Origin of the sequence: Leclercia sp. UBA2479 (assembly GCF_002341985.1) — a bacterium.
Lineage (GTDB): Bacteria > Pseudomonadota > Gammaproteobacteria > Enterobacterales > Enterobacteriaceae > Enterobacter > Enterobacter pneumoniae.
Map to the genome: position 1 here is coordinate 283,000 of NZ_DDPB01000009.1, position 230,686 is coordinate 513,685.

General features: G+C 54.8%; 212 protein-coding genes and 6 pseudogenes (2 of these 218 running past the window's edge). 86 read left to right on the top strand and 132 right to left on the bottom strand.

The features are described 5' to 3' along the window. On the top strand, positions 1-567 hold the 3' portion of the coding sequence (locus B3B59_RS11045; RefSeq protein ID WP_212475969.1) for a LysR family transcriptional regulator. The gene continues 324 nt to the left of window position 1, outside the view; 567 of the gene's 891 nt are visible here — the last part of the coding sequence; its start codon lies off the left edge, out of view; the stop codon is at positions 565-567. Between the two features lies 1 nt (position 568). On the opposite strand, the gene B3B59_RS11050 is transcribed toward B3B59_RS11045, so the two are convergent. Then, positions 569-1,552 carry an aldo/keto reductase gene (locus B3B59_RS11050; RefSeq protein WP_286808988.1) on the bottom strand — a complete coding sequence of 328 codons (984 nt, stop codon included), beginning with the start codon at positions 1,550-1,552 and terminating at the stop codon, positions 569-571. A 425-nt stretch (positions 1,553-1,977) separates the two neighbouring features. Here B3B59_RS11050 and ansP point away from each other — a divergent pair, with 425 nt between their 5' ends. Beyond that, positions 1,978-3,474 carry an L-asparagine permease gene (gene ansP, locus B3B59_RS11055; protein WP_046885388.1) on the top strand — a complete coding sequence of 499 codons (1,497 nt, stop codon included), beginning with the start codon at positions 1,978-1,980 and terminating at the stop codon, positions 3,472-3,474. Between the two features lie 74 nt (positions 3,475-3,548). Here ansP and B3B59_RS11060 read toward each other — a convergent pair whose 3' ends face one another. Further along, complete coding sequence (locus B3B59_RS11060; RefSeq protein ID WP_207293740.1) at positions 3,549-4,610, bottom strand: YncE family protein; 1,062 nt, start codon at positions 4,608-4,610, stop codon at positions 3,549-3,551. 264 nt (positions 4,611-4,874) lie between these two features. On the opposite strand from B3B59_RS11060, the gene pqqU reads away from it, so the two are divergent. Further along, complete coding sequence (gene pqqU / locus B3B59_RS11065; RefSeq protein ID WP_286808989.1) at positions 4,875-6,989, top strand: TonB-dependent receptor PqqU; 2,115 nt, start codon at positions 4,875-4,877, stop codon at positions 6,987-6,989. Between the two features lie 36 nt (positions 6,990-7,025). On the opposite strand, the gene B3B59_RS11070 is transcribed toward pqqU, so the two are convergent. From B3B59_RS11070 to B3B59_RS11085, 4 genes are all read right to left on the bottom strand, one after another. Then, entirely contained in the window at positions 7,026-8,564 is a 1,539-nt protein-coding gene (locus B3B59_RS11070; RefSeq protein ID WP_286808990.1) for a methyl-accepting chemotaxis protein, read from the bottom strand. Between the two features lie 186 nt (positions 8,565-8,750). Next, positions 8,751-9,419, bottom strand: coding sequence for a GntR family transcriptional regulator (locus B3B59_RS11075; RefSeq protein ID WP_046885384.1), 669 nt, complete (start codon positions 9,417-9,419; stop codon positions 8,751-8,753). Between the two features lie 257 nt (positions 9,420-9,676). Further along, entirely contained in the window at positions 9,677-10,714 is a 1,038-nt protein-coding gene (locus B3B59_RS11080; RefSeq protein ID WP_233802312.1) for an NADP-dependent oxidoreductase, read from the bottom strand. A 65-nt stretch (positions 10,715-10,779) separates the two neighbouring features. Further along, positions 10,780-11,355 carry a helix-turn-helix domain-containing protein gene (locus B3B59_RS11085; RefSeq protein WP_233802310.1) on the bottom strand — a complete coding sequence of 192 codons (576 nt, stop codon included), beginning with the start codon at positions 11,353-11,355 and terminating at the stop codon, positions 10,780-10,782. Between the two features lie 150 nt (positions 11,356-11,505). On the opposite strand from B3B59_RS11085, the gene B3B59_RS11090 reads away from it, so the two are divergent. Beyond that, positions 11,506-12,024 (top strand): GNAT family N-acetyltransferase, encoded by a 519-nt coding sequence (locus B3B59_RS11090; protein WP_233802308.1) that lies wholly within the window; start codon positions 11,506-11,508, stop codon positions 12,022-12,024. Continuing rightward, positions 12,021-12,470, top strand: coding sequence for a DMT family transporter (locus B3B59_RS11095; RefSeq protein ID WP_286808991.1), 450 nt, complete (start codon positions 12,021-12,023; stop codon positions 12,468-12,470). Before B3B59_RS11090 ends, B3B59_RS11095 begins: the two co-directional genes overlap by 4 nt. A 1-nt stretch (position 12,471) precedes the next feature. On the opposite strand, the gene B3B59_RS11100 is transcribed toward B3B59_RS11095, so the two are convergent. Next, a complete protein-coding gene (locus tag B3B59_RS11100; RefSeq protein ID WP_040075575.1) occupies positions 12,472-12,705 on the bottom strand; it encodes a YdcY family protein in 234 nt (77 codons plus the stop codon). Positions 12,706-12,755: 50 nt separating this feature from the next. Next, positions 12,756-14,354, bottom strand: coding sequence for an ABC transporter substrate-binding protein (locus B3B59_RS11105; protein ID WP_233802306.1), 1,599 nt, complete (start codon positions 14,352-14,354; stop codon positions 12,756-12,758). A 281-nt stretch (positions 14,355-14,635) separates the two neighbouring features. On the opposite strand from B3B59_RS11105, the gene B3B59_RS11110 reads away from it, so the two are divergent. The 3 genes from B3B59_RS11110 to B3B59_RS11120 are packed head-to-tail and all read left to right on the top strand — an operon-like array spanning position 14,636 to position 21,139. Then, positions 14,636-16,000 (top strand): SrfA family protein, encoded by a 1,365-nt coding sequence (locus B3B59_RS11110; RefSeq protein ID WP_233802304.1) that lies wholly within the window; start codon positions 14,636-14,638, stop codon positions 15,998-16,000. Positions 16,001-16,004: 4 nt separating this feature from the next. After that, on the top strand, positions 16,005-18,986 hold the full coding sequence (locus B3B59_RS11115; protein WP_046885379.1) for a virulence factor SrfB: 2,982 nt from the start codon (positions 16,005-16,007) through the stop codon (positions 18,984-18,986). Further along, a complete protein-coding gene (locus tag B3B59_RS11120; protein WP_286808992.1) occupies positions 18,983-21,139 on the top strand; it encodes a virulence factor SrfC family protein in 2,157 nt (718 codons plus the stop codon). The genes B3B59_RS11115 and B3B59_RS11120 overlap by 4 nt, the downstream gene beginning before the upstream one ends. A gap of 162 nt (positions 21,140-21,301) precedes the next feature. Here B3B59_RS11120 and B3B59_RS11125 read toward each other — a convergent pair whose 3' ends face one another. Both B3B59_RS11125 and B3B59_RS20485 read right to left on the bottom strand, forming a co-directional pair. Next, positions 21,302-21,475, bottom strand: coding sequence for a GhoT/OrtT family toxin (locus tag B3B59_RS11125; protein WP_046885377.1), 174 nt, complete (start codon positions 21,473-21,475; stop codon positions 21,302-21,304). 163 nt (positions 21,476-21,638) lie between these two features. After that, on the bottom strand, positions 21,639-21,731 hold the full coding sequence (locus tag B3B59_RS20485) for a hypothetical protein (protein ID WP_411815355.1): 93 nt from the start codon (positions 21,729-21,731) through the stop codon (positions 21,639-21,641). A gap of 131 nt (positions 21,732-21,862) precedes the next feature. Between B3B59_RS20485 and B3B59_RS11130 the strand changes: the two genes are divergently transcribed. The 3 genes from B3B59_RS11130 to B3B59_RS11140 are packed head-to-tail and all read left to right on the top strand — an operon-like array spanning position 21,863 to position 22,757. Continuing rightward, positions 21,863-22,189 (top strand): DUF1971 domain-containing protein, encoded by a 327-nt coding sequence (locus B3B59_RS11130; RefSeq protein ID WP_286808993.1) that lies wholly within the window; start codon positions 21,863-21,865, stop codon positions 22,187-22,189. Between the two features lie 28 nt (positions 22,190-22,217). Continuing rightward, positions 22,218-22,571, top strand: coding sequence for a DUF1971 domain-containing protein (locus B3B59_RS11135; RefSeq protein WP_040075566.1), 354 nt, complete (start codon positions 22,218-22,220; stop codon positions 22,569-22,571). A 3-nt stretch (positions 22,572-22,574) separates the two neighbouring features. Beyond that, entirely contained in the window at positions 22,575-22,757 is a 183-nt protein-coding gene (locus tag B3B59_RS11140) for a DUF1869 domain-containing protein (RefSeq protein WP_040075565.1), read from the top strand. 37 nt (positions 22,758-22,794) lie between these two features. On the opposite strand, the gene B3B59_RS11145 is transcribed toward B3B59_RS11140, so the two are convergent. From B3B59_RS11145 to B3B59_RS11180, 8 genes and pseudogenes are all read right to left on the bottom strand, one after another. Beyond that, entirely contained in the window at positions 22,795-24,240 is a 1,446-nt protein-coding gene (locus tag B3B59_RS11145) for a flagellin (protein ID WP_286808994.1), read from the bottom strand. A gap of 165 nt (positions 24,241-24,405) precedes the next feature. Next, positions 24,406-25,823, bottom strand: a pseudogene (gene patD, locus B3B59_RS11150) (aminobutyraldehyde dehydrogenase). A 23-nt stretch (positions 25,824-25,846) separates the two neighbouring features. Next, a complete protein-coding gene (locus B3B59_RS11155; protein WP_046885373.1) occupies positions 25,847-26,653 on the bottom strand; it encodes an ABC transporter permease in 807 nt (268 codons plus the stop codon). Next, complete coding sequence (locus B3B59_RS11160) at positions 26,643-27,581, bottom strand: ABC transporter permease (RefSeq protein WP_212476247.1); 939 nt, start codon at positions 27,579-27,581, stop codon at positions 26,643-26,645. The genes B3B59_RS11155 and B3B59_RS11160 overlap by 11 nt, the downstream gene beginning before the upstream one ends. 7 nt (positions 27,582-27,588) lie before the next feature. Then, positions 27,589-28,602 carry an ABC transporter ATP-binding protein gene (locus B3B59_RS11165; RefSeq protein ID WP_212475946.1) on the bottom strand — a complete coding sequence of 338 codons (1,014 nt, stop codon included), beginning with the start codon at positions 28,600-28,602 and terminating at the stop codon, positions 27,589-27,591. Between the two features lie 17 nt (positions 28,603-28,619). Then, entirely contained in the window at positions 28,620-29,765 is a 1,146-nt protein-coding gene (ydcS, locus tag B3B59_RS11170; protein WP_040075558.1) for a putative ABC transporter substrate-binding protein YdcS, read from the bottom strand. A gap of 280 nt (positions 29,766-30,045) precedes the next feature. Further along, on the bottom strand, positions 30,046-31,461 hold the full coding sequence (locus tag B3B59_RS11175) for a PLP-dependent aminotransferase family protein (protein WP_286808995.1): 1,416 nt from the start codon (positions 31,459-31,461) through the stop codon (positions 30,046-30,048). Between the two features lie 113 nt (positions 31,462-31,574). Continuing rightward, positions 31,575-31,760, bottom strand: a complete 186-nt coding sequence (locus tag B3B59_RS11180) for a hypothetical protein (protein ID WP_046885369.1) — start codon at positions 31,758-31,760, stop codon at positions 31,575-31,577. A 412-nt stretch (positions 31,761-32,172) separates the two neighbouring features. Here B3B59_RS11180 and B3B59_RS11185 point away from each other — a divergent pair, with 412 nt between their 5' ends. The 6 genes and pseudogenes from B3B59_RS11185 (at position 32,173) to B3B59_RS11210 (ending at position 36,992) form a co-directional block, all read left to right on the top strand. Continuing rightward, positions 32,173-33,198 (top strand): LLM class flavin-dependent oxidoreductase, encoded by a 1,026-nt coding sequence (locus B3B59_RS11185; RefSeq protein ID WP_040075554.1) that lies wholly within the window; start codon positions 32,173-32,175, stop codon positions 33,196-33,198. 167 nt (positions 33,199-33,365) lie between these two features. Further along, positions 33,366-33,686: pseudogene (locus B3B59_RS11190) on the top strand (tlde1 domain-containing protein); the annotation flags it as partial. 404 nt (positions 33,687-34,090) lie between these two features. After that, positions 34,091-35,497: a cytochrome ubiquinol oxidase subunit I gene (locus B3B59_RS11195; protein ID WP_286808996.1), complete on the top strand. Its 1,407-nt coding sequence runs from the start codon at positions 34,091-34,093 to the stop codon at positions 35,495-35,497. After that, positions 35,497-36,507, top strand: coding sequence for a cytochrome d ubiquinol oxidase subunit II (gene cydB, locus B3B59_RS11200; RefSeq protein WP_286808997.1), 1,011 nt, complete (start codon positions 35,497-35,499; stop codon positions 36,505-36,507). The genes B3B59_RS11195 and cydB overlap by 1 nt, the downstream gene beginning before the upstream one ends. After that, positions 36,507-36,635 carry a DUF2474 domain-containing protein gene (locus tag B3B59_RS11205; protein WP_046885363.1) on the top strand — a complete coding sequence of 43 codons (129 nt, stop codon included), beginning with the start codon at positions 36,507-36,509 and terminating at the stop codon, positions 36,633-36,635. Before cydB ends, B3B59_RS11205 begins: the two co-directional genes overlap by 1 nt. 126 nt (positions 36,636-36,761) lie before the next feature. Beyond that, positions 36,762-36,992 carry a DUF2554 family protein gene (locus B3B59_RS11210; RefSeq protein ID WP_046885362.1) on the top strand — a complete coding sequence of 77 codons (231 nt, stop codon included), beginning with the start codon at positions 36,762-36,764 and terminating at the stop codon, positions 36,990-36,992. Here B3B59_RS11210 and B3B59_RS11215 read toward each other — a convergent pair whose 3' ends face one another. Both B3B59_RS11215 and B3B59_RS11220 read right to left on the bottom strand, forming a co-directional pair. Beyond that, positions 36,993-38,957: a peptidase U32 family protein gene (locus B3B59_RS11215; RefSeq protein ID WP_286808998.1), complete on the bottom strand. Its 1,965-nt coding sequence runs from the start codon at positions 38,955-38,957 to the stop codon at positions 36,993-36,995. It lies immediately after the preceding gene. A gap of 80 nt (positions 38,958-39,037) precedes the next feature. Beyond that, the gene (locus B3B59_RS11220; protein WP_212475930.1) at positions 39,038-39,565 is read right to left on the bottom strand and encodes a helix-turn-helix domain-containing protein; all 528 of its coding nucleotides are present in this window, start codon (positions 39,563-39,565) and stop codon (positions 39,038-39,040) included. Between the two features lie 89 nt (positions 39,566-39,654). Here B3B59_RS11220 and B3B59_RS11225 point away from each other — a divergent pair, with 89 nt between their 5' ends. Beyond that, on the top strand, positions 39,655-40,821 hold the full coding sequence (locus B3B59_RS11225) for a benzoate/H(+) symporter BenE family transporter (protein WP_286808999.1): 1,167 nt from the start codon (positions 39,655-39,657) through the stop codon (positions 40,819-40,821). On the opposite strand, the gene B3B59_RS11230 is transcribed toward B3B59_RS11225, so the two are convergent. Next, entirely contained in the window at positions 40,801-41,673 is an 873-nt protein-coding gene (locus B3B59_RS11230; protein WP_286809000.1) for a helix-turn-helix transcriptional regulator, read from the bottom strand. The two genes, B3B59_RS11225 and B3B59_RS11230, sit on opposite strands and share 21 nt — an antisense overlap. A 208-nt stretch (positions 41,674-41,881) precedes the next feature. On the opposite strand from B3B59_RS11230, the gene B3B59_RS11235 reads away from it, so the two are divergent. After that, complete coding sequence (locus B3B59_RS11235; protein ID WP_233802284.1) at positions 41,882-42,778, top strand: DMT family transporter; 897 nt, start codon at positions 41,882-41,884, stop codon at positions 42,776-42,778. Between the two features lie 39 nt (positions 42,779-42,817). On the opposite strand, the gene B3B59_RS11240 is transcribed toward B3B59_RS11235, so the two are convergent. Both B3B59_RS11240 and B3B59_RS11245 read right to left on the bottom strand, forming a co-directional pair. Continuing rightward, entirely contained in the window at positions 42,818-43,492 is a 675-nt protein-coding gene (locus B3B59_RS11240) for a DUF3313 domain-containing protein (RefSeq protein ID WP_286809001.1), read from the bottom strand. A 139-nt stretch (positions 43,493-43,631) separates the two neighbouring features. Further along, entirely contained in the window at positions 43,632-45,224 is a 1,593-nt protein-coding gene (locus B3B59_RS11245) for an ABC transporter substrate-binding protein (protein ID WP_286809002.1), read from the bottom strand. Positions 45,225-45,334: 110 nt separating this feature from the next. Between B3B59_RS11245 and pepT the strand changes: the two genes are divergently transcribed. Further along, positions 45,335-46,564, top strand: a complete 1,230-nt coding sequence (pepT, locus tag B3B59_RS11250; protein WP_286809003.1) for a peptidase T — start codon at positions 45,335-45,337, stop codon at positions 46,562-46,564. Here the strand turns inward: pepT and tehB are convergent. Together tehB and tehA are read right to left on the bottom strand one after the other, a co-directional pair. Beyond that, positions 46,561-47,157 (bottom strand): tellurite resistance methyltransferase TehB, encoded by a 597-nt coding sequence (tehB, locus tag B3B59_RS11255; RefSeq protein ID WP_286809004.1) that lies wholly within the window; start codon positions 47,155-47,157, stop codon positions 46,561-46,563. The genes pepT and tehB overlap by 4 nt on opposite strands. Further along, the gene (gene tehA / locus B3B59_RS11260) at positions 47,154-48,158 is read right to left on the bottom strand and encodes a dicarboxylate transporter/tellurite-resistance protein TehA (RefSeq protein ID WP_286809005.1); all 1,005 of its coding nucleotides are present in this window, start codon (positions 48,156-48,158) and stop codon (positions 47,154-47,156) included. Before tehA ends, tehB begins: the two co-directional genes overlap by 4 nt. Positions 48,159-48,280: 122 nt before the next feature. Between tehA and ydcK the strand changes: the two genes are divergently transcribed. Beyond that, on the top strand, positions 48,281-49,261 hold the full coding sequence (ydcK, locus tag B3B59_RS11265; protein ID WP_286809006.1) for a YdcK family protein: 981 nt from the start codon (positions 48,281-48,283) through the stop codon (positions 49,259-49,261). Here ydcK and rimL read toward each other — a convergent pair. The 4 genes from rimL to B3B59_RS11285 form a co-directional block, all read right to left on the bottom strand. Next, positions 49,256-49,795 carry a 50S ribosomal protein L7/L12-serine acetyltransferase gene (rimL, locus tag B3B59_RS11270; protein WP_212476245.1) on the bottom strand — a complete coding sequence of 180 codons (540 nt, stop codon included), beginning with the start codon at positions 49,793-49,795 and terminating at the stop codon, positions 49,256-49,258. The two genes, ydcK and rimL, sit on opposite strands and share 6 nt — an antisense overlap. A 123-nt stretch (positions 49,796-49,918) precedes the next feature. Beyond that, positions 49,919-51,574 (bottom strand): glucan biosynthesis protein D, encoded by a 1,656-nt coding sequence (locus B3B59_RS11275; protein ID WP_286809007.1) that lies wholly within the window; start codon positions 51,572-51,574, stop codon positions 49,919-49,921. A gap of 247 nt (positions 51,575-51,821) precedes the next feature. Continuing rightward, a complete protein-coding gene (locus B3B59_RS11280; RefSeq protein WP_046885350.1) occupies positions 51,822-52,595 on the bottom strand; it encodes an ABC transporter substrate-binding protein in 774 nt (257 codons plus the stop codon). An 11-nt stretch (positions 52,596-52,606) separates the two neighbouring features. Continuing rightward, positions 52,607-53,776 (bottom strand): pyridoxal phosphate-dependent aminotransferase, encoded by a 1,170-nt coding sequence (locus B3B59_RS11285; protein WP_286809008.1) that lies wholly within the window; start codon positions 53,774-53,776, stop codon positions 52,607-52,609. Positions 53,777-53,887: 111 nt separating this feature from the next. Here B3B59_RS11285 and B3B59_RS11290 point away from each other — a divergent pair, with 111 nt between their 5' ends. Then, positions 53,888-54,730, top strand: a complete 843-nt coding sequence (locus tag B3B59_RS11290) for a LysR family transcriptional regulator (RefSeq protein ID WP_286809009.1) — start codon at positions 53,888-53,890, stop codon at positions 54,728-54,730. Here the strand turns inward: B3B59_RS11290 and B3B59_RS11295 are convergent. After that, positions 54,717-56,225, bottom strand: coding sequence for a carboxylesterase/lipase family protein (locus B3B59_RS11295; protein ID WP_286809010.1), 1,509 nt, complete (start codon positions 56,223-56,225; stop codon positions 54,717-54,719). The two genes, B3B59_RS11290 and B3B59_RS11295, sit on opposite strands and share 14 nt — an antisense overlap. 42 nt (positions 56,226-56,267) lie before the next feature. After that, complete coding sequence (hglS, locus tag B3B59_RS11300; protein WP_286809011.1) at positions 56,268-57,611, bottom strand: 2-oxoadipate dioxygenase/decarboxylase HglS; 1,344 nt, start codon at positions 57,609-57,611, stop codon at positions 56,268-56,270. 383 nt (positions 57,612-57,994) lie between these two features. Between hglS and B3B59_RS11305 the strand changes: the two genes are divergently transcribed. The 6 genes from B3B59_RS11305 (at position 57,995) to B3B59_RS11330 (ending at position 66,519) form a co-directional block, all read left to right on the top strand. Then, complete coding sequence (locus B3B59_RS11305) at positions 57,995-60,394, top strand: DMSO/selenate family reductase complex A subunit (protein WP_286809012.1); 2,400 nt, start codon at positions 57,995-57,997, stop codon at positions 60,392-60,394. Further along, entirely contained in the window at positions 60,378-61,010 is a 633-nt protein-coding gene (locus B3B59_RS11310; RefSeq protein WP_286809013.1) for a DMSO/selenate family reductase complex B subunit, read from the top strand. Before B3B59_RS11305 ends, B3B59_RS11310 begins: the two co-directional genes overlap by 17 nt. Beyond that, on the top strand, positions 61,003-61,836 hold the full coding sequence (locus B3B59_RS11315) for a dimethyl sulfoxide reductase anchor subunit family protein (protein WP_286809014.1): 834 nt from the start codon (positions 61,003-61,005) through the stop codon (positions 61,834-61,836). Before B3B59_RS11310 ends, B3B59_RS11315 begins: the two co-directional genes overlap by 8 nt. A 5-nt stretch (positions 61,837-61,841) precedes the next feature. Then, positions 61,842-62,711 carry a 4Fe-4S binding protein gene (locus B3B59_RS11320; RefSeq protein ID WP_286809015.1) on the top strand — a complete coding sequence of 290 codons (870 nt, stop codon included), beginning with the start codon at positions 61,842-61,844 and terminating at the stop codon, positions 62,709-62,711. Positions 62,712-62,952: 241 nt separating this feature from the next. Then, positions 62,953-63,876 carry a LysR substrate-binding domain-containing protein gene (locus tag B3B59_RS11325; protein WP_040075523.1) on the top strand — a complete coding sequence of 308 codons (924 nt, stop codon included), beginning with the start codon at positions 62,953-62,955 and terminating at the stop codon, positions 63,874-63,876. Positions 63,877-64,152: 276 nt separating this feature from the next. Further along, positions 64,153-66,519: a glucose/quinate/shikimate family membrane-bound PQQ-dependent dehydrogenase gene (locus tag B3B59_RS11330; RefSeq protein WP_286809016.1), complete on the top strand. Its 2,367-nt coding sequence runs from the start codon at positions 64,153-64,155 to the stop codon at positions 66,517-66,519. A gap of 42 nt (positions 66,520-66,561) precedes the next feature. Here the strand turns inward: B3B59_RS11330 and B3B59_RS11335 are convergent, their stop codons facing one another. The 5 genes from B3B59_RS11335 to B3B59_RS11355 form a co-directional block, all read right to left on the bottom strand. Next, on the bottom strand, positions 66,562-66,987 hold the full coding sequence (locus tag B3B59_RS11335; RefSeq protein ID WP_286809017.1) for an energy transducer TonB: 426 nt from the start codon (positions 66,985-66,987) through the stop codon (positions 66,562-66,564). 110 nt (positions 66,988-67,097) lie between these two features. Continuing rightward, on the bottom strand, positions 67,098-68,798 hold the full coding sequence (locus B3B59_RS11340) for a methyl-accepting chemotaxis protein (RefSeq protein WP_286809018.1): 1,701 nt from the start codon (positions 68,796-68,798) through the stop codon (positions 67,098-67,100). Between the two features lie 160 nt (positions 68,799-68,958). Beyond that, a complete protein-coding gene (locus B3B59_RS11345; protein ID WP_286809019.1) occupies positions 68,959-70,077 on the bottom strand; it encodes an S-(hydroxymethyl)glutathione dehydrogenase/class III alcohol dehydrogenase in 1,119 nt (372 codons plus the stop codon). A gap of 29 nt (positions 70,078-70,106) precedes the next feature. Then, entirely contained in the window at positions 70,107-70,382 is a 276-nt protein-coding gene (locus B3B59_RS11350; RefSeq protein WP_040075518.1) for a metal/formaldehyde-sensitive transcriptional repressor, read from the bottom strand. 465 nt (positions 70,383-70,847) lie between these two features. Continuing rightward, complete coding sequence (locus B3B59_RS11355; protein WP_286809020.1) at positions 70,848-71,399, bottom strand: GNAT family N-acetyltransferase; 552 nt, start codon at positions 71,397-71,399, stop codon at positions 70,848-70,850. A gap of 235 nt (positions 71,400-71,634) precedes the next feature. On the opposite strand from B3B59_RS11355, the gene B3B59_RS11360 reads away from it, so the two are divergent. From B3B59_RS11360 to B3B59_RS11375, 4 genes are all read left to right on the top strand, one after another. Next, positions 71,635-72,612, top strand: coding sequence for a DUF1852 domain-containing protein (locus B3B59_RS11360; protein WP_212475898.1), 978 nt, complete (start codon positions 71,635-71,637; stop codon positions 72,610-72,612). 27 nt (positions 72,613-72,639) lie between these two features. After that, positions 72,640-73,671, top strand: coding sequence for a methionine synthase (locus tag B3B59_RS11365; protein WP_286809021.1), 1,032 nt, complete (start codon positions 72,640-72,642; stop codon positions 73,669-73,671). 121 nt (positions 73,672-73,792) lie between these two features. Further along, complete coding sequence (gene yajD / locus B3B59_RS11370; protein ID WP_040075514.1) at positions 73,793-74,140, top strand: HNH nuclease YajD; 348 nt, start codon at positions 73,793-73,795, stop codon at positions 74,138-74,140. A gap of 17 nt (positions 74,141-74,157) precedes the next feature. Then, complete coding sequence (locus B3B59_RS11375) at positions 74,158-74,781, top strand: glutathione S-transferase family protein (RefSeq protein ID WP_286809022.1); 624 nt, start codon at positions 74,158-74,160, stop codon at positions 74,779-74,781. A gap of 209 nt (positions 74,782-74,990) precedes the next feature. Here the strand turns inward: B3B59_RS11375 and B3B59_RS11380 are convergent, their stop codons facing one another. Next, complete coding sequence (locus tag B3B59_RS11380) at positions 74,991-75,428, bottom strand: hypothetical protein (protein ID WP_286809023.1); 438 nt, start codon at positions 75,426-75,428, stop codon at positions 74,991-74,993. A 393-nt stretch (positions 75,429-75,821) separates the two neighbouring features. Between B3B59_RS11380 and B3B59_RS11385 the strand changes: the two genes are divergently transcribed. Continuing rightward, positions 75,822-76,067 carry a hypothetical protein gene (locus B3B59_RS11385; protein WP_286809024.1) on the top strand — a complete coding sequence of 82 codons (246 nt, stop codon included), beginning with the start codon at positions 75,822-75,824 and terminating at the stop codon, positions 76,065-76,067. A gap of 183 nt (positions 76,068-76,250) precedes the next feature. Here B3B59_RS11385 and B3B59_RS11390 read toward each other — a convergent pair. Further along, positions 76,251-76,825 (bottom strand): annotated as a pseudogene (locus B3B59_RS11390) (histidine phosphatase family protein); the annotation flags it as partial. A gap of 419 nt (positions 76,826-77,244) precedes the next feature. Here B3B59_RS11390 and B3B59_RS11395 point away from each other — a divergent pair. Beyond that, a complete protein-coding gene (locus B3B59_RS11395; RefSeq protein WP_286809025.1) occupies positions 77,245-77,751 on the top strand; it encodes an AAA family ATPase in 507 nt (168 codons plus the stop codon). Positions 77,752-77,996: 245 nt separating this feature from the next. After that, positions 77,997-78,434 (top strand): glyoxalase, encoded by a 438-nt coding sequence (locus B3B59_RS11400; RefSeq protein ID WP_233803414.1) that lies wholly within the window; start codon positions 77,997-77,999, stop codon positions 78,432-78,434. Positions 78,435-78,509: 75 nt separating this feature from the next. On the opposite strand, the gene B3B59_RS11405 is transcribed toward B3B59_RS11400, so the two are convergent. Both B3B59_RS11405 and B3B59_RS11410 read right to left on the bottom strand, forming a co-directional pair. After that, positions 78,510-78,719, bottom strand: coding sequence for a DUF6434 domain-containing protein (locus B3B59_RS11405; RefSeq protein ID WP_286809026.1), 210 nt, complete (start codon positions 78,717-78,719; stop codon positions 78,510-78,512). 146 nt (positions 78,720-78,865) lie between these two features. After that, positions 78,866-79,258, bottom strand: coding sequence for a hypothetical protein (locus tag B3B59_RS11410; RefSeq protein ID WP_046885328.1), 393 nt, complete (start codon positions 79,256-79,258; stop codon positions 78,866-78,868). 439 nt (positions 79,259-79,697) lie between these two features. Between B3B59_RS11410 and B3B59_RS11415 the strand changes: the two genes are divergently transcribed. Next, positions 79,698-80,123 (top strand): helix-turn-helix domain-containing protein, encoded by a 426-nt coding sequence (locus tag B3B59_RS11415; RefSeq protein WP_040075497.1) that lies wholly within the window; start codon positions 79,698-79,700, stop codon positions 80,121-80,123. A 62-nt stretch (positions 80,124-80,185) separates the two neighbouring features. Beyond that, positions 80,186-80,728, top strand: coding sequence for a DUF3916 domain-containing protein (locus tag B3B59_RS11420; RefSeq protein ID WP_286809027.1), 543 nt, complete (start codon positions 80,186-80,188; stop codon positions 80,726-80,728). Positions 80,729-80,830: 102 nt separating this feature from the next. Here B3B59_RS11420 and B3B59_RS11425 read toward each other — a convergent pair whose 3' ends face one another. Then, on the bottom strand, positions 80,831-81,016 hold the full coding sequence (locus tag B3B59_RS11425; protein ID WP_046885327.1) for a general stress protein: 186 nt from the start codon (positions 81,014-81,016) through the stop codon (positions 80,831-80,833). A 502-nt stretch (positions 81,017-81,518) separates the two neighbouring features. Between B3B59_RS11425 and B3B59_RS11430 the strand changes: the two genes are divergently transcribed. Further along, complete coding sequence (locus tag B3B59_RS11430) at positions 81,519-82,712, top strand: zinc-dependent alcohol dehydrogenase (protein ID WP_040075495.1); 1,194 nt, start codon at positions 81,519-81,521, stop codon at positions 82,710-82,712. 110 nt (positions 82,713-82,822) lie between these two features. On the opposite strand, the gene B3B59_RS11435 is transcribed toward B3B59_RS11430, so the two are convergent. Together B3B59_RS11435 and B3B59_RS11440 are read right to left on the bottom strand one after the other, a co-directional pair. Next, complete coding sequence (locus B3B59_RS11435; RefSeq protein ID WP_286809028.1) at positions 82,823-84,085, bottom strand: Y-family DNA polymerase; 1,263 nt, start codon at positions 84,083-84,085, stop codon at positions 82,823-82,825. A gap of 1 nt (position 84,086) precedes the next feature. Continuing rightward, positions 84,087-84,506 carry a translesion error-prone DNA polymerase V autoproteolytic subunit gene (locus B3B59_RS11440; RefSeq protein ID WP_040075493.1) on the bottom strand — a complete coding sequence of 140 codons (420 nt, stop codon included), beginning with the start codon at positions 84,504-84,506 and terminating at the stop codon, positions 84,087-84,089. A 635-nt stretch (positions 84,507-85,141) separates the two neighbouring features. Between B3B59_RS11440 and B3B59_RS11445 the strand changes: the two genes are divergently transcribed. Together B3B59_RS11445 and B3B59_RS11450 are read left to right on the top strand one after the other, a co-directional pair. After that, positions 85,142-85,324, top strand: a complete 183-nt coding sequence (locus B3B59_RS11445; protein ID WP_040075491.1) for a general stress protein — start codon at positions 85,142-85,144, stop codon at positions 85,322-85,324. A 146-nt stretch (positions 85,325-85,470) separates the two neighbouring features. Continuing rightward, positions 85,471-85,668: a hypothetical protein gene (locus tag B3B59_RS11450; RefSeq protein WP_207291795.1), complete on the top strand. Its 198-nt coding sequence runs from the start codon at positions 85,471-85,473 to the stop codon at positions 85,666-85,668. A gap of 76 nt (positions 85,669-85,744) precedes the next feature. Here B3B59_RS11450 and B3B59_RS11455 read toward each other — a convergent pair whose 3' ends face one another. Together B3B59_RS11455 and cybB are read right to left on the bottom strand one after the other, a co-directional pair. After that, positions 85,745-87,070, bottom strand: a complete 1,326-nt coding sequence (locus B3B59_RS11455) for an MFS transporter (RefSeq protein ID WP_052452747.1) — start codon at positions 87,068-87,070, stop codon at positions 85,745-85,747. A gap of 222 nt (positions 87,071-87,292) precedes the next feature. Continuing rightward, positions 87,293-87,823, bottom strand: coding sequence for a cytochrome b561 (cybB, locus tag B3B59_RS11460; RefSeq protein ID WP_040075490.1), 531 nt, complete (start codon positions 87,821-87,823; stop codon positions 87,293-87,295). Positions 87,824-88,008: 185 nt separating this feature from the next. Between cybB and gap the strand changes: the two genes are divergently transcribed. Together gap and B3B59_RS11470 are read left to right on the top strand one after the other, a co-directional pair. After that, positions 88,009-89,010, top strand: a complete 1,002-nt coding sequence (gene gap, locus B3B59_RS11465) for a type I glyceraldehyde-3-phosphate dehydrogenase (RefSeq protein ID WP_046885324.1) — start codon at positions 88,009-88,011, stop codon at positions 89,008-89,010. A gap of 103 nt (positions 89,011-89,113) precedes the next feature. Continuing rightward, positions 89,114-90,040 carry an alpha/beta hydrolase gene (locus B3B59_RS11470; RefSeq protein WP_286809029.1) on the top strand — a complete coding sequence of 309 codons (927 nt, stop codon included), beginning with the start codon at positions 89,114-89,116 and terminating at the stop codon, positions 90,038-90,040. Between the two features lie 168 nt (positions 90,041-90,208). Here B3B59_RS11470 and aldA read toward each other — a convergent pair whose 3' ends face one another. Continuing rightward, positions 90,209-91,648 (bottom strand): aldehyde dehydrogenase, encoded by a 1,440-nt coding sequence (gene aldA, locus B3B59_RS11475; protein ID WP_040075488.1) that lies wholly within the window; start codon positions 91,646-91,648, stop codon positions 90,209-90,211. 198 nt (positions 91,649-91,846) lie between these two features. Beyond that, the gene (locus B3B59_RS11480) at positions 91,847-92,650 is read right to left on the bottom strand and encodes a YdcF family protein (protein WP_040075487.1); all 804 of its coding nucleotides are present in this window, start codon (positions 92,648-92,650) and stop codon (positions 91,847-91,849) included. Positions 92,651-92,867: 217 nt separating this feature from the next. Between B3B59_RS11480 and B3B59_RS11485 the strand changes: the two genes are divergently transcribed. Beyond that, a complete protein-coding gene (locus B3B59_RS11485; RefSeq protein ID WP_040075486.1) occupies positions 92,868-93,140 on the top strand; it encodes a CsbD family protein in 273 nt (90 codons plus the stop codon). A gap of 39 nt (positions 93,141-93,179) precedes the next feature. Here B3B59_RS11485 and B3B59_RS11490 read toward each other — a convergent pair whose 3' ends face one another. Together B3B59_RS11490 and B3B59_RS11495 are read right to left on the bottom strand one after the other, a co-directional pair. Then, positions 93,180-94,001 (bottom strand): hypothetical protein, encoded by an 822-nt coding sequence (locus B3B59_RS11490; protein ID WP_046885322.1) that lies wholly within the window; start codon positions 93,999-94,001, stop codon positions 93,180-93,182. 1 nt (position 94,002) lies between these two features. After that, positions 94,003-94,200 carry a hypothetical protein gene (locus B3B59_RS11495; protein ID WP_046885321.1) on the bottom strand — a complete coding sequence of 66 codons (198 nt, stop codon included), beginning with the start codon at positions 94,198-94,200 and terminating at the stop codon, positions 94,003-94,005. Positions 94,201-94,450: 250 nt separating this feature from the next. On the opposite strand from B3B59_RS11495, the gene B3B59_RS11500 reads away from it, so the two are divergent. From B3B59_RS11500 to B3B59_RS11525, 6 genes are all read left to right on the top strand, one after another. Beyond that, positions 94,451-96,103: an MFS transporter gene (locus tag B3B59_RS11500; protein WP_040075483.1), complete on the top strand. Its 1,653-nt coding sequence runs from the start codon at positions 94,451-94,453 to the stop codon at positions 96,101-96,103. 43 nt (positions 96,104-96,146) lie between these two features. Next, positions 96,147-97,226 carry an HlyD family secretion protein gene (locus B3B59_RS11505; protein WP_040075482.1) on the top strand — a complete coding sequence of 360 codons (1,080 nt, stop codon included), beginning with the start codon at positions 96,147-96,149 and terminating at the stop codon, positions 97,224-97,226. Beyond that, a complete protein-coding gene (locus tag B3B59_RS11510) occupies positions 97,223-98,605 on the top strand; it encodes an efflux transporter outer membrane subunit (protein WP_286809030.1) in 1,383 nt (460 codons plus the stop codon). Before B3B59_RS11505 ends, B3B59_RS11510 begins: the two co-directional genes overlap by 4 nt. Positions 98,606-98,616: 11 nt before the next feature. Beyond that, complete coding sequence (locus tag B3B59_RS11515) at positions 98,617-99,276, top strand: O-methyltransferase (RefSeq protein ID WP_286809031.1); 660 nt, start codon at positions 98,617-98,619, stop codon at positions 99,274-99,276. A 15-nt stretch (positions 99,277-99,291) separates the two neighbouring features. Next, positions 99,292-99,888 (top strand): DUF1349 domain-containing protein, encoded by a 597-nt coding sequence (locus tag B3B59_RS11520; RefSeq protein WP_286809032.1) that lies wholly within the window; start codon positions 99,292-99,294, stop codon positions 99,886-99,888. A 277-nt stretch (positions 99,889-100,165) separates the two neighbouring features. Then, positions 100,166-100,876 carry a DMT family transporter gene (locus tag B3B59_RS11525; protein WP_286809033.1) on the top strand — a complete coding sequence of 237 codons (711 nt, stop codon included), beginning with the start codon at positions 100,166-100,168 and terminating at the stop codon, positions 100,874-100,876. Positions 100,877-101,045: 169 nt separating this feature from the next. Here B3B59_RS11525 and hrpA read toward each other — a convergent pair whose 3' ends face one another. After that, entirely contained in the window at positions 101,046-104,948 is a 3,903-nt protein-coding gene (gene hrpA, locus B3B59_RS11530) for an ATP-dependent RNA helicase HrpA (protein WP_263617066.1), read from the bottom strand. Positions 104,949-105,152: 204 nt separating this feature from the next. Here hrpA and azoR point away from each other — a divergent pair, with 204 nt between their 5' ends. Next, positions 105,153-105,758, top strand: a complete 606-nt coding sequence (gene azoR, locus B3B59_RS11535; RefSeq protein ID WP_040075472.1) for an FMN-dependent NADH-azoreductase — start codon at positions 105,153-105,155, stop codon at positions 105,756-105,758. Between the two features lie 48 nt (positions 105,759-105,806). Here azoR and B3B59_RS11540 read toward each other — a convergent pair whose 3' ends face one another. Then, complete coding sequence (locus B3B59_RS11540; RefSeq protein ID WP_040075470.1) at positions 105,807-106,079, bottom strand: hypothetical protein; 273 nt, start codon at positions 106,077-106,079, stop codon at positions 105,807-105,809. A gap of 90 nt (positions 106,080-106,169) precedes the next feature. Further along, a pseudogene (locus B3B59_RS11545) lies at positions 106,170-106,283 on the bottom strand (DUF523 domain-containing protein); the annotation flags it as partial. Between the two features lie 286 nt (positions 106,284-106,569). On the opposite strand from B3B59_RS11545, the gene B3B59_RS11550 reads away from it, so the two are divergent. After that, a complete protein-coding gene (locus tag B3B59_RS11550; RefSeq protein ID WP_286809034.1) occupies positions 106,570-107,076 on the top strand; it encodes an AAA family ATPase in 507 nt (168 codons plus the stop codon). Between the two features lie 83 nt (positions 107,077-107,159). Here the strand turns inward: B3B59_RS11550 and B3B59_RS11555 are convergent, their stop codons facing one another. From B3B59_RS11555 to B3B59_RS11565, 3 genes are all read right to left on the bottom strand, one after another. Beyond that, positions 107,160-108,167, bottom strand: coding sequence for an alpha/beta fold hydrolase (locus B3B59_RS11555; protein ID WP_286809035.1), 1,008 nt, complete (start codon positions 108,165-108,167; stop codon positions 107,160-107,162). Between the two features lie 716 nt (positions 108,168-108,883). Continuing rightward, positions 108,884-109,285, bottom strand: coding sequence for a hypothetical protein (locus B3B59_RS11560; protein WP_286809036.1), 402 nt, complete (start codon positions 109,283-109,285; stop codon positions 108,884-108,886). Positions 109,286-109,432: 147 nt separating this feature from the next. After that, positions 109,433-110,326, bottom strand: coding sequence for a VirK/YbjX family protein (locus B3B59_RS11565; protein WP_286809037.1), 894 nt, complete (start codon positions 110,324-110,326; stop codon positions 109,433-109,435). A gap of 267 nt (positions 110,327-110,593) precedes the next feature. On the opposite strand from B3B59_RS11565, the gene B3B59_RS11570 reads away from it, so the two are divergent. Beyond that, complete coding sequence (locus B3B59_RS11570) at positions 110,594-111,481, top strand: hypothetical protein (protein WP_286809038.1); 888 nt, start codon at positions 110,594-110,596, stop codon at positions 111,479-111,481. Positions 111,482-111,586: 105 nt separating this feature from the next. Here the strand turns inward: B3B59_RS11570 and B3B59_RS11575 are convergent, their stop codons facing one another. Then, positions 111,587-112,780, bottom strand: a complete 1,194-nt coding sequence (locus B3B59_RS11575) for a sensor histidine kinase (protein ID WP_046885310.1) — start codon at positions 112,778-112,780, stop codon at positions 111,587-111,589. Beyond that, the gene (locus tag B3B59_RS11580) at positions 112,777-113,463 is read right to left on the bottom strand and encodes a response regulator (RefSeq protein WP_046885309.1); all 687 of its coding nucleotides are present in this window, start codon (positions 113,461-113,463) and stop codon (positions 112,777-112,779) included. The genes B3B59_RS11575 and B3B59_RS11580 overlap by 4 nt, the downstream gene beginning before the upstream one ends. Positions 113,464-113,564: 101 nt before the next feature. Here B3B59_RS11580 and B3B59_RS11585 point away from each other — a divergent pair, with 101 nt between their 5' ends. Then, the gene (locus B3B59_RS11585; RefSeq protein WP_286809039.1) at positions 113,565-114,341 is read left to right on the top strand and encodes a MipA/OmpV family protein; all 777 of its coding nucleotides are present in this window, start codon (positions 113,565-113,567) and stop codon (positions 114,339-114,341) included. 86 nt (positions 114,342-114,427) lie between these two features. On the opposite strand, the gene B3B59_RS11590 is transcribed toward B3B59_RS11585, so the two are convergent. Next, positions 114,428-115,012, bottom strand: coding sequence for a TetR/AcrR family transcriptional regulator (locus tag B3B59_RS11590; protein WP_286809040.1), 585 nt, complete (start codon positions 115,010-115,012; stop codon positions 114,428-114,430). A gap of 89 nt (positions 115,013-115,101) precedes the next feature. Between B3B59_RS11590 and B3B59_RS11595 the strand changes: the two genes are divergently transcribed. From B3B59_RS11595 to B3B59_RS11605, 3 genes are all read left to right on the top strand, one after another. Continuing rightward, positions 115,102-115,989, top strand: coding sequence for an ABC transporter six-transmembrane domain-containing protein (locus B3B59_RS11595; RefSeq protein ID WP_286809041.1), 888 nt, complete (start codon positions 115,102-115,104; stop codon positions 115,987-115,989). A gap of 78 nt (positions 115,990-116,067) precedes the next feature. After that, positions 116,068-119,166, top strand: coding sequence for an efflux RND transporter permease subunit (locus tag B3B59_RS11600; protein ID WP_286809042.1), 3,099 nt, complete (start codon positions 116,068-116,070; stop codon positions 119,164-119,166). 114 nt (positions 119,167-119,280) lie between these two features. Beyond that, on the top strand, positions 119,281-119,721 hold the full coding sequence (locus tag B3B59_RS11605) for a GNAT family N-acetyltransferase (RefSeq protein ID WP_046885304.1): 441 nt from the start codon (positions 119,281-119,283) through the stop codon (positions 119,719-119,721). 146 nt (positions 119,722-119,867) lie between these two features. Here the strand turns inward: B3B59_RS11605 and B3B59_RS11610 are convergent, their stop codons facing one another. Both B3B59_RS11610 and B3B59_RS11615 read right to left on the bottom strand, forming a co-directional pair. Next, positions 119,868-120,440 (bottom strand): TetR/AcrR family transcriptional regulator, encoded by a 573-nt coding sequence (locus tag B3B59_RS11610; RefSeq protein WP_046885303.1) that lies wholly within the window; start codon positions 120,438-120,440, stop codon positions 119,868-119,870. 88 nt (positions 120,441-120,528) lie between these two features. Next, the gene (locus B3B59_RS11615) at positions 120,529-121,392 is read right to left on the bottom strand and encodes an arginase family protein (protein ID WP_286809043.1); all 864 of its coding nucleotides are present in this window, start codon (positions 121,390-121,392) and stop codon (positions 120,529-120,531) included. Positions 121,393-121,831: 439 nt separating this feature from the next. On the opposite strand from B3B59_RS11615, the gene B3B59_RS11620 reads away from it, so the two are divergent. Next, positions 121,832-122,305 (top strand): hypothetical protein, encoded by a 474-nt coding sequence (locus B3B59_RS11620; RefSeq protein ID WP_286809044.1) that lies wholly within the window; start codon positions 121,832-121,834, stop codon positions 122,303-122,305. A gap of 187 nt (positions 122,306-122,492) precedes the next feature. Here the strand turns inward: B3B59_RS11620 and asd are convergent, their stop codons facing one another. The 4 genes from asd to B3B59_RS11640 form a co-directional block, all read right to left on the bottom strand. After that, complete coding sequence (gene asd / locus B3B59_RS11625) at positions 122,493-123,611, bottom strand: aspartate-semialdehyde dehydrogenase (RefSeq protein ID WP_286809045.1); 1,119 nt, start codon at positions 123,609-123,611, stop codon at positions 122,493-122,495. A 517-nt stretch (positions 123,612-124,128) separates the two neighbouring features. Further along, on the bottom strand, positions 124,129-125,469 hold the full coding sequence (gene gudD, locus B3B59_RS11630) for a glucarate dehydratase (RefSeq protein WP_286809046.1): 1,341 nt from the start codon (positions 125,467-125,469) through the stop codon (positions 124,129-124,131). Positions 125,470-125,574: 105 nt separating this feature from the next. Further along, a complete protein-coding gene (locus tag B3B59_RS11635) occupies positions 125,575-126,924 on the bottom strand; it encodes an MFS transporter (RefSeq protein WP_046885298.1) in 1,350 nt (449 codons plus the stop codon). Positions 126,925-126,970: 46 nt separating this feature from the next. Next, positions 126,971-127,918: a 2-hydroxyacid dehydrogenase gene (locus tag B3B59_RS11640; protein ID WP_046885297.1), complete on the bottom strand. Its 948-nt coding sequence runs from the start codon at positions 127,916-127,918 to the stop codon at positions 126,971-126,973. 98 nt (positions 127,919-128,016) lie between these two features. Between B3B59_RS11640 and B3B59_RS11645 the strand changes: the two genes are divergently transcribed. Continuing rightward, a complete protein-coding gene (locus B3B59_RS11645; RefSeq protein WP_212475850.1) occupies positions 128,017-128,913 on the top strand; it encodes a LysR family transcriptional regulator in 897 nt (298 codons plus the stop codon). A gap of 22 nt (positions 128,914-128,935) precedes the next feature. Here the strand turns inward: B3B59_RS11645 and ccmI are convergent, their stop codons facing one another. The 19 genes from ccmI to B3B59_RS11740 form a co-directional block, all read right to left on the bottom strand. Further along, positions 128,936-129,790, bottom strand: a complete 855-nt coding sequence (gene ccmI / locus B3B59_RS11650; RefSeq protein WP_286809047.1) for a c-type cytochrome biogenesis protein CcmI — start codon at positions 129,788-129,790, stop codon at positions 128,936-128,938. Further along, on the bottom strand, positions 129,787-130,245 hold the full coding sequence (locus B3B59_RS11655) for a cytochrome c-type biogenesis protein (RefSeq protein ID WP_286809048.1): 459 nt from the start codon (positions 130,243-130,245) through the stop codon (positions 129,787-129,789). The genes ccmI and B3B59_RS11655 overlap by 4 nt, the downstream gene beginning before the upstream one ends. Next, the gene (locus B3B59_RS11660; protein WP_263617076.1) at positions 130,242-130,799 is read right to left on the bottom strand and encodes a DsbE family thiol:disulfide interchange protein; all 558 of its coding nucleotides are present in this window, start codon (positions 130,797-130,799) and stop codon (positions 130,242-130,244) included. The genes B3B59_RS11655 and B3B59_RS11660 overlap by 4 nt, the downstream gene beginning before the upstream one ends. After that, positions 130,796-132,748: a heme lyase CcmF/NrfE family subunit gene (locus B3B59_RS11665; RefSeq protein ID WP_286809049.1), complete on the bottom strand. Its 1,953-nt coding sequence runs from the start codon at positions 132,746-132,748 to the stop codon at positions 130,796-130,798. Before B3B59_RS11665 ends, B3B59_RS11660 begins: the two co-directional genes overlap by 4 nt. Further along, positions 132,745-133,203, bottom strand: coding sequence for a cytochrome c maturation protein CcmE (gene ccmE, locus B3B59_RS11670; RefSeq protein WP_212475841.1), 459 nt, complete (start codon positions 133,201-133,203; stop codon positions 132,745-132,747). Before ccmE ends, B3B59_RS11665 begins: the two co-directional genes overlap by 4 nt. Beyond that, positions 133,187-133,414 carry a heme exporter protein CcmD gene (gene ccmD, locus B3B59_RS11675; protein WP_046885290.1) on the bottom strand — a complete coding sequence of 76 codons (228 nt, stop codon included), beginning with the start codon at positions 133,412-133,414 and terminating at the stop codon, positions 133,187-133,189. Before ccmD ends, ccmE begins: the two co-directional genes overlap by 17 nt. Beyond that, positions 133,411-134,145 carry a heme ABC transporter permease gene (locus B3B59_RS11680; protein ID WP_286809517.1) on the bottom strand — a complete coding sequence of 245 codons (735 nt, stop codon included), beginning with the start codon at positions 134,143-134,145 and terminating at the stop codon, positions 133,411-133,413. Before B3B59_RS11680 ends, ccmD begins: the two co-directional genes overlap by 4 nt. 46 nt (positions 134,146-134,191) lie before the next feature. Beyond that, a complete protein-coding gene (ccmB, locus tag B3B59_RS11685; RefSeq protein ID WP_286809050.1) occupies positions 134,192-134,845 on the bottom strand; it encodes a heme exporter protein CcmB in 654 nt (217 codons plus the stop codon). Further along, complete coding sequence (ccmA, locus tag B3B59_RS11690; RefSeq protein ID WP_046885287.1) at positions 134,845-135,468, bottom strand: cytochrome c biogenesis heme-transporting ATPase CcmA; 624 nt, start codon at positions 135,466-135,468, stop codon at positions 134,845-134,847. Before ccmA ends, ccmB begins: the two co-directional genes overlap by 1 nt. 131 nt (positions 135,469-135,599) lie before the next feature. Continuing rightward, positions 135,600-136,862, bottom strand: a complete 1,263-nt coding sequence (locus tag B3B59_RS11695; protein WP_286809518.1) for a c-type cytochrome — start codon at positions 136,860-136,862, stop codon at positions 135,600-135,602. A 12-nt stretch (positions 136,863-136,874) separates the two neighbouring features. After that, on the bottom strand, positions 136,875-138,644 hold the full coding sequence (locus B3B59_RS11700; RefSeq protein ID WP_212475837.1) for a GMC family oxidoreductase: 1,770 nt from the start codon (positions 138,642-138,644) through the stop codon (positions 136,875-136,877). A 36-nt stretch (positions 138,645-138,680) separates the two neighbouring features. Then, the gene (locus tag B3B59_RS11705; protein WP_046885285.1) at positions 138,681-139,406 is read right to left on the bottom strand and encodes a gluconate 2-dehydrogenase subunit 3 family protein; all 726 of its coding nucleotides are present in this window, start codon (positions 139,404-139,406) and stop codon (positions 138,681-138,683) included. Between the two features lie 393 nt (positions 139,407-139,799). After that, positions 139,800-140,627 (bottom strand): universal stress protein, encoded by an 828-nt coding sequence (locus tag B3B59_RS11710; RefSeq protein ID WP_212475835.1) that lies wholly within the window; start codon positions 140,625-140,627, stop codon positions 139,800-139,802. 18 nt (positions 140,628-140,645) lie between these two features. Next, positions 140,646-142,124 carry a SulP family inorganic anion transporter gene (locus B3B59_RS11715; protein ID WP_286809051.1) on the bottom strand — a complete coding sequence of 493 codons (1,479 nt, stop codon included), beginning with the start codon at positions 142,122-142,124 and terminating at the stop codon, positions 140,646-140,648. A 930-nt stretch (positions 142,125-143,054) separates the two neighbouring features. After that, positions 143,055-144,041, bottom strand: a complete 987-nt coding sequence (locus B3B59_RS11720; RefSeq protein ID WP_212475831.1) for an aldo/keto reductase — start codon at positions 144,039-144,041, stop codon at positions 143,055-143,057. Between the two features lie 25 nt (positions 144,042-144,066). After that, on the bottom strand, positions 144,067-145,095 hold the full coding sequence (locus B3B59_RS11725) for an alpha/beta hydrolase (protein WP_286809052.1): 1,029 nt from the start codon (positions 145,093-145,095) through the stop codon (positions 144,067-144,069). Positions 145,096-145,111: 16 nt separating this feature from the next. Continuing rightward, positions 145,112-146,158 (bottom strand): NAD(P)-dependent alcohol dehydrogenase, encoded by a 1,047-nt coding sequence (locus B3B59_RS11730; protein WP_212475829.1) that lies wholly within the window; start codon positions 146,156-146,158, stop codon positions 145,112-145,114. Between the two features lie 16 nt (positions 146,159-146,174). Further along, positions 146,175-147,392 (bottom strand): MFS transporter, encoded by a 1,218-nt coding sequence (locus B3B59_RS11735; RefSeq protein WP_286809053.1) that lies wholly within the window; start codon positions 147,390-147,392, stop codon positions 146,175-146,177. A 133-nt stretch (positions 147,393-147,525) separates the two neighbouring features. Beyond that, a complete protein-coding gene (locus B3B59_RS11740; protein ID WP_286809054.1) occupies positions 147,526-147,876 on the bottom strand; it encodes a cyclophilin-like fold protein in 351 nt (116 codons plus the stop codon). A gap of 230 nt (positions 147,877-148,106) precedes the next feature. Here B3B59_RS11740 and B3B59_RS11745 point away from each other — a divergent pair, with 230 nt between their 5' ends. After that, complete coding sequence (locus B3B59_RS11745; protein WP_233803473.1) at positions 148,107-149,006, top strand: LysR family transcriptional regulator; 900 nt, start codon at positions 148,107-148,109, stop codon at positions 149,004-149,006. A 460-nt stretch (positions 149,007-149,466) separates the two neighbouring features. Here B3B59_RS11745 and B3B59_RS11750 read toward each other — a convergent pair whose 3' ends face one another. The 4 genes from B3B59_RS11750 to B3B59_RS11765 form a co-directional block, all read right to left on the bottom strand. Further along, complete coding sequence (locus B3B59_RS11750; RefSeq protein ID WP_286809057.1) at positions 149,467-150,246, bottom strand: NAD(P)-binding domain-containing protein; 780 nt, start codon at positions 150,244-150,246, stop codon at positions 149,467-149,469. A 73-nt stretch (positions 150,247-150,319) separates the two neighbouring features. Then, on the bottom strand, positions 150,320-150,628 hold the full coding sequence (locus tag B3B59_RS11755) for a hypothetical protein (protein WP_286809058.1): 309 nt from the start codon (positions 150,626-150,628) through the stop codon (positions 150,320-150,322). Beyond that, the gene (gene brnQ, locus B3B59_RS11760) at positions 150,628-151,941 is read right to left on the bottom strand and encodes a branched-chain amino acid transport system II carrier protein (RefSeq protein ID WP_286809059.1); all 1,314 of its coding nucleotides are present in this window, start codon (positions 151,939-151,941) and stop codon (positions 150,628-150,630) included. Before brnQ ends, B3B59_RS11755 begins: the two co-directional genes overlap by 1 nt. Positions 151,942-152,061: 120 nt before the next feature. Then, complete coding sequence (locus B3B59_RS11765) at positions 152,062-152,688, bottom strand: LysE family translocator (RefSeq protein WP_286809060.1); 627 nt, start codon at positions 152,686-152,688, stop codon at positions 152,062-152,064. Between the two features lie 182 nt (positions 152,689-152,870). On the opposite strand from B3B59_RS11765, the gene B3B59_RS11770 reads away from it, so the two are divergent. Next, positions 152,871-153,323, top strand: a complete 453-nt coding sequence (locus tag B3B59_RS11770; protein ID WP_286809061.1) for an Lrp/AsnC family transcriptional regulator — start codon at positions 152,871-152,873, stop codon at positions 153,321-153,323. Positions 153,324-153,474: 151 nt separating this feature from the next. Here the strand turns inward: B3B59_RS11770 and B3B59_RS11775 are convergent, their stop codons facing one another. Beyond that, complete coding sequence (locus B3B59_RS11775; protein ID WP_286809062.1) at positions 153,475-154,386, bottom strand: LysR family transcriptional regulator; 912 nt, start codon at positions 154,384-154,386, stop codon at positions 153,475-153,477. Between the two features lie 122 nt (positions 154,387-154,508). Between B3B59_RS11775 and B3B59_RS11780 the strand changes: the two genes are divergently transcribed. Further along, positions 154,509-155,819 carry a serine hydrolase domain-containing protein gene (locus tag B3B59_RS11780; protein ID WP_286809063.1) on the top strand — a complete coding sequence of 437 codons (1,311 nt, stop codon included), beginning with the start codon at positions 154,509-154,511 and terminating at the stop codon, positions 155,817-155,819. Here B3B59_RS11780 and B3B59_RS11785 read toward each other — a convergent pair. The 4 genes and pseudogenes from B3B59_RS11785 to B3B59_RS11800 form a co-directional block, all read right to left on the bottom strand. Further along, positions 155,816-156,009 (bottom strand): annotated as a pseudogene (locus tag B3B59_RS11785) (CDP-diacylglycerol diphosphatase); the annotation flags it as partial. The gene B3B59_RS11780 and the pseudogene B3B59_RS11785 overlap by 4 nt on opposite strands. Before the next feature lie 309 nt (positions 156,010-156,318). Next, positions 156,319-156,993, bottom strand: a complete 675-nt coding sequence (locus B3B59_RS11790) for a DUF2625 domain-containing protein (RefSeq protein WP_286809065.1) — start codon at positions 156,991-156,993, stop codon at positions 156,319-156,321. A gap of 168 nt (positions 156,994-157,161) precedes the next feature. After that, positions 157,162-158,085 (bottom strand): hypothetical protein, encoded by a 924-nt coding sequence (locus B3B59_RS11795; protein WP_286809066.1) that lies wholly within the window; start codon positions 158,083-158,085, stop codon positions 157,162-157,164. A gap of 209 nt (positions 158,086-158,294) precedes the next feature. Then, entirely contained in the window at positions 158,295-158,687 is a 393-nt protein-coding gene (locus B3B59_RS11800) for a cell envelope integrity TolA C-terminal domain-containing protein (protein ID WP_286809519.1), read from the bottom strand. Positions 158,688-158,917: 230 nt separating this feature from the next. Between B3B59_RS11800 and B3B59_RS11805 the strand changes: the two genes are divergently transcribed. Then, entirely contained in the window at positions 158,918-159,109 is a 192-nt protein-coding gene (locus B3B59_RS11805) for a hypothetical protein (protein ID WP_046885276.1), read from the top strand. On the opposite strand, the gene B3B59_RS11810 is transcribed toward B3B59_RS11805, so the two are convergent. Next, complete coding sequence (locus B3B59_RS11810; RefSeq protein WP_046885275.1) at positions 159,106-159,558, bottom strand: acyltransferase; 453 nt, start codon at positions 159,556-159,558, stop codon at positions 159,106-159,108. The genes B3B59_RS11805 and B3B59_RS11810 overlap by 4 nt on opposite strands. A gap of 237 nt (positions 159,559-159,795) precedes the next feature. Between B3B59_RS11810 and B3B59_RS11815 the strand changes: the two genes are divergently transcribed. After that, complete coding sequence (locus tag B3B59_RS11815) at positions 159,796-160,752, top strand: sensor domain-containing diguanylate cyclase (RefSeq protein WP_046885274.1); 957 nt, start codon at positions 159,796-159,798, stop codon at positions 160,750-160,752. 77 nt (positions 160,753-160,829) lie between these two features. Here B3B59_RS11815 and B3B59_RS11820 read toward each other — a convergent pair whose 3' ends face one another. The 7 genes from B3B59_RS11820 to opgC all read right to left on the bottom strand — a co-directional run bounded on the left by B3B59_RS11820 (position 160,830) and on the right by opgC (position 167,709). Beyond that, the gene (locus tag B3B59_RS11820; protein WP_046885273.1) at positions 160,830-162,785 is read right to left on the bottom strand and encodes a putative bifunctional diguanylate cyclase/phosphodiesterase; all 1,956 of its coding nucleotides are present in this window, start codon (positions 162,783-162,785) and stop codon (positions 160,830-160,832) included. Between the two features lie 16 nt (positions 162,786-162,801). After that, complete coding sequence (locus B3B59_RS11825; protein ID WP_046885272.1) at positions 162,802-163,296, bottom strand: molybdopterin-dependent oxidoreductase; 495 nt, start codon at positions 163,294-163,296, stop codon at positions 162,802-162,804. Positions 163,297-163,583: 287 nt separating this feature from the next. Continuing rightward, on the bottom strand, positions 163,584-164,021 hold the full coding sequence (locus B3B59_RS11830; protein ID WP_286809069.1) for an ATP-binding protein: 438 nt from the start codon (positions 164,019-164,021) through the stop codon (positions 163,584-163,586). A 7-nt stretch (positions 164,022-164,028) separates the two neighbouring features. Then, positions 164,029-164,367 (bottom strand): STAS domain-containing protein, encoded by a 339-nt coding sequence (locus tag B3B59_RS11835; protein ID WP_046885271.1) that lies wholly within the window; start codon positions 164,365-164,367, stop codon positions 164,029-164,031. Continuing rightward, positions 164,364-165,572 carry a PP2C family protein-serine/threonine phosphatase gene (locus tag B3B59_RS11840; RefSeq protein ID WP_046885270.1) on the bottom strand — a complete coding sequence of 403 codons (1,209 nt, stop codon included), beginning with the start codon at positions 165,570-165,572 and terminating at the stop codon, positions 164,364-164,366. Before B3B59_RS11840 ends, B3B59_RS11835 begins: the two co-directional genes overlap by 4 nt. Positions 165,573-165,581: 9 nt before the next feature. Further along, the gene (locus B3B59_RS11845; RefSeq protein WP_040075444.1) at positions 165,582-166,481 is read right to left on the bottom strand and encodes a hypothetical protein; all 900 of its coding nucleotides are present in this window, start codon (positions 166,479-166,481) and stop codon (positions 165,582-165,584) included. A gap of 10 nt (positions 166,482-166,491) precedes the next feature. Next, positions 166,492-167,709: an OpgC domain-containing protein gene (gene opgC / locus B3B59_RS11850; protein ID WP_286809070.1), complete on the bottom strand. Its 1,218-nt coding sequence runs from the start codon at positions 167,707-167,709 to the stop codon at positions 166,492-166,494. A 284-nt stretch (positions 167,710-167,993) separates the two neighbouring features. On the opposite strand from opgC, the gene B3B59_RS11855 reads away from it, so the two are divergent. The 7 genes from B3B59_RS11855 to B3B59_RS11885 are packed head-to-tail and all read left to right on the top strand — an operon-like array spanning position 167,994 to position 179,356. Further along, positions 167,994-169,808 (top strand): glycosyltransferase family 2 protein, encoded by a 1,815-nt coding sequence (locus B3B59_RS11855; RefSeq protein ID WP_286809071.1) that lies wholly within the window; start codon positions 167,994-167,996, stop codon positions 169,806-169,808. Continuing rightward, complete coding sequence (locus B3B59_RS11860) at positions 169,805-171,136, top strand: DUF3131 domain-containing protein (protein ID WP_286809073.1); 1,332 nt, start codon at positions 169,805-169,807, stop codon at positions 171,134-171,136. The genes B3B59_RS11855 and B3B59_RS11860 overlap by 4 nt, the downstream gene beginning before the upstream one ends. Further along, positions 171,133-172,680 (top strand): DUF3131 domain-containing protein, encoded by a 1,548-nt coding sequence (locus tag B3B59_RS11865; protein ID WP_046885265.1) that lies wholly within the window; start codon positions 171,133-171,135, stop codon positions 172,678-172,680. The genes B3B59_RS11860 and B3B59_RS11865 overlap by 4 nt, the downstream gene beginning before the upstream one ends. Beyond that, positions 172,665-174,059: a DUF3131 domain-containing protein gene (locus B3B59_RS11870; protein ID WP_286809074.1), complete on the top strand. Its 1,395-nt coding sequence runs from the start codon at positions 172,665-172,667 to the stop codon at positions 174,057-174,059. The genes B3B59_RS11865 and B3B59_RS11870 overlap by 16 nt, the downstream gene beginning before the upstream one ends. Next, positions 174,056-174,490, top strand: coding sequence for a hypothetical protein (locus B3B59_RS11875; RefSeq protein ID WP_040075438.1), 435 nt, complete (start codon positions 174,056-174,058; stop codon positions 174,488-174,490). The genes B3B59_RS11870 and B3B59_RS11875 overlap by 4 nt, the downstream gene beginning before the upstream one ends. A gap of 2 nt (positions 174,491-174,492) precedes the next feature. Then, positions 174,493-177,165, top strand: coding sequence for a hybrid sensor histidine kinase/response regulator (locus B3B59_RS11880; protein ID WP_286809076.1), 2,673 nt, complete (start codon positions 174,493-174,495; stop codon positions 177,163-177,165). After that, positions 177,155-179,356 (top strand): glycoside hydrolase family 2 protein, encoded by a 2,202-nt coding sequence (locus B3B59_RS11885; RefSeq protein WP_286809077.1) that lies wholly within the window; start codon positions 177,155-177,157, stop codon positions 179,354-179,356. Before B3B59_RS11880 ends, B3B59_RS11885 begins: the two co-directional genes overlap by 11 nt. Before the next feature lie 83 nt (positions 179,357-179,439). Here B3B59_RS11885 and paaY read toward each other — a convergent pair whose 3' ends face one another. The 13 genes from paaY to paaA all read right to left on the bottom strand — a co-directional run bounded on the left by paaY (position 179,440) and on the right by paaA (position 190,585). Further along, complete coding sequence (paaY, locus tag B3B59_RS11890) at positions 179,440-180,036, bottom strand: phenylacetic acid degradation protein PaaY (protein WP_212475802.1); 597 nt, start codon at positions 180,034-180,036, stop codon at positions 179,440-179,442. A gap of 10 nt (positions 180,037-180,046) precedes the next feature. Next, positions 180,047-180,982 (bottom strand): phenylacetic acid degradation operon negative regulatory protein PaaX, encoded by a 936-nt coding sequence (gene paaX / locus B3B59_RS11895; protein ID WP_046885260.1) that lies wholly within the window; start codon positions 180,980-180,982, stop codon positions 180,047-180,049. An 87-nt stretch (positions 180,983-181,069) separates the two neighbouring features. Beyond that, positions 181,070-182,386: a phenylacetate--CoA ligase PaaK gene (gene paaK, locus B3B59_RS11900; RefSeq protein WP_212475800.1), complete on the bottom strand. Its 1,317-nt coding sequence runs from the start codon at positions 182,384-182,386 to the stop codon at positions 181,070-181,072. A gap of 26 nt (positions 182,387-182,412) precedes the next feature. Then, positions 182,413-183,618 carry a 3-oxoadipyl-CoA thiolase gene (pcaF, locus tag B3B59_RS11905; protein ID WP_286809520.1) on the bottom strand — a complete coding sequence of 402 codons (1,206 nt, stop codon included), beginning with the start codon at positions 183,616-183,618 and terminating at the stop codon, positions 182,413-182,415. After that, a complete protein-coding gene (gene paaI, locus B3B59_RS11910; RefSeq protein WP_207291814.1) occupies positions 183,618-184,040 on the bottom strand; it encodes a hydroxyphenylacetyl-CoA thioesterase PaaI in 423 nt (140 codons plus the stop codon). The genes pcaF and paaI overlap by 1 nt, the downstream gene beginning before the upstream one ends. Beyond that, positions 184,030-185,457, bottom strand: coding sequence for a 3-hydroxyacyl-CoA dehydrogenase PaaH (gene paaH, locus B3B59_RS11915; protein WP_286809079.1), 1,428 nt, complete (start codon positions 185,455-185,457; stop codon positions 184,030-184,032). Before paaH ends, paaI begins: the two co-directional genes overlap by 11 nt. 2 nt (positions 185,458-185,459) lie before the next feature. Continuing rightward, the gene (gene paaG / locus B3B59_RS11920; RefSeq protein WP_286809081.1) at positions 185,460-186,245 is read right to left on the bottom strand and encodes a 2-(1,2-epoxy-1,2-dihydrophenyl)acetyl-CoA isomerase PaaG; all 786 of its coding nucleotides are present in this window, start codon (positions 186,243-186,245) and stop codon (positions 185,460-185,462) included. Positions 186,246-186,247: 2 nt separating this feature from the next. Next, positions 186,248-187,015: a 2,3-dehydroadipyl-CoA hydratase PaaF gene (gene paaF, locus B3B59_RS11925; RefSeq protein ID WP_286809083.1), complete on the bottom strand. Its 768-nt coding sequence runs from the start codon at positions 187,013-187,015 to the stop codon at positions 186,248-186,250. After that, on the bottom strand, positions 187,012-188,082 hold the full coding sequence (paaE, locus tag B3B59_RS11930; RefSeq protein ID WP_046885253.1) for a 1,2-phenylacetyl-CoA epoxidase subunit PaaE: 1,071 nt from the start codon (positions 188,080-188,082) through the stop codon (positions 187,012-187,014). The genes paaF and paaE overlap by 4 nt, the downstream gene beginning before the upstream one ends. A 7-nt stretch (positions 188,083-188,089) precedes the next feature. Next, positions 188,090-188,587 (bottom strand): 1,2-phenylacetyl-CoA epoxidase subunit PaaD, encoded by a 498-nt coding sequence (gene paaD, locus B3B59_RS11935; RefSeq protein ID WP_286809085.1) that lies wholly within the window; start codon positions 188,585-188,587, stop codon positions 188,090-188,092. Positions 188,588-188,601: 14 nt separating this feature from the next. Continuing rightward, positions 188,602-189,348, bottom strand: a complete 747-nt coding sequence (gene paaC, locus B3B59_RS11940; RefSeq protein WP_286809086.1) for a 1,2-phenylacetyl-CoA epoxidase subunit PaaC — start codon at positions 189,346-189,348, stop codon at positions 188,602-188,604. A gap of 8 nt (positions 189,349-189,356) precedes the next feature. Next, positions 189,357-189,644 carry a 1,2-phenylacetyl-CoA epoxidase subunit PaaB gene (paaB, locus tag B3B59_RS11945; protein WP_040075422.1) on the bottom strand — a complete coding sequence of 96 codons (288 nt, stop codon included), beginning with the start codon at positions 189,642-189,644 and terminating at the stop codon, positions 189,357-189,359. A gap of 11 nt (positions 189,645-189,655) precedes the next feature. Beyond that, the gene (gene paaA / locus B3B59_RS11950; RefSeq protein ID WP_286809088.1) at positions 189,656-190,585 is read right to left on the bottom strand and encodes a 1,2-phenylacetyl-CoA epoxidase subunit PaaA; all 930 of its coding nucleotides are present in this window, start codon (positions 190,583-190,585) and stop codon (positions 189,656-189,658) included. 284 nt (positions 190,586-190,869) lie between these two features. Between paaA and paaZ the strand changes: the two genes are divergently transcribed. The 3 genes from paaZ (at position 190,870) to B3B59_RS11965 (ending at position 196,233) form a co-directional block, all read left to right on the top strand. Continuing rightward, entirely contained in the window at positions 190,870-192,915 is a 2,046-nt protein-coding gene (gene paaZ, locus B3B59_RS11955) for a phenylacetic acid degradation bifunctional protein PaaZ (protein WP_207291820.1), read from the top strand. A gap of 175 nt (positions 192,916-193,090) precedes the next feature. Beyond that, the gene (gene tynA / locus B3B59_RS11960) at positions 193,091-195,367 is read left to right on the top strand and encodes a primary-amine oxidase (RefSeq protein ID WP_286809090.1); all 2,277 of its coding nucleotides are present in this window, start codon (positions 193,091-193,093) and stop codon (positions 195,365-195,367) included. Between the two features lie 143 nt (positions 195,368-195,510). Then, positions 195,511-196,233 (top strand): DUF6216 family protein, encoded by a 723-nt coding sequence (locus B3B59_RS11965; protein ID WP_286809091.1) that lies wholly within the window; start codon positions 195,511-195,513, stop codon positions 196,231-196,233. 31 nt (positions 196,234-196,264) lie between these two features. On the opposite strand, the gene B3B59_RS11970 is transcribed toward B3B59_RS11965, so the two are convergent. Further along, complete coding sequence (locus B3B59_RS11970) at positions 196,265-197,764, bottom strand: aldehyde dehydrogenase family protein (RefSeq protein WP_263617542.1); 1,500 nt, start codon at positions 197,762-197,764, stop codon at positions 196,265-196,267. Positions 197,765-198,000: 236 nt separating this feature from the next. Here B3B59_RS11970 and feaR point away from each other — a divergent pair, with 236 nt between their 5' ends. Beyond that, entirely contained in the window at positions 198,001-198,909 is a 909-nt protein-coding gene (gene feaR, locus B3B59_RS11975; protein ID WP_046885471.1) for a transcriptional regulator FeaR, read from the top strand. Here feaR and B3B59_RS11980 read toward each other — a convergent pair whose 3' ends face one another. From B3B59_RS11980 to B3B59_RS11990, 3 genes are read right to left on the bottom strand one after another with little or no spacing between them, the layout of a single operon-like run. Beyond that, positions 198,910-199,230: a YdbL family protein gene (locus B3B59_RS11980; protein ID WP_046885247.1), complete on the bottom strand. Its 321-nt coding sequence runs from the start codon at positions 199,228-199,230 to the stop codon at positions 198,910-198,912. It abuts the gene before it with no gap. A gap of 7 nt (positions 199,231-199,237) precedes the next feature. Then, entirely contained in the window at positions 199,238-199,429 is a 192-nt protein-coding gene (locus B3B59_RS11985; protein WP_046885246.1) for a YnbE family lipoprotein, read from the bottom strand. Then, on the bottom strand, positions 199,426-202,065 hold the full coding sequence (locus B3B59_RS11990) for a YdbH family protein (protein WP_046885245.1): 2,640 nt from the start codon (positions 202,063-202,065) through the stop codon (positions 199,426-199,428). Before B3B59_RS11990 ends, B3B59_RS11985 begins: the two co-directional genes overlap by 4 nt. A gap of 313 nt (positions 202,066-202,378) precedes the next feature. Here B3B59_RS11990 and B3B59_RS11995 point away from each other — a divergent pair, with 313 nt between their 5' ends. Both B3B59_RS11995 and hslJ read left to right on the top strand, forming a co-directional pair. Then, positions 202,379-203,368: a 2-hydroxyacid dehydrogenase gene (locus B3B59_RS11995; RefSeq protein ID WP_046885244.1), complete on the top strand. Its 990-nt coding sequence runs from the start codon at positions 202,379-202,381 to the stop codon at positions 203,366-203,368. A 133-nt stretch (positions 203,369-203,501) separates the two neighbouring features. Then, entirely contained in the window at positions 203,502-203,915 is a 414-nt protein-coding gene (hslJ, locus tag B3B59_RS12000; protein WP_207291825.1) for a heat shock protein HslJ, read from the top strand. Here hslJ and B3B59_RS12005 read toward each other — a convergent pair whose 3' ends face one another. Next, positions 203,916-204,182 carry a DUF333 domain-containing protein gene (locus B3B59_RS12005; protein WP_040078481.1) on the bottom strand — a complete coding sequence of 89 codons (267 nt, stop codon included), beginning with the start codon at positions 204,180-204,182 and terminating at the stop codon, positions 203,916-203,918. 268 nt (positions 204,183-204,450) lie between these two features. On the opposite strand from B3B59_RS12005, the gene nifJ reads away from it, so the two are divergent. The 3 genes from nifJ to B3B59_RS12020 all read left to right on the top strand — a co-directional run bounded on the left by nifJ (position 204,451) and on the right by B3B59_RS12020 (position 209,849). Continuing rightward, on the top strand, positions 204,451-207,975 hold the full coding sequence (gene nifJ, locus B3B59_RS12010) for a pyruvate:ferredoxin (flavodoxin) oxidoreductase (RefSeq protein ID WP_286809097.1): 3,525 nt from the start codon (positions 204,451-204,453) through the stop codon (positions 207,973-207,975). Between the two features lie 363 nt (positions 207,976-208,338). Then, positions 208,339-209,448, top strand: coding sequence for a porin OmpC (gene ompC / locus B3B59_RS12015; protein WP_286809099.1), 1,110 nt, complete (start codon positions 208,339-208,341; stop codon positions 209,446-209,448). Between the two features lie 188 nt (positions 209,449-209,636). Further along, a complete protein-coding gene (locus tag B3B59_RS12020; protein ID WP_207291828.1) occupies positions 209,637-209,849 on the top strand; it encodes a KTSC domain-containing protein in 213 nt (70 codons plus the stop codon). 37 nt (positions 209,850-209,886) lie between these two features. Here the strand turns inward: B3B59_RS12020 and B3B59_RS12025 are convergent, their stop codons facing one another. Next, entirely contained in the window at positions 209,887-210,309 is a 423-nt protein-coding gene (locus tag B3B59_RS12025) for a GFA family protein (protein WP_046885239.1), read from the bottom strand. Positions 210,310-210,840: 531 nt separating this feature from the next. Here B3B59_RS12025 and B3B59_RS20490 point away from each other — a divergent pair. Both B3B59_RS20490 and ttcA read left to right on the top strand, forming a co-directional pair. Next, positions 210,841-211,082, top strand: a pseudogene (locus B3B59_RS20490) (site-specific integrase); the annotation flags it as partial. Positions 211,083-211,093: 11 nt separating this feature from the next. Beyond that, entirely contained in the window at positions 211,094-212,029 is a 936-nt protein-coding gene (gene ttcA / locus B3B59_RS12030; protein ID WP_286809100.1) for a tRNA 2-thiocytidine(32) synthetase TtcA, read from the top strand. 43 nt (positions 212,030-212,072) lie between these two features. Here ttcA and dbpA read toward each other — a convergent pair whose 3' ends face one another. The 4 genes from dbpA to B3B59_RS12050 form a co-directional block, all read right to left on the bottom strand. After that, complete coding sequence (dbpA, locus tag B3B59_RS12035) at positions 212,073-213,446, bottom strand: ATP-dependent RNA helicase DbpA (protein WP_286809101.1); 1,374 nt, start codon at positions 213,444-213,446, stop codon at positions 212,073-212,075. A 28-nt stretch (positions 213,447-213,474) separates the two neighbouring features. After that, positions 213,475-213,657, bottom strand: a complete 183-nt coding sequence (locus B3B59_RS12040; RefSeq protein ID WP_072039506.1) for a hypothetical protein — start codon at positions 213,655-213,657, stop codon at positions 213,475-213,477. A gap of 274 nt (positions 213,658-213,931) precedes the next feature. Next, the gene (gene zntB, locus B3B59_RS12045; protein WP_040078480.1) at positions 213,932-214,915 is read right to left on the bottom strand and encodes a zinc transporter ZntB; all 984 of its coding nucleotides are present in this window, start codon (positions 214,913-214,915) and stop codon (positions 213,932-213,934) included. 122 nt (positions 214,916-215,037) lie between these two features. Beyond that, on the bottom strand, positions 215,038-216,180 hold the full coding sequence (locus tag B3B59_RS12050) for a methyl-accepting chemotaxis protein (RefSeq protein ID WP_286809103.1): 1,143 nt from the start codon (positions 216,178-216,180) through the stop codon (positions 215,038-215,040). Between the two features lie 776 nt (positions 216,181-216,956). On the opposite strand from B3B59_RS12050, the gene B3B59_RS12055 reads away from it, so the two are divergent. Beyond that, positions 216,957-218,189 carry a GGDEF domain-containing protein gene (locus tag B3B59_RS12055; RefSeq protein ID WP_286809105.1) on the top strand — a complete coding sequence of 411 codons (1,233 nt, stop codon included), beginning with the start codon at positions 216,957-216,959 and terminating at the stop codon, positions 218,187-218,189. Between the two features lie 74 nt (positions 218,190-218,263). Here the strand turns inward: B3B59_RS12055 and B3B59_RS12060 are convergent, their stop codons facing one another. After that, entirely contained in the window at positions 218,264-219,880 is a 1,617-nt protein-coding gene (locus tag B3B59_RS12060) for a peptide ABC transporter substrate-binding protein (RefSeq protein ID WP_212475774.1), read from the bottom strand. A 185-nt stretch (positions 219,881-220,065) separates the two neighbouring features. Here B3B59_RS12060 and mpaA point away from each other — a divergent pair, with 185 nt between their 5' ends. Further along, positions 220,066-220,779 carry a murein tripeptide amidase MpaA gene (gene mpaA / locus B3B59_RS12065; RefSeq protein WP_286809107.1) on the top strand — a complete coding sequence of 238 codons (714 nt, stop codon included), beginning with the start codon at positions 220,066-220,068 and terminating at the stop codon, positions 220,777-220,779. Here the strand turns inward: mpaA and ycjG are convergent. After that, positions 220,770-221,735, bottom strand: coding sequence for an L-Ala-D/L-Glu epimerase (ycjG, locus tag B3B59_RS12070; RefSeq protein ID WP_233804551.1), 966 nt, complete (start codon positions 221,733-221,735; stop codon positions 220,770-220,772). The genes mpaA and ycjG overlap by 10 nt on opposite strands. A 105-nt stretch (positions 221,736-221,840) precedes the next feature. Between ycjG and tpx the strand changes: the two genes are divergently transcribed. Continuing rightward, positions 221,841-222,347 carry a thiol peroxidase gene (gene tpx, locus B3B59_RS12075; RefSeq protein ID WP_040075395.1) on the top strand — a complete coding sequence of 169 codons (507 nt, stop codon included), beginning with the start codon at positions 221,841-221,843 and terminating at the stop codon, positions 222,345-222,347. 44 nt (positions 222,348-222,391) lie between these two features. Here the strand turns inward: tpx and tyrR are convergent, their stop codons facing one another. The 7 genes from tyrR to pspA all read right to left on the bottom strand — a co-directional run bounded on the left by tyrR (position 222,392) and on the right by pspA (position 228,146). Continuing rightward, a complete protein-coding gene (tyrR, locus tag B3B59_RS12080) occupies positions 222,392-223,933 on the bottom strand; it encodes a transcriptional regulator TyrR (RefSeq protein WP_212475773.1) in 1,542 nt (513 codons plus the stop codon). Between the two features lie 112 nt (positions 223,934-224,045). Continuing rightward, positions 224,046-225,101, bottom strand: a complete 1,056-nt coding sequence (locus B3B59_RS12085) for a YcjF family protein (protein ID WP_286809108.1) — start codon at positions 225,099-225,101, stop codon at positions 224,046-224,048. Next, the gene (locus B3B59_RS12090) at positions 225,098-226,495 is read right to left on the bottom strand and encodes a YcjX family protein (protein ID WP_286809109.1); all 1,398 of its coding nucleotides are present in this window, start codon (positions 226,493-226,495) and stop codon (positions 225,098-225,100) included. The genes B3B59_RS12085 and B3B59_RS12090 overlap by 4 nt, the downstream gene beginning before the upstream one ends. Before the next feature lie 108 nt (positions 226,496-226,603). After that, positions 226,604-226,822 (bottom strand): phage shock protein PspD, encoded by a 219-nt coding sequence (gene pspD, locus B3B59_RS12095; RefSeq protein ID WP_040075390.1) that lies wholly within the window; start codon positions 226,820-226,822, stop codon positions 226,604-226,606. Positions 226,823-226,836: 14 nt separating this feature from the next. Then, positions 226,837-227,196: an envelope stress response membrane protein PspC gene (pspC, locus tag B3B59_RS12100; RefSeq protein WP_040075388.1), complete on the bottom strand. Its 360-nt coding sequence runs from the start codon at positions 227,194-227,196 to the stop codon at positions 226,837-226,839. After that, the gene (gene pspB / locus B3B59_RS12105; protein ID WP_040075387.1) at positions 227,196-227,420 is read right to left on the bottom strand and encodes an envelope stress response membrane protein PspB; all 225 of its coding nucleotides are present in this window, start codon (positions 227,418-227,420) and stop codon (positions 227,196-227,198) included. Before pspB ends, pspC begins: the two co-directional genes overlap by 1 nt. 57 nt (positions 227,421-227,477) lie before the next feature. Next, on the bottom strand, positions 227,478-228,146 hold the full coding sequence (gene pspA, locus B3B59_RS12110; RefSeq protein ID WP_040075386.1) for a phage shock protein PspA: 669 nt from the start codon (positions 228,144-228,146) through the stop codon (positions 227,478-227,480). 151 nt (positions 228,147-228,297) lie between these two features. Between pspA and pspF the strand changes: the two genes are divergently transcribed. Both pspF and sapA read left to right on the top strand, forming a co-directional pair. Continuing rightward, complete coding sequence (pspF, locus tag B3B59_RS12115) at positions 228,298-229,287, top strand: phage shock protein operon transcriptional activator (protein ID WP_172657812.1); 990 nt, start codon at positions 228,298-228,300, stop codon at positions 229,285-229,287. Positions 229,288-229,375: 88 nt separating this feature from the next. Then, positions 229,376-230,686, top strand: partial view of an ABC transporter substrate-binding protein SapA gene (gene sapA / locus B3B59_RS12120; RefSeq protein ID WP_046885229.1) — the 5' portion only. It continues 330 nt past the right edge of the window; only the first 1,311 of its 1,641 coding nucleotides appear in the window; it begins with the start codon at positions 229,376-229,378; its stop codon lies off the right edge, out of view.

A 230,686-nucleotide genomic window follows, 5' to 3' on the forward strand; every position in this document is an offset into this window, starting at 1 on the left:
CTGTGGCCGGTACTGAAGCCGTTTATGGCACAGTATCCCGATATCCATATTGAGGTGACGGTCGACAACGGGTTGACGGACATTGTTGATGGCCGCTTTGACGCGGGGATACGGCTTGGTGAGCAGGTGGCGAAAGATATGATAGCGGTACGGATCGCCCCGGATATGCGCATGGCAGTCGTCGGCTCGCCCGCCTATTTTGCCCGTTACGGCGTGCCAGAAACGCCAGAACAGCTGGAAAACCACCGCTGCATCAATATGCGTTTACCGACGCGCGGTGGATTATATGCCTGGGAGTTTGAAAAAGAGGGCCGGGAGCTGCGGGTGCGGGTTGACGGGCAGCTTACGCTCAATAACCTGCCTCAGCGACTGGATGCCGCCGAGGCCGGGTTAGGTCTGGCCTACGTGCCGGATGATACTGTCCAGCAGGCACTCGCCGAAGGTCGGTTGATTCGGGTACTGGAGGAGTGGTGCACGCCTTTCGATGGCTATCACCTCTACTACCCCAGCCGCCGTCAGCACACCACGGCCTTTGCCCTGTTTCTGGAGGCGTTACGTCAGCAATAGTTTATTTGCCGACGCGCGCCTGAAGATGTTTCGGATAGCGATCTCCTACTACATCAATGCCTTCCAGCGCCTGGTTGATTCGTGCCAGCGCGTCAGGTGACAACGTCACCTCTGCGGCACCGAGGTTCTCCAGCAGACGGTGCTGTTTGGTGGTACCGGGGATAGGCACTATCCATGGCGCTTTCGCCAACAGCCACGCCAGGGCAATCTGCGCCGGGGTCACCCCCTGCTCTCTGGCGAGGCGTTGCACCACATCGATGAGCTGCTGATTCGCCAGCCGCGAGGCTTCGCTAAAACGCGGCACCTGATTACGGAAGTCCTGCGCATCAAACGTGGTTTGTGCATTAATCGCGCCGGTCAGAAAACCTTTCCCGAGCGGGCTGAAGGGGACAAAGCCGATATTCAGCTCAGCCAGAAGCGGTAAAATGGCTTTCTCCGGCTCCCTCCACCAGAGGGAATATTCGCTCTGCAAAGCAGAAACCGGGCACACAGCATGGGCGCGGCGGATAGTCTCTACCCCCGCCTCAGAAAGGCCAAAATACTTAACCTTCCCCTCTGCAATCAGATCCCTGAGGGTACCGGCCACCTCCTCGATGCCCACATCCGGATCGACGCGGTGCTGATAATAGAGATCGATAACCTCGGTTTTCAGCCGTTTCAGCGATCCCTCCACGGCGGCGCGAATGTGCGCCGGTCGGCTGTTCAATACCTGACCCGGCTGCGTACAGTCGAAGCCGAACTTGGTAGCAATCACCACTTGATCACGTACCGGCGCCAGCGCCTCACCGACCACCTCTTCATTGATGAACGGGCCGTAAATTTCTGCCGTATCAAACAAGGTCACCCCGTTTTCTACGGCGTTACGAATCAGAGAGATGGCATGCGCTTTATCGGTTGCCGGGCCGTAGCCATAGCTTAGCCCCATGCAGCCCAGCCCGAGGGCGGATACCTGTAAACCGTTTGAACCTAACTGTCGCTGCTGCATTGTTTGCCTCATGAGGTTGTTAAATGACCTCAACAAGTGTGAACGGAAAATTTAATGAATACCACGCCAGCAATATACTTAACGTTATGAATTCAATTCATCAATTTCACTGTCCAATAATTAAGCAAACCTGATGAGTTGTACGCCATTTAAGCGAAATACAGTTTCAAAATTTTAACCGATTCAGCCCTCTGTAACCCGCGCCTGCTCTGACCAGACGAATTTTTTCGAGCTCCATCACTTTCGACCCGTTATATTTTGCGTCACTTATTAATTGCGGGTAGGATGCTTCGCCATGTTTCGCCTATTCCACACGAAGAATAACTGGAAAGGGAGCATGTTTCCGGCCAAAGGCAATCGTTTGTGTCGCCGGGGCCGGAGAGAGGACATCCGAGGATGATTCAGACAGGTAAACAGGTAACTCAATGAAAACAAGCAATAAAAGCGCAGCCGACCATCAGGCGGCAAAACGTCGCTGGCTGGATGCCCACGAAGAGGGGTATCACAAGGCGATGGGCAACCGTCAGGTGCAGATGATCGCAATTGGCGGCGCAATCGGTACGGGGTTGTTTTTAGGTGCAGGCGCGCGCCTGCAGATGGCGGGTCCGGCACTGGCGCTGGTCTATCTGGTATGCGGCATCTTCTCTTTCTTCATCTTACGCGCATTGGGCGAACTGGTTTTACACCGCCCCTCCAGCGGCAGTTTTGTTTCCTATGCCCGTGAATTCCTGGGTGAAAAAGCCGCCTATGTTGCCGGCTGGATGTACTTCGTCAACTGGGCGATGACCGGTATTGTCGATATCACCGCCGTGGCGCTCTATATGCACTACTGGGGCGCGTTTGGCGATGTTCCACAGTGGGTCTTCGCGCTGGGCGCGCTGGCGATTGTGGGCACCATGAACATGATTGGCGTGAAGTGGTTCGCCGAGATGGAGTTCTGGTTTGCGCTGGTAAAAGTTCTTGCGATTGTGATCTTCCTGGTAGTGGGTACCGTGTTTCTCGGCACCGGCAAGCCGCTGGATGGCAACGCCACCGGCTTCCATTTAATCACGGATAACGGCGGCCTCTTCCCGCACGGCCTGCTGCCTGCACTGGTACTGGTTCAGGGCGTGGTCTTCGCCTTTGCCTCCATTGAGCTGGTCGGTACCGCGGCAGGCGAATGTAAAGATCCGCAGACGATGGTACCGAAAGCGATCAATAGCGTGATCTGGCGTATCGGCCTGTTCTATGTCGGCTCCGTGGTGCTGCTGGTACTGCTGCTGCCGTGGAATGCGTACCAGGCAGGTCAGAGCCCGTTCGTCACCTTCTTCTCGAAGCTGGGCGTGCCGTATGTGGGCAGCATCATGAACATCGTGGTGCTTACCGCCGCGCTCTCCAGCCTGAACTCAGGCCTCTACTCCACCGGCCGTATTCTGCGCTCTATGTCGATGGGTGGCTCTGCACCGAAGTTCATGTCAAAGATGAGCAAGCAGCAGGTCCCTTATGCCGGGATCCTCGCCACGCTGGTAGTCTATGTGTTTGGCGTGTTCCTGAACTATCTGGTGCCTTCTCAGGTATTTGAGATTGTGCTGAACGTTGCCGCGCTGGGCATTATCGCCTCCTGGGCCTTTATCGTGGTGTGCCAGATGCGTCTGCGCAAGGCCATCAAAGAGGGTAAAGCCGCCGAGGTGAAATTCAAGCTGCCGGGCGCACCGGTGACCTCCTGGCTCACCCTGCTGTTCCTGTTTAGCGTGCTGGTGCTGATGGCCTTTGACTACCCGAACGGGACCTACACCATCGCGACCATTCCGCTGCTGGCTATTCTGCTGGTTGCCGGCTGGTTCGGGGTGCGTAAGCGCGTGCATGAAATCCACAGCACTGCCCCGGTTCATGCTGAAGAGGGAAATCAGGATGGTCCGCTGGTTGAAGAGACCTCGCGTTAATCAAACTTAGCCACTAAAAAAAGGGAAGGCATAGCGCCTTCCCTTTTTATTTGCCTGCGTAAGGTCAACTACCCTTACAGCGCAATACGAATCACATCGTCAGGCTGGGTCGCTTCCTGCTGACGGGTAGACTTCTGCTTCACCGTCACGTACAGGGTTTTGCCATCGGCAGAGAGTGCCAGGCTATTCGGGAAGGTCGGGGTCTCGAAGGTTTTCGTCACTTTATAGGTTTTGGTGTCGATCACGCTCACTTTACCCGCTTCGCGATGCGTCACGTAGGCTTCATTACGCGTCGGGTTGAAGAGCACGGCCAGCGACTCTGGCGCCGCCACTTTCTTGATCACGCTGCCATCTTTCAGCGAGACAACCAGCACTTCCGGCTGTTTGGAGTCGGTAAGGAAAGCGCGCTGGCCCGCCACGTCCAGGCTCAGGTTCAGGTAGAAGTGCTCTTTCCCGTCATCCTGCAGTTTTTTACGGCTGAGAATTTTGTGGGTAGCGGTATCAATGGTCAGCAGTTCACCGTCGGCATTGGTGGTGTAAAGGCGTTTCGCCTGTGCATCCAGCGCCAGACCGGTGCTGAACTTACCGGTATTGGCGATAGTCTCTTTCAGCTTCAGCGTGGCGCCGTCCACAACCCAGATCACGCTCTCTTTGCCGATACCGGTGATATAGACGGTGTTGGTGGTGTCATCGGCCACCAGCTCGCGCGGCTGCAGCGGTTTAACCGTTTCGCTGCGCTGACGATCGTCCAGCACCAGGCGCCCTTTTACTTCACCCGTTTTCGCATCGATCGCGGTGACGGCGCTGTTGGTGGTATTGCCAAACCACAGGGTTTGCGTGGCGTTGTTGATGGTCGCGCCAAAAGGTTTCAAATCGTTATGAATGGCCTGGGTCACTTCGAGGGTGACGGGATCAAGACGATAGACCACCCCGCCTTTATCTGTTTTGCGGCTCTGGGTGGTGGCAACCCACAGCGCGTTCTCCTGCTGGCTGACGGCCATCTCGTAAGCGCCTTTTCCCACCGCTTTACGCAGCATCTCTTCGGCGGCATGGACATTGAACGTACCCGCTACCAGCAGAGAACCCAGCAGCAAAGAACCACGCAGACGCGGTGAGCACAGATGACGTAAATTCATAACAACTCCCTTTTAAACATAGGTGGAATGGCTGACATCGCTTCCGACTGCAAAGTCATGGCTTTGCATTTATTGAATGCGAATACTAATCATTATTTATATGAATGTGGAGTAAATCTTGCCGCTTCCGTCGCGATCCGTCTTTTTTATCTACACTTCGATTAACGCAATGTGCGTTTATGGTTTTCAATACATTTACAAAACATTTAACATACACGCACATGTTCCATTTGGTACGTTTAATTCCACTATCGGCAACTATTCATGAAAATCATTTCTGCCAGTAAGGCAACGTTTCCCCTGCTGTTGGTTCCTGTCGTCTTTACCCCCGTTAACGCCATGGCTGCCGACGAACAGACCATGATCGTCAGCGCAACGCCGCAAACCGTTTCAGAACTGGACACCCCCGCCGCCGTCAGCGTGGTGAACGGCGAAGATATGCGTCAGGCTACGCCGCGTATTAACCTGTCGGAGTCGCTGGGCAGCGTGCCGGGCTTGCAGATTCAGAATCGCCAGAACTATGCCCAGGATCTGCAGTTGTCGATGCGTGGCTTTGGCGCCCGCTCTACCTTCGGCGTGCGCGGCATCCGTATGTATGTCGACGGCATCCCCGCGACGATGCCGGATGGCCAGGGACAGACCTCCAATATCGATCTCAGCAGCGTCGAGAGCGTGGAAGTCTTGCGCGGCCCCTTCTCTGCCCTGTATGGCAATGCCTCCGGCGGGGTGATCAACGTCGCCACCGAGACCGGCAAACAGCCCAATACCATTGAAGCCAGCAGCTACTATGGCAGCTTCGGCAGCTGGCGTTATGGCATGAAGGCCACCGGAGCGATGGGCGACGGCACCCAGCCGGGCGACGTGGATTACACCGTTTCAACCACCCGTTTCACCACCAAAGGCTATCGCGACCACAGCGGCGCGCGTAAAAATCTCGCCAACGCCAAACTGGGCGTGCGCATTGACGATGTCAGTAAGCTGACCCTGCTGTTCAACAGCGTGGATATCAAAGCCGACGACCCGGGCGGGCTGAGCGAACAGGAGTGGCGTGCTAATCCGACCCAGTCGCCGCGTGCCGAACAGTACAATACCCGCAAAAACATCAAACAGACGCAGGCCGGCTTGCGCTATGAGCGTCAACTGAGCCAGCAGGACGACCTGAGCGTGATGATGTACGCGGGTGAGCGTGAAATGACCCAGTATCAGTCGATCCCCATTGGTCCGCAGCAGAATCCAACGCACTCCGGCGGCGTGATTGATATGCAGCGTCATTATCAGGGTATCGACACCCGCTGGACCCACCGGGGCGAGCTGCTGGTGCCAATGACTTTCACTACCGGTCTTAATTACGAGAACATGAGTGAAAATCGCCGCGGCTATGAAAACTACGTGCGCAATAACGGTGTGCCTACTTTCGGCGAAAAAGGTAACCTGCGTCGCAAAGAACGCAACCTGATGTGGAACGTCGACCCCTATCTGCAGACTAGCTGGCAGCTAACCCAGAAGCTGACCCTGGACGCGGGCGTGCGTTACAGTTCGGTCTACTTTGACTCCAACGACCACTATATTCAGGGCAAAAATGGCGATGACAGCGGCGACGCCAGCTACCACAAATGGCTGCCGGCCAGCTCCCTTAAATATGTGGTGACCGACGGCTGGAATCTGTATGCCGCGGCCGGACGCGGGTTCGAAACCCCGACCATCAACGAACTCTCCTACCGCTCAGACGGCCAGGGCGGGCTTAACTTCGGCCTGAAGCCATCGACCAACAATACCTGGGAAGTGGGGAGCAAAACGCGAATTGGCAATGGTCTGCTGACCGCCGCGCTGTTCCGTACCGATACCGATGATGAGATTGTGGTCGATGCCAGCGGCGGCGGCCGTACCAGCTATAAAAACGCCGGGAAAACCCGCCGTCAGGGGGTCGAAGTGGCCCTGGATCAGCAGTTCGCCGAGAACTGGAAGCTGAAAATGGCGTGGACCTATCTGGATGCCACCTACCGCACGAACGTCTGTTCTGACAGCGACTGCAACGGTAACCGTATGCCGGGTATCGCCCGTAATATGGGCTTTGCCTCCTTTGGCTGGCAGCCTGTTGAGGGCTGGTACGCCGGCACCGATGTGCGCTATATGAGTGACATTATGGCGGACGATGAAAACACGGCGAAAGCCCCCTCCTATACCGTTGTCGGCCTGAACACCGGCTACAAGTTTAACTACGGTAACTGGGGAATGGACCTCTTTGGTCGCGTGGATAACCTATTCGACAAAGAGTATGCCGGTTCGGTTATTGTCAATGAATCGAATGGGCGTTACTACGAACCCGCGCCGGGACGTAACTACGGCGTCGGCTTGTCGGTGTCGTACCGTTTCGAGTAATAAAAAACCGGCAGCCTTGCGCTGCCGGTGCTCTTTTTAAGCCAGCTGCGCCTTCTGATCCAGGCGGAACGCGGCGACCAGCGTCTCCAGCAGACGCGCCTGATCTTCCAGCGCCTCTGCCGCTGTTGACGAGGCGCCCACCAGCGAGGCGTTTTGCTGGGTTGTGGTATCCAGCTCCATCACCGCACGCGAAATCTGCTCAATGCCGCGGCTCTGCTCTTCCGATGCCGAGGAGATCTCTCCCATAATGTCATTCACACGGGTTACCGAGTTCACCACCTGCTCCATGGTCTGCCCGGCTTTCGCCACCAGGTCGCTACCGGTGGTAATGCGCGAGACCGATTCGCTAATCAACAGTTCAATATCCTTCGCCGCCTGCGAGCTACGCTGCGAAAGGCTGCGCACTTCGCTCGCCACAACGGCAAAGCCGCGCCCTTGCTCACCCGCGCGGGCGGCCTCGACGGCGGCGTTCAGCGCCAGGATATTAGTCTGGAAGGCGATACTGTTAATCACCGCGGTGATATCGGCAATTTTCTGCGAACTGGTATTGATGTCGCTCATGGTACTGACCACATCCTGCATCACGCGTCCGCCCTGGGTAGCGGTTTGCGAGGCTTCTGCCGCCAGCTGACTGGCGTGACGGGCGTTGTCGGCGTTGTTTTTTACCGTGGCGGTGAGCTCTTCCATACTGGCGGCGGTCTCGACGACGGCAGCTGCCTGCTGCTCGGTACGGGAAGAGAGATCGGTGTTGCCCTCGGCGATTTCGGAAGCCGCCAGCGACACCTGCGCCACGCTGCTGCGTACTTCGCCAATCATGGCGCGCAGTTTCTCGTTCATCCGGCCCATCGCCCCGGTCAGTTTACCCAGCTCATCTTCACCCTGCGGATGGATTTCGGAGCTGAGGTCGCCGCTGGCAATCCGTTCCGCCAGCTGCAGGTTGTGTTTCACCGGATGGGTGATCTGGCGGGTGACCCACCAGGAGACGATGATCCCGAACAGAATCGCCACCACGCCAACAATGGCAGTGATGGTACTGGAGCTGTAAGCCAACGCATCGTTATGCTTTTTCACGAGGGCGATAATGGCGCGCAGAGAGGCGCTACTGTCATCCCCTGCGGATTTGACGTTATCTTCTGCCGCTTTCAGCGCGGCAACGGCTGCCGGGTCGTTCTTGTTAGCGGTATACGCCGTCATGGCGGTCTGCATTTCGCTTACGCTACGGCCAAAACGGGCCAGGTGCCCCGCCACATCATCGACAATCGCCTTCTCTTGCGTGGTCCACTCCAGCTGCTGCGCTTCGGTGGTTAATTCAGCGGCGTGTTTGACATAATTTGCCATCAGCTGACCCGACTTCTCGTCAGCGGTATAGAGGAATTTGAGACGGTTAATCTTGGCCTGGAAAACCTCGATGTTGATGTTGTAGATCAGATTGGTTTGCTGGTAGACATCGCGGATCTCTTTAAAGCGCAATACGCTCATCAGTGTTGATACCGCCACTAACAGCAGCACCAGACCAAAACCTGCGGCGAGCTTTTTGCTCATTTTTATATTACGTAATCGTTGACTGACACTCATTCCTGGCTCCTTAAAAGGCAACTGTGCCTTTTAAGGTTATCGGCAGGACAATTGGTTATTTCAGCGTCAGTCTGGTCTTATCAGTCGAGAAATGAAATAACGTTTCCGGCAGCACAAAGTCTGCCGGAAATTATTGACAGCGCAATATCGAGCGATATTACCGCCGAGCCCGGTTTAAAAAATGACTTAGCTTAAATATTGCAGAATCAATATGTCGTTCGCTTCATCTATTACTTTATCGATGGCGGTCCGACAGCCCTCGACATCGCCTTTTTCTAGCGCACGGAGCAGTGCATCATAGCGATACGTAGACGACGGGAGATCGATATTCTCGTCATAGAGGCAATTAAAACAGGGGCCAATGCGTACCCATAGCTGCTCAATAAGCGACATCAGCGTGGGCATACCGGCATAGTGATACAGCGTAAAGCGAAAAGCCCGGTTGGCATGCAGCGCTCGCTCAACTTCACCGTTGTGCATCGCTTCATGGAATTTCTCTGACAGGTTTCGCAACGTCGTCAGTTTCTCGGCGGACATTTGCAAACAGGCCTCTTCAGCGGCCATGCCCTCCAGCGTCTTACGAATGGCGTTAACTTCTCTATAACGCTCAAGTGACACTTCCGGCACCAGAAACGCTTGCGCCGGGGTCGCGTGCAGTGCACCTGCGGAGACCAACCGCAGCAACGCTTCACGCACAGGAGTAATACTGGTACCTAATTTATCCGCAATCTCTTTGGTGACGAGCCGGGCGCCTGGTTTCAGCGCGCCTGCAATCAGGGCGCTTTTAAGACTCATTTCAACCTGCATCGTCAGGCTCATTCGTTGAGCTTTTTCTAAGTTGTCCAAATCCAGCATGTTCTATTCCTGTAACTAACACTTACCTTTGTTAGCCGCAGCGGCGGGAAATTCGCCACTGCGGGTATGATATGTCCTGTATCTGCATGCCTGGTTCGTGCTAAGAGAAACAATAAATAACAGCAAACCTGCCTAAGTGATTGAATTAACTCAATCCACAGGGACGACTGGAGTAATCTTTGCTTGTATAATTAAAGACGTTATTTGGAAATTTGCACAACTTAATATGGCGGAATAATCCGCCATATCTGCAAAAGTTAGTTATCTTTCGCCACGCGTATAACCACTTTGCCGAAGTTCTTCCCTTCCAGCAAACCGATGAACGCCTGCGGGGCATTTTCCAGGTCGTCCGTTACCTGTTCGCGGTAGTGTATTTTACCTTCGTTCACCCAGCTCCCCATCTCCTGCTGAAACTCGTCGATGCGATCGCCATAGTCCTGAGCGATGATAAAACCCTGCATGCGAATGCGTTTTTTCAGGATGGTGCCCATCAGCAGTCCCAGACGATCGGGTCCGGGCGGCAAATCGGTGGCGTTATACCCGCTAACCAGACCACAGACCGGAACGCGGGCCGAGGTATTCAGCAGCGGCAGTACCGCATCAAACACCTTGCCACCCACATTCTCATAATAGATATCGATACCCTCTGGACAGGCTTGTTTCAGCTGCTGGGCAAAGTCGTCTGCGTGGTGATCGATACAGCGGTCAAAGCCCAGAACCTCGACGGCATGGCGACATTTTTCCGCTCCACCGGCAATCCCGACCACATGACAGCCTTTGATTTTACCAATCTGCCCGACGGTGGCACCCACCGGCCCGGTAGCCGCAGCCACCACCAGGGTTTCGCCTGATTTTGGCTGGCCAATATCCAGCAGACCCATGTAGGCGGTAAAGCCCGGCATTCCCAGGATACCCAGCGCCCAGGAAGGGTGCTGCGGGTTGCTGCCCAGTTTCACCAGGCCTGTACCGTCCGACAACGCATAATCTTGCCAGCCGCTGTAGCTCAGCACCCACTCGCCGACGGGATAGTCAGGGTGTTGGGATTGTTCAACGCGGCTGACCGTGCCACCCACCATGACCGCCCCGATCTCAACCGGTGGTGAATAGGAGGGGGCATCGCTCATACGCCCGCGCATATAGGGATCTAACGAGAGATAAACGGTGCGCAGTAAGAGCTGGCCCTCTTCAGGCTGAGGGACCGAGGTTTTTTCCAGACGAAAGTTCTCTACGGTGGGTGCGCCATGGGGACGGGAGGCCAGAACCCATTGACGATTCTGTGTTGAAGACAGACTCATACATCACTCCTGTTTATGCAAATGTCTTTAAAGACTAGCGTTAACCTCCCAGGTTCGCCTGGCCATTATGCGCCGGATTGATTAAGCCGAACGATCAGGTAAACGCAGGGAGCGTCGCTTTCGTTGATGAACCGGCAGTCATTTGGCGGCCCCAGTTCGAGGCAGTCGCCGGCGTGCATCTCGTGGCGGGTATCCCCTTCCTGAAAAATGAGTTCCCCCGATTGTAACCAGATCAGCTGGCGTGCCAGCGCATACGACGACGCAGGCATCGGCACGTCACTCCCGGCAGGCAGTTCTACCTGCACCAGATCGATAGGCAGGTCGGTGCGCGGCGAAACATGTCGTCGTAGATAATGCGTTTGCGGGTCACGCCAGACGGGTTGATTTTCCAGGCGCAGCAGCTTGCCTTCCTGCATCTCGGCGCGGGCAATCAGGGTGGACATGCTAATGCCAAACGCACCGGACAGACGCGCCAGCAATGTCGCCGTTGGGCTGCTTTCGGCGCGTTCGATTTTGTGGATCATCGCCCGCGATACGCCCGCACGCTCGGCAAGCTCGCTTAACGACCATCCCCGGGACTCTCGCTCAAGGCGAATACGCGCGCTGATGCGATGATTGATGTTGTCTGACATAGTATTCATGGCGTAATACTATAGTTTAGAAAATCTATTTCAACGCCGTTTTTGATAACAAAAAGATATGGTTTATACCGTAGCGAGAGCGGCGCCCGCTTGTGTAATATGGTGACGCACCGTACTACTATAGTGAACAACACACGCCGAGGTTTCTCCATGCTTATCCGTCACGCCTGTAAAGAAGATTGCGCCGCCATTGGCGAGATTTATAACCACGCGGTGCTGCATACCGCCGCGATCTGGAATGATACAACCGTTGATACCGACAACCGTATCGCCTGGTTTGAAGCGCGAACCTTGATGGGTTACCCGGTGCTGGTCTGCGAGCAGGAGGGTCAGGTTGTGGGTTATGCCTCCTTTGGCGACTGGCGCGCTTTCGATGGCTTCCGCCACACCGTGGAGCACTCTGTCTATATTCATCCTGAGCATCAGGGCAAAGGCATCGGTCGGGCGTTAATGAAACAGCTGATTATCGAAGCGCGGAACATTGGCAAGCATGTGATGGTCGCCGGCATCGAAGCTCAGAACCGCGGCTCTATTCATCTGCACGAAACCTTAGGCTTTATCACCACGGGCCAGATGCCGCAGGTGGGCACCAAGTTTGGCCGCTGGCTGGACCTCACATTTATGCAGCTACAGCTTGATGAGCGCACCGACCCGGACGCCATCGGATGAATCAGTCATTAACGCTGGTATTTCTGGTGGCGGCAGGCATTGGCCTGGTCGTGCAAAACACCCTGATGGTGCGGATCACCCAGTCCTCCAGCACCATCCTGATCGCCATGCTGCTTAATTCGCTGGTGGGCATTGTGCTGTTCGTCTCGATCTTGCTGATTAAAAATGGCGTGGCGGGGTTTAGCGAGCTGGTGCACACCCTGAAGTGGTGGACCTTAATTCCGGGACTGCTGGGGTCGTTCTTTGTCTTCGCCAGCATCAGCGGTTATCAGTATGTGGGTGCCGCCGCCACCATTGCGGTGCTGGTTGCCAGTCAGTTGATCGGGGGGCTGGTGATGGATGTGGTACGTAGCCAGGGGATCCCCCTGCGGGCGCTGATTGGGCCGGTATCGGGTGCGATCATGCTGGTGATTGGCGCCTGGCTGGTGGCAAGGCGCCAGTTCTGACTCAGAGAATGGTGCCGCCTTTCGTCAGCTGCTGGTGGCGGGCCTCCATCTCTTCTTTATGCTGTTTACCATGATGGGCAATGGCAGTGCGCAGACGTTGCTGTTGGGTATAGCGATCTTCGCGGCTCAGGGCGGCGTCATCGCTGAGCGCAATCAGCAACTCATTCATATGCGTAATCACGCTCTCTTCAAGGGTGGCATCTACTCGGGCGATCACTTCCTCTAAATGTGACATTGTCACTCCTTATCGGTTCACCGGGTGGCACCCTGCCACCCGGCACAGGCTTAGTTGAGCTTCGCTTTCGAGAAATCGCTCCCCATCAGACTGACGCTATAACCGCTCACGTTGCTGCGGGTGGCAAAGAAAGTCTTGCCATTCGCCAGCGCGATCCACGGCGCCTGCTGGTAGAAGATCTCCTGAGCCTGGCTGTAAAGCTTAGCGCGTGCAGCCGGGTCGCTGGTCAGCTTCGCTTTGTTGACCAGCTCATCATACCCCTTGTCACACCAGCGTGCAGCGTTGGAACCGGTTTTAATGCTGTCGCAGCCCAGCAGCACGTCGGCAAAGTTATCCGGGTCGCCGTTATCCGACATCCAGCCAAACAGGGCGCTGTCGTGTTCCCCTTTGCGCATGCCGGACAGGTATTCGCCCCACTCATACGAGACGATTTTTGCTTTCACGCCCACTTTCGCCCAGTCGCTCTGGATCATCTCAGCGATACGGCGAGAGTTGGGGTTATAAGGGCGTTGCACCGGCATAGACCAGAGGGTGACTTCTGCCCCCTGCTCCAGCCCGGCCTGCTTCAGCAGAGCTTTCGCTTTTTCCGGATCGTAAGGGTAATCTTTCAGATCTTTGTTAAAGCCCATCATATTCGGCGGAATCGGGGATTTTGCCACCGTACCCGAGCCCATAAAGACGGCATTGATAATCGCTTTTTTATCGGTAGCGTAGTTCAGCGCCTGTCGCACAAGCACGTTATCAAACGGCTTTTTCTCGGTATTAAATGCCAAATAACCGACATTCAGCGCATCGACCGTATGCAGGGTCAGATCTTTATTCTTTTTAATGACGTCGAACTGCACCGGCGACGGCGCAGGAATGATCTGGCATTCGTTCGTCTGCAGCTTCGCCAGACGGGTCTCCACGTTGGGGGTGATGGAGAAGATCAGGTGCTTAGTCGGAACCGACCCGTCCCAGTAGTTCGGGTTGGCAATATAGCGAATCAGGGAGTCAACTTTATACTGCTGCAGGACGTATGGCCCGGTGCCAATTGGCCAGTTGTCTACGTTTTCCGGCGTCCCTTTTTTCAGCATTGCGTCGCCATACTCAGCCGAGAGAATAGAGGCGAAATCCATCCCCCAGTCGGCCAGGAAGGCGGCATTCGGCTCACTCAGTACAAACTGCACGTGATAATCATCAATCTTCTTCACGTCCTGAATCAGCTTATCCAGCCCGACATCATTAAAGTATTCGTAGTTGCCCTGGGAGACGTTGTGATACGGGTGCTTAGGGTCTTTCTGACGCAGAACCGAGAAAATAACGTCATCGGCATTAAAGTCGCGGGTAGGTTTAAAGAACTTATTACTGTTGAACTTCACCCCTTTACGCAGCGTAAAGGTATAGGTTTTACCATCCGGCGAAATAGTCCAGGACTCCGCCAGCGACGGAACCGGGGTGTTTTTCACCGGATCGAAGTTGATAAGGCGGTTATAGAGCACCTGCGAACTGGCCACAAAAGTGGGGCCTGAGCTGGCGATTTGCGGGTTGAAAGACTCCGGGGAGGCTTCTGAACAGTAAATAATCGTATCGTTATTCGCGGCCCATGCCGCGCTTGCCGGTAACAGCGCGCTGAATGCCAGCGCGAGGAGCGTTTTCCCTGTAGACATCGTTATTACCCTTTGCGGATTTATTATGAAGAACCGTAATAACAGCACAGCACATTCGTACTGGCAAATAACGAAACACTATCAAGATATTCTAAAGGCGCTATTTTCGCTGGTTTTCTCACCGCTGCTCCAGGGTGATTTGCCTTAAGTTCCATTCATCGTCAAGCACTTTTCGTCCGCGCAATGCGGTAAGAAATCGCCCCTTTTGTTGTCTCTTCTGCCGTTTAGTTGCCAACGGATTCCGTAAAGTACAAGGGTGAAGAAGTCTATGGGATCAAATCGTGGCAAAAACACTTTTACGTAGCGGTAATCTGGATGATTTTCAGGCCGTTGGCGGCGGCGGTCAGGCCGTTTTCGAATCTGCATTACAAATCCGCGAGGCGCTGCGCCTGCGCAAACAGCAGTCCATCGTCGACTGCCTGGCGATTCCGCAAGTCAACGACGAGGGTGACAGGGTTGACTGGTATGCCCCTGTTGAGGGTAGCGTCAGTAGCTGGAAGGCCGCCGATGAAGATGCCCGTTATCGCGCCCTGCGCCTGCTGGAAAGCACCCTCTCCAGCGTCGAGTACCTGAGCAAAAAATCGCTGCAGTCCCCCAAAACCGCTCAACAGCTGTTTGGCTCCCTGCTGTCCAAAGCCTTCCAGTTCCCCGGCGAAAACTTTTTATTCCTGGTGGATGGCAAACCGGTCATCACTTTCTGGGGTTTTGTTAATCTTAACGAAAACGCCAGGGACGATGTGCTCGAGTGCCTGCGCGCATCCCTGTGCCCGGTGGAGATCCCCGCCCCGGTAGAAGAGCCCGAGCCGGAACCGGTGCAGGAGATCATCTTCGAAAAAGCCGATGAACCGCTGATTTCAGCCCCGGCCACGATTCAGATCACCGCAGACGATCTCTACACCGCCCAACCCGCCCCGCAGGTGTTAGTTAAAGAACCTGAACCCGAGCCCGAAGCGCCGCTTGCCACGCCTGTAGTGATGAAAAAACGCCGCTTCCCGCTGTGGCCATTGCCGGTGGCCGCGCTGGTTGTCGTAGCCGTGGCTGCGCCACTCTTGTGGTCTACCCATAGCGCCCCGGTAGAGACCGCTGAGGCCCAGCCTGCCCCTGCCCCTGTCGCGGCCGTAGAGATTGCACCTAAACCCGTCGCGACGGTGAAGCCCCTGCCCTTAACGCTGCCTCTGCACCAGGCGGAAGTGGTGGCCGCGCAGGTGAAAGCGCCAGAGCCTGCCGCCCCAACCGAGCCGGTAGTGATTGCCGCCATTCCGAAAGAGGCGCTGGTGATGGAGGCCGGTCAGGTGAAAGCCGGCTCAACCCGCTTCCTTAACGGTAGCTGGCGCGTCATGCTGGATGTGAAAGATCCTATCACCGGTAAACCGCCCTCACTGCGCTACCAAATCCAGAACAATAAAGGCACCGCGCGCGTGGTGCATGGCGATAATATCGTTTGCCGTACGGAGGTCTTCTCCGGGCTGCACAGCAACGGTGAGCTGATGATTAAAACGCGCGGCAATGCCCGCTGCACCGACGGCTCTCGCTATCCGATGCCGGAGATCGCCTGCAAAGCCGGGGTGAACGATGTGGCGGAATGTACCGCCCGTTACGACGCCAAGACCGTGGTTCCGTTGACATTCAGAAAAGCAGGTGCGTGATCCCATGCTGGTAACTCTTTGCGACTATAAACAGAGCGTCACGCTGATCGCCAACAGTGGCGTACAGTTTCTTGATTTTGGCCTGACGCCGCAGGACAGTGCCCAGAGCGGACGTTTTGTGCGTAAAACCGCCAACGGCCCCTTGCTGCGTCTCAATTTTGACGTGATTAACAACCGCTACACACTGCCCGCCAGCGGTGGTGGCCAGCCGGAAGTGGTTAAACCCGAAAGCACCCTTTCGCTGCAGCACTCCCTGACGGTGCTGGATGGCGTCTGGCTGCCGGTGCCCTTCCTGCGCTTCAACCCGCCGCGTACCTTCGTAGAAGGCCCGGATAACTGGGCGCGAGTGCAGGTGCGTAAGCTGGAAGCGCCGGATAGCGCTGGCCATACCCACCGGGTGACGCTTGCTCTGGATAGCCAGATAGCGCCGCATGCTACCTCCCGACTCTCACCGGTGGAAAACGATATCCTGAACGGGACCCGTTTCTCCCTCGCCTGGCGTGATGACGAAGTGGCGGATTTCCTCGACCAGACCTGGATTGATGGCTGGCTGCGAGAAGCTTTTACCCAGTATGCTTCCGGCGTGGAGAACCGTGCCGACCGCGATCTGCAGTTGGCGATGCGTAATTTTGAGTACCAGGCTCACTGGCTCAACGTGCTGGCCATGCTCGGTGAACAGCTCACCATACCGGAAGTGAAATTTGTCACTCATACCCTCAGCACCCCGGCTATCCCGGTGGATCTGATTCTGGATGTGGGGAATACCCATACCTGTGGCGTGATCATTGAAGATCATGGCGACGCCAACGATGGACTGCGCCAGACGGCAGAGCTCCAGGTGCGTTCCCTGAGCGAACCCCAGTTCCTGAATGAGCCGCTGTTTACCAGCCGTCTCGAGTTTTCTGAAGCCCGCTTCGGCAAGCAGCACTTCTCGGTAGAGAGTGGACGCGAAGACGCGTTCGTCTGGCCGTCGATTGTGCGCGTGGGCGATGAAGCCCGTAAACTGGCGACCCAGCGTCTGGGAACCGAAGGCAACAGCGGGATTTCAAGCCCGCGCCGCTATCTGTGGGACGAGACTCCGGTGGTGCAGGACTGGCGTTTTAGTCAGATGAATGCCAAAACCCAGCGCGAACCGCTGGCGACCGCTTTCCCGCTGATGAACCTGATGAATGACGACGGAGAGCCGCTGTTTACCCTGCCGCAGGACGAGCGCTTGCCGGTCTTCTCGCCGCAGTACAGCCGCAGCACCCTGATGACCCACATGCTGTGCGAACTGCTGGCACAGGCGCTGGGGCAGATCAATAGCGTCGCCACCCGTCTGCGTCTGGGCTTCCCGGCCTCCCCGCGTCAGCTGCGCACCCTGATCCTTACTCTGCCGTCGGCAATGCCCAAACAGGAGCGTGAGATCTTCCGTCGCCGCATGTTTGAAGCTATCGCCATTGTCTGGAAGGCGATGGGCTGGCATCCGCAGGATGAAGATTTCGCCAGCCGCAAGCAGCAGGAAAAGAGCGTGGTACCGGTGCCGGAAATCCAGATGGAGTGGGACGAGGCAAGCTGCGGTCAACTGGTATGGCTCTATAACGAAGCCATCTCGCATTACGCTGGCCAGACCGAAACCTTCTTTGCCTCCGTTGCACGTCCTGACCGCGAGCCGGAGCCTGGCTGTGCGCCAGGGCGAGCGCTGCGGGTAGCCTCTATCGATATTGGCGGTGGCACTACCGACATGGCCATCACCCATTATCAGCTGGATGACGGTTCTGGTAGCAATGTCAAAATCACCCCGCAACTGCTGTTCCGCGAAGGCTTTAAGGTGGCCGGTGATGACACCCTGCTGGATGTGATCCAGCGCTATGTACTGCCGGCCCTACAGACAGAGCTGCAAAAAGCAGGCATTGCTGACGCTTCGCTGCTGATGGCCTCGCTGTTTGGCGACTCCGGGCGTATTGATACCCAGGCAGTGCTGCGCCAGCAGACGGCCCTGCAGCTCTTTATGCCGATCGGTCACGCCATTCTGGGCGCCTGGGAAGCCAGTGATATCGACGACCCGCTGGACGGACTGCATGCCACCTTTGGCGATCTGCTGAGCCGCAAACCGACGCGCAACGTCATGAACTACCTTCAGCAGGCTATCGATCATGCGCTGCCGGCTGGCTCAGCGCCGTTTGACCTCTTCGCGGTGCCGCTGCATGTTAACTTCCGCGAAATGCAGGAGGCGATGCTGGCGGGCCATTTCACCCTCGCCGCCCCGCTGCATGCGGTATCCGAGGCGATCTCCCATTACGCCTGCGATATTTTGCTGATTACCGGCCGTCCGGGTTGCCTGCCTGGCGTCCAGGCGCTGATCCGCCATCTGCAGCCCGTTCCCGTTAGCCGTATGGTGTGGCTTGATAAGTACCGCGTCCACGAATGGTATCCCTTCAGTCAGCAAGGGCGCATCGGCAATCCGAAATCCACCGCCGCCGTCGGCGCCATGCTCTGTAGCCTGGCGCTGGATCTGCGTCTGCCGCGCTTCAACTTCAAAGCGGCAGATATCGGCGCTTACTCGACCGTGCGCTATCTCGGCGTGCTGGATAACACCGTGAATACCCTGCGTGACGAGAACGTCTGGTATCAGGATATCGACCTCGATAAGCCCGGTGCGAAACTGGACACCCGGCTGCACTTCCCGCTGCGCGGCAACGTCACGCTCGGCTTCCGCCAATTGGCAAACGCCCGCTGGCCTGCGACGCCGCTCTATACCCTGAGCATCAACTCCGCCGACCTGGCGAAGTCCATCGCGGGTGACGGGGTGCTGAACGTGCGCCTGCAACTGCGCGGCGGCAGCCGACATGAAGGGCCGGAGGCCTTTGAGCTTAGCGATGCCTGGCTTCAGGACGGTACGCCGGTACCGCCCGACGCCCTCACCTTTAAACTGAACACCCTGGCCGATCGCCGTCATAGCGGTAGCCACTACTGGATCGACAGCGGGAGCGTATACCTGAAATGAGTGCATCCATTACTAAGGCAGTCATCGACTGGATTAATCAGACCCGCCAGCACGCTCCAATACTGGATAACGACGCCGACGCTCTGCTGGCGCGGCTGGCCGCAGCAGAAGCCCAGGAGAGCGCCATCGAACGTGCGCTGCATGCAGGCAGCACCATCGGGCTGTATGGCCACGCTCAGGCTGCGAAAGCGCATCTGCTGGCCTCCCTGTGCGGCAGCGGCAACGGACGTATGAACGTGACCGTGGGCGCACGGACTTTCGACTATTTCACCCATATCAACCCCGGTCATGCCCTGACCAATATGGCGATCCGTTTTACGCCGACCGCCGAAGCGCCTGCCGACGATGCCTTCCCGCTGCGTCTGAGCCTGATTACCGAGGCCGAACTGGTGCAGCTCTTTATCACCCGTGCAACCGTGCCGGCGGTGGATAAAGCGGTGATTGAGGCGCGTCTGGAAAAATGGCGCGCCCTGCGACAACCTCAGGCGGTGCCGGGGATCTCCGCCGCCGATGTGGGATCCATTGCCCGCTACTGGCGTGACACCGTGCCTGCCGCAGTACAGCAAATGGACGACGCCCTCTGGCATCAGTTCGCGCTGCTACTGCCTTCGCTGGATCTCAGTACCCGCGCCAGCGTCTGGTCGCTGCTGTGGGGTGAACAGCAGGAGCTAACCCAGGCCTGGCTGGCGCTGGCGCATATTCTGCATCAGACCAGCCATGCTCCGGAGCTGGCAGCACCGGTCAGCCTGCTGGTCGATAATTTTGGTCTTCCGACCGAAGGTTTTCTCACTCAGGGCGATCTTGCCCAGCCGGATGTTCAACAGGCGGTACTGCACCCCGTGCAGAACGGCGAACTGATGAACGCCATCAGTATCCCTCTGGACGTGCTGGCCCTGCTCACCCGCGAAGTGGTGCTCCCGGTGGAGAGCAGCGCGCTGGATGGCGTGGCGATGATTGATATTCCCGCCCCCGCGGCGCAGAGCGAAGCCCCGCTGGCGCAGGCGAAGCGTCAGTGGCTGCTGGAGCACTACCGCCAGCAGTTGCAACCGGATGTGCTGGTGATCTGTAACGCTACTCTCCAGCATAGCCAGACCGCCAGCACCGCCCGCGCGCTGCTGAACTGGGTTCAGGATACCCAACCCGGCGAAGAGGCCGCGCTGCCAGGGCTGGTATGGGCGATTACGCCGCAGGATGCCCGTTTTACCACCCGCTCGAATCTCGACGAGTCGGTTCAGCAGCTGCTGGGCAAACCGGGTCAGCATTGGGGCACGCTGCAGGCACTGGACAGCAGTAGCATGCAGCGCGTCATTGAATGGCTGTCGCAAGCGACGCTTGCCGGTCAGCGTCAGGCGCGCTTACAGGCGCTGCGCGCGCGCTTGCACCGCGAACTGCGGACGATGATGCAGGGTTATCTGGCTCCGCTGACTCAGGAGCCCGCGGCACAGCGTAGCGCCGCAGAAGGGGTCGTTCGCGCCCTGCAGGGGATGGCTGGCCGTCATGGTGAGTTACTGGAGGGGCTGTTGCCGCCGCTGAAGGCCTTTGAAACCCTGATGGCCGTGCAACAACCGCGTGAAGAGCAAGTCAATGGTCTCTTCACCGATGCCATTGATCTGTTTGCCGATAGCGCCCAGCAGAGCGATGAGCGCTGGGAGCCGCAAGACAAAGCCCGGCTGGCACACAAATTATGGGTTAACCATGTTCGCCAGTGGAGCCGCGACGACGGGGCCGCCCATCGTCTGGGACTGGAAGCCAGGGTGTTGCAACAGATTGCTGATGTGCTGGTCACCAGCAGCTACCGACTGAATCTGACGGGGCATCTGAAGCAGATCGTTGATGCTGATAAAGGCAGCGCCGCCCAGCTGTATGCCGCGCTGGGTAACTTCGTAAGCTGGGTGGGTTATGCGCAGACCCCTGCCGAAGCACGCCCGGCCAGCCGTATTCGCAAAGGGCAGCCGATTTTCGTCACGCCGACGGTGGACAGCACCGCGCCGCGCCTGAGCCGTCTTGGCGAACAACCGGTTCATGCGGCCACGGCGTATGTTTACGACTGGCTGGTCGCGCTTTATACCCAGGCGTGCGAGAACATCGGCTACCAGCATCCACAGGATGTGACGCCAGCGGCACGCCAGCAGTTAAAAGCGATTTTGTCGTAACGCTCACGGCGGCCCGCTCACCAGCGGGTCGTCTCTTCACCCCTGCCGTCAGCCAGTGCCTTCGCCAGGACGGAGGAGATCGCTTATGACACTGCGCGTCCAGCGTGTGGATCATTCACCGTCCCGAGAGCAGAACGGCTTTTGTCGGCGCGAAACAGGGCTTTAGAAAAGCGAGATCAGTAGCGCCACCGGGAAGCTCATCGGCCAGGTTGAACCGACAAGAAAGGCGCTCAGGAAGCGGATACGCTTACGATCTTTGGAGAGGAACCAGGTGATCAGCGCGCAGATGGAGGCCATGATTGCGTAAAACACTAACATTTTTTGATACAACGTCATCGCATTCACCCGATCTGTTTAAAATAACCGCGCGCAATATGCGGTATACGTTGATACAGATCAAGTTTTTTTGTTACAAGTTATCCATGAAATTTGTGTGGTAATAACAAATGAGTATAACCCGCTACATAAAAAAGGTCGCCGAAGCGACCTTTACACGGTGTTATTTTTTCACCGGCTGTGGCTGTTTATCACCCGACTCGGGCGCATTCTGAGGATCGTCTTTTTCAACATACTGCATAAGCATCTCCTGCATTGCCATCGGAATGGGTAAGTATAGACCACCTGAGAGGTACCACTTTAAAGTTGCATATTAAATGCACATTATGCAAAATAACCCTTACTAAAGCGTGGTGTAATGGTCTCAGGCTTTAGAGGGAAAAAACGATGCTACCTATTCCGCAAAGTTGTATTCATACCCGTTCCACGCCGTTCTGGAACAAAGAGACCGCTCCCGCTGGCATCTTCCAGCGCCATCTTGACCAGGGCACCCGTCCCGGCGTCTATCCTCGCCTGAGCGTGATGCGGGGCACTGTACGCTATCGCGGCTATGCTGATGCAACCACCCCCGAGCCCGACAGCATCCTGATCATTGAAGCCGGTCATTTCGGCGTCTTTCCGCCGGAGCGCTGGCATCACATTGAGGTGATGAGCGATGACACGCTGTTCAATATCGATTTCTTCGTCGAGCCCGATGTTTTGAAATCACTTTAAGCGCCCTGCCGCTGATAAGGAACTGACTATGTTACGTATTCCTGAAAACTATGTTCACACCCGTGCGACCCCGTTCTGGAACCAGACAACCGCCCCTAAAGCGCTCTTTACCCATCACAACACCAAAGCCGGCGTGTATGGTCGACTCTCCGTGATGCAGGGTGCAGTGCGTTACTTTGGTTTTGCCGATGCCGATGCCACCGAGCCGGATCTGGAGCTGGTGATTGAAGCGGGCAGTTTCGGTATCTCCCCGCCGCAGAAGTGGCATCGCATTGAATTACTGACGGACGACACCTACTTTAATATCGACTTTTTCGCTGACCCGGCAGCGACTCTCGAAGGCGCAGGACTGGGTAAAGTGGTCAATACACATAAGGAGTAAGCCATGGGCAAGGCAACGTATACCGTCACCGTGACCAACAACAGCAACGGTGTGTCGGTGGACTACGAGACAGAAGCCCCAATGGAGCTATTGATTCCGGACGTCGCCGCCGACGTGGTGAAGGATCTGGTTAACACCGTTCGCGCCTACGACAGTGAGAATGAGCATAACGTCTGCGGATGGTAATTGTTGCGCAGCGGCGCCCTCGCCGCTGCGTGAGCCTTTATTTAAGCAGGTCGAGCACGGTTTGTGGGCTCTGATTTGCGATTTTTAGCGCCGCGTTCTGCCCCTGAGAGATGATCTGCGCCCGGGCTAAACGGCTGGCTTCGACAGCGTAGTCCGCATCCTGAATACGGCTCCGGCTGGCCTGCAACGCAATACCCTGCTGTGATAATACCGACTTGTGCGATTCAAAGCTGTTGATCAGCCCGCCGTACTGGCTGCGGTAACCGCTGACTTTTTCCAGCGCCGCATCCAGGGTCGCCATACAGCTCCTGGCCCCTGCCTGGGTCGTCATTTCGCTGTTTTCCAGCTTCAGCGTTTTGAGGTCGGTCGGCGTGGGTTCGATCGTCATCTGCTGGACCTCCTCGCCAAAATTGGCGCTGGTCACCACTTCGATCGCGCGACTCTGCTTTGGCGGCACCGTCGGGGGCATGGTCGGTGTCGGCAGATTCCCCCAGGTAATGGCGCTGGTGAAAGAGCCATTACCTACCACCACAACCAGCAGATCTTCCGTGACGTTATCAAGCGTGATGCGCTCGACCATATTGCTGCCATTGGTACCGTCGTTGAACCCGCCGTTGGTGCTGTCTTCATAGCGGTCACCGTCGCCGCTATAGGTGATATTCATGCCGTTATAGTTGAGCGTTGCACCGGTAGGATCCCAGCTTGCCCCCCCTTCGACTAACTGGGAGCCGTCGTAGGTGGCCCCAGCGGTAAAACCGTTTTCAGGCGTCATAAAGGCGTGGGTCGCCGTGGCGGCATCGCTAATGCCACGGCTGACCCAGGTGTAATCGGCATCGCCCCCTTCAAGAGGCGTCCCGACCAGATGTTTACCGTCGCGAGTAAAGAGCTGGAGATCGTCATCCTGTCCTAACGAGTTAATATTTATCGCAATCGTAGTCGAGCCCGCCGGAATATAGGCCAAGGGAATAATGCCTGAGGAAAAAGCATAACTGTTACCCTGAATCGGGAATTTTGTATTTAACGGGCTGACATCGCCGATTAATTGCGGCGGAAAAGTGGGGTTATCCGTTGCCAGTGGATATTGACCAAATATTTCTGTCGTTTCAGCAATATGCGTAATACCGGCAAGAATATGTTGGTATTCATTATTTATACTGATGCGATCGGTTTCGGAAAGCGTATCGGTTGCTGCCTGAACCGCCAGCGTTTTGGCCCGAATCAGCATATTGCTCACTTCGCTCAATGCCCCCTCAGCGGTCTGCGCCAGGCTTATCGCATCATCCATGCCCCGCGAGATCGCGCTGTCTGCGTTGATGGAGGAGAGCATACGGTTAGTAATGGACAGACCGGCCGCATCATCTTTAGCACCGTTAATACGTAACCCTGATGAGAGTCGCTCTACCGTCTGCGCGAGTAATGATTCGTTATTTTTCCGGGATTTAAGCAAGAGCCCGGTCATTTCATTATGATTAATAGCCAGCATGATGTTGGATCGCAGAAAAGGTAATTAATGACATTATCGGCGAGGACGCAGTTTAATTTAGGGCGCGGATTGTAAAGGCGTAACGATATATTCTTCAAAGAATATATAAAATATTCGTAATAAAAAATCGACCGCCAGAAGGATCACTCCTGGCGGCAAGGCAAATTAATGTTTAAACATGACGTGGCGCACCACGGTATAATCCTCCAGCCCGTAGACCGACATATCCTTGCCGTAGCCCGACATTTTCATTCCGCCGTGCGGCATCTCGCTCACCAGCATAAAGTGGGTATTGACCCAGGTGCAGCCGTATTGCAAACGTGCGCTGACGCGATGCGCCCGTCCTGCGTCCAGACGGACGAGGCCAGCCCGTACTGCGAGTCGTTGGCCCAGGCCAGGACCTGCGCTTCGTCCTCAAATGCCGTGACGCTGACCACCGGGCCAAAGACTTCGCGCTGGACGATAGCGTCCTCCTGTTTTGCTCCCGCCAACAGCGTGGGCTGGAAATAGTAACCCTTGCCATCATGCTTGCTGCCGCCGGTGATCACCTGCACATGGGCCAGCGCTTTCGCCTCCTCCACCGCGTGGCTTACGCGGTCAAGATGCGACTGTGAACTGAGCGGCCCCAGCTCGGTTGCCTCCTCGTCCGGTGCGCCCATTTTCAGGCTGGAGACAGCGGCGCCCAGCTTTTCGACCAGCGCGGCGTAGATCCCCTGCTGAGCATAGATACGGCAGGCGGCGGTACAGTCCTGCCCGGCGTTGTAGAAGCCGAAAGTACGTACCCCTTCAACGACGGCGTCGAGATCGGCATCGTCAAACACAATGACGGGCGCTTTGCCGCCCAGTTCCATATGGGTGCGTTTTATCGACGATGCGGTGTGACCAATAATATGCTCCCCGGTCGCAATGGAGCCCGTGAGTGACACCATACGTACTTTTTCGTGCCCGGTCAGGGGATCACCCACCGTTTTTCCGCGCCCGAACAGTACGTTAAGGACGCCTGCCGGGAAGATGGTTTTAGCCAGTTCGCCGAGCTTCAGAGCCGTGAGCGGCGTGATTTCAGAGGGTTTGAGTACCACACAGTTGCCCGCCGCCAGCGCCGGTGCCAGCTTCCAGGCCGCCATCATCAGTGGATAGTTCCAGGGGGCGATAGACGCCACAACCCCAACCGGATCGCGGCGAATCATTGAGGTATGCCCCTCAAGATATTCGCCTGCGGCCTGCCCGTTCAGACAGCGGGCGGCACCGGCAAAGAAGCGAAACACATCGGCCACCGCCGGGATCTCATCGCTCTTGACGCAGTGCAGCGGTTTGCCGCAGTTGAGAGACTCCAGTTCGGCGAACGTTCCGGCATTCTGCTCAATGACCTCCGCCAGTTTCAGTAACGCGTCGGCGCGCGTTTTCGGCGTGGCTTGCCCCCAGAGGGCAAAGGCGGCATCGGCGGCCTGCACGGCGGCATCGACCTGCGCCGGGCTGGCTTCGGCAATTTCTACCAGCACCTCGCCGGTGGCAGGATTGTAGACCGGCTGTTTTTCCCCAGCGCCATTTACCAGTTCACCCTTGATCAACAATTGAGTTTGCATAGCATTGTCCCGTTGAATAAACGTTATTTTCCGCTACCGGCCACGCTATCGCCGTCGCGGGTGAGCCACCAGGCTCCCAGAATGGGGATGGTTGTTACCAGCATGACCAGCAGTGCCACCACGTTAGTCACCGGCACGTCGCGCGGGCGACCCAGCTGATTCAACAACCACAGCGGTAATGTCCGTTCGTGTCCTGCGGTAAAGGTGGTGACGATGATCTCATCGAATGAGAGAGCAAAGGCGAGCATTCCGCCGGCCAGCAGCGCCGTGCCGAGGTTGGGCAACACGACATAACGGAAGGTTTGCCAGCCGTTGGCCCCTAAATCCATCGAGGCCTCGACCAGGCTCCATGAAGTCCGCCTGAAGCGGGCAATTACATTATTGAACACCACCACCACGCAGAAGGTGGCGTGGCCAACCACAATGGTGAAGAAACCCGGTTCAAGATTGACGGTTTTAAAGGCGGTGAGCAGTGCCAGGCCGGTGATGATTCCCGGCAGTGCGATGGGAAGGAGCAGCAACAGTGAGATCGCATTTTTGCCAAAGAAGTCACTGCGCCATAGCGCCGCGGCCGCCAGCGTACCCAGCACCAGCGCAATCACGGTGGAGAGCGCGGCAATTTTAAGTGACAACGTCACGGAGTCAATGATATCGCCACGCGCTGCCGCGACGCTAAACCACTTCAACGTTAGCCCCTGCGGTGGAAAACTGAACGCGGCATCCTCGGTATTAAACGCATAGATAGCAATGATTAATAGCGGGAAGTGAAGGAAGATCACCCCGCCCCAGGTGGCAATTTTGAGAAACAGCGGTGCGCGTTCAGAGTGCATCAAAGGCTCCCAGGCGTTTCACGAACGCCAGGTAGACCGCGATAAGAATGATGGGCACCAGCGTAAACGCGGCTGCCATCGGCATGTTGCCAATCGCCCCCTGCTGGGAGTAGACCATCTGACCAATAAAATAGCCCGGCGGCCCCACTAGCTGCGGCACGATAAAGTCGCCCAGCGTCAATGAAAAGGTGAAGATAGACCCGGCAGCAATACCCGGGATCGCCAGCGGCAACACGATATAACGGAAGGTCTGACGCGGGCGGGCCCCGAGATCGCCGGAGGCCTGTAGCAGCGAGGCTGGCAGACGCTCCAGCGCGGCCTGCACCGGCAGGATCATAAAGGGCAACCAGATGTATACGAAGACCAGGAAACGCCCCAGCCCGGAGGTGGACAGCGTATTGCCGCCAATGGCGGGTAACGTCAGCAGTGAGGTGAGCAGCGGCTCAAGCCCCATATGGCCCAGAAACCATTGCGCCACGCCATCTTTGGCCAGCAATAGCGTCCAGGCGTAGGCTTTAACAATGTAGCTGGCCCACATCGGCAGCATTACCGCAATATAGAAAAACGCTTTCCATTTGCCGCGGGTATAGCGTGCCATATACCACGCCATTGGAAACGCCAGCACCGCGCTGGCGAGCGTTACCGCCATCGCCATCACCAGCGTGCGAATGATGATGTCGTAGTTCGCCGGGTTAAAGAGCGCGTAAAGATTCGCCAGGGTCAAATCCGGCGTTACCGACATGGTGAAATCGTCGAAGGTATAGAACCCCTGCCACAACAGGGTGAGCAGCGACCCTAAATAGACAATGCCAAACCACATCAGCGGCCCTAACAACAGCAGGAAAAGTCCCAGCGATGGCCTGCGCCAGAACAGGCCGGAGAGCCGATTGACCATCCCCTGCGATGCGATTCCCGGTGAGGTACTCATCGCCATCTCATCCCTCCCCATGGAGCGGCACCATCGCCGACCGCGCCCATGAGGCGGTGACCGGCTGGCCAATCTCCAGCCCGGCGGGTAAGTACGCATCGCTGAGATTGGCCTGGCTCACCAGCAATTTTGCGCCATCGGCCAGCCGCAGCTCAAAGCGGGTCGCGGCCCCCTGATACTGTACCGCCTGCACCACCCCCTGCACCTGGACTTCACCGCCCACGTTCAGGCGGATATGCTCCGGGCGCAGAGCGAAGAGGCCCGGCATGCCACAGACCCGCTGGGCTTGCTCGTCATTAAACAGGTTCGAGGTGCCAACAAATCCGGCGACAAAAGGCGTGCGTGGGCGCATATAGAGCGCCTGGGGTGTGTCAATTTGCTCGATGCGGCCGTTATTAAATACCGCGACCCGGTCCGACATCGAGAGCGCTTCGCCCTGATCGTGGGTCACGAAGATAAAGGTTATCCCTAGTTCTTGCTGGAGCTTTTTAAGTTCGAACTGCATCTGCTCGCGCAGTTTTAGATCCAGCGCTCCCAACGGCTCGTCCAGCAGCAATACCCGGGGCTGATTGACCAGCGCGCGGGCAATCGCCACTCGCTGACGCTGGCCGCCCGAAAGCTGAGAAGGTTTCCGGGCCACAGCGAAGCCCAGACTGACCTTTTCCAGCGCCTCATGCGCCCGGGCATGACGCGTTTTTTTGTCGATGCCCTTTACCATCAGCCCGTAGGCGACGTTATCGAGAATCGACATATGGGGGAAGAGCGCATAGTCCTGAAAGACGGTATTCACATCCCGCTCCCAGGGAGGGAGTTCGCTAGCCTCTTTACCGAACAGGGTAATGGCCCCACCGCTCAGCTGTTCAAACCCGGCAATCAGGCGCAGACAGGTGGTTTTGCCGGAGCCCGAAGGCCCCAGCATGGAGAAGAACTCCCCGTCACGGATCCCCATGGTGACGCGATCCACCGCGCGCACTTCACCATAGCGTCGGGAGACGTCGTTAAACTCTACCGCGTACGTCATCTTCTGCTCCCGGGCGATTAACGGCCGCCCATAATGGCGATGTAATCCTGCGTCCAGCGGCTGTAAGGGACGAACTTGCCGCCCTGGGCTATCGGGGTTTTCCAGAACATGATTTTGTCGAAGTAGGTGTAGCCGTTGGTCTCACACCCTTTTTCACCCAGCAGGGTGCTGGCTTTGCATCCCTCCGCCACCACCGGCAGCGAGCCGAACCACGCGGCCAGATCGCCCTGCACTTTTGGCGTGAGCGACCAGTTCATCCACTTATAGGCGCACACTGGATGTTTGGCATCGCTGTGCAGCATGGTGGTATCCGCCCAGCCGGTCACCCCCTCCTTTGGAAAGACGGTAGCGACGGGCTGGTTGTCGGCTTTCAGGGCGTTAGCCTGATACGGCCAGGCGCTGGAAGCCACCACCCCTTCGTTTTTGAAATCACTCATCTGCACGGTGGTATCGTGCCAGTAACGGTGGATCAGGGCATGCTGGTCGCGAAGCACTTTCAGCACGGCGGCATACTGTGCTTCGGTGAGTTGATACGGGTCGGTAATACCGAGATCGGGCTGAGTGGCTTTGACGAACAGTGCCGCATCGGCGATGTAAATCGGGCCGTCATAGGCCTGCACGCGACCCTGATTGGTTTTGCCGTCGGGTAGATTTTGCTTAACGAAGATCACGCTCCAGCTATCGGGCGGCGTCGGGAAGGTTTTGGTGTTATACATCAGCAGGTTTGGTCCCCACTGATACGGGGTGCCGTAGACTTTACCGCCGACGTTAAACCACTCCCCCTTCACCATACGCGGATCGACGGTTTTCCAGTTGGGGATTAAATCAGGGTTTATTGGCTGCACGCGCTTACCCATGATTAAGCGCAGGGAGGCGTCGCCGGAGGCGGTGACCAGGTCATAGCCGCCCTTCGCCATCAGGCTGACCATCTCATCCGAGGTGGCGGCAGTCTTCACGTTGACTTTACAGCCCGTCTCCTGTTCAAACGGAGTAACCCAGTCGTAGGCTTTATCGGTCTGGCCGCGCTCGATATAGCCAGGCCAGGCAATAATATCCAGCCGCCCTTCGCCTTTTCCGATCTCTTTGGGTGGCTCGGCCGCTTGTGCAGTCAGAATCGTCATGCCGAGCGCACACAGGCTGCTACGGGCAAATTTTTTGCTCATACACGTTACTCCTGTCGCAATGCAATCTGGCGGCGGCCGTGCCGTTTAAAATATCTCCTGTATTAAACGTAGACCGCGCGAATGCGGCGCACCCGGCACGCTGTAGATATTTCATCAGGTTGTGACCGAGGGCGCATTCCCCGTTAACTGGATTATAGACAAGGAGTTAGCGCTGACGGGCGGTATGCAAATTTCCTATGACAGCGAAAAGAAAAACGCCGCGAATTTATCGCGGCGAGGAGAGATGAAGATGAATAAACCCGGCAGTGCAGAGAGAGAATTAATTCGGGGACAGCATGGAGCGGATTAATTTCGCCAGTTGAATAACTGCCTGCTCTTCGCGCTCCCCCCATGCCCACGAGGTGTTAAACCGGAAAAACGGGGTCCAGGCATCGGAGGTCGAAAACATTTTGCCCGGCGCAATGCTGATGTGGTGGTGCAGGGCCTGCTCACTGAGTTTACCGGCATCCAGCGTCGGGGGCAGTTCCAGCCATAAAAAGTAACCGCTGTCGCTGTGGTGAATAACCACCTCGGCAGGCAGATGACGTAATAGCGATTGCCAGGCCTGCTGTTTGCGTTCTGCCAGGGTGCGGCGAAGCCGGCGCAGATGGGCGTCGTAACGCCGGGTCGCCAGGTAATCTACCAGCGCCAGCTGCATGGGCGAGCTGGTCGACAAGGTGCTCATTAACTGCAGTTGCTGAATGCGGCGGGCATGTTTGCCTGCCGCCACCCAGCCAAGACGAAACCCGGCCACCAGACATTTCGAAAATGACGAACAGTGCAGCGTCATGTCGTTGCTGTCCCACGCCTTCGCCGGCAGCGGTTTTTCCCGACCGTAGTACAGCTCGCTATAGACGTCGTCTTCAATCAGGGTGACGTTATGCTGGGTTAATAGCGCCACCAGCCGCGCTTTTTTTTCTGCGCTGAGCGTAAATCCCAGCGGATTCTGGCTATTGGTCATTAACCAGCAAGCTTTCACCGGATAGTCGTTCAGCGCCTGTTCCAGCGCCTGAAGGTCTATCCCATCGCGCACATCCGTCGCCACCGACAGTGCTTTAAGTTTTAACCGCTCCAGTGCCTGGAGAGCGCCGTAAAAACAGGGATTTTCAACAATGACCCAGTCGCCCGGCTCGGTCACGGCCTGCAAACTGAGGTTGAGCGCCTCCAGCGCCCCGGCGGTGATCACTATCTCCTCCGGGGAGATGTTCATCCCCTGCTGGGCATAGCGGCGGGCAATGGCATGGCGCAGATCGCTGTTTCCGGGGGGAAGGTTTTCGATCACGCTCATGGCGGTGGCCGTTTTGCTGACGTTCGCCAGCGAGCGGTTGAGTTGTTGCAGTGGAAAGAGTCGCGGATCGGGAAAGGCAGAGGCGAAGGGAACGACGGACGGGTCGCGGCTGGCCTGCAACACATCGAAAATATAGGTATTAATGTCCACGGCTTCGTCGCGCATCACTTGCGCAGGGGGCGCAGGCTGCTGGCCCATCGGCCGTGCGGCGACGTAATAACCTGATTGCGGACGGGCAACGATGCGGCCCTGACTTTCCAGCATCTGGTAGGCATGGCCAACGGTCATAAAGCTCATGCCGCTGCTGACCACTTGCTCTCGCAGCGAGGGCAATTTATCGCCGGGTTGCCAGACACCCAACTCGATCTGCGAAATGATTTGCTGCGCCAGGCGCTGATATTTTTTCATCGTTCTCTCCTTGCTGCGAAACACTCTATATCAGCAGGAGAAAAAAGGAAGAATTAATGAACTGTTATGGTTACGAGAGGGGGAAAAGCCGGGCGTGACGGCGCCGCGGGCAATTACTTACGCAGTTCAAAAGGGACGCGCTGCGCGTGCTGTGATACGGCAATATGGTCAAACGTCATCATGGCCGACTTGCAGAAGATGCACTTGGCACCCATCGGGTTTTTTGATGAGACGTCGAAAACCGACGTGCGGTATTGCGAACCATGGCAGCATGGGCAACGAAAATGAATGTTAGTCATGAAAATCTCCAGAACGTTAAACGTTATAAACTAATGGGCCTTTAAGGCAATAAGGGTCTGAGACAAAACTAATCAGAGCGTAAAGAAAAAACCCAGGAGAGGCTGTGGAGAGGCACAACGTGATGAGAGATGCTTTAAGAAACTGCTACGATATCTTTTGGATTTCAAACCGAAGAGCCATTAACGCATGGTTGCAGTAATGTTGCAAGCTATTTTTTTAACTAAAGAAATTCCCTCCAGCAGCGCAGCCACGCTCGTCATGATAATCGTCTCCCACCTGGCCTTATTCAAATTATTTGAAAAGTTATGTTAAACAAATGGCATTTATTCTCATCGACTTAGGGGTAAAGTAAAGATCAATTCCGGCGGGTAGTCGCCTGTCGATGACACCTTTAACCAGGATACCCCTGTCATGAAAAAGATTGGATTTTTGTCTTTTGGTCACTGGACTCCCTCTCCGCAGTCCGGTACCCGCTCTGCCGCCGACGCGCTGTTGCAGTCCATCGATCTGGCTGTCGCAGCGGAGGAGCTTGGAGCCGATGGCGCCTATTTCCGGGTGCATCATTTTGCCCGTCAGCTCGCCTCCCCCTTCCCGCTGCTGGCTGCAATTGGCGCAAAGACCCAGCGAATCGAGATAGGTACCGGCGTTATCGACATGCGCTATGAAAATCCCCTCTATATGGCGGAGGATGCGGGTGCGGCCGATCTCATTTCGGGTGGGCGGCTTCAGTTGGGTATTAGTCGTGGATCACCGGAACAGGTCATAGATGGCTGGCGCTACTTTGGCTATGTCCCTGCCGAAGGCGAAAACGAGTCAGACATGGCGCGTCGTCATACCGAGGTGCTGCTGGATGTCCTGCGTGGAGAGGGCTTTGCGAAGCCAAATCCGCAGCCGATGTTCCCTAACCCACCTGGCCTGCTGCGCCTGGAACCCCATTCCGAAGGGTTGCGCGAGCGAATCTGGTGGGGCGCAGGATCGAATGCGACGGCGGAGTGGGCAGCGAAGCTGGGAATGAATCTGCAAAGTTCGACGTTAAAAGACGACGAGACCGGCGAGCCATTCCATATTCAACAGGCAAAACAGATTCGTGCCTACCGCGAGGCCTGGGCTGCGGCCGGCCATACTCGCACGCCGCGCGTCTCGGTTAGCCGCAGTATATTTGCCCTGATGAATCAGCAGGATCGCGCCTATTTCGGTGCCAGCCGCAACGAAAGCGACAGCGTGGGCTATCTGGATGAGAAAACCCGCGCTATTTTCGGACGCAGCTACGCCGCTGAGCCGGATAAGCTGATCGAACAGCTTAAACAGGACGAAGCCATCGCTGAAGCGGATACGTTATTACTGACCGTACCGAATCAGCTGGGCGTGGAGTATAACGTGCATGTTATTGAGTCCATACTGAAGCATGTTGCGCCGGGGATGGGCTGGCGGGATTAATATTTTAATTTTAGAGCCCCTGAAGGATACATCAGTTCAGGGGCTCTAATAATATGGTTTGATATAAACCAACTGACATATCTCAAATATTTATAGCACACACTGCCTGGACATTAGCCAAAAAACGGTATTAAGTAACGTCCGATTTAACTGGCCCAGGGAGAGGATATTATATTGTCGCCCGGCCACGTGGAGGTTTACTTACTCGCTGGCATGATATGATAAAAGAACTTGAGAGTAGTTCTAATCGCGATCACTGGTTGGCGCTTTATAGGGATGATAATGACGTTAACGACTCAACTTTTATAGAAAACGTTGAGCGAGGCGCCTTTCGCCTGGATCCGGCGGGAAGTTCGGGAATAAGTGAAGGATGTATTACATCACCCAGCCATGCTCATTATCGAATTCTCCACCATGCTCTATTAAGTTCGATGCCTGGATTAATAACGGCAGAACTTAGCGCTTTCGGTACGATACAGGTGTATTAATGAAGCCTATAGATAGCGTTTTGACAGGGGTAGGATCATTATTCCTTCTTAGCATTTTATTCTCGCTACTCTGCGCATTCATGCCAGATATTTACTTATATGATCTCTACACCAGTAAATTTGGTTTTCTGACGGAAACCGAATGGTATGACCGCTATATCACCGCTCTGATGATATTGTCATTACTCTTCACATTATTGCTTGTCTGGTTACTCTCCCATTTCTGGAAAAGAATAAAAACTGGCTAACTGGCGGGGCACACGCCCCGCCGCAATACCATAACAGACTTTCCCATTCCCCCACTTTACTTCAACTGTTATAGGTAAATTTCCCTTTTCTGCGTCTGATACTTCTCATCATCCCGCTATACCCTGTCTGCACAACGATTGACTTTGAGGTTGTGCATGTTTGGTTTAGATGCGTTTCACCTGGCAAGGATCCAGTTTGCTTTTACGGTCTCCTTCCACATTATTTTCCCGGCGATCACCATCGGGCTCGCCAGCTATCTGGCGGTTCTGGAGGGATTATGGCTAAAAACCAAAAATCCGGTCTGGCGCTCGCTTTATCATTTCTGGTCGAAGATCTTTGCCGTTAATTTTGGCATGGGCGTGGTCTCCGGCCTGGTCATGGCTTATCAGTTTGGCACTAACTGGAGCGGCTTTTCGCAGTTCGCTGGCAGTATTACCGGCCCCCTCCTCACTTATGAAGTGCTGACCGCCTTCTTCCTCGAAGCCGGTTTCCTCGGGGTGATGCTCTTTGGCTGGAAGAAAGTCGGGCCTGGACTGCACTTTTTCTCAACCTGTATGGTGGCGCTGGGCACGCTGATCTCCACCTTCTGGATCCTCGCCTCCAACAGCTGGATGCAGACGCCGCAAGGCCATGAAATCATCAACGGCGTGGTCGTTCCGGTAGACTGGTTCGCCGTCGTATTTAACCCCTCTTTCCCCTATCGCCTGCTACACATGTCGACTGCCGCCTTCCTGAGCAGCGCGCTATTCGTGGGTGCTTCGGCGGCCTGGCATCTGCTACGCGGCAATAACACGCCGGCGATCCGCAAAATGTTCTCCATGGCACTGTGGATGACGCTCATTGTCGCTCCGCTGCAGGCCATGATTGGCGATATGCACGGCCTCAACACCCTGAAATATCAACCTGCGAAAATAGCCGCTATCGAAGGACACTGGGAAAACCTGCCTGGCGAGCCGACGCCGCTGCTGCTGTTTGGTCTGCCCGATATGGAGCAGGAACGCACCCGCTATGGTCTGGCGATCCCAGCCATGGGCAGCCTGATCCTGACCCACAGTCTGGATAAGCAAGTTCCGGCTCTGAAAGAGTTCCCGAAAGCGGATCGTCCTAATTCCACCCTGGTATTCTGGTCATTTCGCATTATGGCCGGGCTGGGCATGTTAATGCTCACCCTCGGTGCCATCGCCCTGTGGCTGCGCTACCGAAAACGGCTATATCAATCCCGGCCATTCCTGTGGTTTGCCTTGCTGATGGGGCCGTCAGGCCTGATCGCCATCCTGGCCGGTTGGGTGACGACTGAGGTTGGCCGTCAACCCTGGGTGGTGTATGGCCTGCAGCGCACCGAAGATGCGGTCTCTGCACATGGCGACCTGCATATGAGCGTCAGCCTGCTGGCCTTTATCCTCGTCTACACCTCGGTGTTTGGCGTGGGTTACAGCTACATGGTACGCCTGATCAAAAAAGGGCCGCAGGATGACGAAACCTTCCCGAGCGAAACCGATGGCCGCCCCGCGCGTCCGCTTTCAGCCGCCAGTACAGCATTTGATACAAAGGAGACACCATAATGGGTATCGATCTCTCCCTGATCTGGTTTGTCATTATCGTCTTTGCCACCCTGATGTATATCGTGATGGATGGCTTTGACCTAGGGATTGGCATTCTTTTTCCCGCTGTACGCGATCCGGACGATCGCGACGTGATGGTCAACACCGTCGCCCCGGTCTGGGATGGCAATGAAACCTGGCTGGTCCTCGGCGGTGCTGCGCTGTTTGGCGCTTTCCCGCTGGCCTACGCGGTCATCATCGATGCGCTCACCATTCCTTTGACGCTGATGCTGATCGGGCTGATTTTTCGCGGTGTGGCCTTTGAGTTTCGGTTTAAAGCGACCCCTGCCCACCGGCCATTCTGGGATAAAGCCTTTATCGGCGGTTCGCTGCTTGCCACTTTCACCCAGGGGATTGTGGTCGGCGCGGTAATCAATGGCTTTCCGGTTACCCATCGCGCCTACAGCGGCGGCCCCTTTGACTGGTTCACCCCTTTTAATCTTTTCTGCGGTCTGGGGCTAATAGTGGCGTATGCGTTGTTAGGTGCCAGCTGGCTGGTGATGAAAAGTGAAAACCCGCTGCAGCAACGAATGCGGCAGCTCTCCAGACGCCTGCTGGTGGCGCTGCTGGGGGTGATCGCTATCATCAGTCTCTGGACCCCGCTGGCACACGCGGCCATTGCTGACCGCTGGTTTACGCTACCCAATCTTTTCTTCCTGCTGCCCGTGCCGGTGTTGGTGGCGGCGCTGAGTCTCTGGCAATGGCGCTGCCTGCATAATCCGCGCAGCCATACGCTGCCGTTCGTCCTGACCTTAGGGCTGGTCTTTCTCGGCTTCAGTGGGCTTGGGATCAGCATCTGGCCACATCTCATTCCGCCTTCTATCACCCTCTGGCAGGCCGCCGCGCCGGCGCAAAGCCAGGGCTTTATGCTGGTGGGGGCGCTCCTCATTATCCCGATAATCCTTGTCTACACTTTCTGGAGCTACTACGTATTTCGTGGGAAGGTACAACCCGGGGAGGGATATCACTGATGCAGCAATCTGTCTGGAAACGCCTGTTCTGGCTGGCCGTGATCTGGGGTGGCAGCGTACTTGCACTGGCGCTGGTGGGCATGTTTTTCCGCCTGCTGATGACTGCCGCCGGATTCAAATCGCACTGAAAAAAGCCCTCTGCGGAGGGCTTTGCACGAATCCTGACAAATCCTTGCCTGTATTTGAAGAGTTGAATAATAACCTGAAGGAACTATCGGCATCATAGCCTGGAAACGTAAACCGATGGTGGCCTGATGTATACAAAAACGTTATCGATTGTGATGCTGACCTGCGCCCTCTTCTCCGGCCAGTTAATGGCAGGCCATAAAGGGCATGAGTATTATTGGGTAAAGAGTGTCGAACATCAGCTGCGTCATGAAGCCGACAGCGATGAGCTACGGGCCGTGGCACAAGAGTCTGCCGAGGGGCTGCGCGAACATCAACACTGGCAGAAGTCACGCAAACCCGACACCCATTTTCGCTAATTACACGCCCTTACGTTTCGGCAGGGTTTTCATTAACTCGTCCGGGCTGACTGAGGCCACAATGCTGCCCGGCTGCGGCATTTTGAAGATGTGATTCTTCATTTTGCCAATCACGTGCATCTCGCAGGGGCGGCAGTCGAACTTCAGGGTCAGAACCTCGTCACCATTCACCAGCTGCATCGGGGTCGCTTTCCAGCTCTTGATATTGCCCTTCGCCTGTTTCGGGCAGAGGTTAAAGGCAAAACGCAGGCAGTGCTTGGTGATCATCACCGGCACGTCGCCCTTCTCTTCATGCGCCTCATAGGCGGCGTCAATTAGCTCAACGCCATAGCGTTGATAAAATGCCCGCGCCTTGTGGTTATAGACGTTAGCCAGGAAGCTGAGATGGGTATCCGGATAGACCGGCGGCGGCACCGAGACGGGCTTACGGCTGCCGCGGGGGTAGTTTGCCAGACGCGCCGCGTCGAGCTTATCTGCCGTCTCACGGCGGAACTGGTTCAGCAAGCTGTTAGGCACAAAAAGGGCATCCGCCAGGTTAATCTCGATATTGCGCGCGTAGTAGATAGTCTGGCCCAGTTTCGCCACGCCATCCTTAAGGTTGCTCAGCGCCTTCTCGCGATGGGTTGCCACATCGAACTGCCCGTCCAGCGTATGGGTAACAGTCACCCCCTCTTCGCTGGTCATAGTCAGAATCAGCTGTTCTTCCCAGCCGCCCAGTTCAATATCCACCGCCACGCGGCGCTCGCTGGAGGCTTTCAGCAGCGCCTGCTGCCAGTTATGGTCCAGGTTACGGTTTAACGGGGTATTCGGACGGATTTTGTGCAGATCGGCGGGCATCTCATTCGGCCAGACGCGATAGCGGTTTTCTCCCGTTTTTTCCACCGTATTGGCGCGAAAGCCCACGACTTCACGTTTGATCATCACATTCAGGCCATCGCCGTTCGCCAGCGGCTCGGTCACTTCCACATCCAGGTGTTGTTTCGATACCTTCAGCACTTCACCCACCGGCAGGCCGATAAATTTCGGCGAGTCAAACGCGCCGATATCACCTTTGCGCGCATTCACGAAGTAGTCTGTGCTACCGCGGTGGAAAGTTTTATCGGTAGAGGGAATAAAGAAGTGCTCGGTACGACCGGACGAGGCGCGCGCCAGATCGCCGCGATCCTCAATAATGGCGTCGAGCATCTGACGATAGTGCGCGGTGATATTCTTTACGTAGCTCATGTCCTTGTAGCGCCCTTCAATTTTGAAGGAGCGCACCCCCGCGTCGATCAGCGCCGCCAGGTTTGCCGTCTGGTCGTTGTCTTTCATCGACAGCAGATGCTTTTCAAAGGCAACGACGCGCCCCTGATCATCTTTCAGGGTATACGGCAGGCGGCAGGCTTGCGAGCAGTCACCCCGGTTGGCGCTGCGCCCGGTCTGCGCGTGGGAGATGTTGCACTGACCCGAATAGGCCACGCACAGGGCGCCGTGAATAAAGAATTCAATGGTGGCGTCGGTGGCCTGGTGGATCTCACGGATCTGATTCAGGTTCAGTTCGCGCGCCAGAACAATCTGGCTAAAGCCGGCATCAGAGAGAAATTTCGCTTTTTCGACGCTACGGATGTCGCACTGGGTACTGGCATGCAGTTCAATCGGCGGGATATCCAGTTCCATTACGCCCATATCCTGCACAATCAGCGCATCCACGCCGGTCTGGTACAGGTCGGCGATCATGCGTTGCGCCAGCTCCAGCTCATCATCATGAAGTATGGTGTTCAGGGTCACAAACACCTTCGCCCCGTAGCGATGGGCGAATGGTACCAGCTCAGCGATATCGCGCAGGCTGTTGCTGGCATTATGGCGAGCGCCAAAACCCGGGCCGCCGATATAGACCGCATCGGCACCGTGAAGAATCGCTTCACGGGCAATGGCGGCGTCACGAGCCGGGCTCAAAAGTTCAAGATGATGGGATTGCAGGCGCATACTTCGTCGTTATCCGTTATGGTCAAAATGGCGGCTATTGTAGTCAGAAGTCTGCGGCAACGGAATCGTTTTGCGTAGGTTTAGCGGGGATAATGGATAAGCGAGTGAAAGTGCACCTGCTGCTCGCTGCTGTTGCGGTAGGCGTGCGGTTTATCGCCCGCAAAACGGACGCCGGTATCCGGGAGAATACGCCGCCATTCGCCGTCGATTTTCATCTCCAGTTCGCCGCTGATCACCACAACATGCTCCACTACGCCCGCCTCATGCGGCGTGGATTCACTGCAGGCACCCGGGGCCAGGGTGATGGAAAAGTGGTCATATTTCAGTTCATCATCCCAGGGAAACAACGGTTTAATCACCATCGCCTGCTGCTGTGGGTCGAATACCGGCTGCGCTTCGGCCTCCGGGCTAATAAAAGTCGAAAACGGGACATTCAGGCCGGTGGCGATTTTCCACAGGGTCGAGACCGTCGGACTGGATTCGTTGCGCTCCACCTGACCGAGCATCGCCTTCGATACGCCGGTCTCTTCCGCCAGTCTGGAGAGACTCCAGCCTCGCGCCTGGCGTAATGTTTTCAGTGTTGTAGCAAGATGTTGCGTGATGTCCATAACCCCTCCCGTTGGCCCGAGTGTACCACTTGTATGCTATAGCGCACAGTGATACATTCCCCGTATGTTATAACGCACAAGGAGCCGCCATGCGGGCCATTTCTCTCACTTTTCCCACGGTGTTATCCGGCTTCGTTGCCGTGCTGGTCGGCTATGCCAGCTCTGCCGCCATCATCTGGCAGGCTGCTGCTGCTGCGGGGGCGACGCCAACGCAAATCGCAGGCTGGATGACCGCACTGGGAATGGGGATGGGGATCAGCACCCTGCTCCTCTCGTGGCGGTATAAAGCCCCGGTGCTCACCGCCTGGTCGACCCCGGGCGCCGCGCTGCTGGCGACCAGCCTGCAGGGGGTGACCTTAGCGGAAACCATCGGCATTTTTATCTTTGCCAATGCGCTCATCTTACTCTGCGGGGTCACCGGATTATTTGCCCGTCTGATGAAAATCATCCCCCACTCGCTGGCCGCCGCCATGCTGGCCGGGGTCCTGCTGCGCTTTGGCCTGCAGGCCTTCAGCAATATGGACGGGCATCTGGTGCTCTGTGGCAGCATGTTGCTGGCGTGGTTGGCGGCAAAGGCGGTGGCTCCACGCTATGCCATTGTCGCTACGCTGCTGGTGGGCGCAGCGGTAGCAGGACTTAATGGTGACGTTGTCACAGAAAAGTTAACCCTGACGCTGGTGATGCCCCAGTTCATTGCCCCCTCTTTCACGCTGACAACCTTGATCAGCATCGGAATTCCTTTTTTCCTTGTGACCATGGCCTCGCAGAACGCGCCGGGGTTCGCCACCCTGAAAGCATCTGGATACCCGGTTGCCGTCTCGCCGCTCATCATCGCCACCGGCGGCCTGGCGTTGCTGCTCGCACCCTTGGGCGTCTACTCGATTTGCATTGCCGCGATCACCGCCGCGATCTGTCAAAGTCCGGATGCCCATCCCGATCCTGACAAACGCTGGCTGGCCGCCGCTGCCGCAGGCGTTTTTTATCTGCTGGCGGGGGTGTTCGGCGGGTCGATCACCGGCGTCATGGCGGCACTGCCGCTAAGCTGGATCCAGACGCTGGCCGGGCTGGCGCTGCTGGGCACCATTAGCGGGAGCCTCTATCAGGCGCTGCACAACGAGCGGGAACGTGATGCGGCTATCGTAACCTTTCTGCTAACGGCAAGCGGCGTCACGCTGGGCGGTATTGGTTCGGCATTCTGGGGGCTGGTGGCAGGCGGGGTCTGTTATCTGGTGCTGTTACGCCCTCGCCGCGCGTAGCTGCGAGGGCGTCATTCCCATTACGCTGCGAAAGCGATTACTGAAGTGGCTGGCAGAGCTAAAACCGCAGGCCAGCGCAATCTCCGTCAGGGGAAGCTGGGTAGAAGTGACCAGCCTTCTGGCCTTATCCATCCGGCGCTGCATCACGTACTGATGCGGTGCCATCTGCATCGACTGGCGGAACATGCGCGCGAAGTGGTACTCACTCAGGCTCGCCTGGGTAGCCAGATCCGCCAGGGTTAATGCGGCAGCCAGGTTCTCTTCAATATAACTGAGTACATTGCGCAGCGTAAAAGGTGATAACCCCCCGGTGACGGTGGGGAGCCGCCACTGCACATTGCTGTAATGCTGTACCAGATGGGTGAGCAACAGCGTGGAGGCGCTGCTCAGGGTAAGCTGATTCGCCTTTTGCCCCCAGTCGCAGCCCAGAATGAAGTGGCGATAGAGCGCGGTAATTTTTTCGTCGTCACCAAACAGGTTTTCATCCAGGGTAAAGCCATACGGACTTTTGTCCCAGATCTTCTCACCCACCTCGCGCAGATGGGCATCGGTGCAATACAGATGCACAAAAGATAAGTCATCGCGAATATCCCAGCTCGACTCACTCTCTTTTGGCATCAGGCAAAAGCGGTCCGGCCCGCCGCCGTTTTTCCACCCGGCCGAGGTTTTGTGGTAACTCTCGTAGCCGTCGGCCACGTACAGACTCAGAGTGTGGTGATCGCAATACTGGGTGATGGTATCGCGTTTGTTGGACCAGGCCGCAAGTTGGATCCCCGAATTGAGCGCAACAGCGTTATGCAGCACCGCTTTATGTCTGCGCAGATTTTCAAAGGCACCGTACATCTCAGCCATATCGCCCAACACTCCCGTTAACCAGAGCTCATCAGTTTAAAAAGAACGTAGTACCAGTGCCACCCCTCACTTCGCTATGGCGATAAAAAAGCGCAAGAATTTGCAAGTCTTGCGCAAGGCGGTGCAAGCCGCCCAGGACCGCAAGCCGCATACTCAGGCCATTACAGACAACGAAGAGAGCCGTTGATGTCAGGCTCGGAGAGAGAATATGAACGCACTATTATACGGTCTGGTGGTCATCATTTGGGGAACAACCTGGATTGCGATCTATTTACAGCAAGGGCCCGTTGCGGCGCCCGTCTCTATTTTTTGGCGCTTTGCCGTCGCGACCGCCACCATCATGCTCGTTTTGCTGGCGCTGCGACGCCTGCGTAAAATTCACCTGCGCGACCACCTGTTCTGTCTATTACAGGGCTGCTGCGTCTTTTGTTTTAATTTCTGGTGTTTCTATACCGCCGCCTCCTATATCAATACCGGCCTGGAGTCGGTCATTTTCTCAATGGCGGTACTCTATAACGCGCTGAATAGTTATCTGTTTTTTGGTCAGCGCCCGCCTGCACGCTTTTACCTGGCGGCGGCGATGGGCCTGCTCGGTATTATCACCCTCTTCTGGAGCGATCTCATCGCCAGCGGCTGGAATGCAGGTCTCCTCTTCGGTATCGCCCTGTCGGCGCTGGGTACCTACGGTTTCTCGCTGGGGAATATGATCAGTTTACGTCATCAGCGTAACGGGCTCGAGACCATGACCACCAACGCCTGGGCGATGCTGTATGGCACACTGGTTATGGGCGCGATTGCACTCATTCGCGGGGATAGCTTCGCACCCGAGTGGACGCTGAGCTATATGGGCGCGCTGCTTTATCTGGCGCTGTTTGGCTCGGTGATTGCTTTTGGTGCCTATTTCACTCTGGTTGGGCGTATTGGCGCGGGCAAAGCGGCTTACAGCACCTTGCTGTTCCCGCTGGTGGCGTTGTCATTTTCAACGGTCTATGAGGGATATATCTGGCATGCGAATGCGATTGCGGGCTTACTGTTGATCTTAACCGGAAACCTGGTGATGTTTGCGAAACCAGAAACCTGGTTCAGACGCCCACGGCTGGCGTAAAAATTCCGGCCTGCTAACTGGCAGGCCGGATTTAAACCTTTACTTCGCGGTCTTATGTACATCAAACATGGTGGCGTCTGTCGCCATGTCGTCCACCACCTGTTTCAACGTCGCCAGCGTCATTGGCGACTTCTCATTATTGAGCTCTTTACCCTCGCCCATACGCACCACTTTAATGACCGGTTTATTGGTCTGCGCGTCAATCAGCTCGCCTTCAAAGAAGAGATGCGTATCCATGGTGCGGTGGCCGCTGGCCATTTGCGTACCGGCAATCACCAGCGCCACAGGGACCACTTCATAGAATTGCAGCCCCTCTTTCTGCGAGCTAACACCGGTAATGGCGCCGCGGAAGATCAGACTATGCGGCCCGGGGGTGGTCACAATGGGTTTCCGCTGACCAATCGCCGTTTTCATTTTGGTATTGGTATACGCCAGAATATCATCCAGCGTGCGTTGACCTACCTGTGTGGTAGGTTTTGGCGTTGGATAATAGGTGATTGGTGTCCAGATAATGCTGTCATATTTAGATTCGTCGTAAGCAGGATCGACCCAGCGCAGGGTGGGTTTACCCGATGCGGAGGTGGTTTGCTGAAGGCCGGAGTAGTCTTTTAAAAAGCCTGAATATTGATTAGGTTCTGCCACTTTTGATGCACAACCCGTCAACATGAGCAGGCCAGAGAGCGCTGCAACTTTGAATAAAGTTTTGGTACGCATAATGGGTATGTCCCTGTGGATTGTAGATATGCAATTCAAGTTATAGCAAAACTATTAATCACGCGTTGTGACAAAAAAAGGGGACGGAATGTATTTCGGAAAAAAACTGCCCGCCAGGGCAACAGGCAGTTTGTTTGGGTTACTTAATATCTACTTGCCAGAATAAATGTTTGCCGAAAGGATCAATTTCGTAACCTGTAACCTCTTTACGTACGGGTTCGAATATTGTTGAGTGGGCAATCATGACCGCAGGCATCTGGTCGTGCATCATCTGTTGCGCCTCTTTATACAGCGCCGCGCGTTTACCCTGATCGGTGATCGATTTTGCTTCAGCAATGATTTTATCAAAGGGCTGATAACACCATTTCGCCGAGTTCGATCCCCCGTTTGCAGAGGTACAGGTAAAGAGTGGCCCGAAGAAGTTATCCGGATCGCCGGTCGCAGTGGTCCAGCCCATCAGCGCCGCCTGATGTTCTCCGCTCTTCACCCGCTTCAGGTATTCGCCCCATTCGTAAGTGACGATTTTGGTCTGCACGCCAATTTTCGCCCAGTCGGCCTGAATCATTTCGGCCATCCGTTTCGCATTCGGGTTATAGGGGCGCTGTACCGGCATGGCCCACAAATCGATAGTCACACCGTTAGCAAAGCCAGCCTCTTTCAGAAGCGCCTTCGCTTTTTCAGGGTCATAGTCGTAATCTTTCAGTTCACTATCTGCGCTCCAGACGCCCGGCGGCAGCAGATTTTTCGCGGCGGTGCCGGTACCGTGGAAGACCGCGTCGATAATCGCCGGTTTGTTGATCGCCATGGCCAGCGCCTGACGCACCTTCAGATTATCCAGCGGCGCTTTTTGCGTATTGAAGGCCAGGAAGCCGGTATTCAGCCCCGCCTTACTCATCAGGTTAAGATCTTTGTTGGCTTTCATTCGCGGCAGGTCGGCGGGGTTCGGGAAAGGCATCACCTGACACTCGCCCTTTTCCAGTTTTGCGAACCGCACCGAGGCATCCGGAGTGATGCTAAAGATCAATCGATCGAGCTTCGCTTTACCCTGCCAGTATTCCGGGAAGGCAGTGAACAGAATGCGGGAGTCTTTCTGGTACTGCGCCAGTTTAAACGGCCCGGTACCGATTGGATTCATATCGACCTTCTCAGGGGTACCGGCTTTTAACATCGCATCGGCATACTCTGCCGACAAGATTGAGGCGAAATACCAGGCCAGATCGGCTACAAACGGCGCTTCCGGGTGCGCCAGGGTAAAGCGTACCGTGTTATCGTCAACGCGATCGATGGCGGTAATCAGCGTGCCAAATTCCAGACTTTCAAAGTTGGAATAGCTGCCGTTAGAGACGTTGTGATAGGGATGTTTCGCATCTTTTTGCCGCATGAATGAAAAAATCACGTCATCCGCATTAAAGTCGCGCGTTGGGGTAAAGAATTTGTTGCTCTGGAATTTCACCCCTTTGCGTAAATGGAAGGTGTAGACCTTGCCATCATCGCTCACGTCCCAGCTTTCAGCGAGGCTCGGCACCAGCTCGGTGGTACCGGGTTTGAAATCGACCAGACGGTTATAGACCGGCACCGCGCTGGCGTCCACGCTGGTACCCGAGGTATAGAGTTGCGGATTAAAGTTCTCAGGAGAGCCTTCAGAACAGTAAACCAGCGTTTTGGCGGTAACGGTGGAACTGACCGTCAGCGCGGCCAGGGCCAGAGCTAAAGTTGTGAGCTTGCTTTTCATCACGTTTTCCTGTCTTTTAATTCGACGGCTAATCATTCTTTTGCCATTTCATAAATAACATTAAAGTGACCATGCAAACACCTGATAATACGAATAAAGAAGGATTCACTATGGCTTCGACGCTATCCAGACAATTAACCCATCGCTTTTTTCGCTATCTCGCCATCACCAGTCAGAGCGATGCCCAAATAAAAACCCTCCCCTCTACGCCAGGCCAACATGACATGGCGCGCGAACTGGCGAAGGAGTTGGAATCACTGGGTCTGGATGAGATTGTGATCGATGAATTTGCTACCGTTACCGCGGTAAAAAAAGGGAATGTGCCAGGCGCTCCGCGCATTGGTTTTATTACCCATATTGATACTGTAGACGTCGGATTATCACCGGATATTCATCCACAAATATTAACCTTTAAAGGTGAAGATCTCTGTCTGAATAAAGAGAAAGATATTTGGCTGCGGGTCGATGAGCATCCTGAAATAGGGGCTTACCCGAATGAAGAGATTATTTTTAGCGACGGCACCAGCGTGCTGGGGGCAGATAATAAAGCCGCCGTCACCGTGGTGATGACCCTGCTGGAGAACCTTACCGCTGAACATGCGCATGGCGATATCGTGGTCGCCTTCGTGCCGGATGAAGAGATTGGACTATTAGGGGCCAAAGCCCTGGATTTGAAACGCTTCGACGTGGATTTCGCCTGGACCATTGACTGCTGCGAGATCGGCGAGATCGTCTACGAGAACTTTAACGCCGCCACGGCGGAAATCCGCTTTACCGGCGTAACCGCGCATCCGATGTCGGCGAAGGGGGTGCTGGTGAACCCGCTGCTGATGGCCATGGATTACATCAACCATTTCGATCGCCAGCAAACGCCAGAGTGCACCGAAGGACGGGAAGGTTACATCTGGTTCCAGGGGATGCAGGCCGGACAGAACGAAGCCATTCTGAAGGCGAATATCCGCGACTTCGACCAGCAGAGCTTTGCTGCCCGTAAGGCGCAAATTGCCGACGTAGCCGAGAAAATTGCGGCTCAACACCCCACCGCACAGGTGAGCTGGCATATCGAAGAGACCTACAGCAATATCAGCAATGCGTTGGGTGACGACCGTCGCGCCATTGACCTGATGTTTGCGGCGATGGAGAGCCTGGGCATTACGCCGAAACCGACGCCAATGCGCGGCGGTACCGACGGCGCTGCGCTCTCCGCCAAAGGGCTGCTGACCCCGAACTTCTTCACCGGTGCGCATAACTTCCACTCGAAGTTCGAGTTCTTGCCGCTGTCGTCGTTCGAGGCCTCTTACAACACGGCGCTGCAAATCTGCCTGATGGCGGCCCGTTAAGCCGGTTTGCGCGCCAGCATAGTAGCAAAACGCAATTTAATGCGATTCCCCTCGGCGTCGGTGCGGTGTAGCTCACCGACGTCTTCGTTATATTTCAGCAGATCCCAGCCCGCATAATACGCACTCAGCTCCCCGCTTTTAAAGGCAAACGGGAAACCCACCGTGCAGGGGAAATCGTCGGTGTCCATCGCGGCCACGATCAGGTTGTACCCACCCGGTTTGGTGCACTCCTGCATGTTGGCAATCAGACCCGGAATGGTCTTCGCTTCCAGGAACATCATTACCACGGTTGAGAGGATAAAATCGTATTCGCCGTCAAAGCGCAGGGTGTTGAGATCCTTGATGGCCGTCTGCAGCGTTGTGATGCCCTCTTTGGCTTTAATGCTTTCGATGTTGCTAATGCCGGCCGGATTTTTGTCCCAGGCGGTGACATCGAAACCGTTCGCAGCCAGGTAAAGGCTATTGCGTCCGTTACCACAGCCGAGGTCGAGTGTTTTACCCGGTTTGACAATCCCGGCGCTGTACAGCACCTCGGAATGGGTGCGGGTCAGGCCATATTTTTCGGTGAAGTAGTTCTCATCAATCACAGTCATTTTTTTTCCTCAGTCTGCATCAGTAAGGCTTTGTCTGTACGAATTAACAGCTTGCCCTGCATCAGCAAAATAAATGTGCGAACCAGTAACAGCGCGATTATCGCGTTGGTGAAAATAAATAGCGGAATAGCAATAACGTGGAATAGTCCGGTACTACTGCTCTGCCCCAGATGCAGGCCGGTAGTAGCGAGCGCCGAGACGCCGAACGAGAAGCTCCAGAACGAGGCATTAAAGGGTTGCGACAAATACCAGGGCATCAGGCGCAGCATAAACAGCAGTTGCAGCAGGCCGTAGCCGAACAACATTTTGGCAAAGGTATCCGCTTCGCCGCCGTTCACGCTAAACCAGGCGCTACAGGCTACCAGCGCGGGGGCAAGCTGGATGCCAAGCGAAGTGCGTAGCGCCTGGGGCAGCTCTCCGGCGCTGCGCAGGCGTTGCAAAATGACCGGCTCAAGACTCAGCCACGAGAAGACGCCCGCCCCCAAAAACAGCAGCCCGGCATCGTGAAAACCCAGGGCTCCGCAGCCCATCGCGCTGATGAAGTTGTTGGCCACCGTGGGCAGATACAGCCCCGGTGTGGTGGCCTCCTCCGGATGGCGCCCCCGCCACAACCCGGCGCTCTGCCAGGCGGCGTAGCTGAGTTGCACCACTACACCGACGCTAAACAGCACCAGCGCCAACGGGCGATACCAGGGCACCACACCAATTGATACCAGTAGCGTAGTGGCGGGAAAGAGGCTGACGAAACTGCTCATCACCGGATGGCGCATCTCCGTCAGTACGCTTTGCGGGAAGCGCACCGCACGGGTCATAAACGCCACCGTCAGCAGCAGCCAGAGGGTTATCGCCAGCCCCACGAGGATCTCCCCCGGCCAGGGCGTTACAGGCCAGATTGTTCCGGCATAACGCCAGGCGAAACCCATGCCGATGATCCCCAGCACCATGCCGTAATAGCCGGAGGGTAAGTTAAAAACTTGTTCAGATTTGTTAGTTTTATACATTTATTTTAAATTATAAAGTATATTTGAAATGCTATTTTAAGGGGTTTCATTTGTGGATGCCACTCTTTCGATCAACGTAAAGTTTGCTACGTTTAGTAAAGAGAACAACTGCGGAAACCCTGATGAATAAATACCGCCTTAGCGATGAAACGCGCCTGCACCATTGGCATGACGGCGACCACAAGTATTCCGTGGCGCTCCGCCAGCTGATCGCCACCCGGGATTTTGCCGACGTCCCCTGCGGCAGCCGTGGCGGCTGGGTTGAGGACGAGGCAGCCTTATCGCAAGAGGGAGATTGCTGGCTCTACGACCAGAACAGCGTGGTATTTGCCGGGGCACAAGTCACCGGCAACGCGCGGATCACCCAGCCTTGTGTGATCAGCCATCACGCCCGCATTGGGGACAACGTCTGGGTTGATGGCGCAGAGGTCAGCCACGGCGCCCGCCTGTGTGACAACGTCACGGTACAGGCATCCGTAGTGCACGGCGAATGTCATCTCTACGGTAATGCGCGCATTCTGCATAACAGCGTCGTCATAGCCGCCAAAGGGTTAACTCCGGAGCGGGATCTGATTCTGCAAATCTACGGCAACGCCACGGTCAGTGAGTCGCGCGTGGTACATCAGGCGCAGATCTACGGCAATGCTATTGTGAACTGGGCGTTTATTGAGCATCGCGCTGAGGTCTTCGACAATGCGCTGCTGGAAGGCAATGAGCTGAATAACGTCTGGGTATGTGACTGCGCCAAAGTCTACGGCAATGCGCGCCTGCGCGCCGGGCGCGAGGACGATGCCATCCCCACCCTGCGTTACAGCTCCCAGGTGGCGGAAAATGCGCTCGTGGAAGGCAACTGCGTCATCAAACATCATGTGCTGATTGGCGGCGAGGCGTGGCTAAGCGGCGGGCCAATTCTTATTGATGATAAGGTGGTGATTCAGGGACGCGCGCGCATCCGTGGCGAAGTGCTGATCGAGCATCATATTGATATTACCGACGATGCGGTGATCGAGGCCCTGGATGGCGAGGCCATTCATCTACGCGGCGCTAAGGTGATTAACGGCGCGCAGCGTATTATCCGCACACCGCTGCTGGGGGCCTTATAGTTCGACAATCCGGGCGTAGATATTCTGGTCGTCGTAGTGCCCGTTGAGAAACTCAGCCTGTTTCAGGCACCCTTCCAGCTCAAAGCCATTGGCCAGCGCCACGCGATTGCTGGCCGCGTTCGCCACGCGACATTTGATGACGAAACGGCGAATCTCTTTACGTTCAGCGTAATAGCGTATAAAGCCCTGCAACGCCTGCGAGAGGATCCCCTGCCCCTGATGCGCCTCATCCAGCCAGTAGCCGATATACCCGGTTTTGTTCAGCGGCTCGATGGCGTTAAACGACAGCACCCCCACCAGCACGTTATCGAGAAAGATCAGGAACATTTTGGCGTAACCGCGCTGATGCAGCATCTGGTTACTCTGGATATTTTTTAGCGAATCTTCTGCACTCCCCACATATTGCGGCCACTCCAGAAACTGCTGCAGCCAGTCGCGATTTTTAATCACCAGGTTGTACAGCTCAGCGGCGTGACTTTCCTCTACCGCGCGCAGTTCAAGCGAGGAAGAAATGGGGATAATTTCTGAGGGGATAGCGGTCATAGGGCCTACGTTTTGTGGATTTACGTGGCGTCAGTCTACTGAACCATGACCACGGCGGCTACGCCCAGGATTGAGGGTTTCTGGCCCCTCCCGGTCAGAGAGGGGCTTCATCCTTTAGCGCATTACGCGGTCATCCACGTAGTTACGCTTGTCCGGCGCCGGTGGGAAGTATTGATACAGCCAGGTTTCGCTGATTGCATCCCCCTGGCAGCGCAGGAACATGCGCATTTCAACCGGATCGGTCGAGTCGTCGGTGGGATACCAGTCGAACAGAATGCGGTAGCCATCGAAGGGCTCGACGTAGAGGATCTCAACCTGCTTCGCTTCGCCGTTAGAGAGGGTAATGATCGGCTCGATCCCCTTTGGCGCGGCCGCTTTCAGGTCGCTGCCGATAAAGTCGATGGCGAAACGGCGGGCCCAGACTTTCGGGTAGTGCTCACCGGGTGCCCAGCCTTCCGGGAAGCCCCCCATGCCGGTACGGGTGGCAAACACGTTGGCCAGCGGTGAACGCACCGGAGGTTTGGCGCTCCAGTGCAGACGATACTGGAACTCCAGTTCATCCCCCGCCTTCACCGGTTTTTCAGGCTGCCAGAAGCAGACCACGTTATCCAGGGTCTCACCGGTGGTGGGGATCTCCATCAGGCCTACGGCCCCTTTGCCCCACTTGTTCAGCGGCTCCACCCACAGACTTGGACGCTTGTTATACCAGCCCATAATGTCCTGATAATGCGAGAAGTCGCGATCCAGCTGCAGCAGACCAAAACCTTTTGGGTTCTTATCCTGGAAGGCATTGAACTGCAGCTTTTGCGGGTTATTCAGCGGACGGCATACCCACTCACCGTTGCCGCGCCACATGGCCAGACGGTCAGAGTCGTGGATCTGCGGATGGATGGTGTCGCACATGCGGCGCTCATTGTTACCGCAGGCAAACATACTGGTCATCGGCGAAATACCGAGCTGTTTAATGTCTTTACGGGCGAAGAGATGGTTATCCACCTCCATAACCACCCGATCGTTCTCGCAGTGGATCACGAACTTATAAGCGCCGGTTACACTCGGGCTGTCGAGCAGCGTATAGACCGTAAAGGTGGTATCGCCCGGTTTGACCGTTTCAAACCAGAACGAGGTAAAGTCCGGGAACTCTTCCGGCGAATCGGTGAAGGTATCGATGGCGAGGCCACGGGCGGACAAACCGTACTGATAGGTGTCATCCACCGCGCGGAAGTAGCTCGCCCCCAGGAAGGAGACGATATCCCGACGTGCCAGCTCAGGCGCTTTAAAGGCACGGAAGCCCGCAAAGCCTAAATCGCTCTGCCCTTCCAGTTGCCGGGTGTCCACGCCTGCGTCGTGATAGTTAAACAGCTCCGGACGGAAGTGGATTTCGCGCGCCTGGGAGGTGGCGGAGTCCAGAGAGAACATCCGCACGCGACGGCGGAAACCCATCCCGACGTGGAAAAACTGTACATCCAGTTCACGATTATCGATGTTATTCCACAGGGAGTGTTTTGCATCATACTGAATGCTGTTGTAGGCCTGCGGCGTGAGGGTCGCCAGGGTTTCAGGCAGCGCACGCGGTGCGCCTCCCCAGGGTTTTTGCGCCAGGTCGTGGGCCATAGACTGCAACACTGAGAAGTCGAAGCGACGGCTCAGACCGTCGGCAATATCCGATTCAGCTGCGTTAGCTGCGCGGGAGAACAGCGCCGCAAAACCCGATGTGCCGCTAAGCGCGGCGACCGCCAGTGAGCCTTGTAAAAAACGTCTGCGATTCATGCCTGGAAAAACGTCCTTATGGTCGTGGATGTGAGTTTCGCGTTGATCGAAACGACGGCAAAAAAGAGCACCCTTAGAGGGGCACAGCCTAAACAAAAACGGTTAATAATCCAATTGTTGGTCGGTGTTTATCTGAACAAAGCGAGAAATATTTTCTGTCGAGGGGAAAAGGCTGAATCGGAGGTAAAGTTACGTATAAAAAGGACCCCTGCCTGACATCATCAGCAGGGGCCAGTATGGCGCACTATTATTTTACGCTGACATCGATACCCGGGAAGTACTTCTGGGCCAGTTTATCGATCGTTCCATCAGCGCGGACTTTATCGATAGCGGCATCGAGCTGCTTTCTGGAAGCTTCATCCCCTTTTCGCAACCCAAAGCCGATACCACTGCCGAGGATCGTGTCGTCAGACACGGGTTTGCCAATAAAACCAAACCCTTTACCCTGCGGCTTGCTAAGGAAACCTGCCTGCCCGGCCGCCGACATCACCAGCGAAGCGTCAATGCGGCCATTCAGCAGGTCACCCCATGCCATATTCTGATCTTTATAAGACACCACGGTGACACCGTGCTTCTCCCAGTGCTCTTTCGCGTAGGTTTCCTGAATAGAACCCTGCAGTACGCCAATGGTTTTTCCTTTCAGCCCGGCCGGGGTGGCATCCACCGCCATCCCCGATTTGCCCACCAACTGGGAGGGAATACGGTAGATGGGCTGCGTGAAGTCGATGCTTTCACGACGCTTTTCAGTAATGTTCATTGCCGAGTTAATGGCATCAAACTTTTTCGCCACCAGCCCAGGGATGAGCGCGTCAAACGACGTCTCCACCCAGCTGCACTTCAGCGCAGCGGCGGCACAGATGGCGTTACCCAGATCGATATCAAACCCTTCCAGTTCGCCTGAGGCATTGCGGCTTTCAAACGGCGGATATTCCGCTTCGACCCCGTATCGTAACTCGGTGGCGGCAAAGGTGGAGAAAGAACAGAGCAATCCCAGGCCGACGACGAACGCATTTACTTTCATACCCGTACTCCTTAGCGTGGTTTAACCTGGCATAGCGCCTGCGCACCTGCCCGTAATGTGGCCTCATCTTTCGCGAAAGAGAGACGAATCAGTTTGTTATCTGTGCCATCCGTGTAAAACGCCGACAGGGGAATGGTCGCGACGCCACAATCGACAATCAGCCGTTTCACCATCTCGCTGTCGCGTTCATCGCTAAAGTGGCTGTAATCCGCCAGCAGGAAGAACGAACCGGCGCTCGGCAGCAGACGGAAAGGCGAGTCCGCCAGCAGGCTCACCAGCAGGTCGCGCTTACGCTGATAGAAGGCCGCCAGCGAGAGCCATGTCTGCGGATCGGCCATGTGCTCGGCAAACGCGTACTGCATAGGAGTATCGGCAGAAAACATTAAAAATTGATGGACCTTGCAGATCTCATCCATCAATTCTGCCGGGGCCACACAGTAGCCTACGCGCCAGCCGGTGACGTGATAGGTCTTGCCAAATGACGAAATAATGATGCTCCGCTCCGCCAGCTGCGGATGCGTCGCCATGCCATGATGTGGCACGCCGTCGAAGACAACATGCTCGTACACCTCGTCGGAAAGAATGATGATATCGGTATTGCGCGTCAGCGTTGCCAGCTGCGTCAGGTCATCCGCCGAAAAGACCTGCCCGCTCGGGTTGTGGGGTGTATTGATGATGATCATTCGGGTGCGGGACGTAATGGCGGCCCGCACTTCATCCCAGTTGACGGCAAAATCTGGCACCGTCAGCTTGATGGCGACCGGTGTCGCCCCCTGCAAACGGACAATCGGCGCGTAACTGTCAAACGAGGGCTCGAAATAGATCACCTCGTCCCCGGGATGCACCAGACCGCTGATGGCAGAGTAAAGCCCTTCGCTGGCGCTGGCGGTGACCAGCACTTCCCTTTCGGCATCGTAGCGGGTGCCATACAGACCTTCGATTTTATCGGCGATGCGGGTTTTCAGCGCCGCCAGGCCGGTCATCGCCGCATACTGATTGCGATCGGCCTCCATCGCGCGGGTTACGCCGGCGATCAGTTTAGGATCGCAGGAGAAGTTCGGGGCGCCCTGAGAGAGGTTAATGGCGTTATGCTGCGCCGAAAGCTGACCGATAACGGTAAAAATGGTGGTGCCCACATCCGGCAGTTTGGAACGGGTCTGGATTGGCGTGCGTAAAGTCATCGGTAGTCCTTTCTCGTGGAGAGTGCATAACTATTCAATCTGAAGCGGATTGCGGCGACAATCGAATTGTTGTCATAATAGCCATGAGAAAAAAACATACCTGGAGGCGCTATGGCGCGTCGTACTTTTCCGCTTAACGCCGTTGAGACCTTCCTGGTCACCGCCCGGCATCTCAATTTGACCCATGCGGCGAAAGAGTTATGTCTGACCCAGGGGGCGGTGAGTCGAAAGATTGCCGCCCTGGAAAACTGGTTTGGCTTTCCCCTCTTTGAGCGCCACGCCCGCGGCCTGCGGCTCTCTTCCCAGGGCAGCGCTCTGCTGCCGGATCTGCGCAGCGCCTTCGAGCACTTCCTGACGGTGGCCGACCAGGCGCGCGCCCAACAGACGGTGGTGCGTCTGAAGGCGCCGACCTGTGCCATGCGCTGGCTCATACCCCGCCTGATTGAAGTGGAGCACCAGCAGCCTGAGCTGCAAATCGCCCTGACCACGACCATCGATCACAGCGTGAACTTCAAAACAGAATCCTATGACGCAGCGATTGTCTTTGGTGCCCAGCTGAGCGCGGGCGATCTGCTGTTCGAAGAGGCGCTAACGCCGGTGGTCAGCCCGTTGCGAGGGGGTATAGACGTCGAAAACCTGACCTTTTTACACCCGACCCGGGATAACACCGACTGGTCATTGTGGCTGGAAAAACAGGGTATGCCGCCCCCTGCCATGCACAAAAATCAACACTTCGACACCATGGACCTGGCGATCACCGCCGCGATTCAGGGGCTGGGAGTGGCGATTGCCGATGAGACGCTGGTGGCAGAAGATCTCCGCACCGGGCGGCTACTGCGGCCCTACCCCAGCAGCGTCAAAACCGGTGCGAGTTATCGTCTGGTATTGCGAGAATCACCTGACAAAGCGACGGCGCTGACGGCGTTTCGCGCCTGCCTGCTTAATCGAGGCTGACATGGTGTTTCATCACCCGTTTAAATAGGGCCAGTCGGGCGCGCATAAAGCGGGTCTCAAGCTTAAATCCTGCATTTTTATTCAAACCAATGCGTAACAAGACGTCCCGCCCTTTAATGCAGGCAGGCCAGCGGATGGCCCCATTCAGCGTCGCACAGTCCCGGCCGGCGTGGCGGGCGAAATTGACCCAGTAATCCGCGACCCTGGCCGAAAAGGCGAGATCGCGTTCATTAACATACTCCCGCGCCGGCTCGGCCAGCGTTAGGGTATCAAACACGTAAGGCACCTCATTACCGTGCCAGGCGCCGTTGGCGTAGGCGTCATGCTCTGCTTCCGCCACGTAATCAAACCAGTAGCGCCAGCAGGGCTCGCCGACCCGCTGCTGCGCCTGCATCACCACATAGCCCAGCGTAGTAAAGGCCATATCACGACAGACCTCGCGCCCCAGGGCTTCATCCCCCTTCACGCCCGGATAGAGCAGTTTAATCAGGCCCAGCCCCAGCCGCCGCTCTTGCCGCAGCTTCTGGATCTGCCCGGCGAGATCGACGCCAAAGACCGCCATCACGCTGGCCTCATCGCTGTTGGAACCAATCATCACCGGCATCGGGTGCTGGCGGGCAGCATAGAAGCACTCCAGCATCGGCTCCGGCAGAACGCAATCGCCCACGATAGGCGCAGGCGCGACATTCAAGGGTGCCGTGAGCGGCCAGAAGGCTTCGGCCGGGAGGGCCCTCAGCTGCTCTGCCGTTGCGTTTTCCAGACCAAAGTGGCGCGCCAGCGCGACGCCTTTTTCCAGCGCCTGCGTGCGAGGCGTATCGGGCAAGGTATAACCGCTCTGGATAATGGCTTTATGGAACAGCCCTTTCGCCAGCGGCGAGGCCATTAATGACAACACGCTGCGCGCCCCTGCGGATTCGCCAAACAACGTTACGTTTTGCGCATCGCCGCCAAATGCGGCGATGTTGTCACGCACCCATTCCAGCGCCGCTATTTGATCTAACAGCGCGAAATTGTGCACCACCTGCCCCTCTTCCCCCTCCAGCGCCGGATGGGCAAAAAACCCGAGATGGCCGAGGCGGTAGTTGAGCGTCACCAGAATCACATCCCGCCGGGCCAGAGCCTTACCGTTATAGGGCGGTAAGCCACCAGCACCAATGGTAAAGCCCCCGCCGTGCAACCAGACCATGACGGGGAGCGGTGTAGGACGTTTTACCGGTGCCCAGACGTTCAGATAGAGGCAATCTTCCGCGAAACGCCCCGGATCGCCGCCCCCCAGTTCCTGGCAATATTCACTGTTTTGCCAGCTGGACGGGGCCATTTCCTGCGCCGGACGTACGCCCTGCCAGCTCTCAACAGGCTGCGGTGACCGCCAGCGTAGCGCACCAACGGGCGGCGCGGCATAAGGAATGCCGAGCCAGACCTGAACATTATCGTCCGTCGCGCCAAGCAGCGCGCCATGACGGGTCGTCACTATTGGGGTGGAGAGGTTTTCCATTCACGCCTTCTCTTAACAAAACACCCCAGCAGAGTAACGGTTTCAGAGCAAACCGCAACGCCGTTTACTGCGTGATTCCGCCTCTTCATAGAGGGCAAACTCATCCAGTACCGGGCAGCCCAGCGCGGTTTCAAACGCCTCACGGCTGGCATTGCCATGGCTGCGCGCCTGGGTTTCATTGCCCAGATTTGACTGGAAAATCCCGGCGGCGCTCACCGGCAGAAAATCCTCGTAGGTAATAGGTTGTGCCACCACCCAACCGCGCTCAATCAGCGGCTGCGGATCGTCACCGGGACCAAAAGCGTGGCGATGTGCTTCACCGCTCGGCGTCAGACGATAGCGGAACCATGCCAGACCCTGACGGCGCAACATCATTTCACTGTCTGGGAAGGCGCGGAACACTTCCTGCAGATGCAGCTGGTGTGTGAGGTTATCTTTACCGGTACCCGCTTCAGCCAGCAGGCGATCGTAGAGTTCACGCCCTTTCGGCGTTAACGCCACGCCCCGCTGTTCAATTTCGCCAAAACGGGCAGTATGCGTGCCCAAATGTTCCCCGGCAAAATGGACGGGCTCCTCCAGCGCTTTAAAGCTGGTCTGACGCAGCAACAGCGGGATCTCGCGGCGTGGCGGCCCTTCGATCAGGATCTTCGGCTCAATACCGTATTCCGGCATGAGCGCCTGTGCCCTATCGATATCCAGGGTTCGCGGAGTCAGATGGTTGATATGACAGCCGGGGAAGCAGACCACATCGGCTATCAGACGGTGTTCGTTGTGCAGCGCCATATAAGTCTCTTGATCCACGGTGGCATGGCGGTGCCAGCGGAAGGTTTCCAGTGCCTCTTGCACAAACTCCTGCGCCTGGGCTTCGGTAAATCCCCCAGCCGTCTCGTACAGATCGATCAATGCCAGGCAGCGCGGGGTGAAGATGTTGCGCTGGGCCAGAATTGCCGCCGCCTTCTCGCGCAGAGCCACATTTTCAATCAGCTCCAGGCGTAACAATGAGGTAAAGACCCGAAACGGGTTGCGGCATAATGCGGCGTCATCCACCGGGCGGAACGCGGTTGAGTGTACCGGCACCCCGGCCTGCGAAAGATCGTAATAGCTGACCGGAAACATCCCCATGATGGCAAACATCCGGCGCAGGGTCGCCAGTTCCTGGGCCGTGCCCACGCGGATGGCCCCGTGGCGCTCCACGTTCAGTCGCGCCAGTTCGTCGGCATTCGCCAGTTGTTCATGTAAAAGTGGGTTATTTTCCAGAACGGCCAGATTCACATCCGCCACCAGCTCTAGCAAGGTGCCGTACTGCGGAACTTCCTGCTGGTACATCCCCGACATAGCTTGCGAAAAGTGTTCCCGAATATCATCTGCCGTGATGGTGTTCGCCATGATGTCATGCCTCCAGTGAATATTACCTGGAGTGTAGAGAAGGCTGCTGCGGACGTTTGAGAGAATTTCTGAAGTGTGATCCCGATTGCTGGATGGAGAATTTATAATCGACTCCCCTTTAATATTTCCAGGAGAAATGAAATATGACATAACAATATAAAATGTAATATTTTTTATTTCGACATGGCACCCATGAAAAACGGTTTACGCTATTACTCACCTGAATAATACAAGACTTTTTCAGCCGTTTTTTACGCCGTTTTAATTGCTAACAATTATCATTTAAATGAGGATGTTATATTCCCTTCCCGCCCCTTGATTAATATCAATTACCCCCTTCGGGCTATAAGACAAAATACGCGCTCTTTAAAAGAGGAACAATTATGTCTGCACCTGAAAACAATGACGACAGCCTCCCGCTCGGCGTCTCCCGACGGGGATTCCTGAAAGCGAGTTCGGCCGCTGTAGCCCTCCCTTTTTTGTTCAACCAACGAGCAAATGCCACGGGGAGTGATGCCGGTACGGTCATCAACGAGGTTCACGCAGCGGAACGCGTAGTGCAAACCTGCAGTACCTTCGATTGCGGCGGTAAATGTGACATTCGGGCCCACATTGCCGACGGCGTGGTGACCCAAATTACCACGCGTCCGGACAGCGCACTTGATACGCAAATGCCGGTAATGCGCGCCTGCGTTCGCGGCCGCAGCTACCGTAAATTCGTTTATCATCCCGACCGTCTTAAATATCCGATGAAGCGGGTAGGAAAACGCGGCGAAGGTAAATTCGAACGTATCTCCTGGGACGAAGCCACTACCCTTATTGCGGATAACATCAAACGTATTACCGCCAAATATGGTCCAGAGTCGCGTTTTGTTCATAATAATACCGCCGTCAGCGGAGGGACTTTTTCCGGCGATAAAATGATGCGCCGTTTATTTAATCTCACCGGCGGCTATCTGCAATATTATCACTCCGTCAGCATGGGCAATACGGCCGCCGCCACCCCTTATACCTACGGCACCGCTGCCAGCGGCAGTTCACTGGATACGCTGGCCGATACCCCGCTGGTCATTCTCTGGGGACATAACCCGACTGAGACCATCTTTGGCCACAGCAACCACTATTTCCAGCAAATGAAGCAAAAAGGTACGCGCTTTATTGTGGTTGACCCGCGCTATTCCGATACGGTGTCATCGCTGGCCGACGAGTGGGTGCCGCTTCTGCCCTCAACGGATAATGCGCTGATGGATGCGATGATGTATGTCATCGTCAGCGAAAACCTTCATGACAAGGCCTTTATTGACCGTTACACCCTCGGCTTTGATGAAGCGTCCATGCCAGAGGGGGTACCGGCCAACGAATCGCTGGTCGCTTACCTGACGGGTAAAAAAGACGGCATCGTAAAAACGCCGGAATGGGCCGAGAAAATTACCCACGTCCCGGCGCAAACCATTCGCCAGCTCGCACGTGACTATGCCACCACCAAACCGGCGGCGCTGATTCAGGGCTGGGGTCCTCAACGCCATATCTGCGGCGAGCGTACCGCCCGCGGCTCTACCCTGCTGGCTACCCTGACCGGTAACGTCGGCGTGAAAGGCGGCTGGGCGGCAGGCTACGGCGGCTGTGGAAACCGTAAGTTTACGACCGGTCCCGAGATGCCCGACAACCCGGTAAAAGAGAAAATCTCAATCATGAACTGGGTGCAGGCCGCCGACGATGCCAGCAAGGTTACGCCGAAGGACGGCCTCACCGGTGCCACACAGCTGAAAAGCAACATCCGCATGCTGGTGTCGCTGGCGGGTAACTATCTGGCAAACCAGAACCCCGACCTGCTCCAGGCGGTAAAGGTGCTGGAGGATGAATCCAAAATAGAGTTTATCTTAGTCAGCGATCTCTATATGACCCCCAGCGCCCGTTACGCCGACCTGCTGCTCCCCGAAACCAGCTTTATGGAGCGCTGGAACATCGGCGAAACCTGGGGGACCGGCAGCTATCTGATCCTCTCTGAAAAGCTGATTGAGCCAGAATTTGAACGCCGTTCGGATTACGACTGGCAGCGCGAAGTGGCCGCCAAGCTCGGCGTTGAGCCGCAATTCAGTGAAGGGCGCAGTGACAAAGAGTGGATCGAACACATCTGGGAGCAGACCCGCCTGGCGATGCCGGAGGAGCATTTGCCCACCTTTACTGAGCTGCAGCAAACGCGCCAGCATCTGTTTAAAAGCGAACCTTACGTGGCGTTTGAAGCCAACATTCGCGATCCCGAGGCGAACCCGTTCCCCACGCCGTCGGGCAAAATCGAGATTTTCTCCAAACGGCTGTACGACATGAAGCATCCCGACATTCCTGCCCTGTCGCACTACGTCCCGGCGGCGGAAGGCCCGGAAGATCCGCTAGTCAAACAGTATCCGCTGCAGCTGATCACCTGGAAAGGAAAGAACCGCGCGAACTCCACGCAATATGCCAACCCCTGGCTGCAGGAGGTGCAGATCCAAAAACTGTGGATCAACCCGCTGGATGCGCAAAAACGGGGTATCCGCCAGGGCGACCTCGTGCGCATTCACAATGCGCGCGGCGTCTGTCAGGTGCCGGCTGAAGTGACGCCGCGCATCATTCCCGGCGTCGTGGCCATGCAGGCGGGTGCCTGGTGGCAGCCGGATGCCGACGGGGTCGATCTCGGCGGTTGTCCAAACGTACTAAGCTCGGCGCGAATTACTCCGCTTGCTAAAGGTAACGCGCATCAAACCCTGCTTGTGGAGGTCGTCAAGTATGAGTCAGCAGTATAAAGAGTTCCCCGCGGTCAGCGATAAACAGCTGGGATTTTTCATCGATTCTTCGCGCTGCTCGGGCTGTAAAGCCTGTCAGGTGGCCTGCAAAGACAAACATAATCTTGAGGTGGGTCGACGCTTTCGTCGGGTATACGAGGTGAATGGCGGCGGGTTTATCCCGACCGGTCAGGGGGGCGTGAGCAACTCGGTATTCGCTTATACCCTCTCTATCTCCTGTAACCATTGTGCCGATCCTATCTGCACTAAAAACTGCCCCACCACCGCGATGCACAAACGGCCCGGCGACGGCATCGTGCGCGTCGATACCCACAAATGCGTGGGCTGCGGCTATTGCGCCTGGTCCTGCCCGTACGGCGCACCGCAGATGAATGAGGAGACGGGGCAGATGTCGAAATGCGACCTGTGCGTAGATTTACTGGCGCAAGGCGAACAACCCATCTGCGTAGCAACCTGTCCGCTGGGGGCCATTAAGTTTGGCCCCATCGATGAGCTCCGCGCCCTGTACGGTACGGTTTGTGATGTTCAGGGGCTGCCGGATTCGTCCATTACGCAGCCGAACCTGGTGATAAAACCCCACGCTGGGGCAGAAAAAGAGGAGCCGCCGCATGCATGAGTTGCCATTACTGATTTTCACCCTGCTGGTGCAAGGCTCGGTCGGTATCACGCTGTTTTTAACCCTCGCCGTCAGAAAGGCGAAAACGCTGCCTGCGGCCCAGCGTCAGCTGCTGCCGGCCATGCTGCTGGCCTGCATTGCCGGCGGGCTGGGTCTGGTGGCCTCGACGCTGCACCTGGGTTATCCGCTGCATGCGTTTAACGCGCTGCGCCATGTAGCCAGCTCGTGGTTAAGCCGTGAAATCGTCTTCGCCAGTCTCTATCTCGCGGTGCTTGGTCTTTGCACGCTCAGCATGCTGGTAAGAAAATCACCGCTGGCGCTGTTGTTGCCGGTTGCCACGCTGCTAGGGTTGATCGACGTCTGGTGCATGAGCGCGATCTACGCCAGCAGCACGGTGGTGACCTGGATGCATTTCAACACCTGGCTGATGTTTTATGGCGCGGTGGGCATTCTCGGCGCGGTGGCGATGGCCTGGCTGCCCCTACTGAATACCCCTGGCGTGATGCAGGCTCGCACGCGACTTCTGCGTCTGGCGGCGATGCTGGTTATCGCGATTGTGGCGGTGCGTCTGCTGGCTCAGCCAGCCTACGTGCACTATCTGGCCAGCGCGCCGCTGAATGGCGTCGTCACCCTGCCGCATCAGCCGGTTGAGGCTTTCAATCAGCATGGCGGGCTGCGACTGTTTAGCTGGGTTGCCAGCGTCCTGGGCGCCATTCTGTTTGCGTTCAGCGCCTGGCGTCACCGTAGAAACGGCGTGCTGTTCGGAGGGCTGCTGCTGATCCTGGCAGAGATCCTCTTCCGCTTTGTTTTCTTTAGCATCGGCTGATTGTGATGCGTCCTTTCTCCATAAAGCCCTCACCGCCCCCCGGCGTGGGGGCTTCTTGCCTGCGTAAAACGTTCTCGCGCCACCGCTGCCAGGCCTGTGCAGATGCCTGTCCGGTGGCGGCAATCAACATCGGTTCTGACGGGCCGCACCTCGACGCTGACGCTTGCCTGCGCTGCGGTAATTGTCTCTTCGTCTGTCCGACCGATGCGCTGACTCATCTTCAGCCCCCCAGACGCAACCTGCGCAACAACCGACTGGTCGGCCCCTTTTCGACCACTATTACCCCAGAAGAGCTGCTGCTATGGCATCGCCAGTACGCAATAGTGGGCGTGGAATTGGATTACGCGGCCCACCCCGCCTGGTTGCGTGCGGTGGCTGCGCTTAATGTGATCCTGAGGGAATTGAACGAAGCGGAGTGGCAGATTTTTCCACCGCCGTCGCGCCCTGTGGATGGCTTTCGTCGGCACTGGCTTCGCGTACCCGATGATGCGCACCAGACCGCCAGCATCACGGCAGATCAGCCGACACGCCTGCAGGCTTACCACCCTTTTACCCCTTACGAACTGGACTTTTCGCTATCACGCTGTGTGGCCTGTGGGGCCTGCGCCCGGGCATGCGCGGAAAAAGCGCTGCGCTTCACCCAGACCGCACTGGAGTGGGATTCTTCTGCCTGCTCCGGATGCCATGCCTGCACGGTGGTCTGTTTTACCGGGGCAATCACTCTCCGGCGAGAGATCGCCACAGCGCATGCGCAGCGGTTTCCGCTGATGCAGAAGGTCTGTTCCGTCTGTCGCCACCCCTTTTCTACCTTTTCGCCTCAGGCTGAGCGCTGTCATATTTGTCAGCAACATCGCCACGCCATGCGCGAAGCATAACCTCTCTTTATGTTCTCGCCCCGTCTCCCGGCTGTGCCGGTTCGGGGTAAGGATCCTCTTTTCGTTTACTGCCGCAGATTTAATCCTGTCGAAACAACAGCCTGGTGGCACACGCTTTTTACAAGGCGGCAAACTGGCACTTTGCATAAAATGAGTAAATGTTAATGATATTTTGCTAGCAGGTTATCAAAATTAAACAACTTTTCTTGTCTCTCTCATCGCTCTGCTTTAAACATCGCCTATGGAAAAAAATGGTCTGTTTAGTCAGCGCATTCGCTTGCGCCATCTGCATACATTCGTGGCCGTCGCTCAACAGGGAACGCTGGGGCGAGCGGCTGAAACGCTTAATTTAAGCCAGCCAGCGTTATCAAAAACGCTCAATGAGCTGGAGCAACTTACCGGTACCCGCCTGTTTGAGCGCGGGCGGCTGGGGGCGCAGCTTACGTTGATGGGCGAACAATTTCTGACCCATGCCGTTAAGGTGCTGGACGCCCTGAACACCGCCGGGCAGTCGTTGACGCGCAAAGATGAACACACCCCGGATGTGGTGCGTATTGGCGCCCTGCCCACCGCCGCGCTGGGCATTTTACCTGCGGTCATAGGCCAGTTTCATAAGCAGCAGCGCAACATTACGCTGCAGGTCGCGACCATGAATAACCCCATGCTGCTGGCGGGGCTCAAATCTGGCGAGCTGGATCTGGGCATTGGCCGCATGTCAGATCCTGAATTGATGAGCGGTCTGAATTATGAGTTGCTGTTCCTCGAATCCCTGAAGCTGGTGGTTCGCCCCAATCACCCCTTGCTTAACGATACCGTGACCCTGAGCCGGGTAATGGAGTGGCCGGTGGTGGTGTCGCCGAAAGGCACGGTGCCGCGTCAGACCGCCGAAACCCTACTTCAGGCACAGGGCTGCAAACTTCCGCCGGGCTGTATCGAGACGCTATCGGCCTCGCTCTCTCGTCAGCTTACGGTTGATTTCGACTACGTCTGGTTTGTGCCCTCTGGCGCCGTTAAAGAAGATTTACGCCAGGGCACCCTGGTCTCCCTCCCTGTCCCCTCCACCGGCGCGGGTGAACCTATTGGTGTACTGACGCGGGTGGATAGCCCTCTCTCTTCCGCCGCACAAACGCTACTAAGCTCGATACGAAAATCCATGCCGGTCTAATCACCCCACCTCAGGCCCGTCTTGTCGACGGGCTTTTTCTCGCCTTAATCAAATAATGCGAAATCATTCATTAACAATTGCGTAAAACAATTTAACAGATTTATCATAGCCGCCAATTCACCAAATGGTTCGTTAACACTGTAAAACGGTGAATTACACGGCCCGCTAGCTGGCTAATAGTGCATTATTTATGATAACCCTCCACCTCTGTTATCCATTTGGTACGCAAACCACTGGCAATGGTTTAAAGACGTTGAGGTTGTTCAGGAGATAGAAATGGCTTTAGGTAACACGCCACGCGGGATCCCCCGATTCCTGCTGTGGTTACTGGTCGGACTGATGGCAATTATCGGTCTGGCCGTAGGGGGGCTGGGCTTAAAGCTCGCCACCGTGGGGGGAACGTTTTACTTCCTGATTATGGGCGTGGTGATGCTTATCGCCGCGTTCTTAATTGCACGCCATCGCGTCAGCGGCATCGTCCTGTACGCTGTGGCATTCATCGCCTCGCTGTTCTGGGCGGTAAGCGATGCGGGCTGGGACTTCTGGCCGCTCTTCTCACGCCTGTTCACCTTCACGGTGCTGGCGTTCCTCGCGGCGATTGTCTGGCCGTTCCTGCGTGGTAGCCGTAAAGGCCCGGCTTTTGCGATTGCAGCCGTGCTGGCAGTGGCGATGCTGATCAGTTTCGGCTGGATGTTTAAACCACAAACGCTGGTCGCGGCCAACGAGCCGGTACCGGTGAAACCGGTCGCCGAAGGGCAACAACAGAAAAACTGGGCGCACTGGGGCAATACCACTCACGGCGATCGCTTTGCGGCGCTCGACCAGATTAACAAGCAAAACATCAGTGAGCTGAAAGTCGCCTGGGTCGCCCATACCGGGGATATCCCGCAGAGCAACGGCTCTGGTGCCGAGGACCAGAACACCCCGCTACAGATTGGCGATACGCTTTACGTGTGTACCCCATACAGCAAGGTACTGGCGCTGGATGTGGATTCCGGTAAAGAGAAATGGCGTTACGATGCCAAAGCGACCGCGCCAAACTGGCAACGTTGCCGTGGTTTGGGTTACTTTGAAGATAACTCTTCCGTGACAACGTCACAGAACGAGCCGCAGCCGGCCGCCTGTTTACGCCGTCTGTTCCTGCCCACGACCGATGCGCGCCTGATTGCCCTTAATGCCGATAACGGCAAGGTGTGTGAGGAGTTTGGCGAGCACGGTGTGGTTGACCTGAGCGTGGGCATGGGTGAGATCAAACCGGGCTACTATCAGCAAACCTCGACGCCGCTGGTTGCGGGTAATGTCGTGGTGGTAGGCGGCCGCGTGGCGGATAACTTCTCTACTGGTGAGCCGCCGGGTGTTGTGCGGGCCTATGACGTGCATACGGGTCAACTGGCGTGGGCCTGGGATCCGGGTAATCCGGAGATCACCGGCCTGCCGCCGAAAGGCCAGACCTATACGCGCGGTACGCCGAACGTCTGGTCGGCGATGTCTTACGATGCGAAGCTGAACCTGATCTACCTGCCGACCGGTAATGCCACTCCCGATTTCTATGCAGGTAACCGCACCGCGCTGGACGATAAATACAGCTCCTCCGTGGTGGCGGTAGATGCCACCACCGGTAAAGTACGCTGGCATTTCCAGACCACGCACCATGATTTGTGGGACTTTGACCTGCCTGCTCAGCCGCTGTTGTACGATCTGCCTGACGGCAAGGGCGGGACCACGCCGGTACTGGTCCAGACCAGCAAGCAGGGCATGATCTTTATGCTCAACCGCGAAACCGGCGAACCGGTGGCGAAAGTGGAAGAGCGTCCGGTTCCGGCGGGCAACGTCGAAGGCGAGCGTTACTCACCTACCCAGCCGTACTCCGTGGGTATGCCGATGATTGGCAACCAGACCCTGACCGAGTCCGACATGTGGGGCGCAACGCCGGTTGACTTGCTGCTGTGCCGTATCCAGTTCAAAGAGATGCGCCATCAGGGGGTCTACACCCCGCCTGGCCTCGATCGCTCCCTGCAGTTCCCGGGGTCGCTCGGCGGCATGAACTGGGGCAGCGTGTCGGTTGACCCGAACAACGGCCTGATGTTTGTGAATGATATGCGTCTGGGGCTGGCCAACTACATGGTGCCGCGCGCAAACGTTGCGAAGGACGCCAGCGGTATTGAGATGGGCATTGTGCCGATGGATGGCACCCCGTTCGGTGCGATGCGGGAACGCTTCCTCTCGCCGCTGGGGATCCCATGTCAAAAACCGCCCTTCGGGACCATGTCGGCGGTGGATCTGAAGTCCGGCAAGCTGGTGTGGCAGGTTCCGGTCGGCACGGTGCAGGATACCGGTCCGCTGGGTATCCGAATGCATATGCCCATCCCTATCGGGATGCCGACCCTGGGCGCATCGCTCTCAACCCAGTCTGGCCTGCTGTTCTTTGCCGGCACTCAGGACTTCTACCTGCGCGCGTTTGATACCGCCACCGGTAAGGAGATTTGGAAAGATCGTCTGCCGGTGGGCAGCCAGTCCGGCCCGATGACCTACGTTTCGCCGAAGACCGGCAAACAGTACATCATTATCAATGCAGGCGGCGCGCGTCAGTCTCCGGATCGCGGCGATTACATTATCGCCTACGCCCTGCCAGATAAATCGTAACCCGTTTCAACCCGCAACCGGCCACCTTTGTGGCCGGTTTTTTTACAGCGAGTTCTCCTGCCAGATAACCTCTTTGCCATTGCTGTAGCTCACCACCAGATTCTGTCTTACCCCCTCTGGCCAGCAGCTGCGAAGCACGGCGCGTTTCGTCTCCTCGAAGAAGGCCTTATCTCCTGCCGCGTTGTAGTCTGCTGCTCGCCCGTTCAGCTTGACGTTGAATGACACCGTGACCCGGCCCGAAAACTGCTGCGCCGCGGCCTGCTGCGGATAGCGTGGGGTGATCCGGTAAACGTCTCCCTCGCAATCTGCCAGGGCATCGTTATCCGCCGTACTGCCGCCCACCGGAAACGAGAGCCCGACGCCCACCCCGCTACTGCCGCCGCCAATGCCGACGCTGCCTCCTGACGAACAGCCCCCCACCAGCAGTGCCATACTGGCAACCTGCATAATTTGTGTTGATAGCTGCATCTTTGCGCTCCTCATCATCTCTTACACAGAGCATAGCTGTTGCTGACCACAGTCGAAAAAAAAGGGCTCATGCTGACGCATGAACCCTCTGGCGACTTACCGCGATGGGATTAGAACGTTTCCCAGTTATCGCTGGAAGTGGCGTTCACCGCCGCCGGGCGTAACGGCGTCGATGGCGCGCTGGGGGTGAAGGCGGTGCTGCTGCGCGTTTGCGCCGCGCCGTTAAGACGGAATGCGCCTACGGCTTCGGTCAGACGCGCGCCCTGCTCTTCCAGCGAGGCGGCGGCGGCAGAAGCCTCTTCCACCAGCGAGGCATTCTGCTGGGTGACTTTATCCATCTCGGAAATGGCCTGGCTTACCTGCACAATCCCGCGGCTCTGTTCATCGGATGCGGCGGCAATCTCCAGCATGATGTCGGTGACGCGTTTCACCGCCTCAACGATCTCATTCATGGTGTTGCCTGCAGCAACGACTTCACCCGAGCCCTGATCGATCAGGGTAACGGACTCGTTAATCAGCCCTTCAATCTCTTTGGCCGCATTCGCGCTGCGGCTGGCCAGGGTACGGACTTCGCTTGCTACTACGGCAAAGCCGCGACCCTGTTCACCGGCACGCGCCGCCTCTACCGCCGCGTTCAGCGCCAGGATGTTGGTCTGGAAGGCAATGCTGTTAATCACCGCGGTGATCTCAGAGATTTTCTTCGAGCTGGTGGAGATGTTACCCATGGTTTTCACCACCCCGGAGACCATCTGGCCGCCACGGCTGGCTTTACCTGAAGCATCTTCCGCCAGCTTGCTGGCGTGGTGGGCGTTGTCCGCGTTCTGTTTCACGGTGGCGGTCAGTTGCTCCATGCTGGCGGCGGTCTCTTCGATTGCCGCAGCCTGCTGTTCAGTACGGGAGGAGAGATCGGTATTGCCGGCGGAAATTTCGCTGGTACCGCGATAAATCTCTTCTGCCCCCTGACGCACGGTGCCGACGGTTTTCACCAGGGAGTGCTGCATGGTTTGCAGATCCTGCGTCAGACGACCAATCTCGCTGCGCCCGGTCAGGTCGTCGGCCAGCGTCAGATCGCCTTTGGCGATATGCGCAATACGATTAGCGGCGCGCTGCAGCGGATTGATTACCGTGCGGCGCAGCACCAGGAAGGTGATGGCAGTTAAGATCAACGCCAGCGCGAAGGCACCCACCATAAACATCAGCCCGAGCTGCGTACGGGAATGCGCCTGTTCGGCAAGCTGATTCGCGCGATCGGTACGGATTTTAATCGCTTTCAGCAAGATTTCGTTGTACCCGTCATCCAGCGGGCGGGCGCTTTCATTTTCATGATTGATGATAGCTTCAAACATGCCATTTTTGGCAAATTTCAGCATCGGCTGCAGCCCATTAATATAGGCCTCGTAACGTGCTTTGAGGTCGTTATCCAGCGCCTGGTCGGCAGGAGTACGCACCGCACGGTTCATATAGATTTTAAAGCTATCTTGCGACTGCTTAATACGGCGCTCTGCTTCCGCGATGTTTTGCTTCATTGCGTCCATTTCAGCGATACGGCTGGCAGCACCCGCGTGGATCATATTAATACGCGCGGTGCGCAGATGGTTCGAGCTGTTCGACAACCCGGTGCGCACTTCGATTTCTGATGTCACGTCCTGCTGGTCGGTATCAGCCTGTAACAGGAAATAACCAGCCAGACCTGAGCTCAGGGCAAACAGCAAAATAATGCCGCCGAGAATGGAGGAAAACAGCGGAAGCAACCTGATGTGATGCAGGAAGCTCAACTTGTGTTGCGCCCGCATCGTTGATGAAGTATCCATGACCGTCGACTCTCTTATAAGTAAGATGCGCAAAAAACACGCCCGTAATAGAGTCATCGGCACGGCAGAGAATTAGCTTATGGCTAAAATCGCCAGCCACGTCACACTTTAGAAAAGATTATTAAAGAAATGCCAGCGGCAGAAACCGCTGGCAGAATAATCAGTTATCGCCGAAATGGATAACCGTACGGATGGATTTACCTTCGTGCATCAGATCAAAGGCCTCGTTGATCTGTTCCAGCGGCAGACGGTGAGTGATGAACGGGTCGAGATTGATTTTCCCCACCATCGCATCTTCAACCATGCCAGGCAGTTGCGTACGGCCTTTTACCCCACCGAAAGCGGAACCGCGCCAGACGCGACCGGTCACCAGCTGGAATGGACGGGTTTTGATCTCCTGACCTGCGCCCGCCACGCCAATGATGATGCTCTCACCCCAGCCTTTGTGGCAGCACTCCAGCGCCGAACGCATCACGTTGACGTTACCGATACATTCGAAGCTAAACTCCACGCCGCCGTCGGTCAGTTCTACGATCACATCCTGCACCGGCTTGTCGTAGTCTTTCGGGTTGATGAAATCGGTCGCGCCCATTTCACCCGCCAGCTTGAACTTCTCTGGGTTGGTGTCCACGGCAATAATGCGCCCCGCTTTCGCCTGGACTGCACCCTGAATCACCGCCAGACCGATACCGCCCAGGCCAAAGACCGCGACGTTATCACCCTCTTTCACTTTTGCGGTGTTGTGAACCGCACCGATACCGGTGGTCACGCCGCAGCCCAGCAGACAAACTTTATCCAGCGGTGCTTGTGGGTTCACTTTTGCCAGCGAGATTTCAGCCACCACGGTGTATTCGCTGAAGGTACTGGTGCCCATGTAGTGGTAAATCGGCTCACCATTATAAGAGAAACGAGTAGTACCGTCCGGCATCAGCCCTTTACCCTGGGTAGCGCGAACCGCCTGGCAGAGGTTGGTTTTACCGGATTTACAGAACTTACACTCACCACACTCCGCGGTGTATAACGGAATAACATGGTCGCCCCGCTTCAGGCTGGTTACCCCTTCACCCACTTCCACCACTACGCCGCCGCCTTCATGCCCCAGCACCGCCGGGAAGACCCCTTCCGGATCTTCGCCCGAGAGCGTGAACGCATCGGTGTGGCAAACGCCGGTATGGGTTATTTTGATCAGCACTTCGCCTTTTTTCGGCGGTGCGACATCAATCTCAACGATTTTCAGCGGCTGACCAGGGCCAAATGCAACAGCAGCACGTGATTTCATAACGCTTTCCTTTTAGTGATGTCTGATTTTTATTTTAGATAAGAGCGCAGCAAATGGCCGACTTCTGCCATCCGTACTGCCCGCTGGTCCGGAGTGGTTTCACCCGTGACCAGCTCATCTTTGAGGTGAATTTCGACCATTTCGCCCATCAGCCCGTTCGCAGCACCGCGCACCGCGGCAATCTGTTGCAGGATGGACAGGCAGGGCTCCCCGGATTCCAGCGCGCGCTCAAGGGCATCAACCTGCCCACGAATGCGGCGAACGCGGGTAAGGACACGTTTTTTATCTTCGGGTGAATGTGGCATACGCCCTCCATATACTGTAGGGGGGTATACTATATAGGTTATGAACGGCTGTAAACCGTAACTTTTTACCGGTTTTAATGTGGGAGAGATGATTTATGAGGGAGGAGCTGGCGTTCCAGAGAGGCCTCTCGTGAGGCCTCCATTTACGGCACTTGTTTTGGCCACCGCCGGCGGCGGAGTTTCGGCACACATGAATGCGTGGTGAGTCGGGTTCCACAGATGGAGCACACTGCACCATGAGGTTGGTTATGTAACGAGCCGCCAAAAGAGGTGAAATAGAATCTCTTGCTCGTGCAAACCGGACATTCAAACTTGATGTTGGGGATAGGCCCCTCCAGTCAGGCGTATTGAACCTCTACCTTAACGTAAATTTCAGGCCTTGAGGGATATATCGTCTGATTGCGCGGCCATAATTATAAATATTATGAATATTTAGCGAAGTTGTGGGACTTTCTTATTACCGCTTTATCCATATAGACGCCTGGCATTCCACTCATCGCGGGTAATCTCCCATATTTCAGAGTCCAGTAGTCCGCTGACATACTGTTTCTTTTCGGTTTTAATCAGCCGCATACCGCTTCGAATTGATATTTGCCTTGAGCGGCTATTAACTACGGCTTTTGGTGCACGTAATACCGGCTTATTCAAGATATTAAACCAGTAATCCGTTGCGGCCTCGCTGGCTTCACGCATATATCCCTGCCCTTGCCATTCCGGGACCAGCCAAAAGCCCCGGTTATTATCCTCCACATCATATAAACAGATCAGACCGATAAGCGTATCGGGATCTTCACGGCGGCGGATTGACCAGAACCAGGCAATACTCTTTGCCACGTCAGGGAGGGCAACCTGATTCACATAATACTCCGCGCCATTATCGGGGTAAGGCCATGGCACCGTTGAGACCAGATACTGCACAATTTCCCAACGGGGAAAAGCGTGCTGAATTTGCCGGGCATCATCCTCGACCAGCGGTTTTAATAGCAAACGCTCTGTGGTTAACGCGGGTATCTGCATGCGTGTTCTCCTTGATGCTAAACATTGTCCGGATGAGACCACCCTACACCTCTCCCGAACATGAAGAGAACTCATGTTGTCGTGAAATTTAGTCGCTTTCACTCCTCCCGAGGCTCTGGCATAAAATATCCCTATTAACCAATTAATAACAAGAAGATCGCATTGAGCTAACTTGCGCACAGTCAAGGCTCTTCTCAATGTCCTTTTCTTATGACGTCCAGGATACCGAATTGCGATGAATACTGATTTCACCTTTACGATTAAAAGCAGCCGTTTCGATGAGAACTATAACCCCTCTGAGAATACGCGTATTACCACTAACTTTGCCAATCTCGCCAGAGGGGATAATCGTCAGGAGAATCTGCGCAATACGCTGGTGATGATGAATAATCGTTTTAATACCCTGGCGCACTGGGATAATCCAAAAGGCGATCGCTATTCCATCGAACTGGATATTATTTCCGTTGAGATGAATCTGGGGCCAAACGGCGAAAGCTTCCCGGCAATCGAAGTTTTGAGAACCTGGATCCTCGACCATAAAACGCATGAACGCACAGAGGGGATTGTGGGGAATAACTTCTCCTCGTATGTCCGCGATTATGACTTCAGCGTCGTGCTGCTGGATCACAACAAAGACAAGCCCGGCTTCAGCATTCCGGACAATTTTGGCGATCTGCATGGCAATATCTTTAAGCACTTTATCCATTCAGACGCGTATAAAGCGCACTTCAAAAAGGCGCCGGTAATCTGCCTGAGTGTATCGAGTAAAGATATTTATCACCGTACGGGCAATGAACATCCGGTTCTGGGTCATGAATATGCGCAGAATGGCGTGTCACTCACTGAACAATACTTCAATAAAATGGGGCTGCAGGTTCGCTATTTCATGCCCAAAAATAGCGTCGCGCCGTTAGCCTTCTATTTTACCGGTGATTTACTGCGTGATTACACCAATCCGGAATTGATCGGCACCATCAGTACGATGGAGACTTTTCAGAAAATCTACCGCCCCGAAATTTACAATGCTAACTCCGCGGCAGGCCAGCTCTATCAACCCAGCCTGACTCACCAGGATCACTCATTAACGAAAATTGTTTATGACCGGGAAGAGCGGAGCCAGCTGGCTATTGAGCAAGGCAAATTTACTGAAGAGCACTTTATCAAACCCTATAAGCATGTTCTTGAGCAGTGGTCTGCGCATTACGCTCTTTAATTAACCGAAAGTACAAGGCGATTTATTATGACAATCTTGCTACCCACTTCAACGGCTGGCAGCTTACCGAAACCTTCCTGGCTGGCGGAGCCCGAGAAACTGTGGTCCCCCTGGAAATTGCAAAATGAAGAGTTAATCGAGGGGAAAAAAGATGCGCTGAGCCTGGCCCTGTTTGATCAACTCCGTGCCGGGATTGATATCGTCAGCGATGGTGAGCAGACGCGTCAGCACTTTGTCACGACCTTTATTGAACACCTGAGCGGCGTAGATTTTGAAAAACGTGAAGTCGTGAAAATTCGTAACCGCTATGACGCAAGCGTTCCTACCGTGGTAGGGGCTGTTGCGCGCCAAAAACCGGTTTTCGTGGAAGATGCCCGTTTTTTACGTCAGTTAACCCATAAGCCCATTAAGTGGGCCCTGCCCGGCCCGATGACCATGATCGATACGCTTTACGATGCCCATTATAAAAGCCGCGAAAAGCTGGCCTGGGAATTTGCGAAGATCCTGAATCAGGAAGCGAAAGAGTTAGAAGCGGCTGGCGTCGATATTATCCAGTTCGATGAACCTGCTTTTAATGTTTTCTTTGATGAAGTGAATGACTGGGGTATCGCGGCATTAGAAAGGGCCGTTGAAGGGCTGAAATGCGAAACTGCAGTGCATATTTGCTACGGCTATGGCATTAAAGCCAACACCGACTGGAAACAGACGCTGGGTTCTGAGTGGAGACAATACGAAGAGGCCTTCCCTAAACTGCAAACCTCCAGCATCGATATTATCTCCCTGGAATGCCATAACTCGCGCGTACCAATGGATCTGCTCGAACTGATCCGCGGTAAAAAAGTGATGGTCGGGGCAATCGACGTCGCAACCCATACGGTCGAAACGCCGGAAGAGGTGGCGGATACGTTGCGAAAAGCGCTGCAGTTTGTTGATGCCGATAAACTTTATCCTTCGACCAACTGCGGGATGACGCCTCTCTCCCGCCGGGTTGCCAACGGCAAACTCAATGCCCTAAGCGCAGGTGCCGACATCGTGCGCGCTGAGCTCGCCGGAAGATAATTAGCCACCATCGTGGGCAAAGGTGAATTAAAAGCGGTTTTCTCTGCCGCACAGCATTCTCCTTCTGCCCCCTTTTCGGTTATCGTGGTCAGCAAATTTATTACCACAGGTAACATCTGCCATGGCGCTGATCCCAAAAAACTACACGCAGCTGGAAAGCGGCTACCGCGAAAAAGCCTTAAAAATTTATCCCTGGGTATGTGGACGCTGCTCGCGCGAGTTTGTCTACTCCAACCTGCGCGAATTAACCGTCCACCATATCGACCACGACCATACCAATAACCCGCCCGATGGCAGCAACTGGGAGTTGCTGTGCCTGTTTTGCCATGATCATGAACACTCGAAATACACCGAGGCGGACCAGTATGGCTCCACGGTAGTGGCGGGCGAAGATGCGCAAAAAGATATCGGGGCGGCAACATACAATCCCTTTGCCGATTTAAAAGCGATGATTGGCAAGAAAAAATAGTCGAGGAGGCTCGCAGCATGCTCAGAATTTTGGGAAAAAAATCATCCATCAACGTGCGTAAGGTGCTCTGGACTTGTGAAGAGGCGGGCATCGATTATCTTCAGGAAGATTACGGCAGTGGTTTTGCCTCAACCCAAACGCCTGAGTTCAAAGCCCTTAACCCCAATGCCATGGTGCCGGTCATTGTTGATGAGGGGTTCGTGCTGTGGGAGTCCAATTCGATTTGCCGCTATCTGGCGCGCAAAGCCAGCCGTGATGACCTGCTCCCCCTCGAAGCGCAGGCGGCAGCGAATGTTGAGCACTGGATGGACTGGCAGGCGTCGGAGTTTAACAACGCCTGGCGCTATGCCTTTCCGGCGCTTGCCCGCAAAAACCCCGCCTTTAACGATCAAAACGCGATTGCCAACGGCATTACCGAATGGAATCACTGTATTGATATCGTCGAACAACAACTTCAGCGTACCGGCGCCTGGGTCACGGGTGACACCTTTACCCTCGCGGATATTGTGCTCGGGTTATCGGTGAATCGCTGGAAAATGACGCCCTTCCCCCATCCTGATGTTCCCGCTATCGACGTATGGTTTGAAAAACTGAATCAACGTCCGGCCTTTTTACGGCATGGTAACAATGGCATGGTGTAAATACGACCGCTATGGCGATGAGGTCGTGGTTTAGCTGTGTAGTAGATCGGTGTTGAGCGGGGAATGGGTGTTTCTCATAAGATAAGCTGAATCCCTTTTGAGAAAGCCCCGCCCCCTCGACAGTCACCAAACTCCCTTGCTCGCGCTATCCCGTATTAACCATTTTGCCCGGGGCACATGACGACGAATACGGTACCGTGGTTTGTAACTCAGAGAGTATTTCTTCCAGAATTGTTAATTTTCAAAGGATAATAACTCACTGCGTTGTCCCTCATGAGTCCAAATGGGCAATGTTTAAACTGGCACGGCAATTCACGATCGCATATCTGACCCACTTCCCGGCGGTTACCCGGACATTCATTCTTCATCCGAAAACCCAGCCAACGTATTGATGAATAAGGCATTGCATGTGCAATCCATACGCGTTTCCATCGATTATCAATCAGGATCCCTTTCTCAGTCATCGTGACGACTTCCCCGGTACTTACGTAATAATCCCCTTTGAACCACAGGATATAATTGAGGCCATAGGGTGTCTCTACCTTTCCAAAAATCGTACCCGTATCCGGGCTAGCAACAATCTCAACTATCTTCCACTCCATAAAACCCCTTTCATTGCTGTTCTGATACTCTTTTGTGCCTGTCATAAGGCTTCTATGAGCCCTGCGTAATTTCGCGATGAAAAATAAGAGTAGATTTAAAAGCCGTGAACTTCAAATAACCTTACAAAGAAATATGAATATTTACAATTGCGATTTGCGTTATGTAAACATCCCTCGCGGGAAGGGGGTTCTGTGGAGAGGCGTTCGGTAAGGGGGTTGCAGTACGTTATGGGGCTACGCGTAGAAAAGGTATTAACATAAAAGAATATAACGTCAGGTAATGGTACCAGTGGGACAACTGCCTGAAGCTGAAGGTCTATAATGAGTGAGAAGCAGAAATTTAAGTTTCTACTATTTCCTTAACTCCCTGATTCAGGAAAAATAGCATCTGGCATAACTTTTTATTATCCCAACCAGTGCTTTGGGTATATCGATCATATGCGTAAATTACAAAAATTAATTGCGGCCGAGCGCACCACTTTTTCACCATACTCTCGCCTCCCTTCGAGTGCGATATCTCGTATTGCATCGAAATGTAGAAAGGATGAAATTGCCGATGCGCATATCTTGCTAAAGGAGCTCAAAGCTGAATTGGCGACAGTTCCTGAATGGGATGGGGATACACATGATGACATCTGGAGAACCATCGAACTGTTCAGAGCCATCCTTGAGAAGTTAAAATAATATATGTGTTTGTTGTCCATTTCAGGTACAAGGCAAGCATGCACTGGCATTGAAGATCCTTTATGAGCGAGAAATGGATAAGGATCTTATTCACGATGTCTGCACCAACGCCACTATGGAATATCGAAGCCCAAAGCATTATCGTTCGAGATGAAGTAAATGTGTGGCAATCCCCCATCTTACAGCAATACATCGTCCATTTATCAACTCGAAAACGGAGTAGCTCGCGTTGGGTTGAGCGTACCAGGAGAAATTATCGACAGCACCTTCTTTGAAGGTGGCAATAACGCCCTGACTGACGTGCCCGTGAGACACAATACATATTGTTTGATGATGTGAGCTTGCCTCCAGACTGTGTAAAAAACTTATGACTCGCTGAGAAGCATGCGCAAGAGACTCTCCACCAGGTGGGCAGTACGCGGCATCAAACCTGAATAACGCCTCTGCGTCGTCAGGATGATTTTGTAGGAGATGATTTGCTGACATCCCCTCAAACTGCCCGAATGCCTGTTCTTTAAGGGCTGCTTCTGCCAGCAACGAGCAGTGAAAGCACTCAGCCAGGCGCTGCCCCATTGCCAGGCACGCCCAAGCGGAGACGCGTAAATGCATTCTATCTGGTAATCACTTGCTGCAAGCGCTGCCAGTAAGGCAGATGTTTCGCGCGCACCCCGATGGGTCAGTGCGCTATCACTGTGTCCCTGAATAATTCCTCTCGAATTCCACTCTGTTTCCGCGTGTCGAACAAAAATCACTTTCATCGTTAAAGGACCATGCAACTTGTTGGTTTAAATGCTCCAGACTTCGCGATATCAAATACAACTGGCTGATGCAGTGGAATGCTTTTCTGCTAAGGACGAATCAATAAGTGTAGTTGAATGCCGTTACGCTGTGTTCCCGCAGAAATGCCTGAGGCCACTGTGGATGACGCCTGTGCCCGGCACAAAGCGGACAAACTCACTGCGTTGCAGGTCCGCTATGAGCGAGAAGCGGACGTTATATGTATAAGTAAAAAAGTGCTGATTTGTCATTCAAGCCCTGATAACTTGAATGACAATGAAAACACAATCATTTCTATTCCATTCAATTATTATCACCTGTCTGACTCAGGTGGGATAACGTTCGCCATTTTCCCGCCGGTAAGGCGGGCCTTACCGGAAATTAACCAGTGAGGTAAACAATGGACACCGCTACAGTAACCCCATCAGAACAACCTACTTTGCACCTGTTATGTGGAAAAATTGCATCAGGTAAATCCACACTGTCAGCAAAGCTGGGAGCATCACCCGGCACCGTCGTTGTCAGTGAGGATCATTGGCTGGCTGCTCTCTTTGCTAAAGAAATGCACTCCATATCTGATTATGTCCAGTATTCCTCAAGGCTCAAAAATGCTGTGAAGCCTCATCTGGTATCACTTCTCAAAGCAGGGTTATCGGTTGTTCTGGATTTTCCGGCAAACACACAAGCTAATCGTGAATGGATGATGCACATCATTAAGGAGTCAGGTGCCAGGCATAAGCTGCACTATCTGAACGTATCAGATGAGGTATGTAAATCCCGCCTACGCGTGCGTAATACGGAAGGTGGGCATGAATTTTCGGCTACAGATCAACAATTCGAAATTATAACGCGTTACTTCTCAGAGCCGATGGCAGATGAAGGTTTTGATATTGTTGAATACAGCTGAATTTTCCTTTCAACAGATAAGCCGCCAACTGGCGGCTTTAACAACGCTCGATCTTTTAAGGCCATACAGGATACTAAAATGAACTCAACGTCCGGTTAGAGGGAAAACCCTTACAGGATGGTTCCTGCTTTGAAGCAGAAAGGAAATCATGCATGGTGAACGTATGATTTTGACTTAAATATTAATTAGTTCAGCAGAACTAGTATATAATTTTAAATCAGTTTTCTGACAACAAAGGAAGAGTTATGGCGCTGAATTCATCAGGAATCGAAGTGTTATTTATTGCTGGATTTGGTCCCGTCTCGGTAACAGCAGAATCGGGCACCGCGTTTTATATCGATACGCTGGGCCTGCCGCTTAAAGCAATGGATGGCAACAGTGAATATCTTTTATCTGAAGAAGGGAAGCTTGAGGGCGTTAAACATTTTGCGGTATGGCCACTTTCACAGGCTGCTACCTCGTGTTTTGGTATCCCGCAGTGGCCGTCTCATCTGAGTAAGCCGCAGGGCTGGATTGAATACGAGGTTCAGGATCTTGATTTGGCCACCCATATCTTGAGTGATAAAGGTTATCACTTATTGGTAGCTAAACGCACAGAACCCTGGGGGCAAACAGTTACGCGCTTACTCAGCCCGGAAGGATTACTCACCGGACTTACGGTAACACCCTGGCTCCGTAGCTAAGTAAAATCCGCTTCCGGCGCGGAGCGGATATGTACGCTGGTCTATAGCATCTGTGAACAACCTACAGGATTAATCTTATAGTGTATTTCTGCGCTTCCACTCATCTACCACATCACCTAAATTTTTGGGAATATCATTTCTTATCCAGCCCATAAATGCACGATCAAATTTAAAATTTGGACCACATTCATCAATCATGAAACGACGAACATTTTGTGTATTTTTGTAGTTGTCATCGACGACAGTTGTGCGATCTAAAGAAGAACCATGCCAGTCTGTTTTCATTTATTTATTCCCGGAAACAAGGGTAATTGCTTAAAAGCTACCACACTAACTTTAATATGTCCGCTTCTGGCACAATGCGCACAGACTCAATGAGCTGCAGGTCCGCTATGTGCGAAAAATCTACCTCATTGCTGTTTTGAAGGCTCTTATTTAGCACTCCCTAAATCGTGATCGCTTTCTGTACCTTTAAGCATAAGCGTGGTTTCTTCAATCCGCAGGAAGCGACCGGACTCGTCTGTCTCTGCGAACATATAGACTTCCATGACAACTTCTGAACCGTCGCGCTTAGTGCACAGTACGCGGTGCCTGGTGGCGTAAAGATTTCTTTCACGAAGCTCGTCAAGTACATCGATCCGTGCAAAAGCGCAGATTTCCCGAAGCTTACGTGCATGTTGAGCAAACCCTTCACGATCTTCCCAGCAGCCATTTGTACGCTGCCGATAGCTGGGGCTAAAGTACCGATCGATGACCTTTTCAAGGGGCAGCTTCTGCTGGTTAATTAGTTCATCCAGAACCTTATCAATAGTAATGGTTTCCATGTGTGCTCCTCACTAAATGTTGCGAGCATTTTACAGTCGAATTACTGGCCTTGATGCGTTATAAAAGACATTCAATACCCTTAAAGCGCCAAATATGACTGTTCCCATGATTCCATTATCTCTGGCTTCCTCTCATGAAGGACCGGATCTCTTCGCCGTGATAAGCCAGTCAGGTGTGGTAAGGGAAACACCCCGTCATCACCATGCTCGTGGACAGTTACTGGGAGCCGAACATGGACTGCTAACAGTTGATGCCGGTAATTGTCTCTGGGTAGTGCCAGCAACGCATGCAGTCTGGATACCTCCAGCTTTACCGCACGGTTTATATTCGCATGGCCCCTACTCAGGCTGGAGTGTCTATGTCGCCGCTTCTGCCTGCAAAGAGTTACCTGAGAAACCCTGTATTTTCTCTTTTACAGGCCTGCTGCGCGAAGCCGTAATGCGGGCGGCGAGCTGGAAAGGAAATGCTTTTACTGCATCGCAGGCACGGTTGGCCGGTGTCATTCTTGACGAGATCCAATCGCTTCCGCTGACTCATCTCGGTCTGCCAATGCCCAAGGATGTCCGACTCCGCAAGATTGCACGCGCTCTTTCAGAACGGCCAGACGATAACCGCAGTCTTGAAGAGTGGGCAGCCTGGGCCGGGACATCGCCACGGACGATCACGCGGCGATTCAGCGCTGAAACTGGCTTTAATTTCACTGAATGGCGACAACGCGTGCGCTTGCTCAGGGCTCTCGAGCTTTTGGCTGCGGGCCAGCCTGTAACGGCAATCGCGCTGGATCTGGGCTATGACAATGTGAGCGCTTTTATTGCCCTATTTCGCCGTGTATTTGGCGTGACGCCTGGACGGTATAAATGTTAAGGCAATATCTTGTATAGAAGGCAGAACGTGAATCGTTGAGGTAGATAATAGGTACATTACTCATGAGTAGACGACTTAATAGAGATTATAGAACCAAAGTCAGAAATATACCTCGACGCATAAAAGCGCTTAATCGTTGGGCTGGTACTTTTCATAACCTTGAACGTAGCGTCTTTCCAGAAGAGCAGCATTACTGGAATTTCAAAATCCCAGTGGATATCAATCTCATTGAGGGGAAATACAGCACGTTTAAAACTAAAGCAGCTTGTGCACAAGCTTTAATTAATGCTTGTTCAAACCTTATAACTGCTACTGCCAGCATAAATTATAGTCCTCGAATTACCGCTGTAGTATGTCTGCCGGATATGTTTACAAGCGAGGTCTGTCTTTATCGCTCCGAAGAATATTATCAAGGCTTTATAACTGAAGATCGTTCTGAGAATGGTGCTTCCGCTTTGATCAAAGATCGTAGCCTTGCAGCCGAATGGGGACTCGTTTTGCCAGATAACGTACAGGAAATAGGCATCTCACTCGCTTATTATGGAAGTGAAGATTGGGATGAGTGGTTCACGGGAGAACGCTGGTACTATGGTCAAGTGACTTAAAGAGTTTCATTCATTTGATTAAAAGTTTCTGCCTGCACAAATTAAAACTGCGAGCCAAAAGACTCGCAGTTTTTTATCTGATATCACTATCAGTTCAGGGAATTATGACTTACCAGAGCTACGGCCACCGCTGTGGCTGTTCTGCCCCCCTTTTTTCCCTGCTTCCGACGCACGTTGCGGATCGTCCTTGAAACTCCCTCCGCTGTGCTGACCGCCTTTACGTCCGGCCTCAGATGCCTTTTCACGGTCTTCAGCGAAATTACCGGAACCACCACGATGTTCTGCCATATCTTAAACCTCTTTCGTTTCGTTTATGTCAGTAGATACAAATAAACCTGCTTATTTGTATCGCTCGTCGTTTGATAGTTAAATTTAGCCCCTATCTATAAACAGTCAACTCTATATTTCGCTAAGGCGCACCAGACTTTTCTTATTATATCTCGCATTACCGCATCGCTTTAATAAAATGCCGCTAGCAAGGTTCGCTCGTTGCCAGAATATTAGGATTACTCTCATGGCTGGAATGCTTAAATTAAAAGGGAGGCGGAAATATCTCCAAACTCAATCTGCGCTTCGCTTAATACTTCCATATTACCGCTGCGTTAATAACCGATTATTTACGCTGCAAAAAGTCATTGAATACAAAGAGATTAATCTCTCCCGTCAGGTTTTTTAGGTGAAGGCGTCATTTTTGCTCTAGGCTTTATAGTTAATAAGATTCATTCTGCCAGCATCCCTGAATGAATATTCCTCCTGAACTCGCTATCGAATATTCACTGGAGAATCATTAATGAAAGCACTTACCTACCATGGTCCTCATCATGTCAGCGTCGACAATCAGCCCGATCCTGGGCTGCAGGCAGCTGATGACATTATCCTTCGCGTGACGGCGACGGCCATCTGCGGTTCAGACCTTCACTTGTATCGCGGAAAAATTCCCGGCACCCACCATGGCGATATCTTTGGCCATGAATTTATGGGTGAAGTCGTTGAAACCGGGTCACAGGTCACTGCGGTGCGAAAGGGCGATCGGGTGGTGGTGCCGTTTGTTATCGCCTGCGGCGATTGCTTCTTCTGCCATCTGCATCAATACGCGGCATGTGAAAGTACCAACAGCGGCAGGGGCGCAATACTAAACCGTAAGGGCATTACCCCGCCCGCCGCGCTGTTTGGTTATAGCGATATGTATGGTGGCATCCCCGGCGGTCAGGCGGAATATGTCCGGGTGCCGAAGGCTAATACCGGGCCATTTAAAGTCCCTGACACCCTGTCCGATGAAAAAGTGCTTTTCCTTTCAGATATTCTGCCTACCGCCTGGCAAGCGGTTAAGAATGCCGAAGTCACGCAGGGTTCAAGCGTGGCGATCTATGGTGCCGGGCCTGTCGGGCTCTTAAGTGCAGCCTGTGCTCGTCTCAGTGGCGCAGAGCAGATTTTCATCATCGATCATAACGACTACCGGCTCGAATTTGCAAAACAGCGTTATGGTGCCATTCCTGTCAATTTCGATAAAAACGACGATCCGGCCCAGTGGATTATTGAGAACACCGCGGGCCATCGTGGCGTCGATGCCGTAATTGACGCCGTTGGTTTTGAAGCGAAAGGCAGCCTCACCGAGACGGTGCTCAGTAACCTGAAAATTGAAGGCAGCAGCGGGAAAGCGATAAGACAGTGTATCGCCGCGGTTCGCCGGGGCGGGATCGTCAGCGTGCCGGGCGTATACGCCGGTTTCATTCATGCGTTTATGTTTGGCGATGCGTTCGATAAAGGGCTGACCTTCAAAATGGGGCAGACGCATGTGCATGCCTATTTACCGGACTTATTGAATCTGATTGAGCAAGGCTTGCTGACGCCAGAAGAGATTGTTACCCATCATCTTCCTCTGGAAGAGGCAGCACGCGGGTATGAGATCTTTGAAAAGAAAGAGGAGATGTGTCGCAAAATCATTCTGGTGCCGGGCATGGCAACCGGAAAGGCGACAGTCTGAGGCCTGTCGGCCCTGTCATGGATAAGCCCTACGCCAGTACCGGGCGTAGGGCTTTGAGTATCGTCTTCTTACGTCCGCCTTTACGGCGAACCTGGATGGCCCTCATCGATTTAACGACAGCGCAGCAAATCCCCTATTCGGGTCGTATACCGCGGTGAGAGCATCTCCCGCTTCATCTGCCACTGCTGCTGAATCCCCTGCCCGGCAAAATAGAGCGTGCCGCGCCCTTTCTCATTCATCTTATCCATTATCGTCATTAGCGCTTCGCTGTTATGCCGGGGCGGCGCTTCATCAAAGAGATTCAGTTGCGCCACACCAACGCTGAAAAAATCGCCCAGCATCACCCCCGCTTTTTGATAGCGATGCCCTTCTCGCCAGATTTTATCCAGACAGCGGGTCGCCGCGTTGATGAGGTCACGGCTGTCCTGGGTGGGCGTCAGCAATTTTACCGAGGCGCTGTTCCCGTAATAGGGCTCGTTCAGGGCAAAGGGCGAAGTTTTCACAAAGGCGGAGACAAACCGGCAGTACTGATGCTCTTTACGCAGCTTTTCCGCCGCGCGAAAGGCATAGCTGCATATCGCCTGGCGCATTGACTCATAGTCGCTCACCCACTCACCAAAGGAGCGCGAGCAGACGATCTCCTGCTTGTCGGGAACAAATTCTTCAAACCCCAGACACGATTCCCCGCGCAGTTCCCGCACGGTACGCTCCAGCACCACGCTGAAATGTTTGCGGATCACCCCGATGTGGGTATCGGCCAGATCCAGCGCCGTGCGGATCCCCATCGCCTCCAGCCGTTTGCCGATGCGTCGCCCCACGCCCCAGACCTCCTCGACTGGCAGCGCGGCCATCAGCCTGCGCTGACGATCAATATTCGACAGGTCCAGCACGCCGCCCGTCTGGGTCTGCCATTTTTTTGCCGCATGATTCGCCAGCTTGGCGAGCGTTTTCGTGGGTGCAATTCCGACCCCGACGGTCAGGTGAGTATGCTGCTTCACGGTGGCGCGGATCTCCTTGCCAAATTCCGTGAGGTCACGGCAGTTACGTACCCCCGTCAGGTCGCAAAAGGCTTCGTCGATGGAGTAGATCTCTACGCGCGGCGTCAGCAGCTCCAGGGTATCCATCACCCTGGCGCTCATATCGGCATACAGCTCGTAGTTGCTGCTGAAGGCCACAATGTTATGCCGGCGAAAAATCTCTTTCTGCTTAAAGTACGGCGCTCCCATTGTTACCAGCCCCTTTGCTTCGGCGCTGCGGGCAATCACACAGCCGTCATTATTCGACAGCACCACCACCGGCCGTCCCTGAAGATCCGGGCGGAAGACGGTTTCACATGACGCGTAAAATGAATTCACATCACAGAGGGCAAACATGCTAGTGGGTCGCTTTGATGATATAGGTGACCACGCCGAAGATATCGAGCGACGCTTCGCTGCCGATCACAATCGGTGAGTAGGCACTGTTCATGGGGTTGAGCTGGATCCGGGGGCGCAGCTGCAGGCGCTTCACCGTAAATTCGCCTTCAATGGCGGCAATCACGATATCTCCGTGGTCCGCCTTTCTGGCGCTATCAACCACCAGCAAATCGCCGTCGCCAATCCCGGCGTCAATCATCGAATCCCCCGCTGCTTTCACAAAATAGGTCGCGCTGGGGTGCTGGATTAAAAGTGCATTCAGATCGATACGCTGCTCGACATAATCTTGCGCCGGGCTGGGGAAGCCACACTGAACTAAATCACTAAATAGGGGGAGCGCTATTACTTCGCGCAACTCTGCGGGTCTGTACAACATCATTATACACGCCTCTTATACTGTTTTTATATACAGTAGTTTCAATGACGAAGACGATCAAGCGGCATTTTTGCCGCGGCTGGTTATGCTTTCGCCAGGCCGCAGCTAACTGTTTCTCTTTGCAGAAAATTAAAATTTGTAAATCCGGGGCAGAATAAAAAAACAGCAGGCTAATCATGACCACTGAAATGAATAAGAAAACGGCTATAAGGGGTAGCAAAGAGAAATTGCCTCCTACGCATTTATCAATCCGTTCAGATTTTCGACAGATTTATCCATGCGTCGTACACCGCGGCCTGGCGCGTAATTGACAGTTCAGCCTAAGAAAATGTCACCCTGCGTGCCTCCGGAATCTGCGTTAGCGCATCCAGGACAAATCTTAATTTTCCACAAAACCTTCACTTTTGTCAGGTTTTCCACTCCTCCCCTACGGCGGTAAACCAGGCGAAACTTATATTTCCCGCGCTAACTCCTTTATCTACCGCGATATATTATTAGCATATTTAATGCACGCTAAAATAATGCCCTGGCTGGCTTACTTGATCATTTCACCGTTCGGTCTACATTTATTTCTGCAACCTTGCGGAGTGTTTCATTCCCTACACTGGAATATCTATATTGAAATCAGGAGAACGTTTATGACAACACATCGAGGCGGTTCCGGTAATTTTGCAGCAGACCGTGAGCGTGCGTCCGCGGCCGGGCGCAAAGGTGGACAGCGCAGTGGTGGAAACTTTAAAAACGATCCACAGCGCGCATCTGAAGCGGGCAAAAAAGGCGGACAAAATAGCCGCGGCGGTGGTCGTAAAGCTGCAGAATAAAAGTTCCAATATATTCTTTGGCCGCTCTTAATGGTAGCCAGAAATAAATTTAGCACCGTGCGTAAATATGCGTAAATAAATGCCCTGAGACCTGATTGAATTTGCGGAGGTTGATTATGCTGCATTTAAGACGACGAGTTCGTAATGTGCGTAACAGTCATCGTTGCGGTGACGATGTTGGCTGGATGATGGCGGGTGATAGCGAGTTGCTCCGTTCGCCGGAAAGTGGCCCCGGGATGCAGGTCGCCAGAAAGCTGGACGACCCTACCCACGAATCTACGCTGGAGCTCGACCCGCTCCAGAACTGGCTGGTAGACACCATGGCCAGACGTGAAATCAAGTAATCAGCTGTTGAGTAGTGAAATGCGTTTTGTGTTTTTTGCTTAGCCCGGAGCGTCACTCCGGGCTTTTTTTATGGCCTTAGCGGCGCAGCGGCAGCCCTGCCGTCTCTCTGGCGCGCAGTACCGTCAGGAAGGTGATAAGCGCCGCGCCCATCACATACAGCGCTGGCGAGAATGGATTGCCGGTCGCGGTCATCAGGTAGGCAGAGAACCACGGCGTGATGCCACCAAAGAAGGCCACCGCCAGGTTGTAAGCAATCGCCATCCCACCGTAACGAATACGGGTAGGAAACAGTTCGGCCATTGCCGCGCTGCAGGCGCCATCGAAGGCGGCGATAAAGGCACCCAGCAGCAGCATGGCCAGCACCGCAGAGAGCATATCGCCATTGGCCATTACCATCATTGCCGGGTAAGTAAAGAGGATAAAACCGGCGCACCCGGCCAGCATTAGCGGCTTACGGCCAAATTTATCCGAGAGATACCCCATAAAAGGCACCATGACCGCAATGCCAAACAGCCCGAGGGTGGTGATGGCATAAGAATCCAGCTTCGAATAGTGCATCTCGGTAGAGAGATAGCTGGGCATAAAGGTTTGCAGCGTCCAGTGCCCTACCGCTTTGATCACCACAAAACCGACGCAGAAGAAGAGCGCGCCCCAGGCTTTGGTTACGGCAGCATGCAGCGGCGCGGCTTCGGTTTTACCGCTCTTGAGCGTTTCGAGAAATTCGGGGGAGTCTTCAAGCTGGTTTCGCAGGTACAGCCCCACCCAACCCAGCGGCCCGGCGATCAAAAACGGAATGCGCCAGCCCCAGTCGTTCATTGCCGCCTCACCCAACCCTGCGGTAAGCAAGAACACCAGCCCGGAACCGGCAACAAAGGCCATGAATCCAAAGTTGTCTATCCAGCAGGTAAAGTAACCGCGGCGCGCGTCAGGCGCATATTCCGCAAGGAACGTGGTCGCACCGGCGCTTTCGCCCCCGGCGGCAAATCCCTGAATCAGGCGGGTGATCACCAGCAGCACCGTGGCGGTGATGCCAATCTGCGAAAAGGTGGGCAGCAGCCCCATCACAAAGGTCGCGCCAGAGGTCAGCAGGATCACCGTCGCCAGTACCTTGCGTCGGCCTATGCGATCTCCAAGCGAGCCGAAATAGAGTCCCCCAAGCGGGCGCATGACAAACCCGGCACCAAATACCGCAAACGACGACAGCAGCGCTACCGCGGGGCTCTCCGCATGAAAGAACTGCAGGCCAATAATCGCGGCCAGCGTACCGTAAAGCCCAAAATCGAACCATTCGACAAAATGGCCAACGCCGGTGGCGAGCAGCACCTTACGGAGTTTGCGGGCCACGGGGATCTCCTTTTCGGATACCGCGCGATCTAATGAGGGCTGAGCTGAGGGGTTCATACTCTCTCCTTTGCAGGGTGCCGACTGGCGGGCGGTGGAACGCGAAGCGGCCTGACGATCATACCAGCAAATGCCGGACAGGATGAACGCGCGACAGTGTTTCTATTATAGATATACCCTTTAGGCGTAAAATACCCAGCGCGAAAGATGAAAATGTGAACTGACGCGAGAAAAACAAAAACCCGCTACGGGTAGCGGGTTTGAACGGCGCCTGGCGTGCGGTCAGGAACGCTTTTTCGGCATCATACGCAGCAGGGTGTTGTCTTTCCAGTAATAGTGGTGCAGTAGCGCGGCAAAGGCGTGAATGCCAATAATAAAGTAACCCGCCTTCGCGAGGGTGACATGCCAGCTCTTCAGCAGATCCACCACCTCAAAATTGGACTCTGCCGCGTGCGGCATACCCAGCCCAAAAGCAAACCAGGTATTGCCACGGTTATACATCATCACCAGCCCAATCAGCGGCAGCGCAATAAAAAGCAGATAAATGAGGAGATGCCCCAGATGCGACAGCCCGATATACATCGATTTCGGCTTCGGCACGATAGGCGGCGCCGGGTATTTCAGGCGCACCAGCAGGCGCGTCACCATCAGCACCAGAATAGAGATGCCGCAAGAGACGTGAACCATGTTAATGACCGGGCGGGCCGAGCGCGGAAACAGGCCGCGGAACTCCATGGCGCAGTAGGCCACGATCACCAGCAGAAAGACCAGCCAGTGAATGCTGATTTGCAGGCCGGTATATTTATTGCGCATACATTTTCCTGAACGAAACGTCGAAAGCGTCAACATAACCACCTTTACTTAAAAATTCATTAAGTTTTCTCTATGGATTTTCAAAAACTTCCCGTCACATGAAGCATATTCAGTTGCCCTGGCAAGATTCATAGTCTAATCCTGGAGAGGTTCAACGTATCGTTACGTTCATTCAGGAGCACACCATGAGTAAAATTGGTATTAACGGATTTGGACGCATTGGACGCCTGGTACTTCGCCGCCTGCTGGAGACGAAAGACAGCAACACCGTAGTCGCAATTAACGATTTAACCTCCCCCAAAGTTCTGGCCTACCTGTTAAAGCACGATTCAAACTATGGCCCCTTCCCCTGGAGTGTGGATTTCACCGAAGATTCGCTGATTGTCGATGGAAAATCGATCTCGGTGTATGCCGAAAAAGAGGCGAGCCATATTCCGTGGAAAGCGGCCGGGGTCGATCTGGTGGTAGAGTGCACCGGTTTTTACACCTCTCAGGAAAAATCACAGGCACATATTGAGGCGGGCGCGAAAAAAGTGCTGATCTCTGCGCCGGCCGGGGAGATGAAAACCATCGTCTTTAACGTTAATGACGACACCATCGACGCCAGCGACACCATTATCTCCGTCGCCTCCTGCACCACCAACTGCCTGGCGCCGCTGGCCAAAGTGCTGCATGACGCATTCGGCATAAAGGTGGGCACCATGACCACCATCCACGCGTATACCGGCACCCAGGCGCTGGTGGATGGCCCGCGCGGTAAGGATCTGCGCGCTTCCCGGGCGGCGGCAGAGAATATTATTCCCCATACCACCGGCGCGGCGAAGGCCATTGGGCTGGTGATCCCGGCGCTAAGCGGCAAACTGAAGGGGCACGCCCAGCGCGTACCGGTGAAGACCGGCTCCGTGACTGAACTGGTCTCGATTCTGGAGAAAAAAGTGACCGTGGAGGAGATCCACCAGGCGCTGAAAAAAGCCACCGAGGGCAATGAGTCCTTCGGCTATACCGACGAAGAGATTGTCTCTTCCGACGTGATCGGCTCGCATTTTGGTTCGGTATTTGATGCCACCCAGACCGAAGTGACCGACGCCGGTGATGTGCAACTGGTAAAAACCGTCGCCTGGTATGACAACGAATATGGCTTTGTCACCCAACTGGTGCGCACGCTGGATAAATTTGCCGCACTGTAATCGCATCGCGGGCAGCCCTGCTGTCCGCGCCTTGTGAATAGGTGCAAGTTTTCCCTTTCGTGACTCTGTTATAACAACCACTTACTTCAGAAGGAGCGTTGTTATGGAATCACTCAGCCGCGAAACACTCGAACGCCAGATGGCGCAGGCCGTCAGCCAGGCCACGACCTTCCACATCTGGCCCGAAGGCGAAGCGCCGGGTGCCGCCGCCAGCGATGCGGTCTTTACCCCCGAACCGAAACATACTGGCACCTCTGACTACGATCGTTCCGTGACCGGGGTGCGCGCTCCGCAGATCACCGTCTATGCCCCTGCCCGGCCGAACGGCGTGGGGATCTTGGTTGCACCGGGTGGCTCTTATCGCCGCGTGGTGCTCGATAAAGAGGGCAGCGCCCTCGCCTCGTTCTTTAATCAGCGCGGTTATACCCTGTTTGTGATGACCTACCGGATGCCCGGCGACGGCCACGAGGAGGGTGCCAATGCGCCGCTGGCCGACGTGCAACGCGCCATGCGCACCCTTCGCGCCAGAGCGGCCGAGTGGAAGCTCGACGCAAGCCGCATCGGCGTACTCGGCTTCTCGGCGGGGGGGCACGTCGCCGCGAGCCTCGGTACGCGGCATGATGAACCGGTCTACACACCGCGGGATGCCATCGACGAGCATGACGCCCGCCCGGCCTTTATGGCGCTGGTCTACCCGGTGATCACGATGCACGCAGATATCGACCATCCCGGTTCGCGCCATGAGCTGATTGGTGATACGCCAACCGCGGAACAGATTCGCCATTACTCGCTGGAAGATCGCGCCAGTGCCGACGCCCCGCCCACGTTTTTGCTGCATGCCGTGGACGACCCGGCGGTAAAAGTGGAGAACAGCCTGGTGATGTTTAACGCCCTGCGTCGGCTGGGCGTACCGGTGGAGATGCATCTGTTTGAGCGCGGCAAGCATGGATTCGGCATACGCGATGCGCAGGGATTGCCGGCGGCCATCTGGCCGGAGTTGATGATGAACTGGATTGCGACAAAGGTATAAGTAAAACGGCCACCTGGCGGTTGTCATGCCCGTCAGTTAAGCAATCCGGTATTTCTACGTCACTCAAGTGGAAAGATTCCGTTCACTCAGGCATCTCTTCTGGGGTGAACGGAACCCTTCCACCGTGCTTAACTATCAGGCATAACTAACTTCGGGTTGCCGTTGCTATCAGGACTGCAAATAGACCACCTGCGTCTGCAGATACTCATGCAGACCATGTTTGCCATCCGCCCCGCCGATCCCCGATTTCCGCCAGCCAGCGTGGAAGCCCTGCATCGCCTCGAAGTTTTCGCGGTTGATGTAGGTTTCGCCGAACTTCAGCCCTTTGATGGCTTTCATCGCCACGTTGAGATCCTGGGTGTAGATAGACGAGGTCAGACCGTAGTCGCTGTCGTTCGCCATGGCCAGCGCATCGTCCAGGGTGTCGAACACCACCACCGGCAGCACCGGACCGAAGGTCTCTTCGTGCATGATGGTCATCTCCTGGCGCACATCCAGCAGCAGCGTCGGCGGGTAGTAATAGCCCTTGCCCTCTACCGCTTTACCGCCGAGCACCACTTTCGCCCCCTCCTGCACCGCGCGCGCCACTTTCTGCTCGACGCGCTCCAGCGCCGCGGCATTGATCAGCGGCCCCATAGCAATATCGTTGCGCTCGGCCGGATTGCCGAACTGCACGGCTTTCATCGCCTCGCCCAGGCGATTGACAAAGCGGTCGTAAATCCCTTTCTGGACATACACGCGCTCGGCGCAGTTACAGACCTGCCCGGTGTTGATCACCCGTGAATCGACGATAGCCTTCACCGCCAGCTCCAGGTCAGCATCATCCATCACGATGGCCGGGGCTTTACCGCCCAGCTCCAGGCAAACTTTGGTGATGTTTTTCGCCGCTGCGGTCATGATCTTCTCGCCCGCCCCTACGCTGCCGGTCATGCTGACCATCGCCACTTTCGGGTTGCCCGCCAGCTCCTGACCCACGGTTTCACCGCGACCCAGCACCAGGTTAAAGACCCCTTTCGGCAGGCCGATCTCATCCACAATTTTAGCGAAGGCGATGGCGTTATTCGGCGTGAACTCGCTCGGCTTGATGACAATGGTATTACCGGTCAGCAGCGCCGGCGCCAGTTTGCGGGCAATCAGGAAGAACGGGAAGTTCCACGGCAGAATGCCGGTGGTGACACCGAGAGCACGTTTGAACAGCAAAATGTTCTCACCCGGGCGATCGCTTTGCAGGATCTCTCCTTCGTAGCGACGCGCCCACTCGGCCATATAGTCGATATAGTCAGCGGTGAAGTTCACTTCAACGTCGGCCAGCTGCTGGATCTTGCCGCCCTCAGCGACAATCAGGGCGCTAATTTCGCTGGCGCGCTCACGAATGCCCGCTGAAATTTTACGTAACCAGCCAGCGCGTTCGATAGCAGGCAGCGCTTCCCAGCCAGCCTGAGCGCGTTCAGCCGCGTCGATCGCCTTGCGGGCATCTTCAGCGCTACCATCGGGAATACGGGAAATGACCTCTTCGGTAGCCGGGTTGATCACATCAATCCAGGCATCACCCTGCCAGGCTACAAACTGTCCATCGATATACATAGGATGTTGTACGGGTACTGTCATGACCTGCTCCTGTAATTACACTGTTTTTAACAAGTAAAATTATTGTTAAAAACTACAGATACAGACCCGCATTCCTACTGTATCGCGCTGTTTTTGTGAGACATCTCAAAAAAGAATCGCGTCAGCAACCTATTGTCATTACATCTCGGTAACAAAGAATGCCCGTTTGCGAAAAAGCCATCGCAAACGGGCAGAAAATTACAACAGTGAGCGACTGGTCAGGGCGTCGGTGAGAACGGCGTCGTTACGCAGGATCTGCCAGGCCGCCTCCACATCCCGGGGAATATCAACGTGCGCGATAAAGTCGTGTCCTGCCGGGCCATAGCCATTGATATCGTCGCGCAGGCGCGGCAGCTCGCCCAGTACCAGCGATAAATAGCGCTCTACCGGCCACAGCCCTTCGCCACCGCCGCTGAATACCAGGCCATCTTCACTGTTCTGCAACTGCGGTACGAGGCCCGGATGGCTGATCCACTGCGGCGCAGCCGGTTCATCCCGACAGACGCGAGCGAAGGTCGCCATGGTGCGGCGCTGCATGGTGGGGTCCTGCACCACAATCACCCGGCTCGCCGGCAGCGGATGATGCTGCATCAGCGCCCAGCTAAAGCGCGCATTCTCACCGCAGTTGGTGGACTGATCTTCTATCACCACCCGTTCAGCCGGAATATGCCAGAACTGCTGAGCGATCTCCGCCAGGATGGCGGCCTCGGCCTTACCGGTGGTCCGCACCCTGTTATAAAGCGGGTGCTGCGCAATGGCGGCGTATAAAAAGGTAGTGGAGTGGCCAATACCGCCGCTTATCAACAGCGGAACGTTGAGATCGGCTGCCAGACGGCAGGCCGCATCGATTGACGGGATCACCGCATTCCCTGCCAGCACCACCAGATCGGCCTGTGGAGGCGCCGCCGAGTGCGTTAAGTGCTCTTCCGCAAGCCACACGCCAAGGGTATTTACCGCTGCCAGCGTTTTATCCGGCAAACACGGGAAGATTGTTAGCGTCATCGTTACCTCCTTCCATCTCTTTAGCTCAGGGTAACGTGCAGGTCGGCCATGAATAGAGGATCTCTCTGAAAGCCGAAACGAGGGTTACCTTATAAGGATAGTGGAACGGGCATAGCCTCGGCTTATTTACCTGAGTTGCTCCAGGTATGATTCTCATTCTTCGATGCTGATCTAAATTCGGGTCTATGCTTAATCCTGAACATCAAAGGAGAATGCTATGTCAGACCAAAATATCGATAATGACGCAAAGTATGCGGGCGAAAAAGCCAAAAACAAACTGGATGAAGCAGCCGGCGCTGCGCAGCAGCAATTTGGTAAAGTTTTCGACTCCCCTGAGCATGAGTTCAAAGGCGCGGGTCGTAAATACGCTGCGAAAGCCAGCGATGTCCTGACTGACGTGACGGATACCGTGAAAAATAATCCACTGAGTGGCTTAATTGCCGCGGGTGCAGTGGGTGTCGTGCTGGGCCTGCTGTTGGGCCGTAAGTAAGACTAAGGGCCTTCGGGCCCTTTTTTATTTATTCGTTAGTCATCTCTCCGCCATATCAGGCTTCTCTTCCTCCGCTGGATATTCTGACTCTTCATTATTGACGTCGGCACGCTGCGCCAGCTCCAGCGAACTCGCGCTGGCTGGGTCAAAAAGCGCCAGACTCTCAACCTGATCGAGCATAATCACCCTTCTGAAGGCCATCGCGCTTTCGGGTTCTGAATCCAGGGTAATGTCATGATCGGCATACCAGCGACTGTAGTTATGCTCAATACACAGACTCATCGTCTTGCCATCGCGGTAGCCGCTTAACATCGGGATCAGAACGATATTGGCCGTTTTTTCATATTCCAGACTCGCGGTATGCACCATCCCGACATAAATCCGGCGCGACTTGAGGGTCACCAGTGCCAGCTCCCCCGCCTCCATACATTGATAAAGCAGCTGCTCAATCCCGCTGGATTGCGCCAGCCGTTTATAGAGCATTTTCCTGCCTTCACCATCGAGCCGGGCGCTACCGGCCCAGTTTGAGCGGTAGAGACAAAAGAGGATGGCAAAAGCCAGCATCACCACCACCGGCGCCTGGATACCGAGAAAACTCCAGTTCATAAAGTCCACTTGCCAGTCGGCATAGCGTTCAGGTGCGAAGTGGAATTTGTTGGCGAGGAAGGAGAGCATCAGCAGCAGTAACCAGAGCAGCCCTGTCGCCAGAACCCCTTGCAACACGAAAATACAGCCGTAAAGGGCGACAAGGAAATAGACATCCCAACCGAAAGAGCGCTTAATTTTGAATCGGGTGGAGAGGTCGCGGCTGGTGTACCAGTATCCACAGACCATCAATACCATAAATATCGCCGTTCCCACGTTACGCCCTCTTCAGCGCGGTCACATGGCGCAGAAAATCCTCGCGCACCGCTTTGCTTTTGAAGTTAACCGATGCGTTACCATCTTGATCGATAATAATACGATCGCCGTCTTCGACGGCTTCGATGATCTCTTGTTGGCTCATGACCTGCAGTAAAGATTCCGGACTGGAAAAGAGGGAGCTGAATATGCGTCTCATATTATGGCTATCCTTATAGTGAAAAAGATAAGCGTGGTAGAGGCTTGCCCCCGCTGCATTAAGGATATGCTGAAAATGAGGGTAAAAGCGTGCCTGGAAGGGAAATAGCGGCAGACCGGCCCGCTAATCATGTAAATTGCAGCACATTTGATTAACTGACTCGTATCATCTTCACTTGAATTTGTAATTGCGTCAGACATAGAATCATTAGCCCTCTAACTATTCAACAAAACTATAGGTAACAACCCTTATGCGCCTGCCTCAACGCGACCCCTATGCTCCTCGCGAGTGGCAGCCCCATGAAAAACCGATGCTGCTGGGATCGCCGTCAACCCCCGTGCACAGCACCCCCAAACGCGTGGCTTACGGCATTGTCGGGCTGCTGGTCTGCCTAACCGGGGCGTTGGGCAATGCGATGGTTTCGGCGAACCTGCAAAACCTGCAGGGCACCTTTGCCGCCTGGTCAACGGAGATCGCCTGGCTACCTGCGGTTTACGTCATGACGAACGTCTCGATTAACTTGCTGCTGGTGAAGTTTCGCCAGCAGTTTGGCTTGCGCGCATTCACCGAAGGTTTTTTGGTGCTCTATGTGCTGGTGACGTTCTTTCACCTGTTTGTGAACGATCTTAGCTCTGCGCTGATGGTGCGCGCCGCCCACGGCATGGTAGCGGCGGCGCTGAGTTCGCTTGGGATCTATTATCAGATTCAGGCCTGGCCCGCCAAACACCGCTTAAAAGCCCTGACCATCGGCATCACCGGTTCGTCACTGGCCATTCCTATCGCCCGCCTCTTCTCTACCGAGCTGTTGCAGCTAGAAGAGTGGCGCGGCCTGTATCTGTTTGAACTGGGGCTGGCGCTGATTTCGCTGGGCTGCGTTATCGCCCTGAAGCTGCCCCCCGGCGATCGGCGAAAAGTGTTTGAGAAGAAAGATTTCATCACCTTTATTTTGCTGGCGCCGGGTATGGCGCTGCTGTGTGCGGTGCTGTCGCTGGGCAGGCTTGAGTGGTGGTTTGAAACCCCCTGGATCGGCTGGTCTCTGGCGCTGTCCCTGGTGCTGATCGTGACGGCGATTGTCTTTGAGCACAACCGCAGCAATCCGCTGCTGAACACGCGCTGGCTCTCCAGCGGCAGCATTGTGCGTCTGGGGCTGATTATGCTGCTGATCCGCATTGTGCTGGCGGAACAGAACACCGGTGTGATCGGCTGGCTGCAATATGTGGGACTGCAAAACGAGCAGATGACCCACCTGGCCTGGTCGATCTTCGCCGGTATCGCCTGCGGCATCACCGTCAGTTGCCTGACCATCAAACCCACAAAGCTCGCCTGGCCGATTGTTACCTCGCTGGTGTTGATGATTGTGGCCTCGCTGCTCGATAGCCAGTCCACCAGCCTGACCCGCCCGGATCAGCTCATGCTGAGCCAGTTCCTGCTCGGCTTCGGTAGCGCCTTCTTCCTTGCCCCTGCGATGCTGGCCGGCATTGGCGGCGTCATTGCCGATCCACGTAACCTGGTGAGCTTTTCGGTGCTGTTTGGGATGAGCCAGAACATTGGCGGCTTGCTGGGCTCGGCGATCCTCGGGACCTTCCAGACCTGGCGCGAGAAGTACCACTCCAGCATGCTGGCGGATCAGCTCACGACCCTGAATCCGCTGGTGAATGAACGGTTGCAGCTCTACAGCCAGATGTATCGCAGCCTGATTGGCGACAGCGCATTGCTGAGCACCCAGGCCGCCACCCAGCTACAAACTGTCAGCACGCTGCAGGCAAATATTCTGGCTTATAACGATACTTATCTTCTGACGGCGGGAATTGCGACCGTCACCCTGCTCTGGATTTTATGGCGATTGCTGCGGCTGCGTATCACGGCCAGGCTGGCGTTGAAAAGGGCAACAGGCAGTAAATAATGGATGTTAAAACAATGATCAATGCGTTATTTCAGGAGTGGTTATGAGTCAGCAGGATGCCGCCAAAGAGCAGGCCAATACCCGTAACAATTTGCGCGTGGTATCCGTGTTCGCCGCCGCCGCCATCGTCATCGTTGGCGTGCTGGTGATTCTCTACGCGTGGCAATTACCCCCTTTCACTCGCCATACGCAGTTTACTGATAACGCCTACGTGCGCGGGCAGACCACCTTTATCAGCCCGCAGGTCAACGGCTATATCACCGAGGTGCATGTACAAGATTTTGACCGGGTGAAAAAAGGTCAGCTCTTGCTGCAGATTGATGACCGCATCTATCGCCAGCGCGTACATCAGGCCGAGGCGCAGCTGGCGATGAAAATCGCGGCGCTGAAAAATAACCAGCAACAGCGTAAAAGTGCCGAAGCGGTGATCCTACGTAACGACGCGGCGCTGAAAAACGCCCGGGCGCAGAGTCTGAAAACTCAGGCCGACCTGAAGCGGGTGAAGGATCTTACTGCCGACGGCTCGCTCTCGATTCGTGAGCGCGATGCTGCCCTGGCGAGCGCGGCACAGGGCAGCGCCGATATCGACCAGGCCAAAGCGACGCTGGAGATGTCACGTCAGGATTTGCAGACGGTCATTGTGAATCGCGGCTCGCTGGAGGCCGATGTCGAAAACGCTAAAGCGGCGCTGGAACTGGCGCAAATCGATTTGCAAAACACCCGTATCGTCGCCCCGCGCGATGGTCAACTCGGGCAGATTGCGGTGCGGCTGGGCGCCTACGCGACGGCCGGCACCCACCTCACTACCCTTGTCCCACCGCAACACTGGGTCATTGCCAATATTAAAGAGACGCAGCTGGCCAACCTGCGGGTGGGTCAGTCGGTGAAGTTCACGGTGGATGCCCTGAATGGCAAGGCCTATGAGGGCCGCGTCGAGAGCATCTCCCCGGCGACAGGGGTCGAGTTCAGCGCCATCACGCCGGATAACGCTACCGGCAACTTTGTGAAGATTGCACAGCGGATCCCGGTGCGCATCCAGGTGCTGGGTAAACCGGAGGCGTCTGCCCTGCTGCGCCCGGGAATGTCGGTTCAGGTGACGATCAATACGGAGGAGGAGAAATGACTCTTCGTCCGATGGCGGCGCTGACGATCGCCGCGGCCCTTGTTGCCTGCCAGTCGGTGGACGTCACGCCGGCCAAACCCTCGCTGCAGATCCCGGCCCAGTGGCGCGCCACGACTGGCCCCGCCAGCCCGGCAGAACAGCTCTGGTGGCGCAATTTTCATGATAATCATCTCAACCAGTATGTGGATCAGGCGCTGCGCAATAATAGCGATGTGCTGATCGCCAGAGAGCGGATCAATGAGTATCAGGCGCAGGTGTACGCCGCCGAAGGAAGCCTGTTCCCGTCGCTGGATGCTGGCGTCAGCGGCACGAGGGCGCGGTCGCAATCTGTCGCGACCGGCCAGCCTGTTTACGGCGCGCTCTATAAAGGCAGCCTGACGGCCAGCTATGACGTGGATATCTGGGGCGTGAACCGTAACAACGCCCGGGCTGCCGAAGCGTCGCTGGCGGCGCAGAAAGCAGCGGCTGCGGCCGCCGATTTGACGGTCGCCTCGTCGGTCGCGTCGGGGTATGTCACCCTGCTGGCGCTGGATGAACAGCTGCGGGTGACGCAATCTACCCTGAAATCCCGCGAAGAGGCGTACAACCTGGCGAAGCGGCAGTTTGAGACGGGCTACAGCTCGCGGCTGGAGTTGATGCAGTCGGACTCCGAGTTGCGCTCAACGCGGGCGCAGATCCCGCAGTTGCAACATCAGATAGTGCAGCAGGAGAACGCGCTGAGTTTGCTGCTGGGGGGAAATCCGGGAGAGGTGGCCCGCAGCGCAGAGTTCGACACGTTGACGCCCCTGCGCCTGCCGTCGCAGCTTCCTTCAACCCTGTTAAATCGCCGCCCGGACATTGTGCAGGCCGAGCGTCAGCTTATTGCGTCTGACGCAACGCTGGCCGCATCGCGCGCCAGCCTGTTGCCATCCATCAACCTGACCGCCACCGGATCAGTACAGGATCGTACCCTGCCGGGCCTGCTGGATAATCCCCTGCAGCTGTGGAGCATCGGCGGCAGCATTCTGGCGCCGCTGTTGAACCGCCAGGCGTTGAATGCACAGGTGGACATCTCCCAGTCTCAGCGTAACCAGGCGCTCTATCGCTATGAGAAAGTGGTCCGTAACGCCTTTGCCGAGGTGAATGACAGCCTGGACGCCATTACCCGCTATCGCGAGCAGCTGCAAGAGCTGCTGGCACAGCAAGAGGTGGCGCAGGAGACGCTGCGCATTGCCCGGAACCGCTATCGCAATGGGTATTCCTCCTATCTCGACGAGCTGGATGCCCAGCGCACGCTGTTCTCGGTGCAGACCAGCGTGGTACAAGCCAAAAATAACCTGCTGCTGGCGCAGATCGATTTGTATAAAGCGTTGGGCGGCGGATGGTCTGATAAAAACTAAGGGGTCAGTCTATGCAGCAGCAGTGGTCGGCAGTAGATAATTATATGATTTCTGAGCTTATCCCTCAGGATGAGGTGCTGGAGAAAGTGCTTGAAAACAACCAGCGCGCGGGCTTGCCCGAACACGATGTGGCCGCCAACCAGGGGCAACTGCTGGCCCTGTTTGTGCGCATGACGCAGGCCCGGCGCATACTGGAAATTGGCACGCTGGGGGCGTACAGCAGCATCTGGATGGCGCGCGCCCTGCCCGCTGACGGCAAGCTGACAACGCTGGAGGCCGACCCGACCCATGCCCGGATTGCCCGGCAAAACATCCACCTGGCCGGTCTGGACGACCGCATTGAGCTCATTGAAGGCCCGGCGTTACGGTCCCTGGAAAATTTCGGCGACGTTGCGCCCTTCGACATGATCTTTATCGATGCCGATAAACCTAACAACCCCGGCTATCTGGAGTGGGCGTTGCACTACTCGCGCCCTGGCACGTTAATCGTCGGAGATAACGTGGTGCGCGACGGCGAAGTGATTAACCGCCAAAGCGACGACGCGCGCGTACAAGGGGTGAGGCGCTTTATTGAGATGATGGGCGATAACCCCCGCCTGAGTGCCACCGCGCTGCAAACCGTAGGGGTTAAAGGCTGGGATGGGTTTACGCTGGCGCTCGTGAACGGTTAATGAGGAGAGCCCCTTATGCAGAGCATTGATTCCCTGAGCGCGCCGGGCGGAGTCTGGATTAACCCGCCAGCTGATCACCGCCTCGACGGTGAGACATTACGCCTGACCAGCGACGCCAATACCGACTTCTGGCAAGGTACCTGGTATGGCTTTCACCGACACAGCGGGCATGCGTTCGGCTTTTATCTGTCGGAAGATTTCACGGTTCAGGTCAAGATCGAGGGTGAATTTTCCCGGCTGTACGATCAGGCTGGGCTGTTCATCGGTGAAAGTGAAACCTGTTGGGTGAAAGCGGGCATTGAGTTTAATGACGCGCAACCGGCCATCGGCAGCGTCGTAACCCGCGGCACCTCTGACTGGTCGACGGGCCTCTTTCCCGGCGATCCAACGACATTCTGGATGCGCGCCACCGTACAGAATGAGGCCCTGCGCATTCAGTACTCTACCGATGGTCAAACCTGGCCGCTGCTGAGACTCTGCCCCTGGCCACGCGGTAGAAAACAGTTCGTCGGGGTAATGGTCTGCACCCCGGAAAGAGCGGGTCTGGAGGTGATGTTCAGCGATTTCAGGCTGGGCCCCCCTAACGGGAAAGCGCTTCACGATTTGACGTAGCAGCCCGCGAAGCGGATCGCGTTCAGGCAATGAGCCTGGGCACCTGTCTGGACGAGGTGACGAAGTCCGGCGCGGAACGGTATCGACTCGCCGGCTGAGCATTTTTGCGCAGACCAAAAACCTGTCCCGAGCGAAGAATAATGAAAAAGATTGTGCTGGTTCTCTTTGTATTGGCCGCCTTTGCGGCCAACTCTGTGCTCTGTCGTATCGCCTTAAAACAGGGCTACGCCGACCCCGAAACCTTTAGCCTGCTGAGATTAATCGGGGGGCAGCCGCGTTGTCTCTCTGGCATGGTGTTCTGGGAAGAGTCAAAGAGATCCGCTGGAACATCACCGACGCACTACTGCTGTGCGCCTATGTACTATTTTTCTCCATCGCCTATGTCCGGCTCAATACGGCCACCGGCGCATTGCTGCTATTTGGCGCGGTGCAGGTCTGCATGATCGGCTGGAGCCTGTTAAAAGGGGAAAAACTTAGCCGTTTCAAATCTGTCGGGATCGTGACTGCCATCGGCGGGCTTATTATGTTGCTGCTTCCTGGCGCCACCGCCCCTCCCCTTATTCCCGCCTTAACGATGGTCGTTTCAGGCATGGCTTGGGGGGCATACTCTGTGCGCGGGAAAAATATCACCTCTGCGGCCGGGAGTACGGCGGGCAATTTTATCCTCAGCGTGCCCATCGTTTTGATTCTTAGCCTGTTTCGACAGCAACCCGCTCATATCGAGAGCCACGGTGTTTTCCTTGCGCTGCTCTCAGGGGCCCTGGCGTCGGGTATCGCCTATGTACTCTGGTATCAGCTGGTGGCCCGCCTCTCTTCTGTCACCGCCAGCACCCTGCAGTTAAGCGTCCCATGCCTTGCGGCACTCGGCGGCGTGCTGTTTCTGGGGGAAGTGCCGGACGGGCGCCTCTTACTCTGCACCCTGATCGTGCTGGCAGGCATCGCCATGGTGATCGCGTCCGATCAAAAAACGCGTAGCAGCGTCGATTAACAAAAAAGGAGCCGCTATGTCAGCCGGGGATTTATCAAGGATGGGCAGCGCTGTATAACGACCAAAAACCCCTCTTCCTGACTGGCTGGATAGCGTCGTTAAGATGCTCTGATAATGCAGCGCACAAGAAAGCGAAAAAGGGCGAAATGCCCTTTTTCGCTTCGCATGCTTAAGGTGTGATTTGCTCCATCGCCTGTAGGATACGCTTATCGGATATGGGATAAGGCGTTCCTAACTGCTGGGCGAAGAAGCTGACGCGTAGCTCTTCAATCATCCAGCGGATCGCCTGCACGTCTTCATCATCGCGGCGCGCTGGCGGCAGCTTGTTCAGCCACTGTTGCCACGCCTGCTGCACGCTCTCCACTTTCAGCATCTGGGCGCGATCCCGGTGCGGATCGACGGCCAGCTTCTCCAGGCGCTTTTCAATCGCATTGAGGTACCGCAGCGTGTCGCCCAGGCGCTTAAAGCCGTTGCCGGTAACGAAGCCACGATACACCAGCCCTGCCATTTGCGCTTTCACGTCAGACAAGCCCAGCGCCATGGTCATATCCACGCGGCCCTTCAGCCGCTTGTTGATATTAAAGACCGCGGTGAGGATCTGCTCGACCTGTTTCGCGATCTCTACCACGGTGTCGTTCAGCTCTGCGCGTACTTTTTCGTGCAATTTCGCAAAGCCCTCTTCGCTCCAGACCGGGCCGCCCGCTTCGTCGATAAGTTTATCCACACCACAGGCGATACAGTCATCGATCAGGTCCAGCACTTTGCCGTAGGGGTTGAAGTAGAGCCCCAGCTTGGCCTTGTTAGGCAATTTCTCGTGCAGGTACTTGATAGGCGACGGAATGTTCAGCAACAGCAAGCGACGCAGCCCGCGCCACATCTGCTGTTGCTGTTCCTGCGGATTATCAAACAGCTTGATGGCCACGCTGTCACGCTCATCCACCAGCGCCGGCCAGGCTTTTACCTTGTAGTTACCGCGTTTCTGCTCGTAGCTTTCCGGAAGCTGACCAAAGCTCCAGATATGCAGCCCGCTCTGCTCGATACCGTCGTCGGCCACCGCAGAGAGCGTCTCCTGGACCTTGCCTTTCAGCGCCTCTTTCAGCGCCGTCAGGGAGCGACCTTCCTGCAGCTTTTTGTTTTTGTCGTCGACCACGCGGAAGCTGATTTTCAGGTGATCGGGCACCTGATCCCAGTTCCAGTCTTCCCGGTCGATAGTGGTACCGGTCATGCGGCGGAATTCACGCTCCATGGCATCCAGCAGCGGCAGCTCCAGCGGCGTGACGCGGCCTAAAAACGCCTCGGCGTAGTTTGGCGCAGGCACAAAATTACGCCGTACCGGTTTTGGCAGCGATTTGATCAAGGCAATCACCAGCTCGCGGCGCAGGCCAGGGATTTGCCACTCAAACCCGCTCTCTTCCACCTGGTTTAACAGCGGCAGCGGAATGTGGACGGTGACGCCATCCGCATCCGTGCCCGGTTCGAACTGGTAGGTGAGACGCAGTTTGAGATTGCCCTGATGCCAGAAGTTCGGGTAATCGAGCTTGCTGACCGACTCCGCCCCCTCTTTGATCAACATGCTCTTCTCAAAGTTGAGCAGGTCCGGCGTCTCTTTACTCGCCTTCTTCCACCAGCTGTCGAAGTGGCGGGCAGAGATCACGTCGTGGCTGATGCGCTGGTCGTAAAACTCAAACAGCGCCTCGTCGTCTACCAGAATGTCGCGGCGACGCGATTTATGCTCCAGCTCTTCCACTTCGGCGCGCAGCTTCAGGTTCTCGCGGAAGAACGCATGGCGCGTCTGCCAGTCGCCTTCTACCAGCGCATGACGGATGAACAGCTCGCGACTGAGGGCCGGGTCAATCTGGCTGTAGTTCACCTTACGTGCAGCGACAATCGGCAGGCCGTAGACGGTGACCTTTTCGGTTGCCATCACCGCCCCCTGCGCCCGCTCCCAGTGCGGCTCGCTGTAGGAGCGTTTCAGCAGGTGCTGAGCGACTGGCTCAACCCATTCCGGGTCGATGCGCGCCGCGATGCGCCCCCACAGGCGGCTGGTTTCGACCAGTTCTGCCACCATGGTCCATTTCGGCGGTTTCTTGAATAAACCAGAACCCGGGAAGATGGAGAAACGCGCATTGCGTGCACCAGTAAATTCTTGCTTATCCGCATCCTTCATCCCGATGTGGGACAGTAGTCCGGTCAGCAGCGCAATGTGAATTTCACGGTACTCCGCCGGCTCGCTGTTCACCGGAATGCCCAGCTCTTTCACCACCTGACGCAGCTGGGTATAGATATCCTGCCACTCGCGCACGCGCAGATAGTTGAGGAAATCCACCCGGCACTGGCGACGGAACTGGTTCGAGGAGAGCGCTTTTTGCTGCTCACCCAGGTAGTTCCACAGGTTCACGAAGGCGAGGAAATCGGACTCTTTATCGTGGAAGCGGCGATGTTTTTCGTCGGACGCCTGCTGCTTATCCATTGGACGTTCGCGCGGATCCTGAATCGACAGCGCCGAGGTAATAATCATCGCCTCACGCACGCAGCCATGTTTTTGCGCTTCCAGCACCATACGCGCCAGACGCGGGTCGACCGGCAGTTGGCTGAGCTGGCGGCCCAGCGGCGTCAGTTTATAAGCGGTTGCCTGCTCATCGGTGGTAATGGCGCCGAGCTCTTCCAGCAGGCGCACGCCATCCTGGATGTTGCGTTTATCCGGCGCTTCAACGAACGGAAACGCGGCGATATCGCCCAGCCCCAGCGCGGTCATCTGCAGAATAACGGACGCCAGGTTGGTGCGCAGAATTTCCGGGTCGGTAAACTCCGGGCGCGAGAGGAAATCGTCTTCCGAATAGAGACGAATACAGATCCCTTCCGACACACGGCCGCAGCGGCCCTTACGCTGGTTGGCCGACGCCTGGGAGACCGGCTCAATCGGCAGACGCTGCACTTTGGTGCGGTAGCTGTAGCGGCTGATGCGCGCCGTACCCGGATCGATAACGTATTTAATGCCCGGCACGGTGAGCGAGGTTTCCGCCACGTTGGTAGCCAGCACGATGCGGCGCCCACTGTGCGACTGAAACACGCGGTTTTGCTCGCTGTTCGACAGGCGGGCATACAGGGGCAGAATCTCGGTATGGCGCAGGTCGCGCTTGCTCAGCGCATCGGCGGTGTCGCGGATTTCGCGCTCGCCGCTCATAAAGATCAGGATATCGCCCGCGCTTTCGTTACCCAGTTCGTCAACGGCGTCGAAAATCGCCTGCAGCTGGTCGCGTTCGGTATCGTCTGCCTCTTCTACAATGGGGCGATAGCGTACTTCGACCGGATAAGTGCGGCCCGACACTTCGATGATGGGCGCGTTGTTAAAATGCTTAGAGAAGCGCTCCGGGTCGATGGTCGCGGAGGTAATAATGATTTTGAGATCCGGACGACGCGGCAGCAACTCTTTCAGGTAGCCGAGCAGGAAGTCAATGTTCAGGCTACGCTCGTGGGCTTCATCGATAATGATGGTGTCGTACTGCATCAGCAGGCGGTCCTGCTGGATCTCCGCCAGCAGGATACCGTCGGTCATCAGCTTGACCATGGTGTTATCGCTGACGTGATCGCTAAAGCGCACCTTATATCCGATGCAGCCGCCGGGCTCCGTTTGCAGCTCTTCGGCAATACGGTTCGCCACGGTACGCGCCGCCAGACGGCGCGGCTGGGTGTGGCCTATCAGCCCTTTTACCCCGCGCCCCAGCTCCATGCAGATTTTCGGCAACTGGGTAGTTTTACCGGAGCCCGTCTCCCCCGCCACGATCACCACCTGGTGGTCGCGTACGGCCTCGAGAATGTCCTGTTTCTTCTGGCTGACAGGCAGATTTTCCGGGTAGGTGATGGCCGGACGCGCGGCTTCGCGCAGCACGACCTTCCCGGCCGCCTGTTCAATCTCTTTCGCCATCTCCTGATAGATGGCCTGTTGTGCATCAGGATTTTTAACCTTTTTTACACCGTGCAGGCGTCGCGCAAAGCGCTGCTTGTCGCGCAGCGTTAAAGCGTCGAGCTGCTGCTGGAGCATCGGGAAGGTCAATTTCTGTTGTTCTGTCATAGCGTTAAGGGGCAGTGCACTGCCGGATAAAATCTCATTTTAATGATTGTTATAGAGTACCACACCGAGGCATTACGCGCCTTATTCAAAAAATTCGAACATAGGCTTCGATATATTGCGCTATCCCTATGGCAGGATTGTGAATAGAGTGTCATCAAGCAACGGGGTTACCCCCCTTCAATCAAACAAAAACAGGAATCACCCATGAGTAAAGTATTAGTTTTGAAATCCAGTATTCTGGCAGGGTACTCTCAGTCTGGTCAGCTTTCTGATTACTTCGTTGAACAGTGGCGTGAACAGCACACCGCTGACGAAATCACCGTGCGTGACCTGGCTGCAAACCCGATTCCTGTGCTGGATGGCGAACTGGTGGGCGCACTGCGTCCGAGCGATGCCCCTCTGACGCCACGTCAGCAGGAAGCGCTGGCGCTGTCTGATGAACTGATTGCTGAACTGCAGGCCCACGATGTTATCGTGATTAACGCCCCGATGTATAACTTCAACATCCCAACCCAGCTGAAGAACTACTTCGATCTGGTGGCGCGTGCTGGCGTAACCTTCCGTTATACCGAGAGCGGCCCGGAAGGTCTGGTGAAAGGTAAACGTGCGATCGTGCTGACCAGCCGCGGCGGTATTCACAAAGATACCCCAACCGACCTGGTTGCTCCGTACCTGACCGTGTTCCTGGGCTTTATCGGTATCACCGACGTGAACTTCGTGTTCGCTGAAGGTATCGCTTACGGTCCGGAAGTGGCGACCAAAGCGCAGAATGACGCAAAAGCGGCAATCGACGGCTTTGTCGCAGCCTAAGTTTCTCCCCTCTCACCGCCCGGTGGGGGGGGTTCTTTTCTGCCTGATTTACTTCAGACCCTCTGATAACCACGCGATAACAAAGCACACGAGCGCCACAAGCGAGACGACGACGGGCCATGTCATAAAAGCATGCACTGTCATCTCTTCTTCTTTTTTAATATCCGCCAGACGGGCAAGCGCCCTCTTCTCATCCCGCGCATTGACCTCTTCAAACAGTTTTTGATATCCCTGCTGCTTTAATTGCGTCGCGCCCTGAAGATCGCTTTTTGGCAATGCTTTAACGGTATTCCCTTTTCTGAAAAAGAAAAACTCAGGCATCTCTCTTCCTTTATTGCAAAGCTGCGTGACCTTCAACATTACGGGGGGCGGCGTACTATTTCCATCATTTTCAGGCGAGCAACAGCTACCGCTGCCCTGGTAGGTTTCAGCACACGATTTGAACTGAGGGCTTCCGTCAGTTAACAACGCAGCATGATAGCCCGATTCCTGAGTCGCTTGTAGAGCTAACCAGGCGGCAAGTTGAGTGACAATTTTGCTTTAGCCGTTCCTTTATAACGAACCTGAAATCTTATCAGGGTCCGCAGAATGTAATTGAATAATGTCGGCTTAGAGTGAACCACCCACGTTATGTGATAAATGAAAAAAATCTGTTTTCCCCTTCAAGCTCTGTTAACTTGAAGGAATATGAAAACACACTCCGTTCTATTCCATTCAATTATTATCACCTGTCTGACTCAGGTGGGATAACGTTCGCCATTTTCCCGCCGGTAAGGCGGGCCTTACCGGAAATTAACCAGTGAGGTAAACAATGGACACCGCTACAGTAACCCCATCAGAACAACCTACTTTGCACCTGTTATGTGGAAAAATTGCATCAGGTAAATCCACACTGTCAGCAAAGCTGGGAGCATCACCCGGCACCGTTGTTGTCAGTGAGGATCATTGGCTGGCTGCCCTCTTTGCTAAAGAAATGCACTCCATATCTGATTATGTCCAGTATTCCTCAAGGCTCAAAAATGCTATGAGGCCTCATCTGGTATCACTTCTCAAAGCAGGGTTATCGGTTGTTCTGGATTTTCCGGCAAACACACAAGCAAATCGTGAATGGATGATGCACATCATTAAGGAGTCAGGTGCCAGGCATAAGCTGCACTATCTGAACGTATCAGATGAGGTATGTAAATCCCGCTTACGCGTGCGTAATACGGAAGGCGGGCATGAATTTTCGGCTACAGATCAACAATTTGAAACTATAACGCGTTATTTTTCAGAGCCAACGGCAGATGAAGGTTTTGATATTGTTGAATATAACTAAATTTACCTTTCAACTAATAAGCCGCCCACTGGCGGCTTATTAGTTTTCCCTCTGTTTAGATCACATACGGTATTAAAGCGAACTTAACTTCCGGTCTGTGATACTGCATCCTCGGGATCGCCCAATGTGGAGACAAAAGCAAGGATAAGCTCATTCACCTTTTCAGGCCGTTCTTGCTGTATCCAGTGCCCCGCACCTTCAATGATGACCGAATCACGCAGGCGCGGAACGAGCCCTGGCATATCGGCGATGATTTGATCCATACCGGGCATCGCAAGCCCGACATCGCGAGACCCAACGGCAAACAGCGCTGGTATTTCGATTCGCATACCTTGCAGACTGGCCTGAAGTTGCCAGTTGCGATCCAAATTTCGGTAATAATTCAGGCCGCCACGAAAACCACTGCGTGTAAATGAGGTGACGTACGACTGAAAATCACTTGTCGAGAGCCATTCGGGCAGACTGCCTGGCTCGGGAAGGTCTTCCAGCATTCCACGCGCAGGCGTGATCATGCCAAAAGGATTTGGAGTGCCGTCTCCCGGCAGGCGTTCACCTGCCTCCCCTGACGCAGCATGGTATATCTTGCGCAACGACGTAGTCACATCCTGTTCTAACTCCTTCTCAGCGACCCCTGGCTCCTGAAAATACAGCGTATAGAACAGCGCGTCGGCCGTGCGTGGAAAAATCTGCGTTGGGGGCATGGGCGGGCGCGCCATCATCGGCACCCCAAATGCGACAACGCCACTGACGCGATCCGGCCGCATGAGTGCTATCTGCCATGCGATGGTAGCGCCCCAATCGTTACCGACAATAACGGCACGTTTAATCGAGAGCGCATCCATTAAGCCAATCAGGTCACCCACAATATGAAACAATGTGTACTCGTCCGTCGCGAGATGCGTGGATGAATCACCGTAACCACGCATGTCAGGCGCAATGGCGCGGTAGCCTGCCGCTGCCATTGCTGGGATCTGGTTATGCCATGAATGCGACGTCTCTGGAAAACCATGACAAAACAGTACAACCGGCCCTTCACCTGCTTCGAGATACGAAAGTGTTATTCCGTTCACATTGACTGATTTGCGCTGCATGGCATTCTCCCGAGTTAATAACGTGTTCAGGGGCATTGTAGGCGTACAAGTAGCATACACGTGGTATTACGGATTCCGCCAATGCACGAAGCAGACCGTTTGAAGAGACGGGGGGACTGCTAAAAGCGAAACGCGGACATTCAGGTTTTTATCTGCCCACGTTCAGCCACCCTGGCCATCGTATCCATGGTCAGGTAGCCGTTTGTCAGTCCCTGCGAAAACGCGGCCGTCGCCGACGAACAAAACAAAACTCATGAAACGCAGGATAACAATATCTCTGATACGAAATGTATTCATTTATATGACAATGATATATTTGAGGGATCCGGTTCCCTATTGCGGTCAGCCCAATTTCATAAGCCCAGGTCTGACCAAAAACTCGTCTTAAGGCACTCCAACCATTCAGCTCAATAATATCAACTGTAGCAAACCACCCAGCGGTAAGTAAAAGAAGAATGAGAATCCATTGTTTCTGTCAAGTATCTAATCCACACCATAAAGATAACAAAGCGGTTAAAAGTGATGATAATCCCTTAAACCCAGCTGCTGCCACAACAAGAAACAGGACAACCCAAATCATATATCATACCCAAAAGAAGTGTCATTCCGAGACAAAGATACGCATCGGTTAAGATGCTTAAGCCAGAAGTTGAGTTGTAAACAAAGCATAATGAAATAATATCTTTTACTGGAACTTCAAAAACATCATCTTAGCATTACTCAATGTCTGTTTTATATTCATTTAGCATGGTTTGTATCTTTTGCAAGCCTGGTAAGTTACCCTCCTGATAATATTGTTCATTAACCAGTTGAGCTTGCTCAATGTTCGTTAATGCCCTGTAAACCTGATGCGCCACACTGTGGGTGTCGAAAATATCCCTGGAACGTGTATCGTTTAAGAAATCGTGTTTTAGCTGCGTAGTCAATTTTTTCATCCTGGAAAAATTAGATGTGTAAATAGCGTGTACTCTGACTTTGTCGAAGGACGCACCACTATCAGGCTGAACCACAGGGATTTGCATTTGATTAAGGCTTGAGACAATACCAGGTGTCGCATTCCCACACCCGGATAATACAAATGATATAATTAGATAAGAAAAGATATTTTTTTGTTTCATGGAAAAATACTTAATGATTATTAGACTGGTCGTGTTCACCACGCGGATATAAACCATGACGAACAGTAAATTAACTCACGGAATCATTGATCTCTTTCCCAGAGAGGCAGCTATCTCATAACCGATGGCATCGAGAAGCTCAAAACGCTAAGGATATTCCGACCTCTTTTTACTGGGAACATCTTCTATCCTTTTTCTCTTAATGACTGGAGGAAGCTGATAATAGTTATCAGGCGTACGTAGTCCTCCTGATGCTTCCCACAGTTCATCGTAATTGGAGAAAATTTGTTTTTTTCTGTTTGTATAACGCAGCGACTGATAAACATGGTTTTTATTAGCCACAGCATATACACGTCTTACGTTCATCAAATGCCCCAGAAAAAGTACCGCATCGGTGAGGATTCGCTTTGGGAACAAACCATGCAGCTGTTTTGTCGCATACTGAATAGATTCAAGCGCATCATCAGTATTAGGACCCTGGAACCCACCGATGATAAAGCAGTCTTCCTCGAAGCGCTGGCAAACCGTAAATGTCATTTCGGATAACATATTGCCCAGTGAATCAGTAAGGATCACACTCATCTCTCCTTCTCGATCCAGTTTGTGCGTCGATTTAAGACTTAACCGATAAAGACTTCCATCCTTACCAGTAAGATAAGCGAGCTTCAGGCCGGATGGACTCAGGTGAGTAAGAAAATCTTCTTTACTCAGGAATGCGGTGATCTTGTTATAATGCACAATAAGGGCATCAACGTTCTCACGCCTGCTCAACCTGATACTAAGATAGGGTCGGTGTATACGACAGGGAATTCTTGGCTGGCAATACAGAAGAGCTTCATAATACGGATGTGCAGTCAGCATTTTTAATAAGCGATATGTCAATACTGGCATTACCAGCGCCCTGAGACAGAACTTTTTACGGAAATTTGCGCGATTCCATAGCTCATGAGGAACATAATTACCCAGAGAAAGCGCGAAATAAAGCCCCAATGGTGAGGGCGGTATTTTACTCAGTACCCTTTCGTTACTTATCTGAGCCATTTAAACTCCCTACGTATTACATCATTTAATGTCGATAATATCGCCCTCAGTCATTACCCCGAAAAAAATTTGGGTGCATGAGGTTTGTCCATCATGCTCTCCTGGTATCAATAATGAATCAATATCATGTCAATTTACTGTCAAGACAGGTAAGAAATGATTTTAACCTCATATTTCTCGAAAACTTATAGGTATATGAACAATTTTTTGACAAAAACTTGATTTCTCCAGGCTATTTAAACCTCAGTTTAATAGAGGGTAAGGGTTATGCGGAATCTAAAGCGTAGATTGTTTGGTTGGTCTGTTAGTAATAGCGAAACCTATAGGGAATGCTATCAATTACATGGTGGTAGTATTAACACACATCCTGATGTTATTAACTTTATTTCGACTCAAACAGGTGCCGATGTAAAATATTATGAGAACTCTCGAAATGGGGTTTTATACGGTGCGTACCCATTGATAAACGGTGCGCTTGGTTTGAAGATAAACAAAAAATATCCCCTTTCATATGATGAAGTGCTATTGCCAATACGTGATGATAAAAGGCTCTTTATCCCAGAGAGGACAAACAGACTTTCCCCACTGCACAGGACCAACACATTCAATAGTAATTTCATTATCGCCAGAAAAAATGAGATATGTATTGTGAAAGATACTTTCTCCGTCAAAACAGAGAAAAACAGGAGGCATGAATTTAACCGATTCATTAAAGCCGGAGGAAGTTATGTGGATCAAGTGAACTTGAGTACTGAAGAATTAAGTAATATCTACATTACTCTCTTTAAAGCCAGATTCGGTGAGAGCGTACCATGCTATAGCTTTGACCGTATTTTTAGCTTTATCAATCATCTACGTAAGATGATTTTTGGCTACGTTCTCTATATAAACAACACTCCATGCGCCATCGATCTAATCCTGTTCAATGAGTGCAATAATTTCATCTATTTTGACGTCCCCAATGGTGGAGTTGACCCTCATCACTCAGTATTAAGTCCGGGCAGTGTTCTTATGTGGCTCAATATAAAAAAAGCACGTGAATTATGTGAAGAAAAAGAGAAGATTATGCGTTTTTCAATCGGAGCATTACGTCCGCGATGGAAGTATAAGCTCAGATGGGCAGATCCATTTAAAACCGGAAAACCTTTCATCTAAGGTCATCAGTTCACAGCCAATTTTAAGAGATTTGATTAAGCACTGTGAGCCGCACACAGTGCTTAACCAGTCCGAAAAAATGCGGCTTTTAATCGCAACGATTTTTCAAACCAGTAAACGGGGAAGAATTACCGTAAAACTCAGCCCAGTGTCGAAATTTTTGTTAACTTCAATCGTTCCGTCATGCGCGTGACATATAGCCCGCGCGATTGATAACCCAAGGCCAGAGCCGCCCGAATGCCTCGACCTGGACTGTTCTTCCCGAATGAAGGGTGAAAAAATGTCCTTTAGAAACTCGTCTCGTACGCCGGGTCCTTTATCTATAAAGCTGATGCAAATATTCTGCCGACTGAGATTAAAAGATATTTCAAGAACACCTCCTTCTGCAGCATAACGTATAGCATTATCAATAAGAATAAGAAAAACCTGGCCTATACGATAAGGGTCTACCAGGGCGGTCACTGATTCAGATGAAGTCTGAACAATATTAATTCCGGCCTTTTTCGCGTTAAGGTATGTCCAGGCAATTTTCTCCTTAATAATTACCCCAAGATCAGTTGGCACCTTCATCAGATTTAATTGGCCGGCCTCGGCAAGTTTAAGCATATGCAGATCGTTAATAAGCCGATTTAGATCTTCCATTTGTCGCATTATCATGCTGAGCTGGTTCTGATTCGGTTCAAAGACACCGTCTAAAATCCCCTGTAATCTGCCAATTGCTGCGGTCAGCGGCGACCTGAGTTCGTGGGCGAGTATGACATGTGATTTTCGCATCTCACTTTCATATTTCGACAACTGTTGGGACATTACATTAAAATTTTTGCTTAAACTCTTCAGTTCAGACGGAAAATTTTGCGGTACTGGTACTTGTGTGCCGAACCCACCTTCGGAAACGGAGCGAGCCGCCCTGGTAATAAAACTTATATGCTGCGAAATGGGCCTCACCGTTCTCAGGGTAAGAAAAAGTATAATAGGTATAAATATTAGAACAAGGACCGCAACGATAAACCAGTCAGCTAAACCCATAGTCGGATCTGAATATGACAGTCCATACCACGTATCTATAATTTCATGATATCGCATCAGGTTTTTTTCAGGATTTTCAATTAACACTGATAACTCATTGCGAACAGATTCTGGCATTTTATATTCATGCCATAAATTTTCAGCGTAAAATCTTAGCCACATAAAAAAACAGATTAAGATAATACTGCCAACTGCAAGTGAAATGAGCCTGATGCAAATCCACCGCCAAAGAGATTCGGAAGCCGGAAGACTGGCGTTTTTATTTGAATTCATACGTTGGCGAACCTGTAACCGATGCCTCTGACATTTATTAATATACCGTCCTGCCCAAGCGACTCGAGTTTCTTTCTCAGGTTATAGATATGCGTATCCACAACACGTTCCAGGGCGTCGCTTTCAGGCAGACATGCTTCCAGCAGGGCCTGTCGAGAGAAAGCTTTTGTCGGTGATTTTAGGAACGTTATCAGTAAGGTTAATTCAGTAGGCGTAAGATCAAGTGTTTCACGGCTACCCGCTGGCGTTTTAACCGTGACCTGCATCGACTCGGTATCGGCGATAATCCCATTATATTCAAGTAGAACAATATTATGACTACTGTTAGAACGTCTGAGTACCGCGTGTACGCGCGCAACGACTTCAGCGGGGTTATAGGGTTTAACAATGTAATCATCAGCACCGAAACGTAGTGCACTGATTTTATCACTGCCATCACCAATCGCCGTGATCATGATAACAGGAGTGTCGCTGCGCCGGCGCAAGGCAAGGAGAACATCAGTACCGTTCATTAAGGGAAGCATAACATCCAGGAGAATAATGTCCGGTTTCCAGCTGGATGCAAGATCCAGCCCCCTTTTGCCGTCTGACGCTATAGAGGTATGAAACTGATCTCGCTTGAGATATGCCTCAAGAACATTGGCGGCATCCAGATCATCTTCAATAATTAATACACGTTTCATTTTTGCGCCTTGACAGAATCTTGACGGATTCTTGTGAATAAATTGATGCAATGAATTCAAACTCAGAGCCTATGCTATGTGTAGTATTTTCTGGGATGATTATGAATAAATCAAGTCTGTGTCTTTTACCGTTGATTGTTGCACCATTATTCGCAATGGCGTCCTTGAAGCCTGCTGAATCAGAGTATGTTATAGGCCTGGCTGGACAGTATGCGCCTGAGTACGCTGGTTCGGATAAATATGACGCTGATATGGCGCCTTATTTTTCGTGGCGCAACCAAACATTTCAAATTGATGTTGTAAATGGTATCAGTTATAGCAAAGAATTCAACAATGGTATCTACCTCGGGCAAACTCTTGGTTATTCCCTTGGGCGTTCTGATGATAATGAAACCTGGCTTCAGGATGGCTCCCGGAAATTAAAGGGGATGGGTAAAATAAAGATGGCCATGACGTCAACTTCAAAAGTGGGTTGGTGGATGGCGCACTGGATAGGGTTTGAGGGTGATGTAATAGCACCTCTTACCGATAGTCAGGGGATGCAGTATAATTTAAAACTGAATCTCATTATGTTCGAAGGTCACAATGATACGGTGACCTTCAATGTGGAAAGAAATTACGGTGACGCCCGGTATAATAACACCTGGTATGGCGTTAATGAAAGTCAAAGCGTCCAGTCTGGCTACAAACAATACAAATCTGGTTCTGGATTAAATAACACTAACTACGGAATTAACTGGCAACATTCTTTTTCGGACGCGTGGACTGGTTATGCTGACCTCAACTATACCGTTCTGGCAGACAGAATAAGCAAAAGTCCAATTGTAGATAAGGATAATTTTTTCACCTTCACGATAGGCGCATTCTATAGTTTCTAATCACATGGATATATCTGACGGTATCGACCGTCAGATATATCCTTAGTGCTCAGAAATATTATTTTATACCGTTTTGATGTCAGGGTTTATTCTTTGTTGAGTAAATTATGGATAAGAAAGTTAAGATCCTCGCGGGCCTGAATTCTGAGTTCTTGAGTGGGACTCACAGTGAGGATATCCGCATAACCGTTTACAGCGCCTCCAATCAAACGGGCTACGCGAGCAGTATCGATATCATGAAACATGCCCTGGATGACTCCAGCCCTGATGAAACTTTCTATCAATTCAGCCCACTCATTCATAATATGGGTTGCCAAAGAAGAATACGTTTCTTCATGTGCCGCAGCTATCCAGACGCTGTTATACAACTGCCATTCATCATCAATTTTGTCAGGCAAGTGTTGTTCAATATAGAACTGCAAGGCTTCTATTGGACTTTTGCCTATAGCTTCATTACTGAAATTTTCGATATCCCTTCGCATAAACAGCGCGATTGCTTCATGACGAAGAGTGTGCCAGTCAGCAAAATAATGATAGATATGGCTACGGGAAATACCCATATGATCAGTCAGATCTCTTGTCTTGACATTATTGAACCCTCTAGCGAGGAAGAGCGAGATTGCACTATCCAGTATCTTTAAACGCGTGCCTTCAACTGGCGCAGCTTTCATATTTGCCCTGCCTTGACTTTGAGCAACCGCTCAAATAGACTAAAAATCAACCTTGAGCAAATGCTCAAGCTCCTGAGATAAAGTTAAACATGCAATTTATTAGATTACCAGAACCGGCTACCAGAAACCGTGGCGCATATCAGACGCTTAGCCTGCTTGGTCGCCTTCATTTCAAAAAACTGGCTTTTACTTTCTTGCTGGTTGCTGTAGAGAACGCTATCTACCTTCTTTATCCCCTGCTAGCTGGTATTGCTATCAATGCAATTGTGAATGGAGAAGCGCTGCATGCACTGTTTTACGGGGCGATAGTTTTTTTGATGTGGACAGTAGGTGCGGCACGTCGGAGTGTAGATACTCGCGTTTTTACACGCATTTACGCACAGCTCGCAGTAGCGGTGATATTGGCGCAGCGCGAAAAAAAAGAAGAGGCTTCGGTGATTGCCGCTCGCGTTATGTTGTCCCGTGAATTTGTCGATTTTTTTGAGTTACATCTGCCGGTACTGATCACTTCAGCGGCTTCAATCGTCGGAGCAGCTTTCATGCTTATGATGATCCAGTTCTGGTCAGGGATAGGATGTATCGCCGTGCTTATTGTTTTCGCCTGCTTTTTGCCCGGTTTTTCCCGGAAAAACGAGTCTCTTTTTTTCCGTCTGAATAACCGCCTCGAGAAAGAAATTACTATTGTCAGCCACGCCAGAAGTGCGGCATTGCTCAAACATTATGGCGTTCTCGCAGCATTACGTGTGCGTCTGTCAGATCGTGAAGCCTGCGGTTACCTGATAATAGGTTTAGCCGTCTCACTCCTGTTCGGAACGACGATATTCTTTATGGCCAAGAACGGTGTTCAAGATGCTGGTCATATCTATGCAGTTATGACCTATTTATGGATGTTTGCCATGAGCCTGGATGATGGCCCTCAACTGCTGGAAAAGTATTCGCAGCTCAAAGATATCGGTTCGCGCGTATCTACCTCATGAACCTTACAACGTCTGGGCTGAACAATCTCCCAACATGACTACCCGTTCTTAATTTACCCGACATCGGATTTATTCAATATGCCTCAGTTTTTTATCGACAGGCCTGTTTTCGCCTGGGTTATTGCTCTATTTATTGTGCTGGGCGGTCTGATAGCTATCCCGCAACTTCCGGTCGCTCAGTATCCTTCTGTTGCGCCGCCGAGTGTAAGTATCTCGGTCAGCTATCCTGGCGCTACACCGGAGACAATGAATGAATCCGTCATTTCGTTGATAGAGCGAGAGATATCGAGTGTCGATGATCTTCTTTATTTCGAATCGTCGAGTGACACTTCGGGAACAGCCAGTATCACCATCACCTTCAGACCCGGCACAGATATCAAACTGGCACAGGTTGACGTTCAGAATAAAATCAAAGTGGTTGAATCACGTCTGCCGCAGACTGTCAGGCAAAATGGCCTTGATGTTGAAGCCGCCAGCTCAGGATTCTTGATGATAGTGGGATTGCGCTCGCCCGGTGGTCAGTATACCGATCAGGATCTGAGTGATTACTTTGCCCGTAACGTTTCAGAAGAACTACGACGCGTTCCGGGGGTTGGAAAAGTACAGCTTTTTGGTGCTGAAAAAGCGATGAGAATATGGCTTGATCCCGTCAAACTGTATAACTACAAGCTGTCAGTAACGGACGTTGTTAACGCACTAAGCCAGCAGAATGCCCAGGTTTCTCCGGGTAGAATTGGCGACGAGCCAACTCGTAAGGGACAGAGTGTAACCTACCCCCTGACCGTTCGGGGGCAGTTAAACTCACTGGAAGAATTTCGCAATATAACGCTGAAAGCGCAGACAGACGGTTCACGCGTTAAGCTCGCCGATGTTGCGCGGATTGAGCAAGGTTTACAAAGTTATGCGTTTGCCATTCGTGAAAATGGTCAACCTGCTACCGCAGCGGCAATTCAGCTTGAGCCTGGGGCTAATGCAGTCAGCACTGCAGAAGGGATACGCGCAAGGCTAGACGAGTTATCAACAGTCTTGCCGGAAGGTATGGCTTTCTCAGTCCCGTTCGATACAGCCCCCTTTGTGAAACTATCCATTGAGAAAGTACTCCATACCTTTATCGAAGCGATGATACTGGTCTTTCTGGTCATGTATCTGTTCTTGCAGAATCTTCGCTATACCTTCATTCCTGCTATTGTGGCCCCTGTAGCACTGCTGGGTACATTTACGGTCATGCTCATCAGCGGCTTTTCAGTCAACGTTTTGACAATGTTTGGCATGGTGCTTGCCATAGGAATCATCGTTGATGACGCGATTGTGGTGGTGGAAAACGTTGAACGCCTGATGGCTGAAAAAAGGCTTTCGCCGAAAGATGCAACCCGGGAAGCCATGCGAGAAATTACACCCGCTATTATCGGTATTACGCTGGTATTAACAGCTGTATTCATACCGATGGGATTCGCGAGTGGCTCCGTAGGCGTTATTTACCGGCAATTTACTCTCTCAATGGCGGTATCAATATTATTCTCAGCGTTCCTGGCCCTCACTCTGACGCCAGCGTTATGTGCTTCCATGCTCAAGCCTGTAACGCAGCACGAAAACTCTAAGGCAGGTTTTTTTGGGTGGTTCAACAACAAATTTAACAGATTGTCCACTGGGTATGAAAAAGGGTTGAGATACACACTTCGTCGTGGAGGCCGCGTCCTGATTATCTATGCAGCCCTTTGTGGAGCCATATTTCTTGCTTACCGCGCTTTGCCATCTTCTTTTCTGCCTGATGAGGATCAGGGCTACTTTATGACTTCAATACAGTTGCCCTCAGAAGCGACGCAGGAGCGTACCCAGGATGTTGTTAGTCGGCTTGAAAGCGTCATTGCCGGCAGACCTTCTGTTAACAGCAACATTTCGATTTTTGGCTTTGGTTTTTCCGGTTCAGGACCTAACACTGCCATGGCGTTCACGACCCTGAAAGACTGGGGGGAGAGGAATGGCGCCACGGCATCGGGTGAAGCTGACTTTGTTCAGGCTGAAATGGAGGGAATTCCTGAGGCGAACGTGATGAGTCTGATGCCTCCTGCTATCTCAGATATGGGCACCTCATCCGGTTTCACCTTATATCTGGAAGATCGCGCAGGGCGCGATTACGCATCTTTACTTCAGGCTGCATCGGAGCTAACTGACCTCGCCAACGCCAGTGAAATTGTAAGTGATGTCTATATTGATGGACTACCTGCAGGCGTCAGTGCCGATCTCAGTATAGACAGAGAGAAAGCACAGGCCATGGGCGTCACTTTTGAGGAAATAAATCAGACGCTATCAGCAGCGACGGGCTCCAATTACGTGAATGATTACGTAGACAAAGGCAGGGTCCAGCAGGTGATCGTGCAGGCTGATATCCCCTTTCGTATGCAGCTCAGCGATCTGATGAAGCTGTATGTCAAAAACGCTGAAGGGGGTATGGTTCCCCTCTCCGAATTTGTCTCTGCAAGCTGGACACAAGCTCCCCAACAATTGATCCGCTATCAGGGTTACCCGGCTATCAAAATAACGGGAAGTACAGCGCCTGGGTATTCGAGTGGCGCGGCAATGGATGAAATGGAGCAGTTAGCATCCCAGTTGCCGTCCGGGTATCTTGCTGAATGGACAGGTTCATCTTTACAGGAAAGAGACACTGCAGCTCAGATGCCCATGCTGATGACCCTGTCGGTCCTGGTTGTATTTCTGGTTCTGGCTGCACTTTATGAGAGCTGGACGGTTCCGTTGTCGGTAATGCTGGTTGTACCGCTGGGTATTGCAGGGGGACTTCTGGCCGTATATATCGCCGGGATGCCAAATGATGTTTTCTTCAAAGTAGGGCTGATAACGTTAATTGGTCTGTCGACTAAGAATGCGATTCTGATTGTTGAGTTTGCTCGTCAGCTTTATGCCCAGGGCGCAACATTACTTGAAGCCACAGCCGAAGCTGCGCGTTTACGCCTCAGGCCAATTATCATGACTTCTCTTGCCTTTACGCTGGGGGTAGTTCCGCTGATGCTTGCTTCCGGCGCGAGTGAAGGTACTCAAAATGCAATAGGAACAGGCGTTTTTGGCGGAATGATAAGCGGGACTTTACTGGCTATTTACTTCGTTCCTGTATTTTACGTGACGATCGTATCACTTGTGAAAAGAGCTTCCAGGGATAATTAAAATTCTATTTTTGAGACCCTGAACTCCAGGGTCTTAATATAGACAATAAAATTCACCCTGGATTCTCAACACACACATAATTCAACTATCAAAAGCTTAACCAAAGGAGATTAAATGCAGCTAAATTTTGTGGAAATTAAAGCAGAGAGTGATTTCAAATATTATGAATCCTTTGCGGTCAACATCATGGATCCGGAAGATTTTGTTTCTGCTGATGAACTGAGAGAAATGATTGCCAACGAAGAAGGTAAAGCCTGGTTTGTGCATGTAGCAGCGTTTTCTGAGCCTGTAGCGTGGTGCTCGATATCCTATAACACCATAAGCGAAATTCCCGGTTCGGTGCATGTTTTAGGAATAGGTGTTTCAGCAAATCACGCTCATCAAGGCATCGGGAAAAGTGTCCTGAACTGGTTAATTGAAAACAATACAACCCATGTTTTAACCGCTGCAATTAAGCCTGAAAATTATTCTTCCAGCAGGCTTTTTAAATCAGCAGGTTTTACCAATTTTGGCAAGCAAAGGGCGATACCATGGGATATTTGGGTGAAAGATTAACTAACATCACTTTGATTTTATTATAGTTAATCTACATCGTTACATTGGGGATGAATTGCGCTCCTGCATGCGCAATCACTCCATTCGGGAGACGGGATATCGTATTTATGATTCGTGATATATTTTTTTACCCCCCCTACCTAACTTTACTTCAATAGTTTAGCCATAAATTCAAAAAACATTGGCAGATCACGGGTGAAAGAGAAGGACGCATTTATAGCCTTGCGTGTAATTAAACCGTCAATAAATGCAAAAAGTATAATCGTGATTTCCTCAAGATTAATATCCCGACGAAATTCTCCCGCCGCAATACCTTCCGCGATGATTCCTGCAATACTTTGCCGCATGATGATGTCACTGGATATATACGTTTTTTGTAATTCCGGGTTCCGCGCAGACTCCGCCATGATTTCAATCCATAGTTTATGCGTAACTGGGTACCCTACATCACTTATACACGAAGTAACCTGCGTGCAAAGGCGGTCGAAGTAAGTGCCGTTACACGACGCATTATGGGCGGTCAACGCTGAATTCTGCTCTTCCAGAACGATTGCCTTAATGAGTTCATCCTTACTTTTGAAATATGTGTACATCGCTCCCTGACTGATCCCTGCCCGGGAAGAAATTTCACGTACGCTCGTCGCACTAAAGCCTTTCTCTGCGAAGCAGGCAGCCGCTGCGGTAATTAACTTATGGTAGGTTTCTGTTTTCTTTAACATATTGACTATTAGATTTAATCCGGTAACAAGCCATTAGCGCGCTTTTATTCCTGGAGCCAATGTTGAACTCTGGCTCCAGAATCGGATATTACCTTATAAGCGGCAACTCACTGAGCATATTCTTTAGGTTCAACATATCCCAGGGTAGATGCTCTGCAATAGTAAGGCCGACAGGTTGCGCTTTTGAAGATGCCTGAGCGATCAAGTTGAGTACATCCTGAATAGTCAGTTTACCTTCTGCCACGTCGCCAAAATCGTGCTCTCCCCTGCCAGGTTTGGCGAAAAGAACAGAACGGAAAAGTAATGGATCGAGAACGTCCAGATCCAGGTGTATCGCCAGATACTCAATACTTTCCCTTTCAATCCACTGCAAAACATCTTTGCCATCATTTTTGACTTGTCCGGGACTGATAGTCGCAATGTTATGACGATTAAGGTATTCAGCTTCATAGGTCAGTGGATCGTGAATACCTGCAATCATTACTTTCGAGGGATGAAGCCTGGTGGCTACGTGAGCCACTAAATCTTTATCACCCGTTCCAATTAGCGCACCCAGAACATGGGCGTGGGCGTTCGCATATTGCTTTGCAGTCTGCACGTCAGGGTGTGAGTCAATCCAGAGCACGCCCAGTTTATCACCGTATTTATTGAGCAGGTGTGAAAAAGGAGCCAGCGATACCAGGCAATCACCACCAAAAACGACAATTGCATCGGGATTATGTTTCTCAATCAGATTGGCAGCATCGTTGAGCTGCCTGATAATTTGCGGTTTAGCGGTAATGCCATCCACCTCAGTTTGTGGCTCCTTTGTGGGCTCAACCACCGGAACAGATTCAACAGGCCCATCTGATTCGGGGGAAAGATACGAGAGAAGTTGTGAGCCAAGATGATAGGGTGGATTATTGCCACCTTGCCATTGAGGGAATAGAAGTCTGAGCGTTTTACTGGTCATAATGTGTCTCTGCATGCCTTGTCAAAGGACTGATTAGAGTAAAGTTACGACTCAAAATGAATGATCGTTCATTCATTTTTACGCAATCCTTGTTCACTCGCAAGTCGCGCAGCACATTCAGTTAATTAAAAGAAAAGCCATTTCGCAGACTAATTTCAACCAATGCCGACCTCTGGCACAAAGCGGAAATCGAGAGCAAGCGAAGACACCCCTACAACTCAAGGCAAGCAGTGCACAGCCCCTCCCGCTTGCGCCATGGCTGCTCTCTCGTGCCGTTCATCTATACTGACTATTGCAGCGATCATTGGCCTACCCGTGCTCAACAGAAAACGCTTAAATCAGATGATCGTATCAATGCGTTAATTAAACAGCGGGTCCCTGGTCTACACACTCATCAGGCTTAAAATTGCAAAGCGTCTATTTCTTCGGGAGATAATTAATGAAAGTCACTGAGTTTGTCTATTCCGCCTTAATCGGCATTGTTGCCAGCTGCCGTTCCATGACGCCGATGGCATCCATCGCTGCAGCACGCATTGCCGGGCGCAACACGTCGGGCCGTCTTTTATTGCTGGATCGTCCGCTATTCAAATTCGGTGCGTTAGCGATGGGTATAGGTGAATTTTTTGGCGACAAGATGAAGTCAGCGCCAGACCGCACCGTGTTTTTGGGCTTGTCAGCACGCGTAGCGAGTGCCGGGATTGCAGGCGCCGCATTGGCACCCCGCGGAAAAGAGAAAACCGGCGCAGCCGTCGCGATTTCTGCCGCTGTGCCGCTTGCGTATGCCACCCTTGCGGCGCGTAAAAAGGCCATCGCCGGGATAGGTCAGACCAGAAGTGGTCTGATTGAAGATACGCTCATCGTTGCTCTCGGAGCCGCGGTGGTCTTCCTGGCAACGCGCCCAAATCGCCATTAAACACCCTCCTGCTTCAAAAGATGTTATCGGCAAGCCATCATGAAGCTGTCGGTTATCGCTTCTGGCAAAAGCGGAGGATGACGTAAGCCATCTATGCTCATCAAATTTTGCGGCGGAGCAGACTATAACGCGACGCCACATAACAATAGCACCTACCGGGTAGGTGCTTTGATCTTAATAAAATGAATCAAACTCTGCCGAGCAGAATATTTAACATGCGGCGCAAAGGTTCGGCCGCGCCCCACAAGAGCTGATCACCTACCGTTAAAACCGAATAAATCGGGTCATTGTTCAGCGACATTTTCTTGTAACGGCCAATGCCCACCTGGAGCGAACCGCTGATATAGGCAGGAGTCAATTTGCTGACACTCTCCTCCTTGTTATTAGGTACATAGTTAACCCAGGGATGAGCATGCGCCACTAAATCTGCAAATTCCGCTTCGCTGACTTCTCGCTTGAGCTTCAGGGTTATGGCAGCACTGTGGCAGCGGATCACGCCGACCCGTATACACAAACCGTTTACCGGGATCGTTCCGGGAGAAAGGCCAAGGATTTTGTTCGTTTCTGCCTCACCCTTCCACTCTTCACGGCTGTTGCCATCACCTAAATCGCTATCAATCCATGGAATGATGCTACCCATTAGAGGCGCGCCGAAGTTCTGAGTCGGCATTTCAGCGCTATTAATCAGTTCACTGACCTTATTAACTAACGGAAGTACTGAACCTGACGATGCCAGTTCATCGGCGGAAAAATGGCTGCTTATATAGGCGCATTGCGTGATTAATTCCCGTACATACTGAGCTCCGGCACCCGATGCGGACTGATAGGTCATCACGCTCATCCATTCAATGAGATCTGCCTTTATCAGCCCGGCGAGCCCCATCAGACTAAGCGTGATCGAACAATTGCCACCGACAAAGAGCTTGATACCTTCTTTGACGGCACGATCGATATGGGTGCGATTGACGGGATCGAGAATAATGCAGGCTCTTTCATCCATCCGCAGCGCTGAGGCCGCATCAATCCAGTAGCCCTCCCAACCATGAGCCATCAAGGCCTGATAAACCGCTTTAGTATAATCGCCGCCCTGACACGTTATGATGATGTCCATTTCCGCAAGCGCATCAATGGAGTACGCATCTTTAAGCGTATAGCTTATGCCGTCAATGACAGGTCCCGCAGCCCCCACGCTGGAGGTACTGTAAAAATGCGCAGAAATGTCCTTAAAATCATTTTCTTCCAGCATCCGCTGCAGCAAAACAGAACCGACCATTCCTCGCCAACCCACAATGCCAACTTGCTTCATATACTTAACCTCAACAACGTTATGAGAATGTTAATTATTTTCGAAGCTCGTTATATCTCATCCCTAAATAAAGGTCATTACGAAGTGCATGGGATTAGGTGATTATTAAAATGTTTCATAAGGCATCAGCTTTTTTTATTCCTCCCACAGATAAAATTCCTCATTAACTCTATGATATTTAAGGTAATTATTTTATGGCCGTCTTAAGAATAGATGCAATTAAAGGAGAGAATACGCATTACGAACATTAAAGAAGAGGCTCCCCTATGTCTGCTTCTGGCACGCAGCGGAGATCAGGGCATGTAGCCCAGGAATATGCCCAGGCTTTGAAAGCCTGAGAATTGATAGCGTTTCAACGGGTATGGAAATCATCGACACCCTGGCGAACGTAAACCCTGCCGGGGTGCCGAATCTTGCAGTAACAGGAAGACGTGTCTCATCGTCTGGTCGGTAATAAAAGAACCATGACCGGATCAATAAGTCAGATTCAGGGACGTGAATCGTGTCTGTTTGAAGATTAACGCACCATACACGGGCGTTTGTTATTAAACGTCCAGTCAGGGATCAGAAACTGCATACCCATAGCGTCATTCCGCGCGCCGAGACCGTGTTTTTGATAGAGCTCATTGGCTTTGATTATCTGATCCATATCCAGCTCAATCCCCAGGCCCGGGGCTGTGGGCACTTGTACCATGCCCCCTTTAATTTCAAACGGCTCTTTGGTCAGGCGCTGGTTGCCTTCCTGCCAGATCCAGTGTGTATCAATGGCCGTAATGTTTCCCGGTGCGGCGGCGGCCACGTGGGTGAACATGGCAAGCGAGATATCAAAGTGGTTGTTAGAGTGCGAGCCCCAGGTAAGACCGAAGTCATGACACATCTGCGCCACGCGCACCGAGCCCTGCATAGTCCAGAAGTGCGGATCCGCCAGCGGTATATCTACGGATTGCAGCGAAAGGGTATGGCCCATCTGACGCCAGTCGGTGGCGATCATATTGGTCGCGGTTTGCAGGCCGGTGGCACGTCGAAACTCCGCCATGACTTCACGCCCGGAATAGCCCTGCTCTGCGCCACACGGATCTTCCGCATAGGCCAGGGTGTCTTTCAGGTATTTACCAATGCTAATAGCTTCATCCAGTGACCATGCGCCGTTCGGATCCAGCGTCACGCGGGCCTGTGGGAAGCGTTTTGCCAACGCCACAATTGTCTCTGCTTCTTCTTCACCCGCAAGGACACCCCCTTTGAGCTTAAAATCGTTGAAGCCGTATTTTTCATACGCTGCTTCCGCCAGTCGTACGACCGTTTGTGGCGTCATGGCTTCATCGTGGCGTAACCTGTACCAATCGCAAGCATCGTCTGGCTGACTCTGATAAGGCAGCGGCGTACGCTTGCGATCGCCAACAAAGAAAAGATACCCCAGCATTTCCACTTCGTTGCGCTGCTGACCCTCACCTAACAGCGACGCGACGTTAACCCCCAGGTGTTGGCCTAACAAATCCAGCAATGCCGCCTCCATCGCCGTAACAACATGGATAGCGGTGCGCAGGTCAAAGGTCTGCAAACCACGGCCATCTGCATCAAGGCCAGAAAAATGACTGCGCGCGGCCTTCAGCACATTTTTATATTCACCTATGCTCTTGCCTATCACCAGCGTAGCCGCCTCTTCCAGGGTCTGACGGATCTTTTCGCCACCCGGAACTTCGCCCACGCCAGCATGACCTGAGTTATCTTTAATAATGACGATGTTCCGCGTGAAGAATGGCGCATGAGCGCCACTCAGGTTCATCAGCATACTGTCATAGCCCGCTACGGGGATGACTTTCATTTCGGTCACTACAGGCGTTGAATTAAAGATATTCATAATAATTTCCTTTCGGGTACAGACTAAACCGCGCTTAATATGCGATCGATATCAGCATTGAAATTATTCTGCGCTATTATCGGTAGCGCAGCGAGGGGCTAACAATTAAGACGTTGATACCTGAACGCGTTCAAATTGACGCGCCACAATTAGATAGCTGATCACCGCCAAAATACCGTGCGCAGCAACAAACCAGAGTGCGTTATTGAAAGATCCAGTTACTGCAACGACATAGCCGATAACAACAGGCGTTATAATACCGGCAATATTTCCGATACCGTTAAATACCCCGCCACACAAACCAATCATATTTTTGGGTGCGATATCAGATAATACGGCCCATCCAACGGCGGCAAAGCCTTTGCCGAAGAACGCCATTGCCATCAGAAAAATAACGGCACTATTAGCATCGACAAAATTGGCGAACACCAGCATTGTTGAAAGCATCATCCCGATAATAAATGGAATCTTACGCGCTCTGGAGGGATGGACGCCTCTGGCAATGAGCCTGTCGGAGAGAAAACCGCCCAGAATACCGCCACTGAAACCACAAATTGCCGGTAAAGCGGCCACCCATCCAGCCTCCATGATGGTCATGCCGCGACCCTGAATTAAATACACCGGGAACCATGTGATAAAGAAATAGGTCAAGGCGGTGATACAATATTGTCCAAGATAAACAGCCCATAAATTACGATGCATAAAGAGTTGCTTCGCTTCCTGCCAGGTCACCCCTTTTTTGCCTTTTCCACGCTCGGCATCCAAATCAATCAGGGCCCCGCCTGATTTCATAAACGCCTTCTCCTCGTCGCTCAGGCGCGGATCCTTATGCGGTTCCTGATAAAAGATGAACCAGTAGACTGCCAGGACGAAGCCAACGCCCCCCATCCACAGAAAAACGTGTTCCCATCCCCACGCATGCGTCAGCCAGGCCATAATAGGGGCGAATACAACCACAGCCATATATTGACCCGAGTTGAACAATGCAGAGGCGAGCCCACGTTCACTTGTTGGAAACCAGCTTGAAACGATACGTGAATTAGCCGGAAACGCAGGCGATTCTACCAATCCGAGCATGAATCTCATGATGAAAAGCGTCATGGCGGCGGCTGCCCCTGTCATTCCCATCCAGCCGACAGTGCCCTGTAGCGCCGTAAAAAGTGACCATAACACCAGACTTGTGCCATAAACCCGTTTAGCACCGAAGCGGTCCAGCAACCACCCTCCAGGAATCTGCCCCAGCGCATACGCCCATGCAAATGCTGAAAAAATCATCCCCAGCATGAGAGGATCCAACTGAAGCGCTTTTACCACTGACGTACCGGCAATCGACATCGTGGCACGATCGGCATAATTGATTACGGTGATAATAAAAATCAGCCCTAATACCCGGTACCGGTAACGCGGAACGCTGTACGTTACCGCCCCGGTGAGATCAGCGTCTTTACTTGTCATGATGGCTCTCTTTTATATAGATGTAGGGAAAGAGGTAGACATGAACTTAAACCTGATGCGGTGGTTGTTTACCGTTAAAGCAGGCAGCCAGGTTTTCCAGCACGATCTCGCCCATTGCAATACGGGTCTGTAAGGTGGCGCTGGCCCGATGTGGCTGCAAAGTGACATTTTTTAAAGCTAAAAAACCCTCAGGAACGTGAGGTTCGTGAGCGAAAACATCCAGTCCTGCGCCTGCGATACGCCCTTGCGTGAGAGCGGCAAGCAGTGCGTCTTCATCCACCAGCTTGCCGCGGGCAATATTGATGAAATAACCGTCCCGGCCTAAAGCATCCAGAACCGCATCGGTGATTATGAGTTGCCCGCCGTCTGCAGATGCGGCCAGTATAAGAACATCAGCGTCGCGCGCGAGCTGATTGATATCACTTATAAAACGGTACGCGAGGCCGGGGACAGGATTATTGCTGTTATAAAGGACCGTCATATTAAAGGCCTCAGCCCGGCGGGCAATCGCCTGCCCTACTCGCCCCATACCGACGATCCCCAGGGTTATGCCGGTGACTTTTCTGGCAAGAGGCAGGTTGGTCTGTGGCCAGAGACCGTTTCGGACGACCTGCTCCGCTTCTCCCATCTGACGCAGCGTGGAAATCAGTAAACCAAAGGCCATATCCGCTACGTCGTCCGTGAGTACGCCCGGCGTGGTCGTCACGCTGATGCCCCGCTGCGCAGCATAATTCAAGTCCACCGCATCCGTGCCAATGCCGCTAATGGCGACAATTTTAAGCTGCGGCAGCTTTTCCATCATGTTCCGGGACAATCCTTTAGCGCCACCGGTGATGACACCAGAAATGTACGGCCCGACCTGCTCCAGCAGTGATTCAGGGTCAGCGTCCAGGTATAAACGGTGAACAATATAATCCCGGGTGAGAACCCTGTCGGTTTCCTCAGGAACAGGCTGTGTCAGGAGAATATGAGGAGGGTCGATGTAGTCTGTCATGAAATATCTCTTTGTGAGGTGAATTAACATTGAGCATGAACAGACCAGTAATACCTGTATAATATAAATACGGCATACTTTAATTCAAAAATTAAATCATGGATCTTCACCAGCTTCGCTGCTTTGTAGTACTCGCGGAAGAATTGCATTTTGGGCGCGCTGCCAGGCGTCTTAACATGACGCAACCCCCTTTTAGCCGACAGATACAGCTGTTAGAAAAAAGCCTGGGAGGCGCGCTTTTTGAACGTGACAACCGTCACGTCAGACTGACATTTCTTGGCGAACAATTGCTGGGAAGAGCGAATCAGCTTTTGCAGCAGGCTGAGCAATTCACGTTTACTGCGCAGTCATGTTTGAATGGCGAAAGTGGGACCTTATCTATTGGATTTACAGCAGTTTTCTCGTGGGCATTTATCCCTGCATTGCTCAAGAATTTACATGCCGCGTTGCCTGGACTGAATATTCAGCTGCACGAGAATGTGTCTAACAAACAAATCATCGCGATTGAAAATGAGTCTATTGATGTGGGATTTGTGCGCAAAGTCCCACTAAATCCTTCACTTGACTACCTCCCATTAAAAAGTGAAGCACTGGTGGGCGCTTTCCATATCGATCATGAGCTGGCCAGAAAACGTAAAATTCAGCTCAGCGCTTTTGCCGGACAGCCCTTCTTTTTGTACAGCCCGGATGAGGCGCGTTATTTTTTTGACCGCATCACCGATCTTTTCGCGTTCCATAACATCGTGCCAGATTATAAGTATCAACTGGCGCAGACTCACACCATACTCGGACTGGTAAACGCAGGTTTAGGTTGTGCCATTGTTCCGGCGTCAGCCAGAACGCTGGGCTTTCCGAACGTGACTTATATGGCTCTGGATGACGTGGATATACAGGCACATAATTTTTTGGTGTATTCGCGTGTGAATACCAATCCAGTTCTGCCCGTTTTTTTACGACTGCTCACGCAATGGATTGGGGATGAAAGCCTTGGGTAAATCCTGCCCCGCTACCCCTTTGCTAGCGATCTGGACCACTTGCCATGTGCCTGTGTGCTTCATCTATGTTCAGCTGAATCGACTTGCGCAGAGGCGAGTCTGCGGGTAAGACGTTCAATACGCGCTGCCAGAGTTCAGCAGCATGTGAGTATCTTTCCTGCCGCCACGCGCTCAAAGCCTGTAATTCCAGCAACGCCGGGCTTGAAGGCTGTGATTTGAGCATATCCTCCGTAAGCAACTCTCCCTGGCGCACCTGCTCCCGATCACCCAGACGGATCAAGACGCTGGCATAGTCGAAGGCTATTTTTCTGTCCTCTGGCGAGAGTTGATAGGCGCGCTCAAATGCACCTTTCGCCGTTGCCGCATCGTTCAATACCATGCTTAGCCGTCCAAGCATCTGCCAGCCGGCAATAAAATCGGCGTGTTTCTGTAAATGCGCACGCAACCCCATGCTGAGCGTTGCCATTTCTGACAGGCTAAGAGGTTTTGCGTCAGCAGTTTCAGCCCGCTGGTACAGCGCCGGAAACTGGCGTTCAGCTTGCTCCAGCTGGCTGACCAGCTGGATACCGCTGGTCTTCATAAATATACCCGTGCTCAGAATCACCAGTCCCAACACGCCGGGCAGCAGCCATCCACGGCTTAGCGGACGCGAGGCATGGACGTTTTGCGACGGGATATCGGCCAGCAGGTTACGCTGAAGCTCCACCATCAGTTCGTCGCGACCGCTTGCCTCGCGCTCCAGTTCCTGCAACCGCGACTGGTAAAAGATTCTGTTGAGAGTATTACGATCTACTTCCCCGTTAGCCTGCCAGGGAAAACAGAAAACGACCAACGCCGCGACCAGTATCGCGACGGCCAGTACCCAAAAAAGCGTCATTGTTCCGATCCTTTTTCCAGTAATTCATTCAGCCGTGCACGTTCATCGTCGCTCAGCCTTTCGTCTCCCGCCTCCCGCCGCCGGACGCGCAGCACCAGAAATGCGATGCCAGCGAGGATAAACAGCCCTGGTACCAGCCAGAGCGGCAGAGTACTGGCAGTGACCGGTGGCCGATAGCTAACAAAATTGCCATAGCGGGAAACCATGTAAGCGGTAATTTGCGAGGGAGATTGCCCCTGCTGCAACAGTTCAAAGACTTTTTGCCGCATATCGGCGGCAATCATCGCGTCAGAATCTGCAATACTCGTGTTCTGGCATTTGGGGCAGCGCAGTCCTGAGGTGATATCGCGAAATTGCTGCTCCTGCGTCTCGTTTCGGAAATGCCACGCTTCTATTGCCGCCTGCGCGTGGCCTACCAGCAACAGGCACATCAGCGCCATTACCAGGCGCCTCATGATGTTGCCTCTTGCGAATATTTTTTCCACAAAGGCTGTAACTGCTCGCGCCAGACTTTTTCATTTAGCTCTCCGGCATGACGCCAGCGGATAATGCCGTGCCCGTCAATTAAAAATGTCTCCGGTGCGCCATAGACGCCAAGATCAAGGCCAAGCATGCCACTACCGTCGAAGAGGCTTAGGGCATAGGGGTTGCCGAGGCTGTCCAGCCAGTTCACCGCCTTCTGGCGATCGTCTTTATAGTTCATACCGACGATGCGTACACCTTGCTCCGCCAGCCCTTTGAGATACTGATGCTCGGCCCGGCAGGTCGGACACCAGGTGGCCCAGACATTTAGCAATAGCGGCTTACCGCTTATCAAAACAGAGCGGTCATAGATTTTTCCAGGATTTGTCAGCGACTCCAGGCGAAACGCAGGCGCTGGTTTACCCACCAGTGCCGACTCAAGCGCCGTGGGGTCTTCGCCATCGGCATTGCGCATCAACTGCCAGAAAAGCAGGGCAAACAGCATTAAAAAAAGAGCCAACGGGATAAAAAGTAACTTTCGTTTCATGAGGACTCCTGCAACTTCTTACGCATCCGGTAGCGCGGGTCGAGCATGCAGCATAACCCGCCGAGCGCCATCAGCACCCCGCCGTACCAGATCCAGCGAACAAAGGGTTTGTAGTAAAGGCGCAGCGCCCAGCTGCCGTCATCCATCTCTTCGCCCAGCGCGGCGTAGAGATCGCGTGTCAGCCCACCGTCGATCGCCGCTTCGGTCATCATTGTCCGGCTGGCGGGATAAAATCGCTTCTGAGCATGCAGCGTGGCTTCAGGCTTGCCGTCGCGCGTTACCCTGATGATCCCTTCGCCACCGCTCCAGTTTGGGCCAATGGCATCACGCACGCCTTCAAAGACAAAGTGGTAGTGATGAATATCGAGGCTGTCGCCCGTCTTCATTCTTACATCCCGCTCCAGGCTGAAGTTCTGGCTAAAGGCGATGCCGGTCACCGTCACCGCGACGCCAACGTGACCAAGCACCATCCCCCACTGGCTACGCGACAGTGAGCGCAGCCCGCGCCAGAAGCCATGCCGGTGGGTGGCTCGCTCATGGAGTTCGAGCAGAGCGAAGATAAATACCCAAATCGCCATCATCAGGCCGATAAAGGACATGGCCGTGATACTGTCCTGCAGCAGCCACGGCAGCAACGCAGACAACAAAAGCGTCAGCAGAAGCGAGAACATCAGGCGTTTGATCTGCCGCCCCGCATTATCCCGCCGCCAGCGAATCAGCGGCCCCAGCCCAAGCAGCAGCGCAAAAGGCGCCATCAGCAGAGTGAACATGGTGTTGAAAAAGGGTTCGCCCACGGAGATGCTGCCAAGCCCCAGCGCTTTATGCGCAAGCGGCAGCAGAGTCCCCAGCAGCACTACCAGCATGGCGGCGATCAGGAAAATATTATTGCCCAGTAAAAAGCTTTCCCGTGACCATAGACTCTGTTCCACACGGGCTTTAACCTGCCCGCCTTTGATCGCGTAAAGAATCAATGAACCGCCAATCGCCAGGGTCAACAGCAGAAGAATAAAGATCCCGCGGGAGGGATCGGAGGCAAATGAGTGCACCGAAACCAGAACGCCGGAACGAACCAGAAACGTTCCCAACAGGCTGAGGGAGAAGGCGACTATAGCCAACAGCACCGTCCATGAGCGGAAGCTGCCGCGTTTTTCCGTAACCGCCAGCGAGTGCATAAGCGCCGTTGCGGCAAGCCATGGCATAAAAGAGGCATTTTCAACCGGATCCCAGAACCACCAGCCGCCCCATCCCAGTTCGTAATAGGCCCATGCGGAACCCAGAACGATACCCAGGGTAAGGAACATCCACGCGGCCTGCGTCCAGGGGCGCGACCAGCGCGCCCACGCGGTATCCAGCCGTCCTGCCAGCAGGGAGGCAATGGCAAAGGCGTAGGCGACGGACAAACCCACGTAGCCCATATAGAGAATCGGCGGATGGAAAATCATGCCAATGTCCTGCAACAGGGGATTGAGATCGCGCCCATCAACAGGATAGTTCGGCAGCCCCAGGGCAAAGGGGTTAGAGGTAAAGAGCAGGAAAAGTAAGAAACCTGCGGCAATCATGCCCATAACGGCAAGCACCCGCGCCACGGCATCAAGAGGCATACGTCGGCTAAAGAGCGCCACCGCAAACATCCAGCCGCTTAACAACAGCACCCACAATAGTAACGATCCCTCGTGGCCGCCCCAGGTGGCAGCAACCCGGTACCAGACCGGCAGTGCGCTGTTGGAATTGTCTGCCACATAGCGCACGGTAAAATCGTTTCCGACAAAGGCACACACCAGCAGCAGAAACGCCCCCAGTACAGCGGCAAAGAGCGCCCAGGCCAGGGGTCTGGCAAGCGCCATCAGCCGCGCATCCTGCCTGACGGCGCCCCACATAGGATAGATACTCAGCAGCAAGGCCAGCCCCGCAGCCAGCGAAAGGAGGTAATTTCCCAGGAGCGGCATCATGGCTGTGCCTCCTTCTGCGCGGCGTGCATTGCGTTTTTCACTTCAGGGGGGGTGTAATTTTCATCATGCTTCGCCAGCACCTGCCGGGCGGTAATATGTCGGCTGTTATCAAGCACGCCCTGGGCGACCACGCCCTGCCCTTCGCGGAACAGATCCGGCAATATGCCTCTGTAACTCACCTCAATAACGCCGCGCGCGTCATAGAGTTTAAAGCGCACATCAAGGGTGTGCTTATCGCGGATCACGCTACCCGGCTGGACGTAGCCCCCGATACGCAGACGCTGCCCCACGTGCGGTTTCGCCAGGGACTCGGTTTTGCCGTAGATAATCTCTCCCGGCGTATAGAAGAGATCGATGTTAGAACTGAGGGCATAAAGCGTCAGGCTGATGGTTAGCCCAAGGCCGCCAAGCACCGCCAGCACAATATAGAGGCGAGTTTTACGACGCGTTTGCATCAGCACTCTCCTTTTTCAGACGGGCGGCGGCCATACGCAACTCGCGTGCCTGCTGACGCCGCACCTCCCTGAACAGTACCCGGCGCTGCCAGATTGTATGCAGCGTCAGCATGCCCAGCGCGGCCAGTGACACGGCGCAGGCAAGCCAAACATAAAAGGCGTAACCGCCCATCGCCAGGAATGCGGCAAATGAAGAGAACGCTGGCGTCATTGGGAAGCTCCTTTGATCAGCGCGACCACCCAGGGGCGTTTGCGTTCCTGACGCAGGATCAGATTACGCAGGCGCATCAGAGTCAGGGTAGCCGCCAGGCTCATAACACCGAAGATACAGATGCGCAGCGGCATTCGCATTGAGGGATCGATGGTCTGCTGCATATTGGTAGACCCCTGATGAAGGGTATTCCACCAATAGACTGAATAGTGAATGACGGGCAGATTAACGACCCCGACCAGAACCAGAATCGCCGTTGCACGCCCGGCGAGGCGGCGATCGTCAAAGGCGTGCCATAGCGCGATAATTCCGGCATAAAGGAACAGCAGCACCAATTCCGAGGTCAGCCTGGCATCCCAGATCCACCAGGTACCCCACATCGGTTTTCCCCATGCCGAGCCACTGATCAGCGCGATAAAGGTAAACACCGCACCCACCGGTGCCATAGCGCTAATCGCAAGTTCGGCCATTTTGAGTTGCCAGACAAGGCTGGCGAAAGCCGCCACCGCCATCGCGAAATAGAGACCCATCGACCACATTGCGGCCGGTACGTGCAGATACATAATCCGGTAGCTTTCGCCCTGCTGATAATCGGCTGGCGCATAGACGAAGCCCCAGACCAGCCCAACCGCCAGCAGTAGCGTGCTCAACGCCGCCAGCCAGGGAATAAGCTGGCCGCACAGTCCGTACAGACGCTCGGGTATCGCCAGCTGATGTAACCATTTCCACATAAACTTGCTCACACTCTTCTTACAGCAGCGCCAGAAGGCGCGGAAATTATTGAACCGTTAACCGCAGCGCGGCGGCCGTTGCGAATGGGCACAGGGTGGCGCTGGCCGTCAGGAAAGCCCCAAGAATCGCCATGTAACCGGAGACCGGTAGCCCCTGAGCGGCAGCCTGCACCGCCGCCGTGCCAAAAATAAGTACCGGCACCGCCAGCGGCAGCACCAGCAGGCTCAGCAATACCCCGCCACGCTTAAGGCCCACCGTCAGCCCGACGCCGATCGCCCCAAGAAAGCTCAGCGTCGGCGTGCCCAGCAGCAGGGTTAACGCCAGCACGACCGCATCATGAACGTTCATCCCCAGCAGCAGCGCGGCCAGCGGCGACACGATCATCAGCGGTAATCCGGTCATCAGCCAGTGGGCAATAATTTTAACCAGCACCACGGCAACCAGCGGCGTCGGCAGCAGTAGCATCTGCTCCAGCGAACCATCCAGCCAGTCGTCGCGGAACATCCGATCCATCACCAGCAAGGCCGCCAGCAGCGCTGCAACCCATACCACTCCCGGCGCGATCTGCGCCAGCATTTGCGGATCGGTGCCCACGCCAAACGGGAACAGCGTAATGACGATTAAAAAGAACCAAAGCGGATTGAGGATCCCAGCGCCGTTGCGCCAGGCCAGACGCAGCTCGCGTATCAGTAAGGGCATCACGGCACTACCTCCGCGTCACCTGCCAGCCGTATTACTCTTTGTGGACAGCGCAGCGTTCGCAGGGGCTGGTGTGTCGTCAGGATAACGCTCCCGCCCGTCAGGACATGCTCTTCAAGCCGGCGGGTTAATACCTCAATCGCCGAAGCATCAAGCGCGGTAAAAGGTTCATCGAGGATCCAGAGGCTGGCGGACGTGAGCCACAGGCGCGTCAGGGCGACCCGACGCTGTTGCCCGGCCGAAAGCTGTCCCAGGGGAATATCTTCATAGCCAGCCAGGCCGACTTCGGCCAGCGCCGCCGCACGCTCTTGCTGCGAGAGGCGAGGAAAAAAGAAGCCAAGATTTTCATCGGCGGTTAGCGCCTGCTTGATGCCCGGCTTGTGGCCGAGCCATAACAGCTGGCGATGATAGGCATCCCGCACCCGGGTTATGGGCTGACCGTCCCAGAAAACCCCTCCGCTTTCTGGCCGCGCGAGGCCGCAGAGGATACGCAGCAGCGTGGTTTTTCCCGCTCCATTCTCCCCGGCAATCTGAACGAATTCGCCCTTTTTCAGCCGGAGAGAAAATGCATGAAACAGCACTCTGTCATCAAAGCTAAAAGCGAGAGAATCTGCTTCGATCATAGTATTTTTGTATTCCTGAAAAGATCAAAACTGAAGCGCACACCCGATCGGAACAGACTGGAGTCATCTGCTGCGATCGGGGGTGATACACCACAAAAAAATGCTGATAGCTAAAGCTATCAGCAGGGTGTTTACTTATCGGTATGCAGCTTTTCACGCACCTCTGACACCTGTTTTTCGCTGACGGCGGAAGCATTGTTACTCCACCCTTGACGAATAAAGGTTGCCAGCTTAGCGACTTCGTCATCGCTGAGGCGGTTTGCAAAGCCAGGCATGGCCAGCTCTGAAGGCGCCTTCGCGGTTGACGGGAGCTGCGCGCCCGCAAGGATAGTGTGGATCAGCGCGCCAGGATCTTCAGCATTAACAATGGTAGCCTGATCCAGCTCGGGGAAAGCCCCCGGCGCGCCCTTACCGCTGACAAAGTGGCAGGCGCCGCAGTTGTCGATATAGAGGCGCTCCCCTTCGGTCAGATTGCGTCCCGCAGTCAGCTTCGCCTCGGTTTTCTGCCGGGCTTGCTCATCGCCTTTCTCCAGCCCCGGGTTTCCGCCGAGGAACTTAAGATAGGCCGCCACCGCCTGCAAATCGTCACGGGTCATATGGGAAGTACTGTGCTCGATAACGGCAGTCATCTCGCCACCCACCGCGGCTTTGTCGTTACGCCCGGTCTCGAGGTAGTCGACAATTTCCTCGTTGCTCCAGCGCGGCAGTCCGCGCAGGGAAGGCACTTCCCAACCGTTCAGATTTCCGCCCGCCAGGAACTTCGCTTCGCTGCTGTCGAGGGCTTTTTCCTGCATGCCAATGCCGCGCGGGGTATGGCAGCTGCCGCAATGTCCCAGACTCTCCACAATATAGGCCCCGCGGTTAACCTGTTCAGAGGCGCCGCCAATGGGCTGGAAGGGTTTGTCCGACGTAAAGAACAGATTCCAGAAACGCATTCCCCAGCGCTGGTTAAACGGAAAAGAGAGATCCGTTTCCGCAGGTTGTTCGCTGCTGGCCTTAACGCCCTGCATAAAATAGGCATAAAGGGCGTGAATATCCTCGTCGGTGATTTTTGCATAATCCGGATATGGCATCGCCGGGTACAGACGGGTGCCATCAGGCAAAACGCCTTTACGCACCGCGTTGGCAAACTGTTCCTCGGTATAATTACCGATACCGTGCTCTTTATCCGGGGTGATATTGGTTGAATAAATCGTGCCTAAATCAGACTCGATTGCCAGCCCGCCGGCGTAGTCCGGCTTACCTTTCACGGTATGGCAGGCCATGCAGTCGCCGAGACGCGCCAGATATTCCCCTTTTTTGATCAGCGAAACATCGTCCTGGGCCTGCGCCTGGAAGGAGAGCGCGCTGAACGCCAGTGCAGCATTAAGGAAGAAAACGCGTTTTTTGTTCAAGAGCTTCATGACTTATACCTGTACCAATGGGCCTGGGTTTTTCAGATACTGTTCTTTAATCGCCTGAGCGGACATCAGCGTAATTGCGCCAATGGTATCCGTCGGGTTAGCCTGGAAGTTCTGCGGGAAGGCATTTCCTCCGGGCACGAACACGTTATGCACGTCCCAGCTCTGCAGATATTTATTCAGGGCAGAGGTTTTAGGATCGTCCCCCATTACGGCACCGCCCACGTTATGGGTAGAGACATATTTGGTCAGATCGAAATTGGCATCCATCGGCAGGAAGCTCATGCTGGAGCTGTCCGGTTTCAGTTCGTTAACCAGATCGCCAACGATGCCTTTAAGGTACTGCTGAAGCTTCAGCTCATTCTGTTTCCAGTTAAAGGTGAGGCGCAGCAGTGGTTGCCCGTGTTCATTGGTATAGGTGGGATCGAGATCCAGATAGACATCGCGATAGGACATACAGGTTGTGGTAATGCTGACCTTCATGGAGTGTCCATACCACTCTTCAAGCCCCTCTTTCCAGCCTGTGCCCCAGCTCGGCGTGCCTTTCGGCAACGCGGTACCAATTGGTGTGCCGGTTGCCTGCGAACTGTGAATTTTCGCTCCGCCAAGGATACCGAGCCCCGGACCGTCGAAGTTACCCGGAGAGATGTCATTAAACATCTGGCCTGTCGGGCCTGCGGCCACAAACGGGTTAAAGTGCTTATCCTTAAAGAACAGCGTGGCACCGCCGTTTGACAGGAAGGCGTAGTTACGGCCAACCACCCCCTCTTCGGTGATCGGGTTATAAGGTTTACCGATACCGGAGAGCAGCATCAGGTGTACGTTGTAGAGCTGGAAGCTGCTCAGCACCACAATTTTTGCAGGCTGGAAGCATTCGTTGCCCTGCTCATCAATATAAATGACCCCTTTCGCCGTCTTTTTATCGTCGTGCAGCACCACTTTGAGGACATTGGCATTCACTTCATAGGAGAAGTTTTCCATGCGCTTGAGCGCGTCCATCACGGCGGTTTGCGGTGACGCTTTTGAGTAGTTCAGGCAGGGATACTTACTGCAGTAGCCGCAGTAGTTGCACGGCGCAATTTGGTTACCGTAGGGGTTCTTCCAGGCGCGGGAGACCGCTGCAGAGGGGTTCGGGAAGGGATGATAGCCAAGCTTTTTAGCCGCTTCTGCAAACATCACGTTATTAAGCGTGTCTTCCAGTGCTGGCAGAGGGTAAGGCGCGGAGCGCGGACCTTCAAACGGGTCGCCCCCTTCAAGGATCTGGCCACGCAGGTTACCGGTGTTGCCGGACTGACCGCAAATGCGCTCAAACTTGTCGAAATAAGGCTCTATTTCGTCCCAGCTGAAGGGGAAGTCCATGACCCGCATATCATTCTGAAGCACGCCAGGCGGATAGGCTTGATCGGCGTAGGTTTTCAGCTTGATATCAGTAGGTGTAGGGCGAATCAGTACTCCCGTCCAGTGCAGACCAGAACCTCCCACGCCGCCGCCCGGGACGAATGCACCCCATTTTCGCGTCGGCAGCGCGGTATCATTCATGGTGTAACGGACGGTGACCGCCGACTCCGCAGGGGTGGTCATTACACGGTTACGCACCGCGTAGGCATATTCATCTGCAGGCTTTGGGTAGGCGAACTCGTCATAGCTACGATCGGGCCCCTTCTCAAGCGCTCTGACGGTCAGACCCGCCATCGCCAGTTCAATACTCATCAACGAACCGGCCCAGCCGAGGCCGCAGACGACGACGTCAACTTCTTTTTTTGTGATTTGTGCCATGATAACTCTGTCTCAGATACGTTTGATTTTTGCCCTTCAGGCGCGTTCGCCTTTGATGCTCACGGGACCGAGAGGATAAGGAATGTTGTGCTGTTTAACCCACTCCAGATAGCTGGCGCGGGCCCCGGGGAAGCCGATGGCTATCCAGGCCTTCATTCCTTTGTTCCCGCCATACATAGGGTCGGCGAGGTAACCGTGTTTGGTATCGGAGAGCAGCTGGCTGAAGAAGTGGGAGGCGTGCATATTGCTTTCGCCAAGGCCAGCAAAATCAACCTCATTCTTTTGCAGTTTCGTCAGGACGTCGTCTTTTTGTTCCGTCGTTAACGCATGGAAGGGTTTATTGAAATGTTGCTGACACCACTGCTCGGTCAGCTCAATGCCGCGATGGTAGATATTCTGCGGATAGAACGGAATCTGATACCCCATAGACGCCGGGGCATTCGGGCTGAAGGGACCCTGCATATAAATTTCTCGACCAAAATCGCCGTGCAACTGCTGATCGATAAAAATAGGAACATTGGTCTCAAGCGCGCCTGGCGCTTTGCCTGCTCCACCCGCTGGAATTAGCCGGTCTGTCGCAGCAAGAATAAATTGCCATTCATTTGCTGAAAAAAAGATGGGGTTATAGTCTGATAGTTCAGGAGCTGCCATTTCAGCCGCCTGTGCTGCCGTAAGACCTTTTGCAATTAGTGTCGTAACTGGTAGTGCTACCAGAGCGCCTAATAAAAACTTACGCCTGGTTGTTGGTTTATTAAACACAATCTCTCAAACCCTTAAGCCAAATAAAACAATAGAACTCACATTGTAATTTACAAAACTATCACAAACACAATATTAAATTTACACAGGATGTGCTTTTTCTTTACAAAGAAAAGTCCGCAATGGGAAAGATTATGTCTAAAAACAACCAGTTAATTATATCCATGGTGTTTTGTTACAAGAAATGAATTTTTAAGTAAGCGACTATTGCAACAACGGGCAATCAAAATAAGTTAAACATATGTGAAATTTAATTTTGTTTATTATCTTCTCTGAGAGAAATGAAATTCAATTACAGGGGGTGGTTCAGCGCAAAATGCCGGTGGAAACCCAAGGTCCGCTTTGAGCGAAAAGCGGACGTTCGGATAACGGGCCTGAAAGTCAGGCCCGTGCGCTTCATCGCAGCATCAGCAGAGCCTGACGACTTTCTGACAGCATCTCTGTGGTGTGGCTGCCGATAAAGAACCGGCGCAGCTGTGAATGGCCATAAGCCCCCATCACCGTCAGGTCGATGCCATTCTCATCGGCATACCGGCATAACGCGCCGGTGACAGATTTATCCTTCAGTAGCTGGGCTGCCGTGACGATCCCAGCATCCTGCAGGATCGCTTGCGCATCCTGCAGCGTCGACGCTTCGCCGTTAACCATGACCAGATGACAGGTCAGGCCGCTCAGCAGCGGGCTAACGGTCAGGCGCATCAGGTTTTCCCGGCTCGCCTCACTGCCGTCATACGCAAACATGACCCGTGACGGCGTCGAAAAGGTTTCCGGCACGACCAGCACCGGCCGCTTCTGCAACCGGATGACGCTTTCCAGGTGACTGCCAACCGGATTCCGGGAGCCTCTGCGGCCCAGCACCATCAGGCGGATATCGCCCAGCTCTGCCAGAATCTCATCCAGCGCGCCGTGCTTTTGCATCAGCCGGGCCTCCGGCTGTCCGGCCTGCTTCAGCAGCGCCGCACAATCAGTCAGCAAGGCCTTTCCCTGTGCCATCAGCAGGCGACTGCGCTCGCCTTCGAGGCGGACTAGCTCTTCAGTCAGCTGCTCCCGGCTGTCGATGCCAATGGTGCCGGTCAGGTCGGACACGGCGGGAGGATCATTTTTTTCCAGCACGTGCATCAGGGCAAGCGGCACGTCCAGCTTACCGGCCGCCCAAGCCGCATACTCACAGACCGGGCGGGTTGACGGCGAGCCGTCCACGCAGGCAATAACGGTGTTATTCATGTTGAATTCTCCTGTGAATTAATGGCCGCCCATCAGCTTCTCAACTTCTTCGGGTTTGTCATGCACGCCAAAGCGGTCAACGAGGGTCCGGGTTGCGTCGTTCATACCCCTGATTTCCACCTCCGTGCCCTCGCGGCGGAACTTGATCACGATGCGGTCCAGCGCGCTGACCGACGTAATGTCCCAGAAGTGGGCGTGCGTCACGTCGATCACCACGCGATCCAGCGCCTCGCGGAAGTCGAAGTGGCTGGTAAACCGGTCAGACGAGGCAAAGAAGACCTGGCCGGTCACGGTGTAAGTACGAGTATCGCCCTTCAGCTCAGAGGAAACTGCCATGAAGCGGGCGACCTTGGTGGCGAAGTTCAGCGAGGCAATCAGCACGCCGGTCAGCACGCCAAATGCCAGGTTATGCGTGGCCACCACCACCACCACGGTTGCCAGCATCACCACACTGGTTGACAGAGGATGGGATCGCAGGTTGCTGATGGAGCGCCAGGAGAAGGTACCTATGGAGACCATAATCATCACCGCAACCAGCGCCGCCATCGGTATCTGCGAAACCCACTGGCGCAGGAAGATAATGAGACAGAGCAGCACCACGCCGGCGGTCAGCGTGGAAAGACGCCCGCGTCCGCCGGACTTCACGTTAATCACCGACTGGCCAATCATGGCGCAACCCGCCATGCCGCCGATGAACGAGGTGCAGATATTGGCAATACCCTGCGCCTTACACTCGCGGTTCTTGTCGCTCGGCGTGTCGGTCATGTCGTCCACGATGGTAGCGGTCATCATCGACTCCAGCAGCCCCACCACGGCAAGCCCGGCGGAATACGGCAAAATAATCAGCAGCGTGTCGAGGTTAAGCGGGATGTCAGGAATGAGGAATACCGGTAGGCTGTCCGGCAATTTGCCCATATCGCCCACGGTGCGCACGTCAAGGTGCAGCCAAATGGAAATGGCGGTCAGCACGATGATGCAGACCAGGGGTGAGGGGATGGTTTTATTCAGGTACGGGAAGAGATATATGATACCAAGGCCGGCAGCGGTAAGAGCATATACGTGCCAGGTGACGTTGGTGAGTTCCGGCAGCTGCGCCATGAATATCAGTATCGCCAGCGCATTCACGAAGCCGGTTACCACCGAGCGTGACACATAGCGCATCAGGCTGCCGAGCTTCAGGTAGCCAGCAATCAGCTGGAACACGCCGGTCAGTACGGAGGCGGCGAGTAAATACTGCAACCCGTGGTCTTTCACCAGCGTGACCATCAGCAGCGCCATCGCACCGGTGGAGGAGGAAATCATCGCCGTGCGGCCACCAAAGAAGGCTATAACGATGGGGATACAGAAAGCGGAATAGAGACCGACCTGCGGATCTACGCCAGCGATGATGGAAAAAGCGATCGCTTCAGGAATAAGCGCGAGCGCGACCACAATACCGGCGAGGACGTCACCACGGACGTTACCCAGCCAGTCCTTACGCGTCGAGGACAGCAACATAGTAGTTTCTCAGTTTTTGAATGCAGTCAGCCCGTGAGGGCAAAATTTATGTACGAAAAAGCACATCCGCAGATGGGATGTTTTTGAGTGCGCGACTGAGGTTACTCAGTGCGACAGAGAGGGGTACGACTCAGGGTGGCGTAATACGCATGATAATTTTTTTAACTCCTTTACAGGTATTTATGCACCTTAAGGAACCAGAAAGACCGGCTGTACAGGCTTTCAGCGCTGGTCACGAATGCCCGCCGGGCAGATCACAGTCAGAGCTGTCCCAGCAAAAAGCCTTTTTACTGTACACGAAGCGTAAATGGGGTCAATGCGCGGAGGATGAAAAATGCCCGCAAAGCACGCTGTCATCGGTTTAAATCGGCTCCGTTTCGCTTCCTTTTACCGGATGTTGCCGGTCATTTTCAACAGGGTTGATAGAATGCATACGGGACTTGAAGTTTAGTTCTGTTCAGATGTCCGCTTTTGGCACAAAGCGGACTTTACTTACCAGACACGATGCCTGATGCCAGGCTGGACGTTGAGGGTGAAAATGATAAGTATCGCTTCGTCGCTGATCCGCCGTTAGGATCACTTATCCACTCAGGGCAATAATCAGCGCCCTTACCTTCCTGAAAGACAATAATCTCCAAATCGCAATAATCAACCTGAATTTGTGATTATGCAGCAGCAATCCTTCTTCTCCTCTCAGGAGATCCGAAAAAGCTAAACTCGGATCTGGACTTATTAATCGTATGGAAGGGCGAACGAGATACGGCAGGAAGGAATTAAAAGCAAAAGGCAGGTGGAAATGGAAGGTCCGCTTTGAACGAAAAGAGGACATCTAAGAATTGATGAAAAGTACATCATCTTCAGGTAATAAACTTCGCCGAAATAATGTAATTACCGACCCGAAGGCCGGTAATTGTTAACACTGATAACCGTTTACCACGCGTAAGCTTCAGGTGCCTCTCCGCCTGGTCCCGGCCAGATGGTATCAAGCCTTTTTAGCGTATCGTCTGAAAGAGAAAGCGTCAGGGCATTGAGATTCTGACGGAGCTGTTCAACTGTACGCGGACCACTGAGCACGGCGCTAACCACAGGGTTCTGCAGCAGCCATGCCAGCGCGACGTCTGATGGCGTTTCCCCCAGCTCATCACACAGTGTTTCCCAGGCCTCCAGTTGCGGCCGCAGGCGGTTGATTTGTGCCTGCAGCTGCGGTGTTGCCCGGCGGCCACCGGCAATTTTTTTCAGAACGCCACCCAGCATCCCCATCCCGACCGGGCTCCATGGGATCAGGCCAATGCCGTAATGACGCAGCGCCGGAATGACCTCCAGCTCAACCGTACGCTGGGTCAGATTGTACAGGCTCTGTTCCGATGCCAGCCCCAGCAGGTTGCGCGCGTCAGCCTTGCACTGTGCAGTGGCAATATCCCAGCCGGCAAAGTTACTGCTGCCCACGTAGCTGATTTTACCCTCACGGATCAGCTGTTCCATGGCCTGCCATATCTCCTCCCAGGGCGTGTTCCGGTCGATATGGTGCATCTGATAGAGATCGATATGGTCCGTTTTCAGTCTTTTCAGGCTGGCCTCACAGGCCCGGCGGATATGGTAGGCAGACAGGTATTTATCGTTCGGCCCCGTGTCCATCGGCTGGTAAACTTTCGTGGCCAGCACTATCCGGTCACGCTGACCACTGCGCGCTAACCAGTTACCGATGATTTCTTCGGATGTTCCGTAACCCTTTGCCATATCCGGTGACTGCGGCCCGCCATAGACGTCAGCGGTATCGAAAAAGTTGATACCTGCATCCACGGCTTCATCCATGATCCTGAAGCTGGCCGACTCATCCGTCAGCTCACCGAAATTCATGGTACCGAGACCGATGCGGCTCACCCGCAGTCCGGTACGACCAAGATGTTTGTAGTTCATGTCAGATGCTCCTTAACTGAACACGTTATTTCAGATTTTTACGGAAAAAGTCTGTCAGCTTGTCAAAAGGGATTAAGTCGGTACGGTCATACAGATCGACATGCCCTGCGCCCGGTACGATGTACAGTTCTTTAGGCTGACCGGCGCGTTTGAAAGCATCCTCGCTGAACTCTTTTGAGTGTGCCTGATCGCCGGTAATAAACAGCATCGGGTGCGGAGAGATGGTTTCAATATCGTTGAACGGATAGAAGTTCATAAACTTGCCAATACTGCTCAGCATCGGTTTCGTCGTCAGTTCTTCTTTCTGACCCTGCGGGGTGTAGCCGCCGCGTTCTGTGCGGTAGAAATCAAAGAACTCACGTTGAATATCCGGTGTGGAGTCATCCAGTTTGTTCACGGTGCCAGGGATATAAGCCGTCTCGCCGCCCTTAAACTCGGCTAACCGTTGCTCAGTGGCTGACTGGATAAAGGCCTTACGTTGTTCTCCCGTCTGGGAATGATTAAGGCCATTACGGAACGCGCTCCCCATGTCATACATGCTGACCGTGGCAATGGCTTTCATACGCGGGTCAATCTTGGCGGCACTGATAACAAAACTTCCGCTGCCGCAGATACCCAGCACACCGACGTTATCCGGATCGACAAACGGCTGTGTGCTCAGATAATCAACCGCAGCGCTGAAATCATCTGTGTAAATTTCCGGTGAAATCAGGTGCCCCGGTTTGCCCTCGCTTTCTCCCCAGAAAGAGAGATCGATAGCCAGCGTGACAAAACCCTGCTCCGCCAGCTTCTGCGCATAAAGATTTGAACTCTGTTCCTTAACGGCTCCCATCGGATGACCCACGACGATCGCCGGGTGTCGGGTGTTCTGGCCCATCGTTTTCGGGATAAACAGGTTGCCGACCACGGCCATCTGATACTCGTTTTTAAAGGTGACTTTTTGCTGCGTCACCTTATCGCTTTTATAAAAATTATCGGCCCCACGGGACATATCCGCCGCTGAGGAAGCAAATGCACTGATCAACAGCCCCAGCGCTAACGTAAATTTTTTCATGATGGTCTCCTTATTATTAAGCCAGGGTGGCGTTATCAACGACAAACCGGTAATGCACATCACCCCTGAGCATGCGCTCATAGGCGTCGTTAATCTGATCGGCTCGAATAAGCTCAATGTCGGCGACAATGCCGTGTTGAGCGCAGAAATCGAGCATCTCCTGCGTTTCAGGAATGCCGCCAATCATCGACCCGGCAATCGACCTGCGCTTCATAATGAGGCTGAACACTTCTGGCGCGTCATGCGGCGTGGCCGGCGCACCCACCAGGGTCATCGTGCCGTCGCGTTTCAGCAGCGCGGTGAACACGTCGAGGTTATGCGGTGCAGCAACGGTGTTGAGAATGAAATCGAAGCTCTTTGCATGGGCTTCCATTTCGCTGGCATGACGGGAGACCACAACTTCATCTGCACCAAGCGCTTTTGCGGCGTCTCGTTTGGACTCAGACGTGGTAAAGGCTACAACATGCGCGCCCATGGCATGCGCCAGCTTGATCCCCATATGCCCCAGCCCGCCGATACCGACCACCCCGACCTTTTTGCCGGGACCCGCCTGCCAGTGACGTAGCGGGGAGTACGTTGTGATCCCCGCGCACAGCAGCGGTGCCACGGCGGCCAGCTGCGCTTCCGGGTGAGTAACGCGCAGGACGTAGCGTTCATGCACCACAATCTGCTGCGAATATCCGCCCAGCGTGTGGCCCGGTGCATCCGGCGTCGGGAAATTGTATGTCCCCATCATATGGTCGCAGTAGTTCTCCAGCCCGTCGTCACAGTCACCGCAGTGCCTGCAGCTGTCAACAATGCAGCCGACCCCCACCAGATCCCCGGCACGAAAACCGGAGACGTGATCGCCAACGGCCACTACACGACCGACAATTTCATGTCCCGGAACGCAGGGATAGAGCGTTCCGGCCCATTCAGCGCGTACCTGGTGGATATCCGAATGACAGACACCGCAGTACGCGATATCAATCTGCACATCATGGGCACCGGGGGCGCGACGGGTGATATCCATCGGCTCCAGCGGCAGTGTGCCCGCATGGGCACCGTAAGCTTTAACTGTCATGGCATTACTCCTGGGTTTATGAATGGTCTGCGGCAGAAGTGTCTGCCCGCGAGGTCAGAAAGATCAGTACGGTTGCGATAATCAGCATCGCGGCGCTGGCCAGGAAGGTGCTCTGGTAGCCGTGATGGTCGAAAAGCATGCCGCCCACCGTCGAACCGAGGGCAATGGACAGCTGCACCATCGCCACCATCAGTCCGCCGCCCGCTTCGGCATTCTGCGGGAAGGTACGCGGAACCCATGCCCACCATCCCACCGGTGCGGCAGTGGAAATCAGCCCCCACAGCCCGAGCAGTGCCGTCACGATGGCTACATGACTGCCGAAGGCAATCAGTGCCAGCGCAGTGATGGCCATCAACACCGGGATGGCCATCAGGGTCGGGTAGAACCCGCGTTTCAGCACCCGACCAATCAGGGTAGTGCCGATGAAACCCGCGACACCAATAACCAGCAGGACAAGTGTCACCGTTGCAGCATCCACCCGCGTCACCGTCTCAAGGAAAGGCCTGATATAGGTAAAGAGCGTGAATTGCCCCATAAAGAAGATCCCCACACCCAGCATGCCCAGCGTGACCACCCGGCGACGAAACAGCATGAATACGTTGCGGGAAGCCGCCGCCTGACGGGTGACCGGCATGGAAGGCAGACTGAGTAATTGCCAGACAAACGCGATGATGGCGACCGGCACCAGGCAGAAGAAGGCCCCCCGCCAGCCAACCACCGATCCGAGCCAGCTGCCCAGAGGGGCAGCCACGACGGTAGCCAGAGCATTGCCGCTGTTGAAAATAGCCAGCGCCAGCGGAACACGATGCACCGGGACCAGACGCATTGCCGTCGCGGCCGACATCGACCAGAACCCGCCGACCACAATGCCAATCAGGGCCCTGCCCGCCATGTAGGTCAGGTAATTGGGTGCCATCGCAATAACGGCACCGGAAATTGCCATAATGCAGGTCAGGCCGAGCAGCAGCGTTTTCCGGTTAAGCGTGCCTGCCAGCACGGAAATAAACAGGCTGGTTACCACTGCAAATGCCCCTGAAATGGCGATGCCCTGTCCGGCCATACCTTCGGTGACACGCAGGGTCTGCGCCATCGGTGTCAGGAGGCTGACCGGCATAAATTCGGAGGCGATCAGGGCGAAGACACACAGCGTCATGGCAAAGACACCACTCCAGTGCGCGGGATGTTTCCCGCTTCCTGTGATTTTTTTTCTGTTCTCGTCTGTCTTATTACTCATTCAGGGATTTCTTTTCAGTAGATAACATGAAGTCTCCGCCGCGAAGCCTTCAGCGCTGTAGGAAGAGCTGAAACGGCATACGGGGACGGGACGGTGATAAGAGGAATAATCGCGGTGCGGAAGATGCTGTGAGTCAGTTGGCGACCCTGATCTGCACCGCAAGAGGTCCGTGGCGCTGCAGGACCGCCAGTCCGGAATCCACTTTCCCTAACGGGATCAGTGAACGGGCGTAATCCCTGCCCCGGACAAAAATCGCCAGGTCGCCCCAGGGCGCGTAGTAAGTGATATCTCCGGCTTCCGGCGTCATACCGTCCGGTGCCTGTGCCGTTGAAAGCCTGCGCGGCAAGTTACTTATGCGCTCGATATCGGCATAGTCTTCCAGCGTCAGGCTGAGGGGAAGCAGAGACGCACAGTCCCGGCCTGTCGGCGTATCAAAGAGGGTGGCGGTGGCGGTTTCTCCCCCCACAATGATCTCAATTTTCATAAGCGTCTCCTGCGCCACTCCCCGCTCGTTGCCACCCGCCATTGCGGACTGCGTGACGAATAGCAGGCCGGCAAGGAGCAGCAACAGTGACGTTCTGCGGTAAGCGTTTTGCATAAGGGTTAGCGTTGACTTTTTCATCGCATTATTGTTACCAATATGCGGTGGGTTAACTAGCTAATGAATCCTTAATGACCTTATAAGTAAAATTTATAAATAGACCGGAAACAATCATGGCGAGACGCAATCTCAACGACTTACTCTCTTTCGTCACCGTGGCGCGTGAGGGCAGCTTTACGCGCGCAGCCGCGCAGCTTGGGGTGACCCAGCCCGCACTGAGCCAGGCGATTTCCGGGCTGGAAGAGCGGATGCAAATCCGCCTGCTGACAAGGACCACGCGCAGTGTGTCAGTGACGGCTGCCGGGGAGCGACTGCTGCAGTCTGTGGGCCATCGTATTGATGAGATTGAAGCCGAGCTGGACATGCTGACGGCACTGCGTGATAAACCTGCGGGGACAGTCCGTATTACTTGTGGACCTAATGTTCTGAAGACCACGCTGCTGCCAAAGCTGACACCACTGTTACGCGAATATCCGGATATTCATATTGAGTTTGATGCCAACCACGGGTTCCGGGATATCGTTGCGGATCGTTTCGATGCCGGCGTGCGGCTCGGAGACACTATCGACAAGGATATGATAGCCGTACCCATTGGCCCGAAACTGCGCATGGCCGCTGTAGCTTCCCCTGAGTATTTCGCCCGGTACGCCGCCCCTCAGACGCCACGCGATCTGATGCAACACTGCTGTATTAATGAACGCATGGTTCAATCGGGGAAAATTTACGCCTGGGAGTTTGAGCAGGAAAATGGCAAATTTCACGTTCGGGTTGAAGGCCAACTGACGTTTAACACATCGGAACACGTCGTTGACGCAGCGCTTGCCGGACTGGGCATTGCCTTTTTACCTGAAGAGGAGTTCGGCACACATCTGCGGGAAGGAAAACTGATCCGGGTGCTTGAAGAATGGTGCCGTCCTTTTCCCGGCTACTATCTTTATTATCCCAGCCGTAAACAACCCTCTCCGGCCTTTTCACTCGTTGTGGATGCGTTGCGTATTAACCGGAAAATGTAACGCTGAATTATCGGGCCAATATTTCAGGAACGGACGTGAAGGTCCACTACTGGCACTAAGCGGACTTTAATGACCGAATACCATAACAAAAGTCAGGACGGATGCTCAGGGTGAAGTTAATACGTGTCGCTTCGTCGCAGATCCGTCGCCAGGCTCATTTATCCAAACGGGGCAATAATCAGAATCCATTCCTTCCTGAAAGACAATAATCCAATTTTCGCAATAATTAATATGCTTTCGTGCCTGATACGCATCAATCCTTCTCCTCCTCTCAAGAGATCCGAAAAAAGGTAAAGTCGGATCTGGACTGAGTCTTCGTAATGAAAGATGAAAGAGATACGGCAGGAGGGAGTTCAAAGCAAAATGCAGGTGTAAACCGAAGGTCCGCTTTGAGCGAAAAGCGGACATTGCGAGTTTCAGGCAGACAAACTCCACTTGCTTTGCCACAAACATGGTGAGGTTAGTTTTCAGAATCCTTATTGCCGCCAGTTAAAGAGTGAAGTACCTCATCGGCTGCCTTTACCCAGGGCTGCATGACCTGCTGCTCACGCAAAATATTAAGGCCCTGCGCCGTAAATGTGCCTTCTGTCGCAACTGACTGCATCAGGTTATCAAGAGGAACCCCGTGGTTATGACCGGCATAAGCTGCGCAGTCGCGCATCGCGCCAAGCACAAGGCTACGGGCATGAGACGGCGGCATACCCTTTTCTGCTAACCAGTTCTGAAGGCCGTCAGCGAGGTGGTAAAGCCAGCCGTTCATGCACATGCTGACCGTCGCCAGCTCGAATAACTCTTCATTTTCCAGAACAATCACTTCACCGAGGGCGGAGAAAAATGTCCGGGTTTTATCATCGCAGGCCGTCAGCACAACCGTCGTCTGGTTTATCCCGGCGGCATACGTAAGCATCATTCTCACCACACCTTTGTGACCGAACAGCGTCTGCAATTGGTCCATACTGACACCTGCAACCAGCGAAACCAGCAACTGATTGGGTTTAAGCGATACCTCCGACGCCAGTCCGGCAAGCGCATCAGGCCGGACGCCTGCAATCACTATATCGGCATCTTCAGCGGCTGCCTGACTGCTGCCGGCTACCCGGCAGCCGCAGGTTTCACGAAGCCTTTCTGCACGCGTGGCATTTCTGGGGGAAAGCACGATTTCAGCTGCAGTTTCTGCGGCGGTCAGGCCAGCCACGATTTTTTCCGTGAGTTCACCCACGCCTAAAACACCCATTTTCATTTTCCGCTCCTTTTATTTTCAGTAGGCGGCCCGCTTATCCGCCCGCCGCTCACAACGGTCCGGGCTGGGTATATCAACGGGTTATTCGGTAAACGCCCTCAAGCAATGGCGTGCCGCACCGCAGATATAGCCCGTTGCGCTTTCTGACTAATTCAGGCTGAGCCAGCGGCAGACTACAGATGTCGCGCGCCGCCTGCGGCGTCAGCAGACGAATATCATCAACGTATCTCGTCTGTGCCAGCGCGGCCGGATAGCTTTTCCCCAGACGCCAGAGGGCGTTTTCCAGTCCGGTAAACCCTGCCAGGAGTGCTGCAATCAGGCAGGGCAGAAGAACGGCGTAAGGTACCTTCTGCCGCTCAACGTTAAGGCCCTTCATCGTCATTATCCCTCTTCCGTCAGTGAAGGCGGTGAACGCCAGCGGTCAGCGACGGCGGCGGCGAGCATGACCGCGACCGAAGGCAGCAGCCAGGCGAGTCCCTGATTGTGAAGGGGAAGAAACTGCACCAGCATAAAGGGCCACACGCTGATGCCGGCCGAAGAAAGCGCGTCAGCGATGCCGAACAGAAACGATACCAGCGCCGCAGGCGCGATGACACGGGCGGGAGAGTAAAAACGTGTCCGAATGAAATAAGTCAGGACAAGAACGATAAAGACCGGATACACGGCCGTCAGCGCCGGCACGGAGAAAGCGATTAGCTGCGTCAGTCCCATATTGGAGACCAGCATGGAAAACGCCGCGAAGAACCAGGCATAAGCGCGATAGCTAATGCGGGTCACGGAGCTGAACCAGGCGGCGCAGGCGCAGGTCAGGCCAATGGCGGTGACCAGGCAGGCCAGTGTAATGAGCGCACCCAGGAACGCGTCTCCGCCTGCGCCAAAGACATGGTGAACGTAGGCGCTGAGCACCTGCGCCCCGTTTGTGGCGCTTACGGTCAGCCCCGTGCTGCCGGTGCCGAGCCGGAAAAGGCTCAGATAAACCAGCGCCAGACCGGCGCCCGCAATCAGGCCGGAGCATACGGCATAACGCGTGATGAGGCGCCCGGACGTCACGCCGCGGGAGCGGATAGCGTTAACGATAACGAGGCCGAAAGCCAGCGAGGCCATCGTATCCATTGTCAGGTAACCGCTGGTCAGGCCCTGTGAAAAGGCGGCGGTTGCGTATACCCCTTCCGGAGCACGGGGCTGGCCTGCAGGATAAGCCAGCGCCGCTACGGCAAGGACAATCAGCGCCAGAATCTTGACCGGGGACAGGAATCTGCCCACCGTATCCAGCAGCCTGCCGGGATAGAGCGAAACCAGAATAACAATACCAAAATAAACTGCGCTCCAGACCGGCAGCCAGCGTTCGCTGCCCGTAAACGGCTGCACGGCGAGCTCATAGGAAACCGTCGCAGTACGCGGCGTGGCAAAGAACGGTCCGATGCAGAGGTAACAGATAACGGCCAGCAGTAAGCCGCACACCCTGCCAACCGGGCGGGTTACGGCTGATAATGCCCCGCCAGCCTTTGCCATCGCAATGGCGGTAATAACGGGAAGCCCGACGCCCCTCAGCAGAAATCCTGCCGCTGCTGTCCAGACAGATGTACCAGCCTGCAGGCCGATGAACGGCGGAAAGATGATATTACCGGCGCCGACGAACAGGGCAAAGTTCATGAAGCCAAGGATAATGATGTCTCTGATGCGAAATGTGTTCATTGATGTGCCATAGATGTGTTTGCAAGGGCTGTCACGCAGCGCGGTCAGCCTGATTATTCATTTCACAGAAGCCAGGGGCACCAGAGATGATGCCCCCGGACGGGGCGTGGCGTGAGCCCGTTATTTCAGGGCGGTATAGATCTGCTCACCGATGAGCAGGAAAGCGATGAAAATCATGGCAATGCCAGAGAACTGGCTGACCCGCCGCGCCGCCTCCGGACGCGTGCGCAGGATCGCTTTTGAACCCAGCCCGACAGCGCTGTACACCACCGCGCAGTTAATAATCTGAATCAGTCCCATAAAGAAAATCTGCACGCCAACTGACCAGCCGGCGTCACGGCTGGTGAACTGCGGCAGAAGCGCCAGGAAAAGCAGTAGCGCTTTCGGGTTAATCCCGCTGATGCCAAACCCCTTCATCAGCGTCCGGAACCCGTTTACCTCCCCGTCAAAGTTGCCTGCAGCCGGAACCGGGGGATTGCGCAGGACGCCCACTCCGAGCCACAGCAGATAGGCCGCTCCGGCATAGGTAAGCACCGTCAGAATGACCGGCACGCTGGCGACCAGTGCCCCGACGCCGGCCGCGACGACAACCGTTATGACAACGTACCCCAGCAGCATACCGGACACCGCCGGAAGCAGCATTCTGTTGCGCATGCCGGAAGAGATGGCATACGCCCAGTCCGCTCCGGGCGTCATGACAAGAGAAAACGACACAATCCAGAACGCTACAAGCAAACTGAAATCCACTACATCACCTTTCTGTTCAAGTAAAAACTGACAACGATCTTATCAACTGATGTGGGGGATAACTTTCCTGATTAGCCTTTGATGGCAGTTTTTTTAGAAGATGTTTGCTTTAAATCGCATATGATGAGAAATATATTCCAGCACTGAATCGTGTGGATTTGACTACCTGATAAGGCGGGAACGTGGACAGAACCGATAAAAAGATCATTGCTGAACTCCAGGCAGACGGACGCCTGTCCCTGACAGAGCTGGCGGACAAGGTCGGACTGAGTCTTTCCCCTTGTCACCGTCGCGTTAAAAGCCTTGAAGAGACGGGCATTATCAGTGGATATCGTGCTCAGGTTGATACCGCAAAGCTCGGACTGAGCTTTTCAGTGATCGTTTTTGTATCACTTGAAAAGGCAGATCGTAAGGCGGTGAGCAGCTTTGAAGAGGCTGTGGTTGAAGTCCCGGAAGTAATAACCGCGCAGCGGCTGTTTGGTAATCCGGATTATATGCTGCACGTTCTGACACGGGACATGGAGAGCTTTCAGCGGCTGTATGATCTCGACCTTTCAGCGCTGCCAGGCGTTCAGCGCCTGACCTCAACGCTGATCATGAAAACGGTTGTTAATAACAGACCGGTAGTTCCCTGATTACAGGAAGATAAAGTCACCGAGAATTATGCCAGTCACGCAGAGCCGCCCGTCAAACAACGTCCGCTTCTGGCACAAAGCGGACATTCAATTTAACAGCCTGTGGGCCTCCTCCAGCTCCCCGATATAGCCAGGTCGTCAGCCCCATCTGCTAACCAGCATGGTCGGCAAGCGTCACGGCTGACTCCGCCCAGACGTCGGGAACGATCTTCATCGCCTCGCTGACGGCGAAATTCATCGTCATGCCGGGTTTCCACAGCATGACGATCATCTGGCTCAGCGCCAGATTGCCCACCTCCACATCAATCGCTTTAACGTCACGCCAGCTGGTGGCGGCAAAATGCTTCGGCAGAAAGGCCCATCCCTGACCGCTCTCAAGCATATGGCGCAGCAGCGTACGGTCATTAGTGTAGAAGGTACGATCGGCGATGCGTCCCTGCTTCGCCGCCACGCCGTCGGGCGCCGGATGCATCACCAGCTGCGGCTGCGAGGCGAGATCGAACAGCGATACCGGCTGCTCGTCCGCGAAGAGCGACGCGGCGGCGTAAAAATCGAGTTCGACCAGCCCCACCGAGCGCCACGCCATCTCGCTGCCCAGACTGCGGTTGCGCGCCTGGCAGAGGGCCAGCTGCACCTCGCCGGTGGCGAGTGCCGCTTCCGCCTCTTCGCGCGACGCGCTCCAGGCGCTGACGCGGATATTGCTCTCTGCCAGCGTCTCAATCAGACGGCAGAGAAAAGGGCGCGGCACAAAGGGATCGTAGACCAGGCTGATTTCGTCGGAGATACCTTGACGGACGTGGCGCGCCGCCGCGTCGAACGCCTGCGCCTGGCGCATCAGCAACGCCGCCTGCCGCTTCAGCCGCTGGCCCTCTGGCGTCAGCGCCAGCGTGCGGCCCTGTCGCGAAAAGAGCGCATAGCCCAGCGCCGCCTCCAGAAACTCGATTAACTCGCTGACCGTGGCGCGATCCTTGCCAAGCTGTTTCGCCGCCTGCGAAACGGTGCCGAGCGCGGCGACGGTCGAGAACGCCTCTATCTGCGCAAAGGTAAAACTGAGATAGGCCATTTCTTCTCCCTGATGCAACTGGTTGAGGGGATTTCCCCACATATGCTGATTTTTGCACAGAGCAGGCCAAATCTATACTGCGGCTTGTCAATGTTAAGGCGTGTTACGAAGGAGACAGAACGATGAAAAGTAAAAAAAACCTGCTACTGGCAGCATCGCTGGCGACGACTGCGCTGCTGTCGTGTTCAGCAACAGCCGCGGAGTCTGCGCCCTGCGGCGGCGTACCGCTGAGTGTTTGTCCGACGCCGTTCGATCGCACCCTGCCCGATCCCAAAACCATGCTCAGCTGGGATCAACAGGATCGCGTGGTGGGCTTTCGCAACGACTACCGCAACTACCCCGCCGATGTTTTTCATCACGGTACCGCCCAGCCGCTGCCGCTGGCAAAGCATCAACTCGGCGAGGTTAGCTACCGCGTCAACAGCCAGCGCTACAGCATGGCGGACTACCTGAAGCGTCAGAACGTGGCGGGAATGTTAGTACTGAAAAACGGCCAGATCGCCTACAAATATCTGGCGCACGGCAACAGCGATAGCACACTCTGGACCTCGCGCTCGGTGGGTAAATCAGTGGTGTCGACGCTGGTCGGCGTGGCGCTGAAACAGGGGAAAATCCACTCACTGGATGACAAGATCACCGATTACGAGCCGGAGCTGAAAGGCACCGCCTGGCAGGACGTGACGCTGCGACAGCTGCTCACCCACACCTCCGGCGTTGCGTGGAATGAAGATTACACCCAGCCCGACTCCGATTTTGCGCAGCTGACCCAGTGCGAGGCGCGGCCTGGCACCTATGATTGCGTGCGCGGGCTGATTACCGGCCTGAAGAAGGCGCATCCGGCGGGCCAGCACTGGTCCTACTCGTCGGGCGGCGCCTGGCTGCTGGGCGACGTGCTGGAGCGCGCCACCGGCATGTCGCTCGCCGCGTATCTGCAGCAGAGCATCTGGCAGCCTTACGGTATGGCGAATGACGGTGTCTGGCACGCCTATCAGCCCGGCAAACATGACGTCGGCGCGCACGGCTTCAACGCCACGCTGGAGGACTGGGGGCGCTTCGGCGAGTTTGTACGCCATGAGGGGCGCCTGCCAAATGGCGATAAAGCGCTGCCGGACGGCTGGCTGAAGCTCGCCTCTGACTGGACGCAGGCACAGGGCTCGGTTTCCGCCGCGCATCCGCAGGGCATTTACGGCTTCCAGTGGTGGAACAACGAGGTGCCAGCGAACGCGAAAAACGTCGAGCCTACGCCGCAGCAGTCGCTGAAGGGGTCGCTCTGGGCGCTGGGCATCTATGGTCAGATGATTATGGTTAATCCCGACGAGCAGCTGGTAATTGTGCAGTGGTCGACCTGGCCGCAGGCGGAACCCTCGTTCAGCGCCCAGCCGCTGGAGGCGTCGCTTATGTTTAGCGCAATCGCGCAGCAGTTGCGCGACTAAGAAAAATCGGGATGGGGGCTGTCAGCTGGCGGAGCCGTAAGGATATAGCAGCGTTTATCCAGCAGCGATTCAACGGAGGCGCGATCGCCCTTGTCCCCGCCGCGCCGGACCGCATGGTCAGCAGGATATATTCTTTCTCGCCCGAGAAAGTAGTATGTACCAGCGCCACGTCATACTCCGCCAGCTGCGGCGTAATACCGGTAGCCTGCATCAGTGGATCTTCCTGAGGACAACTGCCTGGCAGAGCATGGCTTACTTCTCCGGCTCGGCGCCCTTTACAGCGCAGCGCGCCGGGCTCGGAGATTTCCCCTGCTCACCCCTTTGCTGTATTTGCGCATTAGACAGCCGGCTGCTCTGACTCGTGACTGCTCTGCGGAAGCAGATAACGATTAGGTGGAAACCGAAGGTCCGCTTTGTGCGAGGAGCGGACGTTCAAAGTTGTTCTCACAATGTTAAAAGTATTACTTACATCGTGGTGTCTTAATCTGCATGGACGAGGTTATTCGCCCTGCATGTTGGTTAATTGATGTTGTAAGTTCATGCTTAACGACCAGTGCTCATCAACAGACGCAACAGCTCGTGAACGCTGCTCTATAGCCAATTGTGGCTCGGTCCACAGGAAGGGATAAAAGGAGTAAACCGCGTCACCATTCATTTCAGATGTTTCTTCACGCCAGCCTGTCCAGCGTACGCTTTGATAGAAACTTTCCAAATTGCCGCAGAGAGCCCAGTGCAGAAAACCTGAATAGTTAGTATCAAGGCTCTCCCATTCCAGAGAATCTGGTGCGAAATAATATACGCCGCCTCGATCTTCACCGAATTCACCACCGTTAAGTGCAAAAAAGCCCCCCGATACATCATCAGCAACCAAGAGCGCCTGAAAATTCCGGCCTGTTGTTACAGATTGCGTCCAGGAAGCAGGAGCTCGTGCCAGCCTGGGATGACCAGAGCCTAAAATCCGCAACCAGCCATTATCAACCAGGATGCCACCCGTTTCGTATAACACAGCGCCTAGCGGGGAGAGCGTTGTAACCTGAAGCTGATGTAAGGCAAATCTTGCGATCGTCGGGTCACAGGGAAGCAGTTCATAATTATTGTTCGCTTCTTTCAGCCATTGCTGCACCATAAGCCAGCCAGAGCTTTGCTGATCAATTAATTCAGTCAGTTCCCTCATACCTTATCCTTTATCGCACTTCGCATCTTAAGCATATATATCGGACGACTAGCCGATAACCTGAACATGGTCAATTACATGCTCCGCAAGATAAACATAGCATTAGATTAGCAACGTCCGCTTCTGACACGGAGCAGACAGCAAGATCAACCGCTGATGCGATCAGCTTTATTTTTCGCGAAAGAAAAAATGCACTTTCCCTTGCTGTAATACAACGGCAGGTAAACCCTTATCTTCTTTGGGCGAGAGATAGATCATTACCCACGCTGGAAGATGGCGGCTAACTTGTTGCATGAAGGCATAATTCATACGCTGATTTTTTGCATCCGATTGGCCGGCGCTGTTTATAAATACCGGGCTGAGGTGACTTCCATTTAACCCATCGTGCCTTACGAGATAACTTTTCCCGGTCGCATTCACACCTATGAAGTCAGGAGTGCGAACAATTTTTTCTGCGTCGTGGAAGCTGGTGTAAAAGCCGCAGGTCGGACTATTCTGGCTTGCAGGATCATAATATTTATTTTTTGGAAGCTCACACCCCGCATCTTTATCTGCAAATTTAACGACCAGATAGCGGGATTCATTGCTCTGAAACACGTATTTTCCTAGCCAGTCATTATATCCCTCTCCCTTACGGACATCGCCATGTTTGCGTTTAGATTCTTTTAAGGTCGCTAGCACAGCAGATTCAATTTTATCTGAGAGCAACAGTGATGCCGCCTCAGGGGTAGGGGCCAGTTCAGTAGGGATCCACGCCAGAATTCCATCGGTTTGCCACTCTTCCACGCCCATACTCGTTGGTCGATACTGCAGTAACGGGGTTAAAGGCAATGACGCTTCATTTAATTTATCATTTTCAACTATCGGAAAAGTAAAATCGTAATCCGTGCGGCTGAACATTTCGCTTTGAGAGTGGCTGACCTGGGCATCGCTAAAAGGATCCATACCCGATGCGTTGCTGATATTCCAGGCGATGCTATGTTCAGCGTGGTATGTGTACGGCTTTGCAGAATTGTCGCGAACGCCCGAGCAGGCCGTCAGTAGCAGAGTTGTAAACACAATTGAAAGTGATCTCGATAACAAACTATTCATTCATACTTCCCGTTGTTTAATCATAAGAAACTAATATCGGCAACACCGGCCAATAGCTTAATTTTTATGGATATATAAAAAAGGGAAATTGGCTGGAAACCTTTCGAAAAGAATAAACTGGAACGACAGCCGCTCGGGGAGCGGACGAACTCAATGAGCGGAAGTTCTGCTGAGAGCGAGAAGCGGACCTATTAATGTTCATGGTATGACTAGCCCTGCAAATCAAAGCGAGATTTTTGAAAATCGCGGTACACCGCCTCATTAGTGAAGGCCGGAAATGTGGCTTTCTGGGCTGCTGATTTTACCGCTTCGCAATATGCTTTATTACCATCACTGGTTGATATGTTTAAAGCCGTGCCATTCTGCGCAAACTCGATATGCAACCGAAACTTCTTCCCTTTCCAGTTTTGTGGCTCAGCAAGTTTTGCATTTATCGCTGCTCTTATCGCCCGCGCTTGCGAGCCCCACTCATCCCGATCATCCCAATTGCCAGAACCGCAATTACCCAGTGCAGTGGTTTTATGGCATCCTGAAGGTTGTAATGGTGCGCAACCCATTGCCAGGCTGGCCACAAATGCCAGCATAGACACTTTAATTGCCATTCGATTCGCTCTCACTCCTTGCTCCCTCATTCGATTAATACCTTCATACACACTGAGATATTGTTCCGTCATTACTGGCGCATTTTCAACTACTCGTAATGGTAATGACGTGGTCGCCATTACGTTGTCACTCACTCCCTATTGATAACTTCAAACAATTTTTTAAATGTCCGCTCCTGCCACAAAGCGGGCATTTAGCCACGGCAGATGTGTCATAAAAGAAAAGAGTCGTGCAGCGCAATGCTACAGGCAGCCTGATTAAGATAAAGAAAGCAGATCCAGGGTATAAATATCAGGCTGAAGAAATTCCGGGGCAGTTAATCGAGGGCAAAAAGCATCCCTCTCTGCCCGAGCAAAAAGAGACCATAATCACCCAAAGGAGACATGACTCTGAACCCGATAGTGACAGAGATAAAACTTAAAGATTTCTCAAAAGCCTGGCGGGATTGCCCGCGTACACCCCTTTTATAAGCACAGGTTTGGTCACCACGCTGCCTGCACCAATCACCGCCCCACTGCAAATCTCCGTGGTTAAAATGGTTGCTCCACTGCCGACTGTTACTGCGTCGCCTAAGACAATATCTATCCAGCTTTCTGCAGACGCATCCGGACCGCCACGCTTGAAAAGATCATTAGCAAAGGTTACACCATGGCCAATAAAGCAGTCGCTGCCTAAGGTAACGTTCTCACAGATGAACGAGTGGGACTGTACCCGGGTTCTGTCGCCTATAACGCATCCCTTTTGTATTTCGACAAAGGGTCCCACGAAAACATCGTCTCCCAGTTCACATTCATAGATGTTTACCGGCATAACGACTTTCACATTTTCACCGTATTTTACGTCACGAATGCCGCTTTCAAGCACTTTCATATCCGCGGGCTCCTTTCTCAAAATGATTCGGCACAGTATGAGCAATGGCTCGTCCCTCTCCTGTTCAAACATGCCGGGCGAGGTTATTACTCAAAACAGGAATAAACCCTAAGGCAATAAAACCCAGGCGTCCAGACAGGCAGGCCGATTCTGCTTATCCTATACTCAGTAAAAAAGGTTTAGACTGAATTTCGGCTATGTACCGCCTGCGAAATTCACAGAAGTTATTGAGGTCGTATGAAATTCCCCGGCGTACCGGAAAATGAAGAAGAAAGATTAAAATCGCTTTATCTCGCAGACCTGCTTGATACCCGAGACGATGAACGTTTCGACCGTCTGACCCGTCTTGCCCGGAAAATCTTTCAGGTGCCGGTGGTGCTTATCAGTCTGCTGGATCGCGAGAGACAATGGTTGCTTGCCTGCGAGGGACTCGGCATCCGGGAGACGCCACGTAATATCTCATTCTGCGGCCATGCCATTTTGCAGGATGGGGCATTCATCGTAAACGATGCCACCACGGACGATCGTTTTCACGATAATCCTCTGGTCACCGGTGAACCTTACATCCGGTTTTACGCCGGCTATCCGGTGCATCTGCCCTCCGGTGACGTCGCTGGCACGCTTTGCCTCATCCATACCCACCCTCGCCCCTTTAACGAGGATGACATTGCTTCCCTGAAGGACCTGGCATTCATTGTTGAAGATGAGTTTCAGGTCATTGGTATGGCAATGACCGACAGCCTGACGGGCATAACCAATCGCCGGGGGTTTTACCGAACAGGAGAAAAACGCTTCCGTAATCTCAATGAGCGTAATGCGGCGTTCAGTCTTATCTTCTTTGATCTGGATAAATTCAAACCTATCAACGATCTCTGGGGGCATGCTGAAGGCGATGAGGTGCTGAAAGTCTTTTCAAAGTTGCTGCTACAGTTCCTGAAACCCGGTGATATTGCAGGTCGGTTGGGTGGCGATGAATTTGCCGTGCTCATTACCCACCGCAGCGATACGGATGCCTTTCTGCATGCCCTGCGTCAGGGGGTGGAGGAATACAACGAACATTCCGGTAAACCGTACAATATCAACTTCTCATCGGGCGTTCTGCACAATGACCCGAATAAGTACGCATCGCTGGATGAAATGGTTAAAAAAAGTGACGAAGTTATGTACTCCGTGAAGCGCAGGAGACAGCTTTAAACGCCCTGCCCTTTACTCATAAAGGCCTACGCACCAGGCCCGGGGCTTAGACATGCGAAATGTGGGCCCCCTGCCCCTCAGGACTGCACGCTTAACAGCCGCGATTTGCCAATCCGGATAGCGTCATCAATACAGGGTTGAGGTTTACCAAACAGATACCCTTGCGCGAAGTCGCAACCCAGCGCCTGCAGGCTTTCCAGCTGCTCCTGCGTTTCAACACCCTCTGCCACCGCTTTCATATCCAGTGATTTGGCCATGCCGGTGATCAGTTTGATGATATTCAGCGCATCCTCCTGGGCGGAGAGGGAGTGCACGAAGGATTTATCAATTTTGATTTTATCGAAGGCCAGCCGGCTCAGGCGTGAAAGAGAGGAGTAACCCGTACCAAAATCGTCGATGGAGATTTTCACCCCCAGCGCTCTGAGCTTGTTAAGGGTATTCATCGGCGTATTGTTCTCTGTAAAGAGAGACGACTCCGTAACTTCCAGTTCAAGGCGCTCGGCCGTAAGCCCTGTCTCTTTCAGAATGGCAAGCACAACCGAGGCAAAGCTTTTACTGCCAAGCTGGACCGGTGAAACATTGACTGAAATTTTAGCCGGAACCGCCCAGGAAGCCGCTTCCCGGCAGGCCATTTCCAGCACGGATTTGCCCATCTCATTAATCATTCCCGTTTTTTCGGCGAGCGGAATAAAGGTATCCGGCGACAGCAACCCTTTCTGCGGATGTATCCAGCGAATAAGGGCTTCGTAGCTGTAGATTTCACGGGTGAACGAGTCAACAATAGGCTGATAATAGACCACGAACTCTTTATTGGTTAATGCCAGCGCCATATCATGCTCGAGGGTGCGGCTTTCTTGCAGCTTATCTAGCATGCGTTGGCGGAAGACTTTAATCTTACCTGAGCCCTCATTTTTAGCTTCATACAGGGCCAGATCGGCAAATTTGTACAGATAATCGGAGCGGCGTTCCGTTTCGGAAATAACAATACCGACGCAGGAGGTAATATTGATAATCGTGTTATAGATTGTGTAGGGCTGATTAATAGACTCACTTATTTTTTGCGCACGCGATATCGCACGGCTTTCCGTCAGGCCACTCGAGAGCAAGGCAAACTCGTCTCCACCCAGGCGATAAAGGGTATCTGTCGTGAGGCTCATCGACATCAGACGGTGAGCGATCTGGCGTAATAACATATCGCCCGCATCGTGGCCGTAAGTATCATTGACCTCTTTGAAGCGGTCTAAATCAAATAACATCACCGCCACGGGAACATTATTTTTCTGCGCCAGAGTGATGGCTTCGTTTAAATTCTCCCAAAAACATAAACGGTTATTCATTCCCGTCAGTGAATCATGATAAGCGTCATATTCCAGCTTCGCATTCTGGATTTGCAATTTTTCTTTTGATTTTTGCAGCTCTTCCGCCAGGGCCTGCACCTGAAGATGCGCCTTGTGAATATTCCTGTTCTGAATGAATATTAGCCCCCCCAGGATCGCACTTAAAATGATCAGCAGGACGGATGTCGCGGAATAAATATAATACAGCGTTTGAATTTTGCTGTTAGTGCCATTAATGGAGTTAACATCCTTATCGATGGCACCGGAAGAGAGACGGCTCAGCGGCGCATCAAGCGCATGCATCCCTTTCAGGTAGGTTTCGAGCTCTGAACGCGTCATTTTCTCAAGATGCGCATCCAGATAATTGAGACTCTCTTCAAGTTGAAAGGCGAGCGCCTGATGCGCTTTATTACTTTTTATATAGTGTGCTAAATCGCCCTCTTTCAGGAGATTACTCTGGCTGAGCATAATATCGAGACGCATGCGCACTTCGTCGATCGGCATAGCTTCATCAAGCGCGTAAAGGCCGAGCCACGATTCAAATCGGTAGTATTCTGAAACCAGCTGGGCAGCAGACCATGAATCGGTGTAGTGAGTCAGTTTCTGTAACTCTTGTTGCCTTTCATGCACAAGATAAGAGATATACCCGGTAGATATAAAAAGAAAAAAAATGATGCCAGCCAGTATTCTGTTCATGCTGCTCCTTGAACCACTACTCAATGCTCATTCTGCTGACCTGCCATGCCGATCGTGAATAGAAAATCTGATTATTCAGTTCAGGCATGCTGTCATAGGGATACACAACAAAGAGCGGGCCTTTATCACGGATACGCATGTACTCCCCGTTAACTTTCATCGCCAGGATAACATTGTATTTTTTGAAATCACTGAGTGGGATTTCGGTGGTGTAATCATTGAGCGCCGTCACCTTAACAAGCGAACCTTTAGCCCCGACATAATCCATCAACTTTTGCAGAGAGATGCCCGTAAAGGTCGTACGACCGTTATACCAGGGTGAGGTGGTCTGGAAAGTGACCATGCCCAGCTTCTCAAGGCTGGCGACATCGAAAACAGCTTTCCCGTCTTCGTTGGTGTTCTCAATATTACCGGAGAGTGTTAAAAGCACTTTTCCTGTCGGTTTGGGAAGTTCACCCGCCCAGACCTGGCTTGAGACCATTAAACTTAACAACATCGCGATCAACCGCATCCTAACCTCACCTCTCAGACAGACGTAGTAGAATTATAATTTAGTTAACATGTTATTAATATATCCTGCATGACTATTCTTAAGGCAACTGATTCATAAATATTATAATTTATCAAAATCAGAAGGTTGCCCTTTCTTTTATTTTGTGAACTTGATATGGCCACACCGTTGCCAATAATTAAGCCCTGCTAAACCTTATTGTCACTGTACAAATAAAATCCGCCTGTTAACTCAGCGAAACATCGCACTATGACAGTGAGTATTGTCTCTACCGCTTTAGCGTCACTTTATTTTCGAACGACCAGCTCTGGCGCGTAAAATTTTTGCAGCGTAGTAAAGTTCCCTACCTGGACGCGTTCCACCTGAAAGGTATCCACGCTTAACAAAATAAGCTTCAGCCCCCTTCCGCTCTCGGCGAACAGATCGCTCTCCTGGAATGACTCGTTGCGCGCGTCGGCGAGACGCCCGGCAGGAAAAGGATCCCCCGCGTCAGTAAAGTGCAACGTCACGCTTGAGGCTGTGGTGATAAAATCCACATCAAAACGGCTGTTCTCATCTTCATGCAGCGCATAACGAATGATATTGGTCGCGGTCTCACAGACCGCGAGGTCAAGCGCAAAGCGCCATTCATCATTTACCGGCAACGGCGCCATGAGCTGCGCAAGCCACTCCGCAAGTTGCGAGATTGACGTTAATGAGGCCGGAAGCGAAAGGGAACTCTTCACAAGCCACTCACTGATTAAGCTGAGCAAGCGCCGCGGCGCGATCCGGGCAGATACGAAAAATGCGATCCATCCGGGTCAGAGTGAACATATTGCGGATACCCGGGTTCAGTGCGCACAAGGTCATTTCACCTTTGCCGTTCATCATTTTCAGAAGAGAAACCAGCGTTCCCAGACCGCTGCTATCGATAAAATCGATTTTGCTAAAATCCACAATCAAGGCTTTTTGGTCATCGCCAATCTCGCGGGTAATGGCTTCTTTAAAGGCCGCCGCAACCGAGGCATCCAGCCGGCGTACCGACGGCGTCAAAATATTGACGTTGGGCTGCCGCTCCGTATCGATATTCATACCTTTTCTCCTGTCTGTTCAATCACTAAAAGTGAAACATCATCGGCCATCGTCCTCTGCTCTTCGCAATCCCCGCTGCGCCAGTGGATAAGGTGCTGAGCGAACTGCGGCAGCAGGCTATCCAGTGCGAGCGTGGCCCCTTCCTGTAGCCAGTGTTGCAGGCGCGCCTCACCATACTGCTCGCCATCAGGGTTTTCACACTCGGTAATGCCATCGCTGAACAGGCAGAGCCGCTCTCCCGGCGCGAGAGTGAAGTTCACGTCGCTCCAGCTCAGGTCGGGCATCAACCCCACCGGCGCGCCCCCATGGCCGACCGTTCTCACCTCACCGGCAGGGTTAACGATGAAGGGGGTAGGATGCCCGGCCTGACAAAGCTTGCCCTCTCCGGTTGCCAGATCGATAACGCCATAAATCATGGTGAAGTAGCTCACGATCTCCACCTCATCACTGCAAAAGCGGCTGTTCAGGATCCGCACCACCTCAGAGGGCGACGCCACCTCGTTATCACCGGTAAAGAGGAAACGTTCCACCGCCCTGCCGTGCAAAAACTGGCGGGCAACGGCGAGAGACATCATCGCCGCGCCGACCCCATGACCGGACACGTCCACGCAGTAAAATCCCAGATGATTATCCAGCGGGAACACGTTAAAGATATCGCCGGAAACCCAGGCCGAAGGCAGGAAGATCCAGTCAGAAAAATAATCGCGATAGCGCAGCCGGTGCGCGGGAAGAACCGACTGCTGAATGCGCGCCGCCACCTCAAGGTCTTGCTCAATCTGGCGCAGGGCCTCGCTCAGGCGCGCGTTACGCGCGGCAAGCGTGGCTTCAAGAGAGAGCACCCTGGCCCCCGCGTGTAGTCGCGCCCGCAGTTCCCCTTGTTCCACCGGCTTGCTGAGAAAATCATCCGCCCCGGCATCAAACCCGAGCGTCAGATCCCCCGGATCTTCACGGGCAGTCAGCAATATGACGTAAACATAGTGGCCAAACTGGCGGCTGCGAATCTCCCGGCATAATGTCAGGCCGTCCATCTCGGGCATCTCCCAGTCGCTAATGACCAGGCTTACCGGCTGGTTTTGCAGGATCTCCAGCGCAGCCACGCCGTTTTCCGCCTCGCTGACGACATATCCCCACTGCGTCAGCATTCGACTGAGCAAACGCCGATAGACCGGCGAATCTTCAACAATCAGAACGTGCTGAACTCCCATTGCGTCACCTCAAAGCGGTAAGAACCAGATCAGGCTGACCGTGCCTTCACGAAACTTGCCATTGCCGCTCTGGTGGCCCGGGTAACGGGTGCCGGAGTAGTTGGCGTACTGAATAGAGAACGAGCCCGGCGTATAGCCCGCGTAGCCAAAACTATAGCTATAGTCGCCGTTCCAGGGTTGCTGCTGACTCCTGTCCGGGAACCAGAATGCCGTCGCGCGCACGAAGAAATGTTGTTTGAAGGTGTAACCGCACCCACCCAACATCACGTTCTTATTTTTACGGATGTCGTTGCTCTCCAGATCGTAATAACGCGGTACCCAGCTGTACCCCGCCTGGCAAATTATGGAGTCCCCCTTGTTGATCAACAGGGCGTTTTCTACCGGCTTCGGCAATGAGAATTTATAGGCCAGCGTTACGGCACCCTGTTCAAAATAGGTGTGCCGGTGATTGCCGGAGGTCCAGAAACGGTTATCGCCATAGTTGCTGTAAACCAGGCTGAAGGTATTGGCATGCCAGTCGTCATAGCCAAAGCTATAGCGAAAATCAGCGGTATAGCGGCTGGTATCCGTCACGGGCAGACGTGACGTTACGTTGGCAAACCAGTAGCTGTAGGGGGAGTATTGCAGACTAAGGTTCAGCGTCTGGTTATATTTCCTTTTCTGCTCTGCGCTGTCCGAGCTGTTTGGGATAGACATCCACTGCTCTTTCAGCCCGGAACTAAAGCTTAGTGCGCCGGAAAAGACATCCTCATTCCCCGAGAAGAGCCGTCCCCAGCGGCTGGTGAATACCCCCGCCTGCACCGGCTCGCCGTCTTTATCACGCAACGTTTGTCCCTCTTCCTTCTGCGCTGCTTCAGTGCTCACACTGGCACACAGTAGCGCGCAGGCCAGCCAATATTTTTCCCGCATCTGCCCTTCCTTAGTTAGGTATCCAGCGCGCAGCGACGTTGTATTTCGCCATGAGCCACAGCACGGTCAACGCTGCTGCATGAACGAAGGTGTTGACGAGCCAGTCCTGACGCCAGAGATCAAAGGTCACAAACTGGCTTACCGCGAGCACAACATAGACATGCAAAATAAAGGTATATAGCGAACGTTGCCCCAGCGGGATGAGGAACCAGCCGGCCAGCCGGTTAAGGGGCACCCAGCACCAGGTTAACAGCAGATAGACCGTCACCATCAGGCTGATATCGTTAAGGACCCGCACCGGCCCAAGGCCATTTTTTGCCGCCCAGGTATGGTAAAACGCATTGAAATCCGCCGGCGGGATGGTGTGCATCAGGAGGGCGGGCGGCATAAAGGGGTTCGTATGGTTCTGGGCCACATACCCCAGTACCAGCGCGATCGCCACCAGCGCCACCACCACCGCTTTACCGGGTGGGGTGCGGGCAAACGAGAGGAGCTCCGCTTTGTACCAGCCGCTGCACATCCCCAGTACAAAAATAAACTGCCACGCCAGTAGCGGAAAAGCGAACTCAAACTCAGACGGCGTAACGCGCACTGGCCAGCGCTGCCAGCAGCAGTAGACCAGCAGCGATAGACCCAGCAGCCAATAGACTTTTCCGCGTTGCAGCATCCCTAAAAATAGCGGGCTTAAGAGCAGCAGAAAAATATAGAGACCGAGGATCTGCGTCTGATGAGGGCCAATTTGCAGGTAGAGAACAATGTTAAACCAGGTCTCTTTAATTTGCGGCGTGACGGGATAGAGTGACCAGGTTGTGCCAGAAAAGCGATCGGTAAAATGCGTTACTTCAAACACGTTAATAAAAGGCAAATACCCTAATAAAAGAAAGGAGAGAATGATAATAATATTTACCCGGTATATTTTCCACGCCCGGAGAAAAAGCCCCCAGGAAATAGTAAGCAGAACCGTTTTTTCCAGTCTGGTACGATTCAGCATACCTAGCATAAATCCGGAAAGAATAACAAACCCCTCGGCACCGGTAGTCAGACCAAAACGCTCCCAGGTAAATATATTAAATATTGACATCACTTCGGTATGTGCAACCACCATCATGACCAGCGCAATACCGCGCATAAAATCAATGCGCAAGTCGCGATTACCCGCCAGTGAGTACCGCCAGCATATTGATTTAACGCTTTTTTCTTGGGTTATCGCCGGCGCAATCTGGCTCATAGTGAGTCCTGTTATCTATCCTGAAAAAGCCGCGTATCACTTATTTAGATAGCGTATATGCGTTCATCTGGCAATGAATGAAGCGAAGCCAAAAAGGCTTAATAATAAATAACAATCATTTTAGCCGCCCTACACTGTTGCAATTCCCGGTCTGGAATATTTTTCTTCGCCATCTACACTGATTTTATCGATTGTATTTATAAGCGTTAATTTGCGTGGCACTCCACACTGTCGAAAGCAGGTGTTAATTCAATTGTCATCGTGGAATCAGGATATCCTTAACTATGGATTTTTATTTTTCCCGTTTTGAACATCGTCGGCCGCCTGAACCGCTCCAGTCGCCGCGCTGGGTAATAATGACCTGGCAAGTATTAGCGGTTGCCGCGCTTATTCTTGGTGCTAATTATATCTACTGGCGCTGGACAGCCTCACTGAATACCGATGCGCTCTGGTATGCCATTCCGCTGGTGCTGGCAGAGACTCTGGCCTGGATCGGTACGGTGCTGTTTACCATTAATTTGTGGAAGGAAGAGGACCCTGCGCAAAATCCGCCGCCGGTTGAGATCAACGACTGTCTGAGACCCGAAGACGCAGAAGACGTAAGGCCAATCAAGGTCGACCTTTTCATCGCCACCTATTCCGAAGATGTGGAGCTGGTCAGGCTCTCGATCCGCGATGCCCTGAAAGTCACCTACCCCGGCCCGCTGGATTTTAAGGTGCACGTGCTGGATGACGGACGACGCCCCGAGATGAAGGCCGTTTGCGAACAAGAGGGAGCCAACTACATCACCCGACAGACCAATATTGGCTTCAAGGCCGGTAACCTGCGCAATGGGCTTGAACAGACCGACGGTGATTTCCTGGTAATTTGCGATGCCGATACCCGCGTTTTTCCGACGCTGCTGAGCCATACGCTCGGCTATTTTCGCGATCCGGACGTCGCCTGGGTACAAACCCCGCAGTGGTTCTTCGACCTGCCGGAGGGTGAAAACCTCTCACGCTGGCTGGGGCGCAGAGCGGGTAAAGTGGGCTACGGGCTGGGATGGCTGGCGCAGAAATTCATCGGACCGGTCACCGTTGGCCGGGACCCCTTCTTCAACGATCCGCGCATGTTCTATGACGTAATTTTACGCCGCCGCAACTGGGCTAACGCCGCATTCTGCTGCGGCGCAGCCTCGATCCACCGGCGCGAAGCGGTGATGCAGGCGGCGTTACGAAGCTATGTCTGGGCTGTCGAAGAGGAGATCGACCGCCATACCCGCGATATACGCGATCCCGCGATGCGCGAAACCCTGCAGGACGCCATGCGCCCGCACGTTGCGTTCGATACCGAGCTTACCCCCTATAAGTTTCACGTTTCCGAGGATATCTATACCTCGATCCTGCTGCATGGCGACAGCGCGCGTCGCTGGCGCTCGGTGATGCACCCGCGTATTGAATCGAAAATGCTCTCCCCGCAGGACATGCTGACGTGGATGATTCAGCGCTTCAAATATGCCGCGGGTTCGCTGGATATTCTTTTCCACGATAATATTTTCAGCCGCCGCCGCTTTAAGCTCTCGTTGCCGCAGACGCTGATGTACGCTACCACCTTCTGGTCTTACATGGCCTGCGTGTGGAATACCGTATTTCTGATCTCCCCCATTATTTATCTTTTTACCGGTATTCCGCCCGTCTCCGCCTGGTCTGAGCCCTTTTATCTCCATTTCCTCCCCTTTTTCATTGTCTCCGAGCTGGCATTTATGTTTGGCACCTGGGGCATATCGGCGTGGGACGGCAGGGCCTCTTATCTCTCGTTTTTCTCCATGAATCTGCGCGCGTTAAACACGGTATTGCGCGGGGAGCAGATTAAGTTTCATGTCACGCCAAAAGAGCGACAGACCGGCCGCTTTCTCTATCTGGTGAAGCCGCAAATCGCCATTGTCGTGCTTACCCTGGCAGGGCTCATCTGGGGAGGCATTCAGGTGGCGCGAGGGGAAGTAGACGACCCTTCCGGCTACGTCATTAACATCTTCTGGGGTGCGGTCAATATTGCTGCCATGCTGCCGCTGATCCTGGCCGCCATGTGGACGCCGGCTGAAGAGGAGGCGCAGCCATGAGAAAACGCGATGCGCTGCTGTCCGCCCGCAGTTACCTCACAATTTTGATCGGCTTTCTGCTGGGGTTCGCCATTGTTGTCTGGGTAGAAAAACAGATGCCAACGCGTGTCGAAAGCAGTGCGGGAATGAGCCTAAGTAATGATTTCCCTCCGCTTCCCGCCCCGCGTGAATTGACCTTTGACGAGGCTATCTGGGCGCGCGTGGCATGGCAGTATTATGTGAATAATACGCAGCCGAACGGCCTGGCCAACGCACACGATGGCGAACCCTGGTTCAGCCTGTGGAGCACCGGCAGTTACCTCTTTGCCATGATCGCGGCAAAGCAGCTCAACATTCTGAGCGACGACGAGTTTGATGAACGCGTCACCGCCGCGTTGTTTACCCTGGGCCAGCTGCCGCTTAATCCGCAGGGGTTGCCCGCTGCCTATTATCATGCAGACACGCTCCACATGTTAGGTAAGCCGGATCCCTCCGCGATAGGCATGGGCCGCCTGCTCAATGCCCTGCAAACATTGCTGTGGCGTTATCCTCAGCACGCCGCCGCCGTGCGCGATCTCTTTAACCAGTGGAAGGTGGCGGCCTTAATTACCAATAACACCGCGACACAGGCCGCCGCGCCGCTTCATCACTGGGCGCTGGCGGTGGATGAGCCCAGAAACAGCTTCGGTTACCGCTTGTATGCCAGCCATACGCTGCGGCTCATCGACAGCGCAGCGGGACTGGCGGTCACTAACCCGCCGGAGGGGCAGCAGATGATTGACATCGACGGCATCATGGTGCCTGACGAAGGGCTGCGCACCCCCTGGGGTCGTCAGCCCTCTCTGATCAGCCTTCCCTATCTGTTAACAGGCCTCGAACTGGGTTTTGACGTCCAGAGCGCGGAGATTACCTGGCGCATTATGCAGATCCAGCAGCGCCGCCACGGCCTGCGGGTCAGCAAGCCCCCTATCAGCACCGATTATGCCGAGCCCACCCCGGACTATGTGAACGATCTGCCAGACCGCCAGCCGCTGCAAAACAGCGCCCTGCGCGATGCCACCCCCGAGCAGACGGCTATCACCTCTACCCGTACCGCCTTTGCATGGTATGCACTGTTCCGCAATGGCTGGAGCGAAGCCTTGCGCCAGCAAGTGCAGAAATTGCAGGTACCCGGTAAGGGCTGGCAGCGCGGACTTAATCTCAACAGCAGCGTAAACGACATCGTAGACGGCGACACTAACGCCATCGTGCTCGAAAGCCTGGCCTATATCGTTCACGGTCAGATGTTATGTCTGGCCTGCCTCGGCCCCGCCAATCCACCTACTTCGTCAGCAGGAGCTAAGCCATGAAGCTGAAATCGTTACTCTATTTTCCTCTTCTGGCCGGGCTTATGGCGTGCTGGCTCACCCTCTCTGCGGCGCAGGCCACCACCGGGCTACCGGCTTCCGAGTACGAACCGCGTAGCGGGGAGCTGAATGCGCGGGAGATGGCGATTGCCAAAAACGCCTGGCAATATTTTGTCGCCAATTACCAGCCCACCACCGGGCTGGTGAATGCCGTAAATAAATACCCCTCCACCACCATGTGGGACAGCGCCTCTTATATGGCTGCCATGACGGCAGCCCGTGAGCTGGGGATCATTGATAAAGCCGAGTTCGATCGCCGGATGCTGAAATTACTCGCCACCCTCAACAAGCTGGATTTGTTCCGCAACGAGTTACCTAACAAGGCCTACAACACCATCACCGGGCAGAAGGTTAACTACCAGAACAAGCCTGGAGAAATTGGCTTCTCGGCGCTGGATATCGGCAGGATGTTGATCTGGCTGAAGGTGATTAAAGAGCGCTATCCGGAATACGGCAACAGCATCGATAACGTGTTACTGGGATGGAATTTCACCAACGTCATTAACCCCTGCGGCATGCTGTACGGCGCTTACCTGGAAAATGGCCAGCCAAAGTATGTCCAGGAGGGGCGCCTCGGCTACGAGGAGTATGGCGCGGCGGGGTTCTCGCTGTGGGGCTTTGGCACGTGTCAATCCAGCCAGCCTCAGCCCTATGAGCTGGCAGAGATCTACTGTGTGATGGTGCCTTACGATTCGCGCGATCCCCGTATGACCAGCCAGCACAACTATGTGGTCACCGAGTCTTACGTCCTCTACGGCCTGGAGTTTGGCTTTGATAAGCCCGAGGATCGGGATAACACACCGCGCGACTACTCGCACCCCTGGATGAAAAACTTCGCTGACCGGGTCTACCAGGCCCAGGAGAACCGCTACGCGATTACCGGGGTGTTAACCGCACGCTCCGAGCATCAGCTCGATAAGTCCCCCTACTTCGTTTATGACACCGTCTTCAGCGACGGCTTTAACTGGAACACCATCACCGATAAAGGCCAGTACGTACCCAATACCGCGGCCATTTCGCTGAAGGCGGCGCTGGGTATGTGGGTCTTATGGGACTCGCCCTATACCGACCGCCTGCTGGACGCCATCGAAAACGCTAACGAAGCGGACAAAGGCTATTACGAAGGGCTGTACGAAAACGGTGATGGCCCCATTAAAGAGTTCACCGCCAATAATAACGGCATCATGCTGGAGTCGCTGCTGTTTAAAAAAGAGGGCAAATTGCTGCAGTACAATACTGACAACCCGAAAAACCGCGATTTCGCCCCTTCGCTCTGGGACAAAAAGCTGGTGGATCTGTTTGAGCCGAATAACACCGCGCGCAATCGCCCCTTCCTGAACAGTACGCCGGCCGTCAAAACCTGGTGTGAACAGACCGGCACTACGCAGCGGACGAAACCCGCCTGCCAGGCTTGCCAGTGCGCCTCTTGCAACGCGGATGCGCCCGTTAAATTACCCCCGGTGACCGCGCAATGCTTAAAACCCTAGCCCGCTCGCTGGCGGTCTCTGCTGTGGTATTGGTCGTCCTGCTGGCGCTGTTCAGCCGGGAGGGCGCCGGGTGGCGCTGGTTAACCAAAGGGGGCTGGCACACCACCGCACGTATCGATGCCCTCACGCCCCAGGAGCGGGAGTGGGCGCGTATTGCGTGGCGCTATTTTGAAAATAATACCCAGCCGCAAACCGGGTTAGTCAACGGTAGCGACAAACAGCCGCGCGTAACCTTGTGGCAGATGGGCGATACGCTTATCGCCCTGCTGGCCGCCCGGGATCTGGGGCTGGTTAACGAGCCTGAGTTTGATGCCCGGCTGACCCGCCTGCTGGGCACGCTCAATCGCCTGACGCTAACCGACACCCGCACGCCGGGCAGACTTTATTCCACGCAGACGGCGTCCCCCATTGATTTCAGCGGTAAGCCAGCGAAGAGCGGCTGGTCGGCAAAGGATATGGCGCGACTCATGCTGGCCCTGCGGCTCACCGCTGAGCGCGCTCCTCAGTATCGCGAGTATCTGGATAAGATCATTCTGCGCTGGAACTTCTGCCCGGTCATCGACGATGAGGGAGAGTTGCGCTCTGCTTCAATGCAGAACGGGCAGCCGATGATTCGCGACGAACTCCGTCTCGGTGAGAGCGAATATGCCGCCAGCGCGTTTCGTCTGTGGGGGTTTGCTCCCGACAAGGCGCTAAACCCGCCGTCGCAGCATGTCATTCTCTTTCAGCGTCGGCTCGCCGTTGATGCCCGCGACCCGCGCACCACCTGGCAACCCTCGCTGCTGACCACCCTTCCCGCCATGCTACCGGGGCTGGAGTTCGGTTGGCAGATGCCCGGCGTCTCCTCCGATCTGCAAAAAACGCTGCGTACCCGCGCCGAAGGGATATGGCTCAGCCAGAAAACGCGCTGGGAGCAAGATAAAGTCCTTACCGCGCGCGCCGACTTTTATCTCACTCAGGCTCCCTGGCACGTTGAGGATACCGTCTGGGGGAATGGCTATGCCTGGAACACGCTGGGAGACGATGGAAAATATTATCCCCGGCTGGCACAGGTGTCGACCAAAGCGGTTTTTGTGCTCTGGGCGCTGTGGGATAACGACTACACCGACAGCCTGATGGCAGTGACTCGCCATCTCAATCGCCCGCAGCAGGGGTGGTTCGAAGGTCGCGTCGAGGCAACCGGGGACATTAACCCCACCCTCACCCTCTCAACCAACGCCATGGTGCTGGAAGCCCTGCTGTACAAACACAACGCCGGGCCGCTGTTTGAAAACGGTCTGGTGGATAACGCGGGCTATTTCTCGCGCCGCACGTCAGATACTTTCAACCCGCCCGGCCTCTGTCTTCCGGGTGAACGGGCCGCGAGGGCCACGCCATGAAATTCTACCGCGACCTCTTTGAGGCAAGCCTGAACCGCGTCATCGCCGGGCACGACAGAAAACGCTTTTTCGAGGCCTTCTGGGACACCTTCATTCATATGTCCCCTGAAACGGAGCGGCACTTCGCCCGTCGCCCGGAACAGGAGGGCCAGCAGATGATCTACAAAAGCTTCTTCGCCATGCTCGCGGTCGACGGCGTGCTGTTTGTACCCGATTTTCTCGAACGGCTTGCCCGGGAGCAGAGCGATGAAGGGCTGCGCCTGCCTCCGCGCTTTTTTGCCCTGTGGCGAGAAGCGATGCTCAGCACCGTACGCACCCGCGACCCGCTCTGCGATGAGGAGATCCTCACGGCCTGGGCGATGGCGATAGCGCCCGGTCTGGAATATCTGCGCCGCCAGGCGGAGCTTCACTATCAGGCGGGAGACGACTAACTATGCCATCCACCTCTCCTTTCGATCTGAACGCACTGCCCATGGGGGTGATGATCTATGATGCGGCGGAACGCCTGCAGGGCTGGAATGACAAGCTTACCCTCTATTATCCCGTCATTACCCCCTGGTTAACCGTTGGCGCCACGCTGGAGAGCCTGGCCGAGAAATTTATTGATTCGGGCTATCACATCGATCCCGTCCGTCGCCGCACCCTGCGCGACGCGATCATCCGTAACTGTCGTCAGCCGAACCACCGTGAAGTGCGGCAATCCGGAAACCGACGGCTCTATGTTCAGCACCAGCGACTTAACGATGGCGGCATTATCAGCCTGCATACGGATATTACCGGGCTGGATGAGGCACAGCGCTCACGCCACCAGCTACACGACGATTTTTTACTGACCGCAGAGACAATCCAGATAGGTATCTGGGACTGGCAAGTCTCCCAGGACAGCCTGCAGGTCAACGATACGCTGCTGGCGATGGTGGGCCAGTCGCGCGTGCAGTTACACTACCCGCTGCGCTTTTTGCTGAATCTGGTTCATGCCGAAGATTTGGCCACCCTGCGTAACGCGATGACTGCCTCAAAAAAGGATCACATGCCTGTTTTTGAATGTGAGATACGCGTTCAGCATCCGACCCAGGGCTGGCGCTGGATGCTCATCTCAGGCCAGGTTGTGACCCTCAGCATGCAGCAAGAGGCTGAACGCGTTATCGGCACGCTGCAGGATATTACCCGGCGCAAAGAGGCAGAGCTTCTCGCCATTGAGGCGGCGAAAGTCGCTCAGGAGGCCAACGAGGCGAAAAGCGCGTTCCTCGCCAACATGAGCCACGAAATCCGTACCCCGATGAACGGGATCCTCGGCATGACCCAGCTCTGCCTGGACACGCCGCTGAATCCAGACCAACGGGAATACCTGACGCTGGTAATGAGTTCGGCCCAGTCGCTACTGCACATTATCAACGACATTCTCGACTTCTCGCGCATTGAGTCGGGCAAGATGTCGGTCGATGAAGAACCGCTGGAGATCCGCCCTTTCGTTCAGGCGTTGATTCGTCCACATATGCCCGCCGCCAGTGAAAAAGGCATTGAGCTGCTGGTGGATATCGCCCCGGCGGTACCGGAAGTGCTGATGGTGGATGGCCCGCGGCTGCGTCAGATCCTGACCAACCTGCTGGGTAACGCGCTTAAATTTACCCATCAGGGCGAAGTGCTATTGGTCATTGAACCGGGCGCTGAACCCGATCAATGGCGCTTTCGCATTCGCGATAGCGGGATCGGCATACCGCCGGAGAAGCAGAAAAAAATCTTCGAGGCCTTCAGCCAGGCGGACAGTTCCACCACCCGCCGCTACGGCGGTACCGGGCTGGGATTAACCATTTCGGCCCGACTGGTTAGCCTGATGGGGGGAGAGCTCAGCGTGCAAAGCGAACCGGGAGTGGGCAGTGAATTTGCCTTCACCCTGGTGCTGCAAAGCCAGCAGGCTGCGCCGACCAGCGGCGATACCATGACGGGCTTTAACGGCGAACGGGTGCTGGTGGTTGACGATAACAGTACTAACCTGCGCCTGCTCGATACCATGCTTCGCCAGATGAACCTGACGCCGACCTGCGTGAATAACGCGAAAGAGGCGTTACGTCTGGCTGGCACCGACGCTGGCTGGCCGCTCATTCTGCTGGATGCCCAGATGCCGGATATGGACGGCGTCTCCCTGGCGCTGGAGATCACTGTCCTGCCGCAGGGTGAGCAGAGCCATATCATCATGCTCAGTTCAATGAGCCGCCATTTTGATGCCAATATGCTGAAACGCATTGGGATCGCTCATTATTTGCATAAGCCCGTTGCCCATCGCGAACTCTATCACGTCATTGCCAGCGTCCTTGCCCCCGCGCCTGCTACGGCTCCGCCGCCGACCGCCGCCGAGCCGGCCACAGAGGTGGGTGGACTGAACATTCTGCTGGCAGAGGACAACCTGGTGAACCAGAAAGTCGCCAGGCGGTTGCTGGAGCGGCTCGGCCACCGGTGCGAAGTGGTGAATAACGGCCGGGAAGCGCTGACGCGCTGGCGCGAGCAGCCCTGGGATCTGCTCTTTATTGACCTGCAAATGCCCGAAATGGACGGTGAGACCGCCCTGCGCCTGATTCGGGAAGAGACGCGCGCGCAGGGGCGCAGCCACCAGCCCGCCATCGTGATGACCGCCCATGCCATGCAGGGTGATAAAGAGCGTTGTCTGGCGATGGGCTTCGATGGCTATATTGCCAAGCCGGTGAATCAGGAAGCCTTGCAGCAAGAGATCGCGCGCGTTGGTGTCGGGATCGATAAGGGACTGCCGGACGAGGCGCGCCTGCTCAGGCAGTGTGCAGACGATCCTGACCTGGTGCAGGAGCTGCTGCTGTTATTCAGTACCGGACTTGACGAGTCGATAGCCGCCATCGTGCAGGCTATCGACAACGACGATCGCGAAGCGCTGCGCCGGGCGGCGCACAGGCTGCGCGGTGAAGCGCTCACCCTCGGCTTCACCGGCCTGACCGAAACGCTCCAGCAGCTTGAGAGCGAGGCGGCATCGCTGGATCTGGCCGGGCTAAGCGCGCTACGACGCGAGCTTCTCGATGAGGCCGGGCGCAGCGCGACATGGCTACGCCAGCGGGTTCAGGAGGTAAAACATGATCCGTAAATTGCTCGTGCTGCTGATGGTCACTCCGCTGCTGGCGCAGGCCAGCCAGCCCGTCACCTGGTCGCTGGCAGGTCAATGGCGCGTACATGATGCTAACGACGAGACCTTCGACGGAGTGAACACCCCGGACCGTCACTGGCGCGCTATCCAGGTGCCCGCCAACTGGTACAGCGCCGGATATGACCACCAGGGTGCCCTCTGGTACCGGCATGAATTTTCCCTTCCCGAACGCGCACCCGATACCATGGCGACGCTGGTCTTTGACGGCGTGGACTATTTCGCCGATGTCGTACTGAACGGCAAAGCGCTGGCCCGCCATGAGGGGTATTTCCAGCGTTTCCCGGTGGACGTCAGCGACACGCTACGCCGCCATAACCGACTCGCCGTCAAGGTGAACAGCCCATGGGAAGATCCCAAAACCGTCTGGCCGCTGCACAAAACCCAGATGAAAGGCATCCTTAATCAGCATGACACCCGCCCCGGCGGCGCGTGGTCTGAGCACGGGCAGGATGCCAACTCCGGCGGGATCTGGGCGCCGGTGAAACTGCACCTGAGCCGCGGTGTGACCATAGACGACGTGATTCTGCGCCCGGACTGGCGCGACGGACTGGAAAACCCTGTTTTTCGCGCCGAGATCCGCTACCGGGCCCTCACGGCCGGCTCTGTGACGCTGCGCCTCTCTGCTGCGCCAGATAATTTCAACGGCCAGCGCATTGAGCAGACCTTTTCGGTAAACCTGACGCAGGCGAACGGCAAGCCCCAGAGCCTGAACGTCAGCCTGCCGATGAAGGGGGCCAGGCTGTGGTGGCCAGCAGGGTATGGCAAGCCAAACCTGTACCGGGTCCGCGCCACGCTGGTGGATGACCAGGGGGTGATGGACACCGCTGTCACGCGCACCGGATTACGCAAGCTGGAAGAGCAGCCTGACAATCAAGGCTGGCGCATCAACGATCGACGGCTGTTTATCAAAGGCAGTAACTATATCGGCTCCCCGTGGCTCGGCACCCTGACGCGCCAGAAGTATCGCCGGGATTTCACGCTGGTGCAGAAGATGAATGCTAACGCGATACGCGTGCACGGGCACGTAGCCGGTCGCGCCCTCTATGAAGTGGCCGATGAGATGGGGCTAATGATCTGGCAGGATGTGCCTCTGCAGTGGGGCTACGACAACAGCGACGCCTTTGCCGATAACGCCGTGCGGCAGACTCGCGACATGATGGCGCAGTTCGGCAACTCGCCGGCAATCATCGTCTGGGGCGGCCATAACGAACCGCCCTGGAACTCGCCCTGGATGGAAAAACGCTTCCCGGACTGGAATAAAACCCTGAACCAGACGCTGACGACCCGGGTGGCCGATACGCTGGCAGAGGACCGTTCGCGCATTGTGCACCGTTTTTCCGCCGTTGAAGAACACTACTGGGCCGGATGGTACTTCGGCACGCCGCGCGACCTGCTTGCCCCGGCGAAGACTGCGATCATCACCGAGTTTGGCGCCCAGGCGCTGCCCCGGCTGTCGACGCTAAAAACCATTATTCCTGCTGACCTGTTATGGCCGAAAAGTACCGCAGCCGACGACCCAGGCTGGACGCGCTGGAAATACCATAACTTCCAGCCCTTCCAGACCTTTAAATTTGCCGGAATACCGCGGGGCAACAACATTCAGGAGATGATTAAGAACACCCAGGAGTATCAGGCGCAACTGGTGGCCATGGCCGCCGAGAGCTATCGTCGGCAGCGGTATCAGCCTGTCACAGCCCTCTTCCACTTTATGTTTGTGGAAACCTGGCCCTCAATTAACTGGGGGGTGGTGGATTATCTGCGTAAACCGAAAGCGGGTTACTATGCGTTGCAGCGCGCTTATCAGCCAATTCTTCCCTCCATTGAACCCCTTAGCGCAACCTGGCGCGTGGGGAGTGAGGCCAGAATAGGCCTGTGGGCGATTAACGATAGCTGGGAAGCCTGTGACGCCTGTCGCCTGACGTGGCAGGTGAAGCAAAACGGACGCGCCCTGGCGAAAGGGAATATGACCCTGACGCTCCCTCCCGATTCGGGTAAAAAGGTCAAGGAGATCGCGGTGACCCCCACCAGCCAACACAAGGTCACGATCGAGTACCGTATCGAGCATCAATCAGGTGCGCTCGCGGGGTTAAACATGCGAGAAGAGAACGTTGCGGCGCAGAGCGCGCGTTAAGGCAGGGTGAAATGGGTAGTGCGGCCGTTCTGGAGAACGCGTTAGTGAATCTCCTCAGCCGCACCCTTTCATGCAATGCAGCGTTAGCGGGATGATTTTGGCCGCAGGTTTTCATCAAACACCAGCCGCTGACGTCCCGGCTCCACTTCCCGCAGCGGTTCCACCTGATGCAGGGTACGCTTACAGCGATCCACCAGCACCTGATACTCCCGGGTGCCCTGCTTCTTCCAGGCCATTTCCTGCTCCGTCAGTGCGCGGATGGCTTTCGCCGGGCTGCCGATAATCAGGTACCTGGCGGGCATTTCCGCCTTCGCTTTCACAAAGGCCGCCGCGCCGACAATGCTGTTTTCGCCAATCACCGCACCGTCCATGATCACCGCATTCATCCCCACCAGCGCATTTTTGCGGATAACGCAGCCGTGCAAAATGGCGCTGTGGCCGATATGTCCGTCCTCTTCCACAACGGTATCCTGCTCGGGAAAGCCGTGCATCACGCAGTTATCCTGCACGTTAGCCCCGTCTTTCACCACAATGCGCCCGAAGTCGCCGCGCAGGCTGGCATTGGGCCCGATATAGACCCCTTTGCCAATAATCACATCGCCAATCAATACCGCAGTCGGATGAACATAGCTCTCTTGCGCCACGACCGGCGTCAGACCATCTATTTGATATACAGGCACATAACCTCCGTTACGCGCTGGTCAGGCCGCCAAAGCGTTGCCAGTAAAGCGAACCCGGCGCAGGCAGTTCACCCACCGTGGTCTCGCCCTTTTCACTGACAAACGCCAGCGCCCCGGGCGCCACGCGTTGATAAATGTTGATGCAGAGTTGTCGCGCCGTTTGCCCCGCCCAGTGCGGTGGGAGCAACTCCTCCGGCAGCAGCGGATCTTTAAGGATCACGCGACGGTAAAAATGGATCAGTAACAGCTGGATCTGAAAACAGCGCTCAGGCGTTAACGCCTCCGCAGAGGCTTCGCGCAGCAGCGGCAGTAGCGGCCTGAACGAGTCGATAAAGCTTTCGTACATCAGGTTCTGTTCGCTTAAATGCCAGCACTCTTCGACACGGGCACGCAGCGCGGCACGAGAAAGCGCCAGGGGGGTGTGCGCTTCAAAACAGATGACGTTATCTGCCACCCCCGCTTCATGCAGCAGCGACTGCACGTCGGCCAGCTGCTGGGATGGCGAAGCCATCAGGCTCGGCGCCAGCGTGCCAAACCCCTGCCAGATGAGCTGCTTTTTCACCTCATTGAGAGTGGATTTATCCAGCCCCTCTGACAACAACAGCAGCCACTTACCATCCCAGGCGGGCTGTTCCGCCCGGTAAATTTTGTGTTCCGCGCGGCGGGTTAAACGCAGCCCCTTGTCACTCAGTCGATAAAAACTGCGACGTCCAATGCGCGCCACGTCCAGCCAGCCCTCTTTGTTCAGGCGAAACAGTGCGGTACGCACAAAACGTTCACCAAATCCCATTCCTTCCAGCAGCGCAGCCAGGCTACCCAGCCAAATTTCCCCGCCACGATGGGAGAGCGCATCGCCATACAGGGAGGCAATCAGTGAGGTTCCGCTCACGGGTACAGAACTGACCGCATGCTGGATAAAGTCGTCGAGTTTACTCATGTGATTCATTCTGCAGTTATTATGAGTGAGGATGAATCATAGCACAGCCGAAAAGCGTCTGGCCCGCCCCTAAAAGAGAGAGGGCCAGCGTCAGGATTAGCCGTTGGCGGCCATTTTCCGCAGGTCGAATACGCGACAGGCTTTTCCTTCGGAACGTGGGATGCTGCCACAGTTCACGATAGTGACATCGGTCGAGATCCCCACCATCGATTTAATACGATGGCGCAACTGGTGGCAGACCTGGCAGCGCTGTTCATGGCTGAGCATCAGACTGCTCTGTTTCAGCTCGACCTTCACGCAAAGTGAATCAAGATGGCCGTTACGGTTCACTTCCAGCTGGTAATGCGGCGAGAGATGTTCAAACTTGACGATCTCCTCTTCCAGCTGGGACGGGAAGACGTTAACGCCGCGAATGATGAGCATGTCGTCACTGCGTCCGCTAATCCGATCCATCCGCCGCATGGTGCGCGCCGTCCCCGGCAGCAGGCGCGTCAGGTCACGGGTGCGATAGCGAATCACCGGCAGCGCCTCTTTGGTCAGGGTAGTGAACAGCAGCTCGCCCTGCTCGCCGTCCGCCAGCGGGGTACCATCGTTCGGATTAACGATTTCGGGATAGAAATGATCTTCCCAGATGGTCGGACCGTCCGCGGTTTCAATGCACTCCATCGCCACCCCGGGTCCCATCACTTCCGACAGACCATAGATATCCAGAGCGGTAATGCCGAGGCGTTTTTCGATTTCGCAGCGCATCGCCTGCGTCCACGGCTCGGCACCAAACACCCCGACCCGCAGGGAACATTGACTGGCGTCGCCACCCATTTGACGCTCCAGCTCTTCGATCAGATTCAGGCAGTAGGAAGGTGTGACCATAATCATATCCGGCTGGAAATCACGGATCAGCTGGGCCTGTTTTTCGGTCTGGCCGCCGGACATAGGGATCACCGTCGCCCCTAAGCGCTCGGCGCCATAATGGGCACCCAGCCCGCCGGTAAAGAGCCCGTAGCCGTAGGCGACGTGAATTTTATCTTTTGCGCTGCCGCCCGCTGCACGCAGCGAGCGCGCAACCAGGTTGGCCCAGTTATCGATGTCATTCTGCGTATAGCCCACGACCGTCGGCTTTCCGGTCGTGCCGGACGAGGCATGGACGCGCACCACCTGCTCCATCGGCACGGCAAAAGTGTCGAACGGATAGTTATCACGCAGATCTTGTTTAGTGGTGCAGGGGAACTTGCGGATATCCGCCAGCTCTTTGAAATCATCAGGGTGAACGCCCGCCGCATCGAATTTGCGTTGATACATCGGGACGTTGTCGTAAGCGTGTTTTAGCGTCCACTTCAGACGCTGGGTTTGCAAAGCCTGCAGTTCATCAACGGAGGCGGTTTCAATCGGATCAAGCTTTGTTGTCGTTGTCATTGTAGGGTGCTCACAGTAAGAGTTGATCAAACACGCTCAAGGATCATGGCAATGCCCTGACCCACGCCGATACACATGGTGCAGAGTGCATACCGCCCGTTGCGGCGGTGCAGCTCATGAGTGGCCGCCAGCGCCAGTCTGGCCCCGCTCATCCCCAGCGGATGGCCTAACGCAATCGCCCCGCCGTTCGGGTTGACGTGGGCGGCATCATCCGCCAGACCCAGTTCACGCAGAACGCCCAGCGCCTGCGCGGCAAACGCCTCGTTCAGCTCAATCACGTCCATATCGTTGATGCTTAAACCGGCACGCTCCAGAACTTTGCGGGTGGCTGGCACCGGGCCAAGCCCCATCAGACGCGGCTCAACACCGGCGGTGGCCATCGCCACAATGCGCGCGCGCGGGGTTAAGCCCTGGCTGGCCGCCATGTCGGCGCTGGCGACGATCAGCGCCGCGGCGCCATCGTTCACCCCGGACGCGTTCCCGGCGGTCACCACCCCATCAGCACGGAAAGGGGCTTTCAGGCCAGCCAGCATCGCAAGCGTGGTGTCCGGTCGCAGGTGCTCATCGTGCTGCACTTCGGTCACGGCCCCTTTTTTGCCTTTCAGAATCACCGGCACAATCTCCTGCGCCAGAATGCCGCTGGCCTGCGCCTGGGCGGTGCGTTGCTGGCTGCGGTAAGCGAAGGCGTCTTGATCCTCACGGGATATATTTAACAATTTGGCTACATTCTCTGCCGTTTCGGGCATGCTGTCAGTACCAAATTGCTGTGCCATGAGCGGGTTCACAAAACGCCAGCCGATGGTGGTATCAAAAATCTCGTTCTGGCGCTGAAAGGCGCTGGTGGCTTTGCCCATCACGAAGGGGGCACGGGACATCGACTCCACTCCCCCGGCGATCATCAGGTCGGCATCCCCGGCACGAATGGCGCGGGCCGCGAAGCCCAGTGCGTCAAGGCCAGATCCGCACAGCCGGTTCAGCGTGGTACCGGAGACGGTCTGGGGCAGCCCGGCCAGCAGCAGCGACATGCGCGCCACGTTGCGGTTATCTTCCCCCGCCTGGTTGGCACAGCCGTAAATCACATCATCAATACATCCGGCATCCAGACCTGGATTACGCGCCAGCAACTCGCGCAGCGGGATGGCCCCCAGATCGTCGGTGCGTACGCCTGATAAGGCGCCAGCGTAGCGGCCAATCGGAGTGCGGATCCCGTCACAAATATAGGCGTCACGCATCATGCTTCTCCTGTGATAGTGCCGCCGATGCGGTGGGATTTCCCACGGAAGAAGGCGACGGTTTTCTGTTGTTGATTAACGATTTCGATGTCGTACACGCCGGTCTGTTTGCCCTGGTGACGAACCTGCGCGGTGGCGGTCAGCCTGTCGCCGGCAAAGGCCGGGCGGATAAACTCGATGGCGCAGCCGGACGCGACCGCCGCCAGCCCCTGGCTGTTACAGGCGTAGGCGAAGGCGGTATCGGCCAGGGTAAACAGCTGGCCGCCGTGACAGCTTTGATGGCCGTTCAGCATTTGTGGCGTGACCTGCATGGTCAGTACGGCATAACCGTCATTCATCTCGATAATGTCGATACCATACGCCTGGGCGCAGGCGTCTTTTTCATACATGGCTCGGGCGTTACGCCAGGCGTTATGACTCATAGCTACTCTCCAGAAGCGCACGCTGGCGCAGCAGGGAAGATGGGCGATAGCGCTCTTCGCCGTAGTGTCGTTGCAGGTTTTCCAGCAGGATCAGCACCCGTTGCCAGCCGAGTTGTTCACCCCAGGCCAGCGGGCCGCGCGGGTAGTTCACCCCCAGCCGCATCGCGGTATCGATATCCTCTTCCCGGGCCACCCCTTTTTGCAGCGCGTCCAGGGCTTCGTTGATGATCATCGCCAGGGTGCGCCAGATGATCAGCCCCGGATAGTCTGCGACTTGCAGGACGCGCTTGCCCCGCTGTTGCAGATAATGCACCGCTTTACGCGTCGCCGAAGCCGGGTTACTGGCGGCGCTAGCGATGACCGCCACGTCCCCTTCAAGACGATCAATCACCACCACCGGGCAGGCATAGCGCGCCGCTAAGGCCTGCGCCGTCTCCCCCTGCGTCTCAATAAGCAGCAGGTCGTCAATTTTTGTGACACCGTCACTTTTCTTTTCACTGTAACCGGCGCTGTCGCCGTCGCTTACCGCCTCATACCAGCCCACCGTCGGCTTATCGCTGCGCCAGTTGTAGACGCCCTGTCCGCTCTTCTTGCCAAGACGGCCGCCCAGCACCAGCTCCTGCTGCATCAGCGAGGGGAGAAAACGGCGCTCTTGCCAGAAGGCGTTAAACACGGAACAGGTCACGGCAAAGTTGACGTCCTGGCCGATCATGTCGGTAAGCTCCAGCGGTCCCATGGGGAAGCCCGCCCCTTCACGCAGGGCAGCGTCCAGATCCTGCGGGGCCGCCACCTGCTCCTCCAGCGCACGCCAGGCTTCGGCGTAGTACGGACGCGCCACACGATTAACAATAAAACCTGGGGTAGACTGGCAGCGCACCGGCTGTTTACCCCAGCGGATCGCCAGGTCGCACAGCTGCTCAACTACTTCGTTCGAGGTTGCCAGCCCGCTCACCACCTCCACCAGCTTCATCACCGGTGCAGGGTTGAAGAAGTGCAGACCCGCCACGCGCTCGGGGTGAAGCACGCCTGCGGCAATGGCGGTAATCGAGATCGAAGAGGTGTTACTGGTCAGCAGGGTCTGCGGCGGGCAGATCTCAGCCAGCTGGGCAAACAGCGCCTTTTTCACTTCCATACGCTCGGACGCCGCTTCAATCACCAGATCGGCGGCGGCCAGCGCCTGAATATCGGTGACCGGCGTCAGTCGGGAGAGCGTCTTTTCGCTCGCTTCGGCGCTGAGCTTGCCGCGGGCCACGCGCGATGCCAGACGGCTGCGGATGCCCTCGATGGCGCGGGCAATCGCCCCGGCGTCGATGTCATATACCAGCACCGGGTGGCCCTGACTGGCCGCCACCTCGGCGATCCCGGCCCCCATGATGCCGCTGCCGATGACCGCGACGGTTTGAACAGTTAGCGTCATGATTATTTCCCCGTGAAGTGCGGCGCACGTTTGTTAAGAAACGCACTGACCCCTTCGCGATAGTCGGCGCTTCGGCCCGCTATGCGCTGATAATCACGCTCCAGATCGAGCTGAGCATCGAGGGAGTTGGTTTCCGAGGCGTTGATGGCCTGTTTAATTAACCCCAGCCCGAAGGTGGGCTGGGCGGCCAGATGCACCGCCAGCTGCTGTGCGGTATCCAACAGCGTGGCATCGTCCACCACCTGCCAGATCATCCCCCAGGCGTGCGCCTGCTCTGCGCTGAGCTTTTCACCCAGCAGCGCCAGCCCCATCGCCCGCGCCCGGCCCGCGACGCGCGGCAGCAGCCAGGTACCACCGCAGTCCGGCACCAGCCCCAGCTTGCTGAACGCCATGACAAAGTTTGCCGAACGCGCGGCAATCACGATGTCGCAGCCCAGCGCGAGGGTAGCGCCTGCGCCAGCGGCTACGCCGTTCACTGCACAGATCACCGGTTTTGGCAAGGCCGCCAGACGACGAACCAGCGGATTGTAAAAACGCTCAACAGACATCCCGAGGTCCGGCGCAGGGCCGTTCGGGTCAACGTTACGGTCGTTCAGATCCTGCCCGGCGCAAAACCCGCGTCCGGCTCCGGTGATCAGCAGGCAGCGGATAGTCTCATCGCGTTCAGCCTGCTTCAGACATTCCGCCAGCTGCTGGTGCATCACATCGTTAAAGCTGTTAAGCCGATCCGGGCGGTTGAGGGTAAGGGTCATCACCCCGTGTTCAACGTGACTAAGAATGAAATCCATGGTTAACGTCCTTTAAATTCGGGGCTGCGTTTCTGCAGGAAGGCGGCGATCCCTTCGCGACGATCTTCGGTGCCGGCCAGCAGCGTAAAGAGCTGACGCTCCTGGGCAAGCCCCGCCTGCAGAGGAACTTCCTGCGACTGGCGCAGCGCCTGTTTCGCCGCCTGCAGTGCCAGCGGCGAGTGGCGGGCCATCTGTGCGGCCTGCTGCAGGGCGTACTCCAGAGTCAGGGCATCCGGGTGAATATCACTCACCAGCCCTGCCGCCAGCGCCTGCCGGGCGGTGATGCTTTCGCCGGTCAGCACCATTTTGCTGGCCAGCGATTTGCCAACGCAGCGGATCAGACGCTGGGTGCCCCCGGCGCCCGGCATAATCCCCAGGGTGATCTCCGGCAGCCCAAAACGGGCGCTTTCTCCGGCAATCACCACGTCACAGAGCAGGACCAGTTCGCAGCCCGCTCCCAGCGCGTAACCGTTCACGGCGGCAATCAGCGGTTTACTGAAGATGTTGATACGCGCCCAAAGCTGGGGGCGAACGTCGTTGAGGGTGGCGGGCAGATCTTTTTCCGCCATCTCGTTCAGGTCGGCCCCGGCGGCAAAGAAGCGGGCATAGCCGGTGATGACGCATACCGAAATCGTGTTATCCACGGCGGCGGCTTCCAGCGCCTCTGCCAGCTGGCCGAGCAGCGCATTATTCAGGGCGTTGCGCGCCGCAGGGCGGTTTAGCGTCAGTTGCAACACGCGGCCATGACGGGTCTGGATCAGTTCGCTCATGCCATCCCCTTCGCGTCGAAGTCGACTACCACGTCAGGCGTCAGCGGCAGGGCCTGGCAGCTCAGCACATAGCCTGCGGCCAGTTCGTCCGGCTCCAGGCTGTAGTTTGTGGTCATCTCGACTTTTCCGCGCACCACTTTGCACTTACAGGTGGCGCAGACGCCCCCTTTGCAGGCATACGGCAGGTCAGCCCCCTGGCGCAGGGCCGCATCAAGAATGCTTTCATCTTCCGCCCCGAGGGTGATTTCCCGGTCGCGGCCATCCTGGCGGACAGTCACTTTCTGTCCCTGCGCCTGCACGCTATGGGCGCGTTTGACCGCCGTACCCGGTGTGTTAAAACGCTCCAGATGGATGGCTTTTTCCGGCATCCCCAGCGCTTTCAGCGCGTTTTCAGCGTCATCCATCATCGCCATAGGGCCGCAGATAAAGGCCTGATCAAACTGGCTGAAATCAATCAGTCGTTGTGCCAGCGCGTGCAGCTTTTCGCCGTCGATACGCCCGCTCAGCAGCGCGCTGTCCAGCGTCTCCTGGCTGAAGATATGCACCAGTTGCAGGCGCGACGGGTAGCTGTCTTTCAGGTCCGCCAGCGCCTGGCGGAACATCATGCTCTGGCTACTGCGGTTGCCGTAGATCAGCGTGAATTCGCTGTCGGGTTCGGTTTGCAGAGTCGTGGCGATAATCGCCAGCATCGGGGTAATACCGGATCCGGCGGCAATCGCCAGATAACTCCCCTGCTGTCCCGCCTGCGGCTGATAGCCAAAGTGGCCTTGCGGGACCATCACCTCCAGCGCCATCCCCTGCTTGATTTCCCCCTGGGCATAGCGCGAGAAACGCCCGCCGTCGATGGCCTTCACCGCCACGCTGATCTCCCCCGGATGAACGCTTCGACAGATGGAGTAGCAGCGGCGCAGCTCCTCATCGCCGAGGCGAGCCTTCAGGGTCAAATGCTGACCGGGACGGAAGCGATACGCCTCCTGCAGCGTGGGTGGGATAGCGAAGGTGATGGTCACCGCATCGCGGGTTTCGGGCTCCACTTTTGCCACCGTTAAGGAATGAAACGTTGTCATGGCAACCTCAAATACATTTGAAATAGTCGAAGGGTTCACGGCAGCTATCGCAGCGGTAGAGCGCCTTGCAGGCCGTGGATCCAAATTCACTGATAAGGGTGGTCGAGGTGCTGGCGCACCGCGGGCAGGTCACCTCGGCCGCCAGATGGGCGTGGCAACTGTGTCCGGCGGGTGGGCTAATGCCATACTGACGCAGACGCTCGCGGGCATCCGGGGTCATCCAGTCGGTGGTCCAGGCCGGGTCGAGCTGAATGGCGACCTGCACCGGCGTAAAGCCGTGCGCGGTCAGGGTGTCGCGGATCGCGCCTATCAGATGATCCGTTGCCGGACACCCCGAATAGGTGGGGGTGAAGCCGATCGACCAGCCGTCCCCCTGAGCTTCAACGCTGCGCACCATGCCCAGGTCGGTAATGGTTAATACCGGGATCTCCGGGTCCGGGATCTGGCTTAACAGCGACCAGATTTGCGGGACTTCGGCGGGGGCCAGTTCAGCGAAACGTTGCATAGCGTCCTCCTCTGTTACCACTGCTGACCGGGATAGACGCGTTGCAGATATTGCATCTCTGCCAGCATCGGCCCCAGATGTTCGGTATGCAGACCCTGCCTGCCGCCGCTGCGGTAGGCCGCCTCTTCTGGTACCGTCAGGGCTGCATCCTTGAGACCGGTCATGATTTCCGCTTCCCAGGCATCGCGCAGCGTACGCGGATCGACCGCGATGCCCTCTTCGCTCAGCGCCAGGTCAACGTCGTCGGCCTCAAACAACTCCCCGGTAAAGCGCCACAGTTCGTTGATGGCCTGCTGCATTCTTTCAGCGGAGAGTGCTGTCCCGTTGCCGAGGCGCTCCAGCCAGCCGCGGCTGAAACGCAGGTGGTAGCGCACCTCTTTCAGCGACTTTGCGGCGATCGCGGCCAGTTGCGCATCGCGGCTCTGCACCAGACGGCTATACAGCGCCACGTGCCAGGCATCGATAAAATACTGGCGCGCGATGGTATCGGCAAAGTTACCGTTCGGTTGCTCCGCCAGCAGCAGATTGCTGAACTGACGCTCATCTCGCCCGAAGGCCAGCGAATCTTCATCGCCGTCCCCTTCCAGCTCGGCGGCATAGGTTAAGAAGTTGCGCGCCTGCCCCAGCAGATCGAGGCCGATATTGGCCAGCGCCAGGTCGATCTCCAGCTCCGGTGCATGGCCGCACCACGCGCCAAGGCGCTGGGAGAGCACCAGCCCGTTATCACCCAGACGCAGTACATAAGCCGTTAATGTTTTCATCCCTGACCTCACATATGCTCGATGCCATCAGGGATGGTGTAGAAAGTGGGATGGCGATAGACCTTGCTCTCAGCCGGGTCGAAGAACTCGCCGCGTTCTTCCGGCTGGGAGGCGACAATTTCGCTCGCCTTCACCACCCAGATTGAGCAGCCTTCGCTGCGGCGGGTATAGGCATCGCGGGCATTCTCCAGCGCCATGCGTTCATCGGCGGCATGCAGGCTTCCCACGTGACGGTGAGACAACCCCTGTTTGGTGCGGATAAAGACTTCGTATAACGGCCAGTATGTTTTGCTCATTGTGCTACCTCCTACGCGACGTTGCGGACGTGCTGTTTTTCGGCGTGCGCCAGTGCGGCTTCGCGCACCCACGTCCCCTCTTCCCAGGCTTTACGCTTGGCGGCCAGGCGCTCGTGGTTGCACACGCCGCGGCCATTGATCACGTCGTCAAATTCTTGCCAGTTGATTTCGCCGAAGCGGTAGTGGCCGCTCTCTTCGTCCAGATGCAGATCCGGGTCCGGCACGGTCATGCCCAGCATCTCAACCTGCGGCACGGTGTTGTCGACAAAGCGCTGACGCAGCTCATCGTTACCAAAACGTTTGATTTTCCAGGCCAGGCTGCGGGCGCTGTTCGGTGAGTTATCATCGTTGGGCCCAAACATCATCAGCGCTGGCCACCAGAAGCGGTTGATGGCGTCCTGCAACATCTGCCGCTGCATGGCGCTCCCCTGTGACAGCGCCATGCAGGCTTCAAAGCCCTGACGCTGGTGGAAACTCTCTTCTTTACAGATTTTCACCATCGCCCTGGCGTAGGGGCCATAAGAGGTTCGGCAGAGCGCCACCTGGTTCACAATGGCCGCCCCGTCCACCAGCCAGCCAATCACCCCGATATCCGCCCAGCTCAGGGTGGGATAGTTAAAGATGGAGGAGTATTTCATTTTGCCGTCGAGCATCTTTTGGTAGATGTCTTCCCGGGCGCAGCCCAGCGTTTCTGCCGCACTGTAGAGATAGAGTCCGTGACCCGCCTCGTCCTGCACCTTCGCCAGCAGAATGGCTTTGCGCCGTAGCGTTGGTGCGCGGGTGATCCAGTTACCTTCCGGCAACATGCCAACAATCTCAGAGTGCGCGTGCTGGCCAATCTGACGGATCAGCGTTTTACGATAGGCTTCCGGCATCCAGTCTTGCGGCTCAATGGCCGTCTCCTGCGCGATGCGTTGCTCAAAACGTTGTTCTTCTGTCACATCATCACCTTTATGATTCGTGAATCTATCAAGTGACGCTAATTAGCGAATCACTTTCTTTTTTAAAAGTTACACAAAGGTTAAATATAACCCCAAGAGTTGTTTGTCTATTTTGTGATGGCGCTCGCAACCCTTTTGTTTATCCCGCGTCGCGCCTGGATCGATGCGCAGGACATTCGTCAGGCAAGATCACATTGTTAACAAATCATTAAAACATTCCTTGCATTTTATGATTCGCGATCAAACTATCTATAGTGAAATCACGAAACACTTGGAGAGAAGAAATGCAGCAGTTAGCCAGCTTCTTATCCGGCACCTGGCAGTCTGGCCGGGGCCGTGAACGCAGCATTTATCACGCCATTACGGGCGAACCGCTCTGGCAGGTCACCAGCGAAGGGCTGGATATGGCCGCCGCGCGTCGCTACGCCATTGAGAAAGGCGGTGAGTCACTTCATGCGATGACCTTTATCGAGCGCGCCGCGATGATCAAAGCGGTGGCGAAGCATCTGCTAAGCCAGAAAGCGGAGTTCTATGCCCTCTCGGCACAGACCGGGGCAACCAAAGCCGATAGCTGGGTGGATATCGAAGGGGGCATCGGTACCCTTTTCACCTATGCGAGCCTGGGTAACCGCGAGCTGCCGGACGATACTCTGTGGCCGGAAGATGAACTGATACCGCTCTCTAAGGAGGGTGGCTTTGCGGCTCGTCATGTACTGACGTCGAAATCGGGCGTGGCGCTGCATATCAATGCCTTTAACTTCCCCTGCTGGGGGATGCTGGAAAAACTGGCGCCAACCTGGCTTGCCGGAATGCCCGCTATTATCAAACCGGCCACCGCTACCGCTCAGCTCACCCAGGCGATGGTAAAATCCATCGTTGAAAGCGGCCTGGTGCCCGAAGGGGCAATCAGCCTGATATGCGGCGGCGCGGGCGATCTGCTTGACCACCTGGACAGCCAGGACGTGGTGACCTTTACCGGCTCGGCAAGCACCGGTCAGATGCTGCGGGTTCACCCCAACATCGTCGCCAAATCCATCCCCTTCACCATGGAAGCCGACTCGCTAAACTGCTGCGTGCTGGGGGAGGACGTTACGCCGGAGCAGCCGGAATTTGCCCTGTTCATTCGCGAAGTGGTGCGTGAAATGACCGCCAAGGCCGGACAAAAATGTACCGCCATTCGCCGCATCATCGTGCCGCAGGCTCAGATCGAGGCGGTGAGCCAGGCGCTGATCGCCCGGCTGGAAAGCGTGGTGGTCGGCGATCCGGCGCAGGAGGGGGTAAAAATGGGGGCGCTGGTCAACGCTGAACAGCGCGCCGACGTGCAGGAGAAGGTTGATGCACTGGTGACGGCAGGCTGTCAGGTACGCCTCGGCGGCAAAGCCGATCTCAACGCGGCCGGCGCTTTCTTCCCGCCGACGCTGCTCTTCTGTCCGCAGCCGGATGAAACCCCCGCGGTGCATGCCACCGAAGCCTTTGGCCCGGTCGCGACTCTGATGCCGTACCAGGATGCTGAACACGCGATGGCCCTTGCCCGCGCGGGTGAAGGGAGCCTGGCGGGCACGCTGGTAACCGCTAATCCGGCGCTGGCGCGGCAGTTTATTGCCGGCGCGGCGCGGGCGCATGGCCGTATTCAGATCCTTAACCAGGAGTCAGCCAAAGAGTCTACCGGCCACGGCTCTCCTCTGCCCCAGCTGGTTCACGGCGGGCCGGGACGTGCAGGGGGCGGCGAGGAGTTGGGCGGCCTGCGCGCGGTGAAACATTATCTGCAGCGTACGGCGATTCAGGGCAGCCCATCAATGCTGGCAGCCATCAGCAAACAGTGGGTACGCGGCGCCAGCGTGCAGGAAGATCGCGTTCATCCGTTCCGCAAATACTTTGAAGAGTTACAGCCAGGGGATAGCCTCCTGACGCCGCGCCGTACCCTGACCGAGACCGACATCGTCAATTTCGCCTGCCTGAGCGGGGATCACTTCTACGCCCACATGGATAAAATCGGTGCTGCCGAGTCGATCTTCGGTGAGCGCGTGGTGCACGGTTACTTTGTCATTTCTGCCGCTGCCGGTCTCTTTGTGGATGCGGGCGTTGGCCCGGTGATTGCCAATTACGGCATGGAAAATCTGCGCTTTATCGAACCGGTCAAACCGGGCGATACCATCCAGGTACGCCTGACCTGTAAACGTAAAACGCTCAAGAAACAGCGTACGGCGGATGAGAAACCGACCGGCGTAGTGGAATGGGCGGTGGAGATTTTCAACCAGCATCAGCAGGCCGTGGCTCTCTACTCCATACTGACCCTCGTCGCGCGCCAGCACGGGGACATTGACCTCTGACCCTCCTCTTCCGGATAACGCAGCCTGCGTTATCCGGCTTCTGGCACATCTAACAAATAATCTGGCAAACGCAGGCAAACAGTGTCCATAGCGATATTGCTATGTTGGCGATGAGTAAACCGCGCGCAGAACAGCGGTCCCGAGTGCACAACGACACAACAATACGAGGTTAATTATGGGAAGCCCCTCTCTTTTTTCCCCGCGTAAAACGGCAGTCGCTCTGGCCGTCGCGGCCCTTTTACTTGGCCAGGCGCCGGCGATGGCGCATGGCACCGCCGCACACATGGTGCCGATGGACAAAACCCTGGCCGACTTTGGCGCGGATGTGCAATGGGATGACTACGCCCAGATGTTTACCATCAGCAAGGATGGCGCCTTTGTGAAGGTGAAACCCGGCGCGAAACAGGCGATGGTCAACGGCAAGCCGGTGACGCTACAGGTGCCGGTGGTGATGGAAGGCCAGACGGCGATGATCCCTGAAACTTTTATTAACGACGTCTTCCAGTCAGGGCTGGACCAGACTTTCCAGGTGGAAAAGACCCCGCACCCGCTGAACGCCCTCTCGGCCGACGAGATCAAGCAGGCGGTGGAAATTGTTAAAGCCGCGCCGGATTTCAAACCTAACACCCGCTTTACCCAGATTGCGCTGGTAGAGCCTGAAAAAGCCAAAGTATGGGACTTTGTCCTCAATGGCACCGCCGTTGATGCGCCTCGTCAGGCCGCCATCACCATGCTCGACGGGAAACATATCGTCGAAAGCGTGGTGGATCTGCAAGAGAAAAAAGTGGTCAGCTGGGCGGCTATCAAAGATGCCCACGGCATGGTGCTGCTGGATGACTTTATGACCGTACAAAGCATCGTCACCTCCAGTCCGGAGTTTGCGCAAGCGCTGAAAAAGCACGGCGTGGATGACCCGAGTAAGGTAGTGACTACGCCGTTGACGGTCGGTTACTTCGACGGTAAAGACGGCCTCCGGCAGGAAGATCGCCTGCTGAAGGTGGTGAGCTATCTGGATGTCGGTGACGGTAACTACTGGGCCCACCCGATTGAAAACCTGGTGGCCGTGGTCGACCTGGAGCAGAAAAAGATCCAGAAAATTGAAGAGGGTCCGGTGGTGCCAGTACCGTTGACGCCGCGTCCGTATGATGGCCGCGACCGCGTGGCGCCGAGTCTCAAACCGCTGAATATCGTCGAGCCGGAAGGTAAAAACTACACCATTACCGGCGACATGGTGCACTGGCAGAACTGGGATTTCCACCTGCGGCTGGACTCCCGCGTGGGGCCGATTTTGTCGACCATTACTTATAACGACAACGGTAAAAAACGCCAGGTTATGTACCAGGGATCGCTGGGCGGAATGATTGTGCCTTACGGCGACCCGGATGTGGGCTGGTACTTCAAGGCTTATCTGGACTCCGGCGATTACGGCATGGGCACCCTGACCTCCTCGCTGGTGCGCGGTAAAGATGCGCCTTCAAATGCGGTGATGCTCAACGAGACCATTCCGGACTATACCGGGGCACCGATGGAGATCCCGCGCGCTATCGCTATTTTCGAACGCTATGCCGGGCCAGAGTACAAGCACCAGGAGATGGGTAAACCCAACGTCAGCGCCGAGCGGCGGGAGCTGGTGGTGCGCTGGGTCAGTACCGTAGGGAACTACGACTACATCTTTGACTGGGTCTTCCACCAAAATGGCACCATCGGAATTGATGCCGGGGCAACCGGTATCGAAGCGGTGAAAGGGGTGCAGGCGAAAACCATGCATGATCCGAGCGCCAAAGATGACACCAAATATGGCACGCTGATCGACCATAATATTGTTGGCACCACCCACCAGCATATCTATAACTTCCGCCTGGATATGGACGTAGATGGCACTAACAACCGCATGGTGGCCATGGATCCTGAGGTGAAGCCAAACACCACGGGCGGCCCACGTACCAGCACCATGCAGGTGAATCAGTACACCATTGATACCGAACAGCAGGCGGCACAGAAGTTCGACCCCGGCACCATCCGCCTGCTGAGCAACACCACTAAAGAGAACCGCATGGGTAACCCGGTATCTTACCAGATAATCCCTTACGCCGGGGGCACCCACCCGGTCGCCACCGGAGCGAATTTCGCGAAGGATGAGTGGATCTACCATCGTCTGAGCTTTATGGATAAGCAGCTGTGGGTGACCCGCTACCATCCTAATGAGATGTACCCGGAAGGCAAATTCCCGAACCGCTCCATTCACGATGAGGGGCTGGGCAAGTACAGTAAAGATAACGAAAACCTGAACAACCAGGATAACGTGGTCTGGATGACCACCGGTACCACCCACGTGGCGCGTGCGGAGGAGTGGCCTATCATGCCAACCGAGTGGGTCCATACCCTGCTCAAACCCTGGAACTTCTTTGACGAGACCCCTACGCTTGGCAAGAAGAAAGACGAGAGTAAATAACCGTGAAGCCGGGCGTGATGCCCGGCTTTTTTTGCCATGGTTAACACGATATGACCACCGCCTCCCGGGACGTAACGCTTCCTAATTCACTATCAGGCTGCTAATAATGTGCCAGTGGATGATGATCGACCGAAGAGGACGCTATGGAAAATAATATTTCTTTCATCGACTTAATTGGCAAGGAGTTCAGCGGATCGCCAATCGGAACGCTGGCTGCATTTATCGCGATTTTTGGCGCCATCGTAGCGCTCATGAAGGTCTGTGCCAGGCGGAACCCCACTTCGGCCCATGAAATTTACCAGAAGAATGGAATAAGCCGGTTTCTGTTGTTCCTCTTCGCAATCAATCTCCCTTTAAACAAAACCCCCTCGATATCCAGAACCGAGCTGATTGGATCATGCTTAATCGCCGCTATCTCGCTGAGCGCCTGCGGTTTTATGGGCAACATGCTGTTTAAGGTCGCGAATACGCCAAAAGGCGCGGCATCGCTTTTTTACAAGCCTACCGATGAGAACTTTTATCTCTCCCCGCAGGGCGGTTCAGAGGCTTTTGCAGTCATCCGTAAAGGGCGTTGGTCGATCACCCCGGCCACTTGCCAGGCTCCCGCAGAAATGCCGCTTACCCCCTCCCACGGCCTGGTACAAATGATTTGCGAGACCTTTGTTAATGAGGAATATAAGCAGGATGTGATTAAGGCGGTAAAACAGTTCGAAAAAGATAAGCCGGTTATCTACACCATGGTCACCTTGCTCAGTATGTTGCTGTTCTGGATCGCCGCAAGCCTGCTGCTCTCGCTTATCTATAAAAAGCGACTCCACAACTATGTTAAGAATGAGCACAAGATTGCTGAAAGCTACGTGATGTGAAAAAGCCCTCTGACGAGGGCTTCAGCTCACTTCAATACCGTACACAAACCGATTTGGTTTCACACCAGCCGTCCAGCCAGTCGGGGCCAAAATCACGCCCGGTGCCGGACTGCTTCATGCCACCGAACGGCAGGTTGGCGTCAATCAGGGTATGGCTGTTCACCCAGACGGTACCGGCCTGCAGTCGATCGCTGTACGAAAGCGCATGACTGATGTTTTGCGTCCAGATGCTGGCGGTCAGGCCATATTCGGTGTCGTTCGCCAGCTTCAGCGCCTCTTCCCCGTCGGCCACCCGCACTAAATTGACGACCGGGCCAAACACCTCTTCCCGCGTCAGGCGCAGGCTGGCATCCGGGTTCACCACCAGCGTTGGCGAGACATAATAGCCCTTACCGTCCGGCCCACGATTGCCGGTAATCAGCTCCGCGTGCCCGGATTGCGCTTCATCAAGGAAGGTCTGAACCTTGTCGCAATGGGCGCGGGAGACCAGCGGGTTGATATGTGCTTGCGGAGACATGCCCGGCCCGACGCTTAAGGACTTCACCGCCTGCTCAAACCCGCTTACCAGGGTGTCGAACAGCGGCGCTTCGATATAGATACGCGAACTGGCCGCACACACCTGGCCCTGGTTGAGGAAGCTGCCGGTCATTAACCCTTCGATAACCCAGGCCGGATCGGCATCTTTCAGCACGATGGCCGGGTTTTTGCCACCCAGCTCAAGGGTGACGCCCATCAGACGCTCCGCCGCGGCGCGGGCAATTTGCTTGCCGGTGGCGGTAGAGCCGGTAAAGCTCACCTTAGCGATATGGGGATGGCTGGTCAGGGCGGCGCCGCACACTGCCCCGCTGCCCGTGACCACGTTAAACACGCCGTCGGGAATACCCGCTTCGCTTGCCAGCTCGGCCACCCGCAGCATGGTCAGCGGCGTGGTTTCCGAAGGCTTGATCACGATCGAGCAGCCTGCCGCCAGCGCGGGCATCACTTTCCACATACCAATCATTAGCGGGAAGTTCCACGGCACGATGCCCGCCACGACGCCGACGGGCTCTTTGCGTGTCCAGGCCTGGTAACGCGCCCCCTGGGGCATTGGAATAGAGAGGTCGAGGGTCTTGCCGGTAATTTTGGTGGTAAGTCCGGCGGTATAACGCATCCAGTTCAGGGTGCAGCCCACTTCAAAGGCGCGGGAGATATTAATGGATTTGCCCTGCTCCAGGGTTTCAAGCTGGGAAAGCGCCTCACTGTGCTGCTCCACCAGATCGGCAAAACGCAGCAGAATGCGTTCACGCTCGGCGGGCAATTTACCCGCCCAGCTACGGCCCACAAAGGCGCGCCACGCGGACATGACCGCGCGATCGACATCCTGGGCGCTGGCGTCGGCGGTGGTGGCAATCACCTCGCCGGTCGCCGGGTTGAACACATCCAGACGGTTATCGCTATCGGAGGCAGTCTGCTCTCCCTCGATCCAGAGACCGTGCTGGCGGTCTAAAAATTGCTGCACGCTTTGCAGTACGGCGACCTGAGTATCAGACATACCTTCTCCTTATCTTTCGCAGGGTGTCACAGCAGTCTAAGGTGGCTTTGGCAAATCCGCTTTTATCTCTATGACATTCACTTTGTCACCTGTGACAGGCACCGCAATTCGTGATAATTCCCGCTTATTACACTATTCCCGGTAAGTGTTCTTTCCTATAGTCAGCGCAATGCCTGTGGAATTTGGCAACATAAATGCAACAATGCTTAAACATTAACGGCGTGACGGGAATGAATATGGCGTGCGTAAGCGAACAGGAAAGATTTCAGCACTGGCTGGCGCAAATTAACGCGGTTTGCGGCAGTTTCGCGGCCCGGCCAATGAACGGTGAATTTTTTGGCGAGCTGGAGTCGACCTGGACCGGTAACCTGAAGCTGAGCACCGTGACCGCCGGTGGCGTGAATCTGTTTCGCACCCGCCAGGAGATTAAGCACAGTAACGACGCCTGGTTCTATACCGTTTTCCAGCTTGAAGGCGTGGCGGGACTGGAACAGGATGACCGTCAGATCACCCTGGCGGCCGGGGATATTAGCTTAATCGACGCCTCGCGCCCCTGCTCGCTTTACTGGCAGGAGAAGTCTCGCCAAATCTCCCTGCTGCTGCCCCGACAGATCCTTGAACAGCACTTCCGTTTTCAGGAGGTGAGCTGCGCACAAAAACTCTCCCATACCCTGCCCACGGTACAATTAAGCCACCGTCTGATGCAGGAGAGCATGAGCAACCCGACGCTTAGCGAGCAAGAGAGCGAAGCGGCGCTGGAGGCGATGGTCTGCTTACTGCGTCCGGTACTACAGCAGCGTGAAAGCACCCTGCCGCGCAAGGAGCGCCAGTTCAAAAGCGTGCTGTCATTGATTGACGATCATATTCAGGCGGAACATCTGCGCCCCGAGTGGATTGCGGCAGAGAGCGGTATGTCAGTACGCAGTCTCTATCGTATGTTTGCCGATAAAGGACTGGTGGTCGCGCAGTACATTAAAAACCGTCGTCTCGATCTCTGCGCGCAAATGCTGCGCGCAACCCGCGATGAAGAGAAGCTGGCGGGCATTGGTTACAGCTGGGGCTTTACCGATCACAGCCATTTTTCTACCGCCTTTAAGCAACGATTTGGCATCTCACCCGGGGAATACCGCAAACGCCACCGCTGATCACTTCTTTAGCCACTTGCCGTTAATGCCTTTGACATACTCACCGGGGCGGGCGCGCTCCACCAGCTTGATGCCAGCCATTTTGGCCACTTCGTCTACCGGAATATTGTTACTGTCCGCCAGTTTTTGATAGCTGTCGGTACGCGCCTGGTTAATTTGCGCCACCAGCGCCAGCGTCTCGCGATCCTGAGCCACGGGCGCCAGGTATCCGTCCAGCGTCTCCCCTACACGCCCCTGGCTGCGGGCTTCGTTCAACGTGAGCGCCGAGGCCTGCGCGCAGAGTCCCAGCGTAAGCAGAATGATGGCTAAGGATTTCTTCATGACCACCTCAGAATAGATCGCTGCGGGATTTCAGCAGCGCTTCCACGTCTTTATCCACTTTAATGTGAATTTCGTGTTCGATCTTCACGTTCATATTGATGGTGATGGGCTCTTTCGGGGCCGCCACTTCGATACGCGGCGTACAGCCCGTCAGCAGCATAACGACCACGGCGACGACGCCACCGGCCAGTGTTCTCATTGTTGTTCCTCACATTCCTTGCCCTTCGGGCAGTGGGTTGCTGGTAAGGTGGCGTTCTGTTCAAGCCACGCTTGCAGGTTGTCGCCAAAGCGCAGGCTGCGCCAGAGAGTAAACACATTTTCCTGATGGGTGTAGTTCAGGTTAACGGCATTCGATTTGCCATCCACGCGGCTGATGCCTTTAAGCGTTGACGATAGCGTCAGCTCCCCCAGGTTATCTACATTGAGTTTTGTCCACGACTGAGAAATTTCCATGTAGCGCAGCCAGTCGATAGCGACGCCGGCGGCCATGTTGTCTTTTACGATCGCGTCTGCCGTGTTTTTATCGATACGCAGGGTCATTGGACCGGCGTTAGAGAGCCAGCCATCTTTGATAATCCACTTATCGTTATCCAGCCAGAACGGCAGCGCCCCGCTCACGGGTCCGGAGAGGGTAAACTGCTTCGGATTCACGGCGCTGATCAGCTCGCTGGAGGAGATATTCTGCACGCGTAATAATGCCGCATCATGTTGGGGCATCCGCAGTTGCTGCATGGTGACCTTGCCCCCCAACAGTTCGACGTTGACGTCGGTTAACAGCAGCGGCGCCTCTTCGCGCCAGGGGTAGTCGCCCTGCAGGTCGGCGGTGATATGGTGCATCGTCACCTGGTTTTTCACCTCCGCGATACGCAGCGTAACCGGGCCGTGGGTGCCCAGCGACCAGACGCCCTCGCTGAAGCGGAATGGCAGGACAAAATCGACGCCGTTGATCTCGTTGTCGGGCATCCAGACGCTGCCGTTTTTTAGCACGCCATGTCCTCCCGCCTCAAAACCTTGATCCGCCGCCGCAGAAAAGGCGACCTGGGCATAGAGCTCCCCATCGCGCAGCTTCATTTTCCAGTCAGGCGGGACCAGGGGCTGAAAGACGTTTAACGACTGCTGCGGCCACCACGCCTGCCCGCGTAGACGTTCGCCATCCCAACGGCCATTCACCTGTACCGGGCCGATAGCCCCGGCGTGCAGCGCTCCTTTAAACTGGAAGAGCGTGGGATCGGTGCCATCGACGCTGAACGTCAGGGTGGAGGGCGGCAGCACGCTGCCGCCGGTAAAGGTCGTCTCTTGTGCATTAAAGGCCAGCGCGCCGCTAAAATGGGGATCGGCAGGGTCTCGCTGCCAGCGCACCGGGCTTTCCAGTACCAGCCGTGGCTTGCTGGCGAGCATAGAGCCGTATTGCAGTTTATCAAAGCCGGTGGAGAGCGCGTTCAGCGCAATCACCGTGTCGCGCCATTCGCCCTTGCCTGCTACATCCCAACGCGCCTGCATGGGCAGAAAATGTCCCTCGCCCCAGTAACGCCACTGCCACAGCCCCTTATCCGGCAAAAAGTTGTTCGCCTGGCCGTCAAGATGGAGGGTGAAGTTACCCATCTCATTTTCATGCGCGCGCAAAATGGCCTGTAAACGTCCATCAATGCCATTACCGGTAAGCGTGACCCCGGCCAATGGCCACCGCACTTCATCAATATTCAGTGCGTTGATGAGACGGCCACGCGACCGTAGCAGCGCCCCGGGGGCAAAAGCCAGTTTAGGATCGGTCAGGCTGCCCGTCAGCGTTGCCGGGAGCCCGGCGTAGAAAATGAGATCATCCTGCTTGGCCTCACCGTTAAGATGCAGCGGCATATTGCTGTTATCCATACTTAACGTACCGGGGCCAAAGCTGAGCACGGCGTTACCCTTTCCGGCATCACCGGAGGTGACTACGTTCATCCGGCCAGAAATAATGGCCTTATCGATGCCCTGCTGCCAGTTTTCAATTCGCACCCCCAGCCGACCGCCAAGCGGAATGCCCGATTGCGTCCAGCTCCAGCGGCCATCGCTGATGGAGAATTGCTCCGGGGTGATCTGCCAGGGAAGATCCAGCAACGGCTCGCCGCTTTCGCGGGCAATCATCACCAGTTGACCTCTGTTATCCTGCCACTCCAGTTCGGCATCAACCGGTGAGTTAACCTGGGGCACCGAGAAGGTGGTCACGGCATGCCCCTGTACCGGCAGGCCGTCCGGTACGAGCGGAAGCGTGAATTCGCCCACCAGCTTCACCGGCTGGGGCGAGTCTGGCAACTGGATCTCAACATCGCTGACGGTAAGATTTTGTCCGCGCAGCGTACCACGCAGCTTGATTGATTCACCGTCGTAATGGATTTCCTGCACTTTCGGGGTCAGTGAAGCGGTAATTCTACCTTGCCACTGCTGCCAGGGCGCCAGGGTCAGGCGATCAATACTCAGCCAGGTGTTGGGCAGTAATGATTGCCACTCCGCAAGGGTCTTCGGGGCAGCTGCGCTCGGCGCGCTTTGCGGAATTTTGCTGAAACAGGCGCTATTAAGCGTGACCGCAGCGGCGTCGAACTTCCAGCGGCTGGGGTGAGAGAGCGTGGCATTTTCGATGCGCGCGATTTCGCAATCTTCTACCAGATAGCGCAGATCGGGGATGACCAGGGCGTGGCGCGTCAGGTGCGGGCTTTTTTCGAAGGCAATGCGGGTCCCCACCGGCAGCCAGATCCCGGCCAGGGTCGGAACCCACTGGGCAAGGGTCATCAGCAGCGTCAATGGCAGCAGTAACAGCAGCAGAAGGAGCGCGATGGCGGCTTTGTATTTACCCTTCATGGGTAGTTAATATCCTGATTTAGCGAAAATATTTGCCGGCAATGCCGGGCATTGTGGCACGTTTAGCCGCCAGATTGAAGCCAGGTGCGTTTTAAGGATAGTTGCTCTGACCCGAAGCGGTAAACCGCGTGTGCTGATGCGTTAGGGTAAAACGAGAGTGGCAGAATAAAACCCTGTTGTTTAATCTGATAGAGTTCAGGCGCAAAGATGCTCTAGAATTATTCATAGAAGATATTGATTTCAATAATTTTTCATAAAATGTAAAATTATTTTAATTACGCTACTATGAAGTTAAATCACTGGAGAAAGTCCTATGAAACTCGCGGTATATAGCACAAAGCAGTACGATAAAAAGTACCTGCAACATGTTAACGAGGCGTATGGCTTCGAGCTTGAATTTTTCGACTTTCTGCTGACTGAAAAAACGGCCAAAACGGCGCACGGCTGCGAAGCCGTCTGCATTTTCGTCAATGATGACGGGAGCAGACCGGTGCTGGAAGAGCTGAAGAAACAAGGGGTGAAGTATATCGCCCTGCGCTGTGCGGGCTTCAATAATGTGGACCTTGATGCCGCCAAAGAGCTGGGGCTGAAAGTGGTTCGCGTCCCGGCCTACTCTCCGGAAGCCGTGGCTGAACATGCCGTTGGTATGATGATGTCCCTGAACCGTCGTATTCACCGTGCCTATCAGCGCACCCGTGATGCGAATTTCTCCCTCGAAGGTCTGACCGGCTTTACCATGTACGGTAAAACGGCGGGGGTAGTCGGTACCGGTAAAATTGGCGTAGCGGCACTGCGTATTCTGAAAGGTTTCGGTATGCGTCTGCTGGCGTTTGATCCCTATCCGAGCGCAGCGGCGCTGGATCTCGGCGTTGAGTATGTTGATCTGCCGACGCTCTTCTCCCAGTCCGATGTGATCTCCCTGCACTGCCCGCTGACCCCGGAAAACTACCACCTGCTCAATCAGAGCGCTTTCGACCAGATGAAAGACGGGGTGATGATCATCAACACCAGCCGTGGCGGTCTGGTTGATTCTCAGGCCGCGATCGAAGCGCTGAAAACGCAGAAAATCGGTGCGCTGGGGATGGATGTTTACGAGAACGAACGCGATCTCTTCTTTGAAGACAAATCAAACGACGTGATTCAGGATGACGTGTTCCGTCGCCTGTCGGCCTGCCATAACGTGCTGTTCACCGGCCACCAGGCCTTCCTGACGGCCGAAGCCTTGATCAGCATCTCTGAGACCACCCTCGGTAACCTCAGCCAGCTGGCCAAAGGGGAAGAGAGCCCGAACGCGCTGGTATAATGTCCCGCAAGGCATTGTTCATACATAGATATGGACAATGCCTTTTCGCTTTCAGATTAAGCCCGATGATATTTTTCACATCCTTTATAGAATGTGAGTTAGGCATTTCGCAGTAATAATGTTGAGAACCAAAATGAAAACGCTCGTTGCAGTAACGCTGTTAAGCCTGACCCTGACCGGTTGTGTAAACCCAGGGAAAGCCTCAGTGCAAAAAGATCAGTTACAGAACCACCGCTTTGTGCTGGAAAGTGTTAACGGCGCCGCCGTAAAGCCCTCCGCCACACCACCTGAAATCGCGTTTGGTGAGAAAATGGCCGTATCAGGGGTGATGTGTAACCGCTTCAGCGGTGAAGGGAAGCTCTCAGAGGGCGAACTGAAGGTCAAAGAGATGGCGATGACGCGCAAACTCTGTACCGACCCTCAGCGTAATGAGCTGGATAACACGCTCAGCACTATGCTGCGCAAAGGCGCGCAGGTTGACCTCACCCAGGATCAATTAACCCTGGCGACGGCAGAAACGACGTTGATGTTTAAACGTGTGGAGTAATCAGTAACTTCCGCACGATCCGCCGGCAAGCGATTGTTCACTGCAACGTTTGCCGTTGGGCAAGGCACACATGCCGATGGCCGAGCCATCCAGTTGACGTGCAACCGAGAGCGAGCCGCCAATCATGGCGCAGTTCGCTTGTCCCGAGTTGGACATCGCCGCTCTCATCCCCGGCGCGACGTGCGCGGCGGTGGCCTGCTGAACAGGTTCATTGCTACAGGCCGACAGTAACAAGGCGGCACACCCTACCCAAAATGCTGCACGCATAACTTCTCCCCACATGAATTGGCAAAACCTAACCATCATAGGCACCCACTCCGCTCGCGTCGAGACCGCATACGCGTATTTATGCGTCCGCGAAACATTTTCTCGCAATTTTTTGGCAAAACCTTGATCTGATCGGGGGCGCGGCCGTCTCCCAGGACACAAAAGCGAAAATTGAAAAACCCTACCTTTGCTAACATTAAAGGATAATTACAGGACTCGTCATCGCGCGCGAGTCCCCTCTTTTTTGCGCAATGTAAGGGTGTCTCCTATGCAAACTATTGACGGTAATGGCGCAGTCGCGTCCGTCGCGTTTCGCACCAGTGAAGTGATCGCCATTTACCCAATTACCCCTAGCTCCACAATGGCTGAACATGCCGATGCCTGGTCGGGTAATGGTTTAAAAAACGTCTGGGGCGATGTGCCCCGCGTTGTTGAGATGCAGTCAGAAGCCGGGGCGATCGCCGCGGTGCACGGGGCGTTACAGACGGGGGCGCTCTCGACCTCGTTTACCTCTTCTCAGGGGCTGCTGTTGATGATCCCGACGCTTTACAAACTGGCCGGTCAGTTAACGCCGTTTGTACTGCACGTGGCGGCCCGTACCGTTGCCACGCACGCCCTGTCGATCTTTGGCGACCACTCCGACGTTATGGCCGTACGCCAGACCGGCTGCGCCATGCTCTGCGCGGGCAGCGTCCAGGAAGCGCAGGACTTTGCCCTGATCTCACACATTGCCACCCTGAAGAGCCGCGTGCCCTTTATTCACTTCTTTGATGGGTTCCGCACTTCGCATGAGATCAACAAAATTAAGTCGATTACGGACGACACCATCCGTAGCCTGTTGCCGCAGGCAGAGATCGATGCCCACCGGGCCCGGGCGCTGAATCCGGAACACCCGGTGATTCGCGGTACATCGGCAAACCCGGATACTTATTTCCAGTCCCGGGAGGCCACCAACCCTTGGTACAACGCGGTGTACGACCACGTGGAGCAGGCGATGAACGACTTTGCCGATGCCACCGGACGGGCGTACAAGCCCTTCGAGTATTACGGTCACCCGCAGGCGGAGCGCGTGATAGTGATCATGGGATCGGCCATCGGGACCTGTGAAGAGGTGGTCGATGAGTTGCTGACCCGTGGCGAAAAAGTGGGCGTGCTAAAAGTGCGTCTTTATCGCCCCTTCTCGGCCCGACACCTGCTGGCCGCACTGCCCGAGAGCGCACGCGCCGTGGCGGTGCTGGACCGCACCAAAGAGCCCGGCGCGCAGGCGGAGCCGCTGCATCTGGATGTGATGACCGCGCTGGCGGAAGCCTTCAGCAGCGGCGACCGTGAAACACTCCCACGCGTTATTGGCGGCCGCTATGGCCTTTCATCAAAAGAGTTTGGCCCGGATTGTGTGCTGGCGATCTTTAACGAACTGCAGGCCAGCAAGCCGAAGCCGCGCTTTACCGTGGGGATCTACGACGACGTGACCCACCTCTCTCTGCCATTACCGGAAAACACCCTGCCCTCGCGTGCAAAGCTAGAAGCGCTGTTTTACGGTCTGGGCAGCGACGGGAGCGTGTCGGCCACCAAAAACAACATCAAAATCATTGGTAATTCCACCCCCTGGTATGCCCAGGGCTATTTTGTCTATGACTCGAAAAAAGCAGGCGGGTTAACCGTCTCGCACCTGCGCGTCAGCGAGGAGCCGATTCGCTCTGCCTATCTGGTGTCGCAGGCCGATTTTGTTGGCTGCCACCAGCTGCAGTTTATCGACAAATATCAGATGGTAGAGCGCCTGAAACCGGGCGGCATCTTCCTGCTGAATACCCCCTACAGCGCCGATGAGGTCTGGGGACGTCTGCCGCAGGACGTGCAGGCCATGCTGAACCAGAAAAAGGCGCGCTTCTTTGTGGTGAATGCCGCAAAAATTGCCCGCGAGTGCGGTCTGGCGGCGCGCATTAACACCGTGATGCAGATGGCGTTCTTCCACCTGACAAATATTCTGCCAGGCGACAGCGCCCTGATGGAACTGCAGGGGGCGATTGCCAAAAGTTACAGCAGCAAGGGTCAGGAGCTGGTGGAGCGCAACTGGCAAGCGCTGGCACTGGCCCGCGAATCGCTGGCGGAAGTGCCATTGCAAGCGGTAAATGCCAGCAGTCCGCACCGTCCACCGGTGGTATCGGATGCGGCACCAGACTTTGTTAAAACCGTCACCGCCGCGATGCTGGCAGGTCTGGGTGATGCCCTGCCCGTCTCCGCGCTGCCGCCGGACGGCACCTGGCCGTTGGGCACCACCCGCTGGGAAAAACGCAATATCGCCGAAGCCATTCCGATCTGGAAAGAGGAGCTCTGTACGCAGTGCAACCACTGCGTCGCTGCCTGTCCGCATTCGGCCATCCGCGCGAAAGTGGTCTCGCCTGAGGCGATGGAAACGGCACCGGCCAGCCTCCATTCACTGGATGTGAAATCCCGCGACATGCGCGGACAGAAGTATGTGCTGCAGGTCGCGCCTGAAGATTGCACCGGCTGTAATCTCTGCGTTGAGGTGTGTCCGGCTAAAGATCGCCAGAACCCGGAGATCAAGGCCATCAATATGATGTCCCGGCTGGAGCACGTCGAGGAGGAGAAAACCAACTACGACTTCTTCCTTAACCTGCCGGAAATTGATCGTAACCAGCTTGAGCGGATCGATATTCGTACCTCGCAGCTTATTACGCCGCTGTTTGAATACTCCGGCGCCTGCTCCGGCTGCGGTGAAACGCCCTATATTAAGCTGTTGACCCAACTCTACGGCGACCGGATGCTCATCGCCAATGCCACCGGCTGCTCCTCTATTTACGGGGGGAATTTGCCCTCCACGCCGTACACTACCGATGCCAATGGCCGCGGGCCGGCCTGGGCGAACTCTCTCTTTGAGGATAATGCCGAGTTTGGTCTGGGCTTCCGCCTGTCCGTAGACCAGCACCGGGTGCGGGTTATGCGCCTGCTGGAACAGTTTGCCGATAACATCCCGGCTGATCTGAACGCGGCGCTGCACGCTGACGCGACGCCGGACGTTCGTCGTGAACAGGTTACTGCGCTGCGCAGTGCGCTTCAGGGCGTTGCGGGGGCTGAACAGCTCCTTACCGATGCCGACGCGCTGGTGGAAAAATCGATCTGGCTTATCGGCGGTGATGGCTGGGCTTACGACATCGGCTTTGGCGGGCTGGATCACGTGCTCAGCCTGACGGAAAACGTCAACATTCTGGTGCTGGATACTCAGTGTTACTCCAATACCGGCGGTCAGGCATCGAAAGCGACGCCGCTGGGTGCAGTGACCAAATTTGGCGAGCATGGCAAGCGCAAAGCGCGCAAAGACCTGGGCGTCAGCATGATGATGTATGGCCATGTGTACGTGGCGCAAATTTCGCTGGGTGCCCAGCTTAACCAGACCGTGAAGGCGATTCAGGAGGCGGAAGCGTATCCAGGCCCGTCGCTGATTATCGCCTACAGCCCGTGCGAAGAGCATGGTTACGATCTGGCGCTGAGCCACGACCAGATGCGCCAGCTTACCGCAACCGGATTCTGGCCGCTGTATCGCTTTGATCCGCGTCGCGCCGATGAGGGTAAACTGCCGCTGGCGCTGGATTCACGTCCCCCGTCCGACGCGCTGGCCGAGACGCTATTGCAGGAGCAACGCTTCCGTCGTCTTAACGCGCAGCAGCCGGAGGTGGCAGAGCAGCTCTGGAAAGACGCCGCCGCCGATCTGCAAAAACGCTATGATTTTCTGGCGCAGATGGCCGGTAAGGCGGAGAAAGCGCCGAGCGAGTAATCCCTATTTAGCGGTATAAAAAAAGCCCGAAGATTTGTCTTCGGGCTGTTCCATTTGGAAAACAATAGGATTTAAAATTTTAAATCGTATTCACAACGAATTGAAATAACAACGGGCATATAACGCAGCCTATTCTAATACAGTTAACGGAACAGGTATAATTCCTATTTCACATAGTTCCACTTAAATATATTCATGTAACTTATTATTATTTCCCCTGCATTATATCCTTGAGATTTTACTTACATAGTAACAATTATACTTTGTGACTCTACAAGCGAGTGCTTTAGCATGAGACACCTTTCCAGCCGGGAAAGTTCAGCACGTATTAAATAATAAAATATTGCTTGAGGATTCGTCATCATGAAAAGAAAAGTTTTGGCTATGATCATCCCTGCCCTTTTAATGGCTAGCACAGCTCATGCGGCAGAAATATATAACAAAGATGGCAACAAATTAGATCTCTACGGCAAGGTTGATGGCCTGCACTATTTCTCTGACGATAAAGGGGCTGACAGCGATCAAACTTATATCCGTCTGGGCTTTAAAGGCGAAACCCAGATTAACGATCTGATGACTGGCTACGGCCAGTGGGAATATAACGTCCGGGCCAATAATACCGAGGGGTCTGAAAATCAGTCCTGGACGCGTCTGGCCTTTGCGGGCCTCAAGTTCGGCCAGTACGGCACCTTTGATTACGGTCGTAACTATGGCGTGCTGTACGACGTCGAGGCCTGGACCGATATGCTGCCAGAGTTCGGTGGCGACAGCTATTCCAAAGCAGATAATTTCATGACCAACCGTGCCAATGGCGTGGCGACTTATCGCAATGCGGATCTGTTTGGCCTGGTTGAAGGCCTGAACGTAGCGCTGCAGTATCAGGGTAACAACGAAGATGAGGGCAACGGGAACGAAGGCACCAATAACGGTCGCGACATTCGTCATGAAAACGGGGACGGCTTCGGTATCTCCTCTACCTACGATTTCGGGATGGGTATCAGCGCCGGCGCGGCCTACACCACCTCTGACCGTACCAACGCGCAGATTAACCGTACTACGGCGGGCGGTGACAAAGCGGATGCCTGGACCGCCGGCCTGAAATACGACGCCAACAACATTTACCTGGCGACTATGTACTCTGAAACCCGTAATATGACCCCGTATGGCAAATTTGATGACGCAGTCGCCAATAAAACCCAGAACGTCGAAGTCACTGCCCAGTATCAGTTCGATTTCGGTCTGCGTCCGGTCGTCTCTTATCTGCAGTCAAAAGGGAAAGATTTGGGTCACGGCTGGGGCGACCAGGATCTGGTGAAATATGCTGAAGTGGGTGCGGTTTACTACTTCAACAAAAATATGTCTACCTACGTTGATTATAAAATCAACCTGCTGGATGAAGACAACGCCTTCTATGCCGCTAATGGCATAGGTACCGACGATATCGTCGCCACCGGTCTGGTTTATCAATTCTGATAACAGCCGCCCGCGTATCCTCGCGGGCGATTATTTTATAGCAGCCCATCAGTTTTGCTTATTTCACACCCACCGTTCATAACCTTATATTTAGGCTTTACCCGCAACCACTCTTTTTAGTTGCGTCAACCGGGGGAATTGAGCCAGGATTACTATCACCTCTGCCTCGAAGTAAAGGGGACCTTGCTATGAATCATCACGCCGTCAAATCTTCACGCATCGCGTCTATTGCTTACGATACATTTAGCGAAACGCTGGAGATTCGTTTTATCGATCGCAGCGCGTACCGTTATCAGCGTGTGCCGGTACGTATTTATAACGACTTTTTGAGCGTCGTCTCGAAAGGTCGCTTCTATGATGGCGTCGTAAAAGGGAAGTTTAAAGAGACGAAGCTTCGGTGAACGCACCTCCGCTGTGCGTCTGCCCTTAACCTCCAGGCTAATCCGCCAGCCTGCGGACCGGGCGATAGGTGAGTATTCCCGCCAGCCCGCCGCCGCCGTCGTTCGGATGTACGGTCCCTTCCGAAACCTCCACTTCCGGGAAGTCGAACGGCGAAACATACTCAATGCAGGCCACGTTCACGCCATATTGATCGGGCCTGGAACGACGCTGATGGAAGGTGTAGATGCCGCATACTGAACAAAAATAGTGCGCCGCCGTCCGCGTGTTAAATCGGTACTCTGTCAGTTTATCTTTGCCTTTCAGCACCGTCACGCCCGACAGCGGTGCCGAGACCACTACCGCGCCGCGCATACGGCAAAAGGAGCAGTTACAGCGGCGGATGGTGTTAAACCCATCCGACAGTTCAACCGTAAATTGCACCGCGCCGCAGTGGCACTGCGCTGACACTTTATTTGCCATAAGATCCCCCTCGTTGAAACTCTGCTAAAAATGCGCACTCTGTTATGACAGGCCCCACCGGTACGGGTTAAGTTTAAGACGCGCTGGCGATTACTGCCCGCCTGCCGGGCATGACGTAACGCCTTCTTGTACTTTGGCTGGGCAAGGCATTGCCGCTCAGGTGCTTAATTTGTCGTAATTAATGGGCTTGGGGGCTAATGTGTGAGGTTATACGTAAGGAAAGTCCTAATCACCAGGCCATACGCTTGTTGTTGGTGGCCAGGCTGCCAGGCTATTGATGACTCTGATGCGGAGAATGCCAACTCCGGGGAAACATCAATAAAAAAAGAGCGTTAAGACTGAGACTCCTGTAGCCCTCCTTGTGGGGGCTTTTTTTTATCATGGTGCCCTTTAAGCGCGCTATTTAGCAGACCGCGATCACGTATTTTTACCCGCTACGCGTGAGAAAAATAGAGGCGATGCACGCTCTTTACCCTTTATGCGTTCCTGAAGCGTTTACAAATTTTGCTGCGCAGGAAGCAAGAGTGACGTTCTGCGCTAAAACATGCTGGCATTCGTCGCCGCAATCCGTACCATACACGGCACACTTTCGCATGCTGGTGATGACCAGCAGGCGCTAACCCGTCTTTTATTGTTAATCGGATGGGGCACATTCATGCGCAGAGGGTGTACGAAATCTTTGCTTTCTCGAAAATGAGAGCAATAGCGAACAGGCGGTAATGCTGAAGACCAGACCGGCGCTTTACCCCACTGGTGCCCCATTCGATATCTGAGTAACTTTTAAATGCAACAGAATCAAGATATTAGTAAAAAAGAACAGTACAACCTTAACAAGCTGCAAAAGCGTCTGCGTCGTAACGTCGGCGAAGCCATTGCGGATTACAACATGATTGAAGAAGGCGACCGCATCATGGTCTGCCTGTCAGGTGGTAAAGACAGTTATACCCTGCTGGAGATCCTGCGAAACCTCCAGCAGAGCGCCCCGGTCAATTTCTCGCTGATCGCGGTCAACCTTGATCAGAAACAGCCGGGCTTCCCGGAGCATATCCTGCCGGAATATCTGGAACAGCAGGGTGTGGAGTATAAGATTGTTGAAGAGAATACCTACGGCATTGTGAAAGAGAAGATCCCGGAAGGCAAAACCACCTGCTCGCTCTGCTCTCGCCTGCGCCGCGGTATTCTCTACCGTACTGCCACCGAGCTGGGTTGCACCAAGATTGCCCTCGGCCATCACCGCGACGACATCCTGCAAACCCTGTTCCTGAATATGTTCTACGGTGGCAAGATGAAAGGCATGCCGCCAAAATTGATGAGCGATGACGGTAAGCATATTGTGATCCGTCCGCTGGCCTACTGCCGCGAGAAAGATATTGAGCGCTTTGCCGAGGCTAAAGCCTTCCCAATTATTCCGTGTAACCTCTGCGGCTCGCAGCCTAATCTGCAACGCCAGGTGATTGCCGACATGCTGCGTGACTGGGACAAACGCTATCCAGGTCGCATTGAAACCATGTTCAGCGCCATGCAGAACGTAGTGCCATCGCACCTTAGCGATATCAACCTGTTTGACTTCAAAGGCATTAAGCACGGTTCGGAAGTGGTGAACGGCGGCGATCTGGCCTTTGACCGCGAAGATATTCCGATGCAGACGGCCGGATGGCAGCCGGAAGAAGATGACGCACAGCTTGATGAGATGCGCCTGAACGTCATTGAAGTGAAATAAAAACAACGCGTCTCAGACAAGCGCTGAGACGCGATTTCCCCGTTTATTTCAGCAGGCGAACGCGGCAGGTTTTACCTTTAATCTTTCCGTTTTGCAGCTGTTTCCAGGCTTTCTGCGCTACCGACTGACGTACTGCCACATAAACGTGAGCGGGATGGACAACAATTTTCCCGATATCGGCACCCTCCAGCCCAATGTCACCGGTTAACGCCCCCAGCACATCACCCGGACGCATCTTGGCTTTTTTCCCGCCATCAATGCACAGGGTGGCCATCTCCGCCGCCAGCGGCGTAATACTGACATTCGCCGGGGCTTTGACCCAGTTCAGTTTGATTTGCAGCATCTCCGCCAGGATGTTGGCGCGCTGCGCCTCTTCCGGCGCGCAGAAGCTGATGGCTAACCCGCTGTTCCCTGCACGCGCAGTACGTCCGATACGGTGGACATGTACTTCGGGATCCCATGCGAGCTCGTAGTTCACCACGAGCTCCAGCGATTTGATGTCCAGGCCACGGGCCGCGACATCCGTCGCCACCAGCACGCGCGCGCTGCCGTTGGCAAAACGCACCAGGGTCTGGTCACGATCGCGTTGTTCTAAATCGCCATGCAGGGAGAGCGCGCTTTGGCCCGCCGCGGTCAGGGCGTCACACACCGACTGGCAATCTTTTTTAGTATTACAAAACACCACGCAGGAGGCGGGTTTGTGAATGCTCAGCAGCTTCTGGAGCAGCGGGATTTTGCCCTGCTGCGTGGTATCAAAGAACTGCTGTTCGATGGCGGGTAACGCATCCACAGTGTCGATCTCGATCGCCAGTGGATTTTGCTGCACCCGGCCACTGATCGCCGCAATGGCTTGTGGCCAGGTCGCCGAAAAGAGAAGGGTTTGTTTAGAGGCAGGGGCAAAACGGATCACCTCGTCGATGGCCTCGCTAAATCCCATGTCCAGCATGCGGTCGGCTTCATCAAGCACCAACGTTTGCAGGGCCTCCAGCGACACCGTCCCTTTTTGCAGATGATCTAACAGACGGCCCGGCGTGGCAACGATAATGTGCGGCGCATGCTGCAAGGAGTCGCGCTGGGCGCCGAACGGCTGACCGCCGCAGAGGGTTAAAATTTTGGTGTTAGGCAAGAAACGCGCCAGACGGCGCAGTTCGCCAGCCACCTGATCCGCCAGCTCCCGGGTCGGGCAAAGTACCAGCGACTGCGTCTGGAACAGCGAGGCATCAATGTGCTGTAACAGGCCAAGACCGAATGCAGCCGTTTTACCACTGCCGGTTTGCGCCTGCACGCGTACATCGCGTCCCTCAAGGATCGCCGGAAGCGCGGCAGCTTGTACAGGGGTCATCGTCAGGTAGCCCAACTCGTTGAGATTATCGAGTTGGGCGGCAGGCAGTACGTTCAGTGTAGAAAAGGCGGTCACAATTATTCTCGCGTTAAAAAAGTCACAGTCAGCAGGCGCGTATCCTCGCAGATCTGCCCTTACGATGCGACATTTTAATCGGAACTTCATCAGGGGGTGGATCCGGCATCGGTTGCGGACGCGGAATAGGTTCGGGCACAGGTACCGGGTCGGTAGGCACCGGGTCCGATTGTTGTGGCTGCCAGAGCAGCAGTGTTAACAGACAGGTCATTTTACCCTCCGGGCATTGGGAGTGACTCTTTTAGGGTAGACGCTGCTGTACGACAGGCAAAAAAAAGCCGACTAATTTAGTCGGCGTCGTACGAATCAATTGTGCTATGCAGTAATTCAAAAAAGGAAGTAAGACAATATGGAGCGCAACGCCCATCGCTTGACGTTGCATTCACCTGCGAAACGAATAGTGCACCTTTACGACAGGCAGTTTCTTGACCTCGCTCAAGTAAAATGGCGTTTTAAGCTTTTCACAACCTGAGAAATGCGTAAATTTACAGCCATTTACTGCGATGCAACCACCATGCAACACCGCCGATTAAAACCACTAACATGATGCAAAACACTGAAAAACCGAAGCGGTATGCCCCTCCGGGAATACCGCCCAGATTGACGCCAAACAGGCCGGTTAAAAAGGTACTGGGTAAAAAGACCATCGCCATCAGCGACATCGTGTAGGTGCGCCGGGATAGCGACTCCTGCATCACCTGCGCAATCTCATCGGACATCACCGCGGTTCGCGCGATGCAGGCGTCGATCTCATCCAGCCCGCGGCCAAGACGGTCAGCGATATCCTGCATCCGCCGGCGCTGATCGTCATTCATCCAGCTCAGGCGCTCACTCGCCAGCCGCGCATAGACATCGCGCTGCGGAGCCATATAGCGCCGCATCACAATCAATTGTTTGCGCAGGAGCGCGAGGAAACCGCGCGGGGGAATTTGCTGATCGAGCAGATTGTCTTCCAGATCGATAATTTTATCGTGCAGCTCTTCAATAAACTCGCTGGCGTGCTCGGTCAGGGCATCGCAGACATCCACCAGCCAGCCACCACAATCTTCCGGCCCGGTCCCCTCTTTCAGATCATTAATGACATCGTCCAGCGCCAGCACCTTGCGCTGACGCGTCGAGACAATGAGCCGCTCATCCATATACACGCGCATCGCTACCAGCTGATCGGGACGTTCATCGGTGCTGCCATTAATACACCGCAAGGTGATCAGGGTACCCTCACCCATTCGCGTAACGCGCGGGCGCAGACTTTCCCCAGCCAGCGCATCGCGCACATAGTTGGGGAGTAATGGGGTCGATGCCAGCCAGTCAGCACTCTCAGGTTGCGTGTAGTTCAGGTGAAGCCAGCAAGGGTGTTCACGATCGATGATATCGTCGTTTTCCAGCGGCCTTGCTGCCCCCTTTCCGTCAAGTATCCACGCAAATACCGCGTCAGGAACGTTAACTTCAGATCCTTTAATGCCTTCCACAGCGCCTCCGCCTTTCATCTATCTTGTTGTCAGTCTAGCCACCCTGGCATGTTAAGCAACAATTTACATGGGCATCGCGCTGAATTTGCTCATAAAAAAGCCTGGCGAACCAGGCTATATCTTTAGTAAGAGTGCCCCATTCGTGAGGCTAATCGTCGACCATCCATGCCATAGTTTTCCGTATTCTCTTGCTCGAGACGGAAGTTACGCGTGCGGGCCTGCAGCTCAATCACCTGATTTTTTAATACCGCAGAGGAGCCAGAGAGTTCATCGACCATCGCCACGTTGCTCTGGGTCACGTTCTCCAGGTCGCTCAGCGCGAGGGTGATTTGCGCAATGCCCATCTCCTGTTCGCTGGTGGAGTTCGAAATCTCATTCATGAGCTGGCTCACCTGACCCGAGCCGCTCACGATATCGCGCATGTTCTTTTCTGCCTCCGACACCACCATCGCCCCCTGGTTGACGTTATGGCTGGTCACGTCGATGAGCGATTTAATGTTTTTGGCCGCTTCCGCACTGCGATGGGCCAGGCTACGTACCTCACCCGCCACGACCGAGAAGCCTTTACCGTGGTCGCCGGCGCGTGCGGCCTCTACGGCCGCGTTCAAGGCCAAAATATTGGTCTGGAAAGCGATACCGTCAATCATTGAGATAATTTCGGTCATCTGCTGAGCGCATTCGGTTATCGAATTCATATTATTCGCCACCTGCCCCATCAACTCGCCCCCCTTTTTCGCCTGCTGTGTGGCAGCATTCGCCCGCTCGCTGGCCAGACGGGTGTTGTCTGCCGTGTTACGCGTGGTGGCGGCCATCTGCTCCATGCTGGCCGCCGTTTCTACCAGCGAGGCCGACTGCTGCTCTGTTTTGGCCGAAAGGGCCGCGCTGCGCGCCGCCAGCTGATCCGACAGGCTCATCGCCGTTTGTGAAGAGGCACGAATTTCACTTACCAACGTCGCGATATTGCCAGATAGCGTGTTTATGCCCGGGATTAATCGCCCGGCGCAATTATTACCGAACTCGGGAATGATTACGCCCAGTTTGCCCGCGGTAACTTCTTCAATACTTTTTTTCACAGTATTGATCGGCTTCACAAGAAATTGTGTCAAATAGGTGAATAAGAGTAAAAAAGCGACGATGAAGAAAATGTTCAACGCGATCAGTAGAGTGAATTTCCCGGGAGACACTGCAACCAGGAAATTGGATATTAAAAAGACGCCCATGAGATAAACAAGAACAAATGTTCTTACGCTAATGTTTTTAAGCATAATAGAGTCCGCAATCGATATTTTTGTCGATATTGAGTTTATAGCACCCGCCTTTTTATTTTTCATCTCAAATTTAAGGTCTTGTTGCCTTTGGTGGTCATACCAGTTAATTTGCGTTAGGTAAGGATATAATCTGTCATTAATAAATACAAACCAGCAAAAACTCCAGTACGCATGCGCTCTATATACTATATCGTTATATTTTAACAACGTAGTTTTTAATTGCGCTACGTCTCACTGATGAAAAGAATCAGGGTTGATTAAACCTAATTTAGTCACACTTAAGTATTATCGAGGTGGCATGTTTCTTCAATACCGCTACAAATAATGATAAAGATTTTTCGCTGAATACCGATAACGTATAGACCCAGAAATAATATTTTGACCGAATGGTCAATTATTTGCCAGACTGTTTCGACTTCTGCAGGCCAGAGATGCAATAATTTATAAAACAGTGTTTTTATTCCGGTTTTCATCCACCACCCCGTTCTATCCTGGCTCCCTGTTATCATCTCGATGATTGACGACCCTGTACGGACCCAACGTTTTACCGCGAACGCGCGTTTGTTGATTCATTAAGTAGCGATTGAGACCCGGTTTTCAGCTCCGATCGTGGCAACAGGAAACGTTAGCCGTCAGTAAAATAAATAAGAATCATGCGCGGGTCTCACAAAAAAATCATGCCTGATGGTATGAAGTAGAGTATGTTGCAAAGAAACCCGTGCGTGTCGTTTCCGTTATGGTCCAGGCTGCGTGCCGATAAATGGGACTTAATTATGTCGCTACCTGAGTTTGATGCGCTTAATATTCTTAAAACGCCCGTCTGGTTGATCTCCGCGGAAACAGAAACCCTGCTTTTTGCCAATACGGTGGCGAAAGCGTTTATGCAGGGGGCAACGTTCGACGCGCTGCGTAAGGGGAATTACTGCGCCCATGCGCAAACGTCGCTGGCCATGTACGTTCCAGATTTAAAAGCGCAGCAGGAGATTGTTGAGGTCTGGACTATCCTGCATCGCGACGAACAAATTACCCTGAGCTGCCGGCTGTCGCTGACCTCCTTTGCCCCTTATGGCGAAGTGATTGTCTTCGAAGGTCTGCCTCCCCAGCCTGCGACGGGACTCAAAGCCACCCGCTCGGCCACCTATCAGCGTAAAAAAAAGGGTTTTTACGCCCGCTTTTTTCTCACTAACAGCGCGCCGATGCTGCTGATCGATCCGGCCCGTGACGGCCAGATCGTAGATGCCAACGTCGCGGCCCTCACTTTCTACGGCTATAACCATGACGAGATGTGCAGCAAACATACCTGGGAGATCAACACCCTTGGCCGGAACATCTTGCCAGTCATGAACGAAATCGCCCGCTTGCCCGGCGGACATAAGCCGCTGAATTTTGTCCATCGCCTCGCAAACGGGACCACCCGCCACGTACAGACCTACGCCGGGCCAATTGAAATCTATGGCGATAAGTTGATGCTGTGCATCATTCACGATATTACCGAGCAAAAAAGGCTGGAGCAGGAACTTGAGCACGCCGCCCTTCGCGATTCACTCACGGGGCTGCTGAACCGCCGTCAGTTCTATAGTCTGACCGACAAAACAACAGCCGCTCAGCTGCCGCTTCAGCAGGAGTTTAGCCTGCTGCTGGTGGACACCGATCACTTCAAAGATATTAATGATATGTTCGGCCATCAAAAGGGGGATGAGGTATTAATTGCCCTTGCAAGGATGCTGGAGAGTTGTTGCCGCAAAGACGATTACGTCTTCCGCTGGGGGGGCGAAGAGTTTGTCCTGCTGCTCCCCCGCACTTCACTGGAAGCGGCGTTACAACTGGCAGAAACTCTTCGCGTCGCTATTGCTCACATCGCCCTTCCCGGCCTGCCGCGCTTTACTGTCAGTATTGGTGTCGCACGTCACAACCCGGACGAGAACATAGATGAACTTTTCAAACGGGTGGATGATGCGCTCTACCGCGCAAAAAACGATGGGCGTAACAAGGTGCTGGCCGCCTGAAGGGGTAGCCCGGTTTCACGCCCCCCCTTCTGAGTAGGCGCGGTTGCCTGACCTTCACAGGCAACCGCTACGCATCAGTGCTTCTCAATATACATCGTGCGGCTGTAGGCCACGTCTTCCGGGTTATTGATCGGATAGCCCTTCACCCAGGGTTTGATCAAGCGGCCATTGGTGTATTGATAAATCGGGGCCACTGGGGCTTTTTCGGCCAGAATTTTCTCTGCGGCGTTGTAATCCGCATTCCGCGCCTTCGCGGTGGTCTCCATGGATGCCTGGTTAATCACCTTGTCATACGCCGGGTCGTTGAAGCGTGAAATATTCCCCGTGTGGGTGGAGGTCAACAGCGAGAGGAAAGTCGACGGCTCGTTATAATCCCCTACCCACGAGGCGCGGATCACATCGAAGTTGCCGGTGTTACGACTGTCGATGTAGGTTTTCCACTCCTGGTTTTGCAGCTTCACATCCACGCCGAGGTTCTTCTTCCACATCGACGCCACCGCGATGGCGATTTTCTGGTGGTTTTCAGAGGTGTTGTACAGCAGCGTCAGCTTCAAGGGGCGCTGAGGATTATAGCCTGCCGCCTGAAGCAGGGTTTTCGCCTGGGCGTTAAGCTCCTCCTGCGACATCTGCTCAAACGGCGACGGCTCCGGAGTAAAGCCCGCCGTCACATCCGGGGTGAAGTGCCAGGCCGGTTTTTCGCCCGTACCCAGGACTTTCTCGGCCATAATGCGTCGGTCGATGGTCATACTCAGCGCCAGACGCACCCGGGCATCGGCGGTCGGCCCTTTCTGGGTATTAAAGGCGTAGTAATAGGTACCCAGCTGAGGGGGCGTATAGACCTGCCCTGGAATATCTTTCAGTAACTTTTGATAGAGGTTTTTCGGGAAAGATTCGGTAATGTCGATATCGTTCGCCAGGTAGCGCTTGGTGGCAGAAGACTCCTGATTGATCGGCACAAAGGTCACCTTCTTCAGTACCGTTTTGCCATTGTCCCAGTAATGCGTATTGGGCTCGACCACCAGCTTCTCGTTCACCACCCGATCTTTCAGCACGAACGCGCCGTTTCCTACCAGCGCACCAGGGCGGGTCCACTCTTTACCGCTTTCGACGTTGGCTTTTTGTACCGGATAGAAGGCGAAACTGGCGGTAAGGTTAGCAAACCACGGCAAGGGTTTATCCAGTTGCACGCGCAGGGTGTGGTTATCTACCGCCGTCACGCCGAGCTTGTCTGGCGTGGCTTTCCCGTCAATGATCGCCTGAGCGTTGGTCACGCCCGCCAGCGCAGCAAACCACGCAAAAGGCGACGTGGTTTTCGGATCAACCAGACGCTGCCAGCTGTAAACAAAATCTTGTGCCGTGACCGGGGTACCGTCTGACCACCGGGCGTTATCGCGCAGGGTGAAGGTCCAGACCCGGTTGTCATTGCTCTGCCAGCGGGTAGCAACACCCGGTACCAGCTCGCCTTTCTCGTTCTGGTTTACCAGGCCTTCAAACAGATCGCGTATAACCTGAATTTCAGGCAGCCCCACGGCTTTGGCGGGATCGAGTGAAGCGGGTTCATCTTTAATATGGCGAACCAGCTCCTGTCTCGGCGCCAGCTGCGTGCCGGAAGGAATATCCGCCGCAAAGGACCAGGATGACAGGCCGCACAGCAACAGGGCAGAAGTAAGCAGCGAAACAGGATGCTTCATGAGATCCTCTCTGGAATAGTGGCTAACAAGCAGATGGCTAATTATTTGTTTCAGAACAGTGAAATGCAAATAACTTACGCCGGAAACATGATATGCGCCAGTTTTCCCGGACTGGCGAAACTATTTGATTAAGCGGATGTTTTGCACAACACTGCCAGTAAGCACCATTATCATCAGGATCCCCTATGACCCTTACTCGCCCCCGAACAGAACGTGGCGCTTTTCCTCCCGGCACCGAACATTATGGTCGCTCACTGCTTGGCGCGCCGCTTATCTGGTTTCCCGCGCCCAATGCCGATCGTGAAAGTGGCCTTATCATCGCCGGCACCCATGGCGATGAAAATTCCTCGATTGTCACCCTCTCCTGCGCGCTACGCACTCTGGCGCCCGATCAGCGTCGGCATCACGTGGTGTTGACGGTTAATCCGGATGGGTGTCAGTTGGGGCTGCGCGCCAACGCGCGCGGGGTGGATTTAAATCGCAACTTCCCGGCAGCAAACTGGCGCGCAGGCGAGACGGTTTATCGCTGGAACAGCGCGGCAGAAGAGCGGGATGTGGTGCTGCTAACCGGCGAAAAGCCCGGTTCAGAGCCCGAAACCCAGGGGTTGTGCAAGTTGATTCACAAGCTGCACCCGGCATGGGTGGTCTCGTTTCACGATCCGCTCGCCTGTATAGAGGACCCCGGCCATACGACGCTGGGACGCTGGCTGGCAGAGGCTTTTTCCCTGCCACTGGTCACCAGCGTCGGCTATGAAACGCCAGGCTCGTTTGGTAGCTGGTGTGCTGACCTGGGTCTGCACTGCATCACCGCAGAGTTCCCCCCCATCTCCTCTGACGAAGCCAGCGAGAAGTATCTGAAAGCGATGGTGGGCCTGCTGCGCTGGGAAGCTCAAAGATAGAGGGTACCGGCGCGAAATTGCAGGGCGGGTGAGACATCGACCGCCAGCCACGTGGGGCCATCCAGGTCGGCGAAGCTGACCTCTGGCACCAGCGGCAGCGCGGCGCCGATGGCTCTGGAGGTGCAGAGCATGCAGCCCAGCATCAGGGCGAACCCCTGCTCCTGCGCCTCATTAGCTAACGCCAGCGCCTCGGTCAGCCCACCCGTTTTATCGAGTTTTATATTGACCATCTCATAGCGCCCTTTTAGCTCACTCAGGCTTGCGCGCGTGTGGCAGCTCTCATCGGCACAGATGGGCAGCGGATGAATAAAGTTCGCCAGCGCCGCATCTTCCCCCGCGGGGAGAGGCTGCTCAAGCATCGCCACTCCGAGGTCTGCCAACAGCTGGCAGCGCGCCGCCAGCCCTTCAACGTGCCAGGATTCATTAGCATCGACAATCAGCGTAGCCTCTGGCGCTGCCGCACGGATCGCAATCATCCGTTCGCTTATCAGGCGATCGTCCAGTTTGACCTTCAGCAATCTTGCTCCGGCCGCGCTGAGCGCCTGGGCGCTGGCGGCCATCTGCTCGGGCTCGCCAATGACCACTGTCTGAGCCGTTATGAGGCTTTGGGGGAGCGTGGCACCCGCCAAATGCGCCAGGGGCATCTCCTGCTGACGGGCGGCAAGATCCCAGAGGGCGCAGTCCACGGCATTACGAGCCGCCCCGGGGGGCAGCGCAGCCTGCAGCGCTTCGCGCGTCATACCCTGCTCGATTTCTGGCCCCAGGGCCATAATTTGCGCCATCACAGAGGCTGGCGTTTCGCCGTAGCGCGGATAAGGCGTACACTCCCCCACACCTTTAATGCCCTCCTCCTCGATTTCAACGACCACGACGCAGGCTTCGCTGCGGGCACCCCGGGAGATGACAAAGGGGGAATGCAGAGGCCAGGCTTCTTCGTAAACCTTGAGGGTTTTCATCACTCGCTCCTGTAATGCGACTTATCGTAAATAGGGTTTGCCGTGTTATTCGCTGTTGTCATACACTAGCGGCGACGTTAACTATATGTAAACAGGAAGATATCCATGTCACAACTCGTTCATTTCCAGGGCAACCCGGTTGCTGTTGCTGGTGCCATTCCGCAGGCGGGTAGCAAGGCACAGGCTTTTACTCTCGTAGCAAAAGACCTGTCCGACGTCGCGTTGAGCCAGTTTGCTGGCAAACGTAAAGTCCTGAACATTTTCCCAAGCATCGACACTGGCGTGTGTGCCGCATCAGTGCGTAAATTCAACCAACTGGCCACTGAAATGGACAACACCGTGGTGCTGTGCATTTCCGCCGATCTGCCGTTTGCCCAGTCTCGCTTCTGCGGCGCAGAAGGTCTGAGCAACGTCATCACCTTGTCTACGCTGCGTAACGCAGATTTCCTGCAGAACTATGGCGTGGGCATTGCCGAAGGCGCGCTGAAAGGCCTGGCCGCACGTGCTGTTCTGGTCATTGATGAAAACGACAATGTCGTCTTCAGCCAACTGGTGGATGAAATTACCACCGAGCCAGATTACACGGCTGCGCTGGAAAGCCTGAAAGCCTAAGCGCTACGGCAAAATAAGAAAGCCTCCGCAAGGAGGCTTTTTTGTTACTCGTCACCTTTTTTCTGGCTCAGTCCATACTCGCGCAGCTTATTGGCGATTGCGGTATGCGACACGCCCAGACGCTTCGCCAGCTTACGGGTGCTGGGGTAATCGCGATAAAGCTGGGTGAGTACCGAGCGTTCAAAACGGCTGGTGATATCATCCAGCGAACCTTCCATCGCCTCTTCACCCACTGACACCGTACCGGCGTCATAGTCCGGCAGCAGAATGTCCTGTGGGCGGAGCTCATAACCCTCCAGCTGACTGAGGGCCCGGTAGATCGCGTTTTTTAACTGCCGCACATTGCCCGGCCAGCCGTAGCGCGTCAGCACGTTACTCAGATCGGCCGAGAATTTAGGACGCGGAATGCCTTGCTCATCGGCAAAGCGAGCGACAAAGAGTTCCGTTAACGGCATGATGTCCTGCGGACAATCACGCAGCGGCGGAATATTCAGGGTCAGCACGTTCAGACGATAGTAGAGATCTTCCCGGAACAGCCCTTTTTGTACCAGCTCCACCAGGTTTTTTTGGGTCGCGCAGATGACGCGCACATCCACGTGAACCTCGTGATCTTCCCCCACCCGGCGGAACGTACCGTCATTAAGGAAGCGTAGCAGTTTGGCCTGCATGCGCGGCGACATTTCGCCAATCTCATCCAGCAGGACCGAGCCGCCGTTGGCCTGCTCGAAGAATCCTTTTATCCCCTCCGGCGCGTGGCCGAATAGTTCGCTCTCGACCGCATCTTCCGGAATCGAAGCGCAGTTAAGCGCAAGATAGGGTTTTGCCGCGCGCGGGCTGGCCAGGTGGACAGCATGCGCCAGCAGATCTTTACCGGTGCCGGTATCGCCGGTGATCAGCAGCGGCGCGGTGAGGTTTGCCAGCTTGCGGGCCTGGTCAACGACGTGACGCATCTTCGCGCTGACAGCGATGATCTGATTGAACGCACTCATATCCTGGCTGCTGAGGTCCTGCAGCTGACGTCCCATTCGCACCGTAGAGCGCAGCATAATCACCGCCCCGGTTAGCACGCTGACGTCATTTTCACCCTTCAGATAAAACGGTGTAATCTCCATCAGGAAGTTTTGTCCGTGGATCACCACGTGTTCGCTGTGGGTGGACTGCGGGTTGCTCTCCAGCCAGCGCTGGAAATTAAAACCGGGGATCAGCTGGGGCGCCGTATGGTTACGCAATTTGTCTGCGTCAAGACCGAAAAGCTGACAGCCCGCCTGGTTGGCACGCTCGATTTTGCTTTTCATATCAAGGGATAAAAACGGCTCCGGCATCGCCTGCAACAAGGCGTTCAGCGCCAGATGTTCGCGTTCGGAAGGCATCCACGGCACTGTGCGCACATCCGTAACGCCAGCGATACGGCGGATTTCAGCCATCAAACTGCTGAATGTATCGAATTCGATTTCGGCGAAATTGAGGTAAATCTTCCCGATGGGATCGATCTCAATGCCGCGCAGATCAATGCTACGCAAAACAAGGAGATCAAGTAACTCGCGAGTCAGGCCGAGACGGTCCTTACAAAAAACTTCCAGACGCATGGGAAAATCACTCTATAAGCCAGTAACCTACAAATGATAAGCCAGATATCGCTATTCAGGAAGATGGCTGTCAACAAATATTGACAGCCTGCGGAAATAACACGCAGTCCGACTATGACTGCGGCTTTTTACTCAACGTCTCTTTCAACTGGCCGATCAATTCGCGTCGGAAATCACCGAGCCGGGGTTTATCCCCCTCGATCCACGGCAGCGGACGGCAGAGCTCCATGGCTTTGATCCCCAGACGTGCGGTCAGTAAACCAGCCCCGATACCCTGGGCGGCGCGGGTCGAGAGACGCGCGGCCAGATCCTGAGACATCCAGTCCATACCCACTTCACGTACCAGCTCGGTGGCGCCGGCAAACGCGATGTTGAGCAGTACCAGGCGAAACAGTCGCAGCCGACTGTAGTACCCCAGCTCAATGCCGTAGAGGGTGGCGATGCGGTTGATCAGCCGTAAATTACGCCAGGCAATAAAGGCCATATCCACCAGCGCCAGCGGACTGACGGCAATCATCAGCGTGGACTCAGCGGCCGAGCGGCTGATTTCACGTCGAGCCTGCGAGTCGAGTACCGGCTGTACCAAGTGTGCGTACAGTGAAACCACTTCCCGGTCATTCTGCGTTTCGTGAATCGCGGCGTACCAGCGCTGCAACGCCGGATGAGAGTGATCCAGCCCCGCCTGTTGCGCTAATTTTTCACAGAATGCACGCCCTTTGCCCGTGGCATGGCTGTGTAGCAAATCGCGGGCTTCGTCGCGCTCGTGCGCACGCTGACGCAGGCGCCAGAGTCGACGCCATTCGGTGGCCAGCGATCCGACCCCTGCGCCAATAATCAGGGCGCCCGCCGCGCAACCTCCCAGTGCCACCCAGTCTTGCGTCTGCCAGGCGTGCATCGTCCACTGAACGCCCTGGCCCACCACGCTTATACCAAACAGCGCCAGCCCGGCGGTGACCATTTTGCGCCACAGGCTGCGTTTAGGCCGCAGGGCCTGCTCCACAACCGCTTCCGCCTGGCCCTCTTCCTCAGCAAGCAGCGTTTCTGTTAACGCCGGTGCGAAGTTGTCCGCCTGGGGGCCGTTAAAGGTCTGCGCAGATCGAAACGCTTCGGTGCGGTCCGGCTCCAGCGGTCCGGAGAAATCAATACGGGGTTTGAGCGGTTCCGTCATCGCAATTTATCTCCAATTAAAAACTCCAGTGCAGCATCCAGGCGTATATGCGGTAGCGGTTGATCGACATTCATCGTCTGAGGACGGAATGCTTCAAACTGAAAACCCTGATTTTGCCAGAACGCCTGGCCTGGCAAGCGAGCGGGCACCTCCCCGGGATAGACCGTAAGCGGTTCGCCATCGCTCAGACGATGCCCGCGCAGCGCCGGGATTTTCTCACCGTTTACGTCAATCAGCCCACTCTGCGTAGCCTGAACCGACGCTAGCCCCAGGCAATCCATGCTGATCCCCTCGAAGGCGGCGTTCTGCCAGGCATCCTGCACCAGCTGTTGCAGGAGTGAGACCATATTGGCGTGCTGATCTACCGTCACGTGATCGGCTTTGGTGGCGGCAAACAGCAGCTTATCAATGACCGGGGAGAACAAGCGCCGAAACAGCGTTCGCTGGCCGTAGTGGAAACTTTGCATGAGCTGGGTGAGCGCCAGGCGCATATCGTTGAAAGCTTGCGGGCCGCTGTTGAGGGGTTGCAGACAATCAACCAACACGATCTGGCGGTCGAAGCGCAAAAAGTGGTTGGTGTAAAAGCCCTTGACCACTTTGTCACAATAATAGTTAAACCGCTCGCGCAGCATGCCGGCGTTGGTCTGTTTATCGGCCTGCGCCAGCTTAGATTCGCCGTAGGTTTCCACATCCGGCCAGGGGAAGAACTGCAGCGCGGGGGCACCCGCCATATCCCCCGGCAGCACGAAGCGGCCCGGCTGGATAAAGTGCAGCCCCTCTTTTTTACACTGATGCAGATAGTCGGTCCAGGCTTCGGCGATGGCGGCCAGGCGGTTTTCATCAGCCGGTGCCAGCGGATCCAGCCCTTCACAAAGGCTGCGCCATTTGGCTGACCACTCGGCCCTGTGACCCTGTAACAAACCGGTCATCTGCCGGGACCAGCTCAGGTAATCCTGCGTCAGCATGGGCAGGTCCAGCAGCCATTCGCCGGGGTAATCTACGATTTCAAGATAGAGCGTAGACGTCTCTTTGAAGTGGCGCAGTAGTGAGTCATTGGAGCGAAAACGAAGCGCCAGGCGGATTTCGCTAACCCCACGGGTCGGCGTCGGCCAGATAGGAGGCGTACCGTACAACTGCGCCAGCCCTTCATCATAGGTAAAACGGGGGATACCGAAATCGCGCTGGGGTACGCGTTTTACGCCTAACAGACGCTCTTCGCGCACGGCGCTCAGAAGCGGCAGACGCGCCCCCGCATGAAGATTGAGCAGTTGGTTGACCATCGCCGTGATAAAGGCGGTCTTGCCGCTGCGGCTCAGTCCAGTGACCGCCAGGCGCAAATGCCGGTCAACCCCGCGGTTGACCAACGAGTTGAGTTCATTTTTAAATCGCTTCATCGCCATCCTGTATCGTCTGAAGGAATTATTGTTCTTAAATATATGACATGGGGTTAACAAGAAGGGAATAAAAGCCCCGAAGGGCAATGGCACATCATCGATGTGCCGTTATTTCAGTTTGCCGGAAAGGCGAGTCGCCAGTTTTTTCAGTAAGGGTTCGAGGGCCACCGCCAGCAACAGTCGGACGGGTTTACGTGCGACCGACTTGATCGCCCAGCCCGCAACCCCTGCCGGGCCGTAGCGCAATGCGGTGAGTAGTACCAGCTTCCCTGCGATTTTGAGGCCTGGTTTAACACTCTGCCCGGCCTTGTGCCAGCGTTGATTCATCTCTGTTCTCTCAGTTATAGCTGACGAAAACGGCTTCGCAGCGTAAAGGTATCGGAGGTGACATACCGTTCCATTTCGCGCAGGCGCTGTTCGCCTGACGCCAGTTCGGCATCCACCGCATCCAGTAATTCAGAACTGGTGGGGACGTTTTCCCCCTCCATCGCTCCCTCCGGCATCGGATCCAGCACGAAGGACAAAATGATATAGGCCACTAACGTAATAAAGGCCAGGCCAAAGAAGATGGAGAGCACAGTCACGACGCGCACCAGCTTAACCGGGACATCCAGGTAATGCGCAAGACCCGCACACACCCCACGAACCATCCCCTGCTGAGGAATACGCCACAATTTTTTATTCAGATTCAATCCGGCCATTAACGATCCCTCCACTGTGGATGTTCCGCATCCAGGATGGCTTCCAGCGCCTGGATACGCTCACGCATTTTTTTCGCATCGAGGGTTAGCTGACTCAGTCGCTGCTGCTCGCTTTGGGATAATTCGCTACGTGAAGAGCGGTTGCTGTAGTGAAGCCACAGCCAAATCGGCAAAACAAACAGCACGAAAATGGTCAGTGGAATGGCAAGAAAAAGCGCGCTCATGTCTACTCCTTGTCTTACGATGAGTGGCGGTGCCGCCTGTGGGCACCGCTAACGTTATTATTGATTATCGACTTTCATTTTGGCTTTCAGCGCAGCCAGTTGCTCACTGATTTCATCATCCGCTTTCAGTTCTGCAAACTCTTGATCCAGGGACTTCTGTTTGCCAAAGCTGTGGCTTTCGGCCTCGGCTTCCATTTGATCAATGCGACGTTCGAATGATTCAAAGCGCGCCATCGCTTCATCCAGTTTTCCGCTGTCGAGTTGACGACGCACATCGCGGGAAGAGTTTGCCGCCTGATGACGCAGCGCCAGCGCCTGTTGACGGGCACGGGTTTCGCTCAGTTTGTTCTCCAGCTCAGCGATCTCTTTTTTCATGCGCACCAGGGTTTCATCAACCAGGGTCACTTCATGCTCAAGCGTCGCGACGATATCGGTCAGCTTCTGTTTTTCGATCAGTGCGGAGCGGGCCAGATCGTCTTTCTCTTTACGCAACGCCAGCTCGGCCTTCTCTTGCCACTCGCTCTGCTGTGCGGTCGCTTGCTCAATGCGGCGAGTTAACTGTTTCTTTTCTGCCAGCGCACGCGCAGAGGTGGAGCGCACTTCCACCAGCGTGTCTTCCATCTCCTGAATCATCAGACGCACCAGCTTTTGCGGATCTTCCGCTTTTTCGAGCAGTGAGTTGATGTTGGCGTTCACGATGTCGGCAAAACGAGAAAAAATACCCATAATTCAATCCTCACAATGTAGTTATCGGGCGATGCCCTGCTGAATCACTAATACAAATAGCGTGCCAGTTTTATATCTTATTGATTTTCAACATTGTGATTGCTTTTTGGTCAGTTCCATCCTACTCTCGCTTAGTGAATCACACCACTAAATGGTTAATTTCATCATGGCTGAATTTAAAGACACGCTGTTGGGCGAAGCCAACAGTTTTCTCGAGGTACTTGAGCAGGTCTCGCGGCTGGCCCCTCTCAATAAACCGGTACTGATTATTGGCGAACGCGGGACCGGTAAAGAGTTGATTGCCAACCGCCTGCACTACCTTTCCGGGCGCTGGGATGGCCCCTTTATCTCGCTAAACTGCGCCGCGTTGAATGAGAACTTACTTGATACAGAACTGTTTGGGCATGAGGCTGGGGCCTTTACCGGCGCGCAAAAACGTCACCCCGGCCGCTTTGAACGTGCCGATGGTGGCACCCTGTTTCTTGACGAACTGGCCACTGCGCCGATGCTGGTGCAGGAGAAACTGTTGCGCGTGATTGAATATGGCGAGCTGGAGCGTGTGGGTGGTAGCCAGCCCTTGCAGGTAAACGTGCGACTGGTTTGCGCCACAAACGCCGACCTGCCGGAGATGGTGGCACAAGAAAAATTCCGCGCCGACCTGCTGGACAGGCTGGCGTTTGATGTCGTGCTACTCCCGCCGCTGCGCGAACGACGCAGCGATATCATGCTGATGGCCGATCAGTTTGCCATCCAGATGTGTCGCGAGCTTGGCCTGCCCCTCTTTCCCGGCTTCAGCGAGCGCGCCCGCGAAACCCTGATGGGATACCGCTGGCCAGGCAACATTCGTGAGCTGAAAAACGTGGTGGAACGTTCGGTTTATCGCCATGGCACCAGCGAGACCGAACTGGACGATATCATTCTCGATCCCTTCTTACGTACGCAGCGGCACGAGAAAGAGCCCGTTCAGCCCAGCGATCACGCTCTGCCGCTTGATTTACGCCAGTTTCAGCTTGATCAGGAAAAGCAACTGCTTGAGCAGAGCCTGAACGAGGCCAAATATAACCAGAAACGCGCCGCTGAACTGCTGGGCCTGACCTACCATCAATTAAGGGCATTGCTCAAAAAGCATCAAATGCGCTGACATTATCAGCACTTACCCGCAGACATTTTTACCTGGCAGGCGTAAGTGCGATACACTTTGCAGATTGAATCTAAAAACCCTAAATATTATGCGTCTGGTTTTCTCGTCCCTGATTGCACTCGGCCTGTTCAGCAGCCAGGCATTCGCCGTCCCCTCCCCTGCGGATCGCACTGATATTCGCGAAAGCGGCTTTGTCTACTGCGTAAGTGGCCAGGTTAATACCTTCAATCCGCAGAAAGCGAGTAGCGGGCTGATCGTTGATACGCTCGCCGCTCAGCTCTACGATCGCCTGCTGGACGTCGATCCCTATACCTACCGGTTAGTGCCAGAACTGGCTGAAAGCTGGCAGGTGCTGGATAACGGCGCGACTTACCGTTTCCGTCTGCGCGACGACGTTGATTTCCAGACTACGCCGTGGTTTAAACCGACCCGCAAACTCAACGCGGACGACGTGGTCTTTACATTCCAGCGGATCTTTAATCGCCAGCATCCCTGGCACTATATTAACGGTGAGGCTTTCCCGTACTTCGACAGCCTGCAGTTCGCTGACACCGTTAAGGATGTGCGAAAAATCGATGCCCATACGGTAGAGTTTTCACTCTCCCGACCAGATGCCTCTTTCCTCTGGCATCTGGCGACGCACTACGCCTCGGTGATGTCTGCTGAATATGCCACCGTTCTGGCACAGCGCGATCAGCAAGAGTTGCTGGACCGCCAGCCCGTGGGAACCGGCCCCTTCCAGTTGGAGGAGTATCGCGCTGGCCAGTATATCCGCCTGCAGCGACATGCCCACTTCTGGCGTGGGACACCACTGATGCCTCAGGTGGTGGTCGATTTGGGTTCCGGCGGTACGGGCCGACTTTCAAAATTGCTGACCGGTGAGTGTGATGTTCTGGCCTGGCCGGCCGCCAGCCAGTTAACGATTCTGCGTGATGATCCGCGCCTGCGCCTGACTCTGCGCCCCGGCATGAACATTGCCTACCTGGCCTTCAATACCAACAAACCGCCGTTGAATAATCCGGCGGTGCGTCATGCCCTGGCGCTGGCTATCAATAATCAGCGTTTAATGCAGTCTATCTATTATGGTACCGCTGAAACGGCGGCATCGATCTTACCGCGCGCCTCGTGGGCTTATGATAATGAGGCTAAAATTACGGAGTACAATCCGGCTAAATCGCGCGAGCAGTTAAAAGCGCTGGGTGCCGAGAATCTCACCCTGCAGCTATGGGTCCCCACCAGCTCGCAGGCCTGGAACCCCAGCCCGCTGAAAACCGCCGAATTGTTGCAGGCGGATCTGGCGCAGGTGGGGGTGAAAGTGGTGATTGTGCCGGTTGAAGGGCGTTTCCAGGAGGCGCGCCTGATGGATATGAATCATGACCTCACGCTCACGGGCTGGGCG

Bases quoted from the DNA above. Each gene is read 5' to 3' on its own strand.
- B3B59_RS11050 (WP_286808988.1), bottom strand. From the start codon at position 1,552: ATGCAGCAGCGACAGTTAGGTTCAAACGGTTTACAGGTATCCGCCCTC.
- ansP (WP_046885388.1), top strand. From the start codon at position 1,978: ATGAAAACAAGCAATAAAAGCGCAGCCGACCATCAGGCGGCAAAACGT.
- B3B59_RS11060 (WP_207293740.1), bottom strand. From the start codon at position 4,610: ATGAATTTACGTCATCTGTGCTCACCGCGTCTGCGTGGTTCTTTGCTG.
- pqqU (WP_286808989.1), top strand. From the start codon at position 4,875: ATGAAAATCATTTCTGCCAGTAAGGCAACGTTTCCCCTGCTGTTGGTT.
- B3B59_RS11070 (WP_286808990.1), bottom strand. From the start codon at position 8,564: ATGAGTGTCAGTCAACGATTACGTAATATAAAAATGAGCAAAAAGCTC.
- B3B59_RS11075 (WP_046885384.1), bottom strand. From the start codon at position 9,419: ATGCTGGATTTGGACAACTTAGAAAAAGCTCAACGAATGAGCCTGACG.
- B3B59_RS11080 (WP_233802312.1), bottom strand. From the start codon at position 10,714: ATGAGTCTGTCTTCAACACAGAATCGTCAATGGGTTCTGGCCTCCCGT.
- B3B59_RS11085 (WP_233802310.1), bottom strand. From the start codon at position 11,355: ATGAATACTATGTCAGACAACATCAATCATCGCATCAGCGCGCGTATT.
- B3B59_RS11090 (WP_233802308.1), top strand. From the start codon at position 11,506: ATGCTTATCCGTCACGCCTGTAAAGAAGATTGCGCCGCCATTGGCGAG.
- B3B59_RS11095 (WP_286808991.1), top strand. From the start codon at position 12,021: ATGAATCAGTCATTAACGCTGGTATTTCTGGTGGCGGCAGGCATTGGC.
- B3B59_RS11100 (WP_040075575.1), bottom strand. From the start codon at position 12,705: ATGTCACATTTAGAGGAAGTGATCGCCCGAGTAGATGCCACCCTTGAA.
- B3B59_RS11105 (WP_233802306.1), bottom strand. From the start codon at position 14,354: ATGTCTACAGGGAAAACGCTCCTCGCGCTGGCATTCAGCGCGCTGTTA.
- B3B59_RS11115 (WP_046885379.1), top strand. From the start codon at position 16,005: ATGCTGGTAACTCTTTGCGACTATAAACAGAGCGTCACGCTGATCGCC.
- B3B59_RS11120 (WP_286808992.1), top strand. From the start codon at position 18,983: ATGAGTGCATCCATTACTAAGGCAGTCATCGACTGGATTAATCAGACC.
- B3B59_RS11125 (WP_046885377.1), bottom strand. From the start codon at position 21,475: ATGACGTTGTATCAAAAAATGTTAGTGTTTTACGCAATCATGGCCTCC.
- B3B59_RS20485 (WP_411815355.1), bottom strand. From the start codon at position 21,731: ATGCAGGAGATGCTTATGCAGTATGTTGAAAAAGACGATCCTCAGAAT.
- B3B59_RS11130 (WP_286808993.1), top strand. From the start codon at position 21,863: ATGCTACCTATTCCGCAAAGTTGTATTCATACCCGTTCCACGCCGTTC.
- B3B59_RS11135 (WP_040075566.1), top strand. From the start codon at position 22,218: ATGTTACGTATTCCTGAAAACTATGTTCACACCCGTGCGACCCCGTTC.
- B3B59_RS11140 (WP_040075565.1), top strand. From the start codon at position 22,575: ATGGGCAAGGCAACGTATACCGTCACCGTGACCAACAACAGCAACGGT.
- B3B59_RS11145 (WP_286808994.1), bottom strand. From the start codon at position 24,240: ATGCTGGCTATTAATCATAATGAAATGACCGGGCTCTTGCTTAAATCC.
- B3B59_RS11155 (WP_046885373.1), bottom strand. From the start codon at position 26,653: ATGCACTCTGAACGCGCACCGCTGTTTCTCAAAATTGCCACCTGGGGC.
- B3B59_RS11160 (WP_212476247.1), bottom strand. From the start codon at position 27,581: ATGAGTACCTCACCGGGAATCGCATCGCAGGGGATGGTCAATCGGCTC.
- B3B59_RS11165 (WP_212475946.1), bottom strand. From the start codon at position 28,602: ATGACGTACGCGGTAGAGTTTAACGACGTCTCCCGACGCTATGGTGAA.
- ydcS (WP_040075558.1), bottom strand. From the start codon at position 29,765: ATGAGCAAAAAATTTGCCCGTAGCAGCCTGTGTGCGCTCGGCATGACG.
- B3B59_RS11175 (WP_286808995.1), bottom strand. From the start codon at position 31,461: ATGAAAAAATATCAGCGCCTGGCGCAGCAAATCATTTCGCAGATCGAG.
- B3B59_RS11180 (WP_046885369.1), bottom strand. From the start codon at position 31,760: ATGACTAACATTCATTTTCGTTGCCCATGCTGCCATGGTTCGCAATAC.
- B3B59_RS11185 (WP_040075554.1), top strand. From the start codon at position 32,173: ATGAAAAAGATTGGATTTTTGTCTTTTGGTCACTGGACTCCCTCTCCG.
- B3B59_RS11195 (WP_286808996.1), top strand. From the start codon at position 34,091: ATGTTTGGTTTAGATGCGTTTCACCTGGCAAGGATCCAGTTTGCTTTT.
- cydB (WP_286808997.1), top strand. From the start codon at position 35,497: ATGGGTATCGATCTCTCCCTGATCTGGTTTGTCATTATCGTCTTTGCC.
- B3B59_RS11205 (WP_046885363.1), top strand. From the start codon at position 36,507: ATGCAGCAATCTGTCTGGAAACGCCTGTTCTGGCTGGCCGTGATCTGG.
- B3B59_RS11210 (WP_046885362.1), top strand. From the start codon at position 36,762: ATGTATACAAAAACGTTATCGATTGTGATGCTGACCTGCGCCCTCTTC.
- B3B59_RS11215 (WP_286808998.1), bottom strand. From the start codon at position 38,957: ATGCGCCTGCAATCCCATCATCTTGAACTTTTGAGCCCGGCTCGTGAC.
- B3B59_RS11220 (WP_212475930.1), bottom strand. From the start codon at position 39,565: ATGGACATCACGCAACATCTTGCTACAACACTGAAAACATTACGCCAG.
- B3B59_RS11225 (WP_286808999.1), top strand. From the start codon at position 39,655: ATGCGGGCCATTTCTCTCACTTTTCCCACGGTGTTATCCGGCTTCGTT.
- B3B59_RS11230 (WP_286809000.1), bottom strand. From the start codon at position 41,673: ATGGCTGAGATGTACGGTGCCTTTGAAAATCTGCGCAGACATAAAGCG.
- B3B59_RS11235 (WP_233802284.1), top strand. From the start codon at position 41,882: ATGAACGCACTATTATACGGTCTGGTGGTCATCATTTGGGGAACAACC.
- B3B59_RS11240 (WP_286809001.1), bottom strand. From the start codon at position 43,492: ATGCGTACCAAAACTTTATTCAAAGTTGCAGCGCTCTCTGGCCTGCTC.
- B3B59_RS11245 (WP_286809002.1), bottom strand. From the start codon at position 45,224: ATGAAAAGCAAGCTCACAACTTTAGCTCTGGCCCTGGCCGCGCTGACG.
- pepT (WP_286809003.1), top strand. From the start codon at position 45,335: ATGGCTTCGACGCTATCCAGACAATTAACCCATCGCTTTTTTCGCTAT.
- tehB (WP_286809004.1), bottom strand. From the start codon at position 47,157: ATGACTGTGATTGATGAGAACTACTTCACCGAAAAATATGGCCTGACC.
- tehA (WP_286809005.1), bottom strand. From the start codon at position 48,158: ATGTATAAAACTAACAAATCTGAACAAGTTTTTAACTTACCCTCCGGC.
- ydcK (WP_286809006.1), top strand. From the start codon at position 48,281: ATGAATAAATACCGCCTTAGCGATGAAACGCGCCTGCACCATTGGCAT.
- B3B59_RS11275 (WP_286809007.1), bottom strand. From the start codon at position 51,574: ATGAATCGCAGACGTTTTTTACAAGGCTCACTGGCGGTCGCCGCGCTT.
- B3B59_RS11280 (WP_046885350.1), bottom strand. From the start codon at position 52,595: ATGAAAGTAAATGCGTTCGTCGTCGGCCTGGGATTGCTCTGTTCTTTC.
- B3B59_RS11285 (WP_286809008.1), bottom strand. From the start codon at position 53,776: ATGACTTTACGCACGCCAATCCAGACCCGTTCCAAACTGCCGGATGTG.
- B3B59_RS11290 (WP_286809009.1), top strand. From the start codon at position 53,888: ATGGCGCGTCGTACTTTTCCGCTTAACGCCGTTGAGACCTTCCTGGTC.
- B3B59_RS11295 (WP_286809010.1), bottom strand. From the start codon at position 56,225: ATGGAAAACCTCTCCACCCCAATAGTGACGACCCGTCATGGCGCGCTG.
- hglS (WP_286809011.1), bottom strand. From the start codon at position 57,611: ATGGCGAACACCATCACGGCAGATGATATTCGGGAACACTTTTCGCAA.
- B3B59_RS11305 (WP_286809012.1), top strand. From the start codon at position 57,995: ATGTCTGCACCTGAAAACAATGACGACAGCCTCCCGCTCGGCGTCTCC.
- B3B59_RS11310 (WP_286809013.1), top strand. From the start codon at position 60,378: ATGAGTCAGCAGTATAAAGAGTTCCCCGCGGTCAGCGATAAACAGCTG.
- B3B59_RS11315 (WP_286809014.1), top strand. From the start codon at position 61,003: ATGCATGAGTTGCCATTACTGATTTTCACCCTGCTGGTGCAAGGCTCG.
- B3B59_RS11320 (WP_286809015.1), top strand. From the start codon at position 61,842: ATGCGTCCTTTCTCCATAAAGCCCTCACCGCCCCCCGGCGTGGGGGCT.
- B3B59_RS11325 (WP_040075523.1), top strand. From the start codon at position 62,953: ATGGAAAAAAATGGTCTGTTTAGTCAGCGCATTCGCTTGCGCCATCTG.
- B3B59_RS11330 (WP_286809016.1), top strand. From the start codon at position 64,153: ATGGCTTTAGGTAACACGCCACGCGGGATCCCCCGATTCCTGCTGTGG.
- B3B59_RS11335 (WP_286809017.1), bottom strand. From the start codon at position 66,987: ATGCAGCTATCAACACAAATTATGCAGGTTGCCAGTATGGCACTGCTG.
- B3B59_RS11340 (WP_286809018.1), bottom strand. From the start codon at position 68,798: ATGGATACTTCATCAACGATGCGGGCGCAACACAAGTTGAGCTTCCTG.
- B3B59_RS11345 (WP_286809019.1), bottom strand. From the start codon at position 70,077: ATGAAATCACGTGCTGCTGTTGCATTTGGCCCTGGTCAGCCGCTGAAA.
- B3B59_RS11350 (WP_040075518.1), bottom strand. From the start codon at position 70,382: ATGCCACATTCACCCGAAGATAAAAAACGTGTCCTTACCCGCGTTCGC.
- B3B59_RS11355 (WP_286809020.1), bottom strand. From the start codon at position 71,399: ATGCAGATACCCGCGTTAACCACAGAGCGTTTGCTATTAAAACCGCTG.
- B3B59_RS11360 (WP_212475898.1), top strand. From the start codon at position 71,635: ATGAATACTGATTTCACCTTTACGATTAAAAGCAGCCGTTTCGATGAG.
- B3B59_RS11365 (WP_286809021.1), top strand. From the start codon at position 72,640: ATGACAATCTTGCTACCCACTTCAACGGCTGGCAGCTTACCGAAACCT.
- yajD (WP_040075514.1), top strand. From the start codon at position 73,793: ATGGCGCTGATCCCAAAAAACTACACGCAGCTGGAAAGCGGCTACCGC.
- B3B59_RS11375 (WP_286809022.1), top strand. From the start codon at position 74,158: ATGCTCAGAATTTTGGGAAAAAAATCATCCATCAACGTGCGTAAGGTG.
- B3B59_RS11380 (WP_286809023.1), bottom strand. From the start codon at position 75,428: ATGACAGGCACAAAAGAGTATCAGAACAGCAATGAAAGGGGTTTTATG.
- B3B59_RS11385 (WP_286809024.1), top strand. From the start codon at position 75,822: ATGCGTAAATTACAAAAATTAATTGCGGCCGAGCGCACCACTTTTTCA.
- B3B59_RS11395 (WP_286809025.1), top strand. From the start codon at position 77,245: ATGGACACCGCTACAGTAACCCCATCAGAACAACCTACTTTGCACCTG.
- B3B59_RS11400 (WP_233803414.1), top strand. From the start codon at position 77,997: ATGGCGCTGAATTCATCAGGAATCGAAGTGTTATTTATTGCTGGATTT.
- B3B59_RS11405 (WP_286809026.1), bottom strand. From the start codon at position 78,719: ATGAAAACAGACTGGCATGGTTCTTCTTTAGATCGCACAACTGTCGTC.
- B3B59_RS11410 (WP_046885328.1), bottom strand. From the start codon at position 79,258: ATGGAAACCATTACTATTGATAAGGTTCTGGATGAACTAATTAACCAG.
- B3B59_RS11415 (WP_040075497.1), top strand. From the start codon at position 79,698: ATGCGGGCGGCGAGCTGGAAAGGAAATGCTTTTACTGCATCGCAGGCA.
- B3B59_RS11420 (WP_286809027.1), top strand. From the start codon at position 80,186: ATGAGTAGACGACTTAATAGAGATTATAGAACCAAAGTCAGAAATATA.
- B3B59_RS11425 (WP_046885327.1), bottom strand. From the start codon at position 81,016: ATGGCAGAACATCGTGGTGGTTCCGGTAATTTCGCTGAAGACCGTGAA.
- B3B59_RS11430 (WP_040075495.1), top strand. From the start codon at position 81,519: ATGAAAGCACTTACCTACCATGGTCCTCATCATGTCAGCGTCGACAAT.
- B3B59_RS11435 (WP_286809028.1), bottom strand. From the start codon at position 84,085: ATGTTTGCCCTCTGTGATGTGAATTCATTTTACGCGTCATGTGAAACC.
- B3B59_RS11440 (WP_040075493.1), bottom strand. From the start codon at position 84,506: ATGATGTTGTACAGACCCGCAGAGTTGCGCGAAGTAATAGCGCTCCCC.
- B3B59_RS11445 (WP_040075491.1), top strand. From the start codon at position 85,142: ATGACAACACATCGAGGCGGTTCCGGTAATTTTGCAGCAGACCGTGAG.
- B3B59_RS11455 (WP_052452747.1), bottom strand. From the start codon at position 87,070: ATGAACCCCTCAGCTCAGCCCTCATTAGATCGCGCGGTATCCGAAAAG.
- cybB (WP_040075490.1), bottom strand. From the start codon at position 87,823: ATGCGCAATAAATATACCGGCCTGCAAATCAGCATTCACTGGCTGGTC.
- gap (WP_046885324.1), top strand. From the start codon at position 88,009: ATGAGTAAAATTGGTATTAACGGATTTGGACGCATTGGACGCCTGGTA.
- B3B59_RS11470 (WP_286809029.1), top strand. From the start codon at position 89,114: ATGGAATCACTCAGCCGCGAAACACTCGAACGCCAGATGGCGCAGGCC.
- aldA (WP_040075488.1), bottom strand. From the start codon at position 91,648: ATGACAGTACCCGTACAACATCCTATGTATATCGATGGACAGTTTGTA.
- B3B59_RS11480 (WP_040075487.1), bottom strand. From the start codon at position 92,650: ATGACGCTAACAATCTTCCCGTGTTTGCCGGATAAAACGCTGGCAGCG.
- B3B59_RS11485 (WP_040075486.1), top strand. From the start codon at position 92,868: ATGTCAGACCAAAATATCGATAATGACGCAAAGTATGCGGGCGAAAAA.
- B3B59_RS11495 (WP_046885321.1), bottom strand. From the start codon at position 94,200: ATGAGACGCATATTCAGCTCCCTCTTTTCCAGTCCGGAATCTTTACTG.
- B3B59_RS11500 (WP_040075483.1), top strand. From the start codon at position 94,451: ATGCGCCTGCCTCAACGCGACCCCTATGCTCCTCGCGAGTGGCAGCCC.
- B3B59_RS11505 (WP_040075482.1), top strand. From the start codon at position 96,147: ATGAGTCAGCAGGATGCCGCCAAAGAGCAGGCCAATACCCGTAACAAT.
- B3B59_RS11510 (WP_286809030.1), top strand. From the start codon at position 97,223: ATGACTCTTCGTCCGATGGCGGCGCTGACGATCGCCGCGGCCCTTGTT.
- B3B59_RS11515 (WP_286809031.1), top strand. From the start codon at position 98,617: ATGCAGCAGCAGTGGTCGGCAGTAGATAATTATATGATTTCTGAGCTT.
- B3B59_RS11520 (WP_286809032.1), top strand. From the start codon at position 99,292: ATGCAGAGCATTGATTCCCTGAGCGCGCCGGGCGGAGTCTGGATTAAC.
- hrpA (WP_263617066.1), bottom strand. From the start codon at position 104,948: ATGACAGAACAACAGAAATTGACCTTCCCGATGCTCCAGCAGCAGCTC.
- azoR (WP_040075472.1), top strand. From the start codon at position 105,153: ATGAGTAAAGTATTAGTTTTGAAATCCAGTATTCTGGCAGGGTACTCT.
- B3B59_RS11540 (WP_040075470.1), bottom strand. From the start codon at position 106,079: ATGCCTGAGTTTTTCTTTTTCAGAAAAGGGAATACCGTTAAAGCATTG.
- B3B59_RS11550 (WP_286809034.1), top strand. From the start codon at position 106,570: ATGGACACCGCTACAGTAACCCCATCAGAACAACCTACTTTGCACCTG.
- B3B59_RS11555 (WP_286809035.1), bottom strand. From the start codon at position 108,167: ATGCAGCGCAAATCAGTCAATGTGAACGGAATAACACTTTCGTATCTC.
- B3B59_RS11560 (WP_286809036.1), bottom strand. From the start codon at position 109,285: ATGAAACAAAAAAATATCTTTTCTTATCTAATTATATCATTTGTATTA.
- B3B59_RS11565 (WP_286809037.1), bottom strand. From the start codon at position 110,326: ATGGCTCAGATAAGTAACGAAAGGGTACTGAGTAAAATACCGCCCTCA.
- B3B59_RS11570 (WP_286809038.1), top strand. From the start codon at position 110,594: ATGCGGAATCTAAAGCGTAGATTGTTTGGTTGGTCTGTTAGTAATAGC.
- B3B59_RS11575 (WP_046885310.1), bottom strand. From the start codon at position 112,780: ATGAATTCAAATAAAAACGCCAGTCTTCCGGCTTCCGAATCTCTTTGG.
- B3B59_RS11580 (WP_046885309.1), bottom strand. From the start codon at position 113,463: ATGAAACGTGTATTAATTATTGAAGATGATCTGGATGCCGCCAATGTT.
- B3B59_RS11585 (WP_286809039.1), top strand. From the start codon at position 113,565: ATGAATAAATCAAGTCTGTGTCTTTTACCGTTGATTGTTGCACCATTA.
- B3B59_RS11590 (WP_286809040.1), bottom strand. From the start codon at position 115,012: ATGAAAGCTGCGCCAGTTGAAGGCACGCGTTTAAAGATACTGGATAGT.
- B3B59_RS11595 (WP_286809041.1), top strand. From the start codon at position 115,102: ATGCAATTTATTAGATTACCAGAACCGGCTACCAGAAACCGTGGCGCA.
- B3B59_RS11600 (WP_286809042.1), top strand. From the start codon at position 116,068: ATGCCTCAGTTTTTTATCGACAGGCCTGTTTTCGCCTGGGTTATTGCT.
- B3B59_RS11605 (WP_046885304.1), top strand. From the start codon at position 119,281: ATGCAGCTAAATTTTGTGGAAATTAAAGCAGAGAGTGATTTCAAATAT.
- B3B59_RS11610 (WP_046885303.1), bottom strand. From the start codon at position 120,440: ATGTTAAAGAAAACAGAAACCTACCATAAGTTAATTACCGCAGCGGCT.
- B3B59_RS11615 (WP_286809043.1), bottom strand. From the start codon at position 121,392: ATGACCAGTAAAACGCTCAGACTTCTATTCCCTCAATGGCAAGGTGGC.
- B3B59_RS11620 (WP_286809044.1), top strand. From the start codon at position 121,832: ATGAAAGTCACTGAGTTTGTCTATTCCGCCTTAATCGGCATTGTTGCC.
- asd (WP_286809045.1), bottom strand. From the start codon at position 123,611: ATGAAGCAAGTTGGCATTGTGGGTTGGCGAGGAATGGTCGGTTCTGTT.
- gudD (WP_286809046.1), bottom strand. From the start codon at position 125,469: ATGAATATCTTTAATTCAACGCCTGTAGTGACCGAAATGAAAGTCATC.
- B3B59_RS11635 (WP_046885298.1), bottom strand. From the start codon at position 126,924: ATGACAAGTAAAGACGCTGATCTCACCGGGGCGGTAACGTACAGCGTT.
- B3B59_RS11640 (WP_046885297.1), bottom strand. From the start codon at position 127,918: ATGACAGACTACATCGACCCTCCTCATATTCTCCTGACACAGCCTGTT.
- B3B59_RS11645 (WP_212475850.1), top strand. From the start codon at position 128,017: ATGGATCTTCACCAGCTTCGCTGCTTTGTAGTACTCGCGGAAGAATTG.
- ccmI (WP_286809047.1), bottom strand. From the start codon at position 129,790: ATGACGCTTTTTTGGGTACTGGCCGTCGCGATACTGGTCGCGGCGTTG.
- B3B59_RS11655 (WP_286809048.1), bottom strand. From the start codon at position 130,245: ATGAGGCGCCTGGTAATGGCGCTGATGTGCCTGTTGCTGGTAGGCCAC.
- B3B59_RS11660 (WP_263617076.1), bottom strand. From the start codon at position 130,799: ATGAAACGAAAGTTACTTTTTATCCCGTTGGCTCTTTTTTTAATGCTG.
- B3B59_RS11665 (WP_286809049.1), bottom strand. From the start codon at position 132,748: ATGATGCCGCTCCTGGGAAATTACCTCCTTTCGCTGGCTGCGGGGCTG.
- ccmE (WP_212475841.1), bottom strand. From the start codon at position 133,203: ATGCAAACGCGTCGTAAAACTCGCCTCTATATTGTGCTGGCGGTGCTT.
- ccmD (WP_046885290.1), bottom strand. From the start codon at position 133,414: ATGACGCCAGCGTTCTCTTCATTTGCCGCATTCCTGGCGATGGGCGGT.
- B3B59_RS11680 (WP_286809517.1), bottom strand. From the start codon at position 134,145: ATGTGGAAATGGTTACATCAGCTGGCGATACCCGAGCGTCTGTACGGA.
- ccmB (WP_286809050.1), bottom strand. From the start codon at position 134,845: ATGCCCTTACTGATACGCGAGCTGCGTCTGGCCTGGCGCAACGGCGCT.
- ccmA (WP_046885287.1), bottom strand. From the start codon at position 135,468: ATGATCGAAGCAGATTCTCTCGCTTTTAGCTTTGATGACAGAGTGCTG.
- B3B59_RS11700 (WP_212475837.1), bottom strand. From the start codon at position 138,644: ATGGCACAAATCACAAAAAAAGAAGTTGACGTCGTCGTCTGCGGCCTC.
- B3B59_RS11710 (WP_212475835.1), bottom strand. From the start codon at position 140,627: ATGAATAACACCGTTATTGCCTGCGTGGACGGCTCGCCGTCAACCCGC.
- B3B59_RS11715 (WP_286809051.1), bottom strand. From the start codon at position 142,124: ATGTTGCTGTCCTCGACGCGTAAGGACTGGCTGGGTAACGTCCGTGGT.
- B3B59_RS11720 (WP_212475831.1), bottom strand. From the start codon at position 144,041: ATGAACTACAAACATCTTGGTCGTACCGGACTGCGGGTGAGCCGCATC.
- B3B59_RS11725 (WP_286809052.1), bottom strand. From the start codon at position 145,095: ATGAAAAAATTTACGTTAGCGCTGGGGCTGTTGATCAGTGCATTTGCT.
- B3B59_RS11730 (WP_212475829.1), bottom strand. From the start codon at position 146,158: ATGACAGTTAAAGCTTACGGTGCCCATGCGGGCACACTGCCGCTGGAG.
- B3B59_RS11735 (WP_286809053.1), bottom strand. From the start codon at position 147,392: ATGAGTAATAAGACAGACGAGAACAGAAAAAAAATCACAGGAAGCGGG.
- B3B59_RS11740 (WP_286809054.1), bottom strand. From the start codon at position 147,876: ATGAAAATTGAGATCATTGTGGGGGGAGAAACCGCCACCGCCACCCTC.
- B3B59_RS11745 (WP_233803473.1), top strand. From the start codon at position 148,107: ATGGCGAGACGCAATCTCAACGACTTACTCTCTTTCGTCACCGTGGCG.
- B3B59_RS11750 (WP_286809057.1), bottom strand. From the start codon at position 150,246: ATGAAAATGGGTGTTTTAGGCGTGGGTGAACTCACGGAAAAAATCGTG.
- B3B59_RS11755 (WP_286809058.1), bottom strand. From the start codon at position 150,628: ATGACGATGAAGGGCCTTAACGTTGAGCGGCAGAAGGTACCTTACGCC.
- brnQ (WP_286809059.1), bottom strand. From the start codon at position 151,941: ATGAACACATTTCGCATCAGAGACATCATTATCCTTGGCTTCATGAAC.
- B3B59_RS11775 (WP_286809062.1), bottom strand. From the start codon at position 154,386: ATGGCCTATCTCAGTTTTACCTTTGCGCAGATAGAGGCGTTCTCGACC.
- B3B59_RS11780 (WP_286809063.1), top strand. From the start codon at position 154,509: ATGAAAAGTAAAAAAAACCTGCTACTGGCAGCATCGCTGGCGACGACT.
- B3B59_RS11790 (WP_286809065.1), bottom strand. From the start codon at position 156,993: ATGAGGGAACTGACTGAATTAATTGATCAGCAAAGCTCTGGCTGGCTT.
- B3B59_RS11795 (WP_286809066.1), bottom strand. From the start codon at position 158,085: ATGAATAGTTTGTTATCGAGATCACTTTCAATTGTGTTTACAACTCTG.
- B3B59_RS11800 (WP_286809519.1), bottom strand. From the start codon at position 158,687: ATGGCAATTAAAGTGTCTATGCTGGCATTTGTGGCCAGCCTGGCAATG.
- B3B59_RS11810 (WP_046885275.1), bottom strand. From the start codon at position 159,558: ATGAAAGTGCTTGAAAGCGGCATTCGTGACGTAAAATACGGTGAAAAT.
- B3B59_RS11815 (WP_046885274.1), top strand. From the start codon at position 159,796: ATGAAATTCCCCGGCGTACCGGAAAATGAAGAAGAAAGATTAAAATCG.
- B3B59_RS11820 (WP_046885273.1), bottom strand. From the start codon at position 162,785: ATGAACAGAATACTGGCTGGCATCATTTTTTTTCTTTTTATATCTACC.
- B3B59_RS11825 (WP_046885272.1), bottom strand. From the start codon at position 163,296: ATGCGGTTGATCGCGATGTTGTTAAGTTTAATGGTCTCAAGCCAGGTC.
- B3B59_RS11835 (WP_046885271.1), bottom strand. From the start codon at position 164,367: ATGAATATCGATACGGAGCGGCAGCCCAACGTCAATATTTTGACGCCG.
- B3B59_RS11840 (WP_046885270.1), bottom strand. From the start codon at position 165,572: ATGGGAGTTCAGCACGTTCTGATTGTTGAAGATTCGCCGGTCTATCGG.
- B3B59_RS11845 (WP_040075444.1), bottom strand. From the start codon at position 166,481: ATGCGGGAAAAATATTGGCTGGCCTGCGCGCTACTGTGTGCCAGTGTG.
- opgC (WP_286809070.1), bottom strand. From the start codon at position 167,709: ATGAGCCAGATTGCGCCGGCGATAACCCAAGAAAAAAGCGTTAAATCA.
- B3B59_RS11855 (WP_286809071.1), top strand. From the start codon at position 167,994: ATGGATTTTTATTTTTCCCGTTTTGAACATCGTCGGCCGCCTGAACCG.
- B3B59_RS11860 (WP_286809073.1), top strand. From the start codon at position 169,805: ATGAGAAAACGCGATGCGCTGCTGTCCGCCCGCAGTTACCTCACAATT.
- B3B59_RS11865 (WP_046885265.1), top strand. From the start codon at position 171,133: ATGAAGCTGAAATCGTTACTCTATTTTCCTCTTCTGGCCGGGCTTATG.
- B3B59_RS11870 (WP_286809074.1), top strand. From the start codon at position 172,665: ATGCTTAAAACCCTAGCCCGCTCGCTGGCGGTCTCTGCTGTGGTATTG.
- B3B59_RS11875 (WP_040075438.1), top strand. From the start codon at position 174,056: ATGAAATTCTACCGCGACCTCTTTGAGGCAAGCCTGAACCGCGTCATC.
- B3B59_RS11880 (WP_286809076.1), top strand. From the start codon at position 174,493: ATGCCATCCACCTCTCCTTTCGATCTGAACGCACTGCCCATGGGGGTG.
- B3B59_RS11885 (WP_286809077.1), top strand. From the start codon at position 177,155: ATGATCCGTAAATTGCTCGTGCTGCTGATGGTCACTCCGCTGCTGGCG.
- paaX (WP_046885260.1), bottom strand. From the start codon at position 180,982: ATGAATCACATGAGTAAACTCGACGACTTTATCCAGCATGCGGTCAGT.
- paaK (WP_212475800.1), bottom strand. From the start codon at position 182,386: ATGACAACGACAACAAAGCTTGATCCGATTGAAACCGCCTCCGTTGAT.
- pcaF (WP_286809520.1), bottom strand. From the start codon at position 183,618: ATGCGTGACGCCTATATTTGTGACGGGATCCGCACTCCGATTGGCCGC.
- paaI (WP_207291814.1), bottom strand. From the start codon at position 184,040: ATGAGTCATAACGCCTGGCGTAACGCCCGAGCCATGTATGAAAAAGAC.
- paaH (WP_286809079.1), bottom strand. From the start codon at position 185,457: ATGACGCTAACTGTTCAAACCGTCGCGGTCATCGGCAGCGGCATCATG.
- paaG (WP_286809081.1), bottom strand. From the start codon at position 186,245: ATGGATTTCATTCTTAGTCACGTTGAACACGGGGTGATGACCCTTACC.
- paaF (WP_286809083.1), bottom strand. From the start codon at position 187,015: ATGAGCGAACTGATCCAGACCCGTCATGGCCGCGTGTTGCAACTGACG.
- paaE (WP_046885253.1), bottom strand. From the start codon at position 188,082: ATGACAACGTTTCATTCCTTAACGGTGGCAAAAGTGGAGCCCGAAACC.
- paaD (WP_286809085.1), bottom strand. From the start codon at position 188,587: ATGCAACGTTTCGCTGAACTGGCCCCCGCCGAAGTCCCGCAAATCTGG.
- paaC (WP_286809086.1), bottom strand. From the start codon at position 189,348: ATGAAAACATTAACGGCTTATGTACTGCGTCTGGGTGATAACGGGCTG.
- paaB (WP_040075422.1), bottom strand. From the start codon at position 189,644: ATGAGCAAAACATACTGGCCGTTATACGAAGTCTTTATCCGCACCAAA.
- paaZ (WP_207291820.1), top strand. From the start codon at position 190,870: ATGCAGCAGTTAGCCAGCTTCTTATCCGGCACCTGGCAGTCTGGCCGG.
- tynA (WP_286809090.1), top strand. From the start codon at position 193,091: ATGGGAAGCCCCTCTCTTTTTTCCCCGCGTAAAACGGCAGTCGCTCTG.
- B3B59_RS11965 (WP_286809091.1), top strand. From the start codon at position 195,511: ATGGAAAATAATATTTCTTTCATCGACTTAATTGGCAAGGAGTTCAGC.
- B3B59_RS11970 (WP_263617542.1), bottom strand. From the start codon at position 197,764: ATGTCTGATACTCAGGTCGCCGTACTGCAAAGCGTGCAGCAATTTTTA.
- feaR (WP_046885471.1), top strand. From the start codon at position 198,001: ATGGCGTGCGTAAGCGAACAGGAAAGATTTCAGCACTGGCTGGCGCAA.
- B3B59_RS11980 (WP_046885247.1), bottom strand. From the start codon at position 199,230: ATGAAGAAATCCTTAGCCATCATTCTGCTTACGCTGGGACTCTGCGCG.
- B3B59_RS11985 (WP_046885246.1), bottom strand. From the start codon at position 199,429: ATGAGAACACTGGCCGGTGGCGTCGTCGCCGTGGTCGTTATGCTGCTG.
- B3B59_RS11990 (WP_046885245.1), bottom strand. From the start codon at position 202,065: ATGAAGGGTAAATACAAAGCCGCCATCGCGCTCCTTCTGCTGCTGTTA.
- B3B59_RS11995 (WP_046885244.1), top strand. From the start codon at position 202,379: ATGAAACTCGCGGTATATAGCACAAAGCAGTACGATAAAAAGTACCTG.
- hslJ (WP_207291825.1), top strand. From the start codon at position 203,502: ATGAAAACGCTCGTTGCAGTAACGCTGTTAAGCCTGACCCTGACCGGT.
- B3B59_RS12005 (WP_040078481.1), bottom strand. From the start codon at position 204,182: ATGCGTGCAGCATTTTGGGTAGGGTGTGCCGCCTTGTTACTGTCGGCC.
- nifJ (WP_286809097.1), top strand. From the start codon at position 204,451: ATGCAAACTATTGACGGTAATGGCGCAGTCGCGTCCGTCGCGTTTCGC.
- ompC (WP_286809099.1), top strand. From the start codon at position 208,339: ATGAAAAGAAAAGTTTTGGCTATGATCATCCCTGCCCTTTTAATGGCT.
- B3B59_RS12020 (WP_207291828.1), top strand. From the start codon at position 209,637: ATGAATCATCACGCCGTCAAATCTTCACGCATCGCGTCTATTGCTTAC.
- B3B59_RS12025 (WP_046885239.1), bottom strand. From the start codon at position 210,309: ATGGCAAATAAAGTGTCAGCGCAGTGCCACTGCGGCGCGGTGCAATTT.
- ttcA (WP_286809100.1), top strand. From the start codon at position 211,094: ATGCAACAGAATCAAGATATTAGTAAAAAAGAACAGTACAACCTTAAC.
- B3B59_RS12040 (WP_072039506.1), bottom strand. From the start codon at position 213,657: ATGACCTGTCTGTTAACACTGCTGCTCTGGCAGCCACAACAATCGGAC.
- B3B59_RS12050 (WP_286809103.1), bottom strand. From the start codon at position 216,180: ATGCTTAAAAACATTAGCGTAAGAACATTTGTTCTTGTTTATCTCATG.
- B3B59_RS12055 (WP_286809105.1), top strand. From the start codon at position 216,957: ATGTCGCTACCTGAGTTTGATGCGCTTAATATTCTTAAAACGCCCGTC.
- B3B59_RS12060 (WP_212475774.1), bottom strand. From the start codon at position 219,880: ATGAAGCATCCTGTTTCGCTGCTTACTTCTGCCCTGTTGCTGTGCGGC.
- mpaA (WP_286809107.1), top strand. From the start codon at position 220,066: ATGACCCTTACTCGCCCCCGAACAGAACGTGGCGCTTTTCCTCCCGGC.
- ycjG (WP_233804551.1), bottom strand. From the start codon at position 221,735: ATGAAAACCCTCAAGGTTTACGAAGAAGCCTGGCCTCTGCATTCCCCC.
- tpx (WP_040075395.1), top strand. From the start codon at position 221,841: ATGTCACAACTCGTTCATTTCCAGGGCAACCCGGTTGCTGTTGCTGGT.
- tyrR (WP_212475773.1), bottom strand. From the start codon at position 223,933: ATGCGTCTGGAAGTTTTTTGTAAGGACCGTCTCGGCCTGACTCGCGAG.
- B3B59_RS12085 (WP_286809108.1), bottom strand. From the start codon at position 225,101: ATGACGGAACCGCTCAAACCCCGTATTGATTTCTCCGGACCGCTGGAG.
- B3B59_RS12090 (WP_286809109.1), bottom strand. From the start codon at position 226,495: ATGAAGCGATTTAAAAATGAACTCAACTCGTTGGTCAACCGCGGGGTT.
- pspD (WP_040075390.1), bottom strand. From the start codon at position 226,822: ATGAATCAACGCTGGCACAAGGCCGGGCAGAGTGTTAAACCAGGCCTC.
- pspC (WP_040075388.1), bottom strand. From the start codon at position 227,196: ATGGCCGGATTGAATCTGAATAAAAAATTGTGGCGTATTCCTCAGCAG.
- pspB (WP_040075387.1), bottom strand. From the start codon at position 227,420: ATGAGCGCGCTTTTTCTTGCCATTCCACTGACCATTTTCGTGCTGTTT.
- pspA (WP_040075386.1), bottom strand. From the start codon at position 228,146: ATGGGTATTTTTTCTCGTTTTGCCGACATCGTGAACGCCAACATCAAC.
- pspF (WP_172657812.1), top strand. From the start codon at position 228,298: ATGGTTAATTTCATCATGGCTGAATTTAAAGACACGCTGTTGGGCGAA.